The 162077-nt window shown below is 44.6% G+C and carries 144 protein-coding genes and 4 tRNA genes (1 of these 148 only partly in view); 64 read left to right on the plus strand and 84 right to left on the minus strand.

Features of this window, described 5'->3' with window-relative positions; all coding sequences use genetic code 11:
* The 6 genes in view from R7Q48_RS10855 to R7Q48_RS10880 are tightly spaced (at most 20 nt apart) and all read left to right on the plus strand, a layout consistent with a single transcriptional unit that may run on beyond the window.
* Positions 1 to 377, plus strand: partial view of an MMPL family transporter gene (locus tag R7Q48_RS10855; RefSeq protein WP_318132279.1) — the final stretch only. It extends 1966 nt beyond the left edge of the window; 377 of the gene's 2343 nt are visible here — the last part of the coding sequence; its start codon lies beyond the left edge, outside the window; the stop codon is at positions 375 to 377.
* Positions 374 to 985 carry a DUF3261 domain-containing protein gene (locus R7Q48_RS10860; protein ID WP_054575211.1) on the plus strand — a complete coding sequence of 204 codons (612 nt, stop codon included), beginning with the start codon at positions 374 to 376 and terminating at the stop codon, positions 983 to 985. Before R7Q48_RS10855 ends, R7Q48_RS10860 begins: the two co-directional genes overlap by 4 nt.
* 20 nt (positions 986 to 1005) lie before the next feature.
* The gene (locus R7Q48_RS10865) at positions 1006 to 2193 is read left to right on the plus strand and encodes a beta-ketoacyl-[acyl-carrier-protein] synthase family protein (RefSeq protein WP_262580018.1); all 1188 of its coding nucleotides are present in this window, start codon (positions 1006 to 1008) and stop codon (positions 2191 to 2193) included.
* Positions 2186 to 2650, plus strand: coding sequence for a hotdog family protein (locus tag R7Q48_RS10870; protein ID WP_005388322.1), 465 nt, complete (start codon positions 2186 to 2188; stop codon positions 2648 to 2650). Before R7Q48_RS10865 ends, R7Q48_RS10870 begins: the two co-directional genes overlap by 8 nt.
* A complete protein-coding gene (gene fabG, locus R7Q48_RS10875; protein ID WP_005388326.1) occupies positions 2647 to 3372 on the plus strand; it encodes a 3-oxoacyl-ACP reductase FabG in 726 nt (241 codons plus the stop codon). The genes R7Q48_RS10870 and fabG overlap by 4 nt, the downstream gene beginning before the upstream one ends.
* Positions 3369 to 4592, plus strand: coding sequence for a beta-ketoacyl-ACP synthase (locus tag R7Q48_RS10880; protein WP_206953998.1), 1224 nt, complete (start codon positions 3369 to 3371; stop codon positions 4590 to 4592). The genes fabG and R7Q48_RS10880 overlap by 4 nt, the downstream gene beginning before the upstream one ends.
* A gap of 94 nt (positions 4593 to 4686) precedes the next feature.
* Here R7Q48_RS10880 and R7Q48_RS10885 read toward each other — a convergent pair whose 3' ends face one another.
* Both R7Q48_RS10885 and R7Q48_RS10890 read right to left on the minus strand, forming a co-directional pair.
* On the minus strand, positions 4687 to 6378 hold the full coding sequence (locus tag R7Q48_RS10885; RefSeq protein ID WP_005382296.1) for a class I SAM-dependent methyltransferase: 1692 nt from the start codon (positions 6376 to 6378) through the stop codon (positions 4687 to 4689).
* A gap of 163 nt (positions 6379 to 6541) precedes the next feature.
* A tRNA-Arg gene (locus R7Q48_RS10890) sits at positions 6542 to 6618 on the minus strand.
* Positions 6619 to 6821: 203 nt separating this feature from the next.
* Between R7Q48_RS10890 and folD the strand changes: the two genes are divergently transcribed.
* On the plus strand, positions 6822 to 7682 hold the full coding sequence (gene folD, locus R7Q48_RS10895) for a bifunctional methylenetetrahydrofolate dehydrogenase/methenyltetrahydrofolate cyclohydrolase FolD (protein ID WP_005382297.1): 861 nt from the start codon (positions 6822 to 6824) through the stop codon (positions 7680 to 7682).
* A gap of 68 nt (positions 7683 to 7750) precedes the next feature.
* Here the strand turns inward: folD and R7Q48_RS10900 are convergent, their stop codons facing one another.
* The 4 genes from R7Q48_RS10900 to R7Q48_RS10915 form a co-directional block, all read right to left on the minus strand.
* Positions 7751 to 8950 (minus strand): NupC/NupG family nucleoside CNT transporter, encoded by a 1200-nt coding sequence (locus R7Q48_RS10900; protein ID WP_005382298.1) that lies wholly within the window; start codon positions 8948 to 8950, stop codon positions 7751 to 7753.
* A 257-nt stretch (positions 8951 to 9207) separates the two neighbouring features.
* On the minus strand, positions 9208 to 10152 hold the full coding sequence (locus R7Q48_RS10905) for a LysR family transcriptional regulator (RefSeq protein ID WP_017634801.1): 945 nt from the start codon (positions 10150 to 10152) through the stop codon (positions 9208 to 9210).
* 88 nt (positions 10153 to 10240) lie between these two features.
* A complete protein-coding gene (locus tag R7Q48_RS10910; protein WP_085569958.1) occupies positions 10241 to 11212 on the minus strand; it encodes a lytic transglycosylase domain-containing protein in 972 nt (323 codons plus the stop codon).
* Between the two features lie 48 nt (positions 11213 to 11260).
* A complete protein-coding gene (locus R7Q48_RS10915; RefSeq protein WP_005382303.1) occupies positions 11261 to 11542 on the minus strand; it encodes a YcgL domain-containing protein in 282 nt (93 codons plus the stop codon).
* Positions 11543 to 11739: 197 nt separating this feature from the next.
* Here R7Q48_RS10915 and minC point away from each other — a divergent pair, with 197 nt between their 5' ends.
* From minC to minE, 3 genes are read left to right on the plus strand one after another with little or no spacing between them, the layout of a single operon-like run.
* On the plus strand, positions 11740 to 12402 hold the full coding sequence (gene minC / locus R7Q48_RS10920) for a septum site-determining protein MinC (RefSeq protein ID WP_005382304.1): 663 nt from the start codon (positions 11740 to 11742) through the stop codon (positions 12400 to 12402).
* A gap of 17 nt (positions 12403 to 12419) precedes the next feature.
* Positions 12420 to 13232 (plus strand): septum site-determining protein MinD, encoded by an 813-nt coding sequence (gene minD, locus R7Q48_RS10925; protein ID WP_005388331.1) that lies wholly within the window; start codon positions 12420 to 12422, stop codon positions 13230 to 13232.
* Between the two features lie 2 nt (positions 13233 to 13234).
* Positions 13235 to 13498, plus strand: coding sequence for a cell division topological specificity factor MinE (minE, locus tag R7Q48_RS10930; protein WP_005388332.1), 264 nt, complete (start codon positions 13235 to 13237; stop codon positions 13496 to 13498).
* Between the two features lie 77 nt (positions 13499 to 13575).
* On the opposite strand, the gene rnd is transcribed toward minE, so the two are convergent.
* From rnd to R7Q48_RS10965, 7 genes are all read right to left on the minus strand, one after another.
* A complete protein-coding gene (gene rnd / locus R7Q48_RS10935; protein ID WP_031777213.1) occupies positions 13576 to 14694 on the minus strand; it encodes a ribonuclease D in 1119 nt (372 codons plus the stop codon).
* Positions 14695 to 14772: 78 nt separating this feature from the next.
* Positions 14773 to 16464, minus strand: a complete 1692-nt coding sequence (fadD, locus tag R7Q48_RS10940) for a long-chain-fatty-acid--CoA ligase FadD (RefSeq protein WP_005382216.1) — start codon at positions 16462 to 16464, stop codon at positions 14773 to 14775.
* A gap of 106 nt (positions 16465 to 16570) precedes the next feature.
* Positions 16571 to 17425 carry an alpha/beta hydrolase gene (locus R7Q48_RS10945; protein ID WP_318132280.1) on the minus strand — a complete coding sequence of 285 codons (855 nt, stop codon included), beginning with the start codon at positions 17423 to 17425 and terminating at the stop codon, positions 16571 to 16573.
* A 6-nt stretch (positions 17426 to 17431) separates the two neighbouring features.
* Positions 17432 to 17989, minus strand: a complete 558-nt coding sequence (locus tag R7Q48_RS10950) for a Slp family lipoprotein (protein WP_005382214.1) — start codon at positions 17987 to 17989, stop codon at positions 17432 to 17434.
* Positions 17990 to 18030: 41 nt separating this feature from the next.
* Positions 18031 to 18336 (minus strand): hypothetical protein, encoded by a 306-nt coding sequence (locus tag R7Q48_RS10955; protein WP_005382213.1) that lies wholly within the window; start codon positions 18334 to 18336, stop codon positions 18031 to 18033.
* Between the two features lie 60 nt (positions 18337 to 18396).
* Positions 18397 to 19098 carry a tRNA (adenosine(37)-N6)-threonylcarbamoyltransferase complex dimerization subunit type 1 TsaB gene (tsaB, locus tag R7Q48_RS10960; protein WP_064376304.1) on the minus strand — a complete coding sequence of 234 codons (702 nt, stop codon included), beginning with the start codon at positions 19096 to 19098 and terminating at the stop codon, positions 18397 to 18399.
* Between the two features lie 29 nt (positions 19099 to 19127).
* Positions 19128 to 21068 (minus strand): ATP-dependent DNA helicase, encoded by a 1941-nt coding sequence (locus tag R7Q48_RS10965; RefSeq protein WP_318132281.1) that lies wholly within the window; start codon positions 21066 to 21068, stop codon positions 19128 to 19130.
* Between the two features lie 218 nt (positions 21069 to 21286).
* Here R7Q48_RS10965 and purU point away from each other — a divergent pair, with 218 nt between their 5' ends.
* From purU to R7Q48_RS10980, 3 genes are all read left to right on the plus strand, one after another.
* On the plus strand, positions 21287 to 22120 hold the full coding sequence (gene purU / locus R7Q48_RS10970; RefSeq protein ID WP_005382206.1) for a formyltetrahydrofolate deformylase: 834 nt from the start codon (positions 21287 to 21289) through the stop codon (positions 22118 to 22120).
* A gap of 206 nt (positions 22121 to 22326) precedes the next feature.
* A complete protein-coding gene (locus R7Q48_RS10975) occupies positions 22327 to 23949 on the plus strand; it encodes a serine protease (RefSeq protein ID WP_318132282.1) in 1623 nt (540 codons plus the stop codon).
* Position 23950: 1 nt separating this feature from the next.
* A complete protein-coding gene (locus tag R7Q48_RS10980) occupies positions 23951 to 24319 on the plus strand; it encodes a hypothetical protein (RefSeq protein WP_256901324.1) in 369 nt (122 codons plus the stop codon).
* Between the two features lie 72 nt (positions 24320 to 24391).
* Here the strand turns inward: R7Q48_RS10980 and R7Q48_RS10985 are convergent, their stop codons facing one another.
* The gene (locus tag R7Q48_RS10985) at positions 24392 to 24988 is read right to left on the minus strand and encodes a VOC family protein (RefSeq protein ID WP_017819945.1); all 597 of its coding nucleotides are present in this window, start codon (positions 24986 to 24988) and stop codon (positions 24392 to 24394) included.
* A 220-nt stretch (positions 24989 to 25208) separates the two neighbouring features.
* Here R7Q48_RS10985 and argS point away from each other — a divergent pair, with 220 nt between their 5' ends.
* Together argS and R7Q48_RS10995 are read left to right on the plus strand one after the other, a co-directional pair.
* Positions 25209 to 26942: an arginine--tRNA ligase gene (gene argS / locus R7Q48_RS10990; protein ID WP_025517318.1), complete on the plus strand. Its 1734-nt coding sequence runs from the start codon at positions 25209 to 25211 to the stop codon at positions 26940 to 26942.
* A gap of 104 nt (positions 26943 to 27046) precedes the next feature.
* Positions 27047 to 27475, plus strand: a complete 429-nt coding sequence (locus tag R7Q48_RS10995) for an HIT family protein (RefSeq protein ID WP_005382194.1) — start codon at positions 27047 to 27049, stop codon at positions 27473 to 27475.
* Positions 27476 to 27586: 111 nt separating this feature from the next.
* Here R7Q48_RS10995 and R7Q48_RS11000 read toward each other — a convergent pair whose 3' ends face one another.
* The 5 genes from R7Q48_RS11000 to znuA form a co-directional block, all read right to left on the minus strand.
* Entirely contained in the window at positions 27587 to 27817 is a 231-nt protein-coding gene (locus R7Q48_RS11000; protein WP_005382192.1) for a FeoC-like transcriptional regulator, read from the minus strand.
* Positions 27814 to 30090, minus strand: coding sequence for a Fe(2+) transporter permease subunit FeoB (gene feoB / locus R7Q48_RS11005; protein ID WP_136976357.1), 2277 nt, complete (start codon positions 30088 to 30090; stop codon positions 27814 to 27816). The genes R7Q48_RS11000 and feoB overlap by 4 nt, the downstream gene beginning before the upstream one ends.
* Entirely contained in the window at positions 30090 to 30317 is a 228-nt protein-coding gene (locus tag R7Q48_RS11010) for a FeoA family protein (protein ID WP_005382190.1), read from the minus strand. The genes feoB and R7Q48_RS11010 overlap by 1 nt, the downstream gene beginning before the upstream one ends.
* A gap of 833 nt (positions 30318 to 31150) precedes the next feature.
* Positions 31151 to 34528, minus strand: coding sequence for an AraC family transcriptional regulator (locus tag R7Q48_RS11015; protein WP_171053516.1), 3378 nt, complete (start codon positions 34526 to 34528; stop codon positions 31151 to 31153).
* Positions 34529 to 34730: 202 nt separating this feature from the next.
* Entirely contained in the window at positions 34731 to 35618 is an 888-nt protein-coding gene (gene znuA, locus R7Q48_RS11020) for a zinc ABC transporter substrate-binding protein ZnuA (protein ID WP_138939159.1), read from the minus strand.
* Positions 35619 to 35696: 78 nt separating this feature from the next.
* Here znuA and znuC point away from each other — a divergent pair, with 78 nt between their 5' ends.
* On the plus strand, positions 35697 to 36485 hold the full coding sequence (znuC, locus tag R7Q48_RS11025) for a zinc ABC transporter ATP-binding protein ZnuC (protein WP_005382185.1): 789 nt from the start codon (positions 35697 to 35699) through the stop codon (positions 36483 to 36485).
* The gene (znuB, locus tag R7Q48_RS11030) at positions 36478 to 37263 is read left to right on the plus strand and encodes a zinc ABC transporter permease subunit ZnuB (RefSeq protein WP_005382183.1); all 786 of its coding nucleotides are present in this window, start codon (positions 36478 to 36480) and stop codon (positions 37261 to 37263) included. Before znuC ends, znuB begins: the two co-directional genes overlap by 8 nt.
* 119 nt (positions 37264 to 37382) lie before the next feature.
* Here the strand turns inward: znuB and sucD are convergent, their stop codons facing one another.
* The 8 genes from sucD to sdhC form a co-directional block, all read right to left on the minus strand.
* A complete protein-coding gene (sucD, locus tag R7Q48_RS11035) occupies positions 37383 to 38255 on the minus strand; it encodes a succinate--CoA ligase subunit alpha (RefSeq protein ID WP_005382181.1) in 873 nt (290 codons plus the stop codon).
* Positions 38255 to 39421 (minus strand): ADP-forming succinate--CoA ligase subunit beta, encoded by a 1167-nt coding sequence (gene sucC, locus R7Q48_RS11040; RefSeq protein WP_005382179.1) that lies wholly within the window; start codon positions 39419 to 39421, stop codon positions 38255 to 38257. The genes sucD and sucC overlap by 1 nt, the downstream gene beginning before the upstream one ends.
* Before the next feature lie 213 nt (positions 39422 to 39634).
* Positions 39635 to 40843, minus strand: coding sequence for a 2-oxoglutarate dehydrogenase complex dihydrolipoyllysine-residue succinyltransferase (odhB, locus tag R7Q48_RS11045; protein ID WP_005382177.1), 1209 nt, complete (start codon positions 40841 to 40843; stop codon positions 39635 to 39637).
* A gap of 28 nt (positions 40844 to 40871) precedes the next feature.
* Positions 40872 to 43697 (minus strand): 2-oxoglutarate dehydrogenase E1 component, encoded by a 2826-nt coding sequence (gene sucA, locus R7Q48_RS11050; RefSeq protein WP_005382176.1) that lies wholly within the window; start codon positions 43695 to 43697, stop codon positions 40872 to 40874.
* Positions 43698 to 43868: 171 nt separating this feature from the next.
* Complete coding sequence (locus tag R7Q48_RS11055) at positions 43869 to 44579, minus strand: succinate dehydrogenase iron-sulfur subunit (RefSeq protein WP_005382174.1); 711 nt, start codon at positions 44577 to 44579, stop codon at positions 43869 to 43871.
* 15 nt (positions 44580 to 44594) lie between these two features.
* Complete coding sequence (gene sdhA / locus R7Q48_RS11060; RefSeq protein ID WP_005382172.1) at positions 44595 to 46361, minus strand: succinate dehydrogenase flavoprotein subunit; 1767 nt, start codon at positions 46359 to 46361, stop codon at positions 44595 to 44597.
* A complete protein-coding gene (gene sdhD, locus R7Q48_RS11065; protein ID WP_005382169.1) occupies positions 46362 to 46706 on the minus strand; it encodes a succinate dehydrogenase, hydrophobic membrane anchor protein in 345 nt (114 codons plus the stop codon).
* Complete coding sequence (sdhC, locus tag R7Q48_RS11070; protein ID WP_017634811.1) at positions 46700 to 47092, minus strand: succinate dehydrogenase cytochrome b556 subunit; 393 nt, start codon at positions 47090 to 47092, stop codon at positions 46700 to 46702. The genes sdhD and sdhC overlap by 7 nt, the downstream gene beginning before the upstream one ends.
* A 396-nt stretch (positions 47093 to 47488) precedes the next feature.
* On the opposite strand from sdhC, the gene R7Q48_RS11075 reads away from it, so the two are divergent.
* Entirely contained in the window at positions 47489 to 48778 is a 1290-nt protein-coding gene (locus R7Q48_RS11075; protein WP_005382163.1) for a citrate synthase, read from the plus strand.
* Between the two features lie 91 nt (positions 48779 to 48869).
* Here R7Q48_RS11075 and R7Q48_RS11080 read toward each other — a convergent pair whose 3' ends face one another.
* The gene (locus tag R7Q48_RS11080; RefSeq protein ID WP_318132283.1) at positions 48870 to 49628 is read right to left on the minus strand and encodes a Nif3-like dinuclear metal center hexameric protein; all 759 of its coding nucleotides are present in this window, start codon (positions 49626 to 49628) and stop codon (positions 48870 to 48872) included.
* Positions 49629 to 49860: 232 nt separating this feature from the next.
* Between R7Q48_RS11080 and R7Q48_RS11085 the strand changes: the two genes are divergently transcribed.
* Positions 49861 to 50634, plus strand: a complete 774-nt coding sequence (locus tag R7Q48_RS11085) for a DUF1853 family protein (protein WP_053303293.1) — start codon at positions 49861 to 49863, stop codon at positions 50632 to 50634.
* Between the two features lie 61 nt (positions 50635 to 50695).
* Here the strand turns inward: R7Q48_RS11085 and pgm are convergent, their stop codons facing one another.
* Together pgm and seqA are read right to left on the minus strand one after the other, a co-directional pair.
* Positions 50696 to 52342, minus strand: a complete 1647-nt coding sequence (pgm, locus tag R7Q48_RS11090) for a phosphoglucomutase (alpha-D-glucose-1,6-bisphosphate-dependent) (RefSeq protein WP_256903178.1) — start codon at positions 52340 to 52342, stop codon at positions 50696 to 50698.
* A 92-nt stretch (positions 52343 to 52434) separates the two neighbouring features.
* Positions 52435 to 52977: a replication initiation negative regulator SeqA gene (gene seqA, locus R7Q48_RS11095; RefSeq protein ID WP_005382149.1), complete on the minus strand. Its 543-nt coding sequence runs from the start codon at positions 52975 to 52977 to the stop codon at positions 52435 to 52437.
* 92 nt (positions 52978 to 53069) lie between these two features.
* On the opposite strand from seqA, the gene R7Q48_RS11100 reads away from it, so the two are divergent.
* The 3 genes from R7Q48_RS11100 (at position 53070) to fldA (ending at position 54753) form a co-directional block, all read left to right on the plus strand.
* Positions 53070 to 53837 carry an alpha/beta fold hydrolase gene (locus tag R7Q48_RS11100; protein WP_213871777.1) on the plus strand — a complete coding sequence of 256 codons (768 nt, stop codon included), beginning with the start codon at positions 53070 to 53072 and terminating at the stop codon, positions 53835 to 53837.
* Between the two features lie 112 nt (positions 53838 to 53949).
* Positions 53950 to 54171 carry a DUF2788 domain-containing protein gene (locus tag R7Q48_RS11105; RefSeq protein WP_005393038.1) on the plus strand — a complete coding sequence of 74 codons (222 nt, stop codon included), beginning with the start codon at positions 53950 to 53952 and terminating at the stop codon, positions 54169 to 54171.
* Between the two features lie 48 nt (positions 54172 to 54219).
* Positions 54220 to 54753 carry a flavodoxin FldA gene (fldA, locus tag R7Q48_RS11110; RefSeq protein ID WP_005382146.1) on the plus strand — a complete coding sequence of 178 codons (534 nt, stop codon included), beginning with the start codon at positions 54220 to 54222 and terminating at the stop codon, positions 54751 to 54753.
* A gap of 52 nt (positions 54754 to 54805) precedes the next feature.
* On the opposite strand, the gene R7Q48_RS11115 is transcribed toward fldA, so the two are convergent.
* The gene (locus R7Q48_RS11115) at positions 54806 to 55309 is read right to left on the minus strand and encodes a DUF4442 domain-containing protein (protein WP_005382144.1); all 504 of its coding nucleotides are present in this window, start codon (positions 55307 to 55309) and stop codon (positions 54806 to 54808) included.
* 200 nt (positions 55310 to 55509) lie between these two features.
* On the opposite strand from R7Q48_RS11115, the gene fcrX reads away from it, so the two are divergent.
* A complete protein-coding gene (gene fcrX / locus R7Q48_RS11120) occupies positions 55510 to 55959 on the plus strand; it encodes a ferric iron uptake transcriptional regulator FcrX (protein ID WP_005382141.1) in 450 nt (149 codons plus the stop codon).
* Between the two features lie 221 nt (positions 55960 to 56180).
* Here the strand turns inward: fcrX and glnS are convergent, their stop codons facing one another.
* Positions 56181 to 57851 (minus strand): glutamine--tRNA ligase, encoded by a 1671-nt coding sequence (gene glnS, locus R7Q48_RS11125; protein ID WP_238966642.1) that lies wholly within the window; start codon positions 57849 to 57851, stop codon positions 56181 to 56183.
* 276 nt (positions 57852 to 58127) lie between these two features.
* Positions 58128 to 59621 carry an N-acetylglucosamine-specific PTS transporter subunit IIBC gene (gene nagE / locus R7Q48_RS11130; RefSeq protein ID WP_256903179.1) on the minus strand — a complete coding sequence of 498 codons (1494 nt, stop codon included), beginning with the start codon at positions 59619 to 59621 and terminating at the stop codon, positions 58128 to 58130.
* 489 nt (positions 59622 to 60110) lie between these two features.
* Between nagE and nagA the strand changes: the two genes are divergently transcribed.
* The 4 genes from nagA to asnB all read left to right on the plus strand — a co-directional run bounded on the left by nagA (position 60111) and on the right by asnB (position 66030).
* The gene (gene nagA, locus R7Q48_RS11135) at positions 60111 to 61247 is read left to right on the plus strand and encodes an N-acetylglucosamine-6-phosphate deacetylase (protein ID WP_005384983.1); all 1137 of its coding nucleotides are present in this window, start codon (positions 60111 to 60113) and stop codon (positions 61245 to 61247) included.
* 2 nt (positions 61248 to 61249) lie between these two features.
* A complete protein-coding gene (gene nagC, locus R7Q48_RS11140; RefSeq protein ID WP_005382105.1) occupies positions 61250 to 62464 on the plus strand; it encodes a DNA-binding transcriptional regulator NagC in 1215 nt (404 codons plus the stop codon).
* 81 nt (positions 62465 to 62545) lie between these two features.
* Positions 62546 to 64135 carry a cation:proton antiporter family protein gene (locus R7Q48_RS11145; protein ID WP_033906917.1) on the plus strand — a complete coding sequence of 530 codons (1590 nt, stop codon included), beginning with the start codon at positions 62546 to 62548 and terminating at the stop codon, positions 64133 to 64135.
* Positions 64136 to 64365: 230 nt separating this feature from the next.
* Positions 64366 to 66030, plus strand: a complete 1665-nt coding sequence (asnB, locus tag R7Q48_RS11150; RefSeq protein ID WP_005384979.1) for an asparagine synthase B — start codon at positions 64366 to 64368, stop codon at positions 66028 to 66030.
* Between the two features lie 115 nt (positions 66031 to 66145).
* On the opposite strand, the gene rfaH is transcribed toward asnB, so the two are convergent.
* The gene (gene rfaH, locus R7Q48_RS11155; RefSeq protein ID WP_005382098.1) at positions 66146 to 66646 is read right to left on the minus strand and encodes a transcription/translation regulatory transformer protein RfaH; all 501 of its coding nucleotides are present in this window, start codon (positions 66644 to 66646) and stop codon (positions 66146 to 66148) included.
* A 333-nt stretch (positions 66647 to 66979) separates the two neighbouring features.
* On the opposite strand from rfaH, the gene R7Q48_RS11160 reads away from it, so the two are divergent.
* Positions 66980 to 68368, plus strand: coding sequence for a peptide MFS transporter (locus R7Q48_RS11160; RefSeq protein WP_005382097.1), 1389 nt, complete (start codon positions 66980 to 66982; stop codon positions 68366 to 68368).
* 49 nt (positions 68369 to 68417) lie between these two features.
* On the opposite strand, the gene hemH is transcribed toward R7Q48_RS11160, so the two are convergent.
* The 3 genes from hemH to htpG form a co-directional block, all read right to left on the minus strand.
* Positions 68418 to 69380, minus strand: coding sequence for a ferrochelatase (gene hemH / locus R7Q48_RS11165; RefSeq protein WP_017819956.1), 963 nt, complete (start codon positions 69378 to 69380; stop codon positions 68418 to 68420).
* Positions 69381 to 69547: 167 nt separating this feature from the next.
* Positions 69548 to 70192, minus strand: coding sequence for an adenylate kinase (gene adk, locus R7Q48_RS11170; protein WP_005382094.1), 645 nt, complete (start codon positions 70190 to 70192; stop codon positions 69548 to 69550).
* Between the two features lie 320 nt (positions 70193 to 70512).
* Positions 70513 to 72417 (minus strand): molecular chaperone HtpG, encoded by a 1905-nt coding sequence (gene htpG, locus R7Q48_RS11175; protein ID WP_256903180.1) that lies wholly within the window; start codon positions 72415 to 72417, stop codon positions 70513 to 70515.
* A 271-nt stretch (positions 72418 to 72688) separates the two neighbouring features.
* Here htpG and R7Q48_RS11180 point away from each other — a divergent pair, with 271 nt between their 5' ends.
* The 4 genes from R7Q48_RS11180 to R7Q48_RS11195 are packed head-to-tail and all read left to right on the plus strand — an operon-like array spanning position 72689 to position 75196.
* Entirely contained in the window at positions 72689 to 73567 is an 879-nt protein-coding gene (locus R7Q48_RS11180) for a transcriptional regulator (protein ID WP_005382092.1), read from the plus strand.
* 11 nt (positions 73568 to 73578) lie between these two features.
* Positions 73579 to 74094, plus strand: coding sequence for a transmembrane regulator ToxS (toxS, locus tag R7Q48_RS11185; RefSeq protein ID WP_005382091.1), 516 nt, complete (start codon positions 73579 to 73581; stop codon positions 74092 to 74094).
* A 46-nt stretch (positions 74095 to 74140) separates the two neighbouring features.
* A complete protein-coding gene (locus tag R7Q48_RS11190; RefSeq protein WP_047102891.1) occupies positions 74141 to 74896 on the plus strand; it encodes a sulfite exporter TauE/SafE family protein in 756 nt (251 codons plus the stop codon).
* Positions 74897 to 74917: 21 nt separating this feature from the next.
* Positions 74918 to 75196 carry a SelT/SelW/SelH family protein gene (locus tag R7Q48_RS11195; protein ID WP_005382088.1) on the plus strand — a complete coding sequence of 93 codons (279 nt, stop codon included), beginning with the start codon at positions 74918 to 74920 and terminating at the stop codon, positions 75194 to 75196.
* Positions 75197 to 75235: 39 nt separating this feature from the next.
* Here R7Q48_RS11195 and yfcE read toward each other — a convergent pair whose 3' ends face one another.
* From yfcE to R7Q48_RS11225, 6 genes are all read right to left on the minus strand, one after another.
* The gene (gene yfcE, locus R7Q48_RS11200) at positions 75236 to 75781 is read right to left on the minus strand and encodes a phosphodiesterase (RefSeq protein WP_005389637.1); all 546 of its coding nucleotides are present in this window, start codon (positions 75779 to 75781) and stop codon (positions 75236 to 75238) included.
* A 75-nt stretch (positions 75782 to 75856) separates the two neighbouring features.
* Positions 75857 to 76066 (minus strand): hypothetical protein, encoded by a 210-nt coding sequence (locus tag R7Q48_RS11205; RefSeq protein ID WP_005382086.1) that lies wholly within the window; start codon positions 76064 to 76066, stop codon positions 75857 to 75859.
* A gap of 149 nt (positions 76067 to 76215) precedes the next feature.
* Complete coding sequence (locus tag R7Q48_RS11210) at positions 76216 to 76623, minus strand: CBS domain-containing protein (RefSeq protein ID WP_005382085.1); 408 nt, start codon at positions 76621 to 76623, stop codon at positions 76216 to 76218.
* Positions 76620 to 76970 carry a P-II family nitrogen regulator gene (locus R7Q48_RS11215; protein ID WP_054578025.1) on the minus strand — a complete coding sequence of 117 codons (351 nt, stop codon included), beginning with the start codon at positions 76968 to 76970 and terminating at the stop codon, positions 76620 to 76622. Before R7Q48_RS11215 ends, R7Q48_RS11210 begins: the two co-directional genes overlap by 4 nt.
* Positions 76960 to 77751: a DUF1538 domain-containing protein gene (locus tag R7Q48_RS11220; RefSeq protein WP_256903181.1), complete on the minus strand. Its 792-nt coding sequence runs from the start codon at positions 77749 to 77751 to the stop codon at positions 76960 to 76962. Before R7Q48_RS11220 ends, R7Q48_RS11215 begins: the two co-directional genes overlap by 11 nt.
* Positions 77748 to 78482, minus strand: a complete 735-nt coding sequence (locus R7Q48_RS11225; RefSeq protein WP_005382077.1) for a DUF1538 domain-containing protein — start codon at positions 78480 to 78482, stop codon at positions 77748 to 77750. The genes R7Q48_RS11220 and R7Q48_RS11225 overlap by 4 nt, the downstream gene beginning before the upstream one ends.
* Before the next feature lie 255 nt (positions 78483 to 78737).
* Between R7Q48_RS11225 and R7Q48_RS11230 the strand changes: the two genes are divergently transcribed.
* From R7Q48_RS11230 to R7Q48_RS11240, 3 genes are all read left to right on the plus strand, one after another.
* Complete coding sequence (locus tag R7Q48_RS11230) at positions 78738 to 79652, plus strand: TIGR01777 family oxidoreductase (RefSeq protein WP_047102894.1); 915 nt, start codon at positions 78738 to 78740, stop codon at positions 79650 to 79652.
* Positions 79653 to 79696: 44 nt separating this feature from the next.
* Positions 79697 to 80524: an SDR family oxidoreductase gene (locus R7Q48_RS11235; protein WP_025766996.1), complete on the plus strand. Its 828-nt coding sequence runs from the start codon at positions 79697 to 79699 to the stop codon at positions 80522 to 80524.
* A 472-nt stretch (positions 80525 to 80996) separates the two neighbouring features.
* Entirely contained in the window at positions 80997 to 81851 is an 855-nt protein-coding gene (locus R7Q48_RS11240) for a co-chaperone YbbN (protein WP_017819961.1), read from the plus strand.
* Between the two features lie 60 nt (positions 81852 to 81911).
* Here R7Q48_RS11240 and R7Q48_RS11245 read toward each other — a convergent pair whose 3' ends face one another.
* Genes R7Q48_RS11245 through bcsQ form a run of 5 tightly spaced genes read right to left on the minus strand, consistent with a single transcriptional unit; the run spans position 81912 to position 92464 of the window.
* Positions 81912 to 85676, minus strand: coding sequence for a cellulose synthase subunit BcsC-related outer membrane protein (locus tag R7Q48_RS11245; RefSeq protein ID WP_262666780.1), 3765 nt, complete (start codon positions 85674 to 85676; stop codon positions 81912 to 81914).
* On the minus strand, positions 85667 to 86773 hold the full coding sequence (gene bcsZ / locus R7Q48_RS11250; RefSeq protein WP_120458615.1) for a cellulose synthase complex periplasmic endoglucanase BcsZ: 1107 nt from the start codon (positions 86771 to 86773) through the stop codon (positions 85667 to 85669). The genes R7Q48_RS11245 and bcsZ overlap by 10 nt, the downstream gene beginning before the upstream one ends.
* A complete protein-coding gene (gene bcsB, locus R7Q48_RS11255) occupies positions 86773 to 89058 on the minus strand; it encodes a cellulose biosynthesis cyclic di-GMP-binding regulatory protein BcsB (protein WP_213960381.1) in 2286 nt (761 codons plus the stop codon). The genes bcsZ and bcsB overlap by 1 nt, the downstream gene beginning before the upstream one ends.
* Positions 89048 to 91681, minus strand: a complete 2634-nt coding sequence (gene bcsA / locus R7Q48_RS11260; protein ID WP_256903183.1) for a UDP-forming cellulose synthase catalytic subunit — start codon at positions 91679 to 91681, stop codon at positions 89048 to 89050. The genes bcsB and bcsA overlap by 11 nt, the downstream gene beginning before the upstream one ends.
* Before the next feature lie 3 nt (positions 91682 to 91684).
* Positions 91685 to 92464 (minus strand): cellulose biosynthesis protein BcsQ, encoded by a 780-nt coding sequence (gene bcsQ / locus R7Q48_RS11265; protein WP_021484815.1) that lies wholly within the window; start codon positions 92462 to 92464, stop codon positions 91685 to 91687.
* Between the two features lie 674 nt (positions 92465 to 93138).
* Between bcsQ and bcsE the strand changes: the two genes are divergently transcribed.
* The 5 genes from bcsE to R7Q48_RS11290 all read left to right on the plus strand — a co-directional run bounded on the left by bcsE (position 93139) and on the right by R7Q48_RS11290 (position 98056).
* A complete protein-coding gene (bcsE, locus tag R7Q48_RS11270) occupies positions 93139 to 94722 on the plus strand; it encodes a cellulose biosynthesis protein BcsE (RefSeq protein WP_213912461.1) in 1584 nt (527 codons plus the stop codon).
* Entirely contained in the window at positions 94719 to 94895 is a 177-nt protein-coding gene (locus R7Q48_RS11275; RefSeq protein WP_256903184.1) for a hypothetical protein, read from the plus strand. Before bcsE ends, R7Q48_RS11275 begins: the two co-directional genes overlap by 4 nt.
* Positions 94895 to 96520: a cellulose biosynthesis protein BcsG gene (gene bcsG / locus R7Q48_RS11280; protein ID WP_213867053.1), complete on the plus strand. Its 1626-nt coding sequence runs from the start codon at positions 94895 to 94897 to the stop codon at positions 96518 to 96520. Before R7Q48_RS11275 ends, bcsG begins: the two co-directional genes overlap by 1 nt.
* A gap of 153 nt (positions 96521 to 96673) precedes the next feature.
* Positions 96674 to 97591: an SPFH domain-containing protein gene (locus R7Q48_RS11285; RefSeq protein WP_005382060.1), complete on the plus strand. Its 918-nt coding sequence runs from the start codon at positions 96674 to 96676 to the stop codon at positions 97589 to 97591.
* Between the two features lie 3 nt (positions 97592 to 97594).
* Complete coding sequence (locus R7Q48_RS11290) at positions 97595 to 98056, plus strand: NfeD family protein (protein WP_017634826.1); 462 nt, start codon at positions 97595 to 97597, stop codon at positions 98054 to 98056.
* An 840-nt stretch (positions 98057 to 98896) separates the two neighbouring features.
* On the opposite strand, the gene R7Q48_RS11295 is transcribed toward R7Q48_RS11290, so the two are convergent.
* The 3 genes from R7Q48_RS11295 to zipA form a co-directional block, all read right to left on the minus strand.
* Complete coding sequence (locus tag R7Q48_RS11295; RefSeq protein WP_005382055.1) at positions 98897 to 100306, minus strand: hypothetical protein; 1410 nt, start codon at positions 100304 to 100306, stop codon at positions 98897 to 98899.
* A gap of 510 nt (positions 100307 to 100816) precedes the next feature.
* Entirely contained in the window at positions 100817 to 102829 is a 2013-nt protein-coding gene (gene ligA, locus R7Q48_RS11300; protein WP_318132284.1) for an NAD-dependent DNA ligase LigA, read from the minus strand.
* Positions 102830 to 102919: 90 nt separating this feature from the next.
* On the minus strand, positions 102920 to 103876 hold the full coding sequence (gene zipA, locus R7Q48_RS11305) for a cell division protein ZipA (RefSeq protein WP_262657661.1): 957 nt from the start codon (positions 103874 to 103876) through the stop codon (positions 102920 to 102922).
* Between the two features lie 251 nt (positions 103877 to 104127).
* Between zipA and cysZ the strand changes: the two genes are divergently transcribed.
* The 5 genes from cysZ (at position 104128) to crr (ending at position 109058) form a co-directional block, all read left to right on the plus strand.
* A complete protein-coding gene (gene cysZ / locus R7Q48_RS11310) occupies positions 104128 to 104871 on the plus strand; it encodes a sulfate transporter CysZ (RefSeq protein ID WP_031780324.1) in 744 nt (247 codons plus the stop codon).
* Between the two features lie 164 nt (positions 104872 to 105035).
* Positions 105036 to 106004, plus strand: coding sequence for a cysteine synthase A (cysK, locus tag R7Q48_RS11315; RefSeq protein ID WP_318132285.1), 969 nt, complete (start codon positions 105036 to 105038; stop codon positions 106002 to 106004).
* A gap of 300 nt (positions 106005 to 106304) precedes the next feature.
* Positions 106305 to 106562, plus strand: a complete 258-nt coding sequence (locus R7Q48_RS11320) for an HPr family phosphocarrier protein (RefSeq protein ID WP_005382043.1) — start codon at positions 106305 to 106307, stop codon at positions 106560 to 106562.
* A gap of 140 nt (positions 106563 to 106702) precedes the next feature.
* Entirely contained in the window at positions 106703 to 108427 is a 1725-nt protein-coding gene (gene ptsI, locus R7Q48_RS11325) for a phosphoenolpyruvate-protein phosphotransferase PtsI (protein ID WP_005389298.1), read from the plus strand.
* 121 nt (positions 108428 to 108548) lie between these two features.
* Positions 108549 to 109058 (plus strand): PTS glucose transporter subunit IIA, encoded by a 510-nt coding sequence (gene crr / locus R7Q48_RS11330; RefSeq protein ID WP_005382041.1) that lies wholly within the window; start codon positions 108549 to 108551, stop codon positions 109056 to 109058.
* A gap of 96 nt (positions 109059 to 109154) precedes the next feature.
* On the opposite strand, the gene R7Q48_RS11335 is transcribed toward crr, so the two are convergent.
* From R7Q48_RS11335 to R7Q48_RS11410, 16 genes are all read right to left on the minus strand, one after another.
* The gene (locus R7Q48_RS11335; protein ID WP_238970216.1) at positions 109155 to 110279 is read right to left on the minus strand and encodes a flagellin; all 1125 of its coding nucleotides are present in this window, start codon (positions 110277 to 110279) and stop codon (positions 109155 to 109157) included.
* 116 nt (positions 110280 to 110395) lie between these two features.
* Positions 110396 to 111529: a flagellin gene (locus R7Q48_RS11340; protein ID WP_005380447.1), complete on the minus strand. Its 1134-nt coding sequence runs from the start codon at positions 111527 to 111529 to the stop codon at positions 110396 to 110398.
* Positions 111530 to 112035: 506 nt separating this feature from the next.
* The gene (locus tag R7Q48_RS11345) at positions 112036 to 113190 is read right to left on the minus strand and encodes a flagellin (protein ID WP_005382038.1); all 1155 of its coding nucleotides are present in this window, start codon (positions 113188 to 113190) and stop codon (positions 112036 to 112038) included.
* Positions 113191 to 113617: 427 nt separating this feature from the next.
* Positions 113618 to 114811, minus strand: a complete 1194-nt coding sequence (gene flgL, locus R7Q48_RS11350) for a flagellar hook-associated protein FlgL (protein WP_005382037.1) — start codon at positions 114809 to 114811, stop codon at positions 113618 to 113620.
* A gap of 13 nt (positions 114812 to 114824) precedes the next feature.
* Positions 114825 to 116765 carry a flagellar hook-associated protein FlgK gene (gene flgK / locus R7Q48_RS11355; protein ID WP_238958913.1) on the minus strand — a complete coding sequence of 647 codons (1941 nt, stop codon included), beginning with the start codon at positions 116763 to 116765 and terminating at the stop codon, positions 114825 to 114827.
* Positions 116766 to 116925: 160 nt separating this feature from the next.
* Positions 116926 to 117852, minus strand: a complete 927-nt coding sequence (gene flgJ / locus R7Q48_RS11360) for a flagellar assembly peptidoglycan hydrolase FlgJ (RefSeq protein WP_053807678.1) — start codon at positions 117850 to 117852, stop codon at positions 116926 to 116928.
* A 16-nt stretch (positions 117853 to 117868) separates the two neighbouring features.
* Positions 117869 to 118960 carry a flagellar basal body P-ring protein FlgI gene (locus R7Q48_RS11365; RefSeq protein WP_005393118.1) on the minus strand — a complete coding sequence of 364 codons (1092 nt, stop codon included), beginning with the start codon at positions 118958 to 118960 and terminating at the stop codon, positions 117869 to 117871.
* A gap of 43 nt (positions 118961 to 119003) precedes the next feature.
* The gene (gene flgH / locus R7Q48_RS11370; RefSeq protein ID WP_005382033.1) at positions 119004 to 119783 is read right to left on the minus strand and encodes a flagellar basal body L-ring protein FlgH; all 780 of its coding nucleotides are present in this window, start codon (positions 119781 to 119783) and stop codon (positions 119004 to 119006) included.
* A 30-nt stretch (positions 119784 to 119813) separates the two neighbouring features.
* The gene (gene flgG / locus R7Q48_RS11375) at positions 119814 to 120602 is read right to left on the minus strand and encodes a flagellar basal-body rod protein FlgG (RefSeq protein ID WP_005382032.1); all 789 of its coding nucleotides are present in this window, start codon (positions 120600 to 120602) and stop codon (positions 119814 to 119816) included.
* An 18-nt stretch (positions 120603 to 120620) separates the two neighbouring features.
* On the minus strand, positions 120621 to 121370 hold the full coding sequence (gene flgF, locus R7Q48_RS11380) for a flagellar basal-body rod protein FlgF (RefSeq protein ID WP_318132286.1): 750 nt from the start codon (positions 121368 to 121370) through the stop codon (positions 120621 to 120623).
* Positions 121371 to 121700: 330 nt separating this feature from the next.
* The gene (gene flgE, locus R7Q48_RS11385; protein ID WP_005382030.1) at positions 121701 to 123014 is read right to left on the minus strand and encodes a flagellar hook protein FlgE; all 1314 of its coding nucleotides are present in this window, start codon (positions 123012 to 123014) and stop codon (positions 121701 to 121703) included.
* A 30-nt stretch (positions 123015 to 123044) separates the two neighbouring features.
* A complete protein-coding gene (flgD, locus tag R7Q48_RS11390) occupies positions 123045 to 123755 on the minus strand; it encodes a flagellar hook assembly protein FlgD (protein ID WP_005382029.1) in 711 nt (236 codons plus the stop codon).
* Between the two features lie 17 nt (positions 123756 to 123772).
* On the minus strand, positions 123773 to 124186 hold the full coding sequence (gene flgC / locus R7Q48_RS11395) for a flagellar basal body rod protein FlgC (RefSeq protein ID WP_005382028.1): 414 nt from the start codon (positions 124184 to 124186) through the stop codon (positions 123773 to 123775).
* Positions 124187 to 124191: 5 nt separating this feature from the next.
* Positions 124192 to 124587, minus strand: coding sequence for a flagellar basal body rod protein FlgB (flgB, locus tag R7Q48_RS11400; RefSeq protein WP_005382026.1), 396 nt, complete (start codon positions 124585 to 124587; stop codon positions 124192 to 124194).
* A gap of 303 nt (positions 124588 to 124890) precedes the next feature.
* A complete protein-coding gene (locus R7Q48_RS11405; protein WP_005382024.1) occupies positions 124891 to 125718 on the minus strand; it encodes a CheR family methyltransferase in 828 nt (275 codons plus the stop codon).
* A gap of 11 nt (positions 125719 to 125729) precedes the next feature.
* Positions 125730 to 126656 (minus strand): chemotaxis protein CheV, encoded by a 927-nt coding sequence (locus tag R7Q48_RS11410; RefSeq protein WP_005382022.1) that lies wholly within the window; start codon positions 126654 to 126656, stop codon positions 125730 to 125732.
* A gap of 76 nt (positions 126657 to 126732) precedes the next feature.
* Here R7Q48_RS11410 and flgA point away from each other — a divergent pair, with 76 nt between their 5' ends.
* From flgA to R7Q48_RS11425, 3 genes are all read left to right on the plus strand, one after another.
* Positions 126733 to 127479, plus strand: coding sequence for a flagellar basal body P-ring formation chaperone FlgA (flgA, locus tag R7Q48_RS11415; protein WP_213964636.1), 747 nt, complete (start codon positions 126733 to 126735; stop codon positions 127477 to 127479).
* A 116-nt stretch (positions 127480 to 127595) separates the two neighbouring features.
* On the plus strand, positions 127596 to 127910 hold the full coding sequence (gene flgM, locus R7Q48_RS11420; RefSeq protein WP_005382018.1) for a flagellar biosynthesis anti-sigma factor FlgM: 315 nt from the start codon (positions 127596 to 127598) through the stop codon (positions 127908 to 127910).
* 27 nt (positions 127911 to 127937) lie between these two features.
* Positions 127938 to 128363, plus strand: a complete 426-nt coding sequence (locus tag R7Q48_RS11425; RefSeq protein WP_005393142.1) for a flagella synthesis protein FlgN — start codon at positions 127938 to 127940, stop codon at positions 128361 to 128363.
* 102 nt (positions 128364 to 128465) lie between these two features.
* Here the strand turns inward: R7Q48_RS11425 and flgP are convergent, their stop codons facing one another.
* Both flgP and R7Q48_RS11435 read right to left on the minus strand, forming a co-directional pair.
* Complete coding sequence (gene flgP, locus R7Q48_RS11430) at positions 128466 to 128897, minus strand: flagellar assembly lipoprotein FlgP (protein WP_005382014.1); 432 nt, start codon at positions 128895 to 128897, stop codon at positions 128466 to 128468.
* Positions 128898 to 128906: 9 nt separating this feature from the next.
* Positions 128907 to 129545, minus strand: a complete 639-nt coding sequence (locus tag R7Q48_RS11435; protein WP_005382013.1) for a FlgO family outer membrane protein — start codon at positions 129543 to 129545, stop codon at positions 128907 to 128909.
* Between the two features lie 169 nt (positions 129546 to 129714).
* Between R7Q48_RS11435 and R7Q48_RS11440 the strand changes: the two genes are divergently transcribed.
* From R7Q48_RS11440 to R7Q48_RS11450, 3 genes are all read left to right on the plus strand, one after another.
* Entirely contained in the window at positions 129715 to 130848 is a 1134-nt protein-coding gene (locus tag R7Q48_RS11440) for a flagellar assembly protein FlgT (RefSeq protein ID WP_005382012.1), read from the plus strand.
* A gap of 175 nt (positions 130849 to 131023) precedes the next feature.
* A tRNA-Arg gene (locus R7Q48_RS11445) sits at positions 131024 to 131100 on the plus strand.
* A 279-nt stretch (positions 131101 to 131379) separates the two neighbouring features.
* On the plus strand, positions 131380 to 131886 hold the full coding sequence (locus tag R7Q48_RS11450; RefSeq protein ID WP_005382011.1) for a hypothetical protein: 507 nt from the start codon (positions 131380 to 131382) through the stop codon (positions 131884 to 131886).
* 114 nt (positions 131887 to 132000) lie between these two features.
* Here the strand turns inward: R7Q48_RS11450 and R7Q48_RS11455 are convergent, their stop codons facing one another.
* The 4 genes from R7Q48_RS11455 to chiP all read right to left on the minus strand — a co-directional run bounded on the left by R7Q48_RS11455 (position 132001) and on the right by chiP (position 137050).
* Positions 132001 to 132963, minus strand: a complete 963-nt coding sequence (locus tag R7Q48_RS11455) for an OmpA family protein (protein ID WP_005382010.1) — start codon at positions 132961 to 132963, stop codon at positions 132001 to 132003.
* Between the two features lie 640 nt (positions 132964 to 133603).
* Positions 133604 to 135031, minus strand: coding sequence for a glutamate--tRNA ligase (gltX, locus tag R7Q48_RS11460; RefSeq protein ID WP_005384075.1), 1428 nt, complete (start codon positions 135029 to 135031; stop codon positions 133604 to 133606).
* A 177-nt stretch (positions 135032 to 135208) separates the two neighbouring features.
* Positions 135209 to 135805: a DUF2057 domain-containing protein gene (locus R7Q48_RS11465; protein WP_238765069.1), complete on the minus strand. Its 597-nt coding sequence runs from the start codon at positions 135803 to 135805 to the stop codon at positions 135209 to 135211.
* Positions 135806 to 135928: 123 nt separating this feature from the next.
* Positions 135929 to 137050 (minus strand): chitoporin, encoded by a 1122-nt coding sequence (chiP, locus tag R7Q48_RS11470; protein WP_017819978.1) that lies wholly within the window; start codon positions 137048 to 137050, stop codon positions 135929 to 135931.
* 478 nt (positions 137051 to 137528) lie between these two features.
* On the opposite strand from chiP, the gene R7Q48_RS11475 reads away from it, so the two are divergent.
* Both R7Q48_RS11475 and R7Q48_RS11480 read left to right on the plus strand, forming a co-directional pair.
* Positions 137529 to 140225: a heavy metal translocating P-type ATPase gene (locus tag R7Q48_RS11475; RefSeq protein WP_154204782.1), complete on the plus strand. Its 2697-nt coding sequence runs from the start codon at positions 137529 to 137531 to the stop codon at positions 140223 to 140225.
* Between the two features lie 21 nt (positions 140226 to 140246).
* Positions 140247 to 140696, plus strand: a complete 450-nt coding sequence (locus tag R7Q48_RS11480) for a DUF411 domain-containing protein (RefSeq protein ID WP_005382005.1) — start codon at positions 140247 to 140249, stop codon at positions 140694 to 140696.
* Between the two features lie 65 nt (positions 140697 to 140761).
* Here the strand turns inward: R7Q48_RS11480 and R7Q48_RS11485 are convergent, their stop codons facing one another.
* Positions 140762 to 141454, minus strand: a complete 693-nt coding sequence (locus R7Q48_RS11485; protein ID WP_005382004.1) for an oligogalacturonate-specific porin KdgM family protein — start codon at positions 141452 to 141454, stop codon at positions 140762 to 140764.
* A gap of 439 nt (positions 141455 to 141893) precedes the next feature.
* Positions 141894 to 144545, minus strand: coding sequence for a beta-N-acetylhexosaminidase (locus tag R7Q48_RS11490; protein WP_318089268.1), 2652 nt, complete (start codon positions 144543 to 144545; stop codon positions 141894 to 141896).
* A gap of 494 nt (positions 144546 to 145039) precedes the next feature.
* Between R7Q48_RS11490 and R7Q48_RS11495 the strand changes: the two genes are divergently transcribed.
* Positions 145040 to 145912, plus strand: a complete 873-nt coding sequence (locus R7Q48_RS11495; protein WP_149192429.1) for a TraB/GumN family protein — start codon at positions 145040 to 145042, stop codon at positions 145910 to 145912.
* 152 nt (positions 145913 to 146064) lie between these two features.
* Entirely contained in the window at positions 146065 to 146448 is a 384-nt protein-coding gene (locus tag R7Q48_RS11500; protein ID WP_372009610.1) for a hypothetical protein, read from the plus strand.
* Positions 146449 to 146769: 321 nt separating this feature from the next.
* Here the strand turns inward: R7Q48_RS11500 and R7Q48_RS11505 are convergent.
* A tRNA-Pro gene (locus tag R7Q48_RS11505) sits at positions 146770 to 146846 on the minus strand.
* 259 nt (positions 146847 to 147105) lie between these two features.
* Between R7Q48_RS11505 and R7Q48_RS11510 the strand changes: the two genes are divergently transcribed.
* The 3 genes from R7Q48_RS11510 (at position 147106) to rluF (ending at position 149212) form a co-directional block, all read left to right on the plus strand.
* Entirely contained in the window at positions 147106 to 147246 is a 141-nt protein-coding gene (locus tag R7Q48_RS11510; RefSeq protein ID WP_005382236.1) for a DUF3149 domain-containing protein, read from the plus strand.
* A 132-nt stretch (positions 147247 to 147378) separates the two neighbouring features.
* On the plus strand, positions 147379 to 147960 hold the full coding sequence (gene smrA / locus R7Q48_RS11515; protein WP_005382233.1) for a DNA endonuclease SmrA: 582 nt from the start codon (positions 147379 to 147381) through the stop codon (positions 147958 to 147960).
* Between the two features lie 94 nt (positions 147961 to 148054).
* Complete coding sequence (gene rluF, locus R7Q48_RS11520; protein WP_318132287.1) at positions 148055 to 149212, plus strand: 23S rRNA pseudouridine(2604) synthase RluF; 1158 nt, start codon at positions 148055 to 148057, stop codon at positions 149210 to 149212.
* A gap of 64 nt (positions 149213 to 149276) precedes the next feature.
* Here rluF and ybaK read toward each other — a convergent pair whose 3' ends face one another.
* The 8 genes from ybaK to hemA all read right to left on the minus strand — a co-directional run bounded on the left by ybaK (position 149277) and on the right by hemA (position 157133).
* Positions 149277 to 149750 (minus strand): Cys-tRNA(Pro) deacylase, encoded by a 474-nt coding sequence (gene ybaK / locus R7Q48_RS11525; protein WP_262645225.1) that lies wholly within the window; start codon positions 149748 to 149750, stop codon positions 149277 to 149279.
* 102 nt (positions 149751 to 149852) lie between these two features.
* The gene (gene ushA / locus R7Q48_RS11530; protein ID WP_318132288.1) at positions 149853 to 151535 is read right to left on the minus strand and encodes a bifunctional UDP-sugar hydrolase/5'-nucleotidase UshA; all 1683 of its coding nucleotides are present in this window, start codon (positions 151533 to 151535) and stop codon (positions 149853 to 149855) included.
* A gap of 220 nt (positions 151536 to 151755) precedes the next feature.
* Positions 151756 to 152607 carry a 3-deoxy-8-phosphooctulonate synthase gene (gene kdsA / locus R7Q48_RS11535; protein WP_005384095.1) on the minus strand — a complete coding sequence of 284 codons (852 nt, stop codon included), beginning with the start codon at positions 152605 to 152607 and terminating at the stop codon, positions 151756 to 151758.
* Positions 152608 to 152660: 53 nt separating this feature from the next.
* On the minus strand, positions 152661 to 153470 hold the full coding sequence (locus R7Q48_RS11540; protein ID WP_238970210.1) for a SirB1 family protein: 810 nt from the start codon (positions 153468 to 153470) through the stop codon (positions 152661 to 152663).
* Between the two features lie 6 nt (positions 153471 to 153476).
* The gene (locus R7Q48_RS11545; RefSeq protein WP_318132289.1) at positions 153477 to 153860 is read right to left on the minus strand and encodes a SirB2 family protein; all 384 of its coding nucleotides are present in this window, start codon (positions 153858 to 153860) and stop codon (positions 153477 to 153479) included.
* A 40-nt stretch (positions 153861 to 153900) separates the two neighbouring features.
* Complete coding sequence (gene prmC, locus R7Q48_RS11550) at positions 153901 to 154755, minus strand: peptide chain release factor N(5)-glutamine methyltransferase (RefSeq protein ID WP_318132290.1); 855 nt, start codon at positions 154753 to 154755, stop codon at positions 153901 to 153903.
* Positions 154756 to 154758: 3 nt separating this feature from the next.
* A complete protein-coding gene (prfA, locus tag R7Q48_RS11555) occupies positions 154759 to 155847 on the minus strand; it encodes a peptide chain release factor 1 (RefSeq protein WP_005382222.1) in 1089 nt (362 codons plus the stop codon).
* A gap of 29 nt (positions 155848 to 155876) precedes the next feature.
* A complete protein-coding gene (hemA, locus tag R7Q48_RS11560; RefSeq protein WP_005384104.1) occupies positions 155877 to 157133 on the minus strand; it encodes a glutamyl-tRNA reductase in 1257 nt (418 codons plus the stop codon).
* 134 nt (positions 157134 to 157267) lie between these two features.
* Here hemA and lolB point away from each other — a divergent pair, with 134 nt between their 5' ends.
* The 6 genes from lolB to R7Q48_RS11590 all read left to right on the plus strand — a co-directional run bounded on the left by lolB (position 157268) and on the right by R7Q48_RS11590 (position 161951).
* Complete coding sequence (gene lolB / locus R7Q48_RS11565; RefSeq protein WP_017634843.1) at positions 157268 to 157906, plus strand: lipoprotein insertase outer membrane protein LolB; 639 nt, start codon at positions 157268 to 157270, stop codon at positions 157904 to 157906.
* Positions 157888 to 158775, plus strand: coding sequence for a 4-(cytidine 5'-diphospho)-2-C-methyl-D-erythritol kinase (gene ispE, locus R7Q48_RS11570; protein ID WP_373920887.1), 888 nt, complete (start codon positions 157888 to 157890; stop codon positions 158773 to 158775). The genes lolB and ispE overlap by 19 nt, the downstream gene beginning before the upstream one ends.
* Positions 158776 to 158802: 27 nt before the next feature.
* Positions 158803 to 159747: a ribose-phosphate pyrophosphokinase gene (locus tag R7Q48_RS11575; protein WP_005393176.1), complete on the plus strand. Its 945-nt coding sequence runs from the start codon at positions 158803 to 158805 to the stop codon at positions 159745 to 159747.
* Between the two features lie 150 nt (positions 159748 to 159897).
* The gene (gene pth / locus R7Q48_RS11580) at positions 159898 to 160488 is read left to right on the plus strand and encodes an aminoacyl-tRNA hydrolase (RefSeq protein WP_005384112.1); all 591 of its coding nucleotides are present in this window, start codon (positions 159898 to 159900) and stop codon (positions 160486 to 160488) included.
* A gap of 10 nt (positions 160489 to 160498) precedes the next feature.
* The gene (ychF, locus tag R7Q48_RS11585; RefSeq protein WP_005393178.1) at positions 160499 to 161590 is read left to right on the plus strand and encodes a redox-regulated ATPase YchF; all 1092 of its coding nucleotides are present in this window, start codon (positions 160499 to 160501) and stop codon (positions 161588 to 161590) included.
* A 284-nt stretch (positions 161591 to 161874) separates the two neighbouring features.
* Positions 161875 to 161951: transfer RNA gene (locus R7Q48_RS11590), tRNA-Met, on the plus strand.
* Positions 161952 to 162077 lie beyond the last annotated feature (126 nt).

The raw sequence follows: 162077 nt of genomic DNA on the forward strand, positions 1-162077 counted from the left end.
TCTTTCTGGTATTAATCAAGCGGTACGGTCTGCAACACAGTTGGCGAGTTTTACTGCCATCATTGATTGCTTGCGCCTGCGGCCTGGCAACTGCTGTCGCGATGGGAACAACATTAAACCTGTTCAACTTGCTTGGCTTGGTGCTCATTCTTGGTATCGGGATCGATTACACTCTGTTCTTTGCCGAGAAAGCCCGCAGTGTGAGTACACTATTGGCGATCACCCTTTCGGCAATGACCACTGTGTTGTCATTTGGGTTGCTGTCACTCAGCCAAACTCACGCGATTCACAGTTTCGGCATTACGGTGTTAAGTGGTATTTTTGTCGCTTGGCTGCTCTCTCCGATTGCAATTAAAACAGAGGAAACGACGTCATGATTTTCAATCACGCCTTTCGCTGCGCGACGTTATTCGCACTGAGCCTGTTTTTAAGTGCATGCAGCTTGGTCCCTCACCAATCGACGCCTCAGGTCGACATTGCCGAGCACACCCAAGTTAGCTTACCCACTCCCGCAAGCTTGGGCTATCAGTTGTCTGCCAGTCAGTTAATTACGGCTTCTTGGGCAATAGATGGTAAAACCACATCTGAGCAACTTCCGGTACAACTGCAAGTGACCAACAACGAAGTGGTGCTGGCAGGCTTCTCATCCTGGGGGACAAGAGTACTCTCACTGTCTTACGATGGAGAACAAATTCAAACCGAAGTGCTCAATGGTTTACAAGGTTCGCTACCGCAGCCAGAACAGGTATTATTTAACCTGATGATCACGCTCTGGCCGAGTTCCGCTTGGGAAGGATCGTTAAATGAGGTAAGGTGGCGAATTATTGATAAAAATAATTCTCGCGCCATCTTTGATAGCGACGGTGAAAAGATCATTGAGATTCAATACAGCTCTTCTAACAAGTTAGAGGGTAAGATTGATTTTCATCACCTCAAACATCAGTTTTCAATTTCTATTCAAACACTGCAACATCAGATTAACTAAGAACAATTTAGAATAACAATATGCCTATTCGCTCTTCTCAACCTTTGTATATTCAGGCCTGTGGCTTTCACTCTGCCATGGGACAAGATGACGCGCTCATCCACCAGTGTTTATCGGGAGCGAAGCCATCCAACATGGTGGTTGACCAAGATATTTTAAATTCAGGCCGCCAAACAGTAATCGGTCGAATTGCACAGACGTTACCGCAATTACCGACCGCACTCAGCCAGTTTGATACGAGAAACAACCGCCTCGCACTTTCGGCTTTGCTGCAAATCGAAGGCGACGTGCGTGACGCCATGGCTAAATATGGTCGTGACCGTATCGCAGTCGTGATCGGCACCAGCACATCTGGCATTTTAGATGGCGAAATCGCATTTGGTGAAAAGCTGGCAAAGGGTAATTTTCCTGCCGACTACCATTACACCAAACAAGAGCTTGGCAACTGCAGCGATTTTATTGCCGCCTACTTTGATTTGAGCGGCCCACATTACTCAGTTTCAACCGCCTGTTCTTCTAGTGGCCGTGTCTTTTTAACCGCACAACGCCTGATTCGCTCTGGCATTGTTGATGCGGTTATTGTGGGTGGTGTGGATACCATTTGTCGCCTCACACTAAACGGCTTTAACGGTTTAGAAGCTCTATCCGATACCCTTTGTAAGCCGTTTGACCAACATCGCAACGGCATCAATATCGGTGAAGCCGCAGCATTAATGTTGCTAAGCAAAACACCTGCGCCCGTTGCTCTTCTCGGAGCTGGCGACAGCTCAGACGCACACCATATTTCCGCACCACATCCAGAAGGGTTAGGCGCAGAAGAAGCGATGAGAAAAGCGTTGGCCAATGCAGGACTTACAGTGCAAGACATTGGTTACATCAACGCGCATGGCACAGCAACGCCGTTAAACGATGCGATGGAAAGCAAAGCCATTCATCGCTGCTTTGGAGACTCCGTTCCCGTAAGCTCGACAAAGCCACTTACCGGACACACATTAGGCGCAGCAAGTGCAACGGAAGCCGCGATCGCTTGGCATATTCTCAAGTACAACCTTGATTTGCCAATACAACACTGCGAAACCAAAGCAGACGATATCCATATATCGTTAGTTGAGACGCCAACCAAACTGGGTAACAAAGCGATTCTCAGCAACTCTTTTGCTTTTGGTGGCAATAATATTAGTCTTATTTTTGGTTACGCTCATGACTAAACTTCCTCCCATCGAACAACTTTTGCCACACGACAAACCAATGATCTTGGTTGATCGTGCTTTGGATGTTCAACAAGATACGATTCACTGCCAGGTTGATATCGCAGAACACAACCCGTTCTTCGACTCGACCTCTCAAACCGTGCCAGCTTACGTTGGCATTGAGTTTATGGCGCAATCTGTCGCGGCGTGGTCTGGTTACCACGCATTAATGAAAGAACAAGCGCCACCGATTGGCTTTTTGCTTGGTAGCCGTCGATACACGTCTGAATGCGATACGTTTTCTCGCGGACAGGTGCTCGATGTGTATGCTGAAAAAGTTATGGAAGATAACGGTATGGCGGTTTTTTCAGCCCGTATTGAGCTACAAGGAACTGTTGTAGCGACTTGCCAATTGAACGTTTACGTTCCATCAGAAGAAAAATTACAAGAAATGAAAATCAGGAGTCAACAATGACCCGACAAGTCCTCGTTACAGGTGCCAGCAAAGGCATCGGTAAAGCCATTGCCGTTCAATTAGCCAAAGATGGTTTCCAAGTCATTGTCCATTACATGGGCGATCAACAAGGCGCGCAAGACACCCTAAACACCATCGAACAGCATGGTGGTAGCGGTCGTCTTATCCAATTCGACATCAGTGACCGTGCAGATTGTCGTGAGAAGCTAGAAGCCGATATCGCCGAACACGGCGCTTACTATGGCGTCGTAAACAACGCTGGCATCACAAAAGATACCGCTTTCCCTGCGATGACCGAAGAAGAATGGGATGGTGTGATTCATACCAACTTAGATAGCTTCTACAACGTTCTTCACCCTTGTGTTATGCCAATGGTGCAAAAGCGCAAAGGCGGCCGAATTGTTACGCTTGCATCAGTCTCTGGCCTAATGGGGAATCGTGGTCAAACTAACTACAGCGCAGCGAAAGCGGGCGTAATTGGTGCAACAAAATCACTCGCGCTTGAACTGGCAAAACGCAAAATCACCGTCAACTGCGTTGCTCCAGGGCTTATCGACACAGGCATGGTAGACGAACACGTGAAAGAACATGCGATGCCGCAAATTCCTTTGCGCCGCATGGGAGAGCCAGAAGAAGTTGCTGGTTTAGTCAGTTACCTTATGTCTGACATCGCAGGCTATGTAACTCGCCAAGTCATTTCGGTAAACGGAGGCCTAGTATGAACCGTCGAGTCGTTGTAACCGGAATGTCGGGCGTGACTGCGTTTGGTAACAATTGGCAATCTGTCGAGCCAAAACTGCGTGACTGCCAGAACGCGACGCAATACATGCCTTCTTACGAACAGTATGATGGTTTGAACACCAAGCTCGCGGCACCAATTTTAGATTTTGAACTGCCAAAGCACTACAAGCGCAAGCAAGTACGCGGCATGGGGCGTGTTTCTAAATTGGCGACCGTCGCAACAGAAAACGCACTGAGCCAAGCAGGTTTGATTGGTAACGACGTACTCACCAATGGTCAAACGGGTATCGCATACGGCTCATCAACAGGCAGTACTGACGCAATCGGCGCATTTGGTGTCATGCTGAATGAGAAAACCACTAAAGCGATCACCGCAACGACTTACGTGCAGATGATGCCGCATACCACGGCAGTGAACGTTGGTCTATTTTTCGGTTTGAAAGGCCGAGTGATCCCAACCAGCAGTGCATGTACCTCTGGCAGCCAAGCAATCGGCTACGCCTACGAAGCGATCAAGCACGGCTACCAAACGGTCATGGTTGCTGGTGGCGCTGAAGAATTGTGCCCAACGGAATCCGCTGTCTTCGATACCCTTTTTGCCACCAGTCTAAAGAATGAAGACCCGAAAAGCACACCAAGACCTTATGACTCCGATCGCGATGGTTTGGTGATTGGTGAAGGTGCGGGAACGCTAGTTCTGGAAGAGTACGAACACGCCGTCGCTCGTGGCGCGAAAATCTATGCAGAAATCATCGGTTTTGCCAGCAACTGTGATGCCGCACACGTCACTCAACCACAGATGGAAACCATGCAAATCTGTATGGAAATGGCTTTGCAAAACGCGGGGATTCCTGCTGAGAAGATCGACTATGTATCTGCTCACGGCACTGCCACCGACCGCGGCGATATTGCGGAAAGCAACGCAACAGCGAATGCTCTGGGCAAAGTGCCAATAAGTTCACTCAAGAGCTACTTTGGCCACACACTAGGCGCCTGTGGCGCGATTGAAGCGTGGCTAGGTTTAGAAATGATGCACACAGGCTGGTTCAACCCAACGCTCAACCTAAAAAACCTCGACGAGCAATGTGGTGATTTAGACTACATCGCCGGACAAGGCCGAGAGCTGGACGTGAAATATTTGATGAGTAACAACTTCGCCTTTGGCGGCATCAACACCTCCATCATCTTTAAAAAGATGTAATGCCCTTAGTAAATGCAAAAGCGCTGGTTAACCAGCGCTTTTTTGTTGGTTGCCTATCAGGTTCATATATCACGCTGTAACGGCAAACAAGACATTACCATTCCGCGATACAAAGGCGACTTTTAACACCACGAATTTGTAATCCCATCGCTTCAAAGACATGCTCAAAATCTTGACAAGATGCAGGCACATTAGGTAGCGACAATGAAGCCTCGGTAAAAAACGTCCGACTCAAATTATCCGTCTCTCCCCAAGCTAACTGCCACCAATCCAAAATTCGCGGCTTGGATGCGTTTAATCGATAGCTAGCAGGAATACGATCACGCTTGTTTAGGTTTTCAACCTTAGATGTTGGTAGTAAGTTCCACTTATCATTGTTGGGCCAATAAGCAAATGGCAAACAGTGATCAACGTGATACTCATTTCGTAATTTGCTTCCACTCCATACACTGACAATGTCGCAATGGCTGAGCTTCAACTGTTCAATTCTCTTTCGCACGACTCGCGTATCATGGTCTTTATCAATCCAGACCAAACAATCATGATACGTTTGCAGTGGAATACCCCGCTCTTGATTAGACCGAAATCGTTGCATTTCCATAATCCATTGGTTGACCACCAGCGGCTCAATCCAAGAGTTATACAATCGAAAACAATCCCAAAGGCTTTCATCCAACACAAACAGCCCATAACCTTCGAGGAACTCGCTATCCACAACAATTGAACGTTTTGGCTTCTTAGCTGAACGAATCATTTCAAAGTAAGGGTTTGATTTATCACCTTGATAGGTAAAAGTGACGGGACCATCTTTTATGGTTTTTAAGCTGTCTTTTATCGCTTTATCAAGCGCCACTGCATCTTCACCAAAAAATGTCGTGCCTATAGCAAGATCATCAGGACTTAAATGGGAAAGTCTGCCCCAGCCATCGGGCTTTATAAAACCTAGCCCTTTAGACGAGTTCGAGCTTTGCTGGATGTTCTCTTTATCGATTAAACGCTTAAATTGACGAATCCAATATAAGCCAACTAATCCTAATGGGATTGCAACTTTACCTTCGCTGCGATCAACCACTGCACCAGAATGAGCGTCTGCAATACGTAGTAAAGTACGTAGTAGTGCGAGCTTATAGGTAGCCGATTTGGAATCATTGACGATAATGTGGCGAACCTTATTCAGATCACCGGAACCATCATCAGGCAAAGACATCACTACAGTTTGCCAAGATACACCCGTTCGCTTTAACTGATCGTCATCGAGAGATACGTTTCTCACCATTAAAGCGCTATTCTTTGCAAACTTTTCGAGCTCTTCAACCGATACGGGATAAGCTTTACGACCGTCAGAAAAGTCACCGTGACGAAGGCTAATCACCAATCGACCATTAGGCGCTAACAAATTTGCAAGTTTGCGAAATGCACGTTCACGGTGCGTAGGCGCAAGATGCATCCATACCGCACTGACAAGAATTAAATCGAAGCGAAAGCCAAGATTAATGGTTTTCTCAAGCTTAGGTAATGCATCTTCAAGCCAAGTAACGGAATCGCCACAGTAAGACTTACCAAGCCTTAGAAGTGCTTGAGCAGGCTCAATCGCAACAACTTCACACCCATGCTCAGCCATCCATTTCGCGTCTCGACCAGAGCCCGCGCCAACATCTAACACACGATCTCCAGCCTGGGGCCAGAAGACTCTCCAACTCGCGTGGACATCCTCAAACTGGATCGATGTGTATTGCTTCGCGAAAGAGTCGGCGTGTCGGTCATAAAAGTTAGAAGTGGCAGGCATAAAGGTTAACGAAAGGTAATTAATATGCGTCCATATTAATTGCTAGAAATTGCAATGGCTAGAATGCCATTCAAAAGTTGTAGATAGAGTGGCAATTACAGCCAAAAACCTAAAAACGACAAAGCCCCGACGACTCAAAGAGTTACCGGGGCTTTTGAATAAATGGCACGCCCTATTGGATTCGAACCAATGACCACATCCTTAGAAGGGACGTGCTCTATCCAGCTGAGCTAAGGGCGCGCTACAGGGACAGGATTATACGAGTTCAAACGGGTAAATCAACGGGTTTTCATAACATTCTGATCTGAATGCCTAAAAAAAGTCCATTAAAACGCTTAATGTTCAAAAACACCACAAAGCAAACGTTTGCGTATGGATGTTGATAAGAAATTCTGCGACAATGCGCCGCAGATAATCTGCCTTCTTAATTTATAAGGAAAGTCATGACTGCTCAAAATATAGACGGAACTCTCATTTCCCAAACTGTTCGATCTGAAGTGGCTGCACGTGTTAAAGCACGTGTTGAAGCTGGGCTACGTGCTCCTGGTTTAGCAGTGGTTCTAGTTGGTGAAGATCCTGCTTCTCAGGTTTATGTCGGTAGCAAACGCCGCGCATGTGAAGAAGTTGGGTTTGTTTCTAAGTCTTTTGACCTTCCTGCGTCTAGCTCAGAAGAAGAGTTACTAGCTCTGATTGATGAATTAAACAACGATGATGAAATTGACGGCATTCTAGTGCAATTACCCCTTCCTGCGGGCATAGACACAACACATGTTTTAGAGCGCATTCACCCAGAGAAGGACGTGGATGGCTTCCATCCTTACAACGTTGGTCGTCTTGCGCAGCGTATTCCAAAGCTTCGCTCTTGCACGCCAAAGGGCATAATTACCCTACTCGACCGTTACAACATTGAGCTACGTGGTAAACATGCGGTTGTGGTTGGTGCATCAAACATTGTTGGTCGTCCAATGACACTTGAGCTGCTGCTTGCGGGCTGCACAACAACAACATGTCACCGTTTTACCAAAGACCTAGAGAGTCATGTGCGTCAAGCTGACGTTGTCGTGGTTGCGGTTGGTAAGCCTAACTTCATCCCTGGTGAGTGGATTAAAAAAGGCGCAGTGGTGGTCGATGTCGGTATTAACCGTCTTGATTCAGGCAAACTAGTTGGCGACGTGGAATACGACAAAGCACGTGAAAGTGCGAGCTTTATTACTCCTGTTCCTGGTGGCGTTGGCCCAATGACCGTCGCAAGTTTAATTGAGAACACGATGCTCGCTTGCGAACAGTTCCACACAGACAAATAACGTAAAACTTCAGATACGAAAAAGGCTCCGCAAGGAGCCTTTTTGCTAATTGTTGATATCTATTTCAATTACAGACTTAAAATCACGCCCGCAATCGAAGCGCTCATTAAGTTCGCCATGACACCAGCGATAATCGCACGGAAACCATGCTTAGAAACAAATGCACGCTTTTCTGGTACCAATGAGCCCAACCCACCAATCAGCATCGCCATGCTTGAGATGTTTGCAAAGCCACACAAAGCAAACGTCACGATTGCTTGTGAGTGTTCACTAAGTTGAGACTTCACTTCTGCAAGCTGGATGAAAGCGACGAACTCATTCACCACAATCTTGTTACCAATCAGCGAGCCTGCTGTGGTTGCTTCTTGCCATGGTATACCCAACAACCAAGCGACTGGCGCAAACACAAAACCTAGGATGAGCTCAAAACTTAAGGGGGTCCCAATAAGATCACCTATCCAGCCTAACATGCCGTTTAGCATTGCAATGACACTAATAAACGCCAGTAACGTACCACCGACCGATACAGCAATGCGTACACCCGCCATGGCACCATCGGCTAATGCTTCTACTACGTTGGTTGCACGTGGAATTTCAACTTGGCTAATGTCGATATCTGCTGCTTTATCCGTATCTTCTGGCATTAAAATTTTTGCCATCAACAAGCCGGCAGGTGCTGACATAAATGCAGCAGCAATAAGATAGTTGAGATCGACACCCAGTGATGCGTAACCAACCAACGTTCCGCCAGCAACTGACGCTAAACCACCTGTCATAACTGCAAAGAACTGCGAGTCAGTCATGTGTTTTAGGTAAGGCTTTACCATTAATGGTGCTTCAATGGTGCCAACAAAGATATTCGCCGTAGCAGACAAAGACTCAGCACGACCGATACCCAGCAGCTTTTGAATACCACCACCGATAAAGTTAATGATTTTTGGCATCACACCAATGTGATAAAGACCTGAGATAAGAGAGGAGAAGAAAACGATGATACCCAGAACATTGATCGCAAAGGTGAAGCCCCCTGTAGCCAAATTACCGAATAAAAACGCAATGCCCTCTTGACCATAGTTGATCAAATTCGACACAACACTGCTCACTGAATTCAGCGCATCTCGTCCTGCTGGTACATATAAAACCAACAACGCAAACAGTACCTGCAAAGCAAACGCAAACGACACCGTTCTCAGCTTTATATTTTTTCTATTTGTAGAAAGTAGCCATGCTAGGAATAGTATGGCTACGATACCAATAATTGAGTTCATAAAATGAATCCGACAGAAGGGGGATATGGAAGGCACCGGATTGTATAGCGGACTCAAAATGCTGCAAGTTGAGGATGTTAACAGTGTGAAAAGTTTAAGCGACCAATAACTGACCAACAAAATAACCAATTGAATTTATTGAAGATAAACGTTTGCTTATTTTAATTATTTCCATATGGAAAATATGTTTCTGATTCAGGAAAAATTTTTGTGAAGTGAATCACCTTATGTGTCGTTCTACAACGTCATTGATCCTGTTATTTAGGAATAGAGATGTAAGGCGCCAAACGTTGGTCCCAATGACAAGGGTTGCCGATCTTCTGTTTGATAAAGTTAATCACTGCGGATATTTTTTTTGGCATATGTTGGCGGCTTGGGTATACCGCATAAAACGGCATCGACTGGCTGGCTTTCCAGTCAGGTAACAGCTGTATTAACTTACCCGTTCTGAACTCATCACCCAGCAAGTAAGTGGCAAGGTAGGCAATACCCCAACCTGCAATAGCCGCATCCCGGACGGCTTCTGCCAGATCTACTGAATAGTTACCCGAGACTTTTACGTTCAATTCTTGCTGATCTTTGGTAAACGCCCACCCCGTATAGTCACGCTCCCAGCTTCTGTATATGAGGCAGTTGTGAGCAGATAGGTCATCCGGTTCTGTTGGCGTGTCATGTTTCAATAAGTAATCTGGCGATGCCGCAACAACAAACTGGCAATCCGTCAAACGCTGCGCAATGTAACCTTCAGGCAAATGCTCGTTGTTGGTTACCCATAAATCGAGCCCTTCGGCTAACATATCGACCTTATAGTCAAACAGATGTACTTCCACTTGAAGTTGAGGATACAGTTCGCGTAACTCTTGAATCGCTGGAATAATGTGTAAGGTACCAAATGATTGCGACAACCCAAGACGTACCAAACCTGCCACTTCATCCCGCTGGGTTTCCATCTCTAATGTGGCGCTGCTCACCGCTTGTACCACTTGCTCACAGTGATGAAAAAAGGTTTTCCCTGCCTCAGTCGGCGTAAAGCTTCGCGTAGTGCGTTGAACAAGCTTGATACCAAGAGACGCTTCTAACTGACTCAACTGTTTACTCACATGAGACACCGACACGCCTAAGCTCTTTGCAGCAGCTGTGAAGCTTTTGTGTTTAAGAAGAGCGGAGAAAATCACCATTTGTGCGGCACGTTCAGATAACACGCTTTACCTCGATTTGGTTATAGAAAAAACAAAGGGCTCCGAAGAGCCCTTGTATTGAAGACTGAATGCCAAATTGTTTGATGGCAGATCAGTATTTAATGCGGTCAGCCAAGTGACTCACAGCAAGTGCGAAGTAGTAAGAGCGGTTCCACTTCATCAATACGTTGTAGTTATTGTAAACCAGATACGTACGACCATTCTCGTCGTCCGGCATGATCAACCATGCTTTGATGTCTTCATCCAGTTTTGGCAACGGGCTACCGTCATATTTTGTGATACCTAATTGGCTCCACTCTTGAAGGTATTTGCCTTTTTCAGCCGTGCGCCCTTCTAGGCTGCGATCAATATTTTTAGGAACCTTAACTTGGCGACCCCAGGTATATTTATCATCCCAACCAGACTTGCTCAAATAGTTAGCGGTTGATGCAAACACGTCCGCTTCAGATTGCCATATGTCTTTTTTACCATCCCCGTTGCCGTCAGCAGCAAAACGAAGGAAAGAGCTTGGCATAAACTGGCATTGACCCATAGCACCAGCCCATGAGCCTTTAAAGTTCTCTAGCTCAATATGGCCTTGATCGAGGATCTGCAGTGCCGACATAGTCTCTTTACGGAAAAACTCTTCACGACGGCCTTCAAATGCCATTGTGGATAGTGCATCAATCACTTTAAAGTTGCCGGTAAACTTACCAAAGTTACTTTCAACTCCCCAAAGTGCCACAATAAAGCGCGGGTGGACACCGTACTCTTCGCCTATACGCTTTAGCTCGGTGTAATGCTCTTTGTAGAGTTGTCTGGCTTGCTTCACCTTCCATTCAGGCACCGCGCGAGGAATGTACTCATCCAATGTCAGTTTCTTTTCTGGTTGGTTTCGGTCCGCTTTTACTGCTCGGGGCTTGTACTCAACATTAGCAAAAGCAGCACTAATGACCTGCTCTGAGATACCTTTATCACGAGCTTCAGCACGCAGCTTATTCAAGTATTCATCAAAACCCTCGCTACTAGCAAAAGCCGAGGTACACATACCAACGCTAAGCATGGTAGCCAGTATTTTTTTCATATTGCCCTCCTTGAGCAAGGCAGAAATCCCAGATGAAAAACGATGACGTTATTCGCCTTTCTGCTGGGCTTTTTGTTCTTTGTACTTTTCTAATAGGTTCTCCGGCGGCGGTGGAACCTGAAGAAAGAAGCCATCATTTTGTAATGAAGCCTTCACTTTTTCGATATCAACTTGTGCCAATTTACGGCCATCAAGTTTAATCGTCATGACAGCGATAGGCTTACCGAACATCTGCATTAAGGTGTCAGGAACCTGTGAAAAATCATCCTTTTTCGGAATATAGAGATAAGTACCTTCTTTTTTCGAGCTTTTATAAATAGAACAAAGCATGACACGCCTTTTATGCTGATTTAGCCGCGTTGAGTGCGGATTAGGTTGTAAACGTCAAATTCTCGCAAACTTAATAGCAAATTTGAGATTAATTCACCTATTTGCCCCCGAGAGAACTTGCTGCGTCAAAGGATGAAATATAACATGACATACCTAGTTTAAGGCAACGCTCTTTCAATAAAGGCAAGAAGTCCACGATGACCCATTCACCAGACCTTAAAGGTAGCAGTTTTACATTGTCAGTTTTACACCTTTCTGACAATGAGATCGCAAAGACTGTCGAATTTTTGCAAGAAAAAGTTTCTCAAGCACCTTCTTTTTTTGCATCCGCGCCTTTGGTAATCAATATAGCAAAAGTACAAGGCGACATTGATTTCCCTAAGCTTAAACAAGGCATCTCAGATGCTGGTTTTATTCCGGTCGGTGTAACGGGCTGTAAAGACAAGCGTGTACAAAACCTTGCTTCCGAAGCTGGCTTCGCCATTATGTCGGCGAGCAAATCACCAAGCCAAGCACCTGCCAAAATGGCACCAACGAAAGTAGTTCGTACGCCTGTCCGCTCAGGACAACAGATCTACGCAAAAGATGGTGATTTGGTGGTGCTAGCGCACGTCAGTGCAGGTGCTGAAGTCATTGCTGACGGCTCTATTCATATCCATGGCACACTTCGAGGTCGTGCGATTGCAGGAGCAAGTGGTCAGCAGGAAGCGCGTATTATTTGCCACGATTTACAAGCAGAACTGGTATCCATTGCGGGTGACTACTGGTTAAGCGATCAAATTGAAAGCGAGTACTGGCAAAAGAAAGTAATGATCAGTAAAGCCGATGAATCATTACATTTAGAAGTTCTCGCGATTTAATCTAAAAAGGAAAAAAAATGGCACGCATTATTGTAGTAACGTCTGGTAAAGGTGGCGTTGGTAAAACCACTTCAAGCGCAGCCATCGCCTCTGGTCTAGCTCTTAAGGGAAAAAAGACCGCGGTGATCGATTTTGACATCGGTTTGCGTAACCTCGATCTAATCATGGGCTGTGAGCGCCGCGTCGTGTATGACTTTGTGAACGTCATTAACGGTGAAGCGACATTAAACCAAGCGCTGATCAAAGATAAGCGCACGGACAACCTATTTATTCTTCCTGCTTCTCAAACTCGTGATAAAGACGCACTGACAAAAGATGGTGTTCAGCGCGTATTCGGCGAACTTGATGAAATGGGCTTTGATTTCATTATTTGTGATTCACCAGCAGGTATCGAGCAAGGCGCGTTAATGGCCTTGTACTATGCCGATGAAGCCATTGTCACAACGAACCCAGAAGTCTCTTCTGTACGTGACTCTGACCGCATTCTCGGTATTTTAGATTCTAAGTCACTGCGTGCAGAACAAGGGCTAGAGCCAGTAAAACAGCACCTTCTACTGACTCGCTACAACCCATCTCGCGTCACTCAAGGCGAAATGCTAAGCGTTGAAGACGTAGAGGAGATCTTACATATTCCACTACTGGGCGTGATTCCAGAAAGCCAAGCCGTGCTTAACGCGTCAAACAAAGGTGTGCCAGTCACTTTTGACGATAACACCGATGCGGGTATGGCTTATTCTGACACCGTTGATCGCTTATTAGGCAATCAGGTTGAATTTCGTTTCCTTACTGAGGAGAAGAAAGGACTCTTTAAACGACTCTTTGGAGGCTAGACATGTCATTATTAGAATTTTTCCGTCCACAGAAGAAAACTTCTGCGAATCTAGCTAAAGAGCGTTTGCAAATCATTGTCGCAGAGCGCCGCAGCCAAAATGATCCTGCGCCGTCTTACTTGCCTCAATTAAAAGAAGACATCTTGAAGGTGATCAGCAAGTACGTGGCAATTGATCCAAATATGGTTGACTTAACATTTGAGCACAAAGACGACGATATCTCAGTTCTTGAGCTGAATGTGAAGCTACCAGACGAAGAAAAGTAATCAGTTTCTCTCGCAAGACGAATGCTCTAATTAGAACGAAAAAGGTTGGCATCGAGGCCAACCTTTTTCATCTTTCATTACTTTAATGCTTTGTTCATCTTGTCGCCGAGTAAATCCAAACGCCACCCTTGCATCAAATCAGGCAATACTTCTGGGTCACGATCTTTTTTCCAAACCCAACTGATCAACTGATTGATCTGCTTTTTAGAGGCAAGGAACTCCGTGGCTAAACCTGACTTCTGCGAAGCCGATTTCACCAAGTCTTTCATATTTTTGAAGACCTGCTTGTAACCCGGATAGTCCATTAAACGCTCAATTTTCGCAGGATACTCTTCAGAAGGTGTTTGCTTCGCTTGTTTAACAATCGCGGCAATCTTCGCGCCATGGCGGTTAATCGCTCGGATATCAATATCTTCTGCTTCCATCTTCTTAAAGTTCGTTAAACCAAGACGAGCGACCGTTAATAGATCACCTTCTTTGAAGATAAAGTTCAGCGCTAAATCTCGTTTGATTGCTTCACGATAACGCCACGTCGCCAATGGCTTTAAAATCGCCAGCTCAGAAGGTTTTAATTGCCAAGCGCCCTTAATATCAAGGTAGGCATTCTCTTCATTGGTTACGCGAATACGTTTCGAAACGAGTAAATCACTTTCTTGCTGTACAGCTTCCCACCAACCTGCTTGCGTCACCTTATCGAACAGCTTTTCGTATAACGGTAACAAGTAATGAACATCTGCGGCAGCATAATCTAATTGCTTTTGTGTCAGTGGACGAGCCATCCAGTCGGTACGTGATTCACTTTTGTCGAGCTCTACGCCTAAATATTCTTCCACCAGCGATGCGAAGCCTGTCGATAGGCCGTGACCGAGAAAAGCGGCCATCAGCTGCGTATCCACCATAGGGAATGGTGTACAACCAAAAGCGTTTTGGAAAACTTCTAAATCTTCACCACATGCGTGCAGCACTTTTAGCACAGAAGTATCTTTTAATAGCGCTACAAACGGCGTCATATCCGTTAATTCAGTCGGATCAATCAGCGAGAGGCGATTACCATCGAAAAGCTGAATCAGACCTAACTGCGGGTAGAAAGTGCGAATACGAACGAATTCAGTATCCAGCATCACTACGTCTGCCTCTCGGGCATGAGTGCAAACCTCTTCTAGGTCTTTGTTTTTAGTAATAATTTGATAGTTCACATACTTCTCGCTATAAAAATGCCAGCAAAACGCTGGCATTCTATCATTTTTTAAATCTCTCGACTCGACGAAATCGGCTTATGCGCTTTTCTTCGCAAGTTCAGCGTCATTCTCTTCGCGTAAAACACGACGCAAGATCTTACCGACATTGGTTTTAGGTAAGTCTTCGCGGAACTCAACCAACTTCGGAACTTTGTAGCCAGTTAAGTGTTCTCGACAATGCGCGATCACTTCGTCTTTGGTCAAGCTCGGATCGCGTTTCACGACATAAATCTTCACTAATTCACCAGACACTTCATGCGGCTGACCAATAGCAGCAACTTCAAGTACTTTGCCGTGTAGTGCTACAACGTCTTCAATTTCGTTCGGGTAAACATTAAAGCCTGATACTAAGATCATGTCTTTCTTACGGTCAACGATATGCAGGAAGCCTTCGTCATCGAACTTAACGATGTCGCCAGTTGATAGCCAGCCGTCTTCGTTAATCGTATCTTTCGTTGCTTCAGGTCGTTGCCAGTAACCTTGCATAACCTGAGGACCACGAACTTGAAGTTCACCAGTTTCAGTATTCGCAAGAGCGTTGCCTTCTTCGTCCACGATACGAACTTCTGTTGATGGTACCGGCAGACCAATAGAGCCATTGTATTCAACAAGATCATGCGGATATGCCGCAACCAACGGAGAACACTCTGTTAGACCGTAACCTTCGAGCAAATAGCAACCCGTGGTCTTTTGCCATCTTTCTGCCACTGAGCGCTGCACTGCCATGCCGCCGCCAACGGCTAAACGTAGATTACTGAAATCCAACTCGTGGAAATCTTCATTATTGACCAATGCATTAAATAAGGTATTCACGCCCGTAATCGCAGTAAACGGATGCTTTTGTAGCTCTTTCACGAACCCTGGAATATCTCTAGGGTTGGTAATAAGTAAGTTACGACCACCCATTTCGACAAACAGCAGACAGTTTACGGTAAGAGCAAATACGTGATACAGCGGTAACGCTGTTACGACTAATTCACGCCCCGGAGATAAAACCGGTCCGTACGCGCCTTTTGCCTGTAGAACGTTCGCAATCATGTTGCGGTGAGTCAGAATCGCACCTTTCGCGACACCTGTCGTCCCCCCCGTATATTGCAGGAATGCAATGTCATCCCCAGACATAAACGGTTTAACGTATTGTAGACGACGACCTTTACGTAGAGCCTGACGCATTGAGATTGCACCAGGTAAATCGTACTTAGGCACCATGCCCTTAACGTACTTCACGACAAAATCGACAATCGTACCTTTCGCTCGTGGCAGCATTTGACCAAGACTGGTTAACACTACGTGTTTGACTGGTGTTTTATCGACGATTTGTTCTAGCGTATTCGCAAAGTTAGACACAATCACAATCGTCGTCGCACCTGAGTCATTCAATTGGTGTTCAAGTTCACGAGGAGTGTAAAGTGGGTTAACGTTTACGGCGATACAACCTGCACGCAAAATACCAAATAATGCTACTGGGTATTGCAGTAAGTTTGGCATCATCAGAGCAACGCGGTCACCCTTTTGCAGTTTTAACTCGTTTTGCAGATACGCTGCGAATGCGCGACTACGCTCTTCCAATTTACGGAAGGTCATAACCGAGCCCATGTTCATGAATGCTGGTTGGTCTGCATATTTTTGTACAGACTGTTCAAACATTTCTACCAAAGACTCATATTGCTCTGGATTAATGGTTTCAGGTACGTCACTTGGATAACGTGAAAGCCATGGTTTATCCACGATGTTACTCCTCGTTTATAACTGGCTAAAAAATAGCGTCCTTTTTATTTTGAAAGCTATTACAGCACAGCGAACGTGCTTGAGCACGCAACTCTCAAACACTTGTTTAAATTTTGTTAACTACACCAAGAATTCGCGTTGCGACCTCGAGTATTTGCTCTAAATGACAGTGATGACCACCCTTGACAGAAACCACTTGCGGTGGGTTCTCTCCCCAATCAGCTTGGTTAGATGGTAAATTCTGAAATCCTTGATCGCCTAATACAATCAAATGAGGACAACGTATTTGGCTGGTAATCGAGTTAGCATGCGCTTGCACCATTCGGTAAAGCGACGCACATTTTAACTTGGCGTCATGCCGCCAATACCATTTATCTCCTCGCTGCTCTGTTCCACGCTCGACTATCGGTAGAAGTTGCTCAGCGGTTAATTGGTTGGCTTGCATGCGTAATTTTAACGCCAGATCGAAGGAGGCAATGGCTCGCTCTGGCTTGTTTTGCTGTCTTATTCGACTTAAAACGCCATCGCGAAGACGAGGCAAACTGTTAGTAGGATCCTCATGAAGAGGTCCTGCTCCCTCAATTTGCACAAGAGCTTCGACCTGCTCTGGAAACGCTGCACTATAGCAACTTGCGATTAAAGCACCAAGTGAATGCCCTACTAATATCAGTCTGTTTGGTGATAATTTGCCCAAAAACTGATACAAATCGGCAATATAGTCGTGAAAGGGGTAATAATTATCGTGAGATTTATGACTCGATAAACCGTGACCAAAATGATCGATGGCGAGGAGGTGTAAGTGAGGATTAAGTTGATTCAACTGCTCCATGAGCGCTTTAAAGCTGCCCGCATTATCTAACCACCCATGAAGAAAAACGACTGACAAGTCAGCCGTTTTCTCGTTCCCTATCTCAAGGGCTGCCATTTTGCCGGCAGGAAGCTCGAATTGACGCTCATGCATCGCAGATTATTTGACCTGTTTTATCACTTTACCGTCTTGTGGGAAATCATTACGCCACATGCGGCAGTTAATCGAGTAACATGGGTAAAAGTAGGTTGGCGAGTCATACATGCGTACACGTTCTTCAATTTTCCATAAACGGTACCCTTCCCCCTTTATTACCGGGAAGATGTAACCGTGCTCACCGATCTTTCCTTCTTCTTCCCCTGCTCCTTTGCCTACAACCGTCACCAAACGGCCTTCACTAAAGGCGACAGGCTCTAAATAGCCATCAAAATAGGCGACAAAACGCCCCGTAGGCTCTTCATCGATATCAGGTTTACCAGACTTACTGATAGGAAGGTTTACAATCTCTAGACGCGTTTTATCTTTAAAGTTATCCACTTTAGCGATGATTCCACCAAGGCGAACATCTTCACTCACTTGCCCCTGAGACTCAGCAAAAGCTTTATAGTCTGTAACGACCAATTCTGTGCTTGCATTTAGCTCCTCAGGCAACGAGCTACACGCAGACAAACCAACCGTAGCAAATAATGCGAGAAAAAACCGTCCAAAAACCTTCATAAACCACCTTTCAATACTAGTAACCCCAAGCTGGGGAGATCTCACACGTAAATATCGACACCAAGTAATTGAGCCAGTTCCTCTTTTTTAGCTCGATTCATGACATCCATGTACTGCTCCATTGCTTTACGTGCGCCCCCTTCAGGAAGGTCATATTGCACTTGAGCTCGGTGAATTTGGGACTCATCCACGTGTTTTATGGAGTGCGCCACGGCGTTAGCAACCTTTGAAGGCTGACCTACAGGCTGCTTTGTTTGTGATTTATTTACCGGCTTCTTTTGACTGGCTTTATTAGTGCGATTTGCACCGGGAATCAAAGAAGGAGGCAAGCCATTAATCGACGCCATAGCACTCCATAAAAATACAGGGCAAACGCCCTGCTTTTTGTCAGGTTAATGAAAAACGGACTATTCGCGACCAGGAAGTTTTTTCCATGTCACATTATCACGTAAATAAACAGGGCTCGAATCTTCGACCGGCACGGTATTACCCTTTTTAAATTCTTGTTCAGCAAGAATCACGATGTCTTGTGAATCAGGGTACAGAACGTCACCATGCGTCAAATTAAACGGTAGGCCTGCTAATACTTCTTGGTAAGCATCCCAACCAGTACCTGCTGTCGTCCACGTTTTGTCGTCTGCTTGTGCTTCTTCAACGAGACGTGCTGGTGGAATTACGCACTCTGCATCCACCCCTGCCCACTCACCGTTTGCTTGGCGAGTGTAACGTGCCCAGTAAACTTCACCCATACGTGCATCAATGGCCACAGCGACATCGGTCACACCATGTAAGCGATAGCTACCTTGAGCCATTGCAGCCAGCGTTGAAACGCCGATCATAGGTAAGTCAGCACCGAACGCCAAACCTTGTGCGATACCAATACCGATACGAACGCCAGTAAAGCTACCTGGACCACGTCCAAACGCTAACGCATCCAGCTCTTGTAGAGTCAGGCCAGCTTCTTTGAGTACTTCATCAACCATTGGCAGTACTTTTTTGGTGTGATCGCGTGGTGCAACCGCGCTACGTGAAATCACTTGATCATTAGCCAACAACGCAACTGAACAGTTTTCAGTCGCTGTATCGATAGCAAGAATTTTTGCGCTCATTTAACTCTCTACAACTCTCATTTATTGGGTTATGCCTCAGCACTTGCGTCTGTGACAGATTGTTCTGCTTTCAGGAATGCTTTGATTCCATCTAAGTCTCGCGTCCTTGGGATAGGTGGTAGACTTCCGAGGAAAATACCACCATAGTCTCGCGTGACAAGGCGATTATCACAAATGATCAACGCACCGTGATCCTTCTGATCTCGAATTAATCGCCCGACTCCCTGCTTTAACGTAATCACTGCATCCGGGATTTGTACTTCAGCAAATGGTTCACCGCCACGTAATCGACAATCCTCGATACGGGCTTTGAGTAACGGATCGTCAGGGGCGGTAAACGGTAATTTGTCGATAATAACACAGCTCAGCGCATCACCTCTAACATCAATCCCTTCCCAGAAAGCGCCCGTCGCCACGAGTAAAGCGTTACCCAGTTCCATAAACTCCGCCAAGGTTTTCTGCTTACTCATCTCCCCTTGCATTAACACAGGCAGCTCAAGTACTTCTCGGAACTTCTCACCTAGTTCACGCATCATGCTGTGCGAGGTACATAAAAAGAAGCAGCGACCATCATTTTCTTCAATCACCGGAGCAAGCATTCGGACTAACTTATCCGCTAAGCCGTTACTGTTTGGCTCTGGCAAATACCTTGGCACACAAAGGCGCGCTTGTTTTTGATAATCAAAGGGGGACGGCAGAGAAAATTGCTTTGTAGGCTTGAGGCCAAGGCGCTCAGTAAAGTGCTTGAAGTCGCCCGATACAGCTAGGGTTGCTGACGTGAAAATCCACGCGCCTTGTTTAATCTCTATTTGCTCATGGAACTTGTCCGCGACAGAAAGAGGCGTAATGTGCAGAGCGAAATGACGAGGTGAGGTATCGTACCAGTATGAGTAACCGGTAATATCGACATCACATACCCGGTCGATACGGCCTTTGATCAAATTGGCTCGTTCAAAGGCCGTATCCAGTAATTGACTGCGCCCTAAAGCTATTTTGAGTACATCAATCGCCAATTCGAGGCTGTCAGTTAAGCGCAATAATTCTCGCTTAATAGAACCTGATTGCAACGCCTCACGCCAGTTGCCACGAAAGCCTGGCTCACCCAATATAATCCGCATGTCCATTGCGCTTTGCATGAGTTTGTCGCCCACTTTTTGCAATTGACGCATATCTTTGGCTTCGGTGCGATAGGCTATTTCAATGTCTTTGGCAAGATCGTGAATTTGGCGGCTTGAAACTGACTGGCCGAAATATTCGCTCGCAATATCTGGCAACTGATGAGCTTCATCAAAAATAAACACATCGGCTTCTGGAATCAGTTCACCAAATCCTGTCTCTTTGATCGCTAAATCAGCAAGAAATAAGTGATGGTTCACCACAACAATGTCGGAATCCATGGCTCGCTTACGCGCTTTCAATACAAAGCAATCGGTGTAGCTCGGACACTCTTTACCTAAACAGTTGTCATTGGTTGAGGTGATAGTCGGAATGATCATGCTGTCTTCTGGTAGATCATCACAATCCCCAAGGTCACCTGTTTTGGTTTCTGATGACCAAGCACGCACTTTAACCAGTTGAGTTAATAACGTCGGGTCAGATTCATTAGTGTGGCTTTCGACCATTTGGCGGCTCAAACGATCCAAACACAGATAATTAGAACGCCCTTTTAATAACGCCACTTGGCCATAAAAACCAAGCGCATTGACCATGAGCGGTAAGTCACGATGGTACAACTGCTCTTGCAAGTTTTTCGAGCCTGTACTGATGATCACTTTTTTACCGCTCAACAGCGCAGGGACTAGGTATGCGAAGGTCTTACCGGTTCCGGTTCCTGCCTCCACCACCAACTGGGTTTGATCTTTGATCGCACTGCTGACGGCTTCCGCCATATCGATTTGTGGCTGACGAGCTTGAAAGCCAGGAATGGCCTTACCTAACGCGCCATCAGAGGAAAAAGTTTTTGCGATCATGCTTGGTATTGAGTTTGAAAAATTATCGAGAGTATATCAGAGGAATAGGAGTGACATCAGCCCACAATCTGACCAGCTTGCGGCGACACAAGGATATTTTGTTGAAACCAACGTAAGAATAGATTATTTATGGTGAAACATGGCAGTACAGTTACACCCGCCAGGGAATAATAACAAATTCGTACGCTAAAATATTAATGCATGGAAGTACCTGATTTATGGAAAAGAAAACACTGTTGACCCACTGTTCTGACGCCCCGGGTCTCATCTCGAAAATTACTAATATCTGTTACAAGCACCAACTCAACATCGTTCACAATAACGAATTTGTTGATAATACCAGTGGCCACTTTTTCATGAGAACGGAGTTGGAGGGGTACTTCAACGATCAAACGTTTCTTGCCGACTTGGACCAAGCTCTCCCGCAAGGTGCTAAGCGTAAATTGGTTGGCTCTCGCCGTAAGCGCATCGTCATTCTCGTCACAAAAGAAGCGCATTGTTTAGGCGATATTCTGATGAAAACCTACGATGGAAGCCTAGATGTTGAGATCGCCGCTGTGGTGGGGAATTACGACAAACTGCAAACTCTCACTGAACGCTTCGACATTCCTTACCACCATGTGACCCATGAAAACCTTAGCCGTGAAGAACACGAGCAGAAGATGCTAGAAGTGATCGATCAATACGATGCTGACTTTTTGGTGCTAGCTAAATACATGCGCGTATTAACGCCGACGTTTGTTGAGAAATATCACCACAAAATCATTAATATTCATCACAGCTTCTTACCTGCTTTTATTGGCGCGAAGCCATATCAACAAGCTTACGATCGCGGTGTGAAAATCATCGGTGCAACAGCACACTTCGTGACTAATGATTTAGATGAAGGGCCGATCATCAAGCAAGACGTAATTCCTGTCGACCATACATTCAATGCCCAAGATATGGCGCAAGCGGGACGCGATGTAGAGAAGAACGTATTGAGTAAGGCTTTGAATAAAGTGATCAATGACCACGTCTTTGTTTATGGGAATAAGACAGTGATCCTGTAATCCCTCCGTACTAGTTACAACGATAGTGAAACCCGTCCAACTTGGCGGGTTTCATCTTTTCAGAAGATCCCCCCTCCAATTCTAACCATCAAAGTTAAACCGATACGTTATAATTTTTCATTTCTCCACAACTATTTACTGAGAGAATGATTCCGTTTATCATTTGCCCTCCTTATAATAAACCACGTTAATATTACGGAATTAAAATGAAAAAAACGTTAGTGGCTTTTCTGATTGGGCTGACTTTACCAGCAACCACAATCGCAGATACTCTTGAGCCTGTTCAGAATGATGTATCCACTCGCATTATCGGCGGCGAACCTGCCAACACTTCCGACTGGAAATTTATTGCTTCACTGGTACGTAAAGGACAACCTACATCTATTGGTCACTTTTGTGGTGGCAGTTTCCTAGGTGGAAAATACGTATTAACTGCTGCGCACTGTGTGGAAGGTCTTAATGCGGACGATCTGGATATCGTTCTTGGTCTTTATGACAAAAACAGAGAGTCTCAAGCACAGCGCATCGCCATTAAAAATATCTATTCACATGATGAATATAACAACATAACAACGAACAATGACATTGCTCTTATTGAGTTGGAACGCAGTGTCGACAGCGCGACTATTGCTCTTGCAACGCCAGAAGTTCTAGCTAACGTACGCGCAGGAGACAAGTTGCACGTGGCTGGATGGGGAAATACGTCCACGACAGACCGAATATACCCAACCGTTTTACAACAAGTAGATTTGGAATACGTAGATCGAGCTACCTGCCAAAACCTACCAGGAAACTACTCTAATGTATCAGATGACGGCATTTGCGCTGGATACTATTGGGGAGGTAAAGATAGCTGCCAAGGAGATAGCGGCGGTCCGCTCATCGTTGATGATAACGGTATCAACAAATTGCTAGGCGTGGTCAGCTGGGGGGATGGATGTGCTCAACCAAACGCTTATGGTGTTTACGCCAACGTCGCTCATTTTCAACACAATGGATGGATAGATAGCCATCGCAATACTATCAGCTTCACTAAGTACCGAGATCTTCGTTTCGTTGAGCGAAAAGCGCAGCAAGAGACCTTTACTATTCGTAATGACGATACTATCCCATTCAACATCTACCAAAGCACAATATCATACGGAAGTACCATCGAGAAAAGCACTTGTACTGGTACCTTAAAGCCTTCGCAAAGCTGTCAAATTACCGTCGGCTACCAACCTAGCTATTCGGGATCAGAAACAACGATAGAGCTCTTTACCGATCATCCGAAACTGTCCAGACTCACAACAACTTTCGAGTATTCAGGTGTAGATAAAGCAAGCAGATCAGTGCGTAATGCCATTCCGCTAGCAGACGCAAATGTTTATACCGGTCAAAACGCTTGGACGGCTGAAAATGGTGAACTGCAATCAGCGGATATGGGAGCTTATCCTGGTGTATCTGAGCTGGTTTTGACCGATCTTCCGAAGGGCAAACTTACCATGGATCTCAAAGTAATGTCCGATGGTTTTGATTACTTGTTCATCTTAGTTAATGGTGAAATTTACGATAGCACCAACCAACTCCTCGATTATAAAGAGATCCAGATCGATCTTTACAAAGCATCTAATACGATAACGTTTGAATACGTCCAACACCCGTTTTCAAGTGGCATTTACAGCGCGCAAGCATTTGTTCGCAACATAAATATGTCAGTCAGCACAGATAATACGGGCGATGCTGGTAACGACGTTAATAAAAAGTCTAGTTCAGGCGGCAGTTTATCTATTGGCCTACTGGTGTTAATGGCTGCAGGTCCTTTCCTGCGTCGCAAAAAAGGACAATAAGATGCAATATGTACTCAAAACAATGCTGCTTGGCTTGAGCTCCATCAGTTTAGTCGCTTGCTCGGCAAATACAGAAACGCAGCAAGGTCTAGAGTCTGAAGATCAAGCCATCATGGTTGAAGCGTATCGAACTAGCGATAGTCAAATTTCATTTATCGCCGAGTCTAATGGCTGCAGTAAGAACGATGACTTTAGCTTGAAAATAGAGCAAAAATCTTCAACGGAAGCCCTGCTCACAATCGTCAGGAACAAAGTGGATCATTGTAAACGAATGCCGTTTCCAAAGACTTTCACACTCACTCTAAATGAAGAGTTGAAAGGCAAAAAACTTTCCATTACCAACCCAAAAAGCAAGTCACCGGCTAAATAGTGATTCGCTTACGAAAGGGAGCCTTGGCTCCCTTTTTGCCTATCGCAACTCAGCAATTCTCACTCTAGCGTTTTACGCCTGCTCAGACTCCACAATACGCTTAAGTGAATGCGGGTGCAGTTTGATACAAATGCCTTGGTACTTAAACGCCACGGTTGGGTTGTTCAAGCGTTCGCCATCCCCTTTCGGGCTCGACAGTTTGATCTTCACACCTAGCTCTTCCAACTCATTAAAACGCGCGCCAAACGCTGGGTAAGTGTGTTTCAAATCAGCAAGAAACTCGTCTGCAGTTTCGGCATGAGACGGAATCACAAACTCCACATGTTCCCAGCTTTCATTTGGGTAGATTTTGCCTTCCGCAGGGTATGGCAGTTCCAGACACTCAATCTTCCAACCACGGCTTTCCAACGCTTTGTCGAATTCGATAACGATGATTGGACGACCGTTGATTTTCGCTTGTGAAATCACCTTACCGTATTGATTCCATGCTTCATGCGCGGCTTTTGCTGTTTCAGTATCATTAATTCGCAGCGCAATATGGTCAGCTTGAGCAAAGCTCAGATCCAGTTTTAACAGGGATGCAAGCTCTTCAATCTTCGCCATAAATGCATCCAGATCTTGGATCATCAATTTAGGCGCTAGGCGTTTTTCAACTAGTTGAGTCGTCATTGTGGTTCTCTTTTGGGGCGATTTATCTCATTACTCTGAGCGCAATAGTAAACGCAAACCAAACCACATTTCCATTCAATCGAAAAAGTATAAATTTCCCCAATTCCTCTCTGTATGAAAAGCAATAAAGTTGTTATCATTAGCCCCATTTTTGTGAACTCCAACAGAACTCGGCACTTACTTCGCCGAGTTCTTCGTCCTTGAATTGAAGGAAACGCGTGTGAATATCCAAGCACTTATTAATGACAAAGTATCTCAGGCTCTAGAAGCCGCTGGCGCACCTGCAGGCAGTCCTGCGGCAGTACGCCAATCAGCAAAGCCACAATTTGGTGACTACCAAGCAAACGGCGTAATGGGCGTTGCTAAAAAACTGGGTACTAACCCACGAGAATTTGCACAGAAAGTACTGGATGTTCTAGACCTAGATGGTATTGCAAGCAAGACAGAAATCGCTGGTCCTGGTTTCATCAACATTTTCCTAAGCGAAGAGTTCCTAGCAAAACAAGCGGAAGCAGCACTGGCTGACTCACGTCTTGGCGTTGCAGCAGACGAAGCTCAAACTATCGTTGCTGACTACTCTGCACCAAACGTAGCTAAAGAAATGCACGTTGGTCACCTACGTTCAACCATCATCGGTGATGCGGTAGTACGTACTCTTGAGTTCCTAGGTCACAAAGTGATCCGTGCGAACCACATCGGCGACTGGGGTACTCAGTTCGGTATGCTTATCGCAAACCTTGAACGTGTACAACAAGAGTCTGGCGAAGTTTCTATGGAACTGGCTGACCTTGAAGGCTTCTACCGTGAGTCTAAGAAACTGTACGACGAAGACGAAGAATTCGCAGTGAAAGCGCGAAACTACGTTGTGAAACTGCAAAGCGGTGACGAGTACTGTGCAGAAATGTGGAAAAAACTCGTTGATGTAACCATGATCCAAAACCAGCGCAACTACGACCGTCTAAACGTGTCACTGACTCGTGACGACGTGATGGGCGAGAGCATGTACAACGACATGCTTCCTAAGATCGTTGCAGACCTAAAAGAACAAGGTCTTGCCGTTGAAGATGATGGCGCGCAAGTTGTATTCCTAGATGAATACAAGAACAAAGATGGCGAACCAATGGGCGTTATCGTTCAAAAACGCGATGGCGGTTTCCTATACACAACAACAGACATCGCATGTGCAAAATATCGTTATGAAGAGCTAAGCGCAGACCGTGTGCTTTACTTCATCGACTCACGTCAACACCAGCACCTAATGCAAGCTTGGACAATTGTTCGTAAGGCAGGCTACGTACCTGAGTCAGTATCTCTTGAGCACCACGCGTTCGGCATGATGCTTGGTAAAGATGGTAAGCCATTCAAAACTCGTGCGGGTGGTACCGTTCGTCTTGCCGACCTTCTAGATGAAGCAGAAGTTCGTGCAGCACAACTGATCGAATCTAAAAACCCTGAACTAGATGCGGAAGAAAAAGAGAAGATCTCTAAAACAGTTGCAATGGCAGCGGTTAAATACTCTGACTTATCTAAACACCGTACGACTGACTACGTGTTCGATTGGGACAACATGTTAGCGTTTGAAGGTAACACAGCACCATACATGCAATATGCATACACTCGCGTAGCTTCTATTTTCGCTAAAGCTGGTGTTGCTATGGACGCTCTCCAAGGTGACATCAAAATCACTGATGAGAAAGAGAAAGCACTTATTGCTAAACTTATGCAGTTCGAAGAAGCGGTTCAATCTGTCGCTCGCGAAGGCCAACCGCACATCATGTGTAGCTACCTATTCGAACTAGCAGGTCAGTTCTCTAGTTTCTACGAAGCGTGCCCTATCCTAGTTGCTGAAGACGAAGCTGTGAAACAAAGCCGTCTGAAACTAGCAGCGCTAACAGCGAAGACCATCAAGCAAGGTCTGTCTCTACTAGGTATCGATACTCTAGAGCGTATGTAAGCGATTCTAGAATCGAGACGATTTAGAAAGGTTGGCGTGAAAGCGTCAACCTTTTGTTTTATCTGGCGTATACTGATGTCATTCAATTCAAATCGGATAATATAATGAGTTTTGAACTGCACCCTCAATTGGCAAAAGACACTACCGTTATCGGTCACTTCCCACTGTGTGTGGCACTTCTGCATAAAGACAATGCCGTGCCATGGGTTATTTTGGTACCTAAACGTGCAAACCTAAAAGAGCTTCACCACTTGCCAATGCAAGAACAGCAACAGTTTTTGCTAGAGTCTCAAGCGGTAAGCCAAGCACTGGAAGCAACATTCCGTCCAGACAAGCTAAACCTTGGCGCACTAGGTAATATGGTGCCACAGCTGCACATTCACCATATTGCTCGCTTCAAAGATGACGTAGCATGGCCGGGACCGGTTTGGGGGAACACCAAAGGTGAATTCCGTACAGAAGAAGAGCAAAACGAATTGCTTGGTCGCATTAAAAATGTGCTGTCACTGAGCTCTATTTTCCAAAAAGCTTAACTGGAAGACTTTACAAATTCCGAGCGTCTAAGTTTAAAAAAGCCGCATCATTGCTGATGCGGCTTTGTCGTTTTTACGTGATAATTTTTAGGTGACTAATTTTGATAGTCGCTACATGGTGACTGTCAGAGACAAACCATCTTGTTTAGTCACTGAGTAGCGAACACGAGTCACGTCATGAGCTTTATTAGTGTCAACTAAGCGGCTAATTTTGCCCTTCTTAATCCACACGTTTAACATCGCGTCGGCGCCATCTTCACTCATCCCAAACTGTTTAGCCAGATCTGACTGGGAGACGGTTCCTTTGTCTGCAATGTATTGATAAAGCTCTTTTAAAATCATGCTATTTGCGCCTCTAATGCACCGTTTTGTTTCTTACCAACTTGTTTGAACACACGGTATGTGCCAAAGAAGATAGCTACGATCACAGCCATCCAAATACCACTTGTTACTGGGCTATCTGCGAAATGCGTCAATTGGTTGTAGAACGTCGCACATAGGTAAGCCAAGCCCATTGTCCAAACCGCGATAAAGCGTGCGAACTTATGACCAAACTCACGTACGTAAGCCCCCATCGCCGCCACACAAGGAGTGTACAGTAGGATAAAGATTAGGTAAGCAAATGCGGCATTGCCAGAAGCAAACTGCGATTTAATGTTACCGAAGATAGAAGCATCGACTTCTTGTTCTTCGGCAACGGCATTTGAGTCAGTTAAGTCACCCACTTCAATGCCTAGTGGATCTGAGTAGCTCAAACCGGCTAAGTTTTCAGGGATACTCATTACTGCCTCTTCTAGGCTGCCCATTAGATCAAATTCTGCGTCTTCACCGTCACTTGGCGTGGTGTATAGACTGTTAAGCGTACCAACTACCGCCTCTTTTGCGAAGATACCGGTAATGATACCAACCGTCGCTGGCCAGTTATCTTCTTGAACACCGATTGGCGCGAATACTGGAGTTACAACTTGCGCAGCTTTAGAAAGCACCGAGTTTTCGCTGTCTTCATTACCAAAACTGCCATCAGTACCCAATGAGTTGAAGAAACTCAGAATAGCAACAACGATCACGATGGTTTTACCTGCACCAAGTACAAAGCGCTTTAGCTTTTGCCAAGTTTTGATCACCACGTTTTGTAGCGTCGGAAGTTCGTAATCAGGCATTTCCATTACTAGGCTGTCACTGCTACCTGGGTAAAGCGTGTGCTTAAGGAAAAGACCTGTGAAGATCGCTGCTACAATACCAAGTAGGTAAAGTGCGAATACAATGTTCTGACCAGAACCAGGGAAAAATGCCGCAGCGAATAGTGCGTATACAGGCAGACGAGCACCGCATGACATAAATGGCGCCATAGATGCAGCAAGTTTACGCTCACGTTCTTGGTCTAGAGTGCGAGTTGCCATGATTGACGGAACGTTACAGCCAAAACCAAGAACCAACGGTACAAATGCTTTGCCCGGTAGGCCGATCTTCTGCATCACTTTATCTAGTACGAATGCTGCACGAGCCATGTAACCTGAGCTCTCAAGTACCGCTAGGAAGAGGTACAAACACGCGATAACCGGAATGAAGGTTGCAACTGTCTGGATACCACCACCGATACCATCAGCAAGAACCGTCACTAACCACACAGGCAAATGACCGTCTAACAAGTGATGCCCACCATCAACCAACAATGCGCCCACACCAATGTCAAAAAAGTCGATAAATGCACTACCGATGTTAATCGAGAACATAAACATCAGGTACATAACAACAAAGAAGAAAGGAATTCCAATCCACTTGTTCAAAATAAACTGGTCGAGTCTTTCAGTCACACTACGACTTAACTTGCCTTCGCTTCGGCGAACTTTTTTACACTGTTCATGCAGATGCGTGTACTTAGTATCCGCGACATGCAAATCGATATCCAAATCTAACGTCGTAATGACTTCCAAGACTTTGCTTCTATCAATATCAGAAAGACTATTGAGCACCATTGTGTCTTTTTCAAGCGCACGAATCGCTAGTGCACGATGAGCGACGTTTTGGTCGTTAAAAAGTGCGGAAACCGTTTGAATTGCCGACTCCATCTTCTCACCGTAATGCAAAGACAATTCTTTAAGTGGCACTCCTTGAACGATGGATTTATGGAGCTTTTCTTTAAACTCTGCCACTTGAGTTTTATTGGTTGCAGATAAACTGACAACCGGACAACCTAACGTTTTCTCAAGCTCTGCAACGTTAATCATCTGACGTTCACGCTTTAGCGCATCCATCTTGTTGAGGACAACAATCATAGGGCGACCAAGTTCGCGAAGTTGCAGCGTCATATATAAGCTGCGCTCTAAACTTGTAGCATCCACCACGTTAATAATGAGATCAGCAGGATGAGTTAGAACCGCACGCGATGCGATGGATTCATCAATACTATTACTATCATTACCACTGTCTAATGAGTAAATACCCGGAAGGTCAGTGAGCAAAAACTCATCCCCAGCATGCTTGAATTGTCCCGTTTTCTTTTCAACCGTGACGCCTGCCCAGTTACCAACTTGCTGTTTTGCGCCAGTTAAACCATTAAATAACGTCGTTTTACCACTATTAGGGTTACCTACGGTTAGCACTTGATATTGCATTACACTCGCTCCACTTCAATTTTCTGAGCAATTGTTTCTCGCAATGCGACAGACACACCACGGACTTCGACTTGTAAAGGATCGCCCATTGGCGCACGTCGAATCACTTTGACTTCTGTATTGGGAAGCAGCCCCATTACCATGAGTTTCTTTCTGATATCTGATGAAAGACCATCTAACAACCGAATCGTCACCGTATCGCCAGGATTAATCTCTGATAACTTCATAGTGGCCCTTAAGAGTATTGCTAATGAGAAATATTATTATTTAATAAGTTTAGGTTGCCAATATTACTCCCCTATACCCCTTCAATCCTTGTGTGAAATCAAAGATTCCGTAAATGTTTTCACGCTTTCAAACGTTAACTTCGTAAATTTCCTCTCGTTATTTACGTCAAAATTAACAATTAAAAATGACACCTAACGAAACAAAAATGTCACAAACCAAGACAGAAAACAAAAAATTCAAATTAAAACAATGGCTTAAGTAAAAAACCAAACGTTGTCGCTTTTCTCATATAAACATGGCGTTATTTTTATAAGAAAAATAAGTAACCTCTCGTATAGTTACTCCATCGAGAGGGCAACCTCTCTAATAAATTCCAGAGGTGGCATGGCAACATGTCACTCCGGCAGCAAGCGAAGGTGTCCTTGACACCCGTGGTATAGTCCCCCCGGCTATACCACGATATTTTTTTTCACCTCTTTCAAAACTTCTTTACCTTATTCATCTTTTCAACACAGTTTTCGTTTTCACGAATGTCACATGCCATCATTCACCCAAATGAACAACGCTCTTTTGATACAGCAATGCAACTGTCATTTATTTGTTGCAACTATCAGTAAATCATTCTCTTGAAGCCATTTATGCTTATTGCTATGAACATCGCGACTAACAGATAGAACGTGATCGTGCTTACGTGTTGAGAATGGATTTGTAGGCTAGATGTGATGAAGAAACAATGAAACTTACTGCGTTAGCAACTGCAGCAATAATAGAGCACTGTATGCAGCTCCCCAGCATCTTAACTATTAACTAGGGAGCGTGTAATGAAGGTTTTCTAGTTAATTTCTTGGCTTTCTTGAGTCAAAGCAAACTTGGAAGGGGGCAAACCAAAATGCAGCTTAAACTTTTGGCTAAAGTAAGATGGATCATTAAAGCCACAGTTAAAGGCGACGTCACTGATTTTCTCACCCGCCAATAACTGTTCACACGCCGTTTCTAAACGAACCTCTGTGACATAGTCTTTTAACGTTCTTGACGAGGCAGATTTAAAACGTCTCTGCAAAGAGCGTTCAGACATATACAGCATTTTAGCGGCTGACGCAGTGCCAAATTCAGGATCATGGTAATGCTCTGCCACTAATTGATAGACTTTTTGCAACCACTCTTTCTCTGGTGTGACTTGATCTTCTGCAATAGTTACAGGATTGAGTTCTTGCTGCGGTTCATCCAGATAACTCCTTTCCTTCGCAGATGGCCATGTAATCTCGACTTTGTTTTGAGCATCAGAAGAGAAGACAGCCAAATAACCACCACTCGTTGTCACTAGTTGGGCAAGGTGGTCAATACTCAACTCAGAGTGATTTAAGTTAGATGGAAGCCCAGTCGCGACTTTATTAGGTAATTGCGTCCCGTAATCAAGAAAGCTCAATGACACAATATCATGCCCCTTTTCTAGCATAATTCTAACCGTTTGACCCCGGAAAGAGCGCTTGATGATATTGGCAAAAATGCTATTGAAAATAACATCAAGATTAAAGCTTTCCAGAGCAACCCGGCTCTGCTTACTCTCATCTTCTAGCTCTACCAAAATACCCGCTTTTGCAAAGTCATCTTGCCATACATCAACCACTGACTGAGTTATCTGACTCAAGTTGTAGTTCTGACTCCCACCACTTACATCACTTGGAACGCTTTTGAGTTCATTTAACTGCCAATTCGTTTTAGCCAAATGATCCTCTGTCGCAGTGTCCAGAGGCATAGGTAGTTTCGCCACAATAAAGTCGACGCTTGATTTTATGGATAGAGCTACATGGTCTACGAGTAGGTTTCTAACTTGAATCTGTTTACGTAATTGCTGGTTGCTCGTAAGCAACACTCTACTTTGATGTCTTAACTGATTCGTTTTGAGGGTCACTTGAGCTGCTAGATCACGGTTAGCCTGTACAACGTAGCGCGAGCGCCAGAATACGAGTACTGCAACGACCGCAATACTAGCTACGACAAAGCCTAAAACAGCAAATCGCGATAGATACCAAGGATAAAGGACGATAAAGTGAGATTCTAAACCAACGACTCCAGCGGCAACTTGAGACTCATTACTGACCTGCAAGTGATATTCACCGGAACTAAGGTGCTCGAGTGTCAGTTGGCCCCCCTCTAACGTTTGCCATGGGTCATCGTTGTTCAATCGATAGTACAAGTTTTGACTGTCTGGTTTTGGCATCACACCGAATAAAAAACTCAGCGAAGATCCATATGGCAGTGTGAGCCCATTCAGATCGGCACTACCAACTTGCAGAACTTCATTTTCAAGCACAACTTGGCTAACAATAAACTTAGACTCTGGGGGATTAGATACAAGCAGCTTGGATGCTTCTGCTTTTACGAGTCCGTACTTCGACCCCAGAACAAGCTCTCGCTCACCAATTTCTGTCTGCTGTATAACGCTACAAATACCAGGGAGGAACTCATTGTTCATTAAGCCTGATGACGATGAGTAATGTTTCACTAACTCACCCGAAAGGTGGTAATAGCTTAAACCGACAGAGGAAGCTAACCATACACCTTGCCTGTCTCTGATCAAGCAAGCAGGTCTGGCGTTGGGCTCACTCATTTCAACAACACGTTTTTCATCGCTTCGTGTATCAGTTTTAAACACACCATAAGATGAAGCAAACCACTGGCTGCCATCAACCGCCGTGGTCATGTCTAATGATTCACCAAACTTTTCTGAAAAACGGATAAACTGGATGTTGTCATTACTGTATTGGTATACGCCATGATCGGTGCCTATTAATAGGGCATCTTCAGTATCATATAGGCGCGTAACCTTAGCAGGCAAATACTGACTTACTAGCCACTCACTTCCAAAGTTTCGTACGCTTTGTGCAGCAGTATCAACATTGTAAAGATGGTATCCGCTTGATACCCAAAGACGGTCATCACCATCAACGGTCACATGCTCTACGGCATGTCCGGCCATAACCTGTAAATAAGGAAATGTAATCTTGTTGAGACCATTTAGCTCAAATATTTCCAGCCCTTTTGAGGTTGCAAGCCAAAGCATGCCGTTTTGAAACGCAAATTCATTGATCTGCGACTCCAACTCTAAGACTTGGTTAATCCCACTCTTTCCTGAACGATAAATCTTTCGGTCATCAGCAAACCAAAGCGCACCATCAGGACCTTCAATAGTTTGCCGAATTCGTCCTGATAGGGTGTGTGAGTCATAACTACCAAAGGTCACTCGTTCAAATTTTTTACTAAATAGCGAGTAATAACGAATACCTTGGTTAGTCGCAATCCACATCCCTCCCATATTGTCACTCAACAACGAATAAATCTTCGTGTTACCTAACTCTAACTCAAGAAAACTTGCAGGCGCGACTTCGGTGACCTCACCTGAAAAAAATGAGTACAAATAAAGGCCATGCTCTGTCCCCACCCAATACTCTTGATTTGTCTCTGCGAATGTCAAAACATGTGAGCCGCCAATTCTAATCACTTCTTTATCAGGCTGGTAAATGTTGAAAATTAAAGCGCCACGCAATGTACCTATCAAAATTTCTCTTCGCGTGTGTGAATAATAGACTTTCTCAATGTAGTTTTGACCTGAGGCAGCGACATGGTCAAACTTATCACCTTCAGAAAGATAGAAGCCGGAAGTCGTTGCTAGTGCCCACTTCGTTTCAACTAGCACCGCATCATTAATGTAAACGTAGCTATTATTACTATGTTGATAGAGCTGCAATAGAGAGAAAGAGTTTAACTCGCTAGTGTCGATATTGTAGGTATAGAAATGCGCGCCATCACTCACCCAAATATAGTTCTTTGAAGACCCTATTTTTCTTATTTGTGAGCCTGGATTTAAACTAAAGACTAAACGTCGTTCCTGATTTGGATAAGTTCGATAGACCTCATTTTCAATAAAGGTCCAAAAAGCACCTTTATGATAGGCCAACTGCTTGGCCGACGTTTGTAGGAAGCTACCTGATTTAGGCAATATAGTTTGACCATCGTAAAACAGGACTCTCCCGTGTACGTCATGAATCCACAAACCGCCTTTTTCACCCAAGAACAACTTTTTAGCCGCGATAAAAGTACCCTTTGCCTGAGTTGGCAAAGGGTAAAAGATTGCATTTGCATTATGAAGCGCAAATGCTTGGTAGGATAAGACAAAGCCCAACAGAGCAAGGGCTAATTGGCGTAGCAAGACGAAAACCTTTTGTATCAATTTGTGCTCTGAAAGTGACCGTTCATCGTTTGTAAAACATGGATTGATACGGTTATTTTGAGCTGATAATTATTGGTAATGATATCTCAATTACTTTCTGAGAAAAGGCTCGCCTTACCAAAGGTTGTAATTCTTACTACTGGATCACGTTAAAAAGACTACTCCTACATTACGACAGCACTTAATCTGACTTTTTGTTCAAGCATTGCTCAAAACTATTCGCCATATTGTTGAGAAAAGTAAAGTAACTGCCAGGTTTTGCTTCAATTATACTCCCTAACGGGTCAAGCTCGCCTTTAGCGACATCACTGCCTCTCATTACGCTCTGAACGACAGCCGGGGTAAACTGAGGTTCAGAAAATACACAAGCCACATCTCCACCACTTAGCTTTTGACGAATTTGAATTAAGGTCTTCGCTCCTGGCTTGCGTTCTGGGCTCACAGTAAAATGCCCCATTTGATTTAGTTCATAACGATCTTCGAAATAACCGTAAGCATCATGGAATACAAAGTAACCTTTGTTTTTTACTGGTGCCAGCTTCTGCTTTATCTGTTGGTCAGTGTCTTTTAGCTCGAGTTCAAACTTTTTGAGGTTCGCTTGATATTGAGCTGCATTTTCCGGATCAAGTGATACAAGTTGATTCACAACAGCCTTGGCCACTTGTTGTGCTTGGCTTACACCTAGCCAAAAGTGCGGATCATGTGAGCCATGATCGTGCCCATCATGGTCATGGTTGTGCTCACTATCAAATTCACGCAATTCTAGATTTGGAATTTGACTAATAGTCAAAGTATTCGATCTATCCGAAACAACTTTCTCTAGAAACGGTTCAAGATCATGTCCGTACCAGATAACCAAATCAGCCGAAGCGACCTTTTTAACATCCGATGGACGCAAAGCATAGTCATGGGGTGATGTGTTAGACTGCAATAGCACGTCTGGTGAAGTTACTCCTTGAGTAAGCTCTGTTACTAACAACTGAATAGGTTTGATACTCGTCAGTACCGTTACCGCCTGTGCTGGCAGTGTTAACATTGCTGAAGCAGCAAGAATTAATGCTCTTTTCATAGTTTTACTTGGGATATGGCGTGGAAAGTGAGATAATGTTACATTATAACATTATTGATTTGCAAATGAGTTTCATTCATGTCTTCCTTAGTCCATCTTGAGCAGTTATGCGTCGAGTTCGATGGCCGCAGAGTTCTCGATAACATTAGTATGGAATTAGAAAAGGGCAAAATAACTACCCTAATTGGTCCCAATGGAGCGGGAAAATCAACGTTAGTCAAAGTTATCTTAGGTCTTCAAAAGCCGACTAGCGGCAAGTTGAACCGACAAAGAAAACTGAAAATTGGTTACGTTCCTCAAAAGTTGAAGCTCAATGACTCCCTTCCATTGAATGTAACCCGCTTCCTAAATTTAGCAGGAAAATACAGTAAGCAGGAGTGCATTGATGCATTAAGGCTTGTTGGCGCTGAACATTTACTTAATAGTAATATGCATCGCTTATCCGGTGGTGAAAACCAACGAGTGTTACTGGCGCGCGCTCTGCTTCAGCGTCCTCAGCTGTTGGTATTAGACGAACCAGCTCAGGGTGTGGATATCCAAGGTCAAATCGATCTCTATGACTTAATTGAGAGCATTCGTCACCGCTTTGATTGTGGCGTATTTATGGTGTCGCATGACTTACATTTAGTGATGGCGAAAACGGACGATGTTATTTGTCTGCATCACCATGTTTGCTGCTCAGGTTCACCTGCCACTATTACTCAGCACCCTTCTTACATCGCGCTATTTGGCAATGCAGCGAGAGAATCTCTCGCGTTTTATCATCACGACCATGAGCACCATCATCACGATTTATCCGGAACGCCAGTAAGCGGTGATGCGACATCATGCTCCCACCATAAACACGGACATCACCATCATGATTGAGTTTCTCCTACCTTCTATTCTTGCTGGTATTGGTATCGCGATCATTGCCGGTCCACTTGGGTCATTTGTCGTTTGGCGTAAAATGGCTTACTTCGGAGATACCCTAGCTCATGCATCGTTAATGGGCCTAGCGCTGGGCTTCTTGCTCAACGTAAATCTCTACCTTGCGCTACTCGTCTGCTGTTTAGCTCTGGCCGTTTTGCTTGTCACTCTGCAAAAGCAACAACTTGTGGCTACAGACACGTTGTTAGGTATCTTGGCACACAGTGCACTCTCTATCGGTTTAGTATCGGTTAGCTTTTTGGAAAACGTGCGCGTCGATTTAATGAGCTACCTATTTGGGGACTTACTTGCCGTCTCTCCACAAGATCTGATGTTTATTTACGCAGGTGTTGTTGCGGTAAGTGCGTGTTTGTACGTCTTCTGGCGCCCACTGCTTTCTAGCACTGTTAGTGAAGAACTTGCCGCTGTTGAGGGCGTGAATACAGACTTAGTTAGATTGGTGTTAATGCTAATGGTGGGTGTAGTAATCGCAGTAGGTATGAAGTTCGTTGGCGCGTTGATCATGACTTCGCTCCTAATTATCCCAGCAGCAACAGCACGTAAAGTCTCTTCATCACCAGAGCAAATGGCATTGTTCGCATCCATTATTGGCTCAGTGGCAGTACTGATGGGGCTTAGCCTATCATGGCACTTCGATACACCGGCCGGCCCTTCCGTAGTGATCAGCGCAACATCCTTATTTATGCTGAGCCAGCTGATTAAAAGCAAAGCATAATCGCATTGAGTATTAAACGCGAAAGACCTTGCTAACAACAAACATAAACCCACGGGAACGGAAAAAGAAAAGCCTGCGAAGTCGCAGGCTTTTTAATACTTATTAAGTAGTGTGGTCGATTACCAACCCGTCACTTCACGTAGACCTTGGCCGATCTCTGCTAGAGATTTCACAGTTTTAACGCCAGCCGCTTCTAGTGCAGCAAATTTGTCTTCAGCAGTACCTTTACCACCAGAGATAATCGCACCAGCATGGCCCATACGCTTACCAGGAGGTGCAGTTACACCAGCAATGTAAGAAACCACTGGCTTCGTTACATTTTCTTTAATGTATGCTGCTGCTTCTTCTTCTGCAGTACCACCGATCTCACCGATCATAACGATCGCTTCTGTCTCAGGGTCTTCTTGGAACAGTTTTAGGATATCAATGAAGTTTGAACCCGGGATTGGGTCACCACCGATACCAACACAAGTAGACTGGCCGAAACCTTCGTCAGTGGTTTGTTTAACTGCTTCGTAAGTTAGAGTACCGCTACGAGATACGATACCTACTTTGCCTTTCTTGTGAATGTGACCAGGCATGATACCGATCTTACACTCATCAGGAGTGATAACACCCGGACAGTTAGGACCGATCATGCGAACGCCAGTTTCTTCTAGCTTCACTTTCACGTCGATCATATCTGTAGTAGGGATACCTTCAGTAATCGTTACGATTAGCTCGATACCCGCGTCAATCGCTTCTAGAATTGCATCTTTACAGAAAGGTGCTGGTACGTAGATGACTGTCGCTGTTGCACCAGTCGCTTCTACTGCTTCACGAACTGTGTTGAATACAGGAAGACCTAGGTGAGTTTGGCCGCCTTTACCTGGAGACACACCACCAACCATTTGCGTACCGTATGCGATAGCTTGCTCTGAGTGGAAAGTACCTTGACCACCAGTGAACCCCTGACAGATTACTTTAGTGTCTTTGTTAATTAATACAGACATTATTTAGCCTCCGCAGCAGCAACAACTTTCTGAGCAGCATCAGTTAGCGACTCAGCAGCAATGATATCAACATCAGAATTAGCAAGAACTTCGCGACCTAGGTCAGCGTTAGTACCTTCAAGACGAACAACAACAGGTACGCTTACGCCTACCTCTTTAACCGCACCGATAATACCTTCTGCGATCATGTCACAACGTACAATACCACCGAAGATGTTAACAAGTACCGCTTTCACATTGTCATCAGATAGGATGATCTTGAATGCTTCAGCAACACGCTCTTTCGTCGCGCCGCCACCTACATCTAAGAAGTTAGCTGGTTTGCCGCCGTGTAGGTTTACGATATCCATCGTACCCATTGCTAGGCCTGCACCGTTAACCATACAGCCAACGTTACCGTCTAGTGCTACGTAGTTCAGCTCCCACTGAGCTGCGTGTGCTTCACGCTCATCTTCTTGTGAAGGATCATGCATTTCACGAAGCTTAGGCTGACGATACAGTGCGTTTGAGTCGATGTTGATCTTACCGTCAAGACATAGCAAGTTGCCTTCGCCAGTAATCACAAGTGGGTTGATCTCTAGCAGAGCAAGATCGTACTGAGAGAACATAGTGCCAAGACCCATAAAGATCTTAACGAATTGTTTGATTTGGTCGCCTTCAAGACCAAGTTTGAACGCTAGCTCACGACCTTGGTAAGCTTGTGGACCTACTAGTGGGTCAATTGCTGCTTTGTGGATGAGTTCCGGCGTTTCTTCCGCAACTTTTTCAATTTCCACACCACCTTCGGTAGAAGCCATGAAAACGATCTTACGGCTAGCACGGTCAACTACCGCACCTAGGTATAGTTCGTTCGCAATATTTGAAGCTTCTTCAACAAGGATTTTTGTTACTGGCTGACCATTTGCGTCTGTTTGGTAAGTTACTAGGTTTTTACCTAACCACTTCTGTGCAAACTCTTTAACGCCTTCTTTTGTATCGTGTAGCTCTACGCCACCCGCTTTACCACGGCCACCAGCGTGAACCTGACATTTAACTACTTTCTTGGCTGTACTGATACGGCCTGCGGCTTCAAAAGCTTCTTGTGGTGTATCACACGCGTAGCCTTCTGGCACAGGCAAACCGAATTCTGCAAACAGCTGTTTGGCTTGGTATTCATGCAAATTCATTTCGATATTCCGTTTGTTTTTCCCTTAAGGGATTTATTATTTCCATAACGCTGCAGTCTTGGCTGCTTGTACGTCTGTAGGGTCTTCTCAAATCAATCCTTCATAACGAGTACTCTTACTGAAGGATTAAAATGAAGGCCAAACGTTGAGCTAGTCTAGCCATTGAAATTTTTAACGTCTAGCTACCTACGATAACTAGACGTTTTAGCGATATTAAACGTCTAATAGGAGACGTGCTGGGTCCTCTAGTAACTCTTTAATCGTTACTAGGAAGCCAACTGATTCACGACCATCAATTAGGCGGTGATCGTAAGATAACGCTAGGTACATCATCGGCAAGATTTCAACTTTGCCATCCACTGCCATCGGACGCTCTTGGATCTTATGCATACCAAGAATCGCTGATTGAGGTGGGTTGATGATTGGTGTAGACATTAGTGAACCGAACACACCACCGTTTGTGATAGTGAAGTTACCGCCCATTAGCTCGTCTACCGTTAGCTTGCCATCACGACCTTTAATAGCCAGCTCTTTGATGCCTTTTTCAACATCAGCGAAACCAAGCTTGTCACAGTCTTTTAGGACAGGTGTAACTAGACCACGTGGAGTTGATACCGCCATGCTAATGTCGAAGTAGTTGTGGTAAACAATGTCATCGCCATCAATCGAAGCATTTACTTCTGGGTAACGCTTAAGCGCTTCTGTTACTGCTTTCACGTAGAAAGACATGAAGCCCAAACGAATACCGTGACGCTCTTCGAACTGATCTTTGTACTGCTTACGAAGGTCCATGATTGGTTTCATGTTCACTTCGTTAAACGTCGTTAGCATTGCCGTGTTGTTCTTCGCTTCTAGCAGACGGTTAGCGACTGTCTTACGAAGGCGAGTCATTGGAACACGCTTCTGACTGCGAGCCGCTGCCGGCACGTCAACCACTGCTGGCGAGTCTTCTTTTGACGCAGATTTAGCGTTCGCAAGATGCGCTTCAATATCTTCACGCGTAATACGACCACCAACACCAGTGCCTTTCACTTGGCTTGCTTCTAAGCCATGTTCAGCCAACAAACGGCGCACTGCTGGGCTTAATGCGTCATTACTTTCTTCGCTAAGCGCAGCTTTGTGACGCTTATCAGGAGATGCTTCAGTACCTTCTGTTTTGTCTGCAGTTGGTTCACCTGCAACTGCGCCTGGCTTCAATTTAGCAATGATTTGTTTAGAAAGTACTGTCGCACCTTCTGCTTCAACAATAGCTTCTAAAACGCCAGCTTCCGGAGCTGGAACTTCTAGCACAACTTTGTCTGTTTCGATGTCAACCAAAACCTCGTCACGCTCTACTGCGTCGCCTGGTTGTTTGTGCCATGTCGCTACGGTTGCATCAGCAACTGATTCAGGTAAATCTGGAACCAGAATTTCAATTGTCATATCTGTTTCTTCCTTTAACTTCTAATTCTTAATTCGAAGTTTTTGAGTTCACGTTCAGAGCGTCTTCAACCAACGCTTTTTGTTGTTTCAAGTGCACCGACATGTAGCCAACTGCTGGCGAAGCAGAAGCTGGGCGACCTGCGTATTTAAGATTTGCACCTGCAGGAATAGCGGCACGGAAGTTATGTTGGCTACAGTACCAAGCACCTTGGTTCTGAGGTTCTTCCTGACACCACACGAAGTCTTCAACGTTAGTGTATTGAGCAATTGCTGCTTGTACTTCTTCCATTGGGAATGGGTAAAGCTGTTCAATACGCACGATAGCAACATCGTCTTGCTCGTTGTTACGGCGCTGCTCTAGTAGGTCAAAGTAAACCTTACCAGCACAGAACACGACACGTTTCACTTTGCTTGGTTCTAAATCATCTACTTCTGGAATTGCAGATTGGAATGTACCATCCGCCAAGTCTTCAATCGTTGAAGTACATAGAGGGTGGCGCAGCAAAGATTTCGGCGACATAACAATGAGAGGTCGACGCATTGGGCGTACAACCTGACGACGAATCATGTGGTACACCTGAGCCGGTGTTGAAGGAACCACAACCTGCATATTTTGCTCAGCACAAAGCTGAAGGTAACGCTCTAAACGTGCAGATGAGTGCTCAGGACCTTGACCTTCATAACCATGAGGTAGAAGCATAGTAAGACCGCACAAACGCGCCCACTTTTGCTCGCCTGACGAGATAAACTGGTCGATAACAACTTGTGCACCGTTGGCAAAATCACCAAACTGTGCTTCCCAGATAGTTAAACCACCTGGTTCGGCTGTTGCGTAACCGTATTCAAACGCCAACACTGCTTCTTCTGACAATACTGAGTCAAAGACTTGGAATGGCCCTTGGTTGTCATGAATATTCGCTAATGGAATGTAAGTGCTTGCATCGGTTTGGTTATGAAGAACCGAGTGACGGTGGAAGAAAGTACCACGACCCGAGTCCTGACCAGAAAGACGAATACGCTTGCCATCGTCAACCAATGTAGCATACGCCAATGTTTCAGCCATACCCCAGTCAATGGCTTTTTCACCGGTCATCATTGCTAGACGATCGTTGTATAGCTTATTAACACGGCTTTGCAGTTTATGGCTTTCTGGGTACTGACACAGACGATTGCCTAGCTCAATAAGGCGTGTCTTGTCGTATTTTGAATCCCACTCCATATCCCATTCGTGCCCTAAGTAAGGGGACCAGTCTACAGAGTGCAACGCCATTGGACGCCATTCTTTAACAACCACTTCACCGCGATCTAATGCATCGCGATACTCATTGACTAACTGAGTCGCTGTCTCGATATCTGATTCATTTTTATCGATCAGAACATCTGCATACAATTTGCGTGGTGTAGGATGCTTTTTGATTTTCTGGTACATCAAAGGCTGAGTCGCATTTGGCTCATCCGCCTCATTGTGGCCGTGGCGACGGTAACATACAAGATCAATCACGACATCGCGCTTGAACTCGTTACGATAATCCAATGCAATGCGAGTAACAAAAGCAACTGCTTCTGGGTCATCTGCATTTACATGGAAAATTGGCGCCTGCACCATCTTCGCGATATCGGTACAGTACATCGTAGAACGCGTGTCACGAGGATTAGACGTCGTAAAGCCTACTTGGTTGTTGATGACGATACGTACCGTACCACCAACTTGGAACCCACGAGCAAGAGACATGTTGAACGTTTCGGCAACCACACCCTGACCAGCGATTGCAGAATCACCGTGGATGGTGATAGGAAGCACTTTGCTACCTTGATTATCACCCAAGCGATCTTGACGTGCTCGAACTGAGCCCATGACTACTGGGTTTACGATTTCTAGGTGCGACGGGTTAAATGCAAGTGCTAAGTGAACATCACCGCCAGGAGTCGCAAAATCAGCAGAGAAACCTTGGTGATATTTCACATCACCCGTACCCCAAGTTTCGTCGTGTTTACCGGCGAACTCATCAAACAGGTCTTGAGGTTTCTTACCAAGTACGTTCACCAGCATGTTCAAACGACCGCGGTGAGCCATACCGATAACCACTTCACGCATTCCACTTGTACCCGCATGACGGATCAACTCTTTCGTCATCGGAATCAGCGCATCACCACCTTCTAAAGAGAAACGTTTTGCACCTGGGAATTTCGCCCCGAGGTAACGCTCCAAACCTTCAGCGGCTGTTAGCTCTTCTAGGAATGTGCGCTTCTCATCTTTGTTGAATGATGGCTGGCCTACGACAGACTCAAGGCGTTGCTGAATCCAACGCTTTTGCTCTGTGTCAGTCATGTGCATGTATTCAGCACCGATGGAACCGCAATAAGTTTTGTTGAGGGCTTCATAGATATCTTTCAACTTCATGGTTTCTTGCCCAACAGCAAAAGAACCTACGTTGAAAGTTTCTTCGAAGTCATCTTCGGTAAGATTATGAAAAGCAGGGTCTAACTCCGCCACTGTTGGGCGTTGCCATAGACCTAGTGGGTCTAATTCTGCAGCTTCATGCCCGCGGAAACGGTATGCGTTGATTAGCTGTAGAACTTTTACTTGTTTTGCATCGACATCTGGGTCACTAACTTGGACATTGTAATGCTTTGTTTCTCTAGCGAGTCGTCGGAAGTAGTCACGGACACGTGAATGTGGTTGTTCTGCCACTTCTTCTGATGGCTTAGGCAAGCCTTCAAAAACACGTTTCCACTCCTCACTTACCAGATCGGGATCACTTAGATACAGTTCGTAGAGGTCCTCTACATACGTTGCATTGGCGCCAGCCAAGTGTGAAGACTCGAGCCATGCCTTCATCACGCCGTTGTGCATATTTTCCCTTAACCAGTAGTTTTCACGTTTGCTTCGGTCTTTGCCGAGCTATAAGAGCCGACTAAAAATACGGTCGGCAATTTTTGTATTCTTTACTCGAATATTACTGAAGCAGTGAAGCGGTCATATCGGGTGATCCGCAACACTGCGACATTCCTAAGAGCGAGTAAATTAAACCGAACGATTAACCAACATCGACTTAATGTGACCGATGGCTTTCGTCGGATTTAATCCCTTAGGACAAACACTTACACAATTCATGATGCCATGGCAACGAAAAACGCTAAATGCATCATCAAGATCAGACAAACGTTCATCTGTTGCCGTATCGCGGCTATCAATTAGCCAACGGTACGCTGCGAGAAGACCAGCTGGGCCGATGAATTTATCAGGGTTCCACCAGAATGATGGGCAAGACGTTGTACAACATGCACACATGATACATTCGTACAATCCATCTAAATGCGCACGATCATCAGGCGATTGTAGGTTCTCACGTGATGGTGGTAATGCACCATCATCAATCAAGAATGGTTTAACTTTCGCATAGTTATCATAGAACTGCGTCATGTCAACGATAAGATCGCGCACGACAGGTAACCCTGGTAGTGGACGAATAACTATCTTATCGCCTTGTAGAGCAGATAACGGTGTGATACACGCTAGGCCGTTTTTACCATTCATATTCAAACCATCAGAACCACATACCCCTTCACGGCATGAGCGACGGAACGCGATGCTTGGATCTTGCTCTTTTAGCAGAATCAATGCATCAAGCACCATCATGTCTGAGCCTTCGTCTACCTCAAGGGTATACTCTTTCATGTAAGGCTTGGTATCCACATCCGGATTGTAACGGTATAAAGAGAAGTTTAATTTCATAGTCGTATCCTCCCTTTAGTATGTACGTACTTTCGGCGGGAAAGCTTCACGATGCGTTGGCGTCATGTTCACATCACGCTTAGTCATCGCTTCTGTTTCCGGATTGTAGATAGAGTGGCATAGCCAGTTCTCATCATCACGCTCAGGGAAATCGAAACGAGCATGTGCGCCACGACTCTCTGTACGGTAGTTTGCTGCAACGGCAGTTGAAAACGCGGTTTCCATCAGGTTATCAAGTTCTAGACACTCAATACGCTGCGTGTTGAACTCTGAAGACTTGTCCGCTAGATGCGCATCTTTCAAACGTTCGCGAATCACTTTCAACTCTTCTAGACCGGTTGCCATCGCATCGCCTTCACGGAATACCGAGAAGCTGTTTTGCATGCATGCTTGTAGGTCTTTACGAATCTGAACTGGATCTTCACCACCAGTGCTGTTTTCCCAACGCATAGTACGCGCTAGAGACGCTTCAATATCAGATTCTGTTGCAGGACGAGCTTCTGCTTGCGCTGCTAGCGTTTCGCCAAGGTGCAAGCCAGTAGCACGACCAAATACGACCAAGTCTAGTAATGAGTTGCCGCCCAGACGGTTAGCACCGTGTACCGATACAGAAGCAATCTCACCACATGCGTAAAGGCCTTGTACTTCCATCTCGCTACCGTCGGCCTTCTGCTTAATTGCTTGGCCAGAGACTTGAGTAGGTACACCACCCATCATGTAGTGACAAGTTGGAATTACTGGAATTGGCTCTTTCACTGGGTCAACGTGTGCAAATGTACGAGACAGTTCACAGATACCTGGTAGACGTGATTCGAGTACTTCTTTACCAAGGTGATCAAGTTTCAACTTGATATGTGGACCCCAAGGACCATCACAGCCGCGGCCTTCACGAATTTCAATCATCATTGAACGAGCAACCACGTCACGACCAGCAAGGTCTTTCGCGTTTGGTGCGTAGCGCTCCATGAAGCGTTCACCATCTTTATTTAGAAGGTAACCACCTTCACCACGACAACCTTCCGTCACTAGAACACCCGCGCCAGCAATACCTGTTGGGTGGAACTGCCACATTTCCATGTCTTGCATTGGAACGCCTGCGCGAAGTGCCATACCAACGCCATCACCCGTGTTGATGTGCGCGTTAGTGGTCGATGCGTAAATACGACCTGCACCACCTGTAGCTAGAATGGTTGCTTTCGATTTGAAGTAGCAGATTTCACCCGTTTCCATACAAATCGCAGTACAACCCATGATTGCGCCGTCTTGGTTTTTCACAAGATCCAAAGCGTACCACTCCGAGAAGATGGTTGTTTTGTGTTTTACGTTTTGCTGGTAAAGCGTGTGAAGAAGTGCGTGACCAGTACGGTCTGCAGCAGCGGCTGTACGAGCAGCCTGCTCACCACCAAACTCTTTAGATTGGCCACCGAATGGACGTTGGTATATGGTACCGTTATCAAAACGAGAGAATGGAAGACCCATTTTTTCAAGCTCGATAACTGACTCAGGACCATTTTTACACATGTATTCAATCGCGTTCTGGTCACCGATGTAGTCGGAACCTTTAACGGTATCGTACATGTGCCATTGCCAATCGTCTTTGTGCGAGTTACCCAGAGCAACGGTAATGCCGCCCTGTGCAGACACAGTATGAGAACGTGTTGGAAATACTTTTGACAACAAAGCACATGATAGGCCTTGCTCTGAAATTTGTAGTGCAGCGCGCATACCTGCACCACCAGCGCCGATTACTACGGCATCAAACTCACGAACTGGAATAGACACTTACGCACCCCACAGAATAAATAGACCAGAGAAGACATAGCCGAATAGCACGGCAATAACACCAAGTTGTAGTGCGCCACGTAGTTTCGCGCACTTAATGTAATCAGTTAATACTTGCCACAAACCAACCCAAGCGTGAATCAGGATCGAGACAAGTGCCAACATGGTGAATACTTTAGTGAAGGTACCACCAAAGAATTGGGTCCAAGATGCGTAAGAGATATCTGAAAATGCACAGAAGCTAATCAGATAAATCGTGTATAGCGTCATAATGATTGCAGTTGCACGAATTAGTAGGAAATCGTGTACACCATTACGACCAAATGAAGATACGTGTTTTACCATACCAAGATCCCCGCCAATAATGATAATACTGCTGTTGCACCAAACGCGACTTTAGCGCTCATCGTGCCTGAATCTAGTTCTTCAAAGTGACCTAGATCCATCAATAAGTGACGGATACCACCTGCGATGTGGTAGGCAAGTGCAGTAAGAATTCCCCACAGGATGAATTTTACGAAGAAGCTATCGACGATGTCAGCGGCTTCCATAAAACCCATTGGGGATGACAGAGAAATGGATAGTAACCACAGTAATATACCCACCGCAACAAACGTAATTACCCCAGACACACGGTGTAGGATGGATGCGATTGCTGTGATAGGAAAGTGGATGGTCTGTAAATCTAAATTAACAGGTCTTGACTTTCTTTCTTTCACGGGCTTGCTCACTCAGCTCCATTGAGCATTTATTGTTATAACCAATTTCAGCTTCCAAACGTACAAAAGTTAACATCTATTTAACAAATATCGCGAGTAACCACTCAGATAATTGTAAACAAGTTGTTAACAAACGGAATCCAGCAACAAACCTCACTCTTTGTTTCTAGCCCCGAATTTATAAGGATTTAACTAAAATTTTCTTTGCCAATATACGGCGAGCAACATTCTAATACAATTGGTGTAACAAATTATGCTACATAGAACAGATTTTTAACGATTTTCATGAGAAAAATCATAACAAGTGCACACAAAGATGGAGAAAAATTGACTTTAAGCTTTAACAACAGTACAAAAATGGCACATAAACATCCTGGACGGATTAAATAATAAACAAAGGAGATTGTTATGGCGGATAAGAAAGCGACCCTTCATGTTGAAGGTCAAGCGCCAATCGAACTGCCAATTATGGACGGTACGCTAGGTACACCTGTAATTGACGTTCGTAAGCTGGGAGCCAATGGTTACTTTACTTTTGACCCAGGTTTTCTTGCCACTGCATCTTGTGAATCATCAATCACGTACATCGATGGCGGCAAAGGTATTCTTTTGCACCGCGGTTTCCCGATTGATCAATTAGCCAATAACGCAGATTACTTAGAAGTATGTTACATCCTTCTTTATGGTGAAGCCCCTACCCGAGAACAATACGAGCAATTCAAAACGACCGTTACTCGTCACACAATGGTACACGAGCAAATCGCAAGCTTTTTCCATGGCTTCCGACGCGATGCTCATCCAATGGCGGTAATGTGTGGTGTAGTTGGAGCACTTGCAGCCTTCTATCACGACTCTCTTGACATTAACAACGACGAACACCGCGAAATTGCAGCGTACCGTCTGCTGTCAAAAATGCCAACACTGGCGGCGATGTGTTACAAATACTCTATCGGTCAGCCATTTATTTACCCTCGTAACGACCTTAGCTACGCAGAGAACTTCTTGCATATGATGTTCGCAAACCCTTGCGAAGAGTATGAAGTAAATCCTGTGGTTGCCCGTGCGATGGATAAGATTTTCACTCTACACGCGGATCACGAACAGAATGCGTCGACATCAACTGTTCGCCTAGCTGGCTCTTCTGGTGCGAACCCATTTGCATGTATTGCCGCTGGTATTGCATCCCTTTGGGGGCCTGCTCACGGTGGCGCAAACGAAGCCTGCTTGAGAATGCTAGAAGAGATTGGCAGCGTCGATAACATCCCTGAATATGTAGACCGCGCGAAAGACAAAGATGACCCATTCCGCTTAATGGGCTTTGGTCACCGCGTTTACAAGAACTACGACCCACGTGCGACAGTAATGCGCGAAACGTGTCATGAAGTTCTCAAAGAGCTAAACATTCAAGATCCTCTGCTAGACGTTGCAATGGAACTTGAGCGCATTGCGCTTTCTGATGAGTACTTCGTGTCTAAGAAGCTGTACCCGAACGTAGACTTCTACTCAGGTATCATTCTTAAAGCGATTGGTATTCCAGTTTCTATGTTTACGGTTATCTTCGCGATTTCTCGTACCATCGGCTGGATTGCTCACTGGAACGAAATGCACAGCGATCCACTGAACCGCATCGGTCGTCCTCGTCAGCTATACACTGGCGAAACACAACGTGAGTTTTCTCCACTTCACGAACGTGAATGATCTTTTAGTACGAAGATAGAAAAACAAAAGGGTTGAGATTTTCGTCTCAACCCTTTTCCTTTTCAGCGCTTAACGTTACTAATAGCGAACGTTAAACCGGATTATCAATATCGATAAACTCCACATGTAGGCCGTATTCATCCGCTAGCCATTTGCCTAAGGCCTGAACACCATAACGCTCAGTAGCATGATGACCTGCAGCAAAGTAATGAATGTCCATTTCACGAGCGGTATAAGTGGTGCGCTCTGAAATTTCTCCAGAGATAAATGCATCCAGCCCGTGCTGTACAGCAAGTTCAATGAAATCCTGCCCTCCACCAGTGCACCAGCCGACTGTCTCAATCATCTTATCGGTATTCTCTGGAGCGATATGCAGAGGCTCTCTATCAAGAACTTGATTGATCTTGCTCGCAAACTCAGCACCAGACATCGTTTTTTTCAAGCGTCCAAACATGGCTACTGATTGAGGATGTCCTTCAAGTCCACCTTCTACTTCGATTTCAAGTAAGCGAGCTAATTCGGCGTTGTTGCCTAGCTCTGGGTGAATATCCAGAGGAAGGTGATAACCATATAAGTTGATATCGTTTTTGATCAGACTACGAATTCGTTTACCTTTCATACCACGAATTGGCTCAGGTTCACCTTTCCAAAAATAACCGTGATGAACGAGTAATGCGTCAGCGTTAAGCTCAATCGCTTTATCGATTAAGGCTTGAGAGGCAGTTACGCCAGTGATAATACGCTTTACGGCTGGCGTCCCTTCTACCTGTAACCCGTTTGGTGCGTAATCTTTAATTAACTGCGGTGACAGTTTGTCATTAAGAATCTGTTCTAGCTTTAAGTTATTCATTATTACTTCCAATTTCTAGCGCATGTAAACCTAAATAACCTCTCGATGAAATCAGACCGAGAGTGTGCAACCTAGTTGATACAACAACGTTTTGACATCTGGCACCTTGATATCATTTAGGTACTTAAAGTGTATCTCGAACCCTAATATCGATGCTAGCCACCCTACCCTCAAAAGCAAATTTAGTTACAATAACAAAGCTTGTCGCCTCACCATACATATAGGGATACGGATGAACCAACTGCAACGCTTTTACCAATGGATCGCCACTTCACCTCCTCTTTTCAAGTTACGCCCTCCGTTTACAACCTTAGAGGATCTTTCGGTAACGCCTTTAAATAACGCTGAGCAATACAATGGTAATCCAAGATTGGGCTTTTTATATCAGCACTTATGCACTGCAGTTCTCTCTAGTTCAGAACGATATCAGGTTATCGCGGAAGAGGTTCAGTTAAACGACATCGAAGGTAAGACTATTGGTGCTATCGACTTGGTGTTGCGGAATACAGAATCAAATCAAATAGAACACTGGGAAGTAGCGATTAAGTTTTATCTTCTTTATAACGGCGTATGGTATGGTCCGAATGCTCACGACCAGCTGCATACAAAACTGAATAGAATGCTTACTCATCAGTTGAAAATGAGCGATCGCCCGGAATTTCAAAAAATAATTCCGTTAAACGACGCTCCACAAGAACGTTTATTGATGCAAGGACGACTCTATATTAATCCGTTTACTCCAGAGCCAACTCCTAGCGAGTGCTTGGGTTATGAACTAAATCCAAGTCAGATTAGTGGTTACTGGTGCTACCAGAGCCAATGGGAGTTAATCGGTAAGCCACTTTATCATTTACACAAACCATGCTGGGCGATTGGTACGGACGATTTATCTCAACCCATTGAAAAGCCTTCAGACCGATTTGTACATGCACAAACGGAGGACGGTCAATTCTGGTTTGTGGTACCGGATTCCTGGCCCGGAAACAACTCAGTTCAGGAATCTTAAACGCAAAAGGGTTGATGCTTGCACATCAACCCTTTGTTTTCTAAATCGACTATTGAATGGTTTACAGGCCGGCAGCTGCAAACACTTGATTAACGATCTCTTGTGCTTCTGCTTCGATTTGTTTTAGGTGCTCTTCACCTTTGAAGCTTTCACAGTAAATCTTGTAGATGTCCTCTGTGCCTGATGGACGAGCAGCGAACCAGCCGTTTGCCGTCGTTACTTTTAGACCACCGATTGCAGCACCATTACCAGGCGCATGCGTGAGACGAGCCGTAATTGGATCACCCGCTAGTGTTTCAGCCGCGACCATTTCTGGTGACAACTTCTTCAGTACGTCTTTTTGTGGGCCATTCGCTACAGCTTGAATACGGTTGTATTTCGACTCACCGTGTTTCGCCGCTAGCTCTTCATAGTAGTCTTGTGGGTTCTTACCCGTTACCGCAGTGATCTCTGCCGCTAGAAGACATAACAAGATGCCGTCTTTGTCTGTTGACCAAGGCGTGCCATCTTTACGAAGGAATGACGCACCAGCACTTTCTTCGCCGCCGAAACCAAACTTACCAGTGTACAGACCGTCTACAAACCATTTGAAGCCTACTGGTACTTCACATAGTTCACGACCTAGATCCGCCACAACACGGTCAATCAGTGCACTTGATACTAGTGTTTTACCAACAGCGACGTCTTTACCCCACTCGCCACGATGACGGTACAAGTAGTCAATACAAACGGCTAAGAAGTGGTTCGGGTTCATCAAACCTTTTGGCGTAACGATACCGTGACGGTCGTAGTCAGGATCGTTACCAAATGCTAAATCGTATTCGTCTTTCAGTGCCAATAGACCCGCCATTGCGTAAGGAGAAGAACAGTCCATACGCACAACGCCGTCTTTATCTAGCGACATGAATTGGAAAGAAGGATCGATCGATTCACTTACTAGCGTTAGGTCTAGGTTGTATGCCTGACCAATTTGACGCCAGTAATCGATACCGCTGCCACCCAATGGATCTACACCAATCTTCAGGTTCGCTTTTTGGATTGCTTCCATATCGATAACGTTCACCAGGTCATCGATGTATGGCTTCACCAAGTCCATCTCTACAAACAGATCCGATGCTTTTGCTTCTGCTAGTGGTAGGCGTTTAACACCTTGTAAACCTTCAGCAATCAATTCGTTCGCACGATCTTCGATAGCTTGAGTCAACTCAGCTTCTGCAGGACCACCATGTGTCGGATTGTATTTGATACCGCCGTCTTGTGGTGGGTTATGTGATGGGGTAATAACGATACCGTCTGCTTTTTCATCGTGTTTGATGTTGTAAGTCAGAATCGCGTGTGAAATACCCGGTGTTGGCGTGTAACCGTTGTCTTGTTGGACAATCACTTTCACACCGTTTGCAATCAGTACTTCAATCACACTTGAGAAAGCAGGCTCAGATAGCGCATGCGTGTCTTTACCCACAAACAACGGGCCAATTGTGCCTTGCTCAGCACGAACTTCTGCTACCGCTTGAGCGATCGCTAAAATGTGGTTTTCGTTAAAAGTGTGCTTGTCTGCAGTACCGCGGTGGCCAGAAGTACCAAATTGAACTTTGTGTTCTGCGTTTGCCGCGTCTGGTTGAAGTAAGAAGTAGTTAGCAACGAGTGCTGGGATATTGTGAAGATCTTCCTGCTGCGCTTTTTGCCCAGCACGAGGGTGCATAGCCATGTTTGACATCCTTTCTTTAAATACAAATAAAATTAAAAAAGCCTCATAATATCCGCTCACTGCGACGCATTATGAGGCTTCTATCAGGTTTCTTAGATTGAACCTGTTACTTTTTCTATTAAGTCAGGTTGGAACCCCATGTGTGCCATCACTTGTTCAACCATCTGTCTTTTACGACTTGTATTGTTATTCGTGATAACCCAAAACGGTGTGCCAGGAATGGCTTTTGGCTTGGTCGTATTACCGTTTGCTAGCAAGGTTTCTTCATTATCTGCAAAGTACACGCGTTTGCGTCCTTTTACATTCGTAGCCTGGGCGAAACCTTCTGGATTCAATTTATGTAAGGTCGATAATACCAACATAAAGCGATCAATCGCTTTTTTTAGACCGGCAAACTCATCAGAAATAAGCAGCGAACGCATTTCTTTCACTACATCAACAGATTCCGTTTTACCCGCATCTTTACTTACTACAATCCCTTGTGGCTTCTCTACTACAGGCGCGGCTTTAGCTTCCTGCAACTGACCATCAAGGTTTAAAAGGCGTCGCAAAATATCCGAGGCGCTTTCACCGATATGCTTAGTTTGACTAGCTATATAACGGTATAGATCCTCATCAACCTCAATTGTTTTCATTCGCTTTTCACATTCTCAATGTTTAAACTCTGGGGGATTATAACGAGATCCACGCGGATACTCCACGTTAAACCCATCACGAATAAGATAAAATGTCAGCATTACTCAACTATAAGCAGGAAGGCCAAGGCCAAACAGTTGTTTTGATTCACGGATTGTTTGGTAGTTTAAGTAATCTGGGTCTACTCGCCCGCGATCTTATTAAAGATCACACGGTGATCAGTATTGATCTGAGAAATCACGGCCTCTCTTTCCACTCCGAAGTCCATAACTATACCGATATGGCAAAAGATGTGGCTCAGCTCCTTCAGCACTTAAACGTTGAGCCATCTATTGTTATTGGGCACTCCATGGGCGGAAAAGTCGCGATGGCTCTTGTGGACATTGCTCCAAATGTAGTCAAGAAGTTAGTCGTTCTCGACATGGCGCCTGTTGCCTACACTACGAACCGTCACGATAATGTTTTTAACGGCTTACATGCTGTTATTAATGAAAAACCAGCAAATCGACAGCAAGCCATGGATATCCTAGCTCAACATATTGAACTCGATGGTGTAAGACAATTTCTCTCTAAATCACTGTACAAAAATGGCGATAAGATGGATTGGCGGTTTAACGTACCGAGCCTTTTTGAGAATTATGACCAAATTATTGGCTGGCAAGAAATCACACCAACAGATATCCCAACTTTATTTATCAAAGGCGGCGACTCTGACTACTTAATGCCAGAACATCAGCCGGCAGTGAAGCGACAATTTAACCATGCTAAAGCACACATTATCGCTGGCACTGGTCACTGGTTACACGCCGAGAAACCGACAGAAGTAATGAGAGTCATTCGAAAATATATTTCGAGTTAACAAATTCGAAAAGCAACACTAGATTATTGAAATAACCCTTCTTGTAGTGCATTAACTTTACCGTTTAACAGTGGTATAGTGCGCCCAAGATTTTTCGGCATGAAGGGCTAAAATGCTTTACGACTATATGGATATGCTCGAGTCTATTGGGCTCGATCTTCTTTTTGCTGCTATCTTTTTTTTCATCGGGATGGCGATAAAAGATGTGCTAAAGCAAGGCAATGTACCTGTTTTTGGTCGTCGTATTGTGTGGTTAGTCCTTTTCCTAGGCTGTGCTGGCTTTATTGCAAAAGGTGTAATTCAGCTAACTTGGGAAGGCTCAGGGTTAGGTTAAACCCTTAGTAGCATCGCCAATAACAAACAATGTAAAGGTATAGACTCTATGGCAAGTGTAGGTATCTTCTTCGGTAGCGACACAGGTAATACTGAAGCCGTTGCAAAGATGATTCAAAAGCAACTAGGTAAACATCTAGTTCACGTTCAAGACATCGCGAAAAGCAGCAAAGAAGACATTGATAACTTCGATCTTCTTCTTCTAGGTATCCCAACTTGGTACTACGGCGAAGCACAATGTGATTGGGATGATTTCTTCCCTGAACTTGAGCAAATCGACTTCTCTACTAAGCTAGTGGCTATCTTTGGCTGTGGCGACCAAGAAGACTACGCAGAATACTTCTGTGACGCGATGGGCACAGTCCGTGATATCGTTGAGTCTAAAGGCGGCACAATTCTTGGCCATACCTCGACAGAAGGCTACGAATTTGAAGCGTCTAAAGCACTTGTTGAAGGTGACGAAAGCCAATTCGTAGGTCTATGTATTGATGAAGACCGCCAACCAGAATTGACTGACGAGCGTGTTGAAAGCTGGGTTAAACAGATCTATGAAGAGATGTGTTTAGCTGAGCTAGAAGGCTAATCAAATTGAATGATGCAAAGACCTCCACTTGGAGGTCTTTTTGTATGTATTGTCACACAGCATCGGTAAGTACTTCCTCTTCGCGATACTGAGGTTTCTTTCTTACATAAAGCTTGCGTTGAACCTCTGAAACCACATTCCCCTGTTTATCTTTTACATGAGTAATAAACTCAGGAAAACACTTTTCTCCATTCCGTGTCATTTGATAAATGTTTTCCAGCATCCCTTCAGTGACCTCAAATTCTGCAAACAAATCACTTTGCCCCGGCTTAATAAAGTTAATGCTTGCCTCTTTATCCCACACATAATATTCCTCTCGTAGAATCCCCATCAGCATCAACGAGTAAATAGGATCAGTTAAAGAGAAAATACTGCCGCCATATTGGGTGCGATTGGCATTTTTATTCCACCAGCGAAGCTTTAAACGTACCTTTACAGTACGGAAGTCTTGAGAAATATGTAAGATTTTAATACCCGCCCCCCAAAAAGGAGGCCAAATATTGAGTGCGAACTTTACAATTCCTGGTTTGTATATCTTCGCTAGTCGCCTATTCATCGCTATCCCTGCCCTCTCCAAGCTTAATGTTACACAATTGTAACTGGTCAGAGCTGTAATATAATGGACCTGTTTCTAATTTACAAAAAGATTCTATTAACCCTTTGAAGTTCGTGGTTTAATGTTCCGAACGCTTATCCTATAATGGTAGGAAGATTGAATTCTGTTAAATCGCTGCAGATGATCCAACGGGAAAGTATATGTCAGATAATAATCAGGCGCTGAAGGATGCGGGTTTAAAAGTAACCCTTCCGAGGCTAAAAATTCTAGAAGTACTTCAGCAGCCAGACTGCCAGCACATCAGTGCTGAAGATTTGTACAAAAAGTTGATTGATCTAGGTGAAGAAATTGGCCTAGCAACTGTTTACCGAGTTCTAAACCAGTTCGACGATGCTGGTATTGTAACTCGTCACCACTTTGAAGGTGGAAAGTCAGTCTTCGAATTATCGACTCAACATCACCACGACCACCTAGTGTGCCTAGACTGTGGTGAGGTAATTGAATTTTCTGACGATCTTATTGAAGAACGTCAAAAAGAGATTGCAGCTAAGTACAATGTCACACTAACAAACCACAGCTTATACTTGTACGGCAAGTGTAGCGATGGTGGTTGTAAAGACAATCCAGATGCACACAAACCAAAAAAATAAGGGTTTGTTAATTTAAAAAGTAAACGTCAGCACATGCTGGCGTTTTTTGTTTCTAGAAGTAAGTACCTTAGACGTCAGTACTTTGGTTACAGAACAAAAGCTACTAAACACCCATCTTTTTTATCCACAGTTTTGCACTTCTATATAGCACTCTGTGGGATTAGGTATAAAAAATGCCAGCGTTTGCTGGCATTTTTCATCACTCTCAGCATTAATTGAGATTATTGATTCTCAATTTTTGCCCAGGTATCACGTAAACCAACCGTGCGGTTGAATACTAGATTATCTGCTGAAGAGTCTTTCGAGTCTGCACAGAAGTAACCCATACGTTCAAACTGGTAACCTTTTTCTGCTTCTGCAGAAGCTAGGCTAGGCTCGACAAAGCCATTGATCACAACTAATGATTCAGGGTTGATAGTAGAAGCAAAATCTTCCGCTGCGCCTGGGTTTGGCACCGTAAATAAACGATCGTACAGACGAATTTCCGCAGGAAGAGCTTTATCTGCTGACACCCAATGAATAACGCCTTTCACTTTACGACCATCTGCTGGTTTTTTACCTAGCGTATCTGCATCATAAGAACAGAAGATAGTTGTGATGTTGCCTTCTGCATCTTTTTCAACGCGCTCCGCTTTGATCACGTAAGCACCACGTAAACGAACTTCTTTACCTAGCACTAAACGCTTGTACTTTTTGTTCGCTTCTTCACGGAAGTCTTCACGCTCAATCCACAATTCACGCGTGAATGGCACTTCACGCACGCCCATTTCTGGTTTATTTGGGTGGTTGGCAACTGTCAAGTTTTCTACTGCGCCTGCTTCAAAGTTTTCGATAACAACTTTAACAGGATCCAGTACAGCCATTGCACGCGGAGCGTTCTCGTTTAGGTCATCACGAATACAAGATTCTAATGAACTAAACTCGATCATATTTTCTTGCTTCGTTACACCAATACGCTTACAAAACTCACGAATAGATGCAGGTGTGAAGCCACGACGACGCAGACCTGAGACAGTCGGCATACGTGGATCATCCCAACCATTAACCAGTTTTTCAGTAACTAGCTGGTTAAGCTTACGCTTAGACATCACTGTGTATTCAAGGTTTAAACGACTGAACTCGTATTGATGTGGACGGCTTTCGATCGTGATGTTGTCTAGAACCCAATCGTACAGACGACGGTTATCCATGAATTCAAGCGTACAAATAGAGTGCGTAATGCCTTCTAATGCATCAGAAATACAGTGCGTAAAGTCGTACATTGGGTAAATGCACCACTTATCACCAGTTTGGTGGTGCGTAGCAAAACGCACTCGGTATAAAACTGGATCGCGCATGACCATGAATGAAGAACCCATGTCGATTTTAGCACGAAGACACGCTTTACCTTCTTCAAATTCACCAGCGCGCATTTTTTCAAACAACGCCAAGTTCTCTTCAACAGAACGGTCACGGTATGGACTTGGTTTACCTGGCGCCTTTAGTGTGCCGCGGTATTCACGAATTTGCTCTGGACTTAGCTCATCTACGTACGCTAAGCCTTTGTTAATCAATTCAATTGCATATTCGTAAAGCTTATCGAAGTAGTTTGATGAGTAACATACTTCACCACTCCACTCAAAGCCCAACCAGTTTACATCTTTCTTGATAGACTCAACGTATTCGATGTCTTCTTTTTCAGGGTTTGTATCGTCGAAACGCAGATTACATTGACCCTGGTAGTCCTGAGCAATACCGAAGTTCAAACAGATAGACTTAGCATGACCGATATGCAGGTAGCCATTTGGCTCCGGCGGGAATCGAGTATGCACGCTAGTGTGTTTACCATCCGCTAGATCTTTATCAATGATCTGGCGAATAAAGTTTGATGGACGAGCATCAGCTTCACTCATCTATAGCACCTCAAAAATATTAGTATTGTCAGAGAAAACGGAACCCTGTATCCAAGTATGGTTTCACAGAGTACATTGTTCCTAATGATCCACAATTCTAAGCAATTAGACAACAAGAACTCGCTCTAAAACGACAATATTTATCGAGTTAGCGTGAAAGCAAAGCAGATTCAAAGGGCCTAAACGAAAAAAGGCCTCCTGCGGAGGCCTTTTGCGATGTTGTAGTATCAATTGTTTGCAATACCAATAACAAACAATCACACCACTATTAAACAGTTAAGCTGGTAGCTGAACACCACTTAAGTCTTCATCTTTAGATACATTCTTCATCTCACCAGCAACAATCTCTGCTAGTGGACCAAGGATAACTTGTAGGTTGTTTGTACCTAGCTTCACAACTCCCATAGCTCCAAGATCTTTCAGAGTTTTCTCATTGATAACGCTCATATCTTTCACAGAAAGGCGCAAACGAGTAATACAGGCATCGATAGAACTTAGGTTGTCATGACCGCCAAGTGCTTTCAAGTACTGACGAGCAAGCTCTGAAGAATTGCTTGATCCAGCCACGTTAGATGAAGCTTCTTCATCATCTTCACGTCCCGGTGTTTTAAGGCCAAACTTAACAATCACGGTACGGAACACGAAGTAGTAAACCGCAAAGAAACCAAGACCTTGTACAATGAGCATGTACCAGTTTACCGCTAGCGGGTTACGAGTCGACAATACTAAGTCGACTAAACCAGCAGAGAAACCGAAACCTGCAATCCACTGCATTGATGCCGCGATATAAACTGATAGACCAGTCAGCGCTGCGTGAAGAATGTACAGTCCTGGAGCAAGGAACATGAATGCAAATTCAAGTGGTTCTGTTACACCTGTAAAGAATGAAGCAAACGCAGCTGCAATCATGATAGATGCCACTTTCTCTTTATTCTTTGATTTCGCAGTATGGTACATCGCTAGAGCAGCGCCTGGTAAACCAAACATCATGATTGGGAAGAAGCCCGCTTGGTACATCCCCGTAACACCTACCGTTGCCGTGCCTTCAGCTAATGATTTCGCACCGCCAAGGAAGTTTGGAATGTCATTAATACCAGCAACATCAAACCAGAACACTGAGTTTAGTGCATGGTGCAGACCAACAGGAATTAGAAGACGGTTGAAGAATGCGTAAACACCTGCACCTGCTTCACCCATACCTTGAATGCTTTCACCAAAACTTACCAGACCGCCGTAAACTGATGGCCAAACGTACATCAGGATGAACGCAATAACGATACCAGCAAAAGACGTTAGGATCGGTACAAGACGCTTGCCAGAGAAAAACGCCAGTGCTTTGTGCAGCTCTACGTGAGAAAAACGGTTGTACAACTCAGCAGAAACAATACCAACCAAGATACCGACGAACTGGTTATTGATTTTACCAAATGCAGCAGGTACTTCACTTGGGTCAATGCCTTGAATTTGTGATACTGCACCAGGGGCCAAAAGCGTTGTGACAACTAAGAAGCCCACGAAACCTGAAAGTGCAGCGGCGCCATCTTTGTCTTTAGACATTCCGTAAGCAACACCAACAGCGAACAATACTGACATATTGTCAATGATCGCTGCACCAGCTTTAATAAGAAATGCAGCAAGTGCACTGTTTGCGCCCCAGCCATTTGGGTCGATCCAGTAGCCAATACCCATGAGTATTGCTGCTGCAGGAAGTGTGGCAACCGGCACCATAAGCGCCTTACCCACCTTCTGGAAGTATCCGAGAATGTTCACCTTAAGTTCCCCCTATAGGATTAGATGTTATGTTGAATGACTTATTTCAGCCGTCCAATTTAGTCATCCTAAGTTTATGATATTAATTTTGCTCCGCAAATTAAAAGCTCACCGTTTGTGATCATAATCACCACAATTTGCCCTTTCGGAAGGTTTTTGCTAGCGAGATCATAAAACTTATTTTATTATACGAAAAAATGGCGTTTTAAAGATAATATTCTCGCACTTTATGCAAGGCAGAATCAGTGTTATTTTGGTATCTAGGCGGGTAAATCACTGTAACTTTGCTCTGAAAAAGAATCATAAAAAACCATACAATTATTACTTTTCAGTTAGTTACTATGACAATAACATCGATAAAACGCGACTTGCTGTATGTGACTCGTTATCTAATTCAGTGATACAAACTAAGTACCCATATGACTGAAGCAGTCTCTACTTAGATAACGATATAGAAATTGAATTCTCATCTATAAGGACTAGCTGACTATGTACGCGCTAAGTAACTGTAAAATTTATACCGGTAGTGATGTTCTTACCGATCATGCGGTCATCATCGAAAACGATCTTATTCAATCTATTGTGCCGGTTTCTGAGCTACCTCAAAGCATCGAAGTAAAAGACCTTGCAGGCGCTAATCTAAGTCCAGGCTTTATCGATCTGCAGTTGAACGGTTGTGGCGGTGTAATGCTAAACGATGCAATTACCCCTGAAACCATGCAAATCATGCACCAGGCAAACCTCAAATCTGGCTGTACTAGCTTCCTGCCAACACTCATTACGTCATCTGATGAAGATATGCGAACTGCAATTGCCGCAGCTCGTGAGTACCACAACAAGTATCAAAATCAATCGCTTGGTTTACACCTCGAAGGTCCTTACCTTAACGTCGCGAAAAAAGGCATCCATAACGTCGATTTTATTCGCCCATCAGACGAAAGCATGATCGACCTTATCTGCGCAAACGCCGATATCGTAGCGAAAGTAACACTAGCACCTGAGCATAACGACCCAGAGCATATTGCGCGATTAAAGGCTGCTGGCATCGTGGTTTCAATTGGCCACACAAATGCAACCTACGCCGAAGCACGTAAAAGCTTTGAAGCAGGCATTACTTTTGCTACACACCTCTTTAATGCAATGACACCAATGGTTGGTCGTGAACCAGGAGTTGTTGGTGCAATTTACGATACTCCTGACGTATATGCTGGCATTATTGCTGATGGTTTTCACGTCGACTACGCAAACATCCGAATTGCTCATAAAATCAAAGGTGAAAAGCTTGTTTTGGTGACGGATGCCACAGCTCCAGCAGGTGCTAACATTGATCACTTTATTTTTGTCGGTAAGAAAGTATATTACCGAGATGGTAAGTGTGTTGATGAAAATGGCACGCTAGGCGGCTCAGCTTTGACAATGATTGAAGCAGTTCAGAATTCAGTTGAGCACGCGGGGATCGCTTTAGACGAAGCTCTACGAATGGCCACGTTATACCCAGCAACAGCAATTGGTGTTGAGGATCGCCTTGGCCGAGTTCGAAAAGGGATGGTTGCAAACCTGACTATTTTCGATCGTGACTTTAAAGTAAAAGCGACGGTTGTTAACGGACAATACGAGCAAAATTAAGCATGAATGGCGGACAGATTGGTAATGTAGATTTAGTAAAACAGCTTAACAGCGCTGCGGTATATAGGCTGATTGATCAGCAAGGTCCTATCTCCCGTATTCAAGTCGCGGACGTGAGTCAGCTCGCGCCTGCTAGTGTTACCAAAATAACCCGCCAACTTTTAGAGCGCGGCCTTATTAAGGAGGTCGCCCAACAAGCTTCAACTGGTGGTCGTCGTGCGATCTCTTTGACTACTGAAGTCAAACCTTTTCATTCGATTGCCGTTCGCTTAGGTCGAGATTACGTACAGTTCAGTTTATACGATTTAGGTGGCACCGCGCTGGCAGAAGATCAGCATGAACTGCACTACACTAACCAAGCAGACTTAATCGCAGGACTTATCGATTTATTAAAAGATTTCGTAAGCCGTTGCGAAGACAAAATTGATCAACTCATCGCTATCGGCATCACTTTACCGGGCCTTGTTAACCCAACAACTGGCGTGGTCGAATACATGCCTAATACCGATATCGATAATCTTGCTCTCGGTGAAATTGTTGGAGAGAAGTTTAATACAGCATGCTTTGTTGGCAACGACGTACGTGGCATGGCGTTGGCTGAGCACTACTTTGGAGCAAGCCAAGACTGCCAGGATTCTATTTTGGTTAGCGTCCACCGCGGTACTGGCGCAGGTATTATCGTTAACGGCCAGGTTTTTCTTGGTTTTAACCGCAACGTCGGTGAAATTGGTCATATCCAAATTGACCCGCTTGGTGAGCAATGCCAATGTGGAAACTTTGGCTGTTTAGAAACCGTAGCTGCAAACCCAGCGATTATTCAACGAGTGAAGCAACTGATTACTCAAGGATACGAATCAAGCTTAACCGACCTTGAAAACATCACAATTGAAGCGGTATGTCAGCACGCAATGAATGGTGATGAACTTGCGAAACAGAGTTTAGTGCGAGTGGGCAACCAGCTAGGTAAAGCGATTGCGATTACGGTTAACTTATTTAATCCACAGAAAATTGTAATTGCTGGCGATATTACTGCAGCACAAGATATTGTTTTCCCTGCAATTCAACGCAACGTAGAGAATCAATCTCTTAAAACTTTCCATAACGACCTCCCTATCGTGGCTTCTCACATTGATAAGCAGCCAACGATGGGCGCATTTGCGATGATTAAACGCGCTATGCTAAACGGAGTTTTGTTACAAAAGTTACTGGAAGACTAAGTTTATACAACCAATTGAGTTACAATCTCGGGCTGCGTTTTCACAGCCCGTTTTTGTATATCAGGAATACAGCTCAACAGTATGGAAATTATTCTAATTACAGCCGCTTTTTTAGCTGGTTTTATTGCGCTTAAATGCAGCCTCCCTCCCCTCGTTGGTTTTCTACTAGCTGGATTTGGCTTGCATGCATTTGGTTACCAAAGCAATGACGTTATTGTCACTCTCGCAGATCTTGGTGTTACTCTTCTTCTGTTTACTATTGGACTCAAACTCGATGTAAAAACCCTGCTGTCCAAAGAAATATGGGGAGGTGCAACCGCCCACAACATACTCTCTACCGCTTTTTTTGCCCTAGCGTTATCCGGCTTAAAACTACTGGGCTTGACTTCGCTAGCCAGTATGGACGGCAGCCAAATCCTGCTCTTAGCTTTTGCACTATCGTTCTCTAGTACCGTTTTTGCCGTAAAAGCATTGCAAGAAAAAGGCGAAATGAACGCGACCTACGGCACACTCGCGATCGGTATCTTAGTTATGCAAGATATTTTTGCCGTAGTATTCCTGACTGCTTCAACCGGAAAAATCCCAGAATGGTATGCCATCGGTTTGTTCGCACTGCCTTTCCTTCGTCCCCTATTCTATAAGCTGCTCGATAAAGTTGGCCACGGCGAAATGCTGGTGCTGTTCGGTATTTTCTTCGCGCTTGTTATCGGTGCTGGACTATTCGAGTTGGTCGGGATGAAACCAGACTTGGGCGCGCTAATTTTAGGCATGCTACTCGCAGGTCACCCAAAAGCCTCAGAACTATCCAAGTCATTATTCAATATGAAGGAGCTCTTTTTAGTCTGCTTCTTTTTAAACATTGGTTTATCCGCCTCATTGAGCGTGAATGGCGTCGTTCTCGCCCTGCTATTTATCTTACTGCTACCAATCAAAGGACTCTTGTACTTCGTCACTATTAATCATTTTAAGTTTCGAGTACGTACCTCTTTGCTCGCCTCTTTATCACTATTTAACTACAGTGAGTTTGGTCTTATTGTTGCAGGGTTGGCCTATAAAATGGGCTGGATGCCAAGTGATATGCTTGCTGCGATTGCGGTTGCGGTGTCGGTATCCTTTGTAATTTCCGCGCCACTTAACCGCCTTAGCCATAAAATTTATCAACATTCAGGTAAGTGGCTGCAAGAGACAGCGGTAGAAAAGCTCAATCAACGCGACCAACTCATCAACCCAGGTCATGCCCAAGTATTGATCTTAGGTATGGGGCGTATTGGGACGGGCGCTTATGATGAGCTACGCTCACGCTATGGCAAAATTTCATTGGGTATAGAAATTCGTGAAGACGCTGCACATCATCATCGTTCAGAAGGAAGAAATGTTATTTCTGGTGATGCCACCGACCCGGATTTCTGGGAGCGAATTTTAGATACAGGTCATGTAAAACTGGTTCTGCTTGCAATGCCACATCATCAAGGTAACCAAACAGCACTTGAACAGCTTAAACGCAGAAAATATAAGGGGCAAATTGCCGCTATCGCCGAATACCCAGATCAATTGGAAGGCTTACTTGAAAATGGCGTTGACGCAGCATTCAATATATATAGTGAAGCTGGTAGCGGTTTTGCTCGACACGTCTGTAAACAACTTCAGCCTAAATTCACACCAATTAAATAAGCAACAGCACTGATATTTTTTGAAAGGCTTTCTATTGATAGAAAGCCTTTTTTGTATAGTTTTTATACCAAACCTTGATCTCATTCACCAAAACAACGGTTGAGTTAAATATTTTCCATACAACAAGGCCTTTTATCATTTTTTTAATCACAAAACGTTGCTTTTTTTATTAGTAATGGCAAATTTAAACCATACCGATTAGAAATTGTTTAGTTTAGTAAGGATGTAGTATGTGTTCAGTATTTGGCATTTTAGACATTAAAAGCGATGCAGCCGCATTGCGCCCTATCGCATTAGAGATGTCGAAAAAACTTCGTCACCGTGGCCCAGACTGGTCTGGGATTTACTCTTCAGAGCGTGCTATTTTAGCGCACGAGCGCTTGGCGATTGTTGGTCTAAATAGTGGTGCACAGCCGCTATACAGCCCTGATAAGAAGCTCATCCTTGCCGTCAATGGTGAAATCTACAACCATAAAGAAATTCGTGCTCGTTACGAAGGAAAGTACGAATTTCAAACCGATTCAGACTGTGAAGTCATTCTTGCACTTTACCAAGATATGGGGGCAGATCTCCTTGAAGAACTAAACGGTATTTTCGCTTTTGTGCTCTACGACGAAGAAAAAGATGAGTATTTAGTCGGCCGTGACCATATTGGTATTATCCCTCTTTATCAAGGTCACGATGAGCATGGTAACTACTATGTGGCATCAGAGATGAAGGCTCTTGTTCCAGTATGTAAAACAGTAAGTGAATTCCCTCCTGGTAGCTACTACAGCTCTAAAGATACTGAGCCAACACGTTACTATGTTCGTGACTGGAACGAGTACGCAGCAGTACAAGGTAACAGCACTAGCAAAGAAGAATTGACGGAAGCGCTAGAAGCGGCTGTTAAACGCCAACTAATGACTGACGTGCCTTACGGTGTGCTTCTTTCAGGTGGTCTAGATTCTTCTATTACATCTGCGGTAGCAAAACGCTTTGCAGCGATGCGTATTGAAGATGATGAAAAGTCTGAAGCTTGGTGGCCTCAACTGCACTCTTTTGCTGTTGGCCTAGAAGGCGCGCCTGACCTGAAAGCCGCTCGCGAAGTTGCCGACCAAATTGGTACCGTTCACCACGAAATGACGTACACGATTCAAGAAGGTTTGGACGCGATTCGTGACGTGATTTACCACATTGAAACGTATGACGTGACGACTATCCGCGCATCAACACCTATGTTCTTAATGGGTCGCAAGATCAAAGCGATGGGTATCAAGATGGTATTGTCTGGTGAGGGCGCTGACGAAATCTTTGGTGGCTACCTTTACTTCCACAAGGCGCCAAACGCGAAAGAGTTCCACGAGGAGACAGTGCGTAAACTGCTTGCTCTGAACATGTTCGACTGTGCTCGTGCTAACAAGTCGCTGGCAGCATGGGGAGTTGAAGGACGCGTACCTTTCCTAGATAAAGAGTTCATTGATGTAGCAATGCGCTTGAACCCAGCAGACAAGATGTGTGGCAACGGTAAAATGGAGAAACACATCCTTCGTGAGTGCTTCGAGCACTACCTGCCAGAATCGATCGCATGGCGTCAAAAAGAACAGTTCTCTGATGGCGTTGGCTACAGCTGGATCGATACGCTGAAAGAAGTAGCAGAACAGAAAGTGACAGACCAGCAGATGGAAACAGCTCAATATCGATTCCCATACAACACGCCAACGACAAAAGAAGGCTACGTGTACCGTGAAATCTTTGAAGAGTTATTCCCACTTCCATCAGCAGCAGAGTGTGTACCAGGAGGCCCTTCAGTAGCGTGTTCTTCAGCGAAGGCGATTGAATGGGATGAATCGTTCCAAAACTGTGTTGACCCATCAGGTCGTGCAGTACAGACCGTTCACAACGACTCATACTAATTCTCTACGATAAAGATAAGGGTCGGTTCGTCCAACCCTTTTAAAACAGACAGAAAATTAGATACGATCAAAAAGAGGTGCTTTTGCACCTCTTTTTATGTTTGATGGAATTAGGCTATTTTAAATCTAAATCACTATTGTCTATGCTGACAGGCACACGCTTGGTGATCATCTGAACTAGCATAATTGAGCGTTTCTCACCATCTTGTTCTTGGAAGATGGCATCTATGCCCGCAAATTGACCGCTTTTAACTCTAATTTGATCGCCTGGTTTTGGCATACATTCAGAAACGGTATTGTCATTACAACACTTTTCTAGCTGCATCAATTCGAAGACCAAGTCACCTTGAACTTCTTTCGGTTGAGCACCAAAACGCACAAAGTCAACAACACCTCGAGTAGAGCGGACTGAGGTGAAGTTTGGCCCTTGCTCATAATCAAAGTAAGCGAATACGTAACAAGGAAACAGCGGTTCCTCGACTTTTTGTCTTTTACCGCGCAAAATCTTCTCAACTTCTACAGTTGGATAAAAGCACTCTACACCTTGATTTTCAAGGTGTTGTTTCGCCCTAACCTGCTCCCCACGTTTACAATAAAGTAGATACCAACGTTTCATCTTTTTACTAGCCAATTCTATTTTGTTTTTATCCTAGCATTAAGCCAAAGTTGAGTCATTGATATTCAGTTTATCTATAAAAGTATGATTATACATCGCTCGCATTAACGACATTTTTCAGCAACTTACGACAAAGAAGTCCATAGGCAAAAATGGAAATTAAGTTTGTAACACAACCAATACACCATCATATAATCTGCAAATCCAATCAAAAACAGCCACTTAACAAACAAAAATAGTTGAATGGCAAAATTTTATTATTTGTCACTCGTTGAATTGCATTGTATACGTAGAAGTCGTTAAAAAATGTAATAACTATTATTAGAAGAGCTTATGTCAAACCAACATCAATATTTTGGTCATCCACGTGGCCTGTTCTTATTGTTCGGTACAGAACTGTGGGAACGCTTTTCTTACTACGCAATGCGTGCCATTCTCGTGCTTTACCTTACTGATACAACAATGAATGGCGGCCTTGGCTGGTCAACCAAAGACGCATTAGACCTATACGGCATATACACAGGGCTTGTGTATATCACGCCTCTTATCGGTGGTTACCTAGCAGATAACTATTTAGGTCAACGTCGCTCAATTTTGCTTGGTGGCGCGTTAATGGCCATCGGCCAGTTTACTCTTGCACTTCCTGCTGATGCTTTAGGTATTGGTTCGCTACACAGTTTCTATTTAGGTCTTGGCCTACTTATCACTGGTAACGGTCTCTTTAAGCCAAATATCTCAACCATGGTTGGCGACCTTTATCAAGAAGGTGACAACCGTCGTGACGGCGCATTCACTATCTTTTATATGGGTATCAACTTAGGTGCATTACTTGCCGGCGTCGTTTCTGGCTCTGTGACAACCTCTTACGGTTGGAAAGCTGGCTTTGTTGCCGCTGGTGTGGGTATGCTGGTTAGCCTAGTGATGCAAATGGTACTGGCTCAATCATGGCTTGGTGATATTGGTCGCGAACCAGCGGCGAAACGAGATCTAAACAACAAAAACGCCACCACGAAGCAGCCACTCACCAAAGAAGAAGTGAATCGACTAAAAGTAATTCTGGTCATGAGCTTATTCACTATTGTCTTCTGGGCAGGCTTTGAACAAGCTGGTGGTCTGATGAACATCTACACTCAACAATATACTGATCGCATGATTGGTGGTTTCGAAGTTCCTGCTGCGTGGTTCCAATCACTAAACCCATTTTTCATTATTACTCTAGCGCCAGTTCTGGCTGTCCTTTGGGTAAAATTGGGTAAACGTGAACCTACTTCGCCAGTGAAATTTGCGATGGCACTATTTTTCTTGGCGATTGGTTTCCTTTGTATGGTTGGCGCAGTGCTAGAACAAGGTGGAGATACAACAGTAAAAACATCGATGTTATGGTTGGTCGGCGCTTTCTTCTTCCACACATTAGGCGAGCTGTGTTTATCACCAATTGGTCTTTCATTGGTGACTAAATTAGCACCGCTTCGCTTAGCTTCACTTATGATGGGTGCATGGTTTGGCTGTAATGCGATTGCTAACTATGTTGCGGGCTATGTGGGCTCTCACGTAGGCGAGTTAGGCGCTATGGCTATCTTTAGTGGTATTGCGGTCAGCGCAACCGTAAGTGGCGTAATTTTGCTCCTATTCTCTAATACACTCGTTCGCTGGATGCATGGCGCTGAAAATACGCACAGCACGGCAGAGCAAGTAGAAGAGCAGCAAGTACAAGTTGCTTGATCTCTCAACTAAACGTAGAAAGGGTCGCTATTGCGACCCTTTTTTGTATCTAAAGTTTAGATTGAACTAACTCAACCATCATCTCGATATGAAGTTCACTATCGTTCAAACAAGGGATGTAGGTAAAGTTTTCGCCACCAGCTTCAAGGAAAATCTCTTTACACTCTTCCGAGATCTCTTCCAACGTCTCTAAACAATCTGACGAAAATGCAGGGGTCACAACATTAATATTTTTCACACCCTTTGCAGGAAGTGCCTCTAGGGTCTTATCGGTATAAGGTTGAAGCCACTCTTCTCTCCCAAATCGGGACTGATACGTCATGCCAATTTGTTGTTCGCTTAAACCTAACGCTTCCCCAAGCAAGCGAGTCGTCTCTTCACAATGCTGTGGGTAAACATCACCATTGTCAGCATAGCGTTTTGGAATACCATGATAAGAACACAGCAGGTAATCTCCCTGACCATTCTTTTGCCAATGTTCACGAACTGAATGCGCTAACGCTTCAATATATTTCGGGTGATTGTAATAATCACGAATAAAGCTAAAGCCTGGCATCACCGGCAGGTTTTTAAATGCTTTAGTGATTCCGTCAGAAACCGCTGCCGTTGTTGTGCCCGAGTATTGCGGATACAAAGGTAAAACAATGACTTCATCAACGCCTTGCGCCAATAGGGCTTCAAAGCCTGATTGCAAACTTGGGTTACCATACGTCATACCAAGCTCTACAGGTATATCAAGCTTTTGTGCTAACTTTTCCGTTTGGCGTTTAGAGTACACCATCAACGGCGAGCCCTCTTCCATCCATACTGATTGATAGAGTTTGGCAACTTTAGGAGCTCGGATAGGAAGGATAACGCCGTGCAATAGTGGACACCAAAGCCATCGAGTCATGTCTACCACTCGGTGATCATGAAGAAACTGACTTAAAAAGCGCTTTACGGCAGGAGCGGTTGGTGCGTCAGGAGTTCCCAGGTTAACTAGGAGTACACCCTGTTTATTATTCTCTTTCATAACATCCTATTCATGGTAAACGGCTTGGTTCATATATTTAAGTAACCTCGAAGTAACGAATAGCCGAGCTGAAGTTAATTAGATATATGTTTACGAGTAAACTAAAAAAAGCGACCACTTGGGCCGCTTTCAATATATCAAAATATTAAATTTTTGACTTCAGCAAATTAAGATAGTGCTTTCTCGATATCCGCACTAACTTCAGCTACTTGCTTAGTACCATCAAACTTAAGGTACTTAGTCTTGCCTGCTTCAGCTTCTTTGCCGTAGTAGTTGATTAGCGGCGCAGTTTGCTCGTGGTAAACACCTAGACGAGCACGTACTGTTTCTTCTTTGTCGTCATCACGAACAACAAGATCTTCACCAGTTACATCATCTTTACCTTCCACTTTAGGCGGGTTGTAAACCACGTGGTAAGTACGACCAGAAGGAAGGTGAGCACGACGACCAGCCATACGCTCAACAATCACATCGTCTGCAACGTCAAATTCGATAACGTAGTCTACGTCTACGCCCATTTCTTTTAGGCCGTCAGCTTGAGGGATAGTACGTGGGAAACCATCTAGTAGGAAACCGTTTGCACAGTCTTCTTGAGCGATACGCTCTTTGATAAGACCAAGGATGATTTCATCAGAAACTAGCTGACCAGCGTCAATAACAGCTTTAGCTTGTTTACCAAGCTCTGTACCTGCTTTGATAGCAGCACGAAGCATATCACCAGTAGAGATTTGTGGAATACCGTATTTTTCCATGATGAAGTTTGCTTGTGTGCCTTTACCTGCACCTGGAGCACCTAGAAGAATGATGCGCATGATTTATCCTCTTTAATATTTAAGATTTATACCGAAGCTCACAATAGCTGACCTCTTAGACATCAAACCTGAGAAGCACCTGCAACGATAAGTTTCGGTATAACGTATATAGGCGAGCAAAAATACACGCCTTATTACTCACATTCAAGTCGCAGATTCTATCACAGGTTCTCTGAGCAAAGAGTGTATTAAGACTAAAGAATGTTAACAGTACCCTCTTTCACGCCCTATTGATTATTAACTCAGCACTTGAGATGCAAAATTTTGCGACAACAAACAAAAAGCTCGCGAAATGCGAGCTTTTTGATTTGCAGAGGTTATTACACCTTAGTCAAAAGTTGATTAACGGCTCCTAAGAACTCTGTTGGATCCTCAATAGAGCCTCGCTCCGCTAGCATTGCCTGACCAAGCAGAACTTCAACCCAGCGACCAAACGCTTCTTCATCGGCTTCGTCAGCCATACGCTTAACCAATTCGTGCTCAGGGTTTAGCTCAAAGATGTATTTCACTTCCGGCACAGCTTGACCAGCTGCCGCAAGAAGCTTCGCCATTTGAGTGCCCATTTCGTAATCGTCCGTTACCACAACAGCAGGCGTAGATGCGAGTTTGAAGGTCGTACGAACTTCTTTCACACGATCGCCTAGGTAAGACTTCGTGCGCTCTACAACCGACTTGAACTCTTCTTCGGTTTCTTTTTGCTTCTCTTTTTCTGCTTCATCTTCAAACTGACTTAGATCAAGCCCAGCTTTAGTGATTGACTGGAACTGTTTACCATCAAACTCAGTTAAGTAGTTCATCAGCCACTCATCAATGCGGTCGTACATCAAGATAACTTCAATGCCTTTCGCTTTGAACTGTTCTAAGTGAGGGCTGTTTTTCGCAGCTGCATAGCTGTCTGCCGTCAAGTAGTAGATCTTATCTTGACCTTCTTTCATGCGCTCAACGTAAGACGCCAAGCCCACAGTTTGCTCAGAAGAGTCCACTTCAGTTGAAGCAAAGCGCAATAAACCTGCAACTTTCTCTTTGTTTGCAAAGTCCTCCGCAGGGCCCTCTTTCATCACAAGACCAAACTCTTTCCAGAATGATTGGTATTTCTCTTCGTCATTCTTGGCCATACGCTCGAGCATCGTTAGCACGCGCTTAGTACAAGCATTACGTAGAGACTGAGTCACTTTATTGTCTTGTAAGATCTCACGCGATACGTTTAGCGGTAAATCGTTTGAGTCTATTAAACCACGTACGAAGCGTAAGTATGACGGCATAAATTGCTCTGCATCGTCCATAATGAATACGCGCTGTACGTAAAGTTTCAAGCCTGATTTGTGGTCGCGGTTCATCATATCCCAAGGTGCTTTCGATGGGATGTATAGTAAGCTCGTGTAGTCGTTTTTACCTTCTACACGGTTATGACTCCAGACCAATGGATCGGCAAAGTCATGTGATACGTGCTTGTAGAACTCTTGATACTCTTCTTCTGAAATGTCAGATTTGTTACGCGTCCACAGTGCTTGGGCTTTGTTGATTTGCTCCCACTTCTTCTCATCCGTTTCCTTGCCTTCGTCATCACGAACAACAGTTTGGATTGAAACAGGAATGCCGATGTGATCAGAGTACTTACTGATAACGTCACGTAGACGCCACTCATTCAAAAACTCTTTACCCTCTTCACGCATATGAAGAATGATGTCGGTACCACGTGACTCTTTGGTAATGTTTTCGATGGTGTACTCACCTTCACCCGCTGAGTACCATTGTACCGCTTCATCAGCGGCTAGACCCGCAGCGCGAGTGCGCACGGTAACGGCGTCAGCAACGATAAATGCCGAGTAGAAACCAACACCAAACTGACCAATAAGCTGAGAGTCTTTGCTCTGCTCTTCAGATAGCTTTGAGAAAAACTCGGCTGTTCCAGATTTTGCGATTGTTCCTAAGTGCTCAATCACATCATCACGGCTCATACCGATACCGTTATCAGAAATGGTTAAGGTATTTGCGCTTTCATCAAACGACAGTTTCACGCAAAGGTCTGCATTACCTTCGTATAGATCTGGGTTAGATAACGCCTGAAAGCGCAGTTTGTCTGATGCATCTGATGCGTTAGAGATCAGCTCGCGCAAAAAGATCTCTTTATTTGAATAAAGAGAATGGATCATTAAATGCAGTAGTTGTTTTACTTCTGATTGAAAACCACGAGTTTCTTTATTTTGAGATACGGTTTCGCTCATGTGTGCTCCATAACATCTAAACTAATTGGCTTTTTCATAGGGACAAGTTTGTGACTTTCCCCTTGAAATCACCTTACCGAGATGTCATTTAACATGTGGCTGACAAATGTAAATTCAAGGTCAATATTGCTAAAAACGGTGTTTTTTTAGAAAATTTTAATTATCCTACCCGTCTAAAAGCATCTAAAATGTCGTGCGCACTCCAAGCGCCCCGGTAATTTTGTGACATAAATCACCATAATTACAACATCATCCATCTAAGAAGAACTAAATGACTAACATTGGCACCAAATTTCTACTTGCTCAAAGGTTCACCTTTGATCCAAATAGTAATTCGCTCGCTGACCAACAAAACGGCAACGACGTTGTACGATTAGGAAGCAACGAAAGCCGTATACTTCTGATGTTGGCAGAGAGACCAAACGAAGTTTTAACCCGTAACGAGCTTCACGAGTTTGTTTGGCGTGAGCAAGGTTTTGAGGTGGATGACTCAAGCCTGACTCAAGCGATTTCTACTCTGCGTAAGATGTTGAAGGATTCAACAAAATCTCCAGAGTTTGTTAAAACGGTACCTAAACGTGGCTACCAACTCATTTGTTCAGTGGAACGCTTGAGCCCATTTTCTACTGACTCTAACACTGACGTTGAAGAAACCGCTTCTGAACAAGAAGCGCCAGCAGTGGAGTTAGAAGCGAGCGATACACCACCAACAGAGATAGTGACCGATACTACTGCTGATCTTGAGCCTCAAGTAGAGCCGACTAAAACTCAGCCGAAGCCAGCATCTAACACGATTAACTGGCTACCGCGTGTCATTATCTTTTTGTCTCTGCTGCTTCCTGTTTGCGTATTGTTATTCACGAACCCTGCGGAATCCCAATTCCGTCAGATTGGTGAGTATCAAAGTGTACCGGTGATGACACCTGTAAATCACCCTCAAATCAACAACTGGTTGCCTTCAATAGAGCAATGCATTGAGCGCTACGTGAAGCACCATGCAGAAGACTCGTTGCCAGTTGAAGTGATTGCCACTGGTGGACAAAATAACCAGCTGATTCTGAACTACATTCATGACAGTAACCACTCTTACGAGAACGTAACACTGCGTATTTTCGCAGGTCAAAACGATCCAACAGACATCTGCAAATAAAGGAGGCCAATATGAAGATTAAATTAGCATCTGCGGTTTTGGCCGTATCCGTTCTTTTCAGTAGTTGGTTGTATTGGGGAAGTGACCTAAAAGTGGAGCAGCTCCTCACAGCAAACGAATGGCAGTCGACCATGGTGACAGTCATTACAGACAGCTTGCCTGACGATACTGTCGGCCCACTACGCCGAGTTAATGTTGAATCAAACGTGAAATATCTCCCTAATGGTGACTATATTCGCGTAGCAAATATAAAACTATTCGCTCAAGGTTCAACCGCAGAATCAACGATAAATATCTCGGAAAAAGGCCGCTGGGAAGTAAGTGACAACTATTTGTTGGTCTCGCCTTCGGAGTTTAAAGATATTTCATCTTCTCAATCAAAAGACTTTTCCGAAGCACAGCTACGTTTGATTACTCAAATTTTTAAGCTAGATGCGGAGCAAAGTCGTCGTATTGACGTCGTGAACGAAAAAACACTCTTGCTCACTAGCTTGAACCACGGTTCTTCGGTACTGTTTAAAAACTAATTTTGATTGGATGATAAGGGGGCAAGACGCCCCCTTTGTTTTGCTTATGGATTGGCTAGATACCACTACTCTCTTTTTCGGTTCACTAATCGCCAACACGCTGGCTTCACTTTCCGGTGGCGGAGCAGGCTTGCTTCAATTCCCTTTACTCATCTTTCTCGGCTTACCGTTCTCCGTTGCGCTAGGCACACATAAGGTGGCTTCGGTCGCTTTAGGCTTAGGCGCAGCAAGCACGCATTTGAGATCAGGCACTATTAAATGGAAAATCGCGCTCTACCTTATCTTGTCCGGTAGTATTGGCGTGATTTTAGGGGCTAACTTAATTGTACAGATCCCTGATGGTATCGCGGAAAAGATGCTCGGCACGATGATCCTAGCGCTAGGTATCTACTCGCGATTTAAGACATCGCTAGGCCAAGCTGAAGTAATACGTAACCGTCATCCTATCGGTTGGGTTATTGGTGGAATTGGCTTACTGTTTATCGGCATCATTAACGGATCTCTTACCGCAGGTTCTGGTTTGCTCGTGACACTATTTTTGGTGCGCTGGTTTGGTTACGACTACAAACAAGCCGTTGCTTACACCATGATTTGTGTCGGCCTGTTTTGGAATGGCATTGGAGGCATTGCCGTCGTACAGGCAGGGGCGCCTATTCACTGGGCTTGGTTACCTGTTTTATTGTTAAGCTCATTTCTAGGCGGCAGTTTAGGCGCATGGGCCGCGACTCGATACAGTAACAGAGTGATTAAAGTTGCATTCGAAATTCTCACGTTTGCCGTGGGCATCAAGTTGCTGGTTTAAAAAGATTAAAAGGAAAGTTTCATGGATAAAGCAATCATTGATATTTATTACTGCCGCCAGTGCAACTGGATGTTGCGTTCAACTTGGCTATCGCAAGAATTACTGCATACTTTTAGCGAAGAAATAGAAACAATCAGCTTACACCCAGACACAGGTGGTCGCTTCGAAATTTTCTGTAATGGCCAACAAATTTGGGAACGGAAAAAAGACAGCGGCTTTCCTGAAGCCAAGGTGCTAAAACAGCGCGTTAGAGACATTATCGACCCAGAACGCGATTTAGGACATTCAGACACAAAATAGGGAGCAATTCGCTCCCTATTTTTTTACTTAGTAAAACCGTTAAATCATGGTTTGTGCTAATACTTCGCCTTCTGGCGTTTTTACCGTTAGCTTATTGTCTTCTAGAGTACCAAAGCTTCTCGGTAAGCCATTACGTGGGAATGTCATCGAGCCTGGGTTGAATATAATGGCTCCGTCTTGCATCTCTGCGACGGGAACATGTGTATGACCGTGGGCGATGATATCACCTTCACGCAGTGGCGGCCGTTTTTCAGAGTTGTACAAGTGACCATGAGTCAAAAAGATTCTCTTGCCAGATTCAAGTAGCACCCATGAGTAATCCATCATCATTGGAAACTTCAATAGCATTTGGTCCACTTCACTATCACAGTTGCCACGTACAGAAATAATTTGATCACTGTATTGGTTCAATAAGTCTGCTACCTGTGGAGGGTTGTAGCCTTCTGGAATAGGGTTTCGCGGCCCATGGTTTAGCGTATCTCCTAGCAAAATCAGGTGGTGCGCACCAGAGGCCAAAAATAGATCAATGGTTTCTTTAGTTGCTGGCAAAGAGCCATGCAGGTCTGAGGCAAAAAATAGTTTCACGACATCGTCTCCTCAAAAAGTATGAGGTCATTCTACGGCATTTTTTTAGCAGCTCAACCTACGACGGTTTGAATACTACTGATAGCGCAATGATTCAATGACCATAGGCAAAACATAGAACCATGCTGCATACGCTGTTCCAACCAACACCAGTATCCAAAACACCATCGACATAAATTTTGATTTGGCTAGATGGTGCAGCGGATCGGGCTCTCCGCATCCTGGACATGCATGAGCGCGTTTTGAGATTTGTTTCTCACACACGGGGCAAGAGACTAAAGGCATGATACAGATTCCTCGACATTAGGCTTAGGGCGCAAAGAATAATGGTGAATTAACACATATGCAACCTAACATATATTAAATATTTTAGTTCTTTGTAACAGTCGCTGACTTGAGAAAAAATTCGTTGATTTTTCATTTATATCAACCTATTACACTTCTTCTCGCACCATACCGTTGATGACAATATTGTTATAACTCACCATCCCAATGACCTCGCCACTTTCAATGACCGGCGCTCTGCTTATGCCAAATCGCTCAAACAAACGTGCACAATATTTTACGTTCATATCTGGTTCGACACACAAAGCGGGCTTGGTCATGATTTCATAAATATTTGTGCGCTGAGGAGAACGATTATTCGCCAGCACCTTTTTGGCGATATCATTCATCAACACGATGCCATATTCATCATTATCATCTCGCTTTTTCACCACCAGCGCTTTGACTTGGTATTTTTTCGCTAGCGTTATGCCTTCGTATACGGTCATCAGTCCATCAACCATTACATACGTTGCCGCCATAACATCTCGAACTCTAATTATCGTTTGATCACTCATAATTCATCCTCGACTACTTTGGTCAATGTCTCGACTTGATGCGCGACACCGACTGCATCTTCAATATCGATCTGAACAGCAATCCCCTGTCCCGACTCTCTGTCAAATTCACCAACCTCATTAATGGTCTCTAATATGTGTCGAGATAGATGTTCCTCGACCACAAACAGCAGCACATCTTTTTGCACTTCTAGCGTTAAACCAAAAAACGTTCGCTTTTGATTTAAACCTTGCCCGCGAGCATTGTTAATCACTGTTGCACCGGTCGCACCAGCATCGCGTGCAGCGTCCAACACCTTGTCTGTTTTGCTGTCTTCAACAAACGCAAGTATCAATTTAAAGCGCATTTTCTTCTTCCTCCGAGACGTCTTTATTCAGCCACTGGGTTATTTGCGCATAGCCCATCACAGAGATCATAGGAAATAGACTGGCAAACGCGATCAAGCCAAAGCCATCAATCATTGGGTTTCTTCCAGGGACGGTCGAAGCAAGCCCTAACCCTAATGCAGTTACAAGTGGGACAGTGACGGTAGAAGTTGTTACGCCTCCAGAATCGTAGGCGAGTGGAACAATAAGCTTAGGAGCGTAAAACGTTTGAATCACAACGACGATGTAACCCGCGATGATGTAATAATGAATGGGATCGCCCACGACAATCCGGTAACTCCCTAATGCAATACCAATTGCCACCCCAAACGCAACGGCTACGCGCAAGCCGTTAATACTGATACTGCCTCCAGAGACTTGGTTTGCTTTTATCGCTACAGCGATTAAAGAAGGCTCTGCAATCGTGGTACTAAAGCCTATAAAAAAGGCGAAGGTGTAAACCCAATAATAGTCGACCCACATTAAGGCTTTCCCTACCGATACTTTGAACTCTTGTAAAAACTCCGGCGCCGTTAATTGCACAGCCATCGTCTCCCCAAGTGGAAACAACGCCATTTCTAATCCAAGTAAAAAAAGAGCTAACCCGAAAATCACATAAACGAACCCAAGCAAAACTTTCTTAAGGTTGCTAACAGGACGCCTTAACACCGCTAACTGAAAACCAAAAATAATGCTGGCGATGGGAACGACGTCTCGAACGGTCGATAACAAAGTGTCTAGGAAATGATCAATTGAAATCATGTTACGACCATTCCGTAAACCATCACAAACATCATCGGTAACAGCGAGGCAAAAGCGATTAAACCAAAGCCATCCACCATAGGGTTACGCCCTTTAATAGAAGACGCTAAACCGACACCCAGTGCAGTGACCAAAGGTACTGTTATGGTGGACGTGGTTACACCTCCGGAATCGTAAGCAACGCCAATAATGGCTTCAGGTGCAAACCACGTCAGTATTACAACGCCTACATAGCCACCAATGATCATGTAATGAATCGGCCACCCTTTTAAGATACGCAAAACGCCGATAACGATGGCTATCCCCACAGAGAGAGCTACTGTTACTCGAAGTCCTTCTCCGTAATCCTGCATGGACTGCTCTGAGTTAGCGATCATTCCGCCCTCTGCCGCAACTTCTGAGGCTTCTTCCGCTACCGCGGTTAATGCAGGTTCAGCTATCGTGGTGCCAAACCCCAAACAAAACGCAAAGACTAATAACCAAAACACGCTGCCTTTTTTTGCAAAGGCTTGAGCCATACTCTCTCCGATAGGAAAAAGACCAAGTTCTAGGCCAAAGATAAAAAAGGTTAATCCTAAAACGACAAGCAACAAGCCAAAAAGAATGGAGACCAGGTTGGGCAGCGGCTCTTGCAAAACGACTAATTGGAAAAAAGTGATAACAATGATGATGGGTAATAAGTCACGAGCACTGTTGAGGAGCGCTCGAAAAAGCGCAACAAATGCTTCCATGCCTATCCTCCTTGATTGTGCAAACTGATTACGCTCGTTCCAATGAGCGATAACTTCTAGTCTGGCATAGATTTCACTCTTCTACCGTGAATGCACTAGCGCCATCTATAACATTTAGTTACATATTTTCTAATATGTGAAGTTAATAGTATCTCTGCCAGCTTGTCACTATCCCAGAAATAATGGTGTTGAGATGATCAAGCTAAGCACAAAACGACTATAATGTTCTAATACGTGTACATTCAAAGAGATAACATGAAGATATTACTCACAGGTGGCACTGGGTTTATTGGCTCGGAGTTGCTCAAGCTGCTATCAACTCACCAAGTTATGCTACTTACACGCTCTCCAGAGCGAGCAAAACAACGCCTACAGCATGCTGATCTGGGTAATATCGAATACCTTGACTCGCTCGAGTCGTTCGCCGATCTCAATCACGTTGATGCCGTCATTAATCTTGCAGGTGAGCCTATTGCGGATAAAAGGTGGACCAGCGAGCAAAAAGAAAAAATCTGCAAAAGTCGTTGGAAAATTACCGAGCAAATTGTTGAGCTGATCCACGCAAGTACCGAACCTCCCTCTGTTTTTATTAGTGGCTCGGCAGTTGGCTACTATGGTGATCAACAAGACCATCCGTTTGATGAGTGCTTACATGTTAATAGCGACGACTTTCCTCACGAGGTTTGTGCAAAGTGGGAGCAAATAGCCAAGCGCGCAGAGTCGGAGCAAACTCGGGTTTGTCTAATGAGAACTGGCGTGGTACTCGGCCTTAATGGTGGTGCGTTGGCAAAGATGCTATTACCTTACAAGCTTGGCGTAGGCGGCCCACTTGGGAACGGTAATCAGTACATGCCTTGGATTCACATCCTAGATATGGTCCGCGCCATCATGTACTTGCTTGAAACACCACATGCCCACGGTGCATTCAATATGTGCGCCCCCCATCCTGTGACTAATCGTATATTCAGCGGCACACTAGCTAAAACGCTAAAACGTCCGCATATCTTGTTCACGCCTAAATGGGCGATGGAACTCCTAATGGGAGAATCTTCCTGCTTATTGTTTGATAGCATGAGAGCCAAACCCAAAAAACTCACCGAACTGGGCTTTAAATTTAGCTACTCCAGAATAGAGCCAGCACTCAAGCACTTGCTTCATGACCGGAGCTGATGAATGATGGCTCTAATCAAGGTTTCTGAGTCTTAAATTAAATTATGAAAAAGTCGATTCTTATTACGGGTTGTTCAACCGGCATCGGTTACGTGTGCGCTCACGCCCTACAAAACAAGGGATTTAATGTCATTGCATCTTGTAGGAAAGAACAAGATGTCCAGCGCCTAATTAATGAAGGGCTAACCTGCATCAATCTAGACCTAAATAGCCCAGAAAGCATTTCTTCGGGCGTGAAGCAAGCGCTAGAGTTAGCAGAAGGTAAGCTTTACGCAGTGTTCAATAATGGTGCCTATGGTCAGCCCGGAGCACTGGAAGACTTACCCACCGAGGCTCTTCAAGATCAATTTCAGACCAACTTTTTTGGTTGGCACCAGTTGGTCAGAGAGGTGCTTCCTCATATGCGCCAGCAAGGCGAAGGACGCATCATACAAAACAGCTCTGTTCTTGGTTTTGCCGCAATGAAATACCGTGGTGCCTATAATGCATCAAAATTTGCCTTAGAAGGCTGGACAGATACGCTCAGGCTAGAGCTTGCGGATACGAATATCAAAGTGGCATTGATAGAACCAGGACCGATCGAAACTCAATTTAGAAACAATGCATTACGAGCCTTTGAGAAGTGGGTTGATATTGAATCTAGCCCCCATCGTCATGCTTATGAAGGACAAAGAGAGCGACTCAACAACGACAAGTCTAATAATCGATTTGTTTTGCCTGCAGAGTCTTGCATCGCACCAGTTCTTCATGCATTAACTAGCGTTTCACCGAAAATTCGTTATCGAATTACTACACCGACTAAATTATTCGCAGTCTTGAAAAGACTATTACCAACCCGTGTACTTGATAAAATTTTGCGACAGGCTGCATAAAAAAGTTTTGTCGAAATGTAATTTCACCGTAACAATGTGATGTCATTATGAACATGTAGGTTAAAAAAACCTCAACTAAACGAATCAATTTCTACGCAATTCAGCGGGGATTCTTTCGCCCAAAGTGATTGAGTTGCTTAGATTTGGTATCGCCACCCATTACGTTTTGTAGCAATGTTTATACTACTGCGAGGCAACAATGACATTAAATCAGCTTAACTGGCTTAGTGTGGGTGTAGTGTTGACCATGTTCATCCTATTTTGATACCGCACTAACAAATAGCATTAGAATTGCGCTGCTTCGGCAGCGTTTTCTTTTTATCTAACACCTGAGCAGCAATAACCTCACTCTATTACCTCACGTTTTCTCAAAATAGAATGATTCATTATTGATGGTGAATGTCGCTTGAATTTCACCTAAATCAACTCCATATCTAATATCAACGACAAGACACAAGGCAAGGATACTCTGATGCAATCCCCATTTATCGTTGAGATAACAGAACAGAACTTTCGCGAAACGCTTGAAGGATCAATGAACACGCCCGTTTTGATCCACTTTTGGGCCAACGCTCAGCCAGAAAGCGCACAGATACTCCCTGAGTTGCAATCTCTTGCTCAACAGTACAACGGTGCATTTACGCTTGCTCTACTAAATTGTGAAGATCAGCCCGCTTTAGCGTCTCAATTTGGCGTGCAAGTATTGCCAACTATCGCGCTGTTTATAAATGGTCAAGCCGTCGATGGTCTGGGAGGCCCCCAACCAATTGATGCCATTGCTACCATGCTACAAAAGCATTTGCCAAGCCCAGATGAACAACTATTAAAACAAGTCAGTGAACTTCTTCAGCAAGGTGAGCATGCTCAGGCTTTGAGCATCATCCACACTTTGCCGCCAGAGCTGCAAGAGCGTGGTGATGTGAAACTCGCGATGGCTGATTGTTTGCTAGAAACCAAACAATTTGATATTGCCCAAGAACTACTGAACGCTATCCCTCTCGAGTATCAAGATAACTACTACAAGAGCCTAATAGCCAAGCTCGAGCTGCATTTGCAGGCTGCAGATAGCCCTGAGTTACAGCGACTAGAACAAGCATACGCAGCAGACATGGCAAACTTCGAACTCGCTTGTGAATTGGCGGTACAATACAACCAAGTTGGTCGGGATGAAGAAGCGTTGGAACTGCTGTGGAATATTCTTAAAAAAGACTTGGGCGCCCAAGACGGTGACGTGAAGAAGACTTTTATGGATATTCTCAGTGCGCTAGGTCAAGGTAACGCATTAGCAAGCAGATATCGTCGCCAGCTTTACTCAATTTTGTACTAAGCGCCGCATTCTTCTAGGAATAAGACAACAAAGGCCGGGATTTCCGGCCTTTGTTTTTTGTTAGAAGTCGCTATACAACGTTGGTGCTGCTGGCGGATACTCTATTGGTTGCCAACGATCATTAAAGGTGTACTTGGCATAAAGCATGAAATGGTTTGGTGTATAAAACTCAGAACGTTGTACATCGACTAACGCACCAAGATACCAACGTTTGCTGACTCGCTTTTCCACCGCCGCTTGCAACGACGTACCAAAACCACCACCTTTGTCTGACTCCGCTACTGTCGATAAGTATGGCGCGTCTTCCTTAGTCCAAGAGTTAGAGACGGATGCACTCAATTGATATGACCAAGAACTGTTGTATCGGCCATAAAAGTTGATAGGTAAAGACACCGAGAAGTAACTTTGCGGGCTGTAGTAGCCACCGTGACCTAGCGTGTACTCACCCAGATTTTTGTCGTAATCAAGGTACATTAAGTTCGTACCTATACTTAAACGCTGGTCATCCGTTGCAATTAACTTGTAGTACGCTCCACCTAGCACGCCTAAACGAGTGTTGTCCTCAACCTTTTCACCAGTCAAAACATGATACTGCAAGCTACTCCAAAAACCGTAAGGGCCACCAATGTCCCAACTTGAGCTCAACTTCACACCAGTACGAGCAACTCCGCCCCATTTAGTCCCTTGAGGGTCAGTCGTGCCGCTAGGGACAGACATTCCAGCATAAGAAAGCGCGCTACTGGTCTCTGGGCGACGCGAAGCTTCTGCCGTCCAACCGAACTCACCCAGGTCCCCATTGATGCGCACACCACCAACCCATGTGGTATGGTCGAAACCAATTGGTGTCGTGCCGATATCGACCAACCAATCTTCAGCCTGCCAGCCCACTCCAAATGCCATACCTGATGCGTCATTTTGGAACGAAGTGCTGTCAGAATCGGTGGTTTTTTCATAATAGTCCAACTGACCTGAATCGATAGAAACATAATCGGCTTTTAGCAATAGGTGCCCATCCCAGCTCTCTATCGGGATTCGGGCTTCTATGGGCACTTGATTCGAAGTATTACGGCCATCTCGTGCACTGTAATCCCAGCCAATCATGACATGCCCATCACTCCGATCATGCAGTTTATCGATGTCCGATTTGACGTTACGAGTCAACCAGTAGTCGTCAGCAGTATCATATAGCTCGCGTAAGCTTAGGGGTTCTTTTTTCGCCTCTTCAGGTTCACGATTTTTATCCATTCGGTCACGATTTAAGGCTTGATAGGCGCGTGTTTCAGCTAACGCCCACTGTTGATTTTCCATTGCTATAGACATGCTATTGCGAAATGCTAATGCGTCAGCATCAGGCATCGCATCCAACAACTGATTTAGCGCATTAGCGTCATTTCGATAGCCTTGTTGATTAAACACCGCGGCCACTGTCATCAACTGTGCCGCAGTTAAGCTATCGCGCTTTTTATTCAAAATGAGGTGCATGTCGTGATACGTCGCTTCATATCCAGTCAAAGCACTAGCTTGCAACATGCCAATTTCTGCTTGAGTTTTAAATGGCTCAGGCTTTAAAGAAACTTGTTCATACAAATCCAACGCAAGCTTAGGCTGTTGATTAACCAGCATCAGATCCGCTTGACTCAACAGTCGACGGGTTTTGAGTTCATCAAGCTGTAATGCTTCCGAAGCACTTAAATCTTGTGTTGCGGAATTTAATGCTAAGTCCGCGTACCAACGATCAAAATCTTCAAAGTGATTCAAGCTTACCATCATGCTGCCGTAAGCCAGTTTGTCATCGGTTGACCAATCTTCTGAAAGCGAAATGTTTTGGAAAATCCTCTCAGCTTCCTTAACTTCATCAATGTCTAACCACGCACTCACTAGACGAGCGAGCGGTTGAATTTGACCTTGATAATCCGACTCTAGCGCACGTAATGTCGCCATTACTGATTCGGGAGAAGCTAAGTAACGCGTTTGAATGTCTCTCAACTGAGCATCAAGCTTCAAGCGGGTTAAATTGCGCTGCATTGCGTCTGTCATATCATGTTGTGCGATACTCTCTAGCTCAGCGATGGCCTCATTCACGTTGAAGTCCTGCGCGAGATAAAGCGCGTAAGCAAATTTCATTTCAGGGTCATTACTAGATGTAGCCCAATCGGACATCAGCGTATCCGCGCGTACTTTGTCGCCCATTGAATGAACCACGTCAGCAATATCAAGCCTTAACCATGGGGAGGTTGGCTGTAGCGCAATCAATTCCTCTACGGACGCTTTCATCGTTGCCTGATCATTTTGAGCGATTGCGATCCGCAGACGAGTCAAAATAACTTCCGACTTGATGCTCGCTATTTTTTCAGCGACCACTTTCTGCTGTGGGGCTGAGTAACTGCGCGCGAGTGCTTCCGCGCCAGACCAATCTTGCTGCTGAATACGAACATCTAAGCGACCACGCAATGCAGAGCTATTGCTGCTATCCAGTTGCAAAGCTTGTTTGAAAACCTTCTCTGCCGCGGCATAATTTTCTTGTACCAGATACAAAGAGCCTAATGATGAATAAGCATAAGGTTGGGATTTATCTACTTGAATCGCTTTTTGATAAGCGCTTTCTGCTTGCTTAAACTGGCCTTTTTCGACCAAGGCATCACCTTGATCAAGATACGCCCAATATTGAGAAGTCTCGATTAGCGCTGCCCATTTTGAGGCCGAGTCAGGATTATGATCTAAGTGCTGAGCCTGTTTAAAGTATCCGAGCGCTTTTTGTTGCTGCCCTCTACGTAGATAAACCTTACCCATAGCACCAAGCAATTCAGGATCTTGCGGACGAGTCGTCAACGCATAACGCAGCTGAGCTTCTGCTTGGTCGGTTTTATCTTCCTCGAGCAACGCTAACCCTTTGAGCTTGGCGAGATAAGTGGGGTCTTTGCGTAGTTCCTTTTCCTTTTTCCAGCGATCTTTCGCGCTTTGATTCGCTCTTTGTATCTCCATGTCAGACGGGTAGTAGCTAGCTAAGATGGCATATTGCTGAACAACTTGATCTGAAATAGGCAATTGATCCAATGCACGCAACCACGACGTTGCCGCATTTGTTCCAACCGAAGGAGCAAGCGCTAACTTTTTATAGGTATCGAGAATCCATGGATCGGCAGGATTCTCTTTGCGAATGTGGTTGGCTAACGCGAGTTGAAAAGACGGAACACTAGGATAATTTGCATTTAAACGTTCCAGTCCCTGTTTTACCGAGCTCCAACTGCCTGGCAAATTACTTTGCAACTGTAGGAATTCCAGTTGTAACGCTGGTGATGGCATTCCATTTGGGAAAAGGGCTTTGTAAGCTTGAATCGCTTCATCGTAACGACCAGATTTTGCAAGCAACTGAGCGCGCTGATAATCCGCTCTTTTCTCTCCCTGAATAGCCATAATCGATGACAAGTTTTTCGCTTGAGTCGAATGAGGCGCCTGTCTGATTAAGCGCTCAAATACCAGTTTTGCTAATTCTGGCTGCTTACGTTTCAGATACATATTCGCTTGATAGAAAAGCCCCGTTGGATTGCTTTCTTCAATCGCGAACAGCCTCTCCAGAGTACTCTCGACAATATCATCTCGGCCAATCGCATCCGCCAGTTTTAGCTGCTCAACCAACCACTCAACCGAGTCAACTCGTGCTAATGATGTGGAAAATTGAACCAGCTCGATAGGCTTGTAGACCTGTGCGAGCTGCGACTTTGTCAGAGGTGTTGAGCTAAAGCTTTCTGCATGCACAGTGCCGACGCCACCAGCCGCCAAAGCAACCAGTGGAATCCACCATAACACGCGTCCTGTTACTGACATCTCTCGCTCCATACAGGAAGCAATTCACCTTGCACACCAAAACGGTAACGTTCTTCATGCCAACCAAGTCCAAATAGACTTAATACGTTGTCGTAATAATGATCGTTTTTGTCCACCACAAGTTCATTTTGAGCACGACGAAACTGCGTCTCCAACAGCGTAGATTCACCAGAAGCCGCGAGTAACGGAAGAGCCGCAGCAGAAAAACCTGCGCTTCCTGCTTGGGTATATTTACCCGTTTCAGTATTTACTTCTCTCGCTGGCGCACCAAGGGCTTTGGTTGCCGCGACAAACGGCTGCATTTTTTGTACTAATACTGCTTTTTCTGAAACTTGGTCATTTAGCATACCCGCCCAAAGATAAGTGCGGATGGCGTTGTAACTGCCCATCGGCCCTGTAACCACATCTGAGCTATAACGACCATTTCTCAATACTGCCCAGTCTGGGCTAAAGCCTGCTGGCATCGTTTTCTCTAGCATGTGAACACTTGCCTTATACATTGAGTCCCAGTTGTATTGCGGGTACAGCGACTGCATACGAGCAATCAGTTGTAACGGAACATAACTCGGATTCACACGGTACTGGCCGTCGGCATCAAAGCCCGTTGGAGCTGGCAACAATACCGTTCCAACTCCCGCTATGTTGACGGTTTCTTCACGTAAAATACGACTCGCGATCAGATGTCCAAGGGTCTGATAGTAGTAGTTATTCCATAACCTCCCCGCCTCAACAAGAGAGTAAGCTATCCACAAATCAGAATCTGACGCTGGGTTAGAATCCAACACTCCGAACTGACCATTTTCTTTTCTTCCCCACAACCAAGCAGGAAGCCTTGCCGTCAAGTCCCCACCAGCTAAATGTGATTGAGCCCATTTTAAAACCTGATCGAAGGTTTTAGGGTCATTGGCAACCAAGGCAAAAAACAATGCGTAAGATTGGCCTTCCGAGGTTGTAATCATACGCTCGTCACTGCCATCAACGACTCGGCCTTGCTCCATGTATACAGACTTAAATGTTTCCCATTGTGGCCACTCGCAGGTGTTAGCCCACAAGTAAGGAGACACGAACAACATAAGGAATGAGATGAGTTTTTTCATTATTCCTCTTCCTCAGTTTTTTCTAAACGTCTAGACGCGACTTGACGTAATACGCGCCAAAGCACAATGGTTACAATCACCACTAGCAAGGCGGCAAAGCACGCAACGATGACTGGGTGATTAGAGAAGTGATACCAAACGAGCTGCCACACAGGAAGCTTACCAACATAGTAGTGCGAACCCACGTTGTAGCTAGCTACTTCGTTATTTCTCAAAGTCACTACCGAGCCAAACATGTGCTCCACTTTACCGGAGTCAGCCAACGCGCGATCAACCGACGCAAAATCTGACGGGTGAGCCGCCATAATAGAAATGACGCTGCGTTTTTTCGTAAATGGCGATTCTGCACCATAAATAGCAGCAAAAGAGCCTTCTGCCTCAACAGAAACATAATCCGCGGCCACTTGACGAGCATCACTTGGACTCATCCAGTTCATTCCGAGCTGCTTTTCATTTTTGCTTGGCAGGCGAATTTGTCTCTGACCTTCTTTAACCACTAAGTTAACTTGGTCAGGGTTATTAGCGGCTTCTTCTAGTGCATCCACAACACCAATCGTCAGGATGTCTTTATTTTTTAGTTGCTCAGCATTCCATTTATCTGTCAAAAGCACCTGAATACCTGGGTACCCAGAATCACTTCCTAACGAGCCCATGACGTTTAAGAAGGTCTGCAACACTTCTTTTGGAGCTCTCTCTGGAACAACAATCGCAGTTTCTGACAAATCGGCCATGCGTGTGTAAGGGAAGCCAGAAGTAGCAAAAGCGCGCATATTTGGCATTTCGATGTAGTGAGGGAAACCACTAAAATCAACCGTAGAGTCACCATCAATGACCGCGTATTGCTTACTTGGCTGCGTCACCTGACATTGCCCATCAGTCACCGACGCAAAACCAAACTCAAACTCGATTTGGTTTTTACTGCCAACTTTAAATGCCGGAATACGAACAAGCGCATCACCACTCAGAATACTGTCATCTAGCAGAGGAACACGCACACGGTTAGACTCACCACCTTGGCCTTTTGTGGTTAAGTTAAACGCCTCAATGAACTGGTCATTGATGCTCAAAGTCAGGCGAGAACCAGAATGATCCGCAGCAGGTGGCGAATACCGATAGTTAAGATCCATCGGTATACCACGGCTCTGCCAAGTAAAGAGATCGGGTGGTAAGCGCAAACTCACATTGATTGGAGGAGGCGTTCGGCCTTCCACTTGCAACATGCTTTTTTGTTCGACTAATTCAGATAATGCAACGGGACGAGCCGTACTCACCCAGTTTGGCGCATCGTACGGGACTCGTGGTTTGATTTGTTTGACTTCATTAATCTTCGCGATTGGCCCAGTAAGAAGTTGGTTTCCCAACGCCAAACCTTGCACCGCAACGTTAAGATCCTTACTGTCACGGCCTATCACTAGAAGAAGCTTCACGTACGGGTCCGTTGGGTGAGTGATGACTTGAAGACGAGGCCCATCCGTGTCTGGAAAATCTCTCAGAAACTCAGGTTTGTTGTCATTGGTAACAAAGACAATGGCGTTGCGCTTAGGTAACGTGTCGACACTAAAAGGGAATTGAGCGCCACGCCAACCCGCAAGAGCACCAAAGTAAGAGCTCAAGACACCGGCAGCTTTGACATCATCCAGATCGTATTTGCCGCCCATAACGACAGGTAGATTTAACTGGCTAAAATCACGGACATCAAAAAACGGCGCTGGCAACAAACTCAAGTCGCTTTCCAGTATTGTCTTTTGGGCAAACATTTCAATTCGACTGCTTTGGCTGATCTCAGCCCAAATGCTCGAGTCATTTGGATTGGCACACTCTTTCTGAGTATTCCCAATCAACTCAAAGCGAATTTGGTTGTAGTTACTGAAGTAACGAGTATCCAGCGGCATCGATAAGCTCAATTTTTTACCTTGCTGACCATCGACGATTGACGCCACTCCCATAAGCTCGTTGTTCAAATACACTTTGACGTGAGAAACCAAAGAGAGCAACGCTGGTGAGGGTGTGATGTCAAAGTACAACGTGGCTTTAGACACCACCTCATCGAGTCGCGAACCGAAACCAATATAAGCACTGGCCTCACTACCTTGAATAGCAATTGAACCACTGTACCCCAATTGACTAAATGGAATGACACGCTTAAATACGGTCGAATTTTCAGCATCTTGCTGTGCCAAAGGCGTTGGTTGTTGCTGACTTACTTCTTGTGCCGCGAGACTGCCCGACATACACATGAGAGTGATAGCCGTCGTCAACGCTGTTAGTTTTTTATTATTTAGCATGACTTGAGGTCCTGATTGGGACATAACGAGGTCTTAGTGACCAAATAAATTCGATACACAATAAAAGTGCATCCACACTGGCCTGAACAAATTTAGGGCAATGTTGCAACAAGCGTTTGTATCCATTAAAGCCGACTTGCAGTACAGCCTGCATACTCGAGAGAGGCTTATCTGATTGATAGCCTTGTTGCCATTTCGCCCACGTATCTGCACGTGCAAATGTACATTGGACGTATTGGATTTGTTGTTGATGAGACAATTCGTTGAGTTGTAAACCAAATATCCCCTTATGAGCATAGGCAACCGTCATCGGGAACACGAACTCTTGACCACCGCGATTGAGGATCACTTCTAAGGTTTGGCCAAGTAGGTACGCACAGGTTGGTTCATCGACTCCGTCTATTTCAATGCGCACGCCACCCAAAGAGAAATCCTTCATCTGCGCTTGAATCAAGTGTCCTGAGTGAAGCCTTACCGCGACAGGAATCGCCACCTCTACTCGGTGATCTTTTCGCACTTGCTTGGCTTCTACCGCAACGGCGACAGCAGCACCTAAAATCAACAAGTTGTACATCGTCCAAACGAGATTCACGATAACCGTACCGATTTCGTCTTGAGGCCCCCACCCCATTCGGTAAATCCCTACAGCAAAGCCCAGAATGTTGAGTGCAACCAAAACCAAATATGGTCGAGAGATCACCCAATCGTAGTGAGACTTTTCAACCAAACCGCCTTTTGCCGTTACGTTGAATGTCCCTTTATGGGGCGCAAACAAAGCCACCGTTGTTGGCCTTGCGATATACCAAGCAAGCACGGTTTCGTATACCTCACCCCAAAACGAATAACGGTAGTCACCCTGCATACGAGAGTTGGTCATGCTGGCGTGAATCATGTGGGGTAATACGTACAAAATGATCGCCAGCGCTGGTGCATAAATCACGTAGGAATGCAGCAACAAATAAGCCAAGGGTGCGATCAGGAATACAATCCTCGGGATACCAGATAGAAAGTGCAGCATGGCATTGACGTAACAAAGCCGTTGAGAGAGCTTAAGCCCCTTTCCAGTCAATGGATTATCTACCCTAAATATCTGCGCCATCCCGCGAGCCCAACGAATGCGTTGCCCAACATGTGCAGACAATGTTTCTGTCGCCAAACCAGCAGAAATCGGCTGCTTAAGATATGCAGAACGATAGCCTAAACGGTGCATGCGCAGAGACGTGTGCGCATCTTCCGTCACGGTTTCGACTGCAATACCACCGACTTCCTCTAAAGGCTCTCGACGTAAAATAGCGCACGAGCCACAGAAGAAAGTCGCATCCCATAAGTCGTTACCATCTTGAATCAGGCCGTAAAACAAGTTGCCTTCGTTTGGCACGTTACGAAAGTTCGATAAGTTACGCTCAAAAGGATCCGGTGAGAAAAAATGGTGCGGCGTCTGAATAAGCGCCAACTTTGGATCTTTCAGGAACATCCCCATTGTGAGCTGAAAAAATGCTCGTGTAGGAATATGGTCACAGTCAAAAATCGCAACAAACTCACCGCTGGTCTGCTTCAACGCATAGTTAATGTTACCGGCTTTCGCATGTTCATTCGTTGGGCGGCGGATGTAGTTCACCCCTACACTTTTGGCGAAATCTCGGAAGCTATCACGCTTGCCGTCATCCAGAATATGGATGTTAAGTTTGTCTTTCGGCCAATCGACACCTAACGAGGCATAAACCGTCGCTTTCACAACATCGAGATCTTCGTTGTAAGTAGGGATCATCAAGTCAATGGTTGGCCAAGTTGACTGATCCGGTGGCATCGATACTGGTTTGCGATTCAATGGCCAGATATTTTGGAAATAGCCAAGCATTAGCACAATCCAAGAATACGTCTCAGCTAGAAGTAAAACGCCCCCTAGAAACAAAGCAACAGGATCGTCCCAGTTCAGGGTAGACGAATAACGCCACCACAAGTATCGACATGAGGCCGTAACCGACAAGATGATCAAAAGCATGGTAGGAAAACGACCCGGCATGCGACGGACCATCATCGCTAATGCCCAGAGTAACAGCACAAAGACAGTCTGAGCCTGATAACCAAATGGCACCGTAAAACAAAGCAAAGCGATTAACACCACGAAAAACAGCAAGGTGTAGTTCAACGCCATCGCTGGCTTACTTGCTTTAATACGCTCTCGAACTTGCGGATCTTTGATGTTGTTCGCTGTCTGTTCTAACCAGCGGACGCCTTTTGCAACCAATTCAAATGGCAAGTAGAACGCATTGCGAATTTGCTCGGCTAAAGTCATCGCTAAGCTGCTGGTTTTTTTGGACCATGCTGTATTAACGTTTTGCTTGAAGCAAAGCAACCACACGCTTTGGATAATAAAACGTACAGGATCAAACCATCTTGGCGCAGCAAAATTAACGTTTGGATAGTAAACCAAAGGTAGTTTCCATGAGGGAACACCCGAAATAACTGGCTTTAAAAATACAAAACTCAATGAAAACCAAAAAGACAAAGCACACTCACCAACCCAGTTTGTTTTGCAATTCCAGGCTTGCTCGTAAGCGTTCTTCTGCAGTCTGAATTGGTCCACGACCCAACGTTGGAAAATCAGATTAAGACTTCGCATAAATTAGCTTTGGTCCTGAGCGCTTGATAACGCGGATACACACCAAAAAGCAAAAGACTGAAAATCTTTTGCGGCTTGGCTCGATGGCGAATAGTGTTGAACGGTCGTCAGGTTTGCCACACATTCAAGCAATGCCGTATCTCGATGAATCGAAACAGGAATCAAGGATTCGCTAAGTTCCTTTTTCAGCACCAACATGAAATCACGACCAATTTCGGTTTCTGGCTGATACTTATTCACCAAAAAACGTAATTTGTCAGAGCGAAGCAATCTCGATAGCTCTTCATGTTGTAGCCAAGATTGAAGAGTGAGATAACTCAGGGCGTCTGCCGTTACCACCACCACAATCATATCCATTGAGTCGACAAAAGATCGCACTTCAGGATCAGTAAGCTCTGCTAAGTCGGCGTGAAAAAGCAGCCACTGCTCACCACGGTTTTCGCTCACTTGCAACGTCATTTCACCTAGCATTGACAGGTAGTGAGAACGCTCGTTAAAAAACGCTTTTAACTGCTCAGAATTCAGATGGCCAAACGGTAAAAAAAGTGCACCTTGTGGGCTTTCATAACCAGCCTGGGTCCAAGGTTTATCTGAAAGAAGTTGTTTCGCCCAGCCATCTTTCTCTTCCTGCGGCAAGCCAAGATGAGTTTGCAGTAAACTGTTAGGCACCACCTCAATGGCCAGTACCTGTTTGTTTATCTTAACTAATGCTTGTGCCAAGTTCGCAGCGACGGTCGTTGAGCCACAACCACCTTTTAAACTAACAAAAAGAAGGCGTTTCATATCGCTTCAGTCTCTAAACCTGTCTGCTTAATACGCACTTGAAACAGAGCATTACGAGCACCGTTGGCTTGAAAGACCAACCACTTATTTTTAGCTTGCACGTAAGACTCGTTTTCTGTTGTTTCAATATACTTATGTTGAGTTAAGTTATAAGAAGAGTAGATCGAATTAATATCTTTTGCAGACTCAGTCACAACATTTTTTTCACAATATAACGGTGTTTAAACTGCGGTAATGGCAATCCCGCCAATTACTCTTTGCAGTATAAATTCCATTGTTAAAAAATTGACGCATCGAACTATGCGTCTCATATTTACAGAATGCTAATGAATGTGAACAGGGCTGTTTATTAGTTCACATAATTAATAAATCCCTAAATGATGTTTGACTTCAGAAACAGGGGTTATGAAGGTGAATTGTAATTATCCATTTACGACATATAAGTGCAATAAATAATTTACAGCAAAATCATATGCTTGAAAATTATTGAATTTAAACTTATAAACATCATATGAAGCATATGCTATAACTATTTTAATTTTTGATCAATTTCGTTTAATATCTTGGCGTCATTTTCTTGTCGCTAAGAAAAGTTAACATTGTAACGATTAGCATACAGCGGATTGTAAGCCACAACGCACAACGACAGTAAACTATTGAATATAAGGCCTTTTATGTCAGCAATCTCCGGGTTATCCGCTATTACTTCTGAAAAAGAGATAAGTTCTGTTTATGTAAACTTGTTTACACATAAGCAAATGGTCATTGATTATTTGTTCAGTACGCTACCAGAAAATAACAACACTTCACTTACAAGCTTTACAGACAAGGAAACTTTTTTGTCTGCATTGAATGATGAAGCCTTATGCAAATTCAATGAGTTATCCACACTCCATATTGAACAGTGTTTCTTTCTTAGCAACAAATTCACAAATAAAGCGCCGAACGCTATAAATCTTGTGAGAGACATTCGCCAAGCAAATATAAAGAAACTCTCCACATATATATTAGTAGTTCCAGATTCACTACTATCATCAAGTGATGATTATTTTGTAAGTATTTTCCTACGAAACTTAAATGAACTAGCAAATAATAAAAAACTCACTATTAGTGTTTGTATATATGGGCATCTGACGACTTCACTATTAAAGCCCATTCTTATTTCTCATAATAGATACATCGCCGGTTTGGCGACCATGACATCATTAGATGATGCTCGCTACTGCTATCTTGTGGATTTTTGGTCCAATAAACACGGTGTAATTTCCCAAGACGAATACCTTCTCTCTAACACTAAAGATAAGAAGCTAAAAGCAACGTCTTACGAAACGCATCAGCCTCGTGCCATACAGGAAGACAAATCGGATAGTGATAGAATATATATCAGCAGAGGAGCCTTCAGAGAAAGCGAGAAAGCCCCAAAAGGGATGAGTATGGCTGAGAGTAATCAAGAGCTCATAGCGATGTTAAACAACCCTCGCTCTTCAACTATTGTTTTCAGCTGTGATAACCAAAGCGAAGTTCAACAGATCGCGTTAGATTGCTACCGTGTAAGGTCCGCGTATGGCCGTCAGCTAAAGATTATTGTCAGGGAGACCCAACAATGTCTGAGATATGCAGATGAAAAGTTCTTACTTCGCTCGGGGGCAAACTTCATTTCTCACGCGCAAATCCCCCCAATGCGCTTTATGACTCAGGTTGAAGCAATTCAAGGCCAGATGCTTACGCGTCCAATTCCTGACAGTTTAGAGGCGCTCTTAAAGTATGACCTTAAGTTTGGTAGCAAAGGCTACTTACAAAACCAGGACTTTAGCCAATACTGTATTGACGTCATTTCCCACTCAACACACTCAAATGTGAACTTTGCGCTTATCAAGCTGAACTTATTACCAGGCATGACGGCAGAGGAATGTTTACGTCTTTGCCATATTCGAAGAGATGGCGACGTCGTGACAGCCTGCAACAAAGCTCTATATGTCTTGTTCAGTGCTATTCGACATAGCGATATTGACATTGCACTCAACAATATATTTGAGTTCCCAGTGAGAGACTTATTTCACTCGACTCACACGTTTGATACTCAATTAGATATCGAAACAGAGTTAAAATTCATCGTTCAAGATGAAGCCGTCATATCCGACGACGTTTCAGCTCTGGCGACAGAGAGGAAAATATTCCATAACGCCATTAATTCTATGGTTGATGTTCCTCCTTTGTTTGCTGTGAAAAAAACCATTGAGCTCAAGGAACGTTCATGAATATTAACGATTTTTTACTGACCGTGAGTATCAGTTCAGGTATTGGCCTACTCCTAGGGTACTTTCTACGTGACCTAGTAAACGCTACCCGACGCTTTTACCACAAACACTTAAAACGCTCGCGCTATTTTGAGCTAGATGCATCAGCCACTAACACCAAGAAGCTTAAGTAATGACATCGCATTCTCATGACTCTACCCCCCTCACTATAGGATTGGGCTGGTGGAACATTTACTTTATCGCAAAAACAGCGCTCTATTTTCAAGGAATCATCGATTTCCATCCAATGGAAAACTTTGCGCTGTTGATCTTCATCCTGCTTCCTATCTCGATGAAAAGCCTAAATGCGGTGCGCCATATCGTTTCATTTGTCGCCGCAGCGTGGCTCTTGCATTACGATTCTTACCTACCTCCTCTAGACCGTCTTTGGGCTCAAGCGGGACAGTTAATGCAGTTTGAATTGAGTTATCTGGTCGAGCTTTTGGGACGATTTTTATCATTCCAAGCAATACTCGGATTGCTCGCTTTGTGTGGTGCGTACTTTATTTTGAGCAAGTTTGTTAGGGTTTCAGTCTTTGTGGTTATTGCGATGATCTATATAAGTATTCCTATGACGACTGAACCTCAGACAACAGTGGCTGCAGAAGTAGCCCAACAACAGCCAACAACCGAGGTTACTGCTAGCAAACAACCTCAAATAACGGAAATTAATGATGCCAGTCTCAACACGTTAACTGCAGATTTCTTTTCTAAAGAAGCTTCCCGACATGTAACATTCGATACCAACAGCGCAATGGATGCTCCTTTTGATTTGCTGTTCTTGAGTATTTGTTCGGTCGCGTGGGATGACATCGAAATTGCAGGACTGGCTGATCATCCTCTGTTCAAAGAGTTTGACATCATGTTCGACAATTTTAGCTCCGCTACGTCATACAGTGGGCCTGCGGTCATTCGTCTGTTACGAGCCAATTGTGGTCAACAAGAACACAGTCAACTGTTCCAGCCAGCACCATCAAAGCAGTGCTACTTGTTCGAAAGTTTGAAAGAACTAGGCTTCACAGAAAATTTACTGATGAACCACAATGGTGTCTTTGATAGCTTCCTTGAATTGATCAAAAAAGACGGCGACTTACAAGGGGCTCTTATGTCTCAAGAAGGCTTAACTCCTTACCAAAAATCTTTTGATGGCTCTTCGATCTTCCGCGATAAGCAAGTATTGGATAACTGGTGGCAGCAAAGACTTAACAGTAGTGACGACAAAGTCGTGGCACTCTACAACTCAATTTCACTACATGATGGCAACAGGATCATCAATGCGAACTCAAGCACATCTATTGCTAGCTACAAAATGCGCCTTAAGAATTTGCTTGATGACCTCCACGCGTTCTTTAAAACCTTAGAGTCCTCAAAACGCAACATCGTTGTCGCTTTGGTACCAGAACATGGTGGTGGTATGCGAGGAGACCGCATGCAAATTTCAGGTATGCGAGAAATTCCTGCGCCGACAATCATTCATACACCGGTAGGAATTAAAATCTTCGGAGAAGGAATTCAGCGTCAGGGCAACACCGAACACGTAAGCGAGCCATCTAGCTATCTGGCATTGTCGCAGCTCGTTTCGAATATCCTGGATAAAAACATTTATCAAAGTAAGACGTTTAGCCCTTCAATATTGACAGAGAACCTACCAGAAACACGAGTTGTCGCGCAGAACTCAGGCTCTACTGTGATTGAAGTACAAGGGAAGTATTATGTTTCTCTTGATGGTTCAAGTTGGATTGAATACCCCGCGAAATAGCGAGAGTAAAACCATGCAATGACAAAGGCCGGTGTTTCCGGCCTTTGTCATATAAAAAACCAATAACCTCTCAAAGGTCTCAGAACTTCAATTGTCTATTGTCTATAAATAGGTAAAAATGGATCGAACATTATGCACTTAAGGGAATAACTCATGCCAATTGATTCACTGATCACCATCGGTATTTTCGTCGTTCTTGCTGTCGTTATCTTATCTTCAGCCATTAAAACGGTTCCGCAAGGAAACAACTGGACAGTTGAACGCTTCGGACGCTACACCCACACATTAAAGCCGGGTTTAAACTTGATCATTCCATTCGTTGATAAAGTTGGTCAAAAAGTAAATATGATGGAGCGCGTTCTCGATATTCCTGCGCAAGAGGTCATTTCAAAAGATAACGCTAACGTGGTTATTGACGCTGTCGGATTTGTTCAAGTGATCGATGCTGCCAAAGCGGCTTATGAAGTCAACGATTTAGAACACGCTATTAGAAACTTGACCCTTACCAACATTCGTACCGTTTTAGGTTCAATGGAACTGGACGAAATGCTGAGCCAACGCGACATGATCAACTCTAAGCTGTTGGCGATTGTTGACCAAGCAACAAACCCTTGGGGCGTAAAAGTCACACGAATTGAGATTAAAGATGTCCAGCCACCAGCCGATCTGACCGCTGCAATGAATGCGCAAATGAAAGCCGAGCGTAATAAGCGTGCGGAAATTCTTGAAGCAGAAGGGGTTCGCCAAGCTGAGATATTAAAGGCCGAAGGTCATAAACAATCAGAGATATTAAAAGCTGAAGGCGAAAAGCAGTCTGCTATTCTCCATGCAGAAGCACGTGAGCGTGCCGCGCAAGCAGAAGCAAAAGCGACTTACATGGTTTCCGAAGCCATTGCAAAAGGTGACATGCAAGCCGTCAATTACTTCATTGCACAGGGTTATACCGAAGCGATCAAGAGCATTGGTCAAGCCGAAAATGGTAAAATCATTATGCTTCCATTAGAAGCAACCGGACTAATGGGCTCGGTTGCAGGGATAGCAGAGATGTTTAAACAACAAGATAAAGAATAATTTATGGACTTTTTTAGTTTGTTGGAAGGTATCTCTTTCTGGCATTGGCTAGCGTTTGGCTTTGCTCTTTTAGCAGTTGAGCTACTTGGTACCGCTGGGTATTTTCTCTGGCTCGGGATGTCTGCACTTATCGTTGGAGCACTCATGACCGTTTTGCCAATGAGCTGGCAATTGCAATGGCTTTGCTTTGCAAGCTTCAGCTTAATCACCACCTGGCTTTGGTGGCGACGACAATGGTCTAAAGACAAGCAAGAAGACCAAGAAAGAGATCTGAACCAAAAGTACAAGCAGTTAATTGGGCGTACTCTTATCCTTGAAGAAGACTTTTCCGTCGGGCTCAATCGCATCAAGGTAGCCGATACCACATGGTCCGCACAATCGGATCAAGCACTTCCAGCCGGTACCCGCGTAAGAATCACCGATGTTGAAGGTATTATTTTAATCATTGAGCCTGATTCTAATTAATTTATGCCAAAGTAATGGGGCAAATCATGCTCCATTACTTTAATCTAAACAACTGCTTTCATTTCATTACCTTAATTAAAATCGAGAAAAAAATAAGTATTAGTAATATTATTAATACCCTACCTACCATTTCCTATTATTTAATTATTCAACACACGACAATCAATAAGATAGAAATATATCTAGGTAAATTATCGATCTAAATTTATTTTAAAAAATAAAACTTTATTGAATTATTTTTTGATCTTTTTATCCTCGGATACATACTTAACGCATAAGCATTTAAGTTGAGTGCTTTTTATTTGGTAAGTAAGAGGATGTACTATGAATAAGCTTCTCTTTTTAATGTTGTGCGGTATTTTTTCTTTTTCTTCCTTTGCCTACAACAACGGAAACGGCGGTACAACTAATTTGGGACCTATAGTCGAATGTAAGATGCCAAGTGGCGACGTTACGAATATTCCAAGTGAAATGTGTCGATTTAGAGGTGGGGAATGGGAATAGTAAAGAAGTAAGAGCTTAGTTTGATATAAGAGCCCTATTCAACCTTGCCTTTCTGCGTAGTCACGGTTTATACAAGCACGTAGATATTTAAAGTTTATATTAAGGTGATTATTATGAGATTTTTATCTGGTCTATTAGTAATATCTTTTGCCATAATTCCGTTAACCACTCATGCTAATGGTGCATCCGGTGGTCGTACGTTAGGCCCAGAGATAAAGTGTGAGTTGCCAAACGGTAATGTACATATGTTGCCACCGTTATATTGCAAAATATACGACGGCCGAGAAGTGAAATAGAAAAGGAGCCTAGCGGCTCCTTTTATTATCTAATTAAGTATTAGTGGAAGCTGTAAGGGATAAGAACTTGTAGACGTAAGTCTGTTTCATCCGCATCGCCAGCACCTGCGTACTCATCACGTTCTAGGATTGTACCGTGTAAACGAATGGTAGAACCTTTAAGCGCGCCACTTTGTAGTGAGTAAGATACTGTTGCGTTAACTGCGTATTCGCTTTCGTAATCCCAGTCACCTGATGCTCCGCTTGCTGCAGAGTCAGCGCCAGTACCGTAACCAAAGCCTAGGTAGTAGTTCCAGCCGTTACCTTGGTTGTAAGATAGACGGTTGTACCATGCTAGCTCACCCGCTTTGTTCCAGTCAGACAGCGCGTCCCACCACTGAGACCAAGTACCATTGTTCATACCATATGTATGAATAGTACGAGGAACGAAGTCCGCACGGTTATCTGTGTCTGTGTAGCGCAACTCAGACATCCAAGCTAGCTTGCCGAAAGATTGATTCAAAGATAGACCAGTGTGGAAACCTAGACCATCGTATTTCACATCATCGTCAACACCGTAGAAATCAAATGCTAGAGTTGTACGGTCACTAACAGTGTACTTCAAGTAAGCCTTGTAAGAAGTGTTGTCAGTTTCGTTGTGGTAGCTAGTTACTTGACCTGCACCCCAGTCAACACCATTTGCATATTGAACGCCAGTAGCTTGACCCAAACCAAGTTGCATAAACAAGCTGTCAGTTAGGTTACCGTTTAGGCCTAGAGAGTGTAGGTAGCTCCATGAAGTGTCAGACCAAAGCGCTGGTGCGTAATCATCTTCGTGAAGCAGCCAAGGTGCTGTAAATTGGTCTGCGCCAAAGTAGCTTAGGTTGAAATCACCAAGTTTAGCGTTTAGTTCGAAACCACGGTAAGTACCAGGTACAAAGCTCCAAACGTTACCGATTGTACCGTTACCACCAGCCTGTAACATACCGAAACGAGCATTAAAGTTTTCGTTTGCTTTGAATTTCAGCGCTGCTTTGTAAACTTTAAGCTGCTGACCATCACCTGCACCCCAGTCTAGGTTGTTACAAGTTGAGATTTCGTTACATAGGTAGCCTTCGTTTGAATTGTAAAGACTATCGTTGTAAAGATCGCCAGAGTAGTAAGCCGCAACATCTGCGCCCACCCAACCATCGTGGTAGCCAGAAGTGAAGTCTAAAATTGCGTTGTAAGAAGAGTAGTTTAGACGACTCCAACGGTCACCATTTTCACCGCCGGGCTTACCTGTTGTACGAGTTCGTGAACGAGTATCAACTATGAATAATGCATTCAGACTTGAGTCTTGCATAAATTCGTTCACTTTCTCTACGTACTCGCCACCTGCTGCACTTTCAGTAGACGCTGTAGCTGGAGCGACAGCAACAACACCAAACATTGCTGCGGTTAACGCTGAAACCTTAAAAAATTTGTCCATGGAAAAACTCCTAAAAATGGATATAGCTGTATTTTTCTATCTCACCTTTAGTTGGCCGCCGAAGGAGAGAAGTAAATTCCTGATCAAACCTCATTATTTCTAATTTGGCTTTTTTTAGTTCCTGCATACACACCGTGTATCCACGTGATTAAGACTAACTTCGCAGCTAAAAACATCCAAATGGAACTTATTTTTTTTCTAAAAAAATATGAGCCACTCCAAAGTTCCATATAACTTATTGATCCAGATCTTATTTTTAACAACATCAACACAAAACAATAAATTATTATTTAAAATCAAACACTTAAATTGAACTTAAAAGTATCAACTTGAAGTCACTCGCAGACTAAAAAAGCCAAAAAAACCAATAACCCAAGGTTCGATCTTGATCACTGAAAAGAACAAAGGCATCAATTACTCAATAAAAAAACACTTAATTATGAACAATAAAAAGCCCCGCATGCTTACCATACGGGGCTTTTAGTTATTTTTTAGCTTTTTTGAGAAGACTTAATTCATCAGTTCGAGTAAGTCTTGTTCTGTTTTAATTTCGATACCCAGTTCTTGTGCCTTTGCGAGCTTCGAACCTGCATTTTCACCAGCAAACAAAATATCGGTTTTCTTAGAAACACTACCCGTCACTTTAGCCCCCAGTGCTTGGAGGGCTTCTTTGGCTTCTGTACGCCCCAGTTGAGAAAGTGTTCCCGTTAATACTACTGTTTTACCTTCTAATGGTAATTCCCCCACCTGCTCAGTAGTATTAATCTCTGACCAATGAATTCCTTGTTCAAGCAAATCTTTAACCACCGCTTGGTTCTGTTCTTCACTAAAGAAAGTCGTAATATGTTGAGCAACCACAGCACCGATGTCTTGCACTTCAATCAACTGCTCTTCGGTAGCATTTTGGATCGCTCCCAACGTTTTAAAGTGCATTGCTAAGTTTGCTGCGGTTGCCTCGCCAACTTCACGGATCCCCAGTGAATACAAAAACCGAGGTAAAGTTGTTTCTTTGGATTTTTCTAACGCATTCACAATATTCTGCGCAGACTTTGGCCCCATGCGATCTAGTACGGTTAAAATCCCCGCTGATAACTTAAATAAGTCAGCAGGAGTTTTCACCATCTCACGATCAACAAGCTGCTCGATCACTTTATCGCCTAAACCGTCAACGTCTAACGCTTTACGAGAAACAAAGTGTTTTAGCGCTTGTTTGCGTTGGGCTTGGCAAACTAAGCCCCCCATACAACGTGTTACCGCTTCTCCTTCGATCCGCTCAACATGCGAACCACAAACAGGACACTGAGTTGGGAAAACAATATCTCGAGCTGTTTCTGGTCGACGCTCTTTGATGACAGATACGACTTGCGGAATAACATCGCCAGCACGGCGGATCACAACGTGATCACCAATCTTGACCTGCAGACGTTCTATCTCATCTGCGTTATGAAGCGTCGCATTACTTACCGTTACCCCGCCAACAAATACAGGCTCTAGTTTAGCAACAGGTGTAATCGCACCAGTGCGACCGACTTGGAACTCCACTTCATTCAGTGTCGTCATTTCTTCCTGTGCTGGGAACTTGTAGGCAATCGCCCAACGTGGAGCGCGAGCAACAAACCCCAGACGCTCTTGCACGGCAATATCGTCAATTTTAATAACGACACCATCGATCTCATAAGGGAGGGCATCACGACGCTGCAATATATCTTGGTAGTAAGCTTTTACATCCGCCAAGCTTTCAACTCGCTTAGTTTCCGGACACATTGGCAGTCCCCAAGATTTGATTTGCAAAAAGCGTTCGTAATGACTTGCTGCCAATTCTGCGCCTTGCACCACGCCTACACTGTATGCATAGAAGCTAAGCGGACGAGAAGCCGTAATACGTGAATCCAATTGTCGTAAGCTACCTGCCGCAGCGTTACGTGGATTAACAAAGATTTTCTCGCCTTTCTTCCTTGCTAATTCATTGAGCTTTTCAAACCCAACTTTCGGCATAAAGACTTCACCACGAACTTCAAGACGATTTGGCCAGTCATTACCTCTGAGTTTTAAAGGAATGGCTTTAATCGTACGCACATTCTCTGTGATGTTTTCACCCGTAGTACCATCGCCTCGAGTGGCCGCCTGAACTAATACGCCATTCTCATATAACAAACTTACGGCGAGTCCATCCAATTTAGGCTCACAACAGTATTCTTTCACACTCTGGCTGCCCACGCGCTCTTGTGCGCGCTTGTGGAAACTATCAAGTTCACTATCATCAAACGCGTTATCAAGCGAAAGCATCGGTACTTCATGTGTCACTTGGCTAAACGCAGAGAGAGGTTGTCCACCGACACGTTGGCTTGGCGAGTCTACGGTTATTAAGTCAGGGTTCTCAGCTTCAATATCCAGTAACTCTCGCATTAAACGGTCGTACTCGGCATCAGGGATCTCTGGGTTATCTTCCACGTAGTAACGCACAGCGTGGTAATGCAACGACTCTTTTAGTTCTTCTAGTCGCTGAAGTACTGATTCAGACATAGTAAAGCCCCGTGTATTTTCAATCGGTGAGGTTGGGAAATCCAAGAAAAAGGGCTCCATCCGGAGCCCTATTATTATTTGCTGTTAAGATTATGCGTTAGCGGCATTAAACTCAACTATTTGACGTCGATAAGATGCTAAACGATCTGGCGTCATTAAGTTGCGCTGGTCATCAAGTACGTTACCACCTAAGTCATCAGCAATTTGCTGCGCAGTTCGGAGCATTAAGTTGAAGTTCTGTTCAGCCTCGCCATAACAAGGCAATGTCATGAAGAATGAAATACCCTTCGTTGTAAACTCAGCAGGATCAGCATGCTCAAACGTACCAGGGTGCATCATATTAGCGACGCTAAACAGCACTTTGCCGTTACCGGACAAGTCAACATGACGATGGAAAATATCCATCTCGCCATAAATTAGACCGTTTTGTTGCATACTTTCAAATAAAGCAGTACCAACAAATGGCTCTTCACCAGCACAGTGCACATTCAATACAATCACTTGCATTTCAGGTTCTGGCTTTGGCTCTTCCTTAGGCTCTGCAACGACAGGCTCACTAACCGTTTCGACTTGCTGTTCTTTCTCCGTAATATCAAACGCGGCGGGAATAACGTCTTCTTCCACAGCAGGCTGGAATGGCTCTTCAGCTACTGTTGCTTGAACAACAGGCTCAACGTCCTCTTCTTTATCTTTTTCTGCAACAAATGAAGGGATGTCATCCGGCTCCTGCTGCGTCTGTTTGACTTCAGATGGACCACCGAATAACGGGTCAGATTCAAACTTGTTGTCGAAAGAGCTCGCCATCCCAAAATCTGGTTCTTTGCGATCTTTGCGAATGATCTCAAAGTCATCTTCAGGAGCGGGAGCGAAGTCTCGTTCTTTCGCAACAAGATCATTTTTGTCTTCTTGGTCAACATCCAGCTTACCAAGTGGCTTGTTACCAAACTTTGCTTTGCCTTCTTTTTTACTGCTCCATAAACCATGAAACAGTAATGCCGCGATGGCTAATGCGCCAACAACAATGAGTACGAATCGCAATTCCTGCATTATTTACTCTCAATATACTTGTTTTTACTACTCGCAGTTCCTTGAGCAGCAACCCAAGTGCAATAAATCTGAATGATACGTTTACTTTACCAAAACTATATGTAGATTTAGAACAACTTAATGCAAGAAGTTCCGTTTTTTGTTGTGATTCTTGCCACGATTCCACTTAACAAGACGTCATTTGTCAGGGCATTGAAAGAAAAGTCCTCACAGGTACAATGAGTTTTCATTTACACGAAGCCAAAATAGACATGAAGCAAAACAATCAGCAGAGAACCGGGTTCGGTTATTTTCTATACGGGATACAATTGGCACTTGCCCCTAAAATCAGGCGCTTTGTCATCTTACCTCTACTTGCAAATATCTTGCTTGTAGGTGGTGCCATCTTCTATCTATTTTCAAACCTTAATATATGGATAGAAGACTGGATTGGGCAGCTGCCTGAGTTTTTATCCTGGTTAACTTACATTCTTTGGCCTTTACTCGCTCTGACAATACTCGCTACCTTCTCCTATTTTTTCAGCACACTCGCGAACTTTATCGCCGCGCCATTCAATGGCCTCTTAGCTGAAAAAGTGGAAGAGTACTTAACGGGACAAAAAGTAAATGATGATGGTTTCACTGCCGTCCTGAAAGATGTTCCTCGCGTTTTAGCTCGTGAGTGGAGAAAGCTCCTTTACATATTACCTAAAGCAATAGGCCTATTCCTATTATTGCTCATCCCTGCCCTTGGACAAACAGTAGGCCCATTTTTATGGTTTATCTTTACCGCCTGGATGCTCGCGATTCAATATTGTGACTACCCGTTTGATAACCATAAAATCCCATTTAACGACATGCGTTACAAATTGAAACAAAAGCAAGGTAAGGCCTATGGCTTTGGGGTATTGGTGTCTGTGTTTACGACGATCCCAATTTTGAACCTCATTGTCATGCCTGTAGCAATATGTGGTGCAACCGCTATGTGGGTCGCGGAGTTTAAGCACCAACGATAGTCGATTAGAGATGAAGGAAAGGGATCAGCGCCAGCTTTTCCCTTTTCTTTTATCAAGTTCTGGGCCAACCTAATAAGATATAACTTTTTAATCCTTTTCCCTTTTTTTCATACCGCATATTCTTCTATCCATATTCACACAACGTGTAATGAAGGAACATCACTATGAGCAAAATCTACGAAGATAACTCTCTTACTATTGGTAATACACCTCTCGTTCGTCTAAACAAAGTAAGTAAAGGCAAAGTTCTCGCAAAAATTGAAGCGCGTAACCCTAGCTTCAGTGTTAAGTGCCGTATCGGTGCAAACATGATCTGGGAAGCAGAGAAAGCGGGCCTTCTTAAGCCAGGTGTAGAGCTTGTAGAACCTACCAGTGGTAACACTGGTGTTGCTCTAGCATTCGTAGCGGCTGCTCGCGGTTACAAGCTAACATTGACCATGCCTGAATCAATGAGCCTAGAACGCCGTAAGCTACTAAAAGCACTAGGCGCGAACCTTGAGCTGACTGAAGCGGCGAAAGGCATGAAAGGGGCGATTGCTAAAGCAGAAGAAATCGTAGCAAGCAACCCTGAGAAGTACCTACTTCTTCAACAATTTGACAACCCAGCGAACCCAGAAATCCACGAAAAGACTACGGGCCCTGAGATTTGGGAAGCGACAGACGGTGAAATCGACGTATTCGTTGCTGGTGTTGGTACGGGCGGTACTATTACAGGTACTAGCCGTTACATCAAAGGTGAAAAAGGCAAAGCCATCACTTCTGTTGCAGTTGAGCCAGCAGAGTCTCCGGTTATTGCACAAGCACTTGCTGGCGAAGAAATCCAACCTGCCCCACACAAAATTCAAGGTATCGGTGCTGGTTTCATCCCTGGTAACCTCGATTTAGACATTATTGACCGTGTTGAGCAAGTTACCTCAGAAGAAGCGATTGAGATGGCTCGTAACCTAATGGAAGAGGAAGGTATCCTAGCTGGTATCTCATCTGGCGCAGCGGTTGTTGCAGCGAACCGACTTGCGGAACTACCTGAATTTGAAGGAAAAACAATTGTAACTGTCTTGCCAAGTTCCGGTGAGCGTTACCTAAGTACAGCACTCTTTGCAGGTATCTTTACCGAAAAAGAGAACCAACAATAATATGTGTTCAAATCAATTTTTAGTTTAAAAAAGCCCCGTTTAGGGGCTTTTTTGTTGATCCCTGCCCTACCTTTGGTAATATCAGGGTGTTTTATTTCTAGCTTCAAAATAAAGAAGCAGAACACAAAAAGGTTTCAAAGTGATTACGCACGCAAACAGTTGCGTAGTTACCAAACTTTTGACTAGTATCAGAACTGACGCGCTTTGAACTCTTCCCGTGCTAGCGCACAAGATGTAAAGCAGTTAAGCTAAAATCTGGTCACAAACTAACAAAAAAATACATTTATTGGGGTATATCACATGTACGAGAAGCAAGTAGAAATCACAGCAGAAAACGGCCTTCACACTCGTCCAGCTGCACAGTTTGTTAAAGAAGCAAAAGCATTCGACGCAGACATCACTGTGACTTCTAACGGTAAAAGCGCTAGCGCTAAGAGCCTGTTCAAACTACAAACACTAGGCCTAGTAAAAGGTACTCAAGTTACTATTTCTGCTGAAGGCCCACAAGCTCAGCAAGCAGTTGACCACCTAGTTGCTCTAATGGACCAACTACACTAATCCGGTCTCCTACTCCAGAAGCCATTTTGTGAAAGCAAAATGGCTTCGTTGGAAATAGGCTCAAAACTAAGCTAAAACTATTCGTTAGCGCACCCATTATTCTCCCGTTTTATAAAGTTGACCAAACTTAAGGTAAGGCTATGATTTCAGGCATCCTAGCATCTCCTGGTATTGCAATCGGTAAAGCACTACTACTTCAAGAAGATGAAATTGTCCTAAACACAAACACTATTTCTGACGATCAAGTAGAAGCTGAAGTTCAGCGTTTCTTTGACGCTCGTAACAAATCTGCAGCTCAGCTAGAAACTATCAAGCAAAAAGCGCTTGAAACGTTTGGCGAAGAAAAAGAAGCGATCTTTGAAGGTCACATCATGCTTCTTGAAGACGAAGAGCTAGAAGAGGAAATCCTAGCACTTATCAAAAACGACAAGATGACTGCTGATCACGCTATCCACTCAGTGATCGAAGAGCAAGCATGTGCTCTTGAGTCTCTAGACGACGAATACTTAAAAGAGCGTGCAACTGACATCCGCGATATCGGTTCTCGTTTTGTTAAGAACGCACTAGGCATCAACATTGTTTCGCTTAGCGATATCAACGAAGAAGTAATTCTTGTTGCTTACGACCTAACGCCATCTGAAACTGCACAAATTAACCTAGACTACGTGCTTGGTTTTGCTTGTGACATTGGTGGTCGTACATCTCACACTTCAATCATGGCTCGCTCACTTGAGCTTCCAGCTATCGTTGGTACTAACGACATCACGAAGAAAGTTAAGAATGGCGACATGCTGATTCTTGACGCAATGAACAACAAGATTGTTGTTAACCCATCAGAAGCTGAGCTAGAAGAAGCGAAAGCGGTTAAAGCAGCATTCCTAGCTGAAAAAGAAGAGCTAGCGAAACTGAAAGACCTACACGCAGAAACGACTGACGGTCACCGTGTAGAAGTTTGCGGTAACATCGGTACAGTGAAAGACTGTGACGGTATCCTTCGTAACGGCGGTGAAGGTGTTGGTCTGTACCGTACTGAATTCCTATTTATGGACCGTACTGCGCTACCAACTGAAGAAGAACAGTACCAAGCGTACAAAGAAGTTGCGGAAGCAATGAACGGTCAAGCTGTGATCATCCGTACTATGGATATCGGCGGCGATAAAGATCTCCCATACATGGATCTTCCAAAAGAGATGAACCCATTCCTAGGCTGGCGCGCTGTACGTATCAGTCTAGATCGTCGTGAAATCCTTCGTGATCAGCTACGTGGCATTCTACGTGCTTCTGCACACGGCAAACTGCGTATCATGTTCCCAATGATCATCTCTGTCGAAGAAATCCGTGAGCTTAAGAAAGCGATCGAAGAGTACAAAGAAGAGCTACGCGCTGAAGGCCACGCGTTCGACGAAAACATCGAAATCGGTGTTATGGTTGAAACTCCTGCTGCTGCTGCGATCGCACACCACTTAGCGAAGGAAGTATCTTTCTTCTCTATCGGTACAAACGACCTAACTCAGTACACACTAGCGGTTGACCGTGGTAACGAGATGATTTCTCACCTATACAACCCACTATCACCTGCTGTACTTACTGTGATCAAGCAAGTTATCGACGCTTCTCACGCAGAAGGTAAATGGACTGGTATGTGTGGTGAACTTGCAGGTGACGAGCGTGCAACACTTCTACTTCTAGGTATGGGTCTGGACGAGTTCTCAATGAGCGGCATTTCAATCCCTAAAGTGAAGAAAGTAGTTCGTAACTCTAACTTCGCAGAAGTGAAAGCAATGGCTGAAGAAGCCCTTTCTCTACCGACAGCAGAAGAAATCGAAGCCGTGGTAGAAAAGTTTATTGCTGAGAAAGCTCAGTAATCGGTAGTACCAAGTAATTCAATACTTAATGGCCATTAGACGGCGAAAAAAGTCGTCTAATGAGCTATATTGGTATACTATAATTCGACAGAATAAAACCAAACCTTAGGAGCATGACACAATGGGTCTGTTTGACAAACTTAAGAAGCTTGTATCTGATGACAGCGCTGACGCTGGTGCTATCGAAATCATCGCGCCACTTTCTGGTGAGATTGTAAACATCGAAGACGTGCCAGATGTTGTTTTCGCTGAGAAAATCGTTGGTGACGGTATTGCTATCAAGCCAGCAGGCAACAAAATGGTAGCTCCTGTAAACGGTACTATCGGTAAGATCTTCGAAACTAATCACGCGTTCTCTATCGAGTCTGACGACGGTGTTGAGCTTTTCGTTCACTTCGGTATCGACACAGTTGAACTAAAAGGCGAAGGCTTCACGCGTATCGCTGAAGAAGGTCAAACTGTTAAAGCTGGCGACACTGTAATTGAATTCGATCTAGCTCTTCTAGAAGAGAAAGCGAAGTCAACGCTAACTCCAGTTGTTATCTCTAACATGGACGAAATCAAAGAGCTAAACAAGCTTTCTGGTTCTGTAACTGTTGGTGAAACTCCAGTTCTACGTGTAACTAAGTAATTTTTACTTAATCGAACACGAAAAAACGCTGCCATTGGCAGCGTTTTTTATTACCTGAAATTTTGTTTCTGATCGACTTACATCAATGAAATCCGCTCAGCTAAGTAATCCAAGTGCCGAACTCTGCCTTTGCTTTGCCTGAGCCAATAATGCTGTTGTCGCATCTTGGAGCACTTGAGAACGCACCATTTCCGTAGATTCTCTTGCGAAGTCTGTATCTCTTATTCGACTCTTGGACTCTGTAACACTCCGATTCACAGTATTTAAGTTATCCATCGAGCCGTTTACACGGTTCTGAAAGCTGCCAATTTCACTTCGGTGCGAATCAACGTACTTAATTGCTGTATCAATCACCCCAATTGAAAGCTGCGCCTTACCTGCCGTCGACATATCGATGTCATCCATTGTGACTAATTGACCAGCGCTCACATCAAGCTCATCCGCTAAACTCCCATCGAGAACCACACCCTCTGGCGCCTTCATCGTAGAAGCGAAGAATTGCAGTTCGTTGTTTTCCGTTACTGAAGCATTCACTATCGATTGTTGAGCATTGATGTAAGTGGCGACCTGTTCTATACGGTCACCCAATTTGAGTCCAATGGATTCCGTTTGGGTTTGCCCTTTACTGTCTTGGTATTCGACTTTTAGGGTTTGGTTATCTTTAGTGACTCGCCAATCTTTATCGACCGCATCACCAACATAATGCTGCCCTCCCATCTCTGGGATATGGCTACGCATGTTACGTAACGTCAAAGAGATTGAATTAGCGTTCGCGCCAATATGGAAACTTTGTGAACCGTAAGATCCATCAAACAGGTTTTTATCCGCAAATGTTGTCGTGATCGCGACACGATCAAGCTCATCTTGCAGCGCTACGACCTCATATTGAATACTTTGCCGATCACTTGAGTCATAACTGCCGTTTGCTGCTTGAAGCCCCAGAGAGCGTAAGCGTTGCAATATGTCACTGCTTTCGTGCAATGCTCCCTCCGCTGTTTGAGCAACAGAAAAAGCGTCGTGTGCATTTCTTAAGGCGACATCAAGCCCTCTCGTTTGTACATGGAGAGTATTCGATATCTGTAAACCTGCCGCATCATCGCTCGCCGAGTTGATTCGAAACCCCGAAGTTAGGTTGCGTTGTGACTCAACATTTTGCGCAGCTGCTTGACTCAGGTGTCTCTGCGCCACCATCGCAGAAACATTGGAATTTAAAGAGATCATCTAATCGATATGAATGCCTTATCGAACATACTGTCAGGACACATCTGAATCGTTATAGCCAATAAGCAAAAAGCCAGGGATGAGCCTGGCTTTGGTTTCTTGCTTTGTTAAATTGATTAACCTAGCAGACTTAGCGCTGAGTTAGGCGCTTGTTTCGCTTGCGCAAGGATTGAGCTTGACGCTTGCGATAGAATTTGTGATTTGGTCATTGCCGTCGTTTCTTTCGCGAAATCTGTATCTTTGATACGGCTCTTCGACGCATTCACGTTCTCGTTAATGTTGTCCAAGTTGCTGATTGCGTGGTTGAAACGGTTCTGGAAAGCACCTAGCTCTGCGCGGTGGCTGTCTACATATTTCAGTGCCGCATCGATGATGGCAACAGATTCTTGTGCGCCACCAACTGAGGTTACGTCGATAGTATCTACCGTTACCTTTTTGCCTTCGCCCAAACCTAGTTCACCAGATAGACCACCTGAAAACTCGACCTCGCCCTCAACTTTGTTGTTGCCAGCGAAGATTTGCAGTTTACCATCTTGGTCTACTGATGCTTTCACTAGGTCAGTTTGGCCGTTAATGTAAGTCGCAAGCTCTTCGATATCGTCACCCGCTTTTGCGCTGATGTTGATTTCTTGCTCTTGGCCGTAGCTGTCCGTTAGGTTGATTTTTAGGTCATTCTTACCTTCAGCAACGTTCCAATCTTTACCTTTACCGCTTTCTGCTTGGTAGCTTACACCGCCCATCATTTTGTTGTCTGAGCGCATGTCTTTTAGCTCAAGCATTACCGCTTCGCCGTTATCCGCACCGATTTGGAACGATTTCGCGCCGTGAGTACCGTTTAGCAGCTTGTTACCACCGAAAGAGGTTGTTTCTGCGATACGGTTTAGTTCGTCGTTTAGCGCGGTCACTTCTTCTTGAATCGCAACACGTTCTGCTTTCGAGTTTGAGCCGTTTGCTGATTGCAGAGACAAGTCACGCATACGTTGAAGAATATTAGTGGTCTCATTCATTGCACCTTCAGCAGTTTGTGCAATCGAGATACCGTCGTTCGCGTTGCGAACCGCTACATCTAAACCACGGCTTTGTACGTTCAAACGGTTCGAGATTTGTAGACCCGCAGCGTCATCTTTTGCGCTGTTGATTTTAAAACCTGAAGACAAACGCTCCATAGAAGTTTGTTGAGCTGAGTTTGCGTTGTTTAGGTAACGCTGAGCGGTCATCGCTGATACGTTAGTGTTTACATTCACTGCCATGGTGATTTCTCCAATTGATTTTCCGGTGTAGCGGTTTCCGACGTCTCGGAAAACCAAGTAGTTCTCTCAAAGTTACCTCTATTAACGACACCAAATTCAGAAGCTTTAGAAAAAAGTTTAAAAAAATAACATTGCGAGATTTAGCTAATAAAATTGAAGAAAAGTAAGAAAAAGTGCTCAAGTTTCCACAAATCGAGCCGAGAGGGCTAAATTGTATAGAAAACCAGCAAAAGGAAACAATTAAAGGTAAGTTCGCAGACGATAGACGTGAAAATTAGAAAAGAAAAAGCCCCTTTTCCTTTGAGAGAACTGGGGCTAGGTTGGTCGCCAGAGCCTATGTGGAGATCAAGAGAAATGAACACATTTCCGGCATACCGAGTGCAACTTTACATTGAAAATGATTGGCAGGTGAGAGATGAGAGAGCCGCTCATTCTATTGTAAAGCTGCTTGCCAAAAGCCTGCATTCCCATCCACGTCTGAATGTATTGAGTACAGGCTAAGTAAACTACTGCAATAGTGACATTGCAGAGTTTGGCAACTGTTTCGCTTGAGCAAGAATCGATGTACCTGCTTGTTGCAAAATTTGTGCTTTGGTCATTTGCGTGGTTTCTTTCGCAAAATCTGTATCTTTAATTCGGCTGTTCGATGCGTCAACGTTTTCTTGGATATTCGCCAAGTTGTTGATGCTGTGACTCAAACGGTTTTGCTTCGCACCTAAGTCTGCACGTTGCGAGTCTACGTATTTCAGTGCCGAATCCAGCACAGAAATCGCGTTTTGAGAACCTTGTACCGTGGTCATATCAATATCTTGTACTGACGTTCTGATAGGTTCATCACTCAGGCCAAGCTCAGATGCTAATCCACCAGAAATAGAAATCTCACCCTGAACGTTTGGATGCGCGACAAAAACTTGCAACTTGCCATCTTCACTTACAGACGCATTAATCATATCAGACTGACCATTAATGTAAGTGGCAAGCTCTTCGATGTCGTCGCCCGCTTTGGCATTAATGTTGATTTCTAGATCATCAACATTGCCGTCTTCGTCTTCACCCATACCTGGTAGCGTGATCTTCAAGTCAGATTTAGCTGGGTCAACGCTCCAGTTTTTATCTTTACCGTTCTCAGATAAGAAGGTCACACCGCCCATGCGCGTATCGTCCGCACGAATGCTGGTGAGTCCCATGATCATGGCTTCACCTGAGCTCGCACCAATCTGGAATGCTGCTTCACCGAATGAGCCGTTCAATAGACGACGACCACCAAATGAAGTGGTTTCTGCAATACGGTTTAGCTCGTCAATCAATGCCATTGACTCTTCGTTGATCGCCTGACGCTCAGCTGGAGAGTTAGTACCGTTCGATGATTGAATCGCAAGGTCACGCATTCGTTGCATGACAGAGGTTGCCTCATTCATCGCACCTTCAGCGGTTTGTGCAATCGAGATACCATCGTTCGCGTTACGCATTGCGACATCTAGGCCACGAGACTGTGCAGTTAAGCGGTTAGAGATCTGTAGACCTGCCGCATCATCTTTTGCACTGTTAATCTTATGTCCTGAAGATAAGCGCTCCATCGACGTGTTTAATTCATCAGTCGCTTTGTTTAGGTAACGCTGCGCGGTCATCGCGGAGACGTTAGTACTAACTGTTACAGCCATTTTGCTCTCCTGTTGAGTTCGCAAGCTTTTGCGAAGCGGCCAGCTTTACTCTCATTTGGATAAGCACTGACCGTAAAAGTTACTTGCTAAATCTGCCTTAAACGCAGGGTTTAGAATCTCTAAATCTGTTCTGATATTTTCAATACAATTTGTGTGCCAACTTTCGTAAATTATTTAACCACTTTTAAAAGAATCAAATAAACAATAAGTTAGCTTTATCATTAAGCTATTTCCGGTTTGTCAGACTCATCTTAGCCCAAGAGTATTGAACGCTGCCCTGTTGCCGCCCGACTTGCCTCCCGCATCATTGCCGCTTTGGGTAAAATCGTGCCGCATGACATCTCAGACTCTCAGGTTACGTCGACTTATCGCGCTTAAGGCTTTGCACATAAGGCATCAAAATCAGACAATGTGTATGAGTGTCATACTAGATGTAGTTAAACAACGTTAGATCTTTGGTCTTACCGAATGCTTGTTGCGATGCCTGTAACGCTCGCGAGTTTTCACTGAACTCGATCACGGCTTTGGAGTAATCCAAATCCTCAAAGTTGCTCTTCGCTTTTGCCAGAGACAAATTAAAGTCTTCATGATTTTGCTCTTGGATATCCAGCGTACTCAATCGAGCACCGGCATCTGTACGCGCTTTATTCAAATGGATAAAAGCAGCGTGGAATTCTTCTGTCATTTGGTGCAATTTGGCGGTCGCCGACGTATCCGAAACCGATTTGTCTGACCATGCCATTGCATCCTTGAAGGTATCGAAAATGCTGAACTCTGCCCGCTTTTCGATCTCAATGCTGTCACCAGGCGTAATTTGGCCTTTTACGTGCACTTTCAGGCCTTTGTATTCAATCCCTTTCTCTGGAGAAAACTCATCGGCATCCACTACTTTGCCGTTACGCTCTAATTGGTAACCAAATTTGCCGTTATTCATATCGACAAATGTCACGCGATACGCCGCATCATCCTTAGCGTCAACGTTAGTAGCTTTGTTTAGCAACAGCTCAGAGCCATTTTGTAGATCGTAATTCGGCTGATAGTCGCCAAATGGGTTTGGTATCTCCATAAACAGCTTGCTGCCAGGATCGTTCATTGGCATCTCAAGCATGCTGGAGACTTTCATTTTGCGCTGATAATCGTCCCCAGCGTATTGCACGCTACCGTCTTTATCGCGATAAAATGGTTGGCTTTTTGGCTTAGTGCCAGCAAACACGTAGTTACCAGATTCATCTTGCGAGTTCACCAAGTTAAGGAAGTTGTTCGCAATCTCTTCTAGCTCACGCTTCTTTGCTTGTCGGTCTTCCGCAGAAAACGCACCGTTAATCATCTCCATCGTTAAGCGCTTCGACTCGTCGGCAAAATTCTCCGCATTGGCGATATTAACTTCGTGGTTTTCTAGACGATTACGCACCAACACTATCGAGCTAAGATATTGTTGTAGCTGTTCTTGTTGCTGACTAATGTTTTGGATGTAATGCGCAGCGAGGGGGTCGTCACTAGGTTTCAGTAACTTTTTCCCTGAAGCAAGCTGCTCTTGGTTGTGGTGAACCTTATTCTCTTGACGACGCAGATCATTTTGTACGGACTGATAGTTATGGAAACTAGAAATTCGGGTTAGCACTTATCTCTTCTCCTTACCTCAGTTGTAAAATGGTATTGAAGGTATCATTCGCCGCTTGCATCACACGTGATGAAGCCATGTACGCTTGTTGAAACTTCATCATGTTGGCCGCTTCTTCATCGAGGTTAACACCAGAAATAGAAGCAACGCGCTCTTGCGCCGCTTCATGCTCTAAACGAGCGACAGAGGCTAAACGGTTTGCTGTAGAAGATTTCAGTCCAACTTCAGTATTGAGGTTATGATAAACATCGATCAAGGTACTGGATTTTCCATCCATCATCTTGTCTGTTTGGATCTTCTGCATTTTTCTCAAGTTGCCGTTACCACCTTCAGAAGGCACCAAGTTTGCGGTGAATTTATCATTCATCAGTGCGCCTTCGCTCAACTCAAACACGGTTGCATCGCCGTTTTTATACAGCGGATGGCTTTTCGGCACTGAGATTTCAATCATCGGGTTATCTTTATCTAACGGATATGAGTATTTGTCCGATAGTAAATTACCCTTGTTATCCGTGATCTTTAACCACGGCTTATCATGCTTCTCGTCGGCTGGTTGTACGGTAACCTCAAACTCTTTAACATCCCCCGCCTCACGAATTTTAAACTTGGCGTTACCTTGGGCAAAAGTGGTTGAGGCTTCATAACTTTGTGCGGCAATAGCTTTTGCGTCATTGGTTTCCATCTTTATGATGGCTGCACCACTTCTCGTTGGGCGTAGCAATACGCGCTCACCGGCGGCAAGGCCTTCACCAATTTGCACTTTCATACCATCCAGAACAAACGACGAATCCGAACGGTCGATGTTCAACGACATTTGCTCACCTTTCGGTGTTGTCACGCTGTATTGGTCGCCATCATAACGCAGCGAATATTCACCACCTTTGATCGCGGAAATGTCCTCGATGTAAACCGCAACATCAGCTTGGGAGTCAGGCGCAGCAAAAACTCGAGATTTTGCCACCAGCTCAGAGTTCACGTCGGTAAATACTTCTTTACCTATCTTACCGTTGAGATCCAGACCTTGAGATTGCAGCTGATTAATTTTGTAGGAAAAGCCCGTCGCTAAACGGCCCATTTCATCTTGCAGTTGTGGGATGTGTTTGTCGCGCATTTCAAGTAAAGCGCCGATTTTGCCATCCATATCATCAGACTTGATCGCTTTAATGCCATTCCCTTCCACCATTGCTAATCGTCTTTGATGAACATCCGGATAGCCATCGATCATTTTGAGCTGGCTTGCTTCCGTGCCAGAAACAAGAGTGTGTCCATTGCCGATATGAACATTAAACCCTTCCGCATTTTTGCGTGGGGTTACGGTAACTTTGGTGTACTCTGACAGCTCAGTAACCAGCTTTTCATGCTGATCCATCAGGTCATTATGTGGACCGGGGGTACGCATCATCAGTCGATGAATATCTCGAATTTCCAACGCAAGTTGGTTAACGCGCTCAATGCCCATATCCAATTTTTTATTGGTGACATCAGATTGCAGTCGAACGGTTTCGTGGAAATCATTTAATGTATCAGAGAAGATTTTCGCCTTTTCCAATACCACTTTTCGTGCCCCTAAATCGTTCGGGGTATCTGCCATGGTTTTTACCGCATCGAACCACTCATTCAGGTTCTCAGGAATTTTCTTCGATGCCACTGAACTCAACATGCTAGAGAGCATATCAAGATTGTCTTGGGTATCCGTTTTGTTGGCATTGTTGGTCGACGACAGGTTCAGTTCATTCACGGCAAACTGATCCCACGAGCGGCGAACATTTTCCACATGCACACCCATGCCGTAGGTAGAACCACCGAACATGCGCGGATCATTCGTGCCTTGGATAACAGACTGACGGCTATAACCCTCTGTATTAACATTAGAAATGTTATGACCAGTGGTGTTTAATTGTCTCTGAGCAGTAAGCACACTTTGAGTACCTACATTCAGAAGATCTGACGCCATACATGCCCCCAAAAACGAAATATAAATCGGCAAAACCGATCACCTAGACACATTAAAAGCAAAAGATGTGCCAAGTGATAGAAAGGCGTAGATGTTCAGATAAAGTGAAGGCTTGCACTATGGCAAGCCTTCGAGAACGTCATAAATTGTCGCAGAGACATTACATACTTTCGATTTTATCCTTCACCTGCAGGACTTTATCTGCGTAATTCGGATCGGTCGCGTAACCCGCACTGTGGATACCGCGAATAAACGACTCTGAATTCCCGCGTTGCTGCAATGCTGTATCGTAACGTGGGTTGTCATTCAAAAATCGTACAAAGTCATTAAAGCTGTCTTCGTAACTTGAGTAGGAGCGAAACGCTGCCGTCTCTTTCACTGGCGTGTTATCGTGGAACTCTAAAGTTTGAGTCGTCACTTTGTCACCCTGCCAGCTTCGATCTGCTTTGATATTAAATAAGTTGTTGCTGCTGCCACGCGCGTTCTTCACGACCTTTTGTCCCCACCCCGTTTCCAAAGCGGCTTGCGCAAGTAGCAAAGATGGCTCGACACCTAGGGCTTTCGCAGCTTTCTCCGCGTATGGCTTCATCGAGTTAACAAAGGATTCTGGTGAATCGAATCGAGTGGGTTCATTGCTTGGTCGAGATAGTTGACCAGATTCAATCAAGCGCTGTTCAATCTCGCGCGCTTTTTTCGGGTCAACACGACGATATTCCGCAGCATTGTTTGCCGCATCACGCATAGCCGTTTCTTTTTTGTCGTTCCCTTGCCCAGCCGTTAATTGCTTAACAATCATATCGGCCAGTCCCATTGAACCAGACGAACTCAATTCACTCGCCATCTGTTCATCCAACATTTGTCGGTAGAACTTCTCGTTTTGGCTGTTCATCATGTTGGACTCAAAGCCCTCATTGGCTTCACGCATGGATTTCAACATCATGGAGGTGAAAATAGATTCGAACTGACGAGCAGCCGCATGCAATGCTTCTTGCTCGCCATCTTTTCCCTCTTTCACTGCTTTTTGACGCAGAGTGTCCAGAGAACTGATGTCATGGATAAAACCAATGTCGTTAGGATTGTTCATTATACCTACCTCCTAACCATTAAATGATGATCAACTGGCCTTCAATGGCACCAGCTTGCTTCAATGCTTGTAAAATTGCCATCAAGTCCGAAGGCGCAGCCCCGACTTGGTTCACGGCACGGACCAAATCATCCAACGTTAAGCCTGGTTCGAACTTAAACATTTTTCCTTGCTCTTCGCTGACTTCGATATCCGAGTCTGGTACGACTACGGTTTGCCCACCAGAAAAGCCGTTAGGTTGGCTAACATTCAGGTTTTCTTTGATCGCAACCGTCATGCCGCCATGCGTTACTGCTGCTGGTTTAAGACGTACATGCTTACCAACTACAATAGTGCCCGTTCGTGAGTTAACGATGATTTTGGCTGCACCATCTGCCGGGTCGAATTCTAGGTTTTCGATTGCCGATAAGAACGCAACACGCTGACTGACGTCACGAGGAGCACGCACGCGCACTGATGTCGCGTCAACAGCGCTCGCCATTTGTGGGCCAAGGAAGTTGTTTACAGCATCCGCCATACGTTGAGCCGTTGTGAAGTCTGACTCAAGCAAGTTGAACGTGATGTAATCGCCACGACCAAATGGGTTTGGAATTTCTCGCTCTACTGTCGCACCACTAGAGATAAGACCAACGGTTGGATTGTTACCTACGATTTTAGAACCGTCAGCGCCTTCAGCACTGAAGCCGCTCACCACTAAGTTACCTTGAGCAACCGCGTAAACTTGACCGTCGAGACCTTTGAGGAACGTTTGTAGTAGCGTACCACCACGCAAACTTTTAGCACTTCCGATGGAAGAGACAGTCACGTCCACTTGCTGACCCGGTTTAGAGAAAGGCGGCAACTCTGCCGTAACCATGACTGCGGCAACGTTTTTAATTTTTGGCTTTGTGCCCGGCGGCATCTGAATGCCGAAGTTTTGCAGCATGGCGGCGAAACTTTGCTCTGTAAACGGGTTCGCTTCACCCGTACCAGGTAAGCCTGAAACCAAACCATAACCCACGAGTTGGTTGCTTCGTACACCTGCCACTTGCGCGACGTCTTTGATACGTGCGGCTTGGGCTACGGTAGAAAACAGAGCAACGCTCATCAGTACTAAAAGGAGTTTTTTCATGCTTACTTATCTCTTGCAGTCAAATTGCCGTCAGCACGGCGTGTTATAGCGCTACATTAAAGAATCGTGCCAAGAAGCCTGGCTCTTGCATATCTTGTTGCAAACCAGTCCCTGAGTATTGAATTCTTGCGTTAGAAACGCGATTTGATGCAATGGTGTTGTCGAAATTAATATCATCCGGACGAATAGTGCCACTTAAACGTATGTACTCATCACCCGTATTTAGCGTCATCCACTTCTCACCGCGGATCACGAGGTTGCCGTTTGCCAGTACTTCGATCACCTCAACAGTGATGTAACCACTGATGCTGTTGCTCTGCTTTGCAGAAGAGTCACCTGCAAATGAGTTGGAGTTGTTTAGGTCATAAGAGAAATTATATTTTCCGCCAATTTGCAGCTCTTCTCCGCCCACTTGAAGCGGGTCCATTTGCGCTTCATTGGTTTTCGATAAATCGGCATTTGCGCTTTTCGTCGCACTGGTTGTCTCATCCAGTGTTACGGTAATAATGTCGCCAATACCACGTGGTTTAGAATCGTCGTAGAGATCGGTAATGTGCTCGGCGCTAAACAACGAACCTGTTGCAGCAGCGTAATGCTCAGGCTTGTTTTTCGGATGAATTGGAGCCCACGCAGGGTCGCCAGCAACCGGATCACTTCTACCACGTAAAGTATCTACAATACCGCTGCTCTCTTCTTTCGATTTATCGCCTTCTACTGCGTCGACCACAGTGGTTGCTTGTGTCACTTCATCCGTTTCAATCGGTTCCAACATGGCACAGCCCGACATCGTAGCAATCAAAGCGAGTAGGCAAATACGTTTCATCGTGAGCTCCTCAAATCTTGCTCTTAATCGTTACAATTGCTGGTTAACGAAGCTCATCATCTTATCGACTGACGAGATCACTTTTGAGTTCATTTCGTAAACGCGCTGGGCTTCGATCATGTTGACCAACTCTTCTGTTACATTCACGTTGGACGCTTCCAGCATGGATTGACGAATTTCCCCCAAACCGTCCAAACCAGGAACACCCTCTTGTGGATCGCCACTGGCACCCGTTGGTAAGTAAAGGTTCTGACCAATTGGCTCTAGGCCACCCGGGTTAACAAAGTCTGTAATGGTTAGCTGACCAACGACTTGGTTGTCTTGCTGCCCTCGGACGCGAACCGACACTTCACCATCCGTACCGACAGTAATAGAAATCGCATCTTCTGGAATCACAATTTCAGGCTCTACAGGGTAGCCAGAGCCCGACGTGACTAACGTGCCTTCACCATTGAGCGTGAACTGACCGTTACGGGTATAACCGATGTTGCCGTCCGGCAATGTCACTTGGAAGAAACCGTCGCCTTCCACCATCATGTCCAATGCGTTAGTCGTTGTCTGTGCATTGCCGTGCGTGTGCACTTTTTGCGTCGCAACCACTTTAGAACCCGCACCTAGCATCAAGCCACTTGGCAGTTCCGTGTTCTGAGATGACTGGCCGCCAGGCTGGTTTATGTTCTGATAGAACAGATCTTCGAATACTGCACGGCTCTTTTTGTAGCCGACAGTAGAAGCGTTCGCCAAGTTGTTCGAAATCGTGGCAATGTTGGTTTGTTGGGCGTCTAGACCTGTTTTACTTACCCATAGTGCTGGATGCATAGTGAACCTCTAACTCTGTTAACTCATACGAAGCAGTGAATCTGAAGATTTATCCATTTCTTCAGCTGTGCTCATCATCTTGACTTGCATTTCAAACTGACGTTGTAAGTCAATCAATGCGGTCATTTCACCTACGGCATTCACGTTACTGCCTTCTATCGCTCCCGTCTGGAGACTAACAGTCGCGTCTGATTCGTAAGGTTGGTTTGGAGTTTTATGGCGAAATAAGCCATTGGTGTCTTTAAACAAGCTTTGATCATTAGGCTTAACGAGCTTAATGCGATCAACCGCTTGGAATTCTTCTGCCGGGGCACCTTGAGGAAGTACAGAGATGGTGCCATCCCGACCGATTTCAATTTTGGAGAGAGGGATAGGCAAAGTAATCGGCGCATCGTTTTCACCCAGCACCAAATGACCACTTGCGTTGGTAAGCATGCCATTTTGATCGACTTTTAGGTTGCCGTTACGGGTCAACCCTTCTTTCCCTGTGTGATCGAGTACCGATATCCAGCCGCTGCCTTCAATCGTCACATCCAGATCACGCCCTGTTGTAATCACGCTACCTTGAGCAAAGTTATGCCCTGGACGCTCTGTCATGCTGAACACACGTGAAGGATGGCCTTCACCATAAGCCTGCATTGAGCGAGCCTGTGCTAAATCAGCCCGAAATCCGGTCGTGCTTACGTTAGCCAAGTTATTAGCGCGCAATTGTAGTGCCTGCATATTTTGCTTGGCGCCACTCATTGCGAGAAACAGTGCGCGATCCATAAATTACTCCAAAAAATCTCTCTGTACACGGAGTAAAAGCAATAGTTATGCCAAAACAAAAATAGACTTATAAATCAATACTTTGAATTAACAATCAACAATTAAAAGAGGTCAATAGGGGCAGAAAACTGTAACGAGAGGCAAGGTTTTGATCCATACGGCGGCAACAGCGGCAAATCGTAGATCAAAGCATGCTTAGCCTGAGTGAGGTGTATTCAGGCTAAGCATCAGATGAATGTCATGATGAAAATGAACAAAGCGGTAATTACTAAGAAGCAATCACACACCATTGCTTACTCAAGCAGAGTATCGAATGACCCAGCTAGTGATCTAGCGGATCTGTAAGATATTCTGTTGTAGTTGGTTGTGTACTTCTAGCGAACGTGAGTTTGCTTGGAAGTTACGCTGAGCAGAGATCAGGTCCACCAACTCCTGCGTCATATCAATGTTTGACTGTTCCAGCATACCGTTATTGATGGTGCCGAAAGAGCCTTTATTTGATTCACCCCAGATCTTGTCACCAGAGAACTGCGTTGAATCCCATTGAGTTCCGCCTTTCTTATCCAGACCTTGCTCGTTTGGAACACGTACGAGAGCAACACGACCCAATGTAACGTTTTCACCGTTTGAGTAAGTCCCCAATACGCTGCCGTTTTCATCGAAGTCAACTTTGGTTAGGAAGCCCGTTGTTGCACCGTCTTCGTCAAACTTAGTCAGTTCGAACGGAGCCGCAAACTGTGTTGCTGAGCCTAAGCCGAAGTTAAGCGTCTGCGCAGGATCGGCACCATTCATATCGACTGGTGTCGTGTTCGTCGCCGGATCGCCCAGAGCCACAGAAGTGATTGGCTGACCATTGTTCAAGCTCGCCAACGTACCATCGTTGTTGAACTTCATGGTATGCCCCACATGACCTGTTGGCGTTTGCGCATCACCAGCCGCAACATTTAAAGGCTTTTCACCTTCTTTATCTGTCACGGTGTAGTAAGTGTTCCATGTATTTGGCTGAGTCTGATCTTTCAAGTAATACGTCGTTAGCTTGTAAGACTGACCCATCGAGTCATAAATTGTCGAAGAGGTTGAACGGTTGTATGTATCTGGGTCTGAAAAATCAAACTGCGTTGGATCTTTCAAATCGCCGTTCGCTGGCAAGTTCACACCCACTTCAATGTTTGCTGTTTGTTTTGGCTTACCAAATTCAGCAGGAATATTGATGGGTTGTGGCTCGTATGAAGAAACCTCACCAGAGCTTGGGTCCACTTGGTAACCTAATAAGAACTCGTCGTTCGCGGTCACCATGTAGTTTTCTTTATTTAAGTGAAATGCACCATTACGTGTCAGTTCATTCTGTTGTGGAGTTAGACGCTCTTTCGCTACAGCGAAAAAACCTGTCCCCGAAACACGCAAATCCATTGGGTTGTTGGTGTAAATGCTAGAGCCTTCATGGAACTGCTGTGCCACTTGGCTTGCTTGCGCACCACCACCCGGTGTGGTTTTTGCGTTAGTAAATAAAGAGTTAGAGTAGACATCAGCAAACTCAGCACGGGACTCTTTAAAGCCGTACGTGTTGGCGTTCGCAATGTTGTTACTGGTGGTGTTCAAATCCAGTTGGGCGGCGGACAAACCGCTTAAAGATACATATGACATTCCAAAATCTCCTAATCTAGCGAGCTATGACTACGCTTTGCCGACTTCCAATACTTCTGCAAGTCGAACTGGCGATTCAAAACCAGCCAGATTGAGTAATACGTTTCCGTCACCTTTGCCAAGCAATACGCTGTTTACGTTGGCATACGTCGATACTGGGAACTCTTGCGACTCCCCTTCAACTAAGCCAGACGCTTTCACTTTGTATTTGCCAGCTGGCAGTGGATTTCCGCTTTCATCTTTACCGTCCCAAAGCACACGCGTGTCGCCGGCTGGTTTCGCCCCTACCTCAAAGGTACGAACCAGTTGGCCAGCTTCATCCTCTACACGAACAAACAGATTATCGATAGATTGTGAAAGCTTAACCATTGCCGCCATTGGTGCGTCGTCCTGCTTCACACCTGCTGCTCCTGGTACCAATACGTCACGCCCTACCAAAGAGGAAGCTTGTAACGCTTGATTTGATGTCATTGACGAATTCAAACTCTCAAACTGAGTGTTCATCTTGCCAATGCCATCAACGGTCGCAAATGAAGCCATTTGCGCAATCATCTGGTCATTACTTACCGGCTTAAAAGGGTCTTGCTGAGACAGTTGCTTCGTGAGCAATGATAAGAAGTCTTCCTGTTTTAGGTCCTGCTTACCCGTGCTCTCTTCCGCTTTCTTGTTACTCTCTTGTAGACTTTTAAGCTGGTCGATATAGGACAAGCCGCTTTGACCAACGTTGTTAATTCCGGCCATACGCTACCCCCTTATCCTTATTGACCCATCTGCAGCGTACGCAGCAGCATTTGTTTACTAGAATCAGCGACTTGTACATTAGTCTGATATGCACGAGAAGCTGAAATCATGTTTGCCATTTCTTCCATTACATTGACGTTAGGCTTGTAGATGTAGCCTTCTTCGTTTGCAAGGGGATGGTCTGGGTTGTACTCCGCATTCAGCGGTTTATCACTTTCTACAATACCCATCACTTTCACTGGCACCGTATCACCGCCACGCATGGCGTTACTTAACTCTGCACCAAACACTGCATGACGCGCTTTGTAAGTGTCTTTCGCAGAGCTGCTGACACTGTCGGCGTTTGCCAAGTTGCTTGAGGTAGTATTCAGACGAACGGATTCAGCGCTCATTGCGGAACCTGTCACATTGAAAACGTTAAATAAGCTCATCTAAATTATTCCCCTTTGATTGCTTTGGTTAAGTTCTTGAATTTGCTGCCTAGAAAGTCGAGTGATGCTTGGTGTCTGATTTGGTTTTGCATAAACAAGTTACGCTCTAAATCCAAGTCTACCGTGTTGCCATCTCCCGTATCTGGTTGCGTAGGAAGACGATATAACTTGTCCCCAACCAACGTTGTAGTGGCAGGAATATGCCGACCATCTGTGCGACTAAGACCAATGCTTGCCCCAGATGTTGCCGCTTGCAATTCCTTCGCAAAGTCTAAACCTCTTGCTTTGTAACCAGGCGTGTTTGCTTGTGCGATATTGGTGGAAATCACCTCTGCATTGCGCTCACGTACGCCCACCGTGTGCTGGTGGATGCCTAGTGCATTGTCAAAAGATATAGCCATGTTTGCCTCTACAATTAAGAACTGACCGTGATTGATAACCAAAAAGCAATTAGCATGCCAAAACCTAAAGCATTACACCAACCGAGTGGTTACCGTGAATTGAAATAGCAATAAGTGAGCCAAAGTAACTGGAATGTCATGTCGTATTACTTTGCTCACTTAATAAAGATACACCGTGTTGAGGGCACAAGGCAAAAACGCGCTTCAACTAATTGAGTGATACATGAAGCGCTCGGCGCAGAAAGGTAACAAACAAAAAAGCCTGACACGAAGTCAGGCTTTTCTATCAATGAAGAGATACCGCTATTTAAGCTTGTAAATGATGCCCGGATTACAGCGCACCATTTCAAATTTATCAGTCAGACCAGTTAGCGACTCTGATGCCCCTAACAGCAAGTAACCACCAGGGTTTAAACTGCTCGCCATTTGGTTAAGCACTTTAGATTTCATTTCTGGAGAAAAGTAAATCAATACGTTACGACAGAAAATGATGTCGAACTTACCCATCAGTGCGTAACTGTCCATCAAGTTTTGTGGACGAAAGTTCACCAAACGCTTGACGTTATCTTTGACTTTCATGCGACCACCGTCCGCATTTTCAAAGAAGGTGCGACGACGTTCTGGTGAAAGCCCGCGACCCAAAGCCAAGTTGTCGTACACCCCTGCACGACACATCTCGAGCATACTTGCCGAAATATCTGTGGCTGTAATGGACACGTTTGGTAACAAGCCCGGCTTGCGCTGTTGCGTTTCCAGGATCGTCATTGCAATAGAATACGGTTCTTGGCCCGATGAACTGGCAGCAGACCAGATCTTAATTGGGCGCTTGCTTGCCGCTACTTCTGGCAATAATTTGTCAGCTAAAACCGTGAACGGATAAGTATCTCGAAACCACAAGGTTTCGTTAGTCGTCATCGCATCCACAGCGGCGACTCGTAATTCTCGATTACGCCCTGTAACAACATCACGTAGCAAATCTGATAACGATGCGAGCTTAAACTTCGTCACTAAAGGACTCAGTCGGCTACGCACGAGGTATTGCTTGCTATCACCTAACACGATGCCACATTGCGATTCTAGAAAACGGCTAAAGTCACGATACTCTTGATCACTGATTGTAATAGCAGTCATTAATGTCTCTTTTATTGTGTTAATGCAGATTTAACCGCGTTACCCAACTCATCTGGGTTAAATTTCGCAATGAAGGTGTTGGCACCTACACGCTCAACCATAGCTTGGTTGAATACACCACTTAATGAAGAATGGAGGATAACATAAAGGTCTTTCAAATCGGCATGTCTGCGAATTTCAGCCGTTAAGGTATAGCCGTCCATTTCTGGCATTTCAATATCGGAAATAACCAACGAAATTTGATCGTAGATATTGCCTTCTTGAGCCATTTCAATCAACTTATTGTACGCTTCTTTGCCGTCTTTGACAGATACGACCTCAAAACCGATGGATGTAATCGCACGCTCTACCTGTTTACGCGCGACCGTCGAGTCATCAGCAATCAGTATGCGGCGTACAATAGGCTTTTCTTGTTCTGCTTGTGCGATTTCTTCGCCAATAGCGGAATCCATCGTTTCATCAACTGGCGCAATTTCTGCCAGGATTTTTTCAACGTCAAGGATTTCAACCAGCTCATTGTCAATGTTTGTCACGGCAGTCAAGTAGTGCGCTTTACCTGCGCCGTCTGGCGGTGGCAAAATCGCTTCCCAATGCATATTGATAATACGCTCAACCGATGATACCAAAAATGCTTGGATCGTACGGTTAAATTCTGCAATAACAACAAAACATTTATCTAAATCAGTGGTTGGGCGGCCACCAATTGCCAGGCTCAAATCAATAACGGACACGGTATGGCCGCGGATATGAGCGATACCTTTAACCAGAGGGTGTAGATTTGGCATTGAAGTCAGCTTAGGGCACTGTAGTACTTCTTTCACTTTGAATACGTTAATGCCGTAGCGCTGTCGGCCCATCAGTCGAAAGGTCAATAATTCCAATCGGTTCTGACCGACGAGTTGCGTACGCTGATTCACCGAGTCAAGAATCCCCGTCATATGCTCATCTCCATCTCAAACTTTTTGTTTTTAAATGATACTCTACCACTGGCAAGCACGATACCAGGGAGACAGTATGGCGTATTTCACTTTCACTTCGACACCATTGACTATGACAATATGTAGAGCGCTAATTACAAAGTACGCTAAGTCTATCGGCATTTTGCTCAGTATGTTTAGCTTTTTTGTTCATTCAGCTTCAGATAATCAGATCGAGCAAATAAAAACAGCAGCAGAACAACATATTCTTGCTACGGTTGATCAGCCTGATGGTGGCGAGCTATCTGTTAATGCGGCAGAGATCGACTCGAGAATAAAAGCAACGGATTGCCCTGTTCCGTTAGATACATCTGCCTCTTCCACCAGCAGCACGAGAAGTAACATCAATGTGTTAGTGGAATGCCAACCGGATGACTGGAAAGTCTATGTCCCTGTGAGGATCTCGGTATCAGTACCAATGATCGTCGCGACACGAACACTAGGGAGAGGAGAAATCGTCAGCGCATCGGATGTTACCACTTCCATGATCGAGCTACAGCGCTTTCGTAAAGATGGATTTTCTAGCTACGATCAAGTGGTTGGGGCAAAGCTAAAGCGTAATGTTCGCTTAGGCGATGTCGTAGAGAGAAATGATGTTTGTGTGGTATGCCGAAATGAAAAGGTCACTATCAAAGCGGTGAATTCTGGCATGACGATCACAACGCAAGGCACAGCATTGCAGGATGGTTCAGCTGGCGATCAAGTAAGAGTGAAAAATGATAAGTCACAACGTATAATAGAAGGCATAGTGACTGACATTGCGGAAATCACTGTTAATTTTTAATACCCACTGGTAGCGTGTTTAAACTGATCAATAAAAATGCAAAAAATGACTAAAGTTATTTTTGCGCTGGTCGATAGTCTGGATACCAGTATTACGATACAAGGCAAAGGTTAAACATGGCAGGTATAGATAATATACGTTCAGGGCAAATGATGACGACAACAAGTCGCGCACCTGCACGTAACGATTCCAATGCTACCAGCACGACAGAATCAAAAAAGGCGCCAGCGCAACAAGACGCAGTATCACTCAGCCAGCAAAGTAAAGCCGTCAGTAAACTCCAGAAGGATATGGCAGCTTCTCCGGCATATGACAGCGCCAAAGTTGCAGCAATCAAAGAAGCTATCACAAACGGTTCATACAAAGTCGATCCTGAAAAATTGGCTGACAACATGATTAAGTTTGAAAACGAATTGCAAGGCAAAAGCTAACTGACTTAGGCCGAAGGTAAGTATTTTATGGCAGCATTAGTCGATCTCGTTAATTTCCAGCTAGAAAATGCTAAGGCACTTTCCGCTGTTTTACGCCAAGAAACACAAGCAATCACGGCGCGTGTCTCTACCGAGATTGAGAGCATTGCCAAACAGAAGATGACGCTCATTGATCAGCTCAGAACAACTGATCAGCGAATCGCCTCTCACCCGCACGTCAATCAACTTACTGAAGATGAGCACCTAAGTCAGGTTGTTGCTCAAATCCAATCGATCGTCCTCGACTGTCAACAAGTTAACCAAGTAAATGGCGAATCGCTTAGTCGCGCACAGCTGAGCTTCAATAAACTCAACAACATGCTTCAGCGAACTCATGGCAAAGTCGGCATGACCTACAATGCGGGCGGAAAAACCCACACCATCTCGACGCTTGGCACCAATATAAAAGCTTAAACGTCATTCTTACCCTCAATTCCCGCGCTCACGTAGATATAAAAAAGCGACTCATTGTTACCAATCAGCCGCTCAAAAAGATTATCTGTCTAGTGAAATGGTTTAAAACAAGGTTTGCTGACGCTTCTCAGGCACCTGCTGAACTTCTCCATAATCACGTAGCTTATCCATCTTACGGATATCCAGACGCAGCTCAGTCACATAACTGTCTTCAACAAGATAACTACGCACAACTTCTGCACCACGAATTACACCATCGACGGCACCAGTGGTGCTTTCAATACCCAAACGCTGGTCTTGCAGCTCTGCTCGTCCACTAACACGCATGCCATAAACTTGCTCTGCTAGCTCACGATAAGCATCAATTTTTGATGCGCGCATTGCTCGTACACGCTTTTCTTCTACTGTGCGGCCTGTCTGCTCACTGACGCTGGCGTAACCCACCGCCACTAAGATTTCATCTTGACGCATCTGTTGTAATGGCTGACACCCCACCAATATCAGTGTGGCAACAATAAATAATAACTTCTTCATGCTTCTATCCTATGGACGGAGAATCACAGTGTACGGCTGACGAATGGTAGGGTCAGAACGAATCAACACACCATCTTGTGTGCGGATGCTATTTAACGTATCTAAGTCACGCCCAATACGGTCAGCCGGAAGGAAACCTTGCGCTGTCGCTACAACTACACGGCTTTGCATGCCAACCACGCGTGCATTGACAAGCACTCCGCCCTCTTGGCGCAGCATTGTTCCGGTCAGTACATACTGAATTTGCTGCTCTTGAGCTAAATCTTGCCAATCACGACTTAAAGCAAAATCGCCCTGCTGCGTCACTTGAATAGAGCCCGTAGTTTTGAAATCAACCACTTTAAACCCTCGGCGCTGAAACTGATGGATAAAACCTTCAGAGACCGAGTTACCTAACCAGTTTGTTGCATCCATATTTTGTAGATCAACAAACGAGGTAATCGCAATCGGTGTCCGCGCTGATACTGCCACATTAGAAACCATCAGGTCTTCTGTCATGCTCTCAATGAAAAAGTCCATCGTATGACGCGGACTATCCATCAGCATGAACTGGCTTCCCGAGTAAGGTTCTTTACCATTGTAAATCGGTGAGTACGCGCACGATGTCAGAAGCGTCATCATCGATGCGGCGACAAGCCACTTTTTCATGGTTTGATTCTCCAGATAATCTTAGGTGATACCGTTCTTTATTAATTCCTTTCCAAGAAAGTGAATATTGGAACAGTCTTTGCTTTTCTTTGTTTGCCTAACGAAGAAAAACCCACCAAACTTCACTGAATTTGTTAAAGCAATATTTATACCCGAACGGTTGTAACCAATGAAAAAAATATTAAACAGTCTGTTTTCAATCACTTTAGTGATGCTTGTGCCTTTTAAGGTCATGGCATCTTGGTATGAAGTCACAGGCGTTGCCACCATCGTTTCTTCAGAAGAGACGGCAAGGCTCCATGCGTTGGAAGACGCGCTGTTCAAAGCCGTCAATTTTTCGGGCGCAGATATTGGCAGTATTAGCAACTTGATGCCGCTATTAGAAGAAAGCCGCAACGAATACCAGTTTACCAATCATGAAGTCCGTTACATTTTGGTCGAGTCTGAACGCAAACGTCGCGGTAAAGTCGAGGTAAAAATCCGCGTTGATATTTATCCATCGGCAACGGGTTGCCACACCGATCAATACAAAAAGACAATGCTGGTCGGCAATATTGAGGTCGCATCACCACAACAAGCAGTGATGGGACAAATTTATCAAGTTGGTGACGATTTTAGCCACGTAGTGAACCGTCAACTTGATCAAACCTCACGCAGCTTTGTGTCTGTTGGTACAACGGACTACTCAATAAGCAGCAACTATCCTGCTCGCACTCAAATGATCGCGCAAGACAATGGCGCACAATACATCATTGGAGGGGTCATTACCGATCTCACTGCAACGGTCGAATCTCAACTATTGCAAGATGACATCATCAATCGTCAGTTTGCGTTAGAAATGAAAGTATTTGATGGTAAAACTGGCCATGAAATCTTCAACAAAGCCTACCGTGAGGTCGCGCGTTGGCCATTTGCTAAGACGAGTCAAGTGGACACTCGTAGTGCACGTTTTTGGGCATCGACCTATGGAGAGATGATGCTTCGCGTTAGTCGCAATATTATGTTGGATCTGGAGTCGGAGCTATCTTGCAAAATTACACTGCCAGAGGTTGTGGCAGTCTTCGGTAATACCGTAACGATGGATCTCGGCCGTATGCACGGCGTAAAAGAGGGAGACAAATTACAGCTTTGGCACACCGCGTCGTTTATCGACCAAAATGGATTGCCAAGAAACAAAGTCTCGCAAAGCGAAATTACATTAACGGTATCACGCATATACGAACACGAAGCGGAACTGACGATTGATCAGCCAAATTTAGCGTCTAGCGTTCAAATTGGCGACGTAATGAACAAGATCCTATAAAAGCAAACATTAAGTCTTGAGATATGCTCACTTTTGAATATCATAGGCAGCGCATCTTATTTGATTATACCAATGACCGTAGCGAATCGTTCAACGTGATGCTGATACAGATCTGGTAGATTGCTAGATTTGAACTCAGTAAAACAGTGCAATGAACTGCAACTATTGGTATTACGCCCCCATGGCACAGCTGGATAGCGCAGTCCCCTCCTAAGGGACAGGTCGTAGGTTCGAATCCTACTGGGGGCGCCATATCATAGCCTTAGCTCCCACTTGAGCTAAGGCTTTTTTGTATCTTCAATTTCAAGCCTCGCATTGCTCCCCCTAGTACATCGTGTTAGATAATCTTCCCAGTAATCAATATGATCGGATCGGGTGTTTCGGTTACGAGATAAAACCTTCTACTGATCTGACTTCTTCCCCTTGAAATCATTTCAACAAGCCCTATTTACAGTTTTGTATTTTATTACTTTAATTATCTATGAGTTTTGCTTACCCTTTTAGCTATTAATAAAATTATTATTTAGCACTATGTCTAAGAGCAATTTAATAACTAACACTGGACACCGCTTTATTTCTAAAGGCAAGACAGCCTTTAAGATACATATCCATACCCCCGAGGATACGGTACTACACCGCTCGGTAGGATTTGTTCGTATTGGAGAAAAGAAAGGCTTACAAAAAGCCATTAAGCTGAGAAACGAGTTAGGCCGGCAAATGTGGGGCAAATTCTGGCGACGTCTTTTGAAAGACCCTTACCTAATGACCAGGCTTCCACATAGCGTTGAGCCTAAAATCGTTCACAAGCCTAACCCTACTCTTGAAAACCCTGACAACCGAGATACGTGTTACATCGCCAAGTGGCGAGAGTTCAATGATGACGGTGAGTATAAATATAAAACGGTGGTTCGCTCTATTAGTAAGTACGGCAAACTTGCCGCCTACATGCAAACCAAAAAAGCGTTGTTAGAAGCACATAAAGATAACTTGGAGATCCTGACATTCATGGGGCGTTTAAACAGCATTGATCTTAAGTAATACCTAGCCACTTTGAACATTTCAGTCAGTTTTTAAAGAGAAATAAAAAGCCCCAAAGAGCGAACTCTTTGGGGCTTTCAGCTTCAGTCTTCTATACTACGGTCGAATAGGAGCTTATTGCTGAACTTGGTATTCAAATTCTGGAACAACGACTTCTACGCGACGGTTTTGCTGACGACCTTCACGAGTGTCGTTTGAAGCGATTGGGTTGTTTTCACCTTCGCCACGCGCTTGAATACGTGATGAATCAATGCCTTTTTCAACAAGTGCGTTAGCTACAGATTCAGCGCGTTTCTCAGAAACTTTTAGGTTGTAAGCTGCTGGACCAGACGTATCTGTGTAACCTACAACTTCAACGTTCGCTTGTGGGTGCTCGTTTAGGAAAGCAACTAGGTTATCAAGTTTTGCAGCGCTCTCTGGTTTTAGAGTTGTGCTGTTTAGATCGAAGCTACCTGTACCAATTGTTTGAGTTTCGAATGTTTTCGTAACTACAACTGGCTCTTCTACCACTTCTTCTACAACCACTTCTTCAACAACAACTGGCTCTTCTACGATTACTGGCTCATCGTTGCCGCCGAATTTGAAAGAAACACCTAGTGTTGCAGTGTTACCTGTCGCACGAGTTACATCGTTGCTGATGTCAGTCAGTGTTTGGTATTCCGCACGAGCAGTTACGTTTTGGCTTAGGTTGAACTCAAGGCCAGCTGCGCCTAGGTAAGAGTAATCATCTTTGCCATCAAACATTACGTAAGCGCCACCCACTTTACCGTAAAGTGCGATGTCTTCAGTGATTGGTAGGCTGAATTTAGGTGCAAGAGTGATTGCTTCTACATGGCCACCGAAAGAAGTTTGGTTAAAATCACCGATGTTGTCGAAACCCGCTTCTACTGCGAAGTATTTATTCATTTCGTAACCAACAAAAGCGCCAAGAGTAGAATCGTCTTTGTCACAAGCCTGGCCCGCTACACAAGCGTCTTCCATCCATGACTTACCCATCTTACCACCAACGTATACTTCTGCTTGTGCTGCTGAAGCCATAAGTAGAGACGCTGAAATTACCGCTGCTAATTTTTTCATTATTGATTCCTCTAAAGAAGTTCTTTTGTTAGATGCCGAAATGCGCCGTCTGACTGACGTTGTATTTCAATTCTTTTTATTCATTCCTTGAGTGAGATACTTAGTCAGCTTCTTTTTATGCACATGCATTTTTTTTATGGAAGCAACTTACGTACATTTCCTGTTCAGTGATACACATCGCCATCTCGGTATCGCTGACGGGATGAACTATAACGCTAAGAAATCGCGAGAAAAATCCCAATTCTGTCAATTTATTGTCATCAAAAATCTCGACAACATGTGATCTTAAGCAAAAAAATCCCCACGCAATCACGACGCAAACGTTTGCTTTGTTTTTTGGAACAACATAGCTAAAGCAAAGGTTTTTCTTAAAAATGAGACAAATAAAATGGAACTTTAAGGAACATGGATAAAAATCAATCAGATATTTGATATATAATCGCTCGTTTTTTATTCATTCCAACGATATTTGGATTAAAAAATCTTATCCATATTGAGGTAAGTTACAGGTGAAACCATCTCTTCATTCACCAATATGAGAGAAAGTTTCTCGTTATCTAAATTGAAGATACAAAAAAGCCGCGGTTGCTCACCGCGGCTTTGTGACTATTTATTCAAAAGAACGTTCAGTTCAAAGCAATTATGCGTTTGCTTCACGCTCAGCAATGAACTCAAGCGCCATCTTAATGCGAGCAATACAACGCTCTTTTCCAACCAGCTCCATTACTGCATCGACAGAAGGAGACTGACCACCGCCTGTTACAGCAACACGTAATGGCATACCGATTTTGCCCATGCCGATTTCCAACTCTTCACATACTGCTGCGATAACGCCATCTTTGATGTTCGCTGTCGTCCATTCAGTTAGTGCTTCCACTTTCGCTAATGCAAGTTCTAGAGGCTCTTTAGCCACGCCACGCAGGTGTTTCTTCGCTGCGCCCGCTTCAAACTCAGAGAAATCTTCATAGAAGTAACGGATTTGCTCAGCTAGCTCAACTAGCGTGTTGCAACGCTCACCCACTAGCTTGATCACGTCAGTGATAGCAGGACCATTCGTTACGTCTAGTTTTTGTTGATCTAGATGCCATTGTAGATGCTCAGCAACATACGCAGGGTCTGAGTTCTTGATGTAGTGGTTGTTCAACCATTGCAGTTTGTCAGTGTTAAAAGCAGACGCTGACTTAGATACTGCGTTTAGGCTAAATAGATTGATCATCTCTTCTTGAGAGAAGATTTCTTGGTCCCCATGAGACCAACCAAGGCGCACTAGGTAGTTGTTTAGTGCCGCAGGCAGGTAGCCCATATCGCGGTATTGCATGACTGATACAGCGCCGTGACGTTTAGACAGTTTCGCGCCGTCATCACCCAGGATCATTGCACAGTGTGCAAATGTTGGTACTGGCGCACCTAGTGCTTCGTAGATGTTGATTTGACGAGGCGTGTTGTTGATGTGGTCTTCACCACGAACAACGTGAGTGATACCCATGTCCCAGTCATCCACTACTACACAGAAGTTGTAAGTAGGTGAACCGTCAGTACGACGAATGATTAGGTCATCCATTTGATCGTTGCGGATTTCAATGCGACCACGGATTTGATCATCAAATACTACGCTGCCTTCTTTCGGGTTACGGAAACGGATAACACATGGATCGCCATCTTTTGCCGCTTCGTTTGCTGCTTTGATTTTTGGATGGTTAGCATCGTAGCGAGGCATTTCTTTATTTGCTTCTTGCTCTGCACGGATTTCATCTAGCAGCTCTTTAGACGCGTAACATTTGTAAGCTTTGTCTTCAGCAAGAAGCTTATCAACCATTTCGTTGTAACGGTCAAAACGTTGAGTTTGGTAGTAAGGACCTTCATCCCACTCCAAGCCTAGCCATTCCATGCCTTCAAGAATTGCATCAACCGCTTCCTGAGAGTTACGCTCAAGGTCTGTATCTTCGATACGTAGAACGAATTCACCACCTTGGTTTTTAGCGTATAGCCAAGAGTAAAGTGCAGTACGCGCACCACCAACGTGTAGATAGCCAGTTGGGCTAGGAGCAAAACGAGTTTTAACCGTCATTTGAGTTCCTTAGGGGTAATGAGCAACGAGAGATCTCTCGCTGTAATGTCAAGGATAAAAGTGGCGACATTTTACCACCGTAAGTCAATTCTACAATCGGTTTGACAACAGAAATAAAAACAGGGCAGAACCAAAAAGGCACAGCCCTGCTATTTACTGTTAAAGCACGAGACGAAATTACTTCAGGTTACGCATTGCCCATTGCATAAATTCTTGCTGCTCTTCACGGCTCAATTCATTAAACGATGCTTTGATTGTTTTGGTTTCCGCTGGAGAAGACGCAATGCTTGCCTTAGTCGATTCTTTATTCATTGCGTTGTTATAGTCGGCAACTTCTCGTTCGTAATCACGAAAACCTTGCAAACCACCTTTACGAAGTTGAACCATAGAGAATGCCACTTCTTTTCCGTTTTTGTCTTTCAATACCACTTTAGGATCGAGTTCGAAGGCTCTCGCCTCTTCAATAGTACGGAATGTTTGATAAGTCAGAGAAAGCTCGGTGTCTTTTTCTGCATCAAACTCTAATACCAGCGGCTGCGAATCGAATTTACGGCGCTTTCCATCTTCAAATACAATTTGTCCAACCGTTACCGCTAATTGGTTTTCCCCATCCTTTAATTCCATGCTGTTGTTCTTGGATATCCACTCAGGGTAGACGAACTCGCCGTTGAGAACGCGAGGAACTAATTCAGATTGCAGAGTGAGTTGAGCAGCAAAAGCTGGCGCCGAAAGCATTGCGCAAAGTCCTAGAAGTGTCGTTGTTTTTTTCATCATGGTTTCTCACTTTATACCAATTTAGATAAGCCTCTAAAATTTACAGGCCAGTCATTTCAAAGGCTTATTTGAATAAGTATCAAGATAAAAAGGGCGTTTCCGCCCTTTTAGCTGCTTCTTTAGTTAGAAGTAGTATTCAACACCTACAGAGAACTCGTCGTAGTCAGCAGACTTCCAACGTGCTTCTGTTGGTTTATCTAATTGAGACGCACCGTCGCCAAAGTCTAGAGTACGAGCACGTACGTACAGCACTGCCGATGGGTCTACGAAATACATAACTTGTGCTGATAACACATCGTCCGCTGTATCGTTAATTTTCTTACCATCACGCTCGAGATCAAAGTTAGCGGCGTAAGCCAGTTTGTATTGCCAATCACCCGTGGTGTACATGATAGCGGCAGACATTGCATCTTGCTTTTCACTCACACCATTGCTTGCGTCCGCTTCCATATATTTGTATTGCGCGAAGAAAGAAATACCGTTATCAAACCAGCCTTGTGCCCCTACCAAGTACGTGTTGTTTTCCCACGTTTGGCTTTCCATCTTGATATTACGGTTACCTTCATATGCCGCATCTAACTGGATAGGACCAATTTTGTAGTGTGCTGCGATACCACCCCAGTAGTCATCCCCTTCACCTAGACCTGCTTTATCACCTGCACCAGCTGCGATATCTAGGGAGAATTTGTCAGCAAACATTGGAGAGTCCCAGCGGATAGTGTTTGATTGACGGTCTTGGTACTTGGCGCCACCAATAGCACCACCCCAGTCGTATACATCGCCCAGGCCAGGGTTAGATGCTGGCCAGTCAACCAATTCGTACATAGGTGTCAAAACGCGACCCAGGCGAATTTGCCCCCAAGATGCACTTTCAAAACCGACGAATGTGTCACGTTCACCAAGACCTGCGCCCTCGCCACCAAAGCTAGGGTCTACATAACCGCCTTCGATTTGCCAAATAAAAGTAGGGTCGAAGTTAGCAAATTGTTTTTTACCACGGAAACCAATACGAGATTCGTTGTTTAGCTGCATGCCACCCAAATCATCGTCCGTTGCTTTGCTGCCAGAATCGTAATCGCGGTACGCGGCCTGCATCGCGATGATCCCGTAAACTTCATAAGAAAATGAATCTTTGGTTAGAAACTCTTTTGCTGCGTCACTGTTTGCACCATCAGCAAATGCAACACCACTGAACATCATGCCGGTAATTGCCGTGGCAAGTAGGCTTTTCTTTAGGTAAGACATTATAAACCCCTATATTTTTAGTTTTTTCCATTTTCAAATTCACTAACTAGGACATGGCAGGAACTTGAAACAGTGTTTGGACGGGGCAAATATGACAAACTTTTTTCGCACTAAAAAACTTTCCCTACAGCAATCTGAGCGACTTCAAAATGAGAAGATCAAAAATAAAATAAAACAATAAAAAACAATTACTTAACATCAAATATAAAAAATAAAAAACGTTAAAAGTACGTTTTGACACTGAACTGACATTGAGAGTATCTAAAAAACGTGAGCGACTTCATTCATCTTTTAGGTGTTTTAACGGAACTTTATATTCAAAGAGAAAAAACCTTGAGATCACTCGCAAGTAAAATGACCGTGCACTTGTGGGATTCGAGAGATTTTGACGAAATTGTTGTGAGTAGCAAATGGGTATTGACCTTACCCTTGCAGGAAGGTTTAAGCTCATAGCATCACTACTATTGAGGTGCAGATTATGTATCAGTTAGTTATACCTTTATCAGGGCTCAACTGCATGGGCTGTGCGAGAAAAGTTGAGAAGGCTTTACATGCAAATCACGATGTGGAGATCCTCAATTTGTCCCCGACGCAAGTAGAGGTCAAAACCGAGTCTTCTCTTAAAGAGCTCGTCTCGTCGATTGAATCTCTTGGTTACCAAGCAGGAAATCACTACGAGTTAAACCTTTCAGGCTTAAGCTGTGGCGGCTGCGTGAAAAAACTCTCGTCTTTATTAGACTCTCATCAAGACGTTATTTCTTTTGAGGCTTCAACAACGCACTTAGAGATTCGTACCCTCCTCTCCGAGCAACAAGTGATCGACTTAATAGCAACACTCGGCTATACCGCCAACCTTGATTCTGTTGAAGTAGAGAACGAAAGCTCACCAGAGACCGAACAGGTAGAAAAGCAAAGCAATATTAAAGATACGCAGGTGCCACCAGCGAGTATTCAATTGCAAATGCTGATTCAAGGCATGACGTGTGCGAGTTGCGTCTCTTCAGTAGAGAAAGCACTTACTAGCGTAGAAGGCGTTGAAAAAGCACAGGTCAACCTTGCAGAACAAAGCGCACTAGTATTCGCAAGCCAAGACTCTGATGACCTCCTTAACGCAATTGTTGAATCGGTAAAACAAGCCGGTTACCAAGCAGAGATCCTACAAGACGCCGCAACCCAGCAAGAAAAGCAAGCACAGCAACAACGTCAGCAACAAAAACGCTTTAAACTGGATGCTATTGCTGGCCTTGTCGTCGGTGCCCCTTTAATGATTTGGGGCGTTGCTGGCGGCAATATGATGATTCGCAACACCAACGACCAATTAGCTTGGGGCGCGATCGGTATCGTATGTTTACTCCTTCTTGCCACAGCAGGGAAACACTTCTTCAGTAACGCTTGGTTAGCGGCTACTCACAAGCGCGCCACCATGGACACGTTAGTCGCGCTCGGTACTGGCGCAGCGTGGTTCTATTCGATGCTTGTGGTGATTTTCCCAGACTGGTTCCCTCTTGCTTCACGCCACGTGTACTTTGAAGCGAGTGCAATGATCATCGGCTTAATTTCTCTTGGTCACTATATAGAAGCAAAAGCCAAAGCAAACACAACACGCTCATTGCAAGCTCTGATTAACCTGCAACCTCAGCAAGCTACGGTAATCACGGAACAAGGCGATCAACAAATAACGGTTGAGCAAATCACGCTAGGCATGAAGCTGCGTATCAAACCAGGCGAGAAAGTGCCTGTTGATGGTGTTGTGATTCAAGGTGAATCATACATTGATGAGTCGATGCTCACTGGTGAACCAGTACCAGTGTTAAAAGCACAAGAGGCTCAAGTGTCTGCCGGGACATTAAATACCGATGGTGGATTAGTCATTGAGGCAACGGGCATTGGCGCAAATACCATGCTGGCTCGTATCATCCGCATGGTGCGCACAGCGCAAAGCAGTAAGCCAGCCATCGCGAAACTGGCAGACCAGATTTCATCGGTGTTTGTCCCTGTCGTTGTTGGCATAGCAATACTGGCCGCGCTCGTTTGGTTTGCCGTTGGTCCAGAGCCAAAAGCGAGTTATATGCTGGTGGTCACCACAACCGTCCTGATCATCGCCTGCCCTTGCGCTCTAGGCTTAGCAACCCCACTTTCTGTCACGGTGGGAGTGGGTAAAGCCGCAGAGCTCGGCATTCTGATCAAAGACGCCGACGCCCTTCAATTGGCAAGCAAAGTCGACACGGTTGTATTCGACAAAACTGGCACGCTTACCCAAGGTAAACCTAGCGTTCAGCAAGTGTTTACTCACGCCACCAGCCAAGAAGATCTATTGGCTTTAGCGTATGCGGCAGAGCGTCAGTCTGAGCACCCACTGGCAAAAGCGGTATGTGATTACGCCAAACGACACGACGCAAAGGATGTCTCATTAGACAAGTTTGAGAACGTTCGCGGGCGCGGCATTTGGGCGACGTATCAAGATAAACCGCTGCTCATTGGTTCGCTTCAATTTATGCAAGCAGAGAACGTCGAGACCAGCGCACTAAAACCCGCCATCGATGAATGCGCAAAAAATGCGTGGACTCCGGTAGCTGTGGCATTGAACGGCGAACTGATCGGTCTGATCGCCATTGCCGACCCGATCAAATCAGATGCGAAGCAAGCGCTCTCTGCATTAAAATCGCAAGGCATCAAAACGGTAATGCTGACGGGCGATAACCAACACGTTGCCAATGCTATCGGCCAAGAACTTGGTATTGATGAAGTGATTGCCCAAGTAATGCCAGATGAGAAAGCTCAGCACATTGAGCAACTTCAATCTCAAGGACATGTCGTGGCAATGGTGGGGGATGGCATTAACGACGCCCCTGCTCTCGCGTTATCCAACCTAGGTATTGCCATGGGTAGCGGCAGTGATGTCGCCATTGAAAGTTCGCAAATGACCATCCTGAACACGTCACCAATGGCGGTAGTACATGCGATTGAACTCTCTCGCGCTACACTTAAGAACATGAAGCAAAACCTATTTGGTGCCTTTGTTTACAACTCGTTGGGTATTCCAGTTGCCGCTGGTGTGCTTTACCCAGCGTTTGGATTTTTGCTCAGTCCTGTTGTCGCAGGAGCGGCAATGGCACTGTCTTCAATTACTGTCGTTAGTAATGCAAATCGACTACGACTGTTTTCAGTAAAATAACCACTTCTTTTTGAGGGTATTATGAAGTTGAAACTATTGACCTTTGCAATGCTTGCGACCGTGTCCGCCAACGTATTGGCAGCCGATGTCATTAACCATAAATCGCCATACTGTGGCTGTTGTGGAGAATGGACAAAACACATGGAAGAGAACGGCTTTACGGTCGAAGAAAAATTGCACGATGACATGAACGCCATCAAACGCGATCTAGGCATCAAGAATGAACAGCTTTACTCTTGCCACACGGCAGAGATCAACGGCTATCTGTTTGAAGGTCACATTCCAGCCGAAGACATTAAAGCGTTTTTGAAAAATCCACCACGTAACGCAAAAGGCCTATCAGTACCAGGCATGCCAATGGGCTCCCCTGGTATGGAATATGGCGACAAAAAAGACAGCTACACCGTTTACGCCTTTAACGAAAAAGGCCAAGTGTTCGAATATAGCCACCACGAAGGCAACGACCAATAAAAACAAAGCCCAGCGAGATAAACCGCTGGGCTTTTTCTTAATGGACAGTTAAGACAAATATAAAATTAGAAGCCGTAAGAGGCACCAAATACAAAAGCGTTATTCACTAGGCTGTCACCACTCGCGTTTTCTGCACCGTGTGCTTGACTACGGAACTCAAAGTAAGGTTGAACACCTTTACGAGTCCACGTTGCACGAAGCTCGTGGTCCATGGTTTCCGCTTCAATCATGTAGACGTTGTTGTAGCTTAGCGTCACATCCTCATTCATCACGTAACCGATGCGGTTGTCCATGCGGTAATCTGTATCCGCATCTGCGTCTGTCGCATCAATGTGCGCACGAGTACGGTTACTTAAGGAGATGCCGTTATCGAAGTTGTAACCGATCTTAACCAATGGACGGTACTGTACATTCTCGCCAGCAGAGAACAGGTGTTGGTAACCCGCGGCAACCCATAAATGATCGGTAATATTAAATGACTGCTCACCACCCACAGTGATTGCTGGTGTTGTGTTACCTGCGCCACCGTTTTCTGTTTCCAGTTTACCCAACTGAATACCATCAAATTCGGTGTAAACCGTAAAGCCGCCGAATTGGTTATCAAAAGTATGACCAGCTTCCAGTGTAGACGTAACGTCCGAACCATGAATTCGACCATCATCGTGGAATTGAACATTACCTGTTACGTAAGAAGAACCAGCAAAAGCGCTAGAAGCGAAAGCGAGAGAAAGAGCACTCAGTGCAAAAATGTTTTTCATAATTACTGCCTTTATTTATTCACGTTATGCGATAGTTTTAGAGGGCATCTCTTCCCTTTTATCGCAAACTTTGGAATGTGCCTCCTTGGCGTTCGCAATATTGTTTTAATTAATTCGCGATGGAAAATAAAACATTTTAAAAAGTGATCTTGTTCAAACCGAAGCTCAACAACCCTGATAAAAACATGGGAAATACAGGCACTTATCGTATTTTTATAAAATTATTCAAAAAATAGAAGTGTGATCATAAACAGGTTGTTTATTGATATTTAGCAGATTAAGTCGATCCAGTTCACAATAACCTTGACCATTACAACCAAAAACTTATTTATCAATGAAAAATAATTAGACATCGATCACGCTTAATTTCCTCAAAAAATAAAGAAAGCCCCAACATGATGTTGAGGCTTTGCCAAAAAATTAACTTACAAGAATCGAGTTATTTCACGCTGGTCACTCGACTTGCTTTCTCACCGGTTGCTGACACAGAACGGATAAACACTTCACCTTTCACATTTGGACGAGCATTATCTGCGTAAGTTAGCCAGTTCTTGCCGTCTAGAGAGTATTGAAGCTTCACACCCGGGAACTGAACGTTCATTGCCAGTTTACCCTCTTCAACTTTCGCGCCTGGTACAGGTAGGCGGTAGTCGATACCCGCTTTTTCTAGCTTAGCCAGTTCGCGTTGGCCAAGTACGTTCGCAAAGCGGTTGTAGTCTTGGTTTAGCGCAGCTTTGTTTACTAGGTTAGAGTTTTGCGAGTATTCAACACCCACTTTGTAGTCGTTTTCCCAATCAGCACGGTGCCATGCACGTTCAGCGGCTGCCAGTACGCGAGGGAATACCATGTACTCGTATTGCTCGTCGTTACGTACTGTCTCAGACCACAGCTGTGCTGATAGACCATAGAAAGGTTTCGCTTTGATTTCACCTTTACCAGTGAAGCCGTTACCATCGCGGTCTACAGAGGTTTCTGCGTTCTGAGGCATGTTCTCTGGTGCAAAACCAAACATCTTACGAGTATCTGTTGCACGCGTCGCCCAGTAGTAACCACGCTCTTTCGGGTCAACTTCGTACGGCATGTCCATGTATACGTAGTCTGGGTTAGAAACGATAACGTCGTAACCTTTCTTAGACCATTCGTACACTGATGATGTGCCACCCCAGTAAAGAACGTCCCAGAAGTTAACACGTGTGTTTTCTGTTGCGAACGCTTTCTCACCTTCACTGTACTTAAGGCCATCTTGCCAAGCTTGGAAGTTTGGAATGCCTTTCTCTGCCACCATCTTCGACACTTCTTCTGCAAAGTGGCTTGGTAGATGAGCAAAATCGCTTACCGTACCGTCTGCAATTAGCGTCTGACATTGTGGTGACTGTGCGAATGGCTTGTCTTGCTTAGACAAATCAATGTTACCCTTCCAGCTTACTTTGTCTTCTGCGTTGATGTCTTGCAGACCAGCGCCTAGCTTGATGTTCTTCGCTTCGTCACCACCAAAGTGCCATGTTGTTAGCGGCGTGCCCGCTTCTTGGTGCATTGCTGCTACTTCTGAAATCACTTTATCAACAAAGCGAGTTGAAGATTCCATACATGGGTTGATGAAGCTTTGCTTATTGTAGAACTGAACCGTCGTTACGTTCGATGTATCTTGAGGATCCATCAGGCGGTACTCGTTTGCTTCTGCTTCTTTACCTTCTTCCATTAGACGGTCGTAACGTGCTTCCATTGATACCACTGCTGCACGAGCGTGCGCTGGCATATCGATTTCAGGAATCACTTCGATGTTACGCGCTTTCGCGTACTTCAAGATGTCCACGTAGTCTGCTTTGCTGAAGAAGCCAGAACCAAAGTTGTCTGTCGTTGCACCTGAGCCAAGCTGAGGCAGTAAACAGCTTTTCTCTTCCAAATCGAAACAACGGTTAGCACCCACTTCAGTCAGCTCAGGCAGACCCGGGATTTCTAAACGCCAGCCTTCATCATCCGTTAGATGAAGGTGTAGTTTGTTCATCTTGTACGCGGCCATTTGGTCAAGCGTTGCAAGGATTGCGTCTTTAGAGTGGAAGTTACGAGCCACGTCCACCATCACACCACGGTAATCAAAACGCGGCGCATCTTTAATAGACAGTTGTGGTAGAGAATCAGCATTTTTGCTATCTACCAGGCCAAAGATAGATTGTACTGCGTAGAAAGCACCTGCTTGGTCAAACGCTTTAATCGCAATACCGTCGCCTTTGATGCTCATTTCGTAAGCACCAGATTTTGCCAATTCACCGGTGAAGTCAGCAGGAACAACAGTGATGCTTACAGGAAGATCACCACGAACATCCACACCTACCACTTCTGCACGACCTTGAATTGCTGCGTATTGAGTCGCATCGAATGCGTCTTTAGGCAGCGCAATACCCGCCGCGATATCTACCGTACCGTTACCTGCTTCAACAGACAGTGGCGTTGGTAGTAACGTGGTTGATACGTCTTGTTTTGCTAGATCTTCGTTCTTCTCGAAACGAGACACAGCGTTTGCAAATACGTTGTTGTCATCTGGCGTACGTTTTAGGTTGTTACCCTCAAGGCCAGTCACGAAAGATGCAACGTCTTCTGTGTTAAGAGAAGCGATCATCTTAGGCTCTGCATTTGGTGCAGCAACGAAAGCGCCTGGCATGAAGTCAGTTTCAAATAGCTGCCAATATTCAGCAACAAGAGGAAGCACAACCTCTTCACCCGCAGCAAAACCATCAAACTTATCTGTTGGTTCTAGTTTGTGTAGATCACCCGTTACGCGAGAGATTTTAAACTGTTCGTTTTCAACATCCAGAATCAAACGAATGCTATGGAAGTAAATAGCCCAATCTTTTGAGTCAACCGCTTCACCTTGGTTAACCAGCGTCATGTTTACCTTGTTACAAGACGCCCACTCAGCCCCTAAGTCCTGACAAGCAAGACCTTCGTTTGCACCGTGGTTAGTCAACACTTGGTATTGAATATCAAGATTATTAGCCAACGAATTTACAACTTGTTGTTCAGAGCTTTGCAGCGCAGAGCAACCTGCTAATGTAGTGATAACAGAAACAGCAATCAGACTAGGTTTAAACATCTTACTTCCCCAAAAAAGTCAGTGGTTCAAAACGACAATGATAAAAATCTCGGCCCCTCAAATGCGAGGTGCCTAACCGTTACATTCAACATACAACCTGTTATTTCTAAGCGTAAAATAAATAGAAATAGGAAGTGATCCAGTTCAAAAAATGACACTCAGAAAAAATAATAAAAACCTAATTTTCATGGAGTTACAATACACGTCAAAATCGAACAACTTGTTTTGACGAGTTTGCTGCGATCTAGGTCACTTATATTCATGAGTTACGACTGATTTTGTAAGATTTGGATCACGCCTAATTATTTTGTGAGCCATTAGTAAGCGAATTACCTATTTACCTTTCGTGAAGTGACTCTCATTTATTCGTCGTCAAAACTCGTCAATATTTTTAGAAATGACGATTTTGTCGAATACCCCACTGGAGAAATTGCACTTAACCTCACGCTATTTTGCGTATAAAGTTTAAAGGTATCTTATCTGAGGACCATTCTATGTTTCGTCTCTTGACGCTCATATCATCTCTACTTGTTACTTTGACTCCTTTTTCATCTTATGCAGAGCCACAGCATTGGTTAGCAAAAAAAGGGGAAACCGAACTTATGATTATTGGCTCGGTACATGTGGGGGATAAAACGATGTACCCACTCCCTAGAACGGTCATCCAGCATTTAAGCCAAAGCGCAGGGTTGATTATTGAAGCAGACGTCAGGAATTCTGAAGGCTTGGTTTACCCACAAACAACCATTCTTTCTAAAGATGTTTTAGACAGAGCTCAACGTCGCCACTTAATTGAAATTGCCCAAGATTTAGGTTTGCCAGAAACTCAACTCCTAAATTCCCCACCTTGGATGGCCGCATTCACCATCCAACTCGCTTTAGTCAACAAACTGGGGTATGTCTCTGATAAAGGGGTCGACATGCACTTAATAGGACTCGCTGATAAAAAGCAAATCCCGGTCATTCCACTAGAGTCCGTGCAATTCCAAATCGATTTAATCGCAGGTCAATCAGAAGGCGGTAAAGAGATGCTCCTCTCATCAATTGAAGAATATGATGGCGGAGAAGAGTTGGTTCAATGCTTGATAGAGAGTTGGAAGAGTGGTGATGGTAGCATGTTGGTCGAAGCCTCTTTGACCGATCATACAACAGAAGAGTTTAACCAAGCCTTTTTATACGAGCGTAATCGAGATTGGGCTAAAAAACTCGACACTGGCAGTGTTCTACCTCAACAATCGGGTCGCTACACCGTTGTTGTTGGTGGCTTGCATTTAGTAGGTAAAGATAACCTGATTGAACTGCTTAAAAATCGGGGATTTAACATCAAACCACTGGGTAAGACGCGCCAAGCAAATTGTGATATCTAGTGATTGTTTGAAAAATGCCATTTAAATACAATTATTTAAATACAACCATTTAAAATTCATTCAAACTTTCTTATTAAAACGCCGTTAAGCTAAGTGGATACAAAACAACTCATATGAAATTTAAATATTTATTCCTATACACGATGGGAATTATGCTCACTTCTTCGTTGTCTTATGCTAAACCGCCATGCAACGTAGAATCTTTTCAAGCTATTGACATAACTCCGGAAGTAAAAGGCGGTGTTTTAGATAAAGAGAGTGGTCAATTTCTTATTACCGAAAAACCAATGATGCGTTGCGCGAACATCACGTTTTCAACAGCCCACACTCGAAATCGCGTTGCACATATGATGAACCAAGGCTTTGAAGCGGTTTACTATGATGGAAATACAAGCAAATCTCACTCAGTAACGTTTGATGAAGACGATTTAAAAGCGGGTTACGTCAAGATTGGTCCAAATCACCCAAAGACCGCTTATGTCTGTTTCACTACTTCTGAAACTCCTATCAATACTATCTCGTGTGACATCAAGTAATAAATTTACTCGCTCTAAAAAATGAAAAGGCCCTACATTTCTGTAGAGCCTTCCTCTCAATACGTATCGGTGAAGTGCCATATTCGAACGTCAGGCGAACCCCAATTTGATTCGATACTATTGAAGTCTAAAATTACTAGCGCCAAAAACGACGAAAGCCTGCTCATTGAGCAGGCTTTCTAAAAGTGATCGGTGAAGTAGGGATTCGACGCGACTAGGCTTCCAGAGGACTGGCATTCCAGACCCCGATCCTCTGGTTCCAAATAAATATCACCAAATACGAAAAAGGCTCTACATTTCTGTAGAGCCTTTTTCTCAATATGGTCGGTGAAGAGGGATTCGAACCCCCGACCCTCTGGTCCCAAACCAGATGCGCTACCAAGCTGCGCTATTCACCGAGATGTTTAACTGAGGAATTGTCCCCGTCAACGAATGCGTATATTACGGATTCTGAACTGTGGCGCAAGTGCTTTTTACAAAAAAACCTTAGGTCTTAATTCGTTTGATGAATAACTGAACACTAGCACGTAAAATGTGACTGATAACTCACAACAAAATACAGTTTATTAACCTTAGCAACATAATTGATCCAGATCAGTGTGCAACAAGACACCGCCATTTAGTTTATTCCTGTCGGGAACATCTTGGAGGAAACGTATGGACTTTTGGCTTGATCTCCTATTTGGTAATGCAGTGGGTCTATCGTCAATGATAGTAATTTTTGGGGCAATTGGTCTGATGTTATTTTACGGCGGTTTCTTCATATACAAGATCATGAACGACAAATCTCCTCACTAGATCTCGCTTAGCTCTAGAAACGCTTTGCACCGGAGTCGGTTACTTGCCTACTCCGGTTTTTTATTTGATCTCAATGCACCACTCATTGATATAATCCTATTACTCTTCCCTGTTCTTAATGAGATTACTGCTATGTCTCACGACGACGATTTTGATCTATTTCAACAGATGATGGGCGATGTAAAGCCAATCACTCAAGACACCACCGAACACAAAAAAGTACACCAAGTAACAGAAGCACAGCTCGCAAAACGCGAAGCAGCAATCTGGTTAACGGAAGATGACCCAGAATACCTATCACTTGATCACGCTGAAATGCTCAAGCCAGAGGACTTTGTTGAGTTCAAACGTGATGGTGTACAGGACGGGGTTTACCGCAAACTTCGCCTTGGTAAGTATCCAATCCAAGCTCGCTTGGATTTGCACCGTAAAACATTGAAAGAAGCACGTGATGAAGTCGTGACGTTTTTAAAGCAATGCCTATCAATGGACATTAGAACGGTCGTTATCGTCCATGGTCGAGGAGAACGCTCAAATCCACCTGCAATGATGAAAAGCTTTGTTAGCAGTTGGCTACGACAAATAAAGGAAGTCCAATGCGTCCATAGTGCGCAACGCTTTCACGGTGGAACTGGAGCCGTTTACGTCCTACTTAGAAAAAGTGCGGAAAAGAAATTAGAAACCCGCGAACGTCACCAAAAACGGTTAGGCTAAATTTCACCCTAATGCTAGAATGCCCGCCCTTATTCTTCCTTCCCCTTAGAGGAAGGGAGCTTCATTCGCCGTTGTGAAACGTTAGGAGACAAAAATGTCACAAGACAAGGCTAAACGATTAAATAAATTCATCAGTGAAACGGGGTTTTGCTCACGCCGTGAAGCAGACAGACTGATTGAGCAAGGCCGTGTCACCATTAATGGCAACAAACCTGAAATGGGGACAAAAGTGCTACCTGGTGATGATGTTTGTGTGGATGGTAAGCCAGTGGCAGCAAAAGAGAAGCCGATTTATATCGCTCTCAATAAACCAACAGGCATCACCTGTACAACTGAGAGAGACGTCCCTGGAAACATCGTTGATTTCATCGGCCACCAAAAACGTATCTTTCCGATCGGCCGCTTAGACAAACCCTCTGATGGTCTGATCTTTTTGACCAACGATGGCGACATCGTGAACAAAATCCTTCGCGCAGGCAACAGCCACGAAAAAGAGTACGTCGTACGCGTGGACAAGCCAATTACAGGCGAGTTTCTCAAACAGATGTCGAGTGGCGTTAAGATTCTCGACACAGTCACCCTACCTTGTAAGGTAACGAAAGAAACTAAATTCTCTTTCCGTATTGTGCTCACTCAAGGACTTAACCGTCAGATCCGTCGCATGTGTGAAGCGCTGGGCTATGAAGTATTCAAGCTGCGTCGCGTACGCATCATGAATATCTCTCTTGATGGTATTCCCAATGGGAAATGGCGTTATCTAAGTGACGAAGAAGTGGCAGAGATCCTAGCAATGTGTGAAGGCTCGGTAGGTACAGAAGAAGCATCAAAAACAGACTCTAGAGGTCGCAACATTCGTAAAGCGACCGACGCGAAGCTGTTTGATAGCCGTGAAGAAAACCAAGATTCTACTGCTCGTCGTAACCAGAAGACACGAACTTTCCGTGGTAACAATGCTGATGAATTCCGTCATGCACCAAACTCGAAAAAAGGTCAACAAAAGCGTCGTCAGCGTGATGATGAAGGCGGACGTCCAGCTAAAGAACATTACAAAGCGAAACCACAAGGTGAACGCAGCAGACCGCAAGGCGAGCATGGTAAATCACACCGTAAACCAGATGCATCGAGCAATACGCATTCAGCAAACAAGCCTCAATCACCGAGTAAGCCCAAGCAGCATTACATGAACCCAAATGCCGCGAAACCAAGTAAACCAGCTAAACGCACTGGTGGTACATTGAGTCTGAAGAAGTAACGCTTCACTGACAGGCAAGATCAAAAAAGGACGCTCATGAGCGTCCTTTTTATTTGTCATGAGTTTACAAACAAAGAGGTGCAAACTGACCGCGAGTTAAGCTCAGCAAATCTCTCGGGGCTAACTCAATTTCTAAACCACGTTTACCAGCACTCACACAGATTTTGTCTTGCTCTGCTGCGCTTTTGTGCAAAAAAGTAGGTAAGGCTTTCTTCTGCCCTAGTGGGCTAATTCCACCAACGACATAGCCTGTGGTCTTTTGGGCGATTTCCGGATCAGCCATATCGGCCTTTTTGCCCTTCGCTGCTTTCGCCGCCAGTTTTAGGTTCAGCTTTTGATCAACAGGGATAATCGCAACCGCAAGGTTCTTTGGCTCCCCGTTCAAGCAGAACAGCAAGGTTTTAAATACTGTTTTCGGATCCTGCCCCAGTACTTCAGCAGCCTCCAAGCCATAACTATCGGCTCTAGGGTCATGCTCATACTGATGAATCGTGTGTGGAATTTTTTTCTTTTTCGCAAGATTAATGGCCGGAGTCATCAAGATTCTCCTCATAAAAACAAAAAGCGCAGACTGAATTGGATCTGCGCTTTTAGTTAATGATATCAGCGAGTTTGAGTCAATCGCTTTTTCTCTGTTGGGTTACTGATCAATCGCCGTATCAACTAAATACGTGATTTCACCTGAAGGGGCATACTCATTAACATCAATAGGGCTGTGTGTTTCTAAATAATCCTTCAGAACCTCAGCATCGGTAAAACCTGTATTTACATACCCTGGATGATCGTCGATTTTAGGGTAACCATCTCCACCAGCAGCATTATAGCTTGGTACGGTAAAGCGGTAATTACCATCTAAGCGAAGTTGCTTATTACCAATGAACACATTGGTTACCTCACCATTATTGATACTCATCGCAATGCCGGCAAACTGTGCATAAGCCCCAGAGTCAACAGGCTTAGTTGCAACGACATTTAGATAATCTAATACCTCTTTACCCGTCATATCAACGTAAGAAACCATATTGCCAAATGGCTGAACAGTGAGCACGTCTTTATAAGTAATATCACCCGCAGCAATCGAATCTCGAACACCACCAGAATTCATTACGGCGAAATCTGCTTTCGCACGTTCCATGTGAGCCGTTGCAATTAATCGGCCTAAGTTTGTTTGCTGGTAACGAACCACATTGCGGTCACCCTCAAGCTTACCGTTAGATTCTGCAATCTTCACGTTTAGTTTGCCCTGACCTTTTTCTTGATAAGGACGAAGAAACTCAAGCATCATTTCGTCTTGTTTAATCTCTTCTTGGATCAAGACTCGTTGCGACTGACCATCAACTTTAACTTTCTTTTTCAAGTTTACAGGGATTAGATCGTAGCTCACCATCGAGAGTTCGCCATTACGAAACTCGTAATCGGCGCGTCCCACATATTTCCCCCACTCATGTGCCTGAACAATAAAGGTACCATTTTGTTTATCGGGCTGACATTCATCACCTGGTTTAAAGCTCTTTTTGATAACGTTTGGACCTTCCATGCACACAGGTTCTTGTGAGTGTCCTCCAACGATCATGTCGAGATCGCCGTCATTCAAATAACGAGCTAACGCCACATCGCCAGGAGCATTGATGCCTCTATTACCATTTTCATAGTGTCCCATATGCGTGACAGCAAAAATCAGATCTGGATACTCTGTTTCTTTCAGTTCTGCAATCAGCTTCTTGGCTTCTTCTTTTGGGTCACGGAAGTCAATTTGTTCAATGAATTCAGGGTTGCCAAGTTTCGCTGTGTCTTCGGTTGTAAGACCAATGACCGCAATTTTAATGCCCTGCTTGTTAAACATCGCGTATGGTTGGAATAAACGCTTGCCAGTATTTTTATCGTAAATATTGGCAGACAACATCGGAAAGTTTGCCCACTCTTGCTGCTTGAATAGCACGTCCAATGGATTATCAAACTCATGATTACCTAGAGCCATCGCATCGTAACCAATTTTGCTCATGCCTTTAAAATCCGGCTCGGCATCTTGTAAATCAGACTCAGGTACTCCTGTGTTGATGTCACCACCAGAAAGCAATAACACGCTCCCCCCCTCAGCCTGTATTTCTTCGCGCAAATCATCGATTAACGTTTTACGCGCCGCCATGCCATATTCACCGTATCGATTTTGCCAAAAGCGACCATGATGATCGTTAGTGTGCAACACGGTCAATTTATAGGTTGTATCGGCATTCCATTCTGGTGCAGGTTGCGTAGCACACCCAGCTAACGAGGCCAAGATAGCGGCACTCAAAACAGTTTTGATCATCAGACGCTGATTCATTTATTTACCTTTTTCTTATTGGGATTACTGACGCACATTTTAAGCATTCGATCTATTTGAAAACCACGTGCACCCTAACACATTGATTTAATAATTATGATGCATTGTTTAGCAATAACAAATTCATCAGTAACAAGTTTGAGAATTTACAGTTTTTCAGATAAAAAAATAGCCAACACTCGGTTGGCTATAGTATTTGTTACCACCAGTCATCTGGCGTTTACTTGATATCTATATCTGCAAAGCTCTTGATTAGATCATCAAGCGATTTCATTTGTGCTAAGAATGGCTCTAACTTGTCTAGAGGCAGTGCAGATGGGCCATCACAACGCGCTTGGTCTGGGTTTGGGTGCGCTTCGATAAATAGACCTGCGATGCCTGTCGCTAGACCCGCTTTTGCAAGCTCAACTGTCTGCTCACGACGGCCGCCAGATGCTGCGCCTGATGGGTCACGCATTTGTAGTGAGTGCGTTACGTCAAAGATGATTGGGCTACCTTTTGAAGCATTTTTCATCACACCAAAACCAAGCATATCAACCACTAAGTTGTCGTAGCCGTGGCAAGAACCGCGCTCACATAGGATGATCTTGTCGTTACCGCATTCTGCGAACTTCTCAACGATGTTACCCACTTGACCTGGGCTCATAAATTGAGGTTTCTTCACGTTGATAACCGCACCTGTTTTGGCCATAGCTTCAACAAGGTCAGTTTGACGAGCTAGGAATGCAGGAAGCTGAATAACGTCTACCACGTCAGCAACAGGTTGAGCTTGTGCTTCAGTGTGAACGTCCGTGATGATCTTTACACCAAAAGTGTCTTTCAGCTCCTGAAAGATTTTCATACCTTCTTCCAGACCTGGACCACGGTATGAATGAACAGAACTGCGGTTTGCTTTGTCAAACGACGCCTTAAATACGTAAGGAATACCAAGTTTTTCCGTTACTTTTACGTAGTGCTCACAGATCTGCATCGCAAGATCACGAGACTCAAGAACGTTCATACCTGCAAATAGGGTGAATGGCTTGTCGTTAGCAACCTGAATGTCGCCGATATTAACGATTTTCTGTTCCATTTTGATTCTCTTTTTCTGTCCACGATACGCCACAGTTCGGCACATCGATAAAATTAGTGAAGTGTGACGTGCGTTTCACTCATCACATTAACTTGTGATTTTAGTAGCTCAGAAGCCGGATCGTCAGGGCATTGGTCAATAAAGTACTGAAAATCTGATACCGCTACTTGAGGGCACTCTAGCTGTTGGAAAATAAAACCACGGTCACGAATTTCGTATGGATCATCTGGCACAAACGTTAGAGCAAGATTCGTACAACGTAATGCCAGCGTATAATGCTCTTCGCGCAACATCGCACTTTTAATCAATGCCAACCAGCGACCAATAATTGTTGGGTTGTCAGCTTCCTCAAAATGTTCAGGCTTTAGCTGAGCTAGCGGTCCTTCCTGGCCAATAAGCCAAGCTTGAAGAATCCTTTCACCTACATACTCACCATTAAATGGGTTGACGTAGTCTGGCTTCTTATGCATCCAGTCGACTTTTAACAGGAACTGAGTAGGGAAAGTAACTCCCTTCAATGGGAACCCCAGCTTTTTGCCTAGGTATAACAAAATCGAACCTAAGCTCACAGGAATACCTTTTCTGCGCTCCAACACTTTATCGATGAAGCTGTTGTCCGAAATAAAGTATTCCTGCTCGTCGCCTTTGAACCCCCACTCGTGGAAAAACAGTCGTAGGAATGCATCAAATCGTTGCTCTTCATCGGTTTCATGAACAAGCGTGGCTTCTGCATCTTTGTAAAGACGCTCTAACTCTTGTTTCGCCCAATGTACTTTGGTTTCTGGGTTAATCGCTTTGTTTAGCTCAAGCGCACCTTCCACCAACGGTATATTGTCAAAATCTTCGTCAAAAAACTCTAACATGACGTCTTATCCAAATAACGTAGGGCTCTTAGACACAGCAATGTTTGCAGCCATGACCAACCAACCTAATGCGCCGAAAAAGCCAAATATCTTCAGTAGGTTGTTTTTCGCAAGTTTCAATGAGAAGAATCCAAGCGCAATGTACGCCAGTACGCAGGTGATTTTGTTTGTTAACCACGGTGCGGCATCGGTAAACGGGATGAAACCAGTAATGAAAATAAGCGCGATACCTGACACTAGCAATGCAGTATCAACGATGTGGGGAAACCCTTTCAAAAAGCGATTATTTCGCTTCGGTGAGTTCATCATCATTAACACGAATCGGATCGATAGTAGCGTCGCGCTGAGAGCGATCGTCACTAAGTGTATGTGTTTTAGAGCTACGTACATTTTTCTTCTCTTTTTAGTTAGTGTTTGCTGACTTCCATGATTAACTGGCGAGACAACCAAGCGTTACTCGATCGTTACCGCCATAATCTTTTTCCGTAGCGACCTGTTGGTAACCAAAGCCACGCATTATCTCACGCACCGCCTCACCTTGATCATAACCATGTTCAAATGCCAGCCAACCGCCCACTTCAAGGTACTGACGAGCAAGATCCGAGATATGACGAATATCAGCTAAGCCATTCTCTTTAGCAACTAATGCAGATTTTGGCTCAAAGCGCACATCACCTTGGGATAAATGTGGATCTTTTTCATCAATATATGGCGGGTTGGAGACAATTAAAGCAAACTTCGTACCTTCTGTAATAGGCTCAAACCAACTGCCTTGAGCAAAGGTCACATTTTTGATGTTTAGCTGCTTAGCATTGTACTCTGCAAGTGCTTTCGCTTCTTGTTTGAGATCTACGCCCATCACTTGACGTTTTGGCATTTCAGATGCGAGTGCGATAGCAATTGCCCCCGTCCCCGTTCCAAGATCTAAAATAGGTCCTGTTTGCTCATAGGTCTTATCGAGTGCAACCTCGACCAAACGTTCTGTATCCGGTCTTGGGATCAAGGTAGAGGGAGAAACTTTGAACGGTAAAGACCAAAACTCTCGCTCACCAATAATATAAGCGACGGGTTCACCAGTTAAACGTCGTTCAAGTAGAGCGTCAAACTGAGATTTTTGCTCTGCTTCTAATGCTTTTTCTGGCCAGGTCAGCAGGTAAGTTCGTGGTTTGCCAAGGACATGGCAAAGGAGTACAGCTGCATCGAGAGAAGGCGACTCTTTGCCGCCTTCTGCCAGTTTCGCCGTCGCACTTTTCAGTGCTTGCTCAATCGATTGAACTTGGCTCATCGATTAGCCGTTCTCTGCGAGCGCCGCAAGTTGGTCTGCTTGGTGCTCTTGAATCACAGGATCAATCAAGCTCTGCAGGTCACCTTCCATCACTTCGTTCAAACGATAGATGGTCAGGTTGATACGGTGATCAGACACACGACCTTGTGGGTAGTTGTATGTACGAATACGGTCACTACGGTCACCAGAACCTAGAAGGTTACGACGTGTATCAGACACTTCTGCGGCACGACGCTCTTCTTCCGCTTGAACGATACGAGCAGCAAGAACCGCCATTGCTTTCGCTTTGTTCTTGTGCTGTGAACGCTCATCCTGACACTCTACTACCGTACCCGTTGGTAAGTGGGTAATACGGATTGCAGAATCCGTGGTGTTAACGTGCTGACCACCCGCGCCAGATGCACGGAACGTATCGATTTTCAGGTCTGCTGCTTTGATTTCTGGCAGATCCGCTTCAGGGATTTCCGCCATTACTGCTACTGTACAAGCAGAAGTATGCACACGACCTTGAGACTCTGTTGCTGGAACACGCTGTACACGGTGACCGCCTGACTCAAATTTCAACACGCCGTACGCACCGTCGCCGCTTACTTTCGCGATCATCTCTTTGTAACCACCGTGCTCTGCCTCGTTTGAAGACATGACTTCGATGCGCCAGCCACGCTTTTCTGCGTACTTGCTGTACATACGGAATAGATCACCCGCGAAGATACCCGCTTCGTCGCCACCCGCACCTGCACGAATTTCTAGGAAACAGTTACGATCATCGTTCGGATCTTTTGGCAGAAGAAGAATCTGTAACTCATCAGTAAGACGCTCAATCGTCGCTTTCGCTTCTTTGATTTCTTCTTGCGCCATTTCACGCATTTCTTCGTCGTCTTCGTTTGCCATCTCTTCAGCGGCGACAAGATCTTCTTGTGCTTGTTGATAAGCTTGGAAGCACTTGGTTACTTCTTCTAGCTGAGAGTACTCTCTTGATAGAGCACGGAATTTGTCCTGATTTCCAATTACATCAGGATCACCAAGAAGATGTTGAACTTCTTCGTAACGTTCTACTAGCGTTTCTAGCTTAGTCAGAATAGAGGCTTTCATAGTGTCGTTTTCTTAATAAAAAGCGTGAGTTATAGATCATCCAAGCCAAGTGTTTGGCGGATAATCGTTAATTTTGCTGGTTCGCCTTGCTCTGCTGCACTTTGCAATGCGCGAGTTGGAGCGTGAATCAGTTTGTTGGTGAGTTTATTACTTAGCTCGCGCAGCACTTTCTCCGGATCTGCGCCTGCCGCTAAAGATTGCAAACTTTTGCTCAGTAACTCTTCACGAATTTCGTTGGCTGATTTGCGATAGTCGCGAATACTATCGACGGCTTGCAGTGAACGCAACCATGTCATAAACGCAGCGCTTTCTTCACTAACAATCGCTTCAGCTTGAATCGCTTCGACTTTACGCTGCTCAATGTTGCTGTCGATGATAGATTGCAAGTCATCAACAGAATACAGATATGCGTCGTTCAGTTCACCGACTTCCGACTCTACATCTCGCGGCACCGCAATATCGACTAACAAGATAGGTTGATGTCGGCGCTGCTTTAGAGCCGTTTCGACCATACCTTTGCCAATAATAGGCAATGGGCTCGCCGTTGAGCTAATCACAATATCCGCTTTCGCCAAATGTTCAGGAATTTCGTTCAAACTGATCACTTCTGCGCCAAATTGGTCCGCTAAGCCTTGCGCGCGCTCTTTAGTGCGGTTCGCGACAATCATTTTTGTGCAACCGTTGGACGCTAAATGCTTCGCGACCAATTCAATCGTCTCACCCGCACCAACTAAAAGCACGGTTGAATCTGATAACGACTCAAAAATATGTTTTGCCAGTGTACATGCCGCATAAGCCACGGACACGGCATTACCACCAATATCTGTCTCTGTTCTCACCCGTTTGGCGACTGAGAACGTCTTTTGAAACAGTTTATCAATCGAGGCATCGACAGCTTGATGATCTCGCGAGTCAGAAAATGCTTGCTTTACCTGCCCCAAAATTTGAGGCTCACCCAACACCAGAGAGTCAAGACCGCACGATACGCGCATCAAATGCTTTATTGCAGCTTGTTCTTCATGAACATACAAACTCGGCATTAAATCTTCGCGGCTCACTTGATGAAATTGAGCAAGCCAATCGATCAACTTGTTTCGCGCTCCTTGCTTAACATCGCAGTACAACTCAGTTCGGTTACAGGTTGAAACAATCACACTGCCGTTAACTGCTTCGTGCTCTCTAAGTTGCTCGAGTGCAGGGCCGAGTTTATCCGGACCAAACGCCACCTTCTCTCGCAAGTCGACAGACGCTGTATTGTGATTAATTCCAATAGCAAGCAAGGACATCTAACGTGGTATCTCTGGGATAGGTTATAAAATAGGTCCAGAATTTTACTGTAAGCACGCATTTATTGAAAGGGTAAGCCGGATTTGTTTTCCTAAGTGCGACTTTTCAATGCTATAGTTGTGAGCGATTCCCGATGAAACTGATTAATAAGCCATCAAACATGACGTTACGCTCCTTTATTCTTTTTTTCTTGTCGAGCTTACTGCTCGCTGGTTGTTCGTCCGTTCCTGAAAGTGTTACCAGCGTTGAATGGCAAGCTCATGAGCAGCGACTCGAAACCATCCAAGATTTTCAAGCAACGGGGAAACTTGGTTATATTGGCCCAGACCAAAGACAAAATTTAAACTTCTACTGGAAACATTCTTCAGCACTAAGCCAGTTGCGTTTAACAACGATTCTCGGACAAACGGCATTAAAGCTCACCATCACCCCACAAGGCGCCACAGTAGAAACTTACGACGATCAGGTCCTTTCTTCTCGCAGTGCTAACCAGCTGATTTACCGTCTTACAGGGTTGATGATGCCCGTCGATCACATGCCTGACTGGCTATTAGGTCTACCGACCGATGCCGACAAATTCCAACTGTCTCCAACCAATACACTGCAAGCGTTAAACAAACAAATTGGTTTAAATGATTGGAGCATTGCATATCAACGATATGGCGACGTTCAATGGCATGAACAGTCTCTCCCTCTGCCAAATAAGCTGAAACTCACCACAGCTGATGTCAAAATAAATCTAGTGATCACAAAATGGAACATCACCCAATGATTGAACTTTCAACACGCTGGCCATCACCAGCGAAATTGAATCTCTTTCTATATATCAACGGCCGTACAGAGAATGGCTACCACGAGTTACAAACCTTATTCCAATTCGTCGATCACGGCGATGAGCTCACTATTCAAGCGAACTATTCTGGTGATATTACGATTTCTCCAGAGATAGAAGGTCTGCCTCTTCAAGACAATTTAATTTGGAAAGCAGCAACCGCGCTTCAAGCTTACTCAAACTGCCCTTTTGGCGCGCATATTGAGCTACAGAAAGTGCTGCCTATGGGTGGAGGCATTGGCGGAGGCTCATCGAACGCAGCTACAGCATTAGTGGCACTGAATTACTTATGGCAACTGAATCTAACTGACGACGAACTGGCTGAAATTGGTTTAAAACTGGGCGCAGATGTGCCCGTATTTGTGCGCGGATTTGCAGCTTTTGCTGAAGGTGTTGGTGAAAAACTCTCTCCTGCTTATCCCGAAGAAAAATGGTATTTAGTCGTCAGACCGAATGTATCTATTGCAACCGTCGACGTTTTTTGTCATCCAGATTTGACGCGAAACACCCCAAAACGAGATCTAGAAACACTTTTAAATACGCCAAGCGTAAACGATTGCGAAAAAATTGTACGAATGCTCTACCCAGAGGTTGATAAGCAACTTTCTTGGCTGCTACAATACGCGCCGTCAAGATTGACGGGGACAGGATCTTGCGTTTTTGCTGAATTTTCGAGCAAATCTGAAGCAGAAACTATCCTTGCACAACTCTCTGATAAAGTCTCGGCATTTGTCGCTCAAGGGCGCAATATTTCGCCATTAAAAGAGACTTTGGCTGAATACCAATCAGCCTCACACCGACCTATTTAAACTGGACGCAAACCCGAGGTTTCCACCGTGCCTGATATGAAGCTATTTGCTGGTAACGCAACACCTGAACTAGCCCAACGTATTGCTGATCGTCTTTACATCTCTCTTGGTGATGCATCTGTTTCTCGCTTTTCTGATGGCGAAGTTGCAGTTCAAATCAATGAGAATGTTCGTGGTAGCGATGTTTTCATCATTCAATCCACTTGTGCACCGACTAACGACAACCTAATGGAATTGGTTGTTATGATTGATGCAATGCGCCGTGCTTCAGCAGGCCGTATCACTGCAGTTATCCCTTACTTCGGCTACGCTCGCCAAGACCGTCGTGTACGTTCTGCGCGTGTGCCAATTACTGCAAAAGTTGTTGCTGATTTCCTATCTAACGTTGGTGTTGACCGCGTTCTAACTATCGACCTACACGCAGAGCAAATTCAAGGCTTCTTCGATGTACCTGTAGACAACATCTTCGGCACGCCAGTGCTACTTGAAGATATGCAGGCTCGCGGTCTAGATAACCCTGTAGTGGTATCTCCTGACCTAGGTGGCGTTGTTCGTGCTCGTGCAACAGCAAAAGCACTAGGCGACATCGACATCGCAATCGTAGATAAGCGTCGTCCACGTGCAAACGTTTCTGAAGTAATGAACCTAATCGGTGATGTTGAAGGTCGTGACTGTGTGATCGTTGATGACATGATCGACACAGGTGGCACACTATGTAAAGCAGCTGAAGCACTAAAAGAGCGCGGTGCTAAGCGTGTATTCGCTTACGCTACTCACGCAGTATTCTCAGGCAACGCTGCGGATAACATCAAGAACTCAGTTCTTGACCAAGTTATCGTAACTGACTCTATCTCTCTGTCTAAAGAGATGGCTGCAACAGGTAAAGTGACAACACTAAGCCTATCTCGCATGCTGGCTGAAGCGATTCGTCGTATCAGCAACGAAGAGTCAATCTCTGCAATGTTCAACTAATACGAACATTTCAGTTACACTGATTTCAAAAGCACCCCTCTTTGGGGTGTTTTTTATTTGTACTGATAACTAGAAAATCCCTTGGTCGCCCACCGCGAGTTTTCTGTGCTATCATACTGCGCTTTTTGAGATTCCAGAGAGATCCTAACCTTGAGTCAACAAATCAAACTTCTTGTTGGTCTTGCTAATCCAGGACCAGAATACGCCAGAACTCGTCACAATGCGGGCGCTTGGGTTGTAGAAGAATTAGCACGCGTTCACAACGTTACACTGAAGAACGAACCAAAGTTTTTTGGTCTAACAGGACGCATTATGGTCAATGGCCAGGATCTCCGTTTGCTTATCCCAACCACCTTCATGAATCTATCAGGTAAATCGATCGCAGCGCTTGCGAAATTTTATCAAATTAAACCTGAAGAGATCATGGTTGCTCATGACGAGCTAGACTTACCGCCAGGTGTCGCTAAGTTTAAAAAAGGTGGGGGGCACGGTGGACACAACGGTCTGCGTGACACCATTAGCAAACTGGGCAATAACAAAGATTTTTATCGTCTTCGTATTGGCATTGGTCATCCGGGACACAAAGATAAAGTGGCGGGTTTTGTATTAGGTAAAGCGCCAGCTAAAGAGCAAGAGCTTTTAGATGCAGCAGCTGATGAGGCTGTTCGTTGTCTAGATATCCTGATTAAGGATGGCCTATCTAAAGCACAAAATCGCCTCCACACGTTCAAAGCTGAATAAGGTTACTATCATGGGTTTTAAATGTGGCATCGTTGGTCTACCTAACGTAGGTAAATCAACTCTGTTCAACGCACTAACTAAAGCGGGTATCGAAGCAGCAAACTTCCCGTTCTGTACCATTGAACCAAACACTGGTGTGGTTCCTGTGCCAGATCTACGTCTAGACGCACTAGCTAAGATCGTTAACCCACAGAGAGTTCTTCCAACGACGATGGAGTTCGTGGACATCGCTGGTCTTGTTGCTGGTGCATCACGTGGTGAAGGTTTAGGTAACAAATTCCTAGCTAACATCCGTGAAACAGACGCGATTGGCCACGTTGTACGTTGTTTTGAAAACGAAAACATTGTTCATGTTTCAGGTAAAGTTTCACCTATTGAAGATATCGAAGTGATCAACCTTGAACTTGCAATGGCTGATCTAGATTCTTGTGAGCGAGCGATTCAACGTAACGCGAAGAAGGCAAAAGGCGGCGATAAAGACGCAAAATTTGAACTAACCGTACTAGAAAAACTGTTACCAGTACTAACTGAAGGCGGCATGGCACGCACAGTTGAGCTATCTAAAGAAGAGTTAGCAGCAATCGGCTATCTAAACTTCCTAACACTGAAGCCAACTATGTACATTGCAAACGTAAACGAAGATGGCTTCGAAAATAACCCATATCTAGATGCGGTTCGTGAGTTCGCTGAAAAAGAAAACAATGTCGTTGTACCTGTATGTGCAGCTATCGAATCTGAACTATCTGAACTGGAAGATGAAGATCGCGAAGAATTCCTAGCAGATATGGGGATCGAAGAGCCGGGCCTAAACCGTGTAATTCGCTCTGGTTACGAACTACTGACTCTACACACCTACTTCACAGCAGGTGTTAAAGAAGTACGTGCTTGGACAATCCCTGTTGGTGCAACTGCACCTCAGGCGGCAGGTAAGATCCACACTGACTTCGAGAAAGGCTTTATTCGTGCAGAAGTAGTCGGTTACGACGATTTCATCCAATTCAATGGTGAAAATGGCGCAAAAGACGCAGGTAAATGGCGTCTAGAAGGTAAAGACTACATCGTAAAAGATGGTGATGTTGTACACTTCCGCTTCAATGTTTAATTAAATGAATGAATTCTAAACACTTCATTTACACTAAAAGCCAGCTGTTAAGCTGGCTTTTTTAATACCTTAAGTAAATGAACAAAAATAAATTACGCAACTGCAAGCTAATTTATTTCCAGTTTTAGATCATAAACACGCCTCTTTGTTTAAAAAGGAAGCGAACGAGGTTTTTTCCGAAATTTATTAAAAAAAACTGTTGACGGATCTCACTCAACTTCGCATAATGCGCGCCGTTCCCAACGACAAGGCAACAAAGCGTTGAGAACAAAAAATATGGTTTTGGCTACGTAGCTCAGCTGGTTAGAGCACATCACTCATAATGATGGGGTCACAGGTTCGAATCCCGTCGTAGCCACCATGAACAACGTTATTTAGGTTTTTACCGATTACCTTGATAACTACAGAATAAGTTGCGGAAGTGGCGGAATTGGTAGACGCACCAGATTTAGGTTCTGGCGCCGCAAGGTGTGAGAGTTCAAGTCTC

Source organism: Vibrio sp. 378 (genome assembly GCF_033339435.1).

What these genes read in the sequence shown, in the direction of transcription:
- R7Q48_RS10860 (WP_054575211.1), top strand. Translation starts at nt 374, where the DNA reads ATGATTTTCAATCACGCCTTTCGCTGCGCGACGTTATTCGCACTGAGC.
- R7Q48_RS10865 (WP_262580018.1), top strand. Translation starts at nt 1,006, where the DNA reads ATGCCTATTCGCTCTTCTCAACCTTTGTATATTCAGGCCTGTGGCTTT.
- R7Q48_RS10870 (WP_005388322.1), top strand. Translation starts at nt 2,186, where the DNA reads ATGACTAAACTTCCTCCCATCGAACAACTTTTGCCACACGACAAACCA.
- fabG (WP_005388326.1), top strand. Translation starts at nt 2,647, where the DNA reads ATGACCCGACAAGTCCTCGTTACAGGTGCCAGCAAAGGCATCGGTAAA.
- R7Q48_RS10880 (WP_206953998.1), top strand. Translation starts at nt 3,369, where the DNA reads ATGAACCGTCGAGTCGTTGTAACCGGAATGTCGGGCGTGACTGCGTTT.
- R7Q48_RS10885 (WP_005382296.1), bottom strand. Translation starts at nt 6,378, where the DNA reads ATGCCTGCCACTTCTAACTTTTATGACCGACACGCCGACTCTTTCGCG.
- folD (WP_005382297.1), top strand. Translation starts at nt 6,822, where the DNA reads ATGACTGCTCAAAATATAGACGGAACTCTCATTTCCCAAACTGTTCGA.
- R7Q48_RS10900 (WP_005382298.1), bottom strand. Translation starts at nt 8,950, where the DNA reads ATGAACTCAATTATTGGTATCGTAGCCATACTATTCCTAGCATGGCTA.
- R7Q48_RS10910 (WP_085569958.1), bottom strand. Translation starts at nt 11,212, where the DNA reads ATGAAAAAAATACTGGCTACCATGCTTAGCGTTGGTATGTGTACCTCG.
- R7Q48_RS10915 (WP_005382303.1), bottom strand. Translation starts at nt 11,542, where the DNA reads ATGCTTTGTTCTATTTATAAAAGCTCGAAAAAAGAAGGTACTTATCTC.
- minC (WP_005382304.1), top strand. Translation starts at nt 11,740, where the DNA reads ATGACCCATTCACCAGACCTTAAAGGTAGCAGTTTTACATTGTCAGTT.
- minD (WP_005388331.1), top strand. Translation starts at nt 12,420, where the DNA reads ATGGCACGCATTATTGTAGTAACGTCTGGTAAAGGTGGCGTTGGTAAA.
- minE (WP_005388332.1), top strand. Translation starts at nt 13,235, where the DNA reads ATGTCATTATTAGAATTTTTCCGTCCACAGAAGAAAACTTCTGCGAAT.
- R7Q48_RS10945 (WP_318132280.1), bottom strand. Translation starts at nt 17,425, where the DNA reads ATGCATGAGCGTCAATTCGAGCTTCCTGCCGGCAAAATGGCAGCCCTT.
- R7Q48_RS10950 (WP_005382214.1), bottom strand. Translation starts at nt 17,989, where the DNA reads ATGAAGGTTTTTGGACGGTTTTTTCTCGCATTATTTGCTACGGTTGGT.
- R7Q48_RS10955 (WP_005382213.1), bottom strand. Translation starts at nt 18,336, where the DNA reads ATGGCGTCGATTAATGGCTTGCCTCCTTCTTTGATTCCCGGTGCAAAT.
- tsaB (WP_064376304.1), bottom strand. Translation starts at nt 19,098, where the DNA reads ATGAGCGCAAAAATTCTTGCTATCGATACAGCGACTGAAAACTGTTCA.
- R7Q48_RS10965 (WP_318132281.1), bottom strand. Translation starts at nt 21,068, where the DNA reads ATGATCGCAAAAACTTTTTCCTCTGATGGCGCGTTAGGTAAGGCCATT.
- purU (WP_005382206.1), top strand. Translation starts at nt 21,287, where the DNA reads ATGGAAAAGAAAACACTGTTGACCCACTGTTCTGACGCCCCGGGTCTC.
- R7Q48_RS10975 (WP_318132282.1), top strand. Translation starts at nt 22,327, where the DNA reads ATGAAAAAAACGTTAGTGGCTTTTCTGATTGGGCTGACTTTACCAGCA.
- R7Q48_RS10980 (WP_256901324.1), top strand. Translation starts at nt 23,951, where the DNA reads ATGCAATATGTACTCAAAACAATGCTGCTTGGCTTGAGCTCCATCAGT.
- R7Q48_RS10985 (WP_017819945.1), bottom strand. Translation starts at nt 24,988, where the DNA reads ATGACGACTCAACTAGTTGAAAAACGCCTAGCGCCTAAATTGATGATC.
- R7Q48_RS10995 (WP_005382194.1), top strand. Translation starts at nt 27,047, where the DNA reads ATGAGTTTTGAACTGCACCCTCAATTGGCAAAAGACACTACCGTTATC.
- R7Q48_RS11000 (WP_005382192.1), bottom strand. Translation starts at nt 27,817, where the DNA reads ATGATTTTAAAAGAGCTTTATCAATACATTGCAGACAAAGGAACCGTC.
- feoB (WP_136976357.1), bottom strand. Translation starts at nt 30,090, where the DNA reads ATGCAATATCAAGTGCTAACCGTAGGTAACCCTAATAGTGGTAAAACG.
- R7Q48_RS11010 (WP_005382190.1), bottom strand. Translation starts at nt 30,317, where the DNA reads ATGAAGTTATCAGAGATTAATCCTGGCGATACGGTGACGATTCGGTTG.
- znuA (WP_138939159.1), bottom strand. Translation starts at nt 35,618, where the DNA reads ATGAAAAGAGCATTAATTCTTGCTGCTTCAGCAATGTTAACACTGCCA.
- znuC (WP_005382185.1), top strand. Translation starts at nt 35,697, where the DNA reads ATGTCTTCCTTAGTCCATCTTGAGCAGTTATGCGTCGAGTTCGATGGC.
- znuB (WP_005382183.1), top strand. Translation starts at nt 36,478, where the DNA reads ATGATTGAGTTTCTCCTACCTTCTATTCTTGCTGGTATTGGTATCGCG.
- sucD (WP_005382181.1), bottom strand. Translation starts at nt 38,255, where the DNA reads ATGTCTGTATTAATTAACAAAGACACTAAAGTAATCTGTCAGGGGTTC.
- sucC (WP_005382179.1), bottom strand. Translation starts at nt 39,421, where the DNA reads ATGAATTTGCATGAATACCAAGCCAAACAGCTGTTTGCAGAATTCGGT.
- odhB (WP_005382177.1), bottom strand. Translation starts at nt 40,843, where the DNA reads ATGACAATTGAAATTCTGGTTCCAGATTTACCTGAATCAGTTGCTGAT.
- sucA (WP_005382176.1), bottom strand. Translation starts at nt 43,697, where the DNA reads ATGCACAACGGCGTGATGAAGGCATGGCTCGAGTCTTCACACTTGGCT.
- R7Q48_RS11055 (WP_005382174.1), bottom strand. Translation starts at nt 44,579, where the DNA reads ATGAAATTAAACTTCTCTTTATACCGTTACAATCCGGATGTGGATACC.
- sdhD (WP_005382169.1), bottom strand. Translation starts at nt 46,706, where the DNA reads ATGGTAAAACACGTATCTTCATTTGGTCGTAATGGTGTACACGATTTC.
- R7Q48_RS11075 (WP_005382163.1), top strand. Translation starts at nt 47,489, where the DNA reads ATGGCGGATAAGAAAGCGACCCTTCATGTTGAAGGTCAAGCGCCAATC.
- R7Q48_RS11080 (WP_318132283.1), bottom strand. Translation starts at nt 49,628, where the DNA reads ATGAATAACTTAAAGCTAGAACAGATTCTTAATGACAAACTGTCACCG.
- R7Q48_RS11085 (WP_053303293.1), top strand. Translation starts at nt 49,861, where the DNA reads ATGAACCAACTGCAACGCTTTTACCAATGGATCGCCACTTCACCTCCT.
- pgm (WP_256903178.1), bottom strand. Translation starts at nt 52,342, where the DNA reads ATGGCTATGCACCCTCGTGCTGGGCAAAAAGCGCAGCAGGAAGATCTT.
- seqA (WP_005382149.1), bottom strand. Translation starts at nt 52,977, where the DNA reads ATGAAAACAATTGAGGTTGATGAGGATCTATACCGTTATATAGCTAGT.
- R7Q48_RS11100 (WP_213871777.1), top strand. Translation starts at nt 53,070, where the DNA reads ATGTCAGCATTACTCAACTATAAGCAGGAAGGCCAAGGCCAAACAGTT.
- R7Q48_RS11105 (WP_005393038.1), top strand. Translation starts at nt 53,950, where the DNA reads ATGCTTTACGACTATATGGATATGCTCGAGTCTATTGGGCTCGATCTT.
- fldA (WP_005382146.1), top strand. Translation starts at nt 54,220, where the DNA reads ATGGCAAGTGTAGGTATCTTCTTCGGTAGCGACACAGGTAATACTGAA.
- R7Q48_RS11115 (WP_005382144.1), bottom strand. Translation starts at nt 55,309, where the DNA reads ATGAATAGGCGACTAGCGAAGATATACAAACCAGGAATTGTAAAGTTC.
- fcrX (WP_005382141.1), top strand. Translation starts at nt 55,510, where the DNA reads ATGTCAGATAATAATCAGGCGCTGAAGGATGCGGGTTTAAAAGTAACC.
- glnS (WP_238966642.1), bottom strand. Translation starts at nt 57,851, where the DNA reads ATGAGTGAAGCTGATGCTCGTCCATCAAACTTTATTCGCCAGATCATT.
- nagA (WP_005384983.1), top strand. Translation starts at nt 60,111, where the DNA reads ATGTACGCGCTAAGTAACTGTAAAATTTATACCGGTAGTGATGTTCTT.
- nagC (WP_005382105.1), top strand. Translation starts at nt 61,250, where the DNA reads ATGAATGGCGGACAGATTGGTAATGTAGATTTAGTAAAACAGCTTAAC.
- R7Q48_RS11145 (WP_033906917.1), top strand. Translation starts at nt 62,546, where the DNA reads ATGGAAATTATTCTAATTACAGCCGCTTTTTTAGCTGGTTTTATTGCG.
- asnB (WP_005384979.1), top strand. Translation starts at nt 64,366, where the DNA reads ATGTGTTCAGTATTTGGCATTTTAGACATTAAAAGCGATGCAGCCGCA.
- rfaH (WP_005382098.1), bottom strand. Translation starts at nt 66,646, where the DNA reads ATGAAACGTTGGTATCTACTTTATTGTAAACGTGGGGAGCAGGTTAGG.
- R7Q48_RS11160 (WP_005382097.1), top strand. Translation starts at nt 66,980, where the DNA reads ATGTCAAACCAACATCAATATTTTGGTCATCCACGTGGCCTGTTCTTA.
- hemH (WP_017819956.1), bottom strand. Translation starts at nt 69,380, where the DNA reads ATGAAAGAGAATAATAAACAGGGTGTACTCCTAGTTAACCTGGGAACT.
- adk (WP_005382094.1), bottom strand. Translation starts at nt 70,192, where the DNA reads ATGCGCATCATTCTTCTAGGTGCTCCAGGTGCAGGTAAAGGCACACAA.
- htpG (WP_256903180.1), bottom strand. Translation starts at nt 72,417, where the DNA reads ATGAGCGAAACCGTATCTCAAAATAAAGAAACTCGTGGTTTTCAATCA.
- R7Q48_RS11180 (WP_005382092.1), top strand. Translation starts at nt 72,689, where the DNA reads ATGACTAACATTGGCACCAAATTTCTACTTGCTCAAAGGTTCACCTTT.
- toxS (WP_005382091.1), top strand. Translation starts at nt 73,579, where the DNA reads ATGAAGATTAAATTAGCATCTGCGGTTTTGGCCGTATCCGTTCTTTTC.
- R7Q48_RS11190 (WP_047102891.1), top strand. Translation starts at nt 74,141, where the DNA reads ATGGATTGGCTAGATACCACTACTCTCTTTTTCGGTTCACTAATCGCC.
- R7Q48_RS11195 (WP_005382088.1), top strand. Translation starts at nt 74,918, where the DNA reads ATGGATAAAGCAATCATTGATATTTATTACTGCCGCCAGTGCAACTGG.
- R7Q48_RS11205 (WP_005382086.1), bottom strand. Translation starts at nt 76,066, where the DNA reads ATGCCTTTAGTCTCTTGCCCCGTGTGTGAGAAACAAATCTCAAAACGC.
- R7Q48_RS11210 (WP_005382085.1), bottom strand. Translation starts at nt 76,623, where the DNA reads ATGAGTGATCAAACGATAATTAGAGTTCGAGATGTTATGGCGGCAACG.
- R7Q48_RS11215 (WP_054578025.1), bottom strand. Translation starts at nt 76,970, where the DNA reads ATGCGCTTTAAATTGATACTTGCGTTTGTTGAAGACAGCAAAACAGAC.
- R7Q48_RS11220 (WP_256903181.1), bottom strand. Translation starts at nt 77,751, where the DNA reads ATGATTTCAATTGATCATTTCCTAGACACTTTGTTATCGACCGTTCGA.
- R7Q48_RS11225 (WP_005382077.1), bottom strand. Translation starts at nt 78,482, where the DNA reads ATGGAAGCATTTGTTGCGCTTTTTCGAGCGCTCCTCAACAGTGCTCGT.
- R7Q48_RS11230 (WP_047102894.1), top strand. Translation starts at nt 78,738, where the DNA reads ATGAAGATATTACTCACAGGTGGCACTGGGTTTATTGGCTCGGAGTTG.
- R7Q48_RS11235 (WP_025766996.1), top strand. Translation starts at nt 79,697, where the DNA reads ATGAAAAAGTCGATTCTTATTACGGGTTGTTCAACCGGCATCGGTTAC.
- R7Q48_RS11240 (WP_017819961.1), top strand. Translation starts at nt 80,997, where the DNA reads ATGCAATCCCCATTTATCGTTGAGATAACAGAACAGAACTTTCGCGAA.
- R7Q48_RS11245 (WP_262666780.1), bottom strand. Translation starts at nt 85,676, where the DNA reads ATGTCAGTAACAGGACGCGTGTTATGGTGGATTCCACTGGTTGCTTTG.
- bcsZ (WP_120458615.1), bottom strand. Translation starts at nt 86,773, where the DNA reads ATGAAAAAACTCATCTCATTCCTTATGTTGTTCGTGTCTCCTTACTTG.
- bcsB (WP_213960381.1), bottom strand. Translation starts at nt 89,058, where the DNA reads ATGCTAAATAATAAAAAACTAACAGCGTTGACGACGGCTATCACTCTC.
- bcsA (WP_256903183.1), bottom strand. Translation starts at nt 91,681, where the DNA reads ATGCGAAGTCTTAATCTGATTTTCCAACGTTGGGTCGTGGACCAATTC.
- bcsQ (WP_021484815.1), bottom strand. Translation starts at nt 92,464, where the DNA reads ATGAAACGCCTTCTTTTTGTTAGTTTAAAAGGTGGTTGTGGCTCAACG.
- bcsE (WP_213912461.1), top strand. Translation starts at nt 93,139, where the DNA reads ATGTCAGCAATCTCCGGGTTATCCGCTATTACTTCTGAAAAAGAGATA.
- R7Q48_RS11275 (WP_256903184.1), top strand. Translation starts at nt 94,719, where the DNA reads ATGAATATTAACGATTTTTTACTGACCGTGAGTATCAGTTCAGGTATT.
- bcsG (WP_213867053.1), top strand. Translation starts at nt 94,895, where the DNA reads ATGACATCGCATTCTCATGACTCTACCCCCCTCACTATAGGATTGGGC.
- R7Q48_RS11285 (WP_005382060.1), top strand. Translation starts at nt 96,674, where the DNA reads ATGCCAATTGATTCACTGATCACCATCGGTATTTTCGTCGTTCTTGCT.
- R7Q48_RS11290 (WP_017634826.1), top strand. Translation starts at nt 97,595, where the DNA reads ATGGACTTTTTTAGTTTGTTGGAAGGTATCTCTTTCTGGCATTGGCTA.
- R7Q48_RS11295 (WP_005382055.1), bottom strand. Translation starts at nt 100,306, where the DNA reads ATGGACAAATTTTTTAAGGTTTCAGCGTTAACCGCAGCAATGTTTGGT.
- ligA (WP_318132284.1), bottom strand. Translation starts at nt 102,829, where the DNA reads ATGTCTGAATCAGTACTTCAGCGACTAGAAGAACTAAAAGAGTCGTTG.
- zipA (WP_262657661.1), bottom strand. Translation starts at nt 103,876, where the DNA reads ATGCAGGAATTGCGATTCGTACTCATTGTTGTTGGCGCATTAGCCATC.
- cysZ (WP_031780324.1), top strand. Translation starts at nt 104,128, where the DNA reads ATGAAGCAAAACAATCAGCAGAGAACCGGGTTCGGTTATTTTCTATAC.
- cysK (WP_318132285.1), top strand. Translation starts at nt 105,036, where the DNA reads ATGAGCAAAATCTACGAAGATAACTCTCTTACTATTGGTAATACACCT.
- R7Q48_RS11320 (WP_005382043.1), top strand. Translation starts at nt 106,305, where the DNA reads ATGTACGAGAAGCAAGTAGAAATCACAGCAGAAAACGGCCTTCACACT.
- ptsI (WP_005389298.1), top strand. Translation starts at nt 106,703, where the DNA reads ATGATTTCAGGCATCCTAGCATCTCCTGGTATTGCAATCGGTAAAGCA.
- crr (WP_005382041.1), top strand. Translation starts at nt 108,549, where the DNA reads ATGGGTCTGTTTGACAAACTTAAGAAGCTTGTATCTGATGACAGCGCT.
- R7Q48_RS11335 (WP_238970216.1), bottom strand. Translation starts at nt 110,279, where the DNA reads ATGATCTCTTTAAATTCCAATGTTTCTGCGATGGTGGCGCAGAGACAC.
- R7Q48_RS11340 (WP_005380447.1), bottom strand. Translation starts at nt 111,529, where the DNA reads ATGGCAGTGAATGTAAACACTAACGTATCAGCGATGACCGCTCAGCGT.
- R7Q48_RS11345 (WP_005382038.1), bottom strand. Translation starts at nt 113,190, where the DNA reads ATGGCTGTAACAGTTAGTACTAACGTCTCCGCGATGACCGCGCAGCGT.
- flgK (WP_238958913.1), bottom strand. Translation starts at nt 116,765, where the DNA reads ATGGCGTCAGATCTTCTGAATGTAGGTACTCAAAGTGTGCTTACTGCT.
- R7Q48_RS11365 (WP_005393118.1), bottom strand. Translation starts at nt 118,960, where the DNA reads ATGAAAAAACTCCTTTTAGTACTGATGAGCGTTGCTCTGTTTTCTACC.
- flgH (WP_005382033.1), bottom strand. Translation starts at nt 119,783, where the DNA reads ATGAAACGTATTTGCCTACTCGCTTTGATTGCTACGATGTCGGGCTGT.
- flgG (WP_005382032.1), bottom strand. Translation starts at nt 120,602, where the DNA reads ATGCATCCAGCACTATGGGTAAGTAAAACAGGTCTAGACGCCCAACAA.
- flgF (WP_318132286.1), bottom strand. Translation starts at nt 121,370, where the DNA reads ATGGATCGCGCACTGTTTCTCGCAATGAGTGGCGCCAAGCAAAATATG.
- flgE (WP_005382030.1), bottom strand. Translation starts at nt 123,014, where the DNA reads ATGTCATATGTATCTTTAAGCGGTTTGTCCGCCGCCCAACTGGATTTG.
- flgD (WP_005382029.1), bottom strand. Translation starts at nt 123,755, where the DNA reads ATGGCCGGAATTAACAACGTTGGTCAAAGCGGCTTGTCCTATATCGAC.
- flgC (WP_005382028.1), bottom strand. Translation starts at nt 124,186, where the DNA reads ATGAGCTTATTTAACGTTTTCAATGTGACAGGTTCCGCAATGAGCGCT.
- flgB (WP_005382026.1), bottom strand. Translation starts at nt 124,587, where the DNA reads ATGGCTATATCTTTTGACAATGCACTAGGCATCCACCAGCACACGGTG.
- R7Q48_RS11405 (WP_005382024.1), bottom strand. Translation starts at nt 125,718, where the DNA reads ATGACTGCTATTACAATCAGTGATCAAGAGTATCGTGACTTTAGCCGT.
- R7Q48_RS11410 (WP_005382022.1), bottom strand. Translation starts at nt 126,656, where the DNA reads ATGACGGGGATTCTTGACTCGGTGAATCAGCGTACGCAACTCGTCGGT.
- flgA (WP_213964636.1), top strand. Translation starts at nt 126,733, where the DNA reads ATGGCGTATTTCACTTTCACTTCGACACCATTGACTATGACAATATGT.
- flgM (WP_005382018.1), top strand. Translation starts at nt 127,596, where the DNA reads ATGGCAGGTATAGATAATATACGTTCAGGGCAAATGATGACGACAACA.
- R7Q48_RS11425 (WP_005393142.1), top strand. Translation starts at nt 127,938, where the DNA reads ATGGCAGCATTAGTCGATCTCGTTAATTTCCAGCTAGAAAATGCTAAG.
- flgP (WP_005382014.1), bottom strand. Translation starts at nt 128,897, where the DNA reads ATGAAGAAGTTATTATTTATTGTTGCCACACTGATATTGGTGGGGTGT.
- R7Q48_RS11435 (WP_005382013.1), bottom strand. Translation starts at nt 129,545, where the DNA reads ATGAAAAAGTGGCTTGTCGCCGCATCGATGATGACGCTTCTGACATCG.
- R7Q48_RS11440 (WP_005382012.1), top strand. Translation starts at nt 129,715, where the DNA reads ATGAAAAAAATATTAAACAGTCTGTTTTCAATCACTTTAGTGATGCTT.
- R7Q48_RS11450 (WP_005382011.1), top strand. Translation starts at nt 131,380, where the DNA reads ATGTCTAAGAGCAATTTAATAACTAACACTGGACACCGCTTTATTTCT.
- R7Q48_RS11455 (WP_005382010.1), bottom strand. Translation starts at nt 132,963, where the DNA reads ATGAAAAAATTAGCAGCGGTAATTTCAGCGTCTCTACTTATGGCTTCA.
- gltX (WP_005384075.1), bottom strand. Translation starts at nt 135,031, where the DNA reads ATGACGGTTAAAACTCGTTTTGCTCCTAGCCCAACTGGCTATCTACAC.
- R7Q48_RS11465 (WP_238765069.1), bottom strand. Translation starts at nt 135,805, where the DNA reads ATGATGAAAAAAACAACGACACTTCTAGGACTTTGCGCAATGCTTTCG.
- chiP (WP_017819978.1), bottom strand. Translation starts at nt 137,050, where the DNA reads ATGTCTTACCTAAAGAAAAGCCTACTTGCCACGGCAATTACCGGCATG.
- R7Q48_RS11475 (WP_154204782.1), top strand. Translation starts at nt 137,529, where the DNA reads ATGTATCAGTTAGTTATACCTTTATCAGGGCTCAACTGCATGGGCTGT.
- R7Q48_RS11480 (WP_005382005.1), top strand. Translation starts at nt 140,247, where the DNA reads ATGAAGTTGAAACTATTGACCTTTGCAATGCTTGCGACCGTGTCCGCC.
- R7Q48_RS11485 (WP_005382004.1), bottom strand. Translation starts at nt 141,454, where the DNA reads ATGAAAAACATTTTTGCACTGAGTGCTCTTTCTCTCGCTTTCGCTTCT.
- R7Q48_RS11490 (WP_318089268.1), bottom strand. Translation starts at nt 144,545, where the DNA reads ATGTTTAAACCTAGTCTGATTGCTGTTTCTGTTATCACTACATTAGCA.
- R7Q48_RS11495 (WP_149192429.1), top strand. Translation starts at nt 145,040, where the DNA reads ATGTTTCGTCTCTTGACGCTCATATCATCTCTACTTGTTACTTTGACT.
- R7Q48_RS11500 (WP_372009610.1), top strand. Translation starts at nt 146,065, where the DNA reads ATGCTCACTTCTTCGTTGTCTTATGCTAAACCGCCATGCAACGTAGAA.
- R7Q48_RS11510 (WP_005382236.1), top strand. Translation starts at nt 147,106, where the DNA reads ATGGACTTTTGGCTTGATCTCCTATTTGGTAATGCAGTGGGTCTATCG.
- smrA (WP_005382233.1), top strand. Translation starts at nt 147,379, where the DNA reads ATGTCTCACGACGACGATTTTGATCTATTTCAACAGATGATGGGCGAT.
- rluF (WP_318132287.1), top strand. Translation starts at nt 148,055, where the DNA reads ATGTCACAAGACAAGGCTAAACGATTAAATAAATTCATCAGTGAAACG.
- ybaK (WP_262645225.1), bottom strand. Translation starts at nt 149,750, where the DNA reads ATGACTCCGGCCATTAATCTTGCGAAAAAGAAAAAAATTCCACACACG.
- ushA (WP_318132288.1), bottom strand. Translation starts at nt 151,535, where the DNA reads ATGAATCAGCGTCTGATGATCAAAACTGTTTTGAGTGCCGCTATCTTG.
- kdsA (WP_005384095.1), bottom strand. Translation starts at nt 152,607, where the DNA reads ATGGAACAGAAAATCGTTAATATCGGCGACATTCAGGTTGCTAACGAC.
- R7Q48_RS11540 (WP_238970210.1), bottom strand. Translation starts at nt 153,470, where the DNA reads ATGTTAGAGTTTTTTGACGAAGATTTTGACAATATACCGTTGGTGGAA.
- R7Q48_RS11545 (WP_318132289.1), bottom strand. Translation starts at nt 153,860, where the DNA reads ATGTACGTAGCTCTAAAACACATACACTTAGTGACGATCGCTCTCAGC.
- prmC (WP_318132290.1), bottom strand. Translation starts at nt 154,755, where the DNA reads ATGAGCCAAGTTCAATCGATTGAGCAAGCACTGAAAAGTGCGACGGCG.
- prfA (WP_005382222.1), bottom strand. Translation starts at nt 155,847, where the DNA reads ATGAAAGCCTCTATTCTGACTAAGCTAGAAACGCTAGTAGAACGTTAC.
- hemA (WP_005384104.1), bottom strand. Translation starts at nt 157,133, where the DNA reads ATGTCCTTGCTTGCTATTGGAATTAATCACAATACAGCGTCTGTCGAC.
- lolB (WP_017634843.1), top strand. Translation starts at nt 157,268, where the DNA reads ATGAAACTGATTAATAAGCCATCAAACATGACGTTACGCTCCTTTATT.
- ispE (WP_373920887.1), top strand. Translation starts at nt 157,888, where the DNA reads ATGGAACATCACCCAATGATTGAACTTTCAACACGCTGGCCATCACCA.
- ychF (WP_005393178.1), top strand. Translation starts at nt 160,499, where the DNA reads ATGGGTTTTAAATGTGGCATCGTTGGTCTACCTAACGTAGGTAAATCA.